The organism is Streptomyces sp. Je 1-332 (assembly GCF_040730185.1).
Lineage (GTDB): Bacteria > Actinomycetota > Actinomycetes > Streptomycetales > Streptomycetaceae > Streptomyces.
Map to the genome: position 1 here is coordinate 2,140,230 of NZ_CP160402.1, position 227,027 is coordinate 2,367,256.

Below are 227,027 nucleotides of genomic sequence, written 5' to 3' on the forward strand. Positions count from 1 at the left end.
CCAGGACCTCCCGCAGCGCGTCCTCCACGGCGCCCGGCTTCTTCTTGTGCGTGCCGACCTCTTCGTAGAAGCGCGTCAGCGGTTCCTCGCCCCACTGGTCCGCGATCATCCGGCAGGCCAGCCACGACCCCTCGTAAGCCTGCGCCAGCTTGCCCGCGTCCCCGCTGAAGCCGAAGGCGTCGTCATCGGGGAGCGCGGCGGGCAGTTCATCGCGCTGGACGGCGCGGCGCAGTTCGGGGGCCGCCTGCGCGGCGCTACGGCCCGTCCCGCGGTAGCCCACCCAGTCGGCGAAGCCTTCGGAGAGCCACAGGGGGGTCGCGGGTGAGGTGTGCGCGCGGGTGGCCACGTGGGTCGTCTCGTGGGTCAGCACGACCTGCTTGCCGAAGTCGCCGAGCACGCCGTACGCCTCGGGGTTGACGATGATCCGGTCCGCGGGCGCCGCCCCCGAGCCGCCCGTCTCGCCCGTGGTCACCGCCGCGATCCCCTGGTACCCGGAAGCGGGCGACCCGAGCAGCCCCGCCATGCCCTCCAGGGACTCGGGCACCATGACGACGACCCGCAGTGGCCACTTCTCCCGCCAGGCGTCCCGCACCAGGGGAACCGCCCGGTCGGCGAGGTCCGCGTACTCGTGCAGCGTCGTCTCGTCCTCCTCGCCGCGCCCGACACCGAGGACGAGGCTGTGAGCGCCCCGTACGGACGTCACGGGCCCCTGGTCCCAGAGTTGCTGCGTGGCCTTCTTCGCGGGCCCCTCAGCGGTGACGTACCACCGTCCGTCGCGCTCCTGGAGCGTGAGCGCGCGCGAGGTGGTGAGCGGTTCGCTGTCGTAGCCCTTGATCCGGTACCGCAGGTCGGCGGTCGCCGTGGCCCGCGCGCCGCTGCGCCGGAAGTCGGTCAGGCGGTACTGCCAGGACTGGAGCGGAACCTCGCGGAGGTTGTCGAAGTCCTCGGTGGCCTCGGTTTCCCGGCCCGTGGCGCGGTACGCCCGCGCGTCCCGGTCGAGCAGCGCATCGGCACGCCGGTCGAGCAGCCTGCGCACGTCGCCGGGCGCGGCATCGGGCGCCGCGGGACCGCCGCACCCGACGAGCAGGGCGACACACATCCCGATGACCCACGACCCACGCCCGCGACCAGCCACGTTTCAGATCGTACGGGCAGCGGGCCGCGGGCGGCCGGTCAGATCCGCGTCACCGATGACACCGGCATCATGCCGACCGGGTCGTAGCGCACGGGGGCGCCGGGGTAGGGGGCGTGCACGACCTGGCCGTTGCCCATGTACATCCCGATATGGCTCGCGTCGTCGCGGTAGGCGACGAGGTCACCGGGCTGCGCCTGCGCCAGCGGCACCTGGCGCCCCGCGTACCGCTGGGCCTGCGACGTGCGCGGCAGGCCAACGCCCGCCTGGGCGTACGACCACTGCGTGAGGCCCGAGCAGTCGAATCCGGAGGGACCGTTGGCGCCCCACACGTAGGGCTTGCCGATGGCCGACCTGGCCGCCGCGATCGCCGCCGCGGCCCGCGACGAGGACGGCCCCGCGCTTCCGAGGTCCGGCATCTCGTCGCGGCCGGAGCGCGACGCCCGGTCGTACTTCTCCCGGTCCTGCGAGGACAGCGAGTTGAGCAGCTGACGCGCCTTGGCGAGCTTGTGCTCGACGCTGCGCTTGTGGCGGGCCACGGCGGTGCGGCTCTTCTCCAGCTCGGAGAGCTTGTGCCCCGCCTCCGTGCGCTCCTGGGCGAGGCTGCGCTGGGCCTTCTGCAGATCGGTCAGTTCACCGGCCTGCCGGGCGTTGATGCGGTCGAGCGCCGCCGCCTTGTCCAGATAGCCGTCCGGGTCGGAGGAGAGCAACAGGGCGAGGGAGGGGTCGATGCCGCCCGAGCGGTACTGCGCCCCGGCGAGCGAACCGAGCGCGCCGCGCATGGTGTTGATGCGCTCCTGGCCGCGGGCGACGCTGTCCTTGGCCTGCTCGACCTGCTCGCGCAGTGTGTCCGCGCGCTCGTCGGCCTTGTTGTACGCCTCGGTGGCCTTCTCGGCCTGCTCGAAGAGGCGGTCCACCTTGGCCTTGGTGGTGGCCGGCGTGTCCTGCGGCGCGGCGCCCGCCGGTGCGGCGAAGGCGGCCGCGGCGGTTGCCGCGGCGGCTGACAGGACGGTGACGCGCGTGCTCCGGTCCAGGCCGGACAGCGCGAGACGACGATGGGACCCCACGGGAAGCCGCTCTCCCTCCGCTGACGGACCCCCGGACGAAGGACGAACCGGGGGAAAGTCCCCCCGATCCGTCGGGGGATGCGCGCGACAGTAGCCGTGGGATCACGTCACGGCCAAAGACCCTGCCGGGCACACAACGTGACGCCCCGCCGGAGACGCAGGTCACCGACGGGGCGCGGGGTCAGCGTGAGTTGCCGGAATTCGCCCGTTCGGACGGCATGCCGGTCGTTTCAGATGCGGACGCCGAACTGGAAGGAGCCGATCGTGGACATCGACTCGTAGCGCACGACGGCGCCCGGCTTCGGGGCGTGCAGGACCTGCCCGTTGCCCGCGTAGAAGCCGACGTGCGCCAGGCTGTTGAAGAACACCAGGTCGCCCGGCTTGAGCTCACCGCGGCCGATCTTCGTACCGTCGTTCTGCTGGGTGTACGTGGTCCGGGTGATCTGCACCCCGGCCTGGTTGTACGCCCACTGCGTGAGGCCGGAGCAGTCGTAGGAGTTGGGGCCACTGCCACCGGAGACGTAGGGCTTGCCGATCTGCGTCGCGGCGGCGCTCAGGGCGGCCTGGCCGCGCTGCGAGGCCGGGACCTCCTTGCCGAGGTCCACGCGGTCGCCGGCGTCGCGGCTGGCGCGCGTCTCCTTGGCGGCGAGCTCCTGCTTCTCCTTGGCGGTGAGGGTGTTGAGCAGCTTCTGGGCCTCGCCGAGCTTGCCCTGGACTTCCTTCTTCTTCTTGCCCAGTTCCTTGCGCGTGTCGGCGAGGTCCTTGAGCTTGTCGGAAGCCTCCTTGCGCTCCTGCGCGAGGGTCCGCTGCTTCTCCTGGACCTTCTTGAGCGCCTCGACCTGCTGACCGCTCAACTGGTCCATGGTGGACGCCTTGTCGAGGTAGTCGTCCGGGTCGGCGGAGAGGAAGAGCTGGACGGAGGGGTCGATGCCGCCGGAGCGGTACTGCGCGCTGGCCATCGAACCGAGGCCGTCGCGCAGGTCGTTGAGGTCCTCCTGGCCGCGGGCGACCTTGTCCTGAAGCTCGCCGATCTCCTTCTCGAGCTTCTCCTGCTTCTCCTTGGCGCCGTTGTAACGGTCGGTGGCCCGGCCCGCGTCCTCGTAGAGCTTGTCGACCTTGGACTTGACCTCGTCCTTGCTCGGCTTCTCGTTCGGCGTCGCGTTGGCCGCCTGGGAGGTGAGTGCGACGGCAGCGGCGGCGGTCGCGGTGAGCACGGTCACGCGCGCGCGGCTCGGCTGCTTGGGTCGACGGTGGGACGCCACGAAGGCGGCTCCTTCTTCCTCCAGCCGCCTACCGAGACCCGGTCGGCGGGTACCACCGCTGTCACCCCGGATGGGTGATCAACCGAGCGGAGGTTCGAGGCGAGACCTTAGTGACCTTCTTGTGATCAGTTCAAATCCTGACGGGCAAAAAGTGGACCGCGGGACGCATATTTTACCGATAACGCACAGGCGGTAATGATCAATTGACACTACGTCGCGCAGTCGGCGCCCCAATTCGGGCATAGGGAACAGGAGTTACTTGCGCACCCTTAGCCCCGCGAAAGCCGCTTCAGGAGGACGGCCGAAGCGACGGGCCGCGCCCCCGCCTTGGCGATCCCGTCGGCCACTTCGCGGTCGGTCGACACGACGACCACGGGGCGCCCGGGAGGCTCGGCGCGCACCAGCTGGCGGATCAGTTCGTCCGCGGTGACGCCCGGCTTGGAGAACAGCACCCGCACGCCGCGCGGCGGCGCGAGCAGCACGGGCGCGGCGAGTTCGGCGCCGTCGAAGACGCAGGTCATCTCGGCGCCGGTCTGCGCGGCGAGCTGCGAGAGCGAGCCGAGAAGGCGCAGCCGCTGCTTCTCCAGGGGCATCGTCGGATAGCCGGTCTTGGTGACGTTGTAACCGTCCACGACCATGTGGGCCTGCGGCAGCGCGAGCAGCTGGTCGAGGATGGCCGGGTCGTTCTCGGAGAGCGCGCGGGCGGCGATGTCCTTGGGCGTCATCCGCCCCGGCTCGACGGCGTCCACGGTCTCGGCCGGCCGTACGGAGACGGGCGGCAGGGCCAGTTCGCGGCGCAGCCCCTGCGCCGACTCCAGGACCGTGTCGAGCAGCAGCCGTACCCGCATGTCCTCGACGCTGCGGCCCTCGCGCGCCGCCCTGCGGCTGGCCTCCAGGGCGGCCTCGCTCTCGCTGAGCCGGGCCTTGAGCCGCCGGGACTCGCTCTCGGCGGCGGACAACTGCGCCTGGCCCTCGGCGCGTGCGGCGTCGGACTCGGCGGCTGCCTTGCGCAGGGCGGCCTCCCCGCGCTTGACGTCACTGAGGGCGCCGCGCAGCTTGCGATGCATCGATTCGGCTTCCTTCTTCGCCGATTCGAGCTCCGCGCGCAGCCGTTCGGTCTCGGCCTTCGTGTGACCGCGGGCCGCCGAGAGTTCCTCGCGCAGCCGTTCGAGCTCGGCGCGGGTCTCGTCGTCCACGCGCTCGGCGTCCGCCCGCTGGGCCTCCTCGCCCGCGGCGGTCACCAGCTTCACCCAGCCGGCAGGACGCAGCACATAGGCCGCGGCCGCCACGTCGAGGAGGTCCGCGGCCGGAGGTGGTGAGCCCGCGTCCAGGGCGCCGGTCAGTTCCGGCTGCGCCTCTCTGAGACGTTCGCCGATGCGCTGCCTGAAGAGCGCGTCGCCCTCCAGGGCGGTCGCCATCGCGTTGCCCGCGAACTTCGTGCGCCGGTTCGGCGTGAAGCGTGCGTACTGCCGCAGCTGTGCGGGAAGTTCGCCGACCGTGAGACCGCCGAAGCCGTCCGAGACGATCTGGACGACCCGTCGGCGCACTCCGTCGGGCAGCGGGCGGTCGAGCACCTCAGCGGCGCCGTCGTCCGGCTCCCCGCTCGCGCTCTCCACCATCCGTCACCCCACTAGCTGTGCGGGGCCCGCTCCCTCAGGAGCCGGCGCCCGGCCTGTCCACGAGTTCCACCTGGTCCACCGCGTTGCACCAGCGGCAGCGCACCGACTCGATGGTCTCACTGACCACCTCGCGTTCCTCGATGTTCGACTCACCGGCCAGGTCGAGGTGCACATATTCGACGACCTTCGAACTGCGGGTCACGTCGAAGCGCGTGAGGTTGCCGCAGAGCTGGCAGCGCCACCTGGTGGTGTCGGTCGGCAGAGGAACCGTCATCGTGGCTGTTCGCTTTCCTTCGGGATTCCGTGGTGCGTGGTGCCCGTAACCCTAAGGCCTGTAAGGGTCTCCATGCGGCGGCCGTCCACGCGGCGGGGCGGCCTGTACCGTTTGCCGCCCTTACGTCATGCTCTGTCCATGATCAAGACATGGGGTACGACGGTGGGCCGGATGCTCAAGGAGGAGTCCGCCCCGGTGACGTACGGCCTGATCGCCGTCTGCTGTCTGGTCTTCGTGATCTCGCCGGTGTCCGGGCTCAATCCCGCCTACGGGCTCGGCGACAAGCTGCTCGCCGCCCAGCAGGCCTACTTCGAGCGCTGGGGCGTGATCCCCGCGGAGCTGTTCAGCGGGGCGATGCGGCCCCTGCTCGCCCCGGCCACCGCGCTGTTCGTGCACGGCAGCTGGCTGCATCTGATCGGCAACATGCTGTTCCTCTTCGTCTTCGGGGCGATGGCCGAGCAACGGATGGGGCACCTCCAGTTCGCGCTCTTCTATCTCGGCTGCGGCTATCTCGCCCTGTTCGCCTACGCGGTCGCGCACGCGGGCTCCCACCAGACCCTGGTGGGGGCGTCGGGAGCGATCTCCGCGGTGCTCGGCGCCTTTCTCCGACTCTTCCCCAAGGCGCGGGTCACCAGCCTCTTTCCGTTCCTCTTCTTCGTGCCGCTGCGGTTTCCGGCATGGGTGGTGCTGCCGTTCTGGGTGGTGCTGCAGTGGCTCGCGGCATGGCAGGGCGCGGCGGGGCCCGGGGTGGCGTATCTGGCGCACCTGGTCGGGTTCTCCCTGGGCTTCATCTACGCGTGGGGGCGCTGCAGGTGGACAGCTAGAGTGAAGAAGCCAGCACCGGCTACCGAGGGAGACAGTCAGCCGTGATCACCGCGATCGTGCTCATCAAGACCAGCGTGGACCGGATCCCGGAGATCGCCGAGTCGATCGCCGCCCTCGACTGCGTCAGCGAGGTCTTCTCCGTGACCGGTACGTACGACTTGATCGCCATGGTGCGCGTCGGGCGCCACGACGACCTGGCCGACGTCATCCCCGGCAAGATCAGCAAGATCCCGGGCGTGGAGGCGACGGACACACACGTCGCGTTCCGTACGTACTCCCAGCACGACCTCGAAGCGGCGTTCGCGATCGGCCTCGACTCCTGACTCGCCCTCCCCGGGCGCCGGATGAGGGTTTCTTCATCCGCCGCTCATGCTTCTGACCCGCCGCGTCCGGCACGCTCACCGTCATGGTCTTCACCCACCGCATGGCCGCGCTCGCCGCCGTCGTGGCGATCCCCCTCGGCATCGCCGCGACCAGCTACGCCCTGACCGACAACCCCGAGCGGCCCAAGGCCCCGCCCAAGGTGGAGCTGGAGAGCGGCTCGCCGTCCTCGTCGTCGGCGCCCTCGTCCCCCTCGCCCTCCGCCAAGCCCACCACTCCCCGGCCGACGCCGAGCGACGAGACGGTGTCCCCACCGCCGGTGAGCGAGAATTCCTCGGGCGATGACAACGACGACGACGGCAACGAAGGACGCGGCGGCCAGGGCGACAACGACGACGACGGCCCCGGTGACGACGGCTGAGCGCCCGCACCGCTGGATATCCGCCCGTGTCCGGATCCTGCTCTGGCTGCTCGTGGTGATGACCGTCGCGCTCACGGCCGTCGCGGCCACCACCCGCTCCGTCCTGCTGCGCGACGTCGACCACCGCATCGACCGGCTGCTCGCCCAGGAGACCGCGGAGTTCACCAACCTCGCCCGCGAAGGGGTCGACCCGCAGACGGGCGAGAAGTTCGCCGCCCCGGACCCCCTGCTGCGGCTCTTCCTGTCCCGGCAGTACGCCGACCCCGACGAGGAGCTCCTCGGTCTGGTCGGCCGTCCCGGCAAGGCGCCCGCGAAGAAGGAGCAGTCACGCGAGCCGCGGATCGGCCATCCGCTCGCCGAGGACAGCGCGGCGCTGCGAGCGGTCTTCGAGTCCCCCGACGCGACCGGCACGCTGCACCGCGACCACGGAGAGGTCCGCTGGGCGAAGGTGGAGATCGCGCCCAGCGCGGGCCACCCGGCGGCGGCGTTCGTCGTCGCCTTCCATCCGGCGGGCGAACAGGCCAAGGCGGGCGACGTGTTCACGATGCTGCTCGCCATCTCCGGGGTGGCGCTCCTGATGACGACCGGCATCGGCTGGGCCGTCGCGGGCCGCATCCTCAAGCCCGTACGCCTGGTGCGCACGACGGCCGCTCAGCTCACCGAGCAGGATCTGACCCAGCGCATCCCCGTGCAGGGCAGGGACGACATCGCGGCCCTCGCCGAGACGTTCAACGGCATGCTCGACCGCCTGGAGCGCGCCTTCGCCGCGCAGCGCGAGTTCGTGGACGACGCCGGCCACGAGCTGCGTACGCCCATCACCATCGTCCGCGGCCATCTGGAACTGATGGGCGACGACCCGGGCGAGCGCGAGGAGACCACGCGGATCGTCATGGAGGAGCTCGACCGGATGAGCCGCATCGTCGAGGACCTCCTCCTCCTCGCCAAGTCCGAACGTCCCGACTTCGTCACCCCCGAGCCGGTACAGCTCGCCGAGCTCACCGCCGACGTCTTCGTCAAGGCACGCGCGCTCGGCGACCGCGGGTGGCAGCTGGCCGAAGTGGCCGAGGGCGAAGCCGCCCTGGACCCCCAGCGCATCACCCAGGCGATGGTGCAACTGGCCCAGAACGCCGTCCAGCACACCGTCCCCGGCCAGCGCATCGGCATCGGCTCGCGCAGCGCGGCAGGCCGGATCGAGCTGTACGTCGCCGACAGCGGGCCCGGCGTCCAGGCCCAGGACGCCTCGGTGATCTTCGAGCGGTTCCGTCGCGGCACCGCGCGCCGCGGCTCACGCGCCACCGGCGCCGGGCTCGGCCTCGCCATCGTGCGGGCCATCGCCGAGGGGCACGGCGGCCGGGTCGACCTGCGGCCCACGGCGGGCGGCGGCGCCACCTTCGTACTCGACCTGCGAGAACAGGAACCTGGACAGCCATGAACAACCGCATTCTCATCGTCGAGGACGAGGACCGCATCGCCTCCTTCGTCGAGAAGGGCCTGCGCTCCAACGGCTTCACCACCAGCGTCGTCGGCGACGGAGAAGCGGCCTACGACTACGCCCTGACCGGCGGCTTCGACCTGGTCGTCCTGGACATCGGGCTGCCCGGCAAGGACGGCTTCACGGTCCTGCGGCAGCTGCGCGAGGCCCGCGTGACCACCCCGGTCATCGTGCTGACCGCGCGTGACTCGGTCCGGGACACCGTGGCGGGCCTGGAAGGCGGGGCCGACGACTGGATGACCAAACCGTTCCGCTTCGAGGAGCTGCTCGCGCGGGTGCGCCTGAGGCTGCGCACGGCGGCCGGGGCCCCGGAGGTGACGGTGCTGCGCGGCGGGGACCTGACGCTGGACCTGCGTACGCGCAGGGCGCGTTCGGGCGAGCGGACGGTGGATCTGACGGCACGTGAGTTCGTGCTGCTCGAACTGTTCCTGCGCCATCCGGGGCAGGTGCTCTCACGGGAGCAGATCCTCTCGCACGTGTGGGGGTACGACTTCGACCCCGGCTCCAACATCGTGGACGTGTACGTACGGGCGCTGCGCAAGAAGCTGGGTGCCCAGCGGGTGGAGACGGTGCGCGGGATGGGGTACCGCCTTCCGGGGTGACATCCGGGCCCGTGGGTGAAATTCCTTTCATCCGCGGCTCATTGAGGACTCACGGCCGGGCCCGAGGCTCGACGCGTGACCCTGAATCCCCGCCAAGCCATCACCCTGTGCGTCGCGCTGAGCCTGTGCGCGCTGCTGGTGGTGCCCGGCAACTTCCCCGGCCTGAGCGGCGACGCGCGGGTCACCCTCGCCGTGTTCGCCCTGGCGACCTGCGCGTGGATCGGTACGCCGATCGACGACACGTACATCGCACTCGGGGCCGGGCTCGCGCTCACCGCGACCGGGGTGATCAGCAGCGACACGCTCTTCGGCACCCTCGGTGACGAGACGGTCTGGCTGCTGATCTGCGCCTTCGTACTCGCGGCCGCCGTGGCCCGCAGCGGTCTCGCGGGCCGGGCGGCGGCCTTCCTCGTCAGCGGGGCGCGCAGCGTACGGCAGTTGACGCACCTGACGACCGCCGCCCTGGTCGTGACGGCCTTCGCGGTGCCCGCCACGTCGGGCCGCGCCGCGCTCGCGCTGCCGGTGTTCCTCGCGCTCGCCAAGGTCCTCGCCGACCGCAGACGTCTGGTGGTGATGCTCGCGCTGCTGTTCCCGACGGTGATCCTGCTCTCCGCGGTCGCGACCCTGATCGGCGCCGGCGCGCATCTGATCACGGTGTCCGTGCTGTGGGAGGCCACCGGGGAGCGGATCGGCTTCACACAGTGGATGCTGCTCGGTCTTCCGCTCGCCGTCGCCTCGTCCCATCTGGCGGCGGAGGCCGTCCTGTTGACGACGACGCGGCGGGCCGACCGCAAGGGCCCGGTGCACATCACCGTCGAGCAGCTCCAGGAGCACAGCGAGCAGCCGGTGGCCGGGCCCTGGGAGCCCGCCGAGACCCGCTGCGCACTCCTCCTCGCCACGGTCGTCGCCCTGTGGTGCAGCGAGCCGCTGCACCAAGTGCCGCCCGCTGTGGTCGCGTTGATCGGCGCGGTGGTCGCCTCGTCCCCCGCCCTGGGCACCGTACGGCTCAAGGACGCGCTGAAGACGGTGCCCTGGGCGCTGCTGCTCTTCATGGCGGCGACGATGGCGATGGGCGTCGCGCTCGCCGAGTCGGGGGCGGCGAAGTGGCTGGTCGGCGGTGTTCCCCTGGACGTGCCGCCCTGGCTGTTCCTGGCCCTCGTGGTGGCGGTCAGCACGGCCGCGCACCTGATCCTGCAGTCCCGCTCCGCCCGCTCGTCCGTCCTGGTCCCGCTGGTCGTCGCGGCGGCCGTCGGCGCGGGCGTCAACCCGGTCGCCGCCGCGCTCGCCTCCACGGCGGCCGCCGGTTTCTGCCACACCCTGCCCGCGTCCGCGAAGCCCGTCACGCTCTTCGCCGACATCCCCGGCACCCCCACCTACACCCCGCGCGACCTGCTGCGCCTCTCCGCGGTCCTGGCGCCGCTGACCGCCGCCCTCGTCCTGCTCTTCGCCGTCACGCTCTGGCCGCTGCTCGGCGTGCCCGTCCGCTGATCCCGCCCGTACTGGAGACCCCCATGCTGACCCGTTTCGCCATCGCCCCCAGCGGTTTCAAGGAGTCCCTGTCCGCGCAGTCGGCGGCCGAGGCCATCGCCGAAGGAGTACGCAGGGCCCTCCCGCACGCCGAGACCGACCTGATCCCCCTGGTGGACGGCGGTGAGGGCACCGCGCGCGCCCTGGCCACCTCGGGCGGCGGCCGCCTGGTCGCGCTGCCCGCCACCGGTCCCGTCGGCCAGCGGCTCGGCACGCACTTCGCGCTGCTCCCGGACGGCACGGCGGTCGTGGAGATGGCAGCCGTGGCCGGGCTCTCGCTCGTCCCCCGCGATCTGCGCGACCCGGGGGCCACGACGACGTACGGCGTCGGCGAACTGATCCGCGCCGCGCTCGACGCGGGGGCCCGCCGCATCCTGGTGGGCTGCGGCGACTCGGGCACGTCGGACGGTGGCGCGGGCGCCCTGCAGGCACTCGGCGCCCGGCTCCTGGACGCGGACGGCTGGGAACTGCCGCGCGGCGGACGGGAGTTGAGCCGCCTGAGCCGCATCGATCCCTCGGGCCTCGACCCCCGGCTGAAGGACACCGAGATCCGCGTCGCCTGCAACCCCTTCAACGTCCTGACCGGCGAGCGCGGCGTCGCCCGCGTCTTCGGCCCCCAGAAGGGCGCGACGCCCACGCAGGTCGAACAGCTCGCGGCGGCCCTCGAACACTGGGCGCACCTTCTCACCCGCGACCTGCACAGCACGGCGGACCTCTCCCTCGGCCCCGGAACGGGCGCCTCCGGCGGCCTGGGAGCCGGTCTCGCGGCCCTCGGCGCCCAGCTCCTGCCCCGCTTCGACGTCCTGCTCGACCATCTGGACCTGGACGCGCGCCTGGCCCGCGCCGACCTCGTCGTCACCGCCGAGGGCGCCCTGGACCACCAGACACCGCGCGGCAAGATCCCCGCCGAAGTGGCGCGGCGCGCCAAGCTGTTCGGCCGCCCGGTGCTTGTCCTGGCGGGCACGATCGGCCAGGGCGCACACCACGTGCGGGCGGTCGGCGTGGACGCCTACAGCGCGATCCTGCCGGCGCCGGTCTCGCTCACCGAGGCGCTCGGCCGTGGCGGCGAGTTCCTCACCGACGCGACCGAGCGTGCCCTGCGGATGATCGTTCTGGGGTCACGTCTGAAGGGACGTCCCCGGGCTCAGGCGGCGTTGGTGTCCGGCACGCAACGCCCGTCCTCCGTGCGGTAGTTCCAGCGTGCGCCGTCCGCCACGAGCTCCTTCACGGCGCGCACGAAACGCTCCACGTGCTCGTCCGGGGTGCCCGCGCCGAAGCTGACGCGGATCGCGTTCAGCGACTTCTCGCCGGGCGCGGCCTCGGGGGCGCCGCACTCGCCCTGCGTCTGCGGGTCGCTGCCGAGCAGGGTGCGCACCAGCGGGTGGGCGCAGAAGAGACCGTCGCGTACGCCGATTCCGTACTCGGCGGAGAGCGCGGCGGCGAAGTGCGAGCTGTTCCAGCCGTCGACGACGAAGGAGATGACGCCGACGCGCGGCGCGTCGTCACCGAAGAGCGAGAGCACCTTCACCGCGGGCACCTCGGCGAGGCCCTCGCGCACCTTTGCGATGAGCTGGCGCTCCCGGGCGACGAGCTCGTCGAAGCCCGCTTCGGTCAGGGCCTTGCAGGCCGAGGCGATGGAGTACACGCCGATGACGTTCGGCGACCCGGCCTCGTGCCGCGCCGCGGTGTCGTGCCACTCCACGTCGACGCCGCCGTCCGTACGCCGCGCGACCTTCCGCGACGCGCCGCCGCCCGCGAGGTACGGGTCAGCCTCCTGCAGCCAGTCGGAGCGGCCCGCGAGGACGCCCGAGCCGAAGGGCGCGTACAGCTTGTGGCCGGAGAAGGCGACCCAGTCGACGTCGAGCTCGCTGATGGAGACGGGGTGGTGGGGCGCGAGCTGCGCGGCGTCCAGGACGATGCGGGCGCCGTGCGCGTGGGCGGCGGCGGCGAGCTCCTTGACCGGCCACAGCTCACCGGTGACGTTCGAGGCACCGGTCACGCACACCAGGGCGGGCCCGTAGGGGTCACGGTCGGCGAGGGCGCGCTCCAGGGTGGCGACGGCCTGGTCGGCGGTGCGCGGGGCGTTCAGGTACGTCACGCGGGCGTCGCGCCAGGGCAGCAGCGAGGCGTGGTGCTCGGTCTCGAAGACGAAGACCTGGCAGTCGTTCGGAAGCGCGGCCGCCAGGAGGTTCAGCGAGTCGGTGGTCGAACGGGTGAAGACGACCTGGTCGCCTTCGCGGCAGCCGAGGAACTCGGCGACGGTGACGCGGCTGTTCTCGAAGAGGTCGGTGGAGAGCTGCGAGAGGTACCCGGCGCCGCGGTGCACGCTGCCGTAGTACGGCGCGTAGGCGGCCACGTCGTCCCACACCCGCTGCAGGGCCGGGGCGCTTGCCGCGTAGTCGAGCGCCGCGTAGGTCACCTCGCCGCCGGTGACCAGCGGCACGGTGACGTCGCGGCCGAGGACGGGCAGCGGGGCGGAACAGACGGTCTGGTCGGCGGCAGCGGTGGTGACAGACATGGCGAACTCCCGTGGGAAGGCAGGCGAGTTCACTGCGAGGGCGCTCGGACGGCGCTGCAGTGAAGGAAGAAAAGGGGGGGTGCGGAAAAGGGGCCGGAAAGCCCTATCGCATTCGCTTGCTCACGAGACTGCTCCCTTGAGGACCAGGACCCCAGGGGCGGACATTCACCGATGTCCAGGGGTCCGCGCTTGCCATGGACCTTGCTGTCCACGGCCTGGTCTTCACCCGGGGCACCCCGCCACGGACGGAGGGTTGCCGGACAGCGAGCCGGGGCCTAATCGCTGTCACTCATGACCTGCGCAGCATCTTGCCACACGATCTTCCCGGTGCCCACCGCAGTCCGGCATCCGGACCGCGGTGGGCACCCCACTCACCTGTTGCTGGCCGCCACCCACAGCTCCAGGGCCTTCTTCGCGGCTCCGGAGTCGATGGCCTGCGCCGCCTTCGCGATCCCGGCGCCGATCTGCTCCACGAGGGTCCCCTCGCCCGGCGACAGCGCCACCAGGGCGGCCGCCGTGTTCAGCAGCACGGCGTCCCGGACCGGCCCCTTCTCACCGTCGAGGAGGCGCAGCGCCACCTCGGCGTTGTACGAGGCGTCCGCGCCCCGCAGCGCCTCCACGGGGACGAGGTCGATGCCGACGTCCCGCGGGTCGAAGGCCTCCTCGCGCACGGAGCCGTCGCGCACGACCCAGACCCGGGAGGTCGAAGTGGTCGTCAGCTCGTCGAGGCCGTCGTCACCGCGGAAGACGAGGGAGGAGTTCCCGCGCTCGGCGAAGACCCCGGCCACGATCGGCGCCATCCGGGGGTCGGCGACCCCGACCGCCTGGGCCCGCACCTTGGCCGGGTTGGTGAGCGGCCCGAGGGCGTTGAAGACGGTACGGATGCCCAGCTGGCTGCGCGCTCCGCCGGCGTGCCGCAGCGCCGGGTGGAACTTCACGGCGAAGCAGAAGGTGATCCCGGCTTCCTCGGCCACCTCGACGACCCGCTTCAGCGGCAGCTCCAGGTTCACCCCGAGCTTCTCCAGGACGTCGGAGGCTCCCGAGGCGCTGGAGGCCGCGCGGTTGCCGTGCTTGACGACCTTCGCGCCCGCGCCGGCGGCCACGATCGCGGACATCGTGGAGATGTTGACGGTCTTGGCGCCGTCACCCCCGGTGCCGACGATGTCGACGGTCTGCCCCGGCACCTCGATCACGTTGGCGTGCTCGTACATCGTGCGGACGAGGCCGGAGATCTCCTCCACGGTCTCGCCCTTGGCCCGCAGCGCGACCACGAAGCCCGCGATCTGCGCGTCGGTCGCCTCGCCGCGCATGATGCGGTCCATGGCCCAGGCCGTGTCATCGGTGCTCTGGTCGCGTCCCTCGAGCAGTCCGTTCAGCACACCCGGCCAGGAACGGGCCGCCGCGGTGTTGCCTCCTGCGGGGGTCACAGCGCTCATCTGCCGCTCCTGGGTTCGTTCAGCCATGGGACAGGAACACCTTATCCAGCTCCGGGAACGGCAAAGAGCCCCGTCCATGCACTGGATGCATGGGACGGGGCTCTCGCCGTGGCGACCTTGGTCGGAGCGTCGGTCGATCAGTGGTGGCCGTGGCCGCTCGTGATCTCCTTGTACTCGTCGGTGGTGGGCTTGGGGATCTGGTTGTCCTCCCCGTAGTAGCCCTTGCTGAGCTTGGCCCGGAGCTTCTGCGAACCGGACACCTTGCGCTCGACGCCGTTCTCGTCGACCCCGGGGCCGATCTCGAGCGGCGCGTACTGCTCGTGCGCGGTGAGCGTGTGCAGCTGCTCCTGGTTGAGCGGCTCGTGGACCTCGATGAACTCACCGTGCGGCAGGCGCTTGATGATGCCCGACTCGCGGCCGTGCAGGACCTTCTCCTTGTCGCGCCGCTGCAGACCCAGGCAGATCCGCTTGGTGATGACGAAGGCGAGGACCGGTGCCACGAAGAAGGCGATGCGCACGAACCAGGTGATCGAGTTGATCGACAGATGGAAGTGCGTGGCCCAGAGGTCGTTTCCACCACCGATCAGCAGCACCATGTACCAGGTGATCCATGCGACGCCGAAGCCCGTACGGGTCGGGACGTTGCGCGGGCGGTCCAGGATGTGGTGCTCGCGCTTGTCCCCGGTGACCCAGGACTCGATGAACGGGTAGACCGCGATCGCGACCAGGACCAGCGGGAAGATGATCAGCGGGATGAACACACCCAGGACGAGCGTGTGACCCCAGAGGTTGATCTCCCAGCCCGGCATGACACGGATCAGACCCTCGGAGAAGCCCATGTACCAGTCGGGCTGGGCTCCGGTGGAGACCTGGTCGGGACGGTAGGGACCGAGCGCCCAGATCGGGTTGATCGTCGCGATCGCCGAGATGGCCGCGATCACACCGAAGACCAGGAAGAAGAAACCTCCGGCCTTCGCCATGTAGACGGGCAGCAGCGGCATGCCGACGACGTTCTTGTTGGTCTTGCCGGGACCCGCGAACTGCGTGTGCTTGTGGTAGAAGACCAGGATCAGGTGCGCCACCACGAGCCCGAGCATGATGCCCGGCAGCAGCAGGATGTGCACCGAGTAGAACCGGGCCACGAAGTCGCCGCCGGGGAACTCCCCGCCGAACAGGAACATCGACAGGTACGTGCCCACGATCGGCACGGACAGGATGGCGCCCTGCATGAAGCGCACACCGGTACCGGAGAGCAGGTCGTCAGGGAGCGAGTAACCGGTGAAGCCGGTGAACATGCCCAGGACGAACAGCAGGAAGCCGAAGACCCAGTTGACCTCGCGGGGCTTGCGGAAGGCACCCGTGAAGAAGACGCGCATCATGTGCACGAACATCGCCGCGAGGAAGATCAGCGCCGCCCAGTGGTGGATCTGCCGGATCAGCAGACCACCGCGCACATCGAAGCTGATGTGCATGGTCGAGTTGAACGCCTCGGACATCAGCTGGCCCTGCAGCGGGATGTAACTGCCGTGGTACTCCACCTCGTTCATCGACGGGTGGAAGAACAGGGTCAGGTACACACCCGTGAGGATGATGATGATGAAGCTGTAGAGGCAGATCTCACCGAGCATGAAGGACCAGTGGTCCGGGAAGATCTTGCGCATGTTGGCCTTGGCCAGGGAGTAGATCCCCAGACGTCCGTCGGCCCAGTCGGCGACCCGCTCACCTGCGGGCGCCTCCTTCTTACGCGTGTCCGTCGTCGTAGTACTCATCCGCGCTCCCAGAAAGCAGGACCGACGGGCTCAGCGAAGTCGCCGAGCGCCTCGAGGTAGCCCTCTTCGTTCACGCCGATGCGCAGCTGCGGCAGCGCGTGACCGGCCGGGCCGAAGATCACTCGGGCACCGTCGGAGAGGTCGAAGGTGGACTGGTGGCACGGGCAGAGGACGTGGTGCGTCTGCTGCTCGTACAGGGAGATCGGGCAGCCGACGTGGGTGCAGATCTTGGAGTACGCGACGACACCGTCGTGCGACCACTCGAGCTCCTGCTTGTCCTTGATGTTCTCCGGCTGGATCCGGACGATCATCAGGGCCGCCTTGGCGATCTCCTTCTGGAAGTCGTGGTCGTGCTCCTCCAGGCCCTCGGGCTTGGCGAAGGTCAGCGAACCGACCGCCACGTCCGACGGGCGCAGCGGCTCGTTCGTGTTCATGTTCACGAGCAGCTTGCCCTTGGCCCACAGCGTGTGCCGCAGCTTGTCCTCGGGCAGCGGACCGAGGTCACGCAGCAGGACGACGCCGGAGAGCGGAACCATGGCGAGCGCGCCGAACATCGTGTTGCGGATCAGCTTGCGCCGGCCGAACTGCGACTCCGTGGCACCGGCCTTGAAGTCGGCCATGACCTTGGCCTTGACCTCGGGCTCGGCCTCGATGGGGTGCCGCTCGTCGGCGACCTCCACGTCCGACATCAGGGTGCGGGCCCAGTGGACCGCGCCCGCGCCGATGCAGAAGAGCGCCAGGCCCAGGGTCATGCCCAGGGCGAAGTTCAGCGCGCTGATGTGACCGATCGGCCAGATGTAGACGCTCTTGTCGACGGGGAACGACACGAACGAGGCGATGAAGCCGATCGTGGCGAGCATCGACAGGGTGAACAGGAACGCGACCGCACGCTCGGACCGCTTGGCGGCCCGCTCGTCGATGTCCTGGACACGGTGCTCATGGGGCGGCAGCCCCGGGTCGGCGAACGGATTCTCGTCCTTCACCGCTACCGAGCCGTGCTCGGTCTCCTGCGTGCTGGGCAGGTTCTCTTCTGATTTCTCTTGGCTACTCATGACTTCTTGGCCTTTGCGGTCCGAGCGGCGACCCACACGGCGACCGCGATCAGCGAGCCGAGACCGAAGATCCAGCCGAACAGGCCTTCACTGACCGGACCCAGGCCACCCAGGTTGAGACCGCCAGGGCTCTCGGTCTCTTCGCCGTTGACCGCGTCGAGGTACGCGATGATGTCCTTCTTGTTCTTCTCCGGCATCACCGTGTCGGGGAAGGACGGCATGTTCTGCGGGCCGGTCTGCATGGCCTCGTAGATGTGCTTCGGGGAGACATCCTCCAACGTGGGGGCGAACTTGCCCTTCGTCAACGCGCCGCCCTCACCGGTGAAGTTGTGGCACTGCGCGCAGTTGGTGCGGAACAGCTCGCCACCCTTGGCGATGTCCGCGCCGTCCGGGCTGTACTGCTTCTCGGTGGGGACGGTCGGGCCCGCGCCCAGCGAGGCGATGTACGCCGCGAGCTGGTCGATCTCGGCCTGGTTGTAGATGGCCTTCTTCTTCGGCGCCTGGGCGCCCGGCTGCTGGAGCGGCATGCGGCCGGTGCTGACCTGGAAGTCGACGGCGGCTGCGCCGACGCCCACCAGGCTAGGACCGTCGGTGGACCCCTGACCGCCGGTTCCGTGGCAGCTTGAGCAGCCCACGGAGTACAACTTCTTGCCCTCGTCGATGGCGAGGGACTGGGCGGTGTCGTCGGCCTGCGCCTTGTCCGCGGGTGCGAACGCGGCGTACAGCCCCCCGGTGGCCGCCAGCGCGAGGAGTAGTACGACGACCGCCGCCAGCGGGTGGCGTCGTCGTGCGGAGAGCTTTTTCACGGATTACCCCGGTGTCAGGATCTTCTGCGTCGATGCTTCTGGAATGAGTCGGAACGTCGGGCCCGTCGGGGCCCGGCCCCGTTTACTTGATCATGTAGATCGTGGCAAAGAGACCGATCCAGACAACATCGACGAAGTGCCAGTAGTAGGACACGACGATGGCTGCGGTCGCCTGCTCATGGGTGAACCTCTTGGCCGCGTACGTCCTGCCGAGGACCAGCAGGAAGGCGATGAGACCGCCTGTCACGTGCATGCCATGGAAGCCGGTGGTCAGGTAGAAGGCCGAGCCGTACGGGTCGGACGAGAGCGAGAGGCCCTCGTGCTTGACCAGCTCGGTGTACTCGTACACCTGACCGCCGATAAAGACGGCACCCATGATGAAGGTGACGATGAACCACATCCGGAGCTTCTTCACGTCACCACGCTCGGCGGCGAAGACGCCGAGCTGACAGGTGAGGGAGGAGAGCACCAGGATCGTGGTGTTCGTCGCCGAGAACGGGAAGTTCAGCGCGGACGCCATTTCCTTCCAGTGCTCAGGACCTGTCACCGATCGCAGGGTGAAGTACATCGCGAAGAGGGCCGCGAAGAACATCAGCTCGGAACTCAACCAAATGATGGTTCCGACGCTGGTGAGGTTCGGCCGATTGACCGGCGGGTGCGCGTGCCCGGTATCTACTGTCGTTGCTGTCGCCACGACCGACATTATGTCGGTCGCTTATCCCGCCCTCACCCCGGGGGGTGCCGTTCGGAGTGTCTGCGGGGTGTGTCCTGCCCGTATGGCCCATCGAAGGGCTGTCCGAACCGCTGTTGACGGGGTGTCCGGAGGAGTAGCATCCGCGCATCGGCCCCTGGCCGAGAGCCCCTCAACGAAGCGGAGGAACAATGCAGCCGACCGCCACGGTGCTGGTCTACAGCGACAACGCGAGCACCCGCGAGCAGGTCCGGTTGGCCACCGGACGCAGGCCGGCGGCAGACGTCCCCGCGGTCGAGTTCATCGAGTGCGCGACGCTGCCCGCCGTGCTGAAGGAACTCGACCGGGGCGGCGTCGACGTCTGCGTCCTGGACGGCGAGGCCACGCCCATCGGCGGCATGGGAGTCTGCCGCCAGCTCAAGGACGAGATCTTCCGGTGCCCGCCCGTGCTCCTGCTCATGGGACGCCCGCAGGACGCCTGGCTGGCCACCTGGAGCCGCGCCGAGGCGGCCGTGACCCTTCCGGTCGATCCGGTCGAGTTCGCGGACTCCCTGGCCGCTCTGCTGCGCGAGAGGCTGGCCGTGCAGGCCTGACGCCACGACAGAAGGCCCCGCGTCCTCACGCGGGGCCTTCTGCGCTGTTCTGTGCTGTCCGCGGAGCTGTCGCGGGGCTGTCAGACCTGCGGCCGCAGCCGGGCCGCGTCGAGCACCGTGGGGCCCTTCTTGACCCCGCCCAACAGGGCGCTGCCGCCCCGCCAGTCCTTCCAGCCGACGTTCCAGTCACCGAAGCCGTTGCCGAACGGGTCCATGTCCGCGCCGGAGCTGTTGACGACCCGCACGATGTCACCCTGGCGGACGGTCTCGAAGAACCACGCGGCGTTGTCGGTGCTCATGCCGGTGCAGCCGTGGCTGGTGTTCGCGTTCCCGTGCGAGCCGGCCGACCAGGGGGCGGCGTGCACGTACTCACCGGAGTCGGTGACCCGGGTCGCGTAGTAGACCTGCTTGTCGTAGAAGTCCGATGCGCCGATGCTGGCACTGGTCATACGTACGGAGTACTCCTTGCCCAGCACGACCTTGACGCCGTTGCGGGTGGAGTAGCCGGGCTTGCCCGTCGTCACCGGCATGGAGTTGATCTCCTCGCCGTTGCGGTAGACCGTCATGTAGTGCGAACCGGCGTCCGTCACGGCCTCGATACGGTCGCCGATGGTCAGCTTCAGCGGCTTGGCGCTGCCGCCCCAGAGCCTGTCGCGGACCTTGATGCCCTCGAGGTTGCTCCGGACGTTGATGGTCGCGCCCGTGGGCCAGTACTCCTTGGGGCGGTAGTGCAGCGTCTCGCTGTCCACCCAGTGCCACACGCCTTCCGTGGCGGGCTGCGACTCGACCTTCAGCGAGCGCTCCACGATGGCCCTGGCCTTCTTGTCCTTCACCTTGGCGCTGAGCTTGGCCGTGACCGGCTGGCCCACGCCGTACTTCCCCGATTCGGGGCCGAAGGTGACGTCCAGGCGCTTCTTCTTCGCCGCCGTGTTCGTGTCGAACGTCATGACCTTGCGGCCCGGCGCGCCCTCGTCGTCCTCGGTGCTCACCCGCACCGTGTAGTGCGCGCCCGCCGCGAGCGGCGCCGTGCTCTGCCAACGCGCGCCGTCGGCGGCGAGTTCACCCGCCACGTACCGCCCCATCGCGTCGGTGGCCGTCACATCGGTGATGCGCCCGTCCTCACCCTGGGCGGTGACCTCAAGGGGCTTGTCGGGATCCGCCTTCTGACTGCCCACAGGGCCGTTGAAGGCGATCTGGCCCGCCGCGTCGTACGGCTTCGCCGAGAGCGGGTGGCCGTCGGAGCTGCCGCACGCCGTGGTTCCCACCCCGAGGGCGGCCACCAGCGTGGTGCAGCTCAGTACCGTGCGGATTCGCGGTGAGTGGCTCATGAACACACGGTATGAAGGTTCATCGGCTCCGGCGCGTCGGGTGACCCGTACGAGTGTCAAGCGCGACACGCCGAAGGGCCCGGACAGTCCTGACGGAGTGTCCGGGCCCTTCGGTGAGGCGGGGAGTCACAGACTCACTGGGTCTGGTTCTCGCCCCGGTAGTACTCGAAGACCCAGCCGAAGAGGCCGATCATCAGGATGGGGGCCGAGAAGTACAGCAGCCACCAGCCGAAGACGACACCCATGAAGGCGAGCGCGCCACCGATGCCCAGCGAGAGCGGCTGCCAGCTGTGCGGGCTGAAGAAGCCCACCTCGCCGGCCTCGTCCGCTACGTCGGCCTCCTTGTTGTCCTGTGCGGCCGCGTCGACACGCCGGGCCGTGAAGGCCAGGTAGTAGCCGATCATGATGCACAGGCCGAAGGCCAGGAACAGCGCGGTCGTGCCGGCCGGCTCCTTGGACCACCAGCCGTAGACGATCGCCATGACGAGCACGAAGACGCTCAGCCAGATGAACATCTTGCCCTGGATCTTCACTTCGCGGCCTCCTTGTCGCCGCCGAACAGTGCGGTGTCCTTCTGCCCGGCGTTCTCGAGCTGGTCGAGAGCCGCGATCTCAGGGTGATGCAGGTCGAACGCCGGGGATTCGGAACGGATCCGCGGCAGCGTGAGGAAGTTGTGCCGCGGCGGCGGGCAGGACGTCGCCCACTCGAGCGAACGGCCGTAGCCCCACGGGTCGTCGACCTCGATCTTCTTGCCGTACTTGGCGGTCTTCCAGATGTTGTAGAAGAACGGCAGGATCGACAGACCGAGCAGGAACGACGAGATCGTCGAGATCGTGTTCAGGGCGGTGAAACCGTCGGCAGCGAGGTAGTCCGCGTAACGACGCGGCATGCCCTCGGCGCCCAGCCAGTGCTGCACCAGGAACGTGCCGTGGAAGCCGATGAACAGCGTCCAGAACGTGATCTTGCCGAGCCGCTCGTCCAGCATCTTGCCGGTGAACTTCGGCCACCAGAAGTGGAAGCCGGAGAACATCGCGAAGACCACGGTGCCGAAGACGACGTAGTGGAAGTGCGCGACCACGAAGTACGAGTCGGACACGTGGAAGTCCATCGGCGGCGAGGCCAGGATGACGCCGGTCAGACCACCGAAGGTGAAGGTGATCAGGAAGCCGACGGCCCAGAGCATCGGTGTCTCGAAACTCAGTGAGCCCTTCCACATCGTTCCGATCCAGTTGAAGAACTTCACGCCTGTTGGCACGGCGATCAGGAACGTCATGAAGGAGAAGAACGGTAGGAGCACGCCACCTGTGACGTACATGTGGTGCGCCCACACGGTCACGGAGAGACCCGCGATGGCGATCGTCGCGCCGATCAGACCCATGTAGCCGAACATCGGCTTACGGGAGAAGACCGGGATGACCTCGGAAATGATTCCGAAGAACGGCAACGCGATGATGTACACCTCTGGATGGCCGAAGAACCAGAAGAGGTGTTGCCATAGCAGCGCGCCGCCGTTGGACGCGTCGAAGATATGGGCACCGAATTTACGGTCCGCCTCCAGGGCGAACAGCGCGGCGGCCAGAACCGGGAAGGCCAGCAGGACCAGGACCGCGGTCAGCAGGACGTTCCACACGAAGATCGGCATCCGGAACATCGTCATGCCAGGAGCACGCATGCAGATGATCGTGGTGATGAAGTTGACCGAGCCGAGGATCGTGCCGAAGCCGGAGAAGGCCAGACCCATGATCCACATGTCGGCGCCGATGCCCGGCGAACGGACGGCGTCCGACAGCGGGGAGTAGGCGAACCAGCCGAAGTCGGCCGCACCCTGCGGGGTGAGGAAGCCGCCGACCGCGATGAGCGAGCCGAAGAGGTACAGCCAGTACGCGAACATGTTCAGCCGCGGGAACGCCACGTCGGGCGCGCCGATCTGCAGCGGCATGATCCAGTTGGCGAATCCGGCGAACAGCGGCGTCGCGAACATCAGCAGCATGATCGTGCCGTGCATCGTGAACGCCTGGTTGAACTGCTCGTTCGACATGAGCTGCGAGCCGGGACGAGCGAGTTCGGCGCGCATGAAGAGCGCCATCACGCCGCCGATGCAGAAGAACGCGAACGACGTGACCAGGTAGAGCGTGCCGATCGTCTTGTGGTCGGTGGTCGTCAACCACTTGATCACCACGTTGCCCGGCTGCTTGCGCCGTACCGGCAGCTCGTTCTCGTACGAGTCTTCTGCTGCCGCGGCACCCTGAGGTTCGTTGAGGATGCTCACAGGTTGTTCGTCTCCCGGTTCTTCTCGTGCTTCGTCTGCTCGATGCCGGCCGGGATGTAACCGGTCTGGTTCTTCTTCGCCAGGTCCTCGAGGTGCTTCTGGTAGCGCTCGGGGGAAACGACCTTGACGTTGAAGAGCATCCGGGAGTGGTCGACACCGCAGAGCTCGGCGCACTTGCCCATGAAGGTGCCCTCCTTGTTCGGAGTCACCTCGAAGGCGTTCGTGTGGCCCGGGATGACGTCCTGCTTCATGAGGAACGGCACCACCCAGAAGGAGTGGATGACGTCACGCGAAGTCAGTACGAACCGGACCTTCTCGCCCTTGGGGAGCCAGAGGGTCGGACCGGGGTTGCCGTTCTGCGGGTTCCGCTGGCCGGGGGTACCGACGTCGTAGACGCCGCCGGCGTTGGACGGGAAGCCCTTCCGGAACTTGTCCGGGATGGCCTCCAGTTCCTTGGCCGTCTTCGCGTCACCCTTGTTGGAGCCCGGCACGTCCTCGATGTAGTTGAAGCCCCAGCTCCACTGGTAGCCGACCACGTTGACCGTGTGAGTCGGCTTCTTGTCCAGGTGGAGGAGCTTCGTCTCATCGCGTGCCGTGAAGTAGAAGAGCACGGAGACGATGATGAGAGGCACCACCGTGTAGAGCGCCTCGATGGGCATGTTGTAACGCGTCTGCGGAGGTACCTCCACCTTGGTGCGGCTGCGCCGGTGGAAGATCACACTCCACAGGATCAGACCCCAGACCAGCACGCCCGTGGCGAGCGCTGCCGCCCACGAGCCCTGCCAGAGGGAGAGGATCCGGGGAGCCTCTTCCGTTACGGGGGTGGGCATACCAAGGCGGGGAAAGTCCTTGTATGTGCAACCGGTAGCGGTTGCCAAGATCAGGCCCGCAGTCAGCACCTGCGGCAGCTTCCGCCGCATCGGGCGCCGCGACGAGCGGTCGGAGCCGTTGGGACTCACGTAGCGCCTTCCCGAGAGTCTCGGCCCGCGCGGTCGGGTGCGGCCTTCTCGGTCGTCGGTCGCCGCCCTGCGGCGGGCAGGGGTTTGGATGTTTATGCGGGCCAAACCTTACTGGACGCTATTTGGGGTCGCGCGGGGAGGGTGCCTAACGCGCCGCGGGTCACTCCGAAGGGGGGGACCCCCTGCCGTTCACCCCTTTCTGACGGTGGGTCGGGCGCCCACCGGGCCGCGGAACCGCCTCGTCCGCGACTGCGGGGCCTTCGTGGCTTGTCGCGCAGTTCCCCGCGCCCCCTTACGGGCGCTCCCCGCGGCGCACGCTTTAGCGTTGCCGTGTGTCCTACTTCGATGCCGCTTCCTCCGCTCCCCTGCACCCCGTGGCCCGGCAGGCTCTGCAGGCCTCGCTCGACGAGGGGTGGGCCGATCCCGGTCGGCTCTATCGCGAGGGGCGGCGGGCCAGGCTGCTGCTCGATGCCGCTCGGGAGGCCGCCGCCGACGCGGTGGGCTGCCGCCCGGACGAGCTGTTCTTCACCTCTTCGGGTACGCAGGCCGTGCATTCCGGAATTGCCGGGGCGCTCGCGGGGCGTCGGCGTGTCGGGCGGCATCTGGTGGTGTCGGCGGTCGAACACTCTTCGGTGCTCCATGCGGCGGCGTCCCTCGAAGCCGACGGGGGCGCGGTGACGGAGATCCCGGTGGAGCGGTCCGGCGCGGTGTCCACGGCCGCGTTCGCCGCGGCTCTGCGCTCCGACACCGCCCTCGCCTGCCTGCAGTCCGCCAACCACGAGGTGGGCACCGAGCAGCCGGTGGCCGATGTCGCCTCGGCGTGTCGCGCCGCCGGGGTGCCGCTCCTGGTGGACGCGGCCCAGTCCCTTCCGTGGGGCCGGGTGGGCGGGGACTGGTCGCTGCTCGCCGCGAGTGCCCACAAGTGGGGCGGGCCCCCGGGCGTGGGCCTGCTCGTCGTGCGCAAGGGGGTGCGGTTCGCCGCGCAAGGACCCGCCGACGAGCGGGAGTCGGGGCGTGCACCCGGCTTCGAGAACGTTCCGGCCGTGGTCGCCGCGGCGGCCTCACTCCGTGCCGTGCAGGCCGAGGCCGCCGATGAGGGCGCCCGGCTGCGGGAGTTGACGCAGCGGATCAGGGCGCGGGTGCCGGGTGTCGTGCCCGACGTGGAGGTGGTGGGCGATCCGGAGCTGCGCCTCCCCCACCTGGTGACCTTCTCGTGTCTCTATGTCGACGGAGAGACAGTGCTGCACGAGCTGGACCGGGCAGGCTTCTCGGTCTCCTCCGGCTCGTCCTGCACCAGCTCGACACTGACCCCGAGCCATGTCCTGAAGGCGATGGGCGTACTGAGCGAGGGCAACGTCCGGGTGTCACTCCCACGGGGGACCCAGGAGACGGACGTCGAGCGTTTCCTGGAGGTGCTGCCGGGGGTGGTGGCCGGCGTACGCGAGCATCTGGGCGCCCCGGTGGCTCCGGCTTCGCGCACGGAAGCGGCTTCCGTCGTCGTGGACGCGCTCGGCAAGCGCTGCCCGCTGCCGGTCATCGAACTCGCGAAGGTGATCGGGGACGTGCCGGTGGGCGGCACGGTGACGGTCCTCGCCGACGACGAGGCCGCGCGGCTCGACATCCCCGCGTGGTGCGAGATGCGGGGCCAGGAGTACGTGGGCGAGGAGCCGGCGGACCACGGCTCTGCCTATGTGGTCCGCCGGAGCTCCTGACTAGGCCAGGCGCACCTGGACCTCGGACGCCGCCTCATGGCCGTACGCCTTGGTGAAGCGGTCCATGAAGTCGCTGCGGTGCAGCTCGTACTCCTGGGTGCCGACGTTCTCGATGACCAGGGTGGCGAGCATGCAGCCGAGCTGCGCCGAGCGCTCCAGGGAGACGCCCCAGGACAGGCCCGAGAGGAAGCCCGCGCGGAAGGCGTCACCGACACCGGTCGGCTCGATCTTCGCCTTCTCCTCGGGGACGCCCACCTCGATCGGGTCCTGGCCCTGGGACTCGATGCGCACGCCGCGCGGGCCGAGGGTCGTCACGCGGTGGCCGACCTTCGAGAGGATCTCGGCGTCGGTCCAGCCGGTCTTGGACTCGATGAGCCCCTTCTCGTACTCGTTCGAGAAGAGGTACGTGGCGCCGGCGAGGAGGGTACGGATCTCCTCGCCGTCCATGCGCGCGATCTGCTGGGAGAAGTCGGCGGCGAAGGGGATCTCGCGCGAGCGGCACTCCTCGGTGTGGCGCATCATCGCCTCGGGGTCGTCCGCACCGATGAGGACCAGGTCGAGGCCGCCCACGCGGTCGGCCACGTTCTTCAGTTCGATGAGCCGGGCCTCGCTCATCGCGCCGGTGTAGAAGGAGCCGATCTGGTTGTGGTCGGCGTCCGTGGTGCACACGAAGCGGGCCGTGTGGAGCGTCTCGGAGATGCGGACCGATGCCGTGTCCACGCCGTGCCGGTCCAGCCAGGCGCGGTACTCGCCGAAGTCCGAGCCGGCCGCGCCGACCAGGATCGGCTTGGTGCCGAGCTGGCCCATGCCGTAGCTGATGTTGGCGGCGACGCCTCCCCTGCGTACGTCTAGGGCGTCGACCAGGAAAGACAGAGAAACCGTGTGCAGCTGATCCGCGACCAGTTGGTCGGCGAAGCGGCCGGGGAAGGTCATCAGGTGGTCGGTGGCGATGGAGCCGGTGACTGCGATACGCACGACGGCATGCTCCTGTGGAGGAGAGGCGGGGGTTGACACTTCACGCTACCGGGTCGGTGCACCCCCGCTGAAGAGGCCAAACTACCCGTTAGTAGGTCTTTTTTCGCGAGGTGTGCGATGCGTACGGTGCGGTTATGGCCGTTATCTCGAAGCATGTCGTCACCGCGCGTCCCGTCGAGCTGCCCTCCGAGACCCTGGAGACATTGCGCGGCGACTGCGCCCGCATGGCCCCGCACTGGGCGACCCCCGCGGCCGCCGCGACCGCCCCGGTGTCGCCCGCGCTGATCCATGGGATCGATGTCCCGCCCGCCTCCGCCCGCCTGATCGACGGCATGTCCGAGTACGGCGACTGAGGCGAGGGCCGGTCCACGACCGGCGCAGGGGCAACGGCGCGCGCCGAGGGAACCGCGCGCTCCCCCGCTGCGTCCCACCGCTGTCCCCCGTAAAGGGGAGACGGCGTACGAACGAGGCCCGCACACGGGTCTCCAGGGACAGCAGTGCAGTCGAAGGAGCGATGCGGTGAGCACCGAGCGATCCGTTCATGACGCGGCCGAGCAGCCCCGGCGGCGTTCTCGCCTTGCCGTCGCGTCGGTGGCGGCCACGGTGCTGCTCGTCGGTGGCGGCGGCGCCTACTTCGCCGCGACCGCGTCAGGCGGCAGCGACGGCAACGGCAGTTCCCCGGCCGGCGACGGCGGCACACCGCCGCCCCTCGCCCTGGACGGCCACACGGACGGCGACCGGCAGGAAGGCGGCACCGGCGACACCGGCGGCATCGCCCCGGGAGAGCCCGACCCGAACGGCGCCGCCTACCGCGCCGAGGGCAAGCTGCCCGGCGGCCCCGGCTCGGCGGCCGTGTACCACGCGCGCGGCACGGTCAGCCAGGACCAGGTCGCCGCGCTGGCCAAGGCCCTGGGCATCGAGGGCAAGCCCACCTCGAAGGACGGCGCCTGGAAGATCGGCCCCACCAAGGACGGTTCGGGGCCTTCGCTCCAGGTGGGCAAGGAGGCGCCGGGCACCTGGACGTTCACGCGGTATGCCTCTGGCGGCAGCGACAACTGCCAGAAGGGCAAGCCCTGTTCGGATGCGTCGGGTTCGTCCACCGCGCCGAACGGCGAGGGTGACGCGGTCGGCGAGAGCGCGGCGAAGAAGGCCGCGGCTCCCGTCCTGAAGGCCGTGGGCCAGGACGACGCGAAGCTGGACGCGGGTCAACTCCTGGGCGGCGTACGAGTGGTGAACGCCGACCCGAAGGTGGGCGGGCTCCCGACGTACGGCTGGTCGACCGGCATCCAGGTCGGCGCGGACGGCCAAGTGGTCGGCGGAAGCGGCCAGTTGAAGGCGCCGGAGAAGGGCGCAACGTACCCGGTGATCAGTGCGGGGAAGACCCTGGAGCAGCTCAACAAGTCGGGCGGCGGTGACGGCCGCGTCGGCATCGGCGGCTGCGCGTCGGCGGTGCCGCACGCGAAGGGTGACACGGCTGACGGCTCCGACGGCGGCGGCCCCGCGGTCGAGGAGGGGACGAAGGCGCCGTGCGAGGAGCCGTCATCCGCGCCTCCGAAGCCGCAGCCGATCACGGTGAAGGACGCGACGTTCGGGCTCGCGGTGCACTTCGTGGACGGTCGCCAGACACTCGTGCCCGCCTGGCTGTTCGATGTACGGCCGCAGGGCGCGAAGGACAGCTTCACGGTGACGCATCCGGCCGTGGCGCCGAAGTTCCTCACCTCGCCGAGCACGCCGTCGCCCACCGCGAAGCCCACCGAGAAGCCGGGCCCGGGCAAGCAGAAGTCGGCCACGCGCGTCGAGTCCTACCGCGCGGACGGCAAGTCCCTGACGGTGCACTTCTGGGGCGGCGTCTGCAGCGACTACTCGGCGTCGGCCGACGAGAGCAAGGACAGCGTGCGCGTGAAGGTGACCGAGACCCACAAGAAGGGCGAGGTCTGCGTGAGCATGGCCAAGGAGTTCACCAAGACCGTGACCCTCGACGAGCCGCTCGGCGACCGCAAGGTCGTGGACGCGAAGGGCGGCGGGACGGTGCCGCGGAATTAGCCCTCCCCCGGCTGACACGAAGGCGGCGGCCCCCGAAGTGCTTCGGGGGCCGCCGCCTTCGTACGTACAGCCTGAGCTGCGTGCAGGCTTAGCTGAACGAGTCGCCGCAGGCGCAGGAGCCCGTGGCGTTCGGGTTGTCGATCGTGAAGCCCTGCTTCTCGATGGTGTCGACGAAGTCGATGGAGGCGCCGCCCAGGTACGGAGCGCTCATCCGGTCGGTGACGACCTTCACGCCGTCGAAGTCCTTGACCACGTCGCCGTCAAGCGAGCGCTCGTCGAAGAACAGCTGGTAGCGAAGGCCCGAGCAGCCGCCGGGCTGAACGGCGACGCGCAGCGCCAGGTCATCCCGGCCCTCCTGCTCAAGAAGGCCCTTGACCTTGGCCGCGGCGGCGTCGGACAGGAGGATGCCGTCGCTCACGGTGGTGGTCTCGTCCGATACGGACATCTGCTTCTCTCCCGGGTTGTACGGAGACTGCTTGCCGACGGTTGCAACCGACGGGGCCGCTGATTCATTCCGGGCCGAGTGCTCTGTCTCTCGGCCTTCTTTCGGCTGTCTTGCGACTGTCTTCCCCTTCATGCTCGCACATGCCGTCGCCGGGGGCAGCGGCCCGTCGGAGGCGAACGCGTCACATCGACACTATGGCCATCGTCAAACTGACGTGAAGCGGTTATGATAGATAACGTCAATTAGACGAAAAGGCTCGTCTGCAGAACAGAAAGGGTGCGTGTCGTGACCACCGCCCAGTCCCCCGCGGACCTCGTGGACCTCGATGTACAGCCCACACCGCTCGCCCTTTTGCTGCTCGGCCGCGAGGCCGACCCCAAGAGCGAGCGCGGTGTGGAGTGCCCCGGCGATCTGCCGTCACCCTCCGACCCGGACCTGGTGGAGCGCGCACGCGCCGCCAAGGAGAAGCTCGGCGACAAGGTCTTCGTGCTCGGCCACCACTACCAGCGCGACGAGGTCATCCAGTTCGCGGATGTCACCGGCGACTCCTTCAAGCTGGCCAAGGACGCGGCCGCCAAGCCGGAGGCGGAGTACATCGTCTTCTGCGGCGTGCACTTCATGGCCGAGTCCGCCGACATCCTGACCACCGACGACCAGAAGGTCGTCCTGCCCGACCTGGCCGCCGGCTGTTCGATGGCCGACATGGCCACCGCCGAGCAGGTCGCGGAGTGCTGGGACGTGCTGGCCGAGGCCGGGATATCCGAGCAGGTCGTGCCCGTCTCGTACATGAACTCGTCGGCCGACATCAAGGCCTTCACCGGCAAGCACGGCGGGACGATCTGCACCTCGTCCAACGCCAAGCGGGCCCTGGAGTGGGCCTATGAGCAGGGCGAGAAGGTGCTGTTCCTGCCCGACCAGCACCTGGGGCGCAACACCGCGGTCCGCGACATGGGCCTCTCGCTCGACGACTGCGTCCTGTACAACCCGCACAAGCCGAACGGCGGCCTGACGCCTCAGCAGCTGCGGGACGCGAAGATGATCCTGTGGCGCGGGCACTGCTCGGTGCACGGGCGGTTCTCGCTGGAGTCCGTCGAGGACGTGCGTGCGCGGATTCCCGGCGTGAACGTCCTGGTGCACCCCGAGTGCAAGCACGAGGTCGTGGCCGCCGCGGACTACGTGGGCTCCACGGAGCACATCATCCAGACCCTGGAGGCGGCTCCCGCCGGTTCCAAGTGGGCGATCGGGACCGAGCTGAACCTCGTACGCCGCCTGGCGAACCGTTTCGCCGCCGAGGACAAGGAGATCGTCTTCCTCGACAAGACGGTCTGCTTCTGCTCGACCATGAACCGCATCGACCTGCCGCACCTGGTCTGGGCGCTCGAATCCCTGGCCGACGGCAAGCTGGTCAACCAGATCGAGGTCGACCGCGAGACCGAGCAGTTCGCGAAGCTGGCCCTTGAGCGGATGCTGGCGCTTCCGTAGGGCTTGCTTCCGTAGGACTGCTGCCCGTCAGTCGCGTAAGGGGTGCCCGCCATTGCGGGTGCCCCTTACCGCGTTCTACGCTCTTCCTGCCGCGTTCGACGCTCCTTGAGCGCGTCGGCGAACATCTCCGCCCAGGCGTTCTCGATCAGGGCCATGCCCTGCTCCGCCTTAAGGGTCGGCTTCAGGCGTACCACCCGGCCGTCGTCCGGGTCCTTCTCGCGCTCCAGGTGTCCCGCGTTGACCAGGCCGCGGACCGTGGCGCTCACATTGCTGGCGTGCAGGCCGAGTTCACGAGCCAGGACGCTCACCGTCACGCCCGGCTCCGCGTGGACGTAGCGCAGCAACTCCAGTTCCGAGGACGGCAGTCGCCACAGCCCTGCATTTCCACTTCACGAATCCGGGGGTCCCTCAGCCATGCCCTTGCTCACCGCCGCGCTCGCGCTGCTCTCGTTCATAGGCCCGCTCTCGACCGACATGTACCTCCCGGCCTTTCCGCGGATGGCCGACGAACTGCACACCGACGCCTCCGGCGTGCAGCTCACGCTGACCGCGTTCCTGGTCGGGATGACGCTCGGGCATCTCGTCTTCGGGCCGCTCTCCGACCGGTACGGCAGACGCGCGCCTCTGCTCGCGGGCGCGGCCGTGTGCACCGCGGGTACCGCTCTGTGTGCCGTGGCGCCGTCACTGGGGTGGCTGGTCGCGCTGCGGTTCGTGACCGGGTTCAGTGGGGCCGCGGGGGTCGTGATCAGCCGGGCCGTGGTCGCGGACCGGGTCCAGGGGGCCGCGGCGGCACGGCTGTTCGGGGTGCTCATGACGCTGGCCGGGATCGCGCCGATCATCGCCCCGCTGGCCGGCGGGGCGGTGATCGGGGCCGCGGGGTGGCGTGGCGTGTTCTGGGTGCTCGCCGGGGTTTCGCTGCTCGTGACCCTGGCGGTGGTGGTCGGCGTACCGGAGAGCCTGCCGAAGGAGCGGCGGCACGAGGGCGGGGTGCGGCAGGTGGTGGCGTCGGCCCGCGATGTCGTGGGCGACCGGGCGTACATGGGCTACACGCTCGCCTTCACCTTCGGGTTCGGCACGCTGTTCTGCTACATCGCCGGGTCGCCGTTCCTGCTGCAGAACGTGCTGGGCATGGGGGTGGGGGCGTCGTCCGTCGCGTTCTCGGGCGGGGCCGTGGTCGCGACGCTCTCCAGTGCGGCGGGGGCCCGCCTCGTGGCGCGGGTCTCTCCCGAAGCGCTGTTGCGGGGCGGGCTCCTCGCGATGCTCGCGGGTACGTCGCTGCTGCTTGCCCTCACTCTGGCGGGGCTGTTGGGGGTGGTGGTGTGCCTGGTGCTTTTGGCTCTGGTGTGCGGTGGGCTGGGGCTCGTCGTGGCCAACGCGGCGGCGCTGGCTCTTGCGCGGGTTCCTTACGCCTCCGGCGTGGGGTCCGCCTTGCTCGGAACCGCCCAGAGCGCGCTGGGCGCGGTGGTCGCTCCGCTGGCGGGGCTCGGCGGTGATTCCACCGCGGTGCCGCTGTTCTTGGGGATGACCCTGTGCAGCGGGGCTGCCGTGCTGGCACCTGCGGTGCTGGTACGCGGACGGGGTGCCCCTCTGGGTGAGGGGCACCCCGTCCTGGGTGAGGCTGGACGCCTCGGGTAACGCTTGCCCTGCGGCTTCGGTGTTGTGCCCACCCGTTCCGCCCTTGCGGAACGCCTGCCCACAACAAGGGCCGTCCTTAGACCTGAGCGGGCTCCGACTCGGCGGAGGGCTGTTCGGTCGTAATGCCCGCCTTCTTCGCCCTCTTCGTCTCGCGCTTCGTGCGGCGGCGCTCCTTACGGAGTTCCACCATCGCGTACAGCGTCGGGACTAGGAGGAGGGTCAGGAGCGTCGACGTGATCAGGCCGCCGATGACCACCACCGCGAGCGGCTGGGCGATGAACCCGCCCTCGCCCGTGATGCCGAGGGCCATCGGGAGCAAGGCGAAGATCGTCGCGAGGGCCGTCATCAGGATGGGGCGGAGGCGGTGGCGGCCGCCCTCGATGACTGCCTCGACCACACCGTGGCCCTGCCTGCGGTACTGGTTGATCAGGTCGATCAGGACGATCGCGTTCGTCACGACGATGCCGATCAGCATCAGCATGCCGATCATCGCCGGGACGCCCATCGGGGTGTCGGTGGCGATCAGGAGGCCGATCGCGCCCGTGGCCGCGAACGGGATCGAGACCAGCAGGATCAGCGGCTGGACGAGCGAGCGGAACGTCGCCACGAGCAGCATGAAGACGATCGCGATCGCCGCGAGCATCGCCAGGCCCAGCGAGGCGAACGCCTCGTCCTGGTCCTCGGAGACACCGCCGATGGACGCCGTGGCGCCGTCCGGCAGCTTCAGCGCGTCGAGCTTCTTGGTGAGGTCGGCGCTGACCGCGCCGGTGTTCTCACCGGTCGGCTTCGCGGTGATCGTCGCGGCGCGGGCGCCGTCGATGCGGGTCATGGAGACCGGGCCGTCGACCAGCTTGACCGCGGCGATCTCACCGAGCTTCACGGAGCCGAGGTTCAGCGCGCGCAGCTGGGCGAGGGTCTTCGCCGGCTTCGCGGACTTCACCACGACGTCGCGCTCGGTGTCGTCCAGGATCGCCTTGCCGCTCTGGGTGCCGCGGACCGCCTGGGCGACGGCCTGGCCGAGGGTGGTGTCGTCGAAACCGGCCGCCGCTGCCTTGGCGTTGGCCTTGACCGAGATCCGCGGGATGCTCTGCGACAGGTCGCTCTGGACGTCCGTGACGTCGTCGATCTTCGCGACCTCGTCGCGCACCTCGTCGGACGCCTCGCGCAGCACGTCGCCGTCGGCGGCCTTGACGACCACGCTCAGGTCCTGGCTGCCGAAGCCGTCACCGGCCGCGATGGACGTCTGGCCGATGCCCGACAGCTTGCCGAGCTCCTCCTCGACCTTGTCCTGCGTCTTGTCGTACGAGGACTTGTCCTTGAGCGTCAGGGTGTAGGAGGCCTGGTTGGTGTCCGTGGAGCCGCCGAAGGCCGCCATGAAACCGGAGGAACCGACGGTGACCTGGTAGTCCTTGATCTCGTCGAGGCCGTCCAGCATCTTCTCGACCTTCTTGGCCGATGCGTCGGACGCGGCCAGGCTGGTGCCCGGCTTCAACTCCTGCTTGATGGTCAGGACTTCCTGCTCGCCCTGGTCGAAGAAGTTGGTCTTCAACAGCGGTGCCATGCCGAACGTGCCCACGAGGACCACGATCGCGATGACGAGGCTGGTGAAGCGGCGCCGGGTCGCGAAGCGGAGCACGGGGACGTAGAAGCGCTGGAGCCTGCTCTTGGCCTCCTTCTCCTCGGCCTTGCGGCGGGCCTCCTCCGGGTCGGCGCCGCGGACGTCCTTGGGGGGACGCAGGAACCAGTACGAGAGGACCGGCACGACCGTCAGTGAGACGAGCAGGGAGGCCAGGAGCGCCGCCGTGACCGTCAGCGAGAAGGAGCCGAAGAGCTCGCCCACCATGCCGCCGACCAGGCCGATCGGCAGGAAGACGGCGACGGTCGTCAGGGTCGAGGACGTCACGGCGCCCGCGACCTCCTTGACGGCCGTGATGATCGCTGCCTCGCGCTCCTCGCCGTATCCGAGGTGGCGCTTGATGTTCTCCAGGACCACGATCGAGTCGTCGACGACTCGGCCGATGGCGATGGTCAGCGCGCCGAGCGTGAGCATGTTGAGGGAGAGGTCCCGCGTCCACAGCACGATCAGGGCGAGGACGACCGAGAGCGGGATGGAGACCGCGGTGACCAGCGTCGAGCGGATCGACGCGAGGAAGACCAGGATGACCAGGACCGCGAAGACCAGGCCGAGTGCGCCCTCGGTGGTGAGGCCGTCGATGGACTTGGAGACCGCGGGGCCCTGGTCGCTGGCGACCGTCAGGTCGGAACCCGCGCCGAGGTCCTTGCGGAGGTCGGGCAGCTTGTCCTTGACGGCGTCGGAGATGGCGACGGCGCTGCCGTCCTGGTCCATCGTGACCGCCACGGCGAGGCTGGGCTTGCCGTTGGTGCGGGTGATGGACGTGGCGTCCGACGGCTGCTGCTTCACCGTGGCGAGGTCGCCGAGGCGCACCGGCTTGGCCGCGCCCGCCGACGAGCCCGGCTTGGCCTCGGGGGTGACCATCAGGTCCTGGATCTGCTTCAGGGAGGTGAAGCCGCCGCCGACCTGGACGGTACGGTTCTTGCCGTCCTCGTCGAAGGAGCCCGCGGGGAGCGTGGCGCCGCCGGCCTGGAGCGCCTGGCCGAGCGCGGCCGGGGTCAGGCCCGCCTTCGCCAGCTTCCTGTCGTCGGGGGTGACGTCGACCTGGAGGTCGCGCACGCCGTCGACGGTGACCTGGGCGACGCCGTCGATGTCCTCCAGGGCCGGGACGACGGTGGTGTCGAGCCGGTCGGAGAGCGCCTGCTGGTCCTTGTCGGAGGTGACGGAGAGGACCACGGTCGGGATGTCGTCGGTGGAGCCCGCGATGACCTGCGGGTCGACGTCGTCGGGGAGCTCGGCCCCGGCGCGGTTCACGGCCTGCTGGACATCGGCGACGAGCTGCTTGGAGCCGCTGCCGTAGTCGAACTGGGCCATGATCACGGCGTTGCCCTCGCTCGCCGTGGAGGTGATGCCGGTGATGCCGTCGACCGCGTCGATGGAGGACTCGAGCGGTTCGACGACCTGCTTTTCGACCACATCGGGGGACGCGCCCTGATACGGGGCCAGGACGGACACCATCGGGAGTTCGATGGAGGGCAGCAGTTGCTGCTTGAGCTGAGGGATCGCGATCGCGCCGAAGACGAGCGCGATGATCGATATCAGCCCGACAAGGGCCCGTTGGGCGAGGCTGAACCGGGACAGCCAGGACATGGTGGTCTCTCTCTGTGGCGTACTGCGCAGGAACGGGCACCGGCAGGCCGGTGCCCCCTACACGATCTGCCATGTCCGGGGCAGGATTCGTCACTCCGAGGACCCGTTCTTATGCGGCGCATACTGCGGGTGCAGTACGTCGCTTCCGCAATCACTCCACCCTTGGACGTACCAGGCCCGATTCGTAGGCAGTGACGACGAGTTGTGCCCGGTCGCGGGCGCCCAGCTTCGCCATCGCACGGTTCACGTGGGTCTTCACGGTGAGCGGGCTGACTTCCAGGCGCTCGGCGATCTCGTCGTTCGAGTGCCCGCCCGCGACCTGGACCAGGACCTCCCGCTCGCGGCCGGTGAGCGCGTCAAGACGCTCGCCGCGCGCCCCGCCGTCACCGTCCGGACTTTCGCCCTGCGCGAGGAACTTGGCGATCAGGCCCTTCGTCGCCACCGGGGAGAGCAGGGCGTCGCCCGCGGCCGCGATCCGGATCGCGCCGAGCAGTTCGTCCGGCTCCGCGCCCTTGCCGAGGAAGCCGGAGGCACCGGCGCGCAGCGACTGCACCACGTACTCGTCGACCTCGAAGGTCGTCAGCATGACCACGCGTACGTGGGCCAGGGCTGGGTCGGAGCTGATCAGGCGGGTGGCGGCGAGACCGTCCGTGCCGGGCATGCGGATGTCCATCAGGACGACGTCGGCCGCCCGCGACCTGGCGAGCTCGACGGCCTCGGCGCCGTCCGACGCCTCGGCGACGACCTCCATGTCGGGCTCGGAGTCGACGAGCACCTTGAACGCGCTGCGCAGCAAGGCCTGATCGTCGGCGAGCAGCACCCGGATCGTCACGCGGTCCCTCCCTCTGCCGGGGTGACCGGCGTTGGTGTGACGGGCAGGATCGCATGGACGCGGAAGCCGCCGCCGTAGCGGGGTCCGGCGGTGCAGCGGCCGTTCAGGGCGCTGACGCGCTCGCGCATGCCGAGGAGGCCGTGCCCGCCCCCGTCGCTCCCGCCGGCCGGTTCCTTCTTCTCGCCCCCGCCGTCGTCCAGGATCGTGACCTCGGCGTTCGGCCCCACGCGGATGACGCTGACCTCGGCCTTGGCGCCCACGCCCGCGTGCTTCTGCACGTTCGTGAGGGCTTCCTGGATGATGCGGTACGCGGCCAGGTCGACCCCGGCGGGCAGGTCGGCCACGGTGTCGTCGCAGGTCACCTCCACGGGGAGGCCCGCGTGACGGAAGGTCTCGACGAGGTCGTCGAGGCGGGCCAGGCCCGGGGCCGGCTCGGTGGGTGCCTCGGGGTCGCCGGTCTGGCGCAACAGGCCGACGGTGGCGCGCAGTTCGCCCAGCGCGGAGCGGCTGGCGTCGCGTACGTGGGAGAGGGCTTCCTTGGCCTGGTCCGGCCGCTTGTCCATGACGTGGGCCGCGACTCCCGCCTGGACGTTGACGAGGGCGATGTGGTGGGCGACCACGTCGTGCAGGTCGCGTGCGATGCGCAGCCGCTCCTCGGCGACGCGGCGCCGGGCCTCTTCCTCACGGGTGCGCTCGGCTCGTTCGGCGCGCTCGCGTATGGCGTCCACGAAGGCGCGGCGGCTGCGGACGGCGTCACCGGCGGCCGCGGCCATGCCGGTCCAGGCGAAGATGCCGAGATTCTCCTGGGCGTACCAGGGCAGCGGTCCGGCCAGCATCGCGACGCCGGTGAGGCCGGTGATGGTGACGACGCCTACGCGCCAGGTGGTGGGGCGGTTGGTGGTGGCGGCGACGGTGTAGAGGGCGATGACCGCGCTCATCACGACGGCGCCGCGGAACTCTCCGGTGATGAGGTCGACGACGGAGACGGCGCAGGTCGCCGCGAGGACCACCCAGGGGGCTCGGCGGCGGAAGACCAGGGCGGTGGCGCCGAGCAGCATCAGGACGAGGCTGAGCGCGCCCGGCGAGCGCGTGCCCCACGTGGGGCCGCCGTCGTGGCCGTACGGCTCCACGAAGGAACCGATGACCATGCACACGAGGACGGCTGCCGCGAGGGCGGCGTCCACGGCCAGGGGATGTGCCTTGGCCCAGCAGCGGCCTCGCACGAGAGTGGTCACGCCTTGCCCCGCCCTTTGTCATGGCTGAGCTCCGACTACCTGGACGTCCCGGCCCGCCGCTTCGCGCCGGATCTTTCCCGCCCATCCACTCGATTGCCCCGCATCCAGTGTCTAACCAGGGATCAAGCCGTCGTCGCTCAGCATTTCCCGGACCTCGTCCAAGCTCGCGTCGGGCGCGGGGAGGATCAGCTCCGAGGGTTCGAGCGCGTCGTCCGGCAAGGCCTCGCCCAGTTCCCGGACCTTGTCCAGCAACGCGCCCAGCGTCCTGCGGAAGCCGGACTCGTCGCCGCTCTCCATCTCGGCGAGCAACTCGTCGTCCAGCTTGTTCAGTTCGGTGAAGTGGCTGTCGGCCAGCTTCACCTGCCCCTCCCCCATGATCCGTACGATCATGTCGCCCTCCTCGGACGTGAGCGGTGTGACTGCTGCGTAGACCTGCCGGACTACTGCTTGTCGAAGCGCGGGGTGTCCTGCGGCTGCTGGGTCTGGGGCTGGCCCTGACCCGGCTCGATGGCCTGCTTCGGCGACGCCGACGAGCCACCCGCCAGTTCCGCCTTCATCCGCTGCAGTTCCAGCTCTACATCAGTACCACCGGAGAGGCGATCCAGCTCGGACTGGATGTCGTCCTTGGCGAGCCCGGAGGAGTCGTCGAGAGCACCGGAGGCGAGCAGTTCGTCGATCGCGCCCGCCCGCGCCTGGAGCTGCGCGGTCTTGTCCTCGGCGCGCTGGATGGCCATGCCGACGTCGCCCATCTCCTCGGAGATGCCGGAGAAGGCCTCGCCGATCCGGGTCTGCGCCTGGGCGGCGGTGTACGTGGCCTTGATCGTCTCCTTCTTCGTACGGAAGGCGTCGACCTTGGCCTGGAGGCGCTGCGCCGCGAGGGTGAGCTTCTCCTCCTCGCCCTGGAGCGTCTGGTGCTGCGTCTCCAGGTCGGTCACCTGCTGCTGAAGCGCCGCACGGCGCGAGAGCGCCTCACGGGCGAGGTCCTCACGTCCGAGGGCGAGGGCCTTGCGGCCCTGGTCCTCGAGGGTGGAGGACTGCTTCTGGAGCTGGCTCAGCTGCAGCTCGAGGCGCTTGCGCGAGGTCGCCACATCGGCGACACCGCGGCGCACCTTCTGCAGCAGCTCGAGCTGCTTCTGGTACGAGTAATCGAGGGTTTCGCGCGGGTCCTCGGCCCGGTCAAGGGCCTTGTTCGCCTTCGCGCGGAAGATCATCCCCATACGCTTCATGACACCGCTCATGGGCTTCGCGCGCCCCCTTCTGACGGACTTCCAGCTCCAGGTACTGCTCAGAACCCACAGTACGGGCCCTGCATCCATTACCGCACTGTTCGCGTGCGGATGCGCTCATCCCCAAGGACGACTGTGTCCGGCCGGGCTCAGGCGTAGGGAGTAGGTGCACCCCTGGGAAGGGCCCGGAAACCGCTTGTAAACCACACGGAACGTCCCCCTAACCACACAATCAAGACGCCCGGTGTTGCCGGATCGTTCCCCATCGGGCGGGGGTCCACACGTCCGCACCCCGTACCCTTGGGTTTTGTGTTCCGTAGCCGATCCAAGGACGAGAAGGCCCCGGTAGCCAAGGCCCCGGTGACCGACTCCCAGCAGCCCCGTGACCCCGAGGCCCCGAAGGGCCGCCCCACGCCCAAGCGCAGTGAGGCCCAGACCCAGCGCCGCAGCGTGGCCAACACGCCTGTGACGCGCAAGGAGGCGGCGAAGCGGCAGCGCAACGAACGCCGCGTCCAGATGGACAAGCAGCGCCAGGCGCTCGCCAGCGGTGACGAGCGCTATCTGCCCGCCCGCGACAAGGGTCCCGTGCGCAAGTTCGCGCGTGACTTCGTCGACTCGCGGTTCTGCATCGCCGAGTTCTTCCTGCCGCTCGCGGTGATCATCCTCGTACTGAGCATGGTCCGCATTCCGCAGCTGCAGAACATCGCGCTGCTGCTCTGGCTCTTCGTGATCGTCCTGATCATCGTGGACTCGGTGACGACGGCGTTCCGCCTGAAGAAGCGTCTCGCCGAGCGCTTCCCGGACGTGAGCAGGAAGGGCGCCGTCGCTTACGCCCTCATGCGTACGCTCCAGATGCGCCGGCTGCGACTGCCGAAGCCGCAGGTCAAGCGCGGAGAGCGGCCCTGAGCGGATTCGCCGGCGGGGCCGCCGCGTGGCTTCAGAAGCTGGGCGGCCTTCGTAACGCCGTACGCCAGGAGCTGGTGACCCGGCAGCTCGACGAGCAGATAGCCGGGCGCTTCCCCGTGGGGCAGCGGCTGCGCGTGCTCGACGTGGGCATGGGCCAGGGCACGCAGGCGCTGCGGCTGGCCCGTGCCGGGCACAAGGTGACCGGCGTCGAGCAGGATCCGGCGATGGTGGCCGCGGCGCGTGCCGCGCTGGGCGCCGAGCCGGAGGGCATCCAGGGGCGGGTACGCATCGTCGAGGGCGACGGGCGCGAGACCGGGGTGCATTTCCTGCCGGGCAGCTTCGACGTCGTGCTGTGCCACGGCGTCCTGATGTACGTCGAGGAGCCGGACGCGCTGCTCGCGGGCCTCGCCCGGATGCTGGCCCCCGGCGGGCTGCTCTCCCTTCTCGTACGGAACGCCGACGCGCTGGCCATGCGGCCGGGTCTTGCCGGGGACTGGGCGGGGGCGATGGCCGCCTTCGACTCCACCGTGTACCGCAATCGGCTCGGCCTCGAAGCGCGGGCCGACCGGCTCGCCGCCGTTTCCGCCTCGCTCGCGGGGATCGCCGCGCCGCTGCACGCCTGGTACGGGGTGCGGGTCTTCACCGACCAGGCGTCGGACGAGGCCCGGCCGCCGGAGGAAGCGGAGTTGGCGGCGTTGCTCGCCGCCGAGGAGCGGGCCGGTCGGACTGACCCGTATCGCCGGGTCGCGGCTCTGTTGCACGTCTGCGGTGTGCGGGACTGACCCTGCGGGGCTGTGCGGGACTGACTGAACCGCCGCTTCGCGGCGAAGCCTTCCCGCCCACCCACCCGATTGCCCCGCATCCAGAGCGACAGAACGGCGTAAACGGGACACTCGGGGCATGAATGCCTTGCGCACCCGTCACTTCGCCGCAGCCGCCGCCGTCACCGCAGGCCTCCTTGTCGCCGGCTGCTCGAGCCCCGGGTCCGGAGACTCCGGTGAGTCCACCACTCAGGCCGCGCCCATGGCCGCGAGCGATCTGCAGGACGACTACCAGCAGGTGATCAAGGACGTCCTGCCGTCGGTCGTACAGATCGAAGCCTCCGAGAGCCTCGGCTCCGGTGTCGTCCACGACAACAAGGGCCACATCGTCACCAACGCCCATGTCGTGGGCAAGGAACGGACCTTCAAGGTCACGACGGCCACCGGGGAGCAGGCGCTCACCGCGAAGCTCGTCGCCTCCTACCCCGAGCAGGATCTCGCCGTCATCAAGCTCGACAACCCGCCGAACGGGCTCAAGGCGGCGAAGTTCGGGGACTCCACGAAGGCCGAGGTCGGGCAGATCGTGCTCGCCATGGGTTCGCCGCTCGGCCTGTCGTCGAGCGTCACGCAGGGCATCATCTCCGCCACCGGACGCACCGTCAGCGAGCCCCGCACGGAGGGCTCCTCCGGGGCCACCATCGCGAACATGGTGCAGACGTCGGCCGCGATCAACCCGGGCAACAGCGGCGGCGCCCTGGTCACCCTCGACAGCGAGGTCATCGGCATTCCGACGCTCGCCGCGAGCGATCCGCAGATGGGCGACAGCGCGGCGCCCGGCATCGGGTTCGCGATCCCGTCCACGATGGTGAAGACCATCGCCGACCAGATCATCGAGGACGGCAAGGTCACCGACTCGGGCCGGGCCGCGCTCGGCATCACGGGCCGCACCGTGCTCGGCGACGACTACAAGCCGGCGGGCGTCGCCGTCGTGAACGCGCAGAGGGACGGCGCGGCCGCCAAGGCGGGCATCGAGGCCGGCGACATCATCACCAAGATGGGCGGCGCGGACATCACCACGATCACCTCGCTCTCCGAGGCGCTCGCCGGGGAGAAGCCGGGCGACAAGGCGCAGGTGACGTACCTACGGGACGGCGCCGAGAAGAGCGCTGACGTCACGCTCGGCGAGATGTAGGGGCGGTACCGAGATGTAGGGGCGGTACGGCGCGAGGGGGTGGCCGCTGTCGCGGCCACCCCCTCGGCGTTCAGCCGTCGCTCACTCCTGCGCCGCGTCCTGCGCGTGCAGGCTCATCGGCCCGTAGATCTTGTTCGCGTCCTCGAAGAGCGACACCTGGTCGGCGCCTCCTTCGGCGAGCTCTTTCCAGTACTCGCCGATCCACGACTCCGCGTCCCCCTGAGTCGTGAACTCCTCGGGCGTCAGAGCCGGCTGGACCTCAGTCCCGTCCGCCTTCTCGAACCGCCACGTCCATGCCGCCATGCCAGCCTCCCGATGGTCCGACAGCTGTGTGAGCCGCTAGAAGCCTATCCGGGCGAGCGGCGCTCGCGACGACGCGGGAGGATCTTCCTGTGGAACTGACTCTGCTCGGCACCGGCGCCCCCGAAGGCCTCCCCCGCCCCGGCTGTCCCTGCGCGGCCTGTGCGACCGCGCTCGGCGGCGCGGCGCGCGGGGCCACCGCGCTTCTGGTGGACGGCGTCCTGCTGCTCGACCTCACCCCTGGCGCCGCCTTCGCGGCCGCCCGCTCCGGGCACTCGCTCGGAGGTGTACGCCAGGTCCTGCTCTCGCACCCGCACGACGGCCCCTCGGTGGAGGTGCCCGCGGGGCTGCCGCAGCCGGGCCGGGTGCCCGACGGGCGGGAGCTCGCGCTGCTCACCGGGCATCGGGTGCGCGCGGTGGCGATGGACCACCCGGGGACGGGGTACGAAGTCGTGGGTCCCGACGGGGAGCGGCTGCTGTATCTGCCGCCGGGCGGTGCGCCGGCCGGGCTGCCGGACGAGCAGCCCGCGTACGAGATGGTCCTCGCCGATGTGGTGGGGCGCCCCGACGGGCTCGCGCGGCTGCGGGCCACCGGGGCGATCGGGCCGACCACGGACGTCGTCGCCGTCCATCTGGGCCACGAGGTGCCGCCGGGCGCCGAGCTGACCCGCAGGCTGGCCGCCGCCGGCGCGCGGGCCGTGCCGGACGGGTCGACGCTGGTGGTCGGCGCCTACGAGGACGTACCGGACGTGCCGCGCCGCACCCTCGTACTCGGCGGCGCCCGGTCCGGGAAGTCGGTGGAGGCCGAGCGGCGCCTGGAGGCCTTCCCCGAGGTGCTGTACGTGGCCACCGGCGGGACCAGGAACGGCGACTCGGAGTGGGCGGACCGGGTGAGCGCCCACCGTGAACGGCGGCCCGGGTCGTGGAGCACCGCCGAGACCTGCGACCTCGTGCCGCTGCTCGCCGAGAACGGCCCTGCCCTGCTCATCGACTGCCTCTCGCTGTGGCTGACGTACGCCATGGACGAGGTGAACGCGTGGGACGACGACGAATGGGCGGGCGGTGGTGAGCGCGCGCTGCGCAAGCGGGTCTCGGAGCTCACGGACGCGGTGCGCTCGACCCGGCGCACGGTCGTCGCCGTGTCGAACGAGGTGGGCTCCGGCATCGTCCCCGCGACCGCTTCGGGCCGCCGTTACCGCGATGAACTGGGCCGTCTGAACGCCGCGTTCGCGTCCGAGTGCGAGCACGTGCTGCTGGTCGTGGCGGGCCAGGCGCTCACGCTGCGCGGCTGATCCGGCCGCTCAGGCGGTGGGGCCCCGGCGCGCGATGACCCGGTAGGCGTTGGCGAAGCGGGTGCGGCTGACCAGCGGGGCGAGCAGCCGGTCGGCCAGGGCCGCGGCGGCCAGGAGCGGGACCGCGAGGCGGGCCGCGGCGCGGATGCGGCCGAGGGTGATGGCCAGACGGGCTGTCAGGTCGAAGGGGATGTGCGGCTCGCGCCGGTCGGTGGCCACGACGGTGTAGCCGAGGCTTTCGAGCTCGTGTCGGAGGGTGTCGAGCGGAATGCGGTGGTAGGGCTCGGGCCTGAGCCATCCCTTGTCGAGCAGCCTGGCGTACCGGCTGCGCGGGACGGGGACCTCGATCATCAGATGGCCACCGGGGCGCAACACCGTGCGGGCGGCGATGAGTTCGATGCGCGGGTCGGCGCTGCGCTCCAGGTAGTGGAACATGCTCAGGGCGTCGTAGCGCCCCGCGAGTCTCGGCGCCAGGTCGGCGAGCAGCCCGCGGTGGGCCTCCTCCACGCGGCCGGCCCTGCGGCCCTCCTCCACACGTCCGGTGAGGTCGAGGCCGTCGAAGGAGGTGTACGGGTGCACCTGCTGTGCGACGGCGGGGAAGTGCCCGTCCCCGGTCTCGATGTCCAGCCAGCTCTCCGGCTCGATGAACCGGCCCATCGCGCGGGCCCGTGCCCGGTGGCGGCGGGTGGAGTACGGGACGGCGAAGATCTTCTCGGCCTGAGCTGCGGCGGCCTGGGCTGCGTCCATGGGCGTGGCAGGCTCCTTCGTCGGGCGGTGCGGATGCGAGTGGCTCGACAATTCGTACTTAACGGTACGTAAGGCATGATTCATGCCGATGCAACGACACCGGGGAGGGCCGGGCCGTCTGATGGGCCGCCAAGCCCTGCCGGTACTGTTCGGCGAATGAGCTCGCTGAATCTCGACGACTTCACCGACCTGATCGAGCGGCCCGACGGTGGGGTCCGCCGCGACGCCGAGGAGCGCAGGGAACGGCAGAGCGTGCCGCCCGGAGCGCTCGGCCGCCTGGACGATCTCGCCGAGTGGCTCGCCGCCGCCCAGTCCTCGGTGCCGGTCAAGCCGATCGAGCGACCGCGCGTGATCCTCTTCGCCGGTGACCACGGGGTCGCGGGCCTCGACGTTTCCGCGAGGCCCGCGGGCGGCGCGGCCGAGCTCGTGCGCGCCGTGCTCTCCGGCGCCAGCCCCGTTTCCGTTCTCGCACGCCGTCTCGATGTGCCCGTCAGGGTCGTCGACATGGCCCTGGACTGCGACCCGGCCGAGCTTCCCGCGGAGGTCGCGGGGCATCGGGTGCGGCGCGGCTCGGGCCGCGTCGACATCGAGGACGCGCTGACGACGGAGGAGGCCGAGGCCGCGGTGCGGGCCGGGATGGCCGTCGCCGACGAGGAGGCGGACTCCGGTACCGATCTGGTCGTGCTCGGCGATGTGAGCGTCGGCGGGACGACGCCCGCGGCGACGCTGGTCGCCGCCCTGTGCGGGACCGACGCGTCCGTGGTGACCGGGCGGGGCGGCGCGCCGATCGACGACCTCGCGTGGATGCGCAAGTGCGCGGCGGTACGGGATTCGCTGCGGCGGGCCCGGCCCGTACTCGGGGATCAGCTGGAGCTGCTCGCGACGGTGGGCGGTGCGGACATCGCCGCCATGACCGGGTTCCTGCTGCAGTGCGCGGTGCGCCGCACGCCGGTCGTCCTGGACGGCGTGGTGGCATCGGCCGCGGCCCTCGTGGCCCAGCGGGTCGCCTTCCGGGCGCCGGACTGGTGGCTGGCGGGGCACAACAGCGGGGAGCCCGCGCAGGCCAAGGCCCTTGACCGGATGGCGCTCGACCCGGTGCTCGAACAGGGCGTGCAGGTCGGCGAGGGCGTGGGGGCGCTGCTCGCCCTGCCGCTGGTGCGGGCCGCGGCGGCGCTCTCCGCGGAGCTGCCCGAGCGGGAGCCGGAGCCTGAGGTTGCTCCGGAGCCGGAGCCGGAGGTTGCGCCGGAACCGGAGGTTGCGCCGAAGCCGGAGGTTGCGCCGGAGGCCGTGGCCCCCCGGACCGCAGCGGAGTAGACCGCACCCGAAGGCGCGGCTGGTCACGGCCGAGGCGGCCCGGCATGCCCCATATGATCCCTTTTCATGGGAGATGAGCAATCTGCTGCCGGGCGCCGTCGGCGTCTCGCCGCGGCCTTCAGCGTCTGGTACCTCCGCGCCGTCACCTTCGTCAACTTCCTGAGCGCGGTCTGGGTCTCCCTCGGGCAGGATCTGCGGCGGCACAACACCGAGAACTACTTCACGCCGTATCTGCTCACCGCGGGCTTCGCCTCTGGTGCGTTCACGATGTTCCTGGCCATCACGATGCGCCGCCGCAAACGCGCCGCGTGGATTCTCAACCTCGTACTCAGCGGGCTCTTTCTGCTCCTCTTCGCGTTCGCGATGGTCTTCCCGGAGATCCGCCGGTACGCGCAGAACTGGATCTCCCTCGCCCTGACCGCCGCCTTCGTCGCCTCGCTGATCGTGGGGCGGCGGGAGTTCTACGCCAAGGGCGACCGCTCCAATCCGAAGCTCGCCGCGGCCGTCGCCGTCGGCGGGCTGCTCGCGGCATCGCTGATCGCCGCGCTCCTGGTCACGGTCACCAACCACGCGCACGACGAGAGCCGTTCGACGTTCCTCGACCGCTGGCGCTACGGCACGATGCGCCTGGTCTCGCTGGCAGCCGACGACCGGCGGTTCGAGGGCATCACCACGCCCGGCTGGGTCAACGTCGGCATCAACGTGCTCAGCACGCTTCTCCTCCTGGCCGTCCTGTACGCCGCGTTCCGCTCGCGCAAGGCGGTCGACCCGCTCACCGAGGACGACGAGCGCGGACTTCACGACCTGCTCGACAAGTACGGCGAGCGCGACTCGCTCGGCTACTTCGCGCTGCGCCGCGAGAAGAGCGTCGTGTGGTCGCCGAGCGCCAAGGCGGCGGTCGCCTACCGCGTCATCGGGGGTGTGTCGCTGGCCTCCGGTGACCCGATCGGGGACCCGGAGGCCTGGCCGGGCGCGATCGAGCCATGGCTCGCCGACGCCCGCGAGCACGGCTGGATCCCCGCCGTGATGGGCGCGAGCGAGGAGGCGGGCACGATCTACGCCCGGCACGGCCTGGACGCGCTCGAACTGGGCGACGAAGCCATCGTCGAGACCGCCGAGTTCACGTTGGAGGGGCGGGCGATGCGGACGGTCCGCCAGGCGTACAACCGGGTCAAGCGGGCCGGTTACGAGGTGCGGATCCGCCGTCACGAGGACATCCCGGCCGACGAGATGGCGTACCTCCTCAAGCGCGCCGACGACTGGCGGGACGGGGCCACCGAGCGCGGCTTCTCCATGGCGCTCGGCAGGCTCGGCGACCCGGCCGACGGGCGGTGCGTGATGCTCGAATGCACGGACGGTGAGGGCGAGTTGAGAGCGCTGCTCTCCTTCGTGCCGTGGGGGCCGCGCGGGCTCTCCCTCGACCTGATGCGGCGCGACCGCGACGCCGAGAACGGCCTGATGGAGTTCATGGTCATCGAGCTGCTCCAGCGCGCGGCAGAGATCAAGATCACTCAAGTGTCCCTCAACTTCGCGATGTTCAGGTCGGTCTTCGAACGTGGCTCGCGGCTCGGCGCGGGCCCGGTCCTGCGGCTGTGGCGCTCGCTGCTCACCTTCTTCTCGCGGTGGTGGCAGATCGAGTCGCTGTACCGCGCGAACGCGAAGTACCGCCCGATCTGGGAACCCCGCTTCCTTCTCTTCGAGAAGAGCGCGGACCTGCCGCGCATCGGCATCGCGTCGGCCCGCGCGGAGGGCTTCCTGGAAGCGCCGGGCCTGCCGAAGTCGCTGCACCGCAAGCACCTGGAGTCCCGACGATGAGCTCCCCGGCCACGGGCCGTCTCACCCGCCTGACCCGTCTGGCGCGTACCGAATGGGGGCCGCTGTACGCGGGAGTGCGCGACGGCGTCTCCGAGCGGAGATGGCGGGCGGCGCCCATGACGCTGGCCGCGGTCTGCCTCACCGCCCTGCTCCAGTTCACGCAGAACCAGTCCTGGGGCTATCAGTTCGTGCAGAACGTCGGCTCCGTACGGGCCGAGGACCCGCTCTGGCTGGCCCTCCTTCGCACCCCGCTCTCGCTCTTCGTGCCCGCACTCGACCTGCCCGTCTGGGGTGCGCTCGCGCAGATCCTGCTGGTGTTCGGCATCGCGGAGATCTGCGTCGGCTGGTGGCGCACGCTCGTCATCGGCTACGCGGCCACCCTCGCCGGCACGCTCTACGCGCGCGTGGGCATCGCGTGGGGGCCGGGCCACCCGCTGGGGCTCCCCGCGTCCGACGCGCGGGTCGTCGACACCGGGCCGTCCGCCGCCGTGGTGGGGCTCGCGGTCTACGTGTGCTGGCGTTACCGGGCGTGGTTCACGGCGGGGCTGGTGACCGCCGTGATGATCGCCGAGGTGTGCGTCAAGAACAACCTCGCGGGCAAGGAGCACTTGGCGGCCATCGCGGCGGTGCTGGTGGTGTGCGCCTGCTCGGAGGTGCTTCAGCGGCGTGGGCGTGGGCGCGCCAGTTCCGGATCGGGCTTGCCGCCGATCCAGTCCTGAACCTTGCGGCGCGGTCCCGCCCAGCGGCGGTCGTGGTGGTAGGCGCGCAGGCCCGCTCGGGCGCGGGCGCGGTGCCGTTTACGGTAGAAGCGTCTGGCCCATGCCGATCCCGGGCGGGCGAGGCGGACCGCGCCGACCAACGCGACCAGGGGGATCACCATGCCGATCACGGCCGTCCGCAGCTTTCCCTTGGCCAGGGCGACCAGGGCGAAGCAGCAGTTGACGGCGATGTTCAGGGCGAAGCCCGCGCGGTTGCCGCGTTCCTCGGGCGTCAGGTCGTTCACCCCGAAGGGCGTGAAACCGGTGAGCACGAGCACCACCAGGGCCGCGGTCAGCATGACGACCTCGACGCTCTTGCGGCCCTGTTCGCCCCAGTAGACGTCGTCGAGGTAGAGGATCAGCGCGAACTCGTCGAGTACGAGGCCTGCGCCGATGCCGAAGATGACGGCAGCGAACATCGAGGCGAGGCTGTGCCTGCCGGCGGCGACGGCCCAGAATCCCCCCACCAGCATGAGGAAGATGCCGGGCACGACGTGGTGGATGTGGACGTCGCCCGAGCTGATGTTCCGGAAGGGGCCTTTGCCGGCGCGGATGAGGCGGGTGATGGTTCTCGTGACGAGGAAGCAGCCGACGAAGGAGAGCAGGGCCAGGAGAAGCGGAAGCTTCCCCGGCTCCACAATGTTCCTCACCCACCATCCATCCATGGGCCCATCCTCAGCCGGGGGACTCCTTACCGCATTTCGCTGCGGGGGTTGGGGGGCTTCCCCAGCTCCGGCCGAGAAACCCGGCCGTTCCCCACAGGTAACCTTCCGCCGTGTCCCGAACCTCCCCCGTCGACGGTCTTCGTTTTGCCTTCGGCACTCTTACCGCGCTTCCGGTCAACGTCACCCGGTGGGATCGCGGAGCCGCCCGTTCCGGGATGCTCTGTGCGCCGCTCGCCGGGCTCGTGGTGGGGCTCTGTGCCGCCGCGCTCGGCGGCGCGCTCGTGGCTCTCGGGGCGGGCCCGCTGCTGGCAGCAGTAGCCACCGCCGCCGTACCGGCGGCCCTCACCCGCGGCCTCCACCTCGACGGCCTCGCCGACACCGCCGACGGGCTCGGCAGCGCCAAACCCGCCGACCAGGCGCTGCGCATCATGAAGCAGTCCGACATCGGCCCCTTCGGCGTCATCACGCTGCTCTTCACCCTGCTCGCCCAAGTGGCCGTACTCGCCCAGCTGTACGAGGCCTCCTGGACCCGGGGCGCACTCGCCGCGGTCGTCTCGGCGGCCGCGGCCCGCCTCGCCCTCACCCTGGCCGCCCGCACGGGCGTCCCGCCGGCCCGCCCCGAAGGGCTCGGCGCGGCGGTGGCAGGAACGGTTTCCCAGGGCGCGGCCCTGCTCGTGGCGGTGCTCGTCGTGGCGGTGGCAGCCATCGCCGCCGCGCCCTTCGGGACGTACGAGACCGTGCAGTACGCGGCCGCCGTCGTGCTCGCGACAGGCGCCGCCGAGCTCCTGCTGCGGCACTGCGTCCGCCGCTTCGGCGGCATCACCGGCGACGTCTTCGGCGCGCTCGCCGAGACCGCGGCCACGACGGCCCTGCTCGTCCTGGCCCTCGGCTGAACCACATCTGCGTACGCGGCCGTGAAACATAAATACGGCGACACGTACGGATGAATCTGCACCGACACGATCGAATGGGCGCGACGCGCGTAGGCTCATGTTCGGTGCCCTTCCGGCCCGTTCTAGGCTGGCGCCGGGCGGGTCGACCCACCCCATCGGCCAAGGAACTCAACGGAAGCGAGAATTCACCACCGTGACTGCTCTGACTCTCAGCACTGCCGCCGCGTCCGGCCTGCGTGCCGACGCGATCGTCGTCGGCGTCGCGAAGGGCGCCAAGGGTCCGGTCGTCGCGCCGGGCGCCGAGGCCGTGGACAAGGCGTACGACGGCAAGCTCGCGTCCGTCCTGGAGACCCTCGGTGCCTCGGGCGCCGAGGGCGAGGTGACCAAGCTGCCCGCGCCCTCCGGCTTCAAGGCCCCGGTCGTCCTCGCGGTCGGCCTCGGCCCGGTGCCGGAGAAGGACGAGACATACGGCACCGACGCCCTGCGCCGCGCCGCCGGTACCGCCGCGCGCGCCCTGTCCGGCTCGAAGAAGGCCGCGTTCGCGCTGCCCGCCGAAGACGCCGATGACACCGGCGCGATCGCCGAGGGCGCGCTGCTCGGCGCGTACTCCTTCGACGCGTACAAGGAAAATGGTTCCGCCACCAAGGGCAAGAACGGCAAGGACGCCAAGGACGCCAAGGGTCCGCTCGCCGAGATCGCCCTGCTGGGCGCCAAGCCCCGCGACAAGGCGTACAAGGCGGCCGTGGAGCGCGCCATCGCCCTGTCCGAGGAGCTCAACCGCGCCCGCGACCTCATCAACACCCCGCCGAACGACCTGAACCCCGAGGCCTTCGCCGCGGTCGCCTCCGCGGCCGCCAAGGAGCACGGCATCAAGGTCCAGGTCCTGGACGAGAAGGCCCTCACCAAGGGCGGCTTCGGCGGCATCCTAGGCGTCGGCGTGGGCTCGGACGCCCCGCCGCGCCTGGTGAAGCTCTCGTACACGTCGTCCAAGGCGAAGAAGCACCTGGCCTTCGTCGGCAAGGGCATCACGTACGACTCGGGCGGCATCTCGCTGAAGCCCGCCGGTCACAACGAGACCATGAAGTGCGACATGGCCGGCGCCGCCGCCGTCTTCGCCGCCGTGGTCTCCGCCGCGCGCCTGGGCCTGGAGGTGAACGTCACCGGCTGGCTGGCGCTCGCCGAGAACATGCCATCCGGCTCCGCGACCCGCCCCGGCGACGTCCTGCGGATGTACAGCGGCAAGACCGTCGAGGTGCTCAACACCGACGCCGAGGGCCGCCTGGTCCTGGCCGACGCGATCGCCAAGGCCTCCGAGGACGCCCCCGACGCCATCGTCGACGTGGCCACGCTGACCGGCGCGATGATGATGGCGCTCGGCAGCCGCACCTTCGGCATCATGGCCAACGACGACGCGTTCCGCGCCGCGATCCACGACGCCTCCGAGGAGGCGGGCGAGCCGTCCTGGCCGATGCCGCTGCCCGAGCACCTGAAGAAGGGCATGGACTCCCCCACCGCCGACATCGCCAACATGGGCGAGCGCACGGGCGGCGGTCTGGTGGCCGGTCTCTTCCTCCAGGAGTTCGTCGGCGAGGGCATCACCTGGGCGCACCTGGACATCGCGGGCCCGGCCTTCAACGAGGGCGGCCCGTTCGGCTACACGCCCAAGGGCGGCACCGGCACCGCGGTCCGCACCCTGGTCCGCCTCGCCGAGCGCACGGCGGCGGGCGACCTCGGCTGACCGGCTGATCTGTCGTACGCAGGCAGGGCCCGGACGTCCAGATGTCCGGGCCCTGCCTGATTTCGCCCTCGACGAAATCCGTACGTTCATACGCCTGAGTAACGCCCTCACGTGGCGAATCAGACATCTCACAGCCCGGCCCGCCGTCCCACCTCCCGCCGACAAGTGCGAAGATGGGTTCTCGGCAGGACAGGGCCCCCACCACAGGGCCGAAACAAGAGCGGCCGATACCAGCCGACCGACCGGTCGTCCCCCGAGTAAAAGGGGTCCGGCGTACGGCGCACATGCATGGAGGACGTGACGTGGCGAACGACGCCAGCACCGTTTTCGACCTAGTGATCCTCGGCGGCGGTAGCGGCGGTTACGCCGCGGCACTGCGCGCGTCGCAGCTGGGCCTGGACGTCGCCCTGATCGAGAAGGGCAAGGTCGGCGGTACCTGCCTGCACAACGGCTGCATCCCCACGAAGGCGCTGCTGCACGCCGGCGAGATCGCCGACCAGGCTCGCGAGGCCGGCCAGTTCGGCGTGAAGGCCACCTTCGAGGGCATCGACATGGCGGCCGTCCACAAGTACAAGGACGACGTGATCTCCGGCCTCTACAAGGGCCTGCAGGGACTCATCGCCTCGCGCAAGCTGACGTACATCGAGGGTGAGGGCAAGCTCTCGTCCCCGACCTCGGTGGACGTGAACGGCCAGCGCATCCAGGGCCGCCACGTGCTCCTCGCGACCGGCTCCGTGCCGAAGTCGCTGCCGGGCCTGGAGATCGACGGCGACCGCATCATCTCCTCGGACCACGCGCTCAAGCTGGACCGCGTGCCGAAGTCCGCGATCATCCTGGGCGGCGGCGTCATCGGCGTCGAGTTCGCCTCGGCGTGGAAGTCCTTCGGGGCCGAGGTCACCGTGGTCGAGGGCCTCAAGCACCTCGTGCCGGTCGAGGACGAGAACTCCTCGAAGCTTCTTGAGCGCGCGTTCCGCAAGCGCGGCATCAAGTTCAACCTCGGCACCTTCTTCGAGAAGGCCGAGTACACGCAGGACGGCGTCCGCGTGACCCTCGCCGACGGCAAGACCTTCGACGCCGAGGTGCTTCTGGTCGCCATCGGCCGTGGCCCCGTCTCCGCCGGTCTCGGCTACGAGGAGCAGGGCATCGCGATGGAGCGCGGCTTCGTCCTCGTCGACGAGTACATGCAGACCAACGTCCCGACCGTCTCGGCCGTGGGCGACCTGGCGCCGACGCTCCAGCTCGCGCACGTCGGCTTCGCCGAGGGCATCCTGGTGGCGGAGCGCCTGGCCGGTCTCAAGACCGTCCCGATCGACTACGACGGCGTGCCGAAGGTGACGTACTGCCACCCCGAGGTCGCCTCCGTGGGCATCACCGAGGCCAAGGCCAAGGAGATCTACGGCGCGGACAAGGTCGTCGCCCTCAAGTACAGCCTGGCGGGCAACGGCAAGAGCAAGATCCTCAAGACCGCGGGCGAGATCAAGCTCGTCCAGGTCAAGGACGGTGCCGTGGTCGGCGTCCACATGGTCGGCGACCGCATGGGCGAGCAGGTCGGCGAAGCCCAGCTGATCTACAACTGGGAAGCGCTGCCGGCCGAGGTCGCCCAGCTCATCCACGCCCACCCGACGCAGAACGAGGCGATGGGCGAGGCCCACCTGGCCCTCGCAGGCAAGCCTCTCCACTCCCACGACTGACCTTTCAGTTATCGGGCGCGACGACCAGACTTCCGCAATTTTCGTAAGGAGCAACTGAAACCATGGCGGTTTCCGTATCCCTTCCGGCGCTCGGCGAGAGCGTCACCGAGGGCACTGTCACCCGTTGGCTGAAGGCCGAGGGCGAGCGCGTCGAGGCCGACGAGCCGTTGCTCGAGGTCTCGACCGACAAGGTCGACACCGAGATCCCCTCCCCTGCCGCGGGCATCCTGGCCTCCATCAAGGTCGCCGAGGACGAGACCGTCGAGGTCGGCGCCGAGCTGGCCGTCATCGACGACGGCTCCGGCGACGCGGGCGGCTCCGCCGCTCCGGCGCAGGAGGAGGCCCCGGCCTCCCCCGCCCAGGAGGAGGCCCCGGCTCAGGAGGCCCCGCAGCAGGAGGCCCCGGCCCAGGCCGAGGCGCCCGCCGCCCCCGCCCCGTCCGGCGGCTCCGCCGAGGGCACCGACGTCACGCTGCCCGCACTGGGCGAGTCGGTCACCGAGGGCACCGTCACCCGTTGGCTGAAGGAGGTCGGCGAGGAGGTCTCGGAGGACGAGCCCCTGCTCGAGGTCTCCACGGACAAGGTCGACACCGAGATCCCCTCCCCGGCCGCGGGCGTGCTGCTCGAGATCGTCGTGGGCGAGGACGAGACCGCTGAGGTCGGCGCCAAGCTCGCCGTCATCGGCGCTCCCGGTGCCGCTCCGGCCCCGGCCAAGGAGGAGGCCCCGGCCGCCCCCGCGCAGCAGGAGGCCCCCAAGCAGGAGGCCCCCAAGCAGGAGGCCCCCAAGCAGGAGGCCGCCCCGGCTCCCGCGCAGCCTGCTGCCCCCGCTCAGCCTGCCGCCCCGCCGCAGCCCGCCGCCCCGGCCGCTCAGCCCGCGGCTCCGGCCCAGCCCGCCGCGGCTGCTCCGGCCGCGCCCGCCGCCCCGGCTTCCCCGTCGGACGACGGCGCGTACGTCACGCCGCTGGTCCGCAAGCTCGCGAACGAGCACGGCGTGAGCCTCGGGGACGTCAAGGGCACCGGCGTCGGTGGCCGCATCCGCAAGCAGGACGTCATCGCGGCCGCCGAGGCCAAGAAGTCGGCTCCGGCTCCGGCCGCCGCCCCGGCAGCCTCGAAGTCCCCGGCCCTGGAGGCCTCTCCCCTCCGCGGCCAGACGGTCAAGATGACCCGCATGCGCAAGGTCATCGGCGACAACATGATGAAGGCGCTGCACTCGCAGGCCCAGCTGACCTCGGTCGTCGAGGTCGACATCACGAAGCTGATGAAGCTGCGCGCCAAGGCGAAGGACTCGTTCGCGGCTCGTGAGGGCGTCAAGCTCTCCCCGATGCCGTTCTTCGTCAAGGCCGCCGCCCAGGCGCTGAAGGCCCACCCGGTCGTCAACGCCCGGATCAACGACGACGAGGGCACCATCACGTACTTCGACTCGGAGAACATCGGCATCGCCGTTGACGCCGAGAAGGGTCTGATGACGCCGGTCATCAAGGGTGCGGGCGATCTGAACATCGCCGGTATCTCCAAGAAGACCGCCGAGCTGGCCGGCAAGGCCCGTGGCGGTGGCCTCACCCCGGACGACATGTCCGGCGCCACCTTCACGGTCTCCAACACCGGTTCGCGCGGTGCCCTGTTCGACACGGTCATCGTGCCGCCGAACCAGGCCGCGATCCTCGGCATCGGTGCCACGGTGAAGCGTCCGGTCGTCATCAACCACCCGGACCTCGGCGAGACCATCGCCGTCCGTGACATGACGTACCTCTCGCTCTCCTACGACCACCGTCTGGTGGACGGCGCGGACGCCGCCCGTTACCTGACCACGGTCAAGGCGATCCTGGAGGCCGGCGAGTTCGAGGTCGAGCTCGGCCTGTAGTTCCGCCGCTGGTGTTGCGGCCCCCAGGGCTGTAAGACTCGTCTCATCAGCACGTACGCCCCCGTTCGGAGGTTTCCGAGCGGGGGCGTCGCCGTATTGTCTAGGGGTCACCACGCCCTGGGGCGCTGCCCCCGCCGGAGGAGCCCACATGACCGCGCCCGTCGTTCACTCGCTGCGCGAACAGATCCGCGAGCACATCGTGGAGGGGATCGTCAGCGGGCGCTGGCAGCCGGGCGAGCGGATCGTGGAGCGGCGGATCGCCGTCGAGCTGGAGGTCTCGCAGACTCCCGTACGGGAAGCCCTGCGCGAGCTTGAGACGCTGCGGCTCATCGAGTCGGCGCCCAACAAGGGCGTGCGCGTACGGAACTTGACCGCGGCGGACCTGGAGGAGAGCTACCCCGTCCGTGCGGGTCTTGAGGCCATCGCCGCCGAACTCGCGGCGCGGAGCCTGGCCGAGGACTGCTCGGCCCTCGAACCCCACGTCGCCGCCCTGTACGAGGCGGACCGGGCCGCCGACGGCACCGCACAGGTACGCCACACGGTCGGTTTCCACCGGGAGTTGGTGCGGGCCGCGAACAACTCCGTACTGCTGCACACCTGGGAGGGCCTCGGCATCGAGGTCTTCACCGCCCTTTCGATCCGATGGCTGGGGACGGTGCAGCAGTCGTACGCGGAGGAGCACGAGGCCCTCGTCACGGCCTTCCGGCAGCGGGATCCCGCGATCGCGGAGCTGGTGAAGGCCCATGTCCTGGGGTGCGCGCCGCGGCCCTGACGTAGGAGCACAGGGGTGCTCAAACGTGCTCCCACCTGCACGGATCCTTTGAATCAAAGGCACCGCGTGCCCGCGTTCATGGCACCGGATGCCTACTTTCTGAATATCGAGGAGTTTTCGCCTTCAACCCTTTGATCGATCATCGATCACGGAGTTAGAGTCTCCGACGGGGTTGTGGCGGAGCCGCACAAACGACTCCGTACCCGAGCCTCACGCCCTGTCCTGCCAAAGACCTAGGGCACCCCCACCCCTTACCGAACAGGGGACCCCCTCCGACTCAGGAAGGCGGCGACATGACCGACCCCTCCGCAATCCAGCCGAGCGAGCTCGACCAGCTCCCGGACCGCGACCCCGAGGAGACCGCCGAATGGCAGGCCTCCCTGGACGCCGTTACCCAGGCGGCCGGGCCGCACCGAGCCGCATACCTGATGCGGCGCACGCTGGAGCGTGCCGAGGGCGCGGGTCTGGCGCTGCCCAAGCTCCTTGAGACCGACTACGTCAACACCATCCCGACCTCCGCCGAGCCGGCGATCGAGGGCGACGAGGCGATGGAGCAGCGGATCGCCGCGTGGAACCGCTGGAACGCGGCCGCGATGGTGACCCGGGGCAGCAAATACGGCGTCGGCGGCCACATCGCCACCTTCGCCTCCGCGGCCTGGCTGTACGAGACGGGCTTCAACCACTTCTTCCACGGCAAGGAGGGGGACGGCTCCGGCGACCAGCTCTACATCCAGGGCCACGCCTCCCCCGGCATCTACGCCCGCGCCTTCCTCGACGGCCGTCTGAACGAGGCGCAGCTCGACAACTTCCGGCGCGAGTCCGGCGGCGACGGCCTGCCGTCCTACCCGCACCCGCGTCGTCTGCCCTGGCTGTGGGAGTTCCCGACCGTCTCCATGGGCCTCGGCCCCCTGTCGGCGATCTACCAGGCGCGCTTCAACCGCTACCTCACCAACCGCAACATCAAGGACGTCTCCGCCTCGCACGTGTGGGCGTTCCTCGGTGACGGCGAGATGGACGAGCCCGAGTCGACGGCAGCCCTCGCGCTCGCCGCGCGTGAGGGTCTGGACAACCTCACGTACGTCATCAACTGCAACCTGCAGCGTCTCGACGGCCCCGTCCGCGCCAACTTCCGCGTGGTGCAGGAGCTGGAGGCCCAGTTCCGCGGCGCAGGCTGGAACGTCATCAAGGTCCTGTGGGGCAACGCCTGGGACGAGCTGTTCAAGCTCGACACCAACGGCGCGCTCGTACGCCGCCTGCGTGAGGTACCGGACGCCCAGTTCCAGACGTACGCGACGCGCGACGCCGCCTACATCCGCGAGCACTTCTTCGGCTCCGAGCCCGCGCTCGTCGAGCTCGGCAAGCTGCTCAGCGACGACAAGATCAGCGAGTGCTTCCACCTCTCGCGCGGTGGCCACGAGGCCCGCAAGGTCTACGCGGCCTACCGTGCGGCGCTCACCCACAAGGGCGCGCCGACCGTGATCCTCGCGCAGACGGTCAAGGGCTTCACGCTGGGCAAGGGCTTCGAGTCCAAGAACGCCAACCACCAGATGAAGAAGCTCACGGTGGACGAGTTCAAGGACATGCGCGACCTCCTCGAGCTGCCGATCTCGGACAGCCAGTTCGTCGACGGCGTGGTGCCCTATGGCCACCCGGGCGCCGACTCCCCCGAGGTCCGCTACCTCCAGGAGCGCCGTGCCGCCCTCGGCGGCCCGGCCCCGGCCCGCCGCACGCAGCCCCTCTCCCCGCTGCCCGCCCCGGCCGACAAGGCGTTCGCCTCGTTCGACAAGGGCTCGGGCTCGCAGTCGATCGCGACGACCATGGCCTTCGTACGCCTGGTGAAGGACCTCGTACGCGACAAGGAAACCGGTAAGCGCTGGGTGCCGATCGTCCCCGACGAGGCGCGCACGTTCGGCATGGAGTCGCTCTTCCCGTCGCTCGGCATCTACTCGCCGAAGGGCCAGACGTACGAGCCGGTCGACCGCGACCAGCTGATGTACTACAAGGAGGCCAAGGACGGCCAGATCCTCAACGAGGGGATCACCGAGGCCGGCTCCATGGCGGACTTCATCGCCGCGTCGTCGTCGTACGCGACGCACGGCGAAGCCATGATCCCGTTCTACATCTTCTACTCGATGTTCGGCTGGCAGCGCACGGCCGACCAGATGTGGCAGCTCGGCGACCAGCTCGGCCGCGGCTTCCTCGTCGGCGCCACCGCGGGACGTACGACGCTGACGGGCGAGGGTCTGCAGCACGCGGACGGTCACTCGCCGGTGATCGCAGCGACGAACCCCGCCGCCCTGACGTACGACCCGGCGTTCGCCTACGAGGTCGCGGCGATCGTCAAGGACGGTCTGCGCCGGATGTACGGCGAGGCCGCCCCCGGTGAGGACCAGAACGTCTTCTACTACCTCACCGTCTACAACGAGCCGATGCCGCAGCCCGCGAAGCCCGCGGGTGTGGACGAGGGCATCGTGAAGGGCCTGTACCGCTTCAACACCGCCGAGACGGCGGGGCACTCCCCCGCGGCCAACGCCTCGCGCATCCAGCTGATCGGTTCGGGTACGGCCATCCACTGGACCCTCGCGGCCCAGAAGATGCTCGCCGAGGAGTGGGGCGTGGCCGCCGACGTGTGGTCCGCGACCTCCTGGACCGAGCTGCGCCGCGACGCCCTGGAGGCGGACGAGGCGATCCTGCGCGGCGAGGAGCGGATTCCCTACGTGCGTACGGCACTTGACGGTGCGCAGGGTCCCGTGCTCGCGGTCTCCGACTACATGCGGCAGGTTCCCGACCAGATCGCGCAGTGGGTCGAGCAGGACTACTCGTCCCTGGGTGCGGACGGCTTCGGCCTCTCCGACACGCGTGACGCGGCCCGTCGCCACTTCGGCATCGACGCCGAGTCGATCGTCGTGGCCTCGCTGGCGCAGCTTGCCCGTCGTGGTGAGGTTCCCGCTTCCGCGGTGAAGGAAGCTCGGGCGAAGTACGGTCTGTAGCGGTTTGGCCTTCGGCTTGGTGCGGGTACGGGTCTCTGTCTCTGTGGCAGGGGCCCGTTCCCGTGTGCGGGTGTGGTTCTGAGCCGCCGCTTCGCGGCGGATTCTTTCCCGCCCGCCCACCCGATTACCGGTAGCGGTCAGCCATTTTGTGGGCCGCATGGGCGAATCGGTCTCTGAGCGTCGTCGGCTCCAGGATCTCCGCCTCCGGGCCCAGCGCCATGAGCTGGGTGTACGCGACGTCCTCGTTCTCGACCCGGAGGGTCAGCGTCACCCAGCCCTCCTCGTCCGGGGGGCCCGCGGCCTCCAGTGCCTCGCGCGTGGACGCGGAGTCGGTGGCGTACGGGAGTTGGCGTACGCCTGCCTCGGAGAGCCGGAGCACGACCTCGGAGTGCAGGATCGCCCGCGCGAACTGCGCGGCCCGTTCCTCCCAGAAGCCCGGCAGATCGAACTCCTCGTCGCGTACGAAGCGGTCGTCGCCCGCGGCGATCGCGGTGAACCGGTCGATGCGGTACACCCGGAGCGAGCCCGTGTCGGGCACCCGCGCGCACAAGTACCAGACCCCGGCCTTGAGCACGAGGCCGTAGGGCTCCAACTCCCTTTCCACCTCGGTGTCCTGGCGCCGGTAGCGGGCCGTGACGCGCCGGTCGTCCCACACCGCGTCCGCCAGCGGGGGCAGCAGCTCGGGCGCCGACGTCTCCCGGAACCAGCCCGGAGCGTCCAGGTGGAACCGCTGCGAGGCGTTCTGCGAGGCGTCCCGGAGAGAAGGCATCAGCGCCGCCGACACCTTCAGGCGGGCCGCCGATGCCGCGTCCTCCAGGCCCATCTCCCGCAGCGCGCCCGGCACTCCGGACAGGAACAGGGCCTCCGCCTCGCTGCGTCCGAGCCCGGTGAGCCGGGTGCGGTAGCCGCCGATGAGGCGGTAGCCGCCGGCCCGCCCCCGGTCCGCGTACACCGGGACGCCCGCCTCCGAAAGGGCCTGGGCGTCCCGCGTGATGGTCCGCTCGGACACTTCGAGCTCACCGGCGAGCTCGGCGGCGGTCATGGAGGGGCGGGCCTGGAGCAGAAGCACCATCTTGATGAGGCGTGCAGCGCGCATGCCCCCATGATGCCGTCAGCCGGTGGGCGGGTGGTGGCTAGCGGTAGCCCGTGACGTCCGCGGTACTGCTCTCCTGGTCGACCTCCGTGATGTACCGCCAGGCGTCCGGCGCCGAACCGTCGACGTCCGTGAAGCCGTACTCCTTGGCGAGGCCGCCGCTGGAGAGCGATGCGCCGTTCCAGCGGGCCACCTCGGGGTCGGCGGCGAGCGCGACCAGGGCCCGGCCCACGAAGGTCGGGGTCTCGGAGATGGCGAAGTGGGGGTTCTGCTCGCGGCCGTCGAGCCAGTTCTCCTCGGTCACCTTGAAGTACGTGTCGAGCATCGCCTCGGAGCGCAGCCAGCCGGGGGTCAGACAGAGCGCCGTGCAGCCGTACTCCTCCACCTCCTCGGCCAGGCCCTTCGTCATCCGCAGCGGGGCCGCCTTGGCCAGGTCGTAGTAGAAGGGCTTGCGGTAGTTGGGGCCGTTGTACTCCGCGGTGCCGTCGGTGACCTCGACGACCAGGCCGCCGGGGTTCTTGACGAGCAGCGGCAGCGCGTACCGGCTGGTGACGATGTGGGTCTCGATGCCGAGGCGCATCAGGCGCAGCCCCTTGTCGAGGTCGTGCTCCCACATCTTCTTGTCCCACTCGACGTGGACGTCACCGCCCCAGATGTCGTTGACCAGGATGTCGAGGCGGCCCTGCTCACGGTCGATCCGGTCGACGAGTGCCTCGACCTGCTCGGGCTCCAGGTGGTCGGTGGGTACGGCGATGCCGGTGCCGGGTCCGCCCGCCTCCCGGCCCGCCGCGGTGATCAGCTCCGCGGTCTGCTCGATGGTCTCCGCGGTGCGGCCGACCTCGCTGGTGTGCTCGCGGGTCGTACGCCCCGTCGCGTACACGGTGGCCCCCGCGCGGCCGAGCTCCACGGCCATGGCCCGGCCGGCGCCGCGGGTGGCGCCCGCGACGAGGGCGATCTTTCCGGTCAGTGGGTGCGCGGGCGCGTGTGTGCTGTCCATCTCTTCGCTCTCCATGGCTTCGAGGCTGCCACCCAATACCGACACCTGCTGTCGGGTTTTCCACGGGCATGTGCACACATAACGACACAGTCGCATCCGCCGCACTCCGCGTGCGTACGCACCCCCCAGGACCGATGCTTGTCCCGTGATGGACGAGACGGAGTTCTGGGAGATCGTGGACCGCACCCGCGTGGCCGCCGAGGGCGACCCCGAGGACCACGCGGACCTGCTCACCGAGAAGCTGCTGGAGCTCGAGCCGGATATGGTGCTCGACTTCGCCCGTCACTTCGAGGCGCGTTACAACCGTGCGTACCGCTGGGATCTGTGGGGAGCTTCCTGGGTCCTCCTCGGCGGGGCCAGCGACGACGCCTTCGACTACTTCCGTTGCTGGCTGATCGGCCAGGGGCGCGAGGTGTTCGAGGGGGCGCTGCACGACCCGGACTCGCTCGCGGATCTCCTCGACGACTTCGACGAGGACATCGACGGTGACGGCGAGGAGCTCGGCTACGCCGCCGACGAGGCCTACGAGACGCTCACCGGCGTCGTCACCCCCGACCTCGGAATCGCTCCCGCCCCCACGGAGCCGCTGGGGACACCGCTCGACTTCGAGAACGAGGCGGCGATGGCCCAGCGCTACCCGAAACTGTGGGAACGCTTCGGCGAGGTCGACTGAGCCCTGGCTCCCCGGCTTCCCGGCTTCCCGGCAGACCAGCAGACCGGCTCACCCACTCACCGGCTCTGCAGCCGTGCGGCCCTCTCCCGTATCGCGGGGAGCGCGGCCATCAGTGCCGCTCCGGGGCAGGACGTGGAGTAGCCGTCCTTGTGCCCGGACACCGCGCTGAACCGCTCGACCGCCCCCGCCGGGTACCTGCTGAGGCTGTTCGAGGACACCAGCCGCACCGAGGAGCGCGGATCCACGTCCGAGAGCCCGAGCTTCCACGCGATCAGCGCCGCCAGCGCATCCTTCATCGCCCGGGGGACAGGACTCCCCGCCGTGAACGTCCCGATCGCCGCTATCCCCACCGACCCCTTGTTGAAGCCCTGCGTGTGCGCCCCGACGACGGCCCTCTCGATGCCGCCCGCACGCCCTTCGTAGACGGTCCCGCACCGGTCGACAAGGAAGTTGTAGCCGATGTCGTCCCACCGCCTCCCGTCGGTCTGTCCGGTGTACAGATAGCGGATGGTGCGCGGGGCATCGGCGCAGTCGTAGCCGTTCGGCGTGTCCGTGTGGTGCACGAACACCGCCTCGACCCGGCCCGCGTAACGGGCCGGCGGCGACTCGTCCGCCGCACCGGCCAGCCACTCGGCGCGCGGCACCACGTGAGGCTGCGCCGCCGCGTGCCCCATCGCCCTGCGCACCGGCGCCGCGGCCGCCGGCATCCGGGAGTCTGAACCAGTGCCCCCTGCCCGCTCCCCGGGCCCGGCGAACGCCACCGGACCGTCACTCGCCCGCCCCGGCTCCCCCGGTATCCCGGGCCCCACGAACCACGCGCACAACAGCAGAAGCCCCACGGCGGCGGCCCCGGGCACACAGCCCAGCACCGCACGCACCGCCCCCGGCACACGCACCGCAGGCACACGGACCACGGACCCACGTGCCGCGGACAACCCACGGAAGACACGCATGGTCCGACTCTCCGGCCCACCCGGTCCACCCGCGATCCGCACTCCGCCACTCGGGTGAATCTCCGGAGCCTGAACCTGGAGCGTCGGCGCGTCAGAAGTGGGTGCCGCCGTCGACCCGGACCTGCGGATCCTGGCCGCCCCCACGAAATGACGGCTGCCGCTACGACTCCGGAGCCCCCCGCGGTCCCGGCCGCGCGTCCGGCTCCGGGTCCAGTGAGAGCGCCAGCAGGGCCACGTCGTCCCCGACCCCGCCGGAGAACCGCATGAGGTCTCTCCAGACCGCCGACGTCAGCGCCGCCGGGTCGTCCCGCATGTCGGCGCAGAGCACCGAAAGCCGCTCGGCCAGCGGATAGAAGGCGCCGGAGCCGTCCCGCGCCTCGGTCACCCCGTCGGTCACCACGAGCAGCCAGTCGCCGGGCTTCACGCCCACGGTCACCTCTTCGGGCGGGGCGATACCCGCGATGCCCAGGCCGAGCGGAGCCCCCGGCGCCACGGCGAGCTCCTCGACGACCCCACCGCGGACCAGCAGCGGCGGCGGATGGCCGCAGGAGACGATCCGCAGCTCAGGGGCGTCGGCCCGGAATTCCAGGAGCACGGCGGTGGCGAAGAGTTCGGCGTGCTCGGCCTCCTCGGAGTCGACCACCAGACGCCGGTCGAGCCGGGCGGCGACCCCCTCCAGGTCGGGCTGGTCGAGCACCGCCTCCCGGAAGGCGCCGAGCAGCGCGGCGACCGTGCCGACGGCGGTGAGGCCGTGCCCCTGCACGTCACCGACCAGCGCCAGTACGCCGCTGGGGCCCTTGCGCACGTCGAAGAGATCACCGCCGACCAGCGTCCCGCCCTGGGCCGCGCGGTAGAGGCCCGCGCAGCGCACCGGGCCCACGCGTTCGGGCAGGGGCGGCAGGACGGCGAACTGGGCGGCCTCCGCGACGGTGCGGACGGTGACGAGCTGGGTGTCGCGCCGGCTGCGTACCCAGGCGAAGAGGATGCTCAGCAGCGCCACGAAGGCGACCGTCAGCACATCGCTGTCCCCGGGGCGGCCGAGACCGAAGCCGGGCAGGTAGAGCAGCAGCACCACGGTGCCGCCGAGGAGGGCCGTGGCGGAGGCGCCGTACGACAGCGCGGCGAGCGGCGGCACGGCGGCGAGCAGGAAGCTGAGGTCGACCGTCTTCGGAGTGGCCAGCTGGATGGCGCAGATCACGGCGAGGAGCACGGGCGGGGGCCAGCGCACCCAGGGGGGCGGCGGCGCGCCGCGCAGCCAGCCGGGCTCGTCCCTGTCCCGCCGGCTGGCAGCAGCGACCCTGAACATCGGTTCGCTCCTTCCGGTCGGCCTCCCCACGCTCCTACGCGCGCGTGCCCGCCGCACGCCGGGCCGGTCCGTCGGGTGGCGGACCCGGGAGTGGGTCCTGGCGGGCCCGGGGTGTCAGAGCACGCGTCCCATCAGCACATCGTCCACGTACGAGCCGTCGAGGAAAAATTCGCCCGGCAGCACTCCTTCGACCACGAAGCCCTCGGAGGCGTAGAGCGTCCGGGCCGGAGTGTTGTGGCCGAGCACCCGCAGCGTGACGCGCCGCGCGCCCTGGCGGCGGGCCTCCTCCACCGCGGCCCTGACGAGACCGCGGCCCACTCCCCTGCCACGCGCCTCGTCCGTGACCGCGAAGCCGAGGATCTGGCGCACGTGGGCGTTGGCGAGGAGGGAGGTGGGATAACCGAGCCGTATGTAGCCGACGACCATGCCGTGCAGCTCGGCCACCAAATGATCGTGGGGCCCGAAGCGTTCGCTGAAGAACGGCGGGTACGGAGGCTGCGGAGCCGGTTGTACCGCGTGCAGGGTGGACCAGGTGACGCGGTCGATGCGGGCGAGGACTTCTTCGTCGTCCGGCAGGGCGGTACGTATGTGCGTGTCCGGCATGGGCGTCACTGTACGACGAACGCCTGAAGCCTCTTGCCGGGTTTCCGGGGCAGGATGGCTTCATGGAGCCCACCGAGTCCGAGCAGTCAGCCCCGTCGTCGCGGCGGTCCCGTATCGCCGTGGCCGGCGCGTCCGGCCTCATCGGAACGGCGCTGACGCGCGCCCTCGCCGACGACGGCCACGAGGTGGTGCGGCTGGTGCGCCGAGCACCTCGTACTAAGTACGAGGTGCGGTGGGATCCCAAGGAGGGTTACGTCGACACGGCGGGGCTCGCGGGCTGTGACGCCCTGGTCAACCTGGCGGGGGCCGGCATCGGCGATCACCGCTGGACGGCCGCCTACAAGCGGGAGATCCGCGACAGCAGGGTGCTCGGCACCGCGACGCTCGCCGAGGCGGCGGCCTCCCTCGACGAGCCGCCCCGGGTGTTCCTGTGCGCGAGCGCGATCGGCTACTACGGAGACACCGGTCAGCGCGCGGTGGACGAAAGCGCCCCCTCCGGAGAGGGCTTCCTGCCGTCCCTGTGCGTGGAGTGGGAGGGCGCGGCCGCCGCGGCGCACGCGGCGGGCATCCGTACGGTCTTCTCGCGCAACGGTCTGGTGGTGGCGCGAGAGGGCGGGGCGTGGCAGCGGATGTTCCCGCTCTTCAAGGCGGGGCTCGGCGGGCGCCTCGGCGACGGCCGGCAGTACTGGAGCTACATCTCGCTGCACGACGCGGTGGCCGCGCTGCGGCACCTGCTCGACACGGAGTCGCTGGCGGGTCCCGTCAATCTGACGGCGCCCGATCCGCTGACCAACCGCGAGGTGACGGCCGCGATGGGGCGTGTGCTGCACCGGCCCACGCTCTTCCCGGCGCCGAAGCCCGCGCTGCGCGTCGTGCTCGGCGAGATGGCGGGTGACGTGCTCGGCAGCCAGCGGGTCCTGCCCACCCGGCTCCTGGAGTCGGGGTTCTCGTTCGCTTTCCCGGGCATCGAGGAGACGATCCGCGCGGCGTTGCGGTAACGAGCCGACAGTGCGACCGGCGTGCGACCGTGCTCGGTCGATGCGCGACTGCCGCTGACCGCCCGCGCTCCTACCCTCGTGCGGAACTCGGTGATTCCGAGGCCCTGTTGAGGGCATGACGTCCCCAGCAGCCGCGCAACCTCCGGGAGGGGCACGTGCTAGAGCCTGCGCACCATGCGGATGTCGTCATCGTGGGAGCGGGGGTCGCGGGACTGTCGGCCGCCCATCAGCTGACCAGGGCAGGTGTAACGACCGTCGTCCTGGAAGCCGCCCCTTACGTCGGCGGGCGCATGTCCACGGAGAAGGTCGACGGCTTCCGGCTCGACAGGGTTGGGCAGTTACTCACCACGTCGTACCCCGAGTTACGCCACACGCCGGGGCTCGACGCCCTCGTACTGCGGCCCTTCGTACCCGGCGTCCTGGTGCACAGCGACGGCCGGCACCACCGCGCCGTCGAGCCGTCGAGCCCCCGGCGCGCACGGGGCGCACTCACCGCCGCGCGCGCCCTCGCGAGCGCCCCCCGGGCCACCCCACTCGGTGGCCCGCTCGACCAGGCCCGCCTCGGCGCGGCGCTCGCCAGGCTCGCGGCGACGGATCCGGAGCGCCTCATCGCCCGCCCCGAACTCCCCGCGTCGCAGGCCCTCTTCGCCCGGGGCCTGCCCGCGCGCACCGTCACCGGCTTCCTGCGCCCGCTGCTCTCGGCGCTTCTCTGCGACCCGGACCTGACGACGTCGAGCCGGTGCGCCGACCTCGCCCTGCACTCCTTCGCGCGCGGCCGCCTGTGTCTGCCCGAGGGGGGCGCCGAGGTGCTGCCGGAGCTCCTGTCGGCCGCGCTGCCGCCCGGTACGGTCCAGACCGGTGTACGCGTCACCGCCGTCTCCACGACCTCCGTCACGACCGCGGAACACGGGGAAGTCAGCTGTCGCGCCGTCCTGTTGGCCACCGACGCCCGCGCCGCCGCCGAACTGCTGCCCGGCCTGCGCGTGCCGTCCTTCCATCAAGTGACGGTGCTGCACCACGCGGCGCCCGACGCGCCGCTCGCCGAGCCCGCGCTGCTGCTCGACGCCGACCGTTCGGGCCCGGTCGCGCACACCGCCGTGATCAGCCGCGTCGACCCTTCGCGCGCCCCCGCGGGCCGGGCGCTCATCTCGTCGACGGTCCTCGGGCCGCCGCCCGACGAGCGGGCCGTCCTCGCTCATCTCGCCGATCTGTACGGCACGTCGACCGCCCGCTGGGAGTCCCTCGCCGTCCACCACACCCGCGAGGCGGTGCCCGCGATGCCACCGCCGCACGATCTGCGCCGCCCGGTGCGGCTGCTCGCGGGGCTCTACGTGTGCGGGGACCACCGGGACACCAGCACGGTGCAGGGCGCCCTGCACTCGGGCCGTCGCGCGGCGCGGGCGGCACTGGCGGACTTCGGCGTGGACCCCGCGTACGGAGCGGGCCAGCTCCCGATGGCGGCCTGACAGCCATCCGACCTCTGCTGTCACCCCTGGAAGCCCCCGCACTCCCACGCGGGGGCTTCCCCCTTTTCCCTGACCCCTGCAACTCCCCTTGCCACACAGGTACCCCACGGCTACGGTCCCACCGGATCGCCAAGCCGCGGGAGGACTCACGTGCGTCGCACCATCCCGGTGATATCACTCATCCTCGGCCTATTCATGGGAGGTCTGTCTTTGCCCACCGCCACAGCCGCCGGTACTGCCGCCGCCACAGCCACCGACACTGCCGACGAAGTGCCGTCCGTCATCCCGCGCCCCACCGACTGGACCGCGCTCGACGGCGTCACACGACTCACCGAGCGCACCCGCATCCTGATCGACCCGCGCGCCGGATCCACCACCGCGCTCCCCTCGGGCCGCCGTGAACTCCCCGGCCCCGCACACCAGTCCGTACGCGAACTCGCCACCCAACTGCGTACGGAGATCAAGCAGGTCACCGGCATCACACCCCGGATCGCCCACACGGGCCGCCCGGCCGCCGGCGACATCACGCTCGGCCTCACCGCCAAGGGGGACCTCGGCCCCGAGGGCTACGGCTTCGACAGCGCGGGCCCCATCCGCATCGAGGCCGCCTCCACCCACGGCCTCTACTACGGCACCCGCACGCTCCTCCAGCTCCTGCGCTCCACGGCCGACGACCACCGCGCCGTCCCCCGAGCCCGCTCCACCGACCGCCCCGCGCAGGCCGTCCGCATGGTCCACCTCGACGCGGGACGCAAGTACTGGAAGATCCCCTACCTGGAGAACCTGATCCGCAGGATGGGCGACCAGAAGCTCAACACCCTCTTCCTGCACCTCTCCGAGTCCGAGGGCTTCCGCCTGGACAGCCCGAAGTTCCCGGGCCTCGCGGACCCCGACCACAGCTACAGCCGCGCCGACATCGAGCATCTGAAGGCCTTCGCGGCCCGCCATCACGTCCAGTTGATGCCCGGCCTCGAACTCCCCGGTCACGCCACCGTGATCAGCGAGGCCTTCGGCATCGGCTTCGGGTCCGGCGCGGACGCCTGCACGGGCGCCCACACGCACTCGCACCTGACGCCCGACTGGATCATCGACATGACCAGCGACAAGGCGATCGCGAAGTCGAAGGAGATCGTGGACGAGTTCGCGGGCTGGTTCGACGCGCCGCTGTTCTCCATCGGCGCGGAGGAGGTCCCGGGACAGCTCGCGGAATGCCCGCGCGTGCAGAACCACCTGGCGAGCGCGCCCGACGTGTCCACTCTCGGCGATCTCCTCAACCGCTACATCAACACCCTCGACGACGTGGTCACTTCGCACGGCAAGCGCACGGCCGTCTACAACGGCTCCGAGCACCTCGCGGCGCCCCAGCAGAAGGTCCACGCCCCCGTCGTCTTCCTCACCTGGGAGGGCACGGGCGCCGAGCCCGAGATCCCCGGCCACGACGAGATCGCCATCGGCCCGTTCTACGACACCCCGAACAACTACCACCACCTGTATCCGGACGAGCCCTGGATGTACGACGACTGGGCGCCGAACACCGATCCCGACATGCTCGGCTCCGGCGTCACCAACTGGGCCGACTACAACTTCTGGGCCGACGACGGCTACTTCGAGCAGCACATGGCGGGCCCCCGCGCGATCCTCGCCGACCGCGCCTGGAACAAGTCCGCGACCCCGGACACGCTCACCGACTTCCGGGCCCGCGCCACCCGCATCGGCGACCCACCGGGCACGACTCCGGCGCCCGTACCCCCGAGGGTGGAGGGGCGGCCGAGCCACCACTGGACGTTCGACGACGCCTCGTACCCCAGCGGCTGGACGTACGCGGGCAGTCCCGGCAACACGCTCTTCGCCGAGGACGTGGCGGGCGGTCTGCCCGGTACCTCCTACATCATCAACAACCCGACCCCGGTCAAGGGCGTGCACGGCCAGGCATGGCGCTTCGACTCCGACCGGGACGGCGTGGGCTTCGGCGGTCTCGACGTCGCCGAGCCGTGGACGGTTTCGGTACGGGTCCGCCCGACGGCGAGGACCGGGGACCAGGTGCTGCTCAGTTCCAAGGCGGGCGCGCTGAAGCTGATGCAGCACGGCACCGGGAGGGTCGGCTTCACGCGGTACGGCGAGGCCGACCACAGTTTCGACTTCACGCTGCCGCTGGACCGCTGGACGCGGCTGACCTGGGTGACGACTCCGGGGCACACCACCTTGTACGCCGACGGGAAGCGGGTCGGGTCCCTCGCGGCGTCGATCCCGCTGCCGCTGCGGTCCATCGGGACGGAGAAGGCGAGCCTGCGGGGCGATCTCGACGACCTCATGACGTGGGACGAGGCGTTGTCTCCCGAGAAGGCCGCACGACTGCGCTGAGCCCAGCCAAGCCCAGCCCCGGTCGGGCGCGTGCGTAAGGGGCGGGGCTGCGCAGCCCCGCCCCTTACAGGCCCATCCCTTATAGGCCCCGCCCCTTACATGCCACCTCCGGGGTCACCCCAGAGCGGCCACCCGGTCGCGATAGCCCCGCACCGCCGCCGCGTCGCGGTACGGCTCAAGCCGCCGCTCGAATTCGCGTACGTACTCGATGGCTCGCACCGACCGCATCTCGCCCGCCGCCTGCGCCGCCTCCGCGCCCAGCTGGCAGGCCTGCTCCAGCTCGCCGAGGCCAAGGCGCGACGAGGCGAGCACGATCCGGCAGAACAGGCGACTGCGGGCGTACCCGGGGGCGCGCAGCTGGAGCGAGCGCTCCGCGTGCTGGGCGGCCACGCGGTACTGCTGGAGGTCCCGGTGGCAGTGCCCGAACTCGTCCGCGAGCTGCGCCTCGTCGAAGAACCGCGCCCAGTAGGGGACTTCGTCGCCCGGCCGTGCCGTCTCCAGGGCCCGCTCGGCCCGGACCATCGACGCCGTGCACGCCCGCACCTCGCCGAGCACGCCGTGCCCGCGCGCCTCGACCGAGTGCAGCAGGGCCTGCACGACGGGCGGCGCCGATGACCCGACCCCCTGCTGGGCCACCCGCGCCAGCTGTACGGCCTCTCTGCCGTGCCCGAGGTAGACGGCCTGGCGGCTCATGGTCACCAGGACGTACGAGCCGTACGCGCGGTCGCCCGCCGCCTGCGAGAGCCGCAGCGCCTGCACGTAGTACCGCTGGGCGAGGCCGTGCGCCGCGATGTCGTACGACGTCCAGCCCGCGAGCCGGGTGAGGTCGGCGGCGGCCGCGAAGAGCCGCCGCCCGGCCTGCTCGCCGTACGTGCCCCGGAGCATCGGCTCGGCCTCGTGTTCCAGGTAGCGCACGAGGGCCTGCCGGGCGTGCCCGCCGCCGTACGCGTGGTCGAGGGCGCGGAAGAGTTCGCCGACGGAGCGCAGGGCCGAGATGTCGCCGCTGGTCACCTTGGCCCCGAGGCCGCGCTCGGGCTCCTTGCGCTGACGCGGTATGGCCGGCCGGCCCTGCGCGGGCACCCGGGCGCCGCTCGGCGGGTGGTCGCCGCGGCTCACCCGGTCGTCGGCGCGGCCGATCAGCCAGTCTCTGCTGGGCACGACGAGGCCCGCCGGGGTGAACGCAATTTTCCGGAGCTCGGCGTGGCTCCCGGAGTCCTTGCGCCAGAGCCCGCCGACGATGTCGATCGCCTCTTCGGGGCTCGCCGCGAACTCCAGACCGGCGTACACCGGCGCGCACGCGTCGAGCCCGAGATCCTGCGCCGTCAGGCGCCTGCCTAACCGCCGGGTGAAGACCTCGGCGATCAGGGCGGGGGTGGTGCCGCGCGGCTGTTGCCCGCGCAGCCAGCGGGTCACCGATGTCTTGTCGTACCGCAGATCGAGACCGTGCTCGAGGCCCAGCTGATCGACGCGGCGTGCGAGCCCCGCATTGGAGAACCCGGCTTCTGAGATGAGCGCGGCTAGCTGGCGGTTGGGCGTGCGCTGCGGAGGTCGTTCCGTCATCGGCTGTGCGGTCTCCTGCCTTTCGGGCGTTGCCTTGAGCAGCCCTTATGGCTCTGTGAACGGCGTGAATGTAACGGCCCTCGCCGCCCGCATCGCGACCTTCGACCCGCATTCATCCGATCGTGTGAGGATTGGCCGGACGACTGACGAGAATCCGCTGCCCGTACAGTGGCTGGGGGCGCGATATGTGCAAGGTGCAGGTTCTGCGGTGCAGGTACCGGTGCAGGTTCTAGGGAGGCACGTGCCGTGAGTGAGTTTCGGTTCGTCCGGCTGGGCTTCGGCCCGGATTCGGTCGAGTATCAAGACGCCTGGGACGAGCAGCGCCGCGTGCACGCCGCCCGCTTCGCCGACGAACTCCCGGACACATGTCTGCTGCTGGAGCACCCGCCGGTCTACACCGCGGGCCGCCGCACCGAGGACAGCGAGCGCCCGCTGGACGGCACCCCCGTCGTCGACGTGGACCGCGGCGGCAAGATCACCTGGCACGGTCCGGGACAGCTCGTGGGCTACCCGATCCAGAAGCTGCCGCGCCCGGTGGACGTCGTAGCACATGTGCGCCGTCTGGAAGAGGCGCTTATCCGTACGTGTGCGGAATTCGGCCTGGAGACGTCCCGCGTGGAGGGTCGCAGCGGCGTATGGGTCCTCGGTGACCCCGCGCACGAGCGTCCGGCACTTGGCGGCCTGACCCTGGACTTCGATCCGCGCACCCAGGACGACGAGTTCGACGCCCGTTTCAACGGCCCGGAGTACGCCCCGTCCAACGCGGGCCAGCGCCGCGAGGACCGCAAGATCGCGGCGATCGGCATCCGGGTCGCCAAGGGCGTGACGATGCACGGCTTCGCGCTGAACGTGAACCCGGACAACACCGGGTTCGACAAGATCATCCCGTGTGGCATCCGCGACGCGGGCGTGACGTCCCTCTCGTACGAGCTGGGCCGCGAGGTCACGATCGCCGATGTCCTGCCCGTCGCCGAGAGGCACCTGCGGGAGATCCTGGAGAACGCCGAGCTCAAGCCGCGGGTGGTGGAAAAGGCCGCCGAGCAGACGGTTGAGCGGCCTCAGGACGAGAAGGCGACGGCCTAGAGAGCCGGTACGTCCGGGCCTGCCACGGCTTCGGGGAATGCACCCCGGTGGCCAGAGGTTGCCCGAACGTAAGCCCAACGACATCACGGGCGTACCCTGGTGTGCGCCGAAGAATCGAAGCTACAGGGAGCCGATGTGTCCGCAGTCGCACCCGACGGACGCAAGATGCTGCGCCTTGAGGTCCGGAACGCCCAGACCCCGATCGAGCGCAAGCCCGAGTGGATCAAGACCCGGGCGAAAATGGGCCCCGAGTACACGAAGATGCAGAACCTCGTGAAGAGCGAGGGCCTGCACACGGTCTGCCAGGAGGCGGGCTGTCCCAACATCTACGAGTGCTGGGAAGACCGCGAGGCCACCTTCCTCATCGGCGGCGACCAGTGCACCCGGCGCTGCGACTTCTGCCAGATCGACACGGGCAAGCCGCAGGCGCTCGACCGCGACGAGCCGCGCCGTGTCGGTGAGTCCGTCGTGACGATGGACCTGAACTACGCCACGATCACCGGCGTCGCTCGCGACGACCTGGACGACGGCGGCGCCTGGCTGTACGCGGAGACCGTGCGCCAGATCCACGCGATGACGGCGGAGCGCGCGGAGGGCAGGACCAAGGTCGAGCTGCTCATCCCCGACTTCAACGCCGACCCCGACCAGCTGGCCGAGGTCTTCTCCTCGCGCCCCGAGGTCCTCGGGCACAACGTGGAGACGGTGCCGCGCATCTTCAAGCGCATCCGCCCCGGCTTCCGTTTCGAGCGCTCGCTCGAGGTCATCACCCGCGCCCGCGAGGCCGGTCTGGTCACCAAGTCGAACCTCATCCTCGGCATGGGCGAGGAGCGCGAGGAGATCAGCGAGGCGCTGCACGCGCTGCACGACGCGGGCTGCGAGCTCATCACGATCACGCAGTACCTTCGCCCGACCCCGCGCCACCACCCCGTGGAGCGCTGGGCCAAGCCGCAGGAGTTCGTGGAGCTGAAGGAGGAGGCCGAGGAGATCGGCTTCTCCGGCGTCATGTCCGGGCCGCTGGTCCGCTCCTCGTACCGCGCGGGACGCCTCTACCAGATGGCGATCGAGAAGCGCGGCGCGTACGTCGCTTCGCAGGCGGTGTGATCTCTCCCGGAGAGTTCGACTGTGTGAATCGGCGCACAAGTGTCTACTGACAAGTAGTGGCGAGATGACGCGGCCTCCACGGTCCCCGCAGGTGAGGGGGACTGTAGGGGCCGCGTCAACGTTTTGCGGGCCGGCGTCAAGGCTTCATCCGTGTTTGACCGGTCGGTCACGCCCTGGTAACACCAATCAGTGACCCTGGAACTACCCCACGTACTGCCCTACGCACCGACGTACTGCCCTACGTACTCGCCCTACCCATAGCCGCCCAGGAGGGCTCCACCATGCAGGCCGCGCCCGTACGCGCCACCGCCATCCCGTCCGTCACCGACGCGCTGCGCGCCGTCGAGTCGATTCTCATGAGCAGCGGACAGCGCACCGCGCGCCGCAACGCGTGGACGTCCGTGCTCGACGACCGGCGTCGCGCCAAGGACCGGGCCGAGGCGCTGCGCGTGCTCGAAGAGGCGATGACAACCCGCACGTCGTAGTCACCTCCAGGGACACGTAGACTTCACGGCATGGCGAGGAAGGAAACCGCGGCGGACGCCGCGAACCCCGGGCGGCTCAAGCAGATCGCTCAGACCTACAAGATGACCCGCAGGGCCGATCCGCGGATCGGTCTCATCATCGCGGCTGTGGGAATCGTCACCTTTGGTGTCTTCCTCGCGATCGGCTTCTTGATCGGTCACCCGATCTATCTCGGCATTCTCGGCTTTGTGCTCGCCTTCCTCGCGATGGCGATCGTCTTCGGGCGCAGGGCGGAGCGTGCGGCCTTCGGGCAGATGGAGGGCCAGCCCGGTGCGGCGGCCGCGGTGCTCGACAAGATCGGCCGCGGCTGGACGACGACTCCGGCGGTGGCGATGAACCGCAGCCAGGACGTCGTGCACCGCACGGTCGGCAAGGCGGGCATCGTGCTCGTCGCCGAGGGCAACCCGAACCGGGTGAAGAGCCTGCTGGCCGCCGAGAAGAGGCGGATGGCGCGGGTCGTCTCGGACGTCCCGGTCCACGACGTGATCGTCGGCACCGGCGAGGGCCAGGTCCCGCTGAAGAAGCTGCGTACGACGCTTCTGAAGCTGCCCCGCGTCCTCCAGGGCCCGCAGGTCACGGCGACGAACGACCGGCTGCGCGCGATGGGCGACCTGATGAGCAACATGCCGCTGCCGAAGGGTCCGATGCCGAAGGGCATGCGCACGCCTCGCGGTGGCCCGAAGATGCGGTAACTTTCCGCCTCTTTCCTACGTATGGCGAAGGCCCCGGAACCGATTGGTTCCGGGGCCTTCGCCGTACGTAGAGCGGGGATCTCAGATCCGCACCTGGACCGCGCGGCCGAGGCGGTCGTGGAGGCCGCGGCCGTCGCGGTCCCAGATCAGGGCCGGGACGGCGACGCAGAGCAGCACGCTGCGGACGAGGACGCGGACGAAGCCGAGCCGGCCGCCGCCCTCGGCGATGACGCGCAGCCGGAAGAGGGCCTTGCCGGGGGTGCAGCCGACCGTGCCGACCGTCAGGACGGTCATGACGAAGAAGATGCCGAGGGCCCAGTTGCCCATCGCCTGCTGGTCACCGCGAGCGAACAGGCCGTATGCGATGAGCATGCTCACCCCCCAGTCGACGGCGATGGCGCCCATCCGCCGTCCGGGCCGCGCGATCGATCCCGGCCCCTCCTCCGGCAGGCCGAGCTGCTCGCCCCGATACCCGAAGTCGACACCCGCGTCCTCTGCCGCCGCACGAGGGCCGGAGAGCCACGATCCGATTGCTTGCCTGTTGTCCACCCGTCCACGGTACTGCGCCCGATTTCGTCCGAGGACGTGCGGGGTAGGGCGAATGACACCTGACTCGAACCCGCCTCGGTTAACTTCGGCGAAACAAATGGGTCATGCTTGAGAAATCCCCCGTCCCTATGGTCGGGTCCCAGCGTGTGCCACCGCACTGGCCGCACAACGAGCTGCAACCCCGTCCCCGCCTGGGGGTCGGGAGTAGGAGGAGTTGGATGTTCCAGAACGCCGACGACGCAAAGAAGTTCATCGCGGACGAGGACGTGAAGTTCGTAGATGTCCGGTTCTGCGACCTGCCCGGAGTGATGCAGCACTTCACGATCCCGGCAGCGGCGTTCGACCCGAACGAGGAGCTCGCCTTCGACGGTTCGTCGATCCGCGGCTTCCAGGCCATCCACGAGTCCGACATGGCGCTGCGCGCGGACCTGTCGACCGCCCGGGTCGACCCCTTCCGCCGCGACAAGACCATCAACATCAACTTCTTCATCCACGACCCGATCACGGGCGAGCAGTACAGCCGTGACCCGCGCAACATCGCCAAGAAGGCCGAGGCCTACCTCGCGTCGACCGGCATCGCGGACACCGCGTACTTCGGTCCCGAGGCCGAGTTCTACGTCTTCGACAACGTCCGCTTCCAGACGTCGGCGAACGAGAGCTTCTACCACATCGACTCCGAGGCAGGCGCCTGGAACACCGGTGCGGTCGAGAACAACCGTGGCTACAAGGTCCGCTACAAGGGCGGCTACTTCCCGGCCCCGCCGGTCGACCACTTCGCGGACCTCCGCGCGGAGATCTCCCTGGAGCTGGACAAGAACGGCCTCCAGGTCGAGCGCCAGCACCACGAGGTCGGCACGGCCGGCCAGGCGGAGATCAACTACAAGTTCAACACGCTGCTGGCCGCTGCCGACGACCTGATGCTCTTCAAGTACATCGTGAAGAACGTCGCCTGGCGCAACCAGAAGACCGCGACCTTCATGCCGAAGCCGATCTTCGGTGACAACGGCTCGGGCATGCACGTGCACCAGTCGCTGTGGGCCAACGGCGACCCGCTCTTCTACGACGAGCAGGGCTACGCGGGCCTCTCCGACACCGCCCGCTACTACATCGGCGGCATCCTCAAGCACGCCCCGTCGCTGCTCGCCTTCACCAACCCGACGGTGAACTCGTACCACCGCCTGGTCCCGGGCTTCGAGGCGCCGGTCAACATGGTGTACTCGCAGCGCAACCGCTCGGCGGCCATGCGTATCCCGATCACGGGCTCGAACCCGAAGGCCAAGCGCGTCGAGTTCCGCGCGCCGGACCCGTCCTCGAACCCGTACCTCGCGTTCTCGGCGCTCCTGATGGCCGGCCTGGACGGCGTCAAGAACAAGATCGAGCCGCCGGAGCCGATCGACAAGGACCTCTACGAGCTCGCCCCCGAGGAGCACGCGGGCGTCGCCCAGGTCCCGACCTCCCTCCCGGCCGTCCTCGACGCCCTCGAGGCGGACCACGAGTACCTCCTGGCCGGCGGCGTCTTCACCGCCGACCTGATCGAGACGTGGATCGACTACAAGCGCACGAACGAAATCGCCCCGATCCAGCTGCGCCCGCACCCGCACGAGTTCGAGCTGTACTTCGACATCTAAATCGCGGAATCCGCACGAAGGCCGCCGCCCCGCTCCAGGGTGGCGGCCTTCGGCGTGACCGGGCTACGCCTCGAGCGGTTCGGGAATCCGCCAGACGATCTTGAACCGGTCCGAGCCCGGCGGGCCGACGGGGCGCACAGGGCTGATCTGTTGGACCAGGTAGCCGAAAATCATGTTCTGAGCCTCTTCTGAGACCTCGTCCCAGGTGGCGGGGGTCACGATCATCACCTCGCGCATCAGGCTCGGATCGGACTCGTTTTCCAACATCTCGGCCCTGTCGTCCCGGTCCATCGTGGTGTCGGCGCGCATCGCGCGGATCGACTCCGCGAGGAGGTTCGGCTCACGGTTCAGGCGCCGGAGGATCGCCTGGCAGCCGTACTGGAAGGCCGCTTGCGCCTCCAATGCCTCCCTGTCAGGGTTGCGATAGCCATACGGTGAGCCCTCGTCCGCCCCGACGTAGTCGCCCTTCAGCAGGTGCAGCAGAACCCGTAGTGCGTGTTCGGCCCCCTGCTCCTCGATGAGCCGCAGCATCCCGTGGACCCAGTCATCCTCCGAGACCAGCGGTTCGTGCGGTGCGGCCAGCGAGGGGTGGATCTCGATGGCGCTGAAGGGGTTGATCAGCATTCCCATGACCAGTTCCGGAGTCCACTGGCCGTCCTCGCCTCCCCAGCCTCCGTTGAGCAGTTCCTGGAACGACTTCAGAGCTCCGGACTCCCCTTCGCCGATCGCCCGCCACAGCGGCAGGAACCTGGCTGTCTCCGACTGCTCATCGCGAGCAGGACTGCACTGGCCCGCCAGCACCAGGACGATGTCGTGAACGGTCTCCCAGCGCGGCACGCGTAACCCGTTGACCGCGGAGCGAACGGTCTCATGACTCGCGGCCGACAACCGGTCCTCCCTGCGACCGATCAGTTCGCTCACTTTCCGGAAGCTCAACCGGCCGGAGGCCCGGTGCAGTTCCTGCAGGGCTTCGGTCAGTTCCTTCTGAAGGCCGGAAGGTTGAGGAGTGGTGGCGGAAGCGGGCAACGGAATTCCTCCGGCTCGAGTGTCAAGTTCCGCCCATACGGTAGAAGTTGCAGGCCAGGGCTGAGACAGGATTCGTCAAGTTGCCCGTCCCGCCCGCCAAACCGTGACTCGCGGCCGGCCTGTGGCGTGAGCATGGAGATGGCGCCGACAGAGCGCCTTCGCCCAAGGAGCCGCCGAACATGCACATCCCTTCCTATGCCCATGACACGATCCGTGCCGCCGTGCTACCAGGCATGCCCACATCCCGGCAGGCGGGCGGCCTGGAGTGCCGCCTGTGCGGGAGGTCCTTCGGAGAGGACCTTGCCGCCATACCCCTCGGGCCGACGCCGACATCCGGCCTGTTCGGATGCCGCCCGTGCCTGGCCCGGTTGGTCACCCGGGCACGAAGAACTCGGGACGCCGCGTTGGCGCAGGACGCCGAGCGGGCCCGCGCGGAGTCCGCGGCCTGGTTGCCGATGCGTGAGGGCCATCTTGCCCGGCTGAACCGTGTACGCGCAGCCGCTGAGGCCGTGGCGGGGGTGGCCGGAGAAGAGGACACCGAGGCTCTCCGCGTCGCCTGGCTGCTCATCTCGCTGGAGTCGGCGTACGCCTGGATCCCGGAAGCGCCGGAGCCACCCGCTTCCGCGGACCCTGCTGATATGGAGCTGAAGGACGAGGCATTCCGGGTCGACCTGGCCATGATTACCGCGCGGGAGACGGTGGCGGAACGGCTGGCCTACCACCTGATCAATGAGGCGCAGCCCGAGGACCCGGAGATGTGCGGGGAGTTGGAATGTGCCGACGACTGTTCAGGGCGCCATGATTCCACGCACATCGACTGCGGTCCTGACGCCGTCTTCGACGATCTGGCGGAGCACGGAGTCACCGTGGACCCACCGGAACCCGAACCTCTGTCACCACGTCTTGCCGCCCTCTTGGGGAAGGAGGCGGCCGAGGAGAAGACCCCACCGCTCCCGGGCATCGAGGAGCACGCGCCGGCGGTCCTTGCGCACTTCGGTATCACCGTGGACGACACAGATGCCTTGGTAAGCGCGGCGGCTGTCGGCCTGGTCGCCGACGCCTGGCGTGAGGGGCCGCTGGCCGAGATCCGCGAGGCGACCGACGAACCCGGCGACGGGGAGATTTTCGCGCAGAGCGTCGATCTGTATCGCAGGGCCCATGCCGCTCTTACAGCCGCGCGGGACGAGGGGCCCGAATCGCTGCTCGCGTTTGTGGGGGTCGCCTCGGACCTGGACCTCCCCTGGGCCGGAGGTTCGCGCTTCATACTGCGGATGGCTCCGTCGGAGTTCGTGGAGGAGTTGGTCCGGCAGGTCGACGACCGGACATGGTTCACCGCGGAGGTGATGCGCGAGCAAGGCTGGCACGCCGCGCTGCTGCACAGGGCGGCTTCGGCCACCTTCAAGGCGCTCCATCACTTCGGTATGCCAGGCTGGCCCGGTGCCGTCGCCACGGCGATGGAGCGAATCGCCGTGCGGGACCGCTCGGGGGCGCCTGAGTCGCTCGCGGACCTCGCGGTGGTGGAGGCCGCTTTACTCGAGGCACCTGACCGGCTCGGGGTGGACGCCCTCGACTGGATCTCTCGCCAGGCTCTGTTCGGGTAGCGGGCCCATGAGTTGGGACAACCTCAGCCTGATCATCCTTGCCGCTTTCGGTTGCCTCACACTCGTACTGGCACAAGTAGGCGAGGTGCTGTCAAAGCTTCCTGAGATCATTCGCGCTTGGCGGCAAGTCCGCGACGAGCTGCACCATCCGACTGATCACGACTACCGGGAGACCTCGCAGGAGCTCGATCGAGGTGGCGGAGACGGTCCCGCAGCAGCACCTTCCATTGATGCGCCCTGCGGGTGTGAAACTCACGGAGAGCCGTCTACGCGGAGTATCAATGAGTGACACCCAATACCCTTCGCACGTTCTCCGGTACAGGTCAGACGTTGACAGCGGCTAGTGTCTCTTTCGTCTTTCTGCCCCCCCCTCACGATCAGCCCCTGCCTAGGTGAGCACCCCACATGAGCGAAAAAGTGACATTCCCGAGCGTCGTCGGGCCCGCGCTGGCCGGAGCCATTGACCTGCCGGAGGGCGAGGTCCGAGGGTGGGGGCTTTTCGCGCATGGGTTCACTCTGGGCAAGGGGTCGCCTGCCGCCTCGCGGGTCAGCAAGCAGCTGGCGCGTGAGGGGATCGGTATGTTGCGCTTCGACAATCTTGGGATCGGGGACTCCGAGGGCGACTGGGGGGACGGTTCCTTCACCGTCAAGGTGCAGGACACCGTCCGTGCCGCGGCCTTCATGGCGGAGCGAGGGACTCCGGTGGACTTGCTGGTGGGGCACTCGTGGGGAGGCGCCGCCGCCATCGCGGCCGCGAGCGAGATCGACGGCCTGCGCGCGCTGGCCACGATCGCGGCGCCGGTCGACCCCAGTCATGTCGAGCGGCAGTACGACTCGGTCCTGGATCGCGTCCTCAGTGACGGGGCGCACGAGTGGTTCGTCGGCGGCAGGACCCTGGTTCTCAAGCGCGCCTTCGTCGAGGACGTGCGCCGGGCTCATCTGCGCGACCGGATCGGCGAGGTGGACCTCCCGCTCCTCGTGGCGCACTCGCCCACCGACTCCACCGTCGACATCTCCAACGCCGCGGAGATCTTCCAGGAGGCACGGCACCCGCGCAGCTTCATCTCGCTCGAAGGCGCGGACCACCTGCTGACCGCACGAGGGCAGGCGCAACGGGCCGCTCACATCATCAGCGCGTGGGCCGACCAGTACCTTGACGAGCCGCGGCCCTGAGAAGCGGCATCCGGGGTGGAGGCGTGGCTCAGTCGTCGATCGCGTACTCGGTGAACTGGCCGCAGGTGCGGAAGCCGAGGCGGTGGTAGACCGGCTCGCCCTCAGGCGATGCCTGTAGGGCCGCTGTCCCGTAGCCCTCCGCTTGTGCGGTGTGGAGCGTGGCGCGTGTCATGGCGGCCCCGTAACCCCTCCGTCGGTGCGTCGCGCGGGTGGAGATGTTGAAGATGCCTGCCACGCCCGCGTGGAAGAAGACCTCCGCCGTGCAGACCGGCAGGCCGTCCTCGTAGCCGACCAGGTAGTGGGCCGGGCAGTCGACGGCGAGGGCCGGTTCCGCTGCCAGGTCGAAGAAGCGGTGGACCGTGGGGGCCGGCGGGTCCCAGTTCGCGGCCAGTACGGTGGCGTAGTCGGCGAGTTGCTCCCGACCGGTCACCCGGCGGATGTCCAGACCGTCGGTCCGTGGTGGCCGCGGCAGCGTGCCGCTCAGGTCCTTCCACATCCCCGTCTCGGTCTCCGAAGCCTTGGCCCCGGCCGCCTCCAGGAGAGCGCCCAGATTCGTCGGTACCGAAGCCGGCCCCACCCACCAGGAGAAGGGGCGGCCGGTAGCGGTCAGTTTCCGGACGGTCTCGCACACGCGCCCCGCAGCGGTGTCCTCCGTGAAGCGCGCCGCCGCGACGATGTTGAACGTATCGTCGTCCAGCCCGCTGTCGGCCACCAGGAGATCGTCGGCCTCGCTGACCACCGCGTCCGCCAGATGCCGGTGGAGGTGGCAGGCGTGCTCCGCCAGGTTCTGCTCGATCCTGACCGTCAGGTCGGCCTCGTCGGTGATCGGCGGGTGCGGTGGCTTCATAGGGATTCATTTCAGCATTCCGGGTGCAGAGCGTCAGCCGGACTAGGGGGTGGGCGCCTTGGATCGCCCAGGGAAATATCGGGCGACCGCGACGGGTGCCGCAGCCTACGATCGCCGTCTCGGGGGCGGGGCGAGTGGAGGCAGGTGACGATGAGCTGGTTCGACGGGGCTAGGCAGGCCGAGCTTCGACGGGTTGTCCGTGGAGCCCCCTTGCGGGATGTGTTTGATGTCTTGGAGCCATCCGCCTGGATCGCGTTTGATGTCGACGTCCGCGACATGTACGCGCGGTGGGACGAGTTGGAGCCCGGCGAGAGCCGGACCGCCCTCGATCTGTGCGCCTGCGACGGCCGGGTGCGCGAGGCCGCGCTGCTACGGGTCGCGGCATATCCGGTGCTCCTGCCGCTGGTCGTCCTCCGCTGTGCCGACTGGGCCGCGCCCGTGCGGGAGAGGGCGCGGGGCGTCATGCGTGAGGAGCTGCCCCGGCTCGGTGCCGCGGAGCTGGCCGCACTCGCGCCCATGGTGCTGCGGGTGGGGCGCCGGGACCGTGGGGTCTTCGGTGTCGGGCTGTTGCGGGAGGCCCTGAGCGGGGCGCCGGGCCGCGCACGGCTCGTACCGCTGCTCGGCCACGGAGATCTCACGGTACGCCGCTTCGCTCATCGCATCGCCGTCGACGAGCACGTCCTGCCGGCCGCGGAGTTGGCCCGTACCGCCGCCCTCGACAGCGATGTCGTCGTCCAGAACCTCTGCGCCGACGCCGCGCTCGCGGGCATGAGCGTGAGCGTGGACGAGCGGCTGGATGAGCGTGCGTACGACGATGTCGTCTCGCCCTTGCTCGCGGCGCGCAGCCCCCGTGTCCGGTCCGCCGGGGTCACCGCTCTGCGGCGTGTCGGACGGGCGCGGGAGGCCCGGTCGTATCTCGTCGATCGTTCGGCGCTCGTGCGGGCCTGCGCCCGTTACGTGCTGAAGCAGGCCGGGGTCGATCCGTTGCCGCTCTACCGGGAGTGGTGTGCCGAGCCCGGTGACCCGGCTCTGCCACCCGGTGCGGCCGTCGGCCTCGGCGAGTGTGGTGATCGTGCGGACGGCGCGTTGCTGCTGCCGCTCCTGGGGCATCCGGTGGCTGCGGTCCGTGCGCGTGCGGTGGCCGGGTTGCGGGTGCTCGACGTCGCGGCCACCGAGCGATTGCGGTCGCTCCTGGACGATCCCGCTTCCGGCGTCGTCCGCGAGGCCTGCTCGGCGCTTCTGCCCTCCGCTCGGCAGCTGCCCACCGAGTGGTTGATGGCGCGTGTCGGGCCCGAGCTGCCCCGACCCACCCGCGTCGCCGCCTTCCGTATGCTCTGCGCACAAGGTGGTTCCGGTCAACTCCGCGCGGCGCGCGCCCTGTTGGAGGATGTCGACACCAAGCTCCGGTTCCGGGCCGAGCAGGTCGTCCGGGGCCGCTGACACGGGGCGACGGAGACCGCGGCGGACGGCTCAAGCGCGCAGGAAGCGGATCGACGGGTGGGGTTCCGTGGTGTGTTGGGTTACCTCCGCTCGTACCCCGTACACCTTCGCGATCAGTTCCTCCGTGATCACCTCTGATGGTGTGCCTGACGCGTGGGCCACTCCCTCTCGTAGGACCAGGATCTGGTCGCAGAACATGGCCGCCAGGTTCAGGTCGTGCAGGGCTATCACGCTGGTCAGGGGGAGGTTCGCCACCAGGGTCAGGAGGTCGAGTTGGTGGTGGATGTCCAGGTGGTTGGTCGGTTCGTCCAGGAGGAGTTCCTGGGGGGTCTGGGCCAACGCCCTTGCTATCTGGGCCCGTTGGCGTTCCCCGCCGGAAAGCGTGTGCCAGGACTGGGTGGCTCGGTCCGTCAGGCCCGTGCGCGTCAGGGCCTGACGTACCGCCTCCTCGTCCTCGGGGGTCGGCAGCGACCACGCCCTGCGGTGCGGGATGCGGCCCAGGCGTACGACCTCCTCCACCGACAGCTCGACCTGCGTGGTGGCGTCCTGGTCCACCACCGCCACCCTGCGTGCCACCGTGCGGCGGCCCGCGTCCCGCAGAGGCATGCCGTCCAGGGTGACCACCCCTGACGTCGGGGCCAGGACGCCCGCCAGGACGCGCAGGAGCGTTGACTTGCCCGAGCCGTTCGGGCCCAGCAGGCCGACCGTGGCTCCGGGCGGCGGGGCCAGGGTCACTCCGTCGATGATGAGCCGGCCGCCCGCCTCCCGGGTCACTCGGTCGGCTCGTAGGCCGGGTCCGGTGTGCGGGGTCCGGTCGTCCTCGGGGTACGGGCTCATGTCGCCCTTGGGGTGCCGGCTCATGTCGTCCTCGGTGTGCCGGCTCATGTCGTCTTCCTCGTGCGGTAGAGGACCAGGACGAACGCCGGGACTCCGATCAGGGACGTCACCACCCCGACGGGGACCTCCTGAGGGTCCAGGACCGTGCGGGCCAGCGTGTCCACCCACACCAGGAACACCGCGCCCGCGAGCGCCGTGACCGGGACCAGGCGTGCGTGCCCGGCGCCGACGAGGGCGCGGGCCGCGTGCGGCAGGACCAGGCCCACGAAGCCGATGGCTCCCGCGCTGCTGACCAGGACCGCCGTCAGCAGGGCCGTGGTGGACAGGAGGAGCAGCCGGACCCGCGCCACGTGGACGCCCAGCGTTGCCGCCGCGTCCTGGCCGAAGGCGAACGCGTCCAGGGTGCGGGCCTGCGTCAGGCAGACGGCGAGGGCCACGAAGAGCACCGCCGCGCACAGCGAGACGTCCGTCCAGCCCACTCCGCTCAGCGAACCGAGCAGCCAGAACAGGACACTTCGCGTCGTCTCCGCGTCGCCCGACGTCAGGATCACGAAGGAGGTGAGGGCGGAGAAGAGCTGCATCGCCGCCACGCCCGAGAGCACCACTCTGTCCGCGCTTGCGCCCAGGCTGTGGCTCAGCAGCAGGACCAGCGCGAACGAGACGACGGCCCCGGCGAAGGCGCCCGCCGATACCGACACCACTCCCCCGCCGACCCCCAGGACGACGATCGCGACCGCGCCCGTGGACGCCCCCGAGGAGACGCCCAGCACGAAGGGGTCGGCGAGCGGGTTGCGCAGGAGGGACTGAAGGACCGTTCCGCAGACCGCGAGGCCCGCGCCGCAGACCGCGGCGAGGAGCGTGCGCGGCATGCGCAGGTTCCACACGATGCCGTCCCTGATGGGCGTGAGCCGCGCCTCTCCCCAGCCGAGGTGAGCCGCGACCGCCGACCACACGTCCGGTACGGAGATGTCGGCGGGGCCGATGGTGACGGCCACCGCGACGGAGAGGGCGAGGGCGGCGAGGCCCGCCGTCCAGAGCAGGGCGCAACGTATGCCGCCCGGGGCGGCTTTCCTCACTTGGCGAGCCCGAACTCACGCAAGGCGTCCGCGACTTGCTCCACTCCGTCCACCGTGCGGATCGTCGGGTTCATGGCCTGGCCGCTCAGCAGCACGTACCGCTTCTTCTTCACGGCGGTCAGGTTCTTGGTGACCGGGTTGGACTCCAGGAACTCGATCTTCTTCTTCGCGCTCTCGGCCGTCTGCGACTTGCGGGTGAGGTCGCCGATGACCAGGACGTCCGGGTCGCGGTCCGCCACCGTCTCCCAGTTGATCTGAGGCCACTCCTCGTGGGTGTCGTCGAAGACGTTCCGCACGCCGAGTTCCCGGGTGATGACGCCTGGTGCGCCGCAACAGCCCGCGATATAGGGCGAGTCGGAGTTGGCGAACCAGTAGAGGAGCGTCGTGTCGGACGCCTCGGCCTTCTTGATCGCCCCACTCGCCTTCGCCACCCGGCCCTTGAGGTCCGCGACCAGCCGTTCCCCTCGCTTCTCGACCCCGAACGCCCTTGCCAGGTCCCGGACTTCGCCGTACACCGTGTCCATGGTCAGCGTCTTGACGCGGCGGCCGTCGCCGTCGCCGCTGTTGTCCTTGCCTGCGCAGTCCGAGGGCGAGACGTAGGCGGGTACGCCGAGTTCGGCGAACTTGGCGCGGTCGGCGACGCCGCCCTTGCTGACCGTCGCCTGGAAGGAGGCGGTGACGAAGTCCGGTTCCTGGGCGAGGACCTTCTCGAAGGAGGGGTAGCTGTCGGCGAGCCGCTCGACCTTCGCGTTGTCCTGCTCCAGGCCCTTCAGAACCGGGTCGGTCCAGGTGCCGGTGCCCACCATGCGGTCCGCGAGGCCGAGCGAGAGCAGGATCTCCGTGGACCCCTGGTCGAGGGAGACCGCCCGCCGCGGCGGCGCCTTGATCTCCGCCTTCTTGCCGCAGGAGGTGAGAGTCAACGGATAGCCGGCGGCCTTGTCGTCCGTGGTGGAGGTGGCCGTGGAGCCGCCTCCGCAGGAGGTCAGGGTGACGGCCAGGGCCGCGGCGAGGAGAACAGACGTACGTACACGACGGGCTGTTGAGGACACGAGATCCCTTGAGTCTCACGGCTCATACGCGGAGCCTGGCCTGCTTCGTCACCTCCGCCGCCCGGTGTGCGGGCGAAGGTGCCAGCAGGTCTTCGGACTCGGGGATCGGCCGGACGGGGCGCCTTCCCAGGCGTCCGTGGACGCCCAGTGGCCGTGGCCCCGCCCGTTCCCCCTCACCGCTGCGCGTCAGTTCCGGATTCGCACCGGATTCCCTGGCCCTGGTGTGGGTTGACTGGCGCTCGCAAGCTATCACGCGAGGTCAGGACGGCTGCCGTCCCGCCAGGTCAGGCCGCCGTCCCGGGCCTCGGCGAGCCGCGGTAGGTGCCGAAGGACCACTTGTTGCCCTCGGGGTCGGCGATCGCGAACTCCCTGCTGCCGTACGGCTGGTCCTCGATCTCACGGATGATCTCGACCCCCGCCGCGGTGAGCCGCTGGTAGAGGTCGTCGACGTGGTCGGTGACGACGTACGCGCCGAAGGTGCCGGGCTTCAGGCACCACTCCTGGGACTTCTCGTCGTACGAGCCGAGCATGATCGCGCCGCCCTCGGGCCAGTCGAGCTCGGCGTGGGCCACGCGGTCGCCGTCCTCGTATACGGCGGTGCGCAGGAAGCCGACCGTGCCGACCAGGAAGTCGATCAGCGCGGGAGCGTCGTGCGCCTGGAGGGTCGGCCAGACGCTGGGAGCGCGCCCGGCGGACGCGGGAGCAGTTGCGGGAGCAGTTGCGGGAGTTGCGGGAGCAGTTGCGGACTGTGGCTGCTGGTTCTGCTTCTCTGTGGTGTCCATGGGTCCTACTCTTCGCCTCCACCATGGCTCCCGGCTTGGATATTCCGGCACTCCTCGGCCAGCCAGCCGCTGGGGCTCACCCCGGTGTACTGCTGGAAGTCCCGTACCAGGTGGGAGTGGTCGTAGTAACCGCAGTCCGCTGCGACACGGGCCAGGTCGGGGGCGCCGCCCGTCGCGACCGGGCGTACGACGGCGTCGCGTGCGCGCTGGAAGCGCATCAGGCGGCCCGCCTGCTTGGGGCTCAGGCCCGTCTCGGCGCGGAAGAGCGTGGTGAGGCGGCGTTCGCTGAGCGCGACATGCCGGGAGAGGCCGCGCAGGGTGCCGACGCCGCGATGCCGGGCGAGACAGGCCCACGCCTCCGCGACCTCGGGGCGTACGGAGCCGCCGGACGCGTCGGTGGCCGCGCGCTGCCTCAAGTAGCCGGACAGGGAGGCGAACCGCTCGTCCCAGCTGCCCTGCTCGCACAGCAGCTCCCGTACGTCGGTGGCGCGGCGCCCCATCACCTCCGCGCCCGGCGTCACCAGCTCGCCGGCCAGTTCCGCGGCAGGTACGCCGAGCAGGGCGCGGGCGGCGAGCGGGTGCACGGCGAGCTGGATGCCCGCCTCGTGCTCGGGACGTACGACGTACGCCGGGGACTGGTGCAGGCCGCCGACGACGATGTCCGTTCGGAGGGCGTCGCGGGTGCCGGCCTGCTCGGGGGTGGCGCCGGTGACGACGGGGCCGTCCAGCGAGAAGATCAGCGTCAGGTACGGGGACGGCAGGCCGCGGTGCAGGCCGGGCAGCTCGCCCCGCGTGCGGTAGCCGACGGCGGACACCACCATGCCGTCGAGGTGCGGGGCGGCCCGGACGAACTCCCGGGAGACGCTCTCCATGCCTCCCAGTATGCGATGGGCCTCGCTCCGAGGCAGGCCCGAGAGCCTGCCGGGCATCCGACTCGGCTACCCGCGCACGGGCATCCCATGCCCGTTGCCCCCAGTGATGCCGATCATGGGAATCCGCCGCCTGACCTCATACGATGACCCGCCGCTCCGGACGGGGCGCAGACCGCTCTCAGGGGGCACGGAACCATGGCAGTAAAGGCAAAGGGCAAGCTGGCCGTCATCGGCACGGCGGGCGCGCTCACCGCGGCCGTACTCGCGGGTACGGCGCTGTGGCCGAGCGCGGACGCGACGGCGGCGGACTCCTCCGCGACGTCGGCCAAGACCGCGGCCAAGGCATCGGCCGAGCTGAAGCACTGGCCGAAGCCGGTCGCGAAGAAGCTGGGCAAGGTCATCGCGAAGAACGAGGACAAGGGCGCGTACGCCGTCTTCGACGCGGACAACACGACGTACCGCAACGACCTGGAGGAGTCCCTCCTGCCCTTCCTGGAGATGAAGGGGGTGCTGACCCGCAAGTCGATGGACCCGTCGCTGAAGATCATCCCCTTCAAGGACACGGCGAAGCACAAGGAGAGCCTCTACAGCTACTACAACCGGCTGTGCGAGGTCGACGACCAGGTCTGCTACCCGTGGGCCGCGCAGATCTTCTCCGGCTTCACGCTGAAGGAGCTCAAGGGGTACGTCGACGAACTCCTCGCCCACGACAAGCCGATCCCCGCCGAGTACTACGAGGACGGGAAGCTGACGAAGACCGAGGTCAAGACGCCCGAGTTCTTCACCGGCATGCAGGAGCTCCACAAGTCGCTGCGGAAGCACGGCATCGAGGTCTACGTCGTCAGCGCGGCCAGCGAGGACCTCGTCCGCATGGTTCTCTCCGACCCCAAGTACGGCTATGACGTGAAGCCCGAGAACGTCATCGGCGTCGGCCTGCAGCTCAAGGACCGCAAGACCGGCGAGGTCACCAGCTCCCGCAAGGAGATCGCGGAGGGCCGCTTCGACGAGAAGAAGCTTGCCGGGCGTGAGCTGACACCAAAGCTGTGGGCGCCGATGACCTGGTACCAGGGCAAGCCCGCGGCCATCAGCACGTACATCGACGCGTGGAAGAAGCCCGTTCTGGTGGCGGGCGACACCCCGAAGAGCGACGGTCCGATGCTGTTCCACTCGGCGGACGTGAAGCACGGCGGGGCGCGGGTGTGGGTCAACCGCAAGGACGACTACATGAAGGAACTCGACGGGATGAAGCGCGAGAACGCCGACCGGCAGCGGGAGCTCGGCCAGAAGGTCACCGCGGACAAGCGGTGGCTGACGGTGGTCCCGGACGAGATCCGCTAGCCGGTCCCAGTGGCCGCGTCGACCAGGCCCGAGGAGATCGCCTCGGTCAGTGCCGCGTGGTCCCGGGCGTTCCGCGCGGCGTAGCGCAGCGCGAAGTCCGCGATCGCCCGGTCGAACGTGTCGGAGCCGCCCAGGTAGGCGGCTATGGCCACGCGGTCGCCGGAGCGGGCGTACGGTCCTGGCGGGAGGTACTCCTCCAGGACCGAGCGGCCCGCCTGGGGCCTCAGCTTCCGCCCGCGACCGCCCACGCCGCCACCCTCTTGGCCAGCGCACCGCCCGCCCGCGTCCACACGAAGTGGTCGAGGCGGGCGCCCGCTTCCCGCACGGAGTACCGCAGGCGGGTGACACGGGCCGCGGGCACCTTGCCGACGAGGTGGTCGAGGGCGGCCGCCGGGGCCCAGGTGTCGCCCTCTACGGAGACCGCGAGGACGGGCAGGGCGAGGGTGCGCAGGGCCGCCTCGTAGTCGTGCGGGGAGCCGGGGGACGAGTAGCGGCCCGTACGGCCCTGGCGCGCCCAGTCCCGCATGACTCCCTTGGGCTGGTTGCCGCCGAAGCCGAGCCGGGTGCCGGGCCAGCGGCCGAGCAGCGTCGACGTGGCCGCGGCGAAGAGCTCGCCGATGAGCAACAGGGGCCCGCGCAGGGGGCCGTACGCTCGGTACCAGACGGAGCCGGAGGCGACGAGGACGACGCCGTCGACGCCGGGCCCGATCGGCAACGAGGCGTGTACGAGCCCGAGTTGACCGCCCATGCTGTGGCCGAGGAGGTACAGCGGGGAGTTCGGGCCCAGTTCGGCGCGTATCGCCTCGACGACGGCGACGAGGTCCTCCTCCACGATCGTGCGGTAGCCGTGGTCGACGGCGTCCGCGTCCCGCACCCGGGGAGTGCTCTCCCCTTGCCCCCGCATGTCCACGGTCAGGGCGGTGAGGCCCTCGGCGTGCAACTGGCGTGCGAACGCGCGGTAGTAGCGGGCGGGGGTGCCCATGGCGGGAAGGATCAGGACGGCCGGCGCGGGCCGGGGCGAGGCCTCGCTCCCCCTCATACCGCGGACGGGAAACCGTGCCCCGTCCGGGAGTTGGGCGGTGACGAGCAGCGGCAGCTCGTCCGCGGGCTCCTGCTGGGCGGGGGTGGATTCCGGCTGGGTCATGCGCCCAGCATGAAGGACACGTACGGGCAGAGGCCGCTGGGCCCCCACCCGTACGCGTGCGCGTTCGCGCGACGGCTCAGCGGCTGTACCGCATCAGGGCGCGCACCATGTGGCAGGTGATGTCGGTCGGCGGGTGGATTCCCACGTCCTCCGCCATGCTCCGGATCCTGGTGTTGTTGGCTTGGTTCGGCAGATAGACGCCCGAGTCGAGCAGGGCTATCGCCAGGCGCATGGCCTTCAGGCGCCGGTTGTGCGTGATGTACCACTCCCGCGGCCGGCCGGCCGGGAGCGGTCGCTTCTCCAGTGGTGCGTACGTCAGGTCGATCAACACGGGCCGGGAAGCCTTGCTCTTCGACGTAGATGTGAGTGCGGCAGCGGGCACAGGCATCCTCCTGTCGCGATCAGGAACCCCCGTCGGGAACCCTCGAACATTGCTTCAATTCTACCGCCGGGCACTGACAATCGCCGCTGGCCAGAGGGCCTTTGGCGGGGTGTGGTGGGTGGGGCGCGGGTAGCGTGTGGGGTATGGAGATCTGGATCAACCCCGCCTGTTCCAAGTGTCGTGGCGCGCTCACGTTGCTCGATGCGGAGGGCGCCGACTACACCGTTCGGCGTTACCTCGACGACGTTCCCACCGAGGACGAGATCCGGGCCGTCCTGGAGCGGCTCGGGCTTGAGCCGTGGGACGTCACCCGCACCCAGGAGGACGCCGCCAAGGAGCTGGGGCTCAAGGACCGCGAGGCCTGGCCGCGGGACGCCTCCGGTCGTGACCGCTGGATCGCCGCGCTCGCCCAGCACCCCAAGCTCATCCAGCGGCCCATCATCACCGCCGACGACGGCACCGCCGTGGTGGGGCGCACCGAGGAGGCCGTGCGGGACGCGATGGCTCGGGAGGCGCCGGGTGCGGCGCAGTAGGTGCGTGGTGCGGTAGGCGCAGTAGGTGCGGTAGCCGCAGTAGATGACTGGCGAACGATGGGCTGTCTCCGGCAAAACGTTACATATGCCTCCATAGCGTTGGGCACTCCACATTGCTGCCGGCCGTAATGGAGTGCCCCCGTGCGGAACCTGATGTCCGGAGGCGTGTACGGCACCATCCTCGCCAGTGCGCTCGTCGCGGCGCTGCACTCGGAGCAGCAGGCCTACACGCCCTACTACGACGCCGCCTGGATCATGGTGACCGCGGGCACGGCCGCTCTCGCGCACGGATACGCGCACCACATGTCCACCTACCGGCCGGGTTCCGGCCTGCACCGGTGGCGGCAGCTGGCCTGGGAGCTCATGGACGAGTGGCCGGTGATCGTCGCCTGCTGGCCCACCGTGGGGCTGCTCGTCCTCGCCGGGGTCCTCGGCTGGCCCGAAGCGCCCGTCACCTACTCCGCGCTCCTGCTGAACGCTGCGCTCCTCCTCGGCTGGGGCACCTTCGCCGCACTCCGGGCGGGCTACCGGCGGCGCTCGGCCCTGCTGCTCGGCATGGCGGACGCGGCGATCGGGCTGCTCATCGCGGCCGCCAACGCCGTCATCAAGTGAGGCGGGACGGCGAGCGGATCGTGAAGTGGGCCACATGCACCGCTGGTAACACGGGGTTCACATTCGAGCAATGGACGGGAAATCGCGCGTTGGCAAGCTTCGCGACATCACCACGGCACCGCAGCACCCGCACGTTCTGCGCCGTACCGAGCGTTTTAAGGATGGGCCCCCGTGACCTTCAAGGCTGAGTACATCTGGATCGACGGCACCGAGCCGACCGCCAAGCTCCGTTCGAAGACGAAGATCATGACGGACGGCGCCGAGCTCCCGAACTGGGGCTTCGACGGATCCAGCACCAACCAGGCCAAGGGTCACGCATCCGACCGCGTCCTCAAGCCGGTCTTCACCTGCCCGGACCCGATCCGCGGCGGCGACGACGTCCTCGTACTGTGCGAGGTCCTCAACACGGACATGACGCCGCACGAGTCCAACACGCGTGCCGCGCTCGCCGAGATCGAGGAGCGCTTCGGCTCGCAGGAGCCCATCTTCGGCATCGAGCAGGAGTACACCTTCTTCGAGGGCGACCGCCCGCTCGGCTTCCCCGTCGGCGGTTTCCCCGCGGCGCAGGGCGGCTACTACTGCGGCGTCGGCGCGGACGAGATCTTCGGCCGTGACATCGTCGAGGCGCACCTGGAGAACTGCCTCAAGGCGGGCCTCGGCATCTCCGGCATCAACGCCGAGGTCATGCCGGGCCAGTGGGAGTTCCAGGTCGGCCCGCTCGCGCCGCTCGAGGTCTCCGACCAGCTGTGGATCGCCCGTTGGCTGCTCTACCGCACCGCCGAGGACTTCAACGTCTCCGCGACCCTCGACCCGAAGCCGGTCAAGGGCGACTGGAACGGCGCCGGTGCGCACACGAACTTCTCGACGAAGGCGATGCGCGAGGGTTACGCACCCATCCTCACCGCCTGTGAGTCCCTCGGCGAGGGCTCGAAGCCGATGGACCACGTCAAGAACTACGGCGCGGGCATCGACGACCGCCTCACCGGTCTGCACGAGACCGCCCCGTGGAACGAGTACAGCTACGGCGTCTCCGACCGCGGCGCGTCGGTCCGCATCCCGTGGCAGGTCGAGGTGGAGCAGAAGGGCTACATCGAGGACCGCCGCCCGAACGCGAACGTCGACCCGTACGTCGTGACGCGGCTGATCGTCGACACCTGCTGCGCCGCCCTGGAGAAGGCCGGTCAGGTCTGATCCCGCGCATCAGCACGTCCCTGAAGGGGGCGCCCGCCGAACCGGTGGGCGCCCCCTTCGGCTTGCCTGCCCGGATGTCACCTCCATCTGCTTCAATGGGGACATGGTCATGGGCAGCAACGGGAACACAGCGCCGGGTCGTCACCACGACCTCGAGCCGTTCTGGCCTTCCCGCCAGCACCACGACTTCGACCGGGTGTGTTGCCGCGCGATGAACGCGCAGGCCCTCTAAAGCCGTTCACCCGGCCTTCGCCTGACGCGCACGACGTACGTACGTCCTCGACGACCGAGACGACTGACGACTCCTCCGCGCGAAAGAGCTGACTTCCATGGCGAACTCCCGTTCCTTCTCGGCATCCACCGCATCCTCCGCATCCACCGCCACCGTGGCGCCGCCTGCCATGCCCGGCCGTGGGCGGCTGCGAGCCGTCGCCCCCGACGAGGTGGCGCAGCTCACCGACTTCCTGCCGCCCGGCGCGACCTGGCTTCCCGCGCCCCCGCACACGCTGCCCACGCTGCCGGGCCAGCCGCCGATGATCGGCTACCTGGTCCTCGTACCGGCCGGGCAGGAGCCGGTGACCGCCGCCACCGCCTCCCCCGAGCCCGATCCTCAGCGGGCCTCCGGCGGGCCCGTGCGGATCGACGCCGTGCAGCGTGCGGCGCAGGTCGACGGCCGCCCGCTCGACCTCACGTATCTGGAGTTCGAGCTGCTCGCGCATCTCGTCGCGCACCCCCACCGGGTGCACACGCGCGACCAGTTGGTGACCACGGTGTGGGGGTACGGGCACGTGGGCGACGGGCGCACCGTGGACGTCCACATCGCACGGCTCAGGCGGAAGCTGGGGGCCGAGCACCGCCGCACGATCCAGACGGTGCGGCGGGTGGGCTACAAGTACGCGCCTCCGTCGTCCCGCTGACCTCCGGCGCCCCGCTGACCTCCGGGTTCCCGGGCGGGGCCGGGCTCTGCCGCTAGCAGAACCCGGTTCCCCCGGCGGGGCGCGGCGTGCAGAGTCATGGCCATGAGACTTCTGATGCTGGGTGGTACGGAGTTCGTGGGGCGGGCCGTCGTCGAGGCGGCGCTGGCGCGTGGCTGGGAGGTGACCGTCTTCCATCGCGGGACCCGTGAGGCACCCGCCGGTGCGGTGTCGCTGCTCGGTGACCGTACGGCGCGGGGCGGCCTGGACGCGCTCGCCGAAGGCGAATGGGACGTCGTCGTCGACACCTGGTCGGGGGCGCCGCGTGTCGTCCGGGAGTCCGCGAAGCTGCTCGCGGGGCGGGCGGGGCGGTACGTGTACGTGTCGAGCGTCTCCGTGTACCAGTGGCCGATCGCGGCGGGCTCCGACGAGAGCCATCCCCTCGTCGGCGGGGAGCCCGACGCGGACGCGGTGGACTACGCCGAGGACAAGCGCGGCGGGGAGCTCGCGGCCGTCGCGGAGTTCGGTGCCGAGCGCACGGTGCTCGCCCGCGCGGGGCTGATCCTCGGCCCGTACGAGAACATCGGGCGGCTGCCGTGGTGGCTGAACCGGGTCGCGCGCGGCGGACCCGTACTCGCCCCGGGGCCAAGGGAGTTGGATCTCCAGTACGTCGACGCGCGAGACCTCGCGGAGTGGGTCGTCGACGCGGCTCTCGCGGGTCTCCACGGCCCGTACAACATCGTCTCCCCCATCGCGCACACCACGATGGAGGAGTTCCTGGACGCGTGCGTGACGGTGGCGGGCGCGGCCGACGTCGAACTGCGCTGGACCGACCCCTCGGTGATCGCCGAGCACGGGATCGAACCGTGGTCGGAACTGCCGGTGTGGACGCCGCCGGGTGAGTTGCAGGACTCCATGCACCGCACGTCGACGGAGAAGGCGGCGGCCACGGGGCTCCGGGCGCGGCCGGTGGCGGAGACGGTCGCCGACACGTGGGCCTGGCTGAGGTCGATCGGCGGAGTGGCCCCGCAGCGCCCCGACCGCCCAACGGTGGGCCTGGCCCCGGAGAAGGAAGCGAAGGCGCTGGGCCTGTAACGGGTAAACGGGGCGGTGGCCAAGCTGCAGTATCCAGCTCGGCCACCGCCCCGTCAGGGGCGCGGGGAACGGCGCGACAAACCCCCACCGGCCCGCAGCCACAACACCGCACCACCCAACAAAGCACCTACACCGTGGCCGACGGAACCGGCCGGGGATCGGGGCGATGGCCCGACCAAAAGATCCAGCCAGACCACCACCCCACCAGGGGCGCGAGGAACTGCGCGACAAACCCCCACCAGCCCGCAGCCACAACACCGCACCTACACCGAGGCCGACGGAACCGGCCGGGGAGAGGGCTGCTCAGGTGTCACAGACGCCCCGTGCGAGATCGTCGGCAGCCAGGAGAGATACCGCGGCGTACGCCAGTTCCGCTCGCCCAGGAGCGTCATCAGGGACGGCAGCAGCACCATCCGTACGACCGTCGCGTCCAGCAGGACCGCCACGCCGAGGCCGACGCCCATCTGCTGCATGTCCTGCATGGACAGCGTGCCGAAGACCGCGAAGACCGCCACCATGATCACGGCCGCGCCGGTCACCGCGCCCGCGGTCCGCGTGATGCCCTCGTGGATCGCCGCGCGGTTGTCCAGGCCACGGTCCCGCGCCTCACGGATCCGCGAGACCACGAACACGTGGTAGTCCATCGACAGGCCGAACAGGACCACGAGGACGAACAGCGGCATCCAGTTCTCGATCGCTCCCACCTGCTCGGATCCGATCAGTTCCGCGCCCCAGCCGTGCTGGAAGACCGCGGTCATCACTCCGTAGGCGGCGCCCACCGAAAGGAGGTTGAGGCCGATGGACGTCACCGCGATGACCACCGAGCGGAAGCTGAAGAGCATCAGCAGGAACGTCACCGCCGCGATGAAGGCGAACACCGGCACGATGCCCTTGCTGAGCTGGTCGCTGAAGTCCTCGGAGTCGGCGAGGTCGCCGCCGACGTACGCCTCCGTGTCCGCGTCCAGGCCGTCGAAGGCCGCGGGCACCACGTCGTCCCTGAGCTCGCCGAGCGCCTTCTTCGACTCGGCGTCACTGCCGTCACCGGGCAGTGGTACGTCGATCTCGGCCACGCCCGCGCCCTTGTGCACGGTGAGTTCGGCGCCCTTGCCCGCATCCCGGACCACCGCGGCCAGCGCGTCCCGCAGCTGCTTCGACCCGATGTCGTCCGCGTCGGCCGTCTTGACGACCACTTGGGCGGGCGCCGGACCGCCGGGGAACTCCTGGGTGATCTCCCGGAAGGAGACCGACAGCGGGGCGTCGGAGCCGAACTGCTTCTCCAGGCCCAGCTGTTCGGTCTTCATGCCGAGCGCCGGCGCCGCGAGCGCGAGGAGCAGGACCGCGGAGCCGATGGCGAAGAACTTCGGCTTGACGAGCACGGGGTGCAGGAGCTTGCCCGCGATGCCTCCGCTCGCGTGCGCGCCCTTCTTGCTCTTGCGGTTCAGGAACGGGATGCGCCCCGCGTTGATCCGGTCCCCGAGCGCGGAGAGCAGCGCCGGAAGTACCGTCACCGAGCCCAGCATCGCCACGCACACCACCAGGATCGTGGCGACCGCGAAGCCCTTGAAGAGCAGAAGCCCGGACAGGAACATGCCCGCCATCGCGACCATCACCGTAAGGCCCGAGACAAGGACGGCCCGCCCGCTGGTGGCCGCCGCGATCCGCAGCGCGGTCTCCGCGTCGCGTCCCGCGGCCCGCTCGTCCCGTTCGCGCCGCAGGTAGAACAGGCAGTAGTCGACGCCGACCGCGAGCCCCATCAGGAACATCACCGAGTACGTCGTTTCGAAGAGGTGCAGCTGGTGGCTGGCGAGGGAGAGCAGGCCGAAGGCCGCCACGCACGCGGTCAGCGCGAGCCCGACCGGAAGGAGCGCCGCGACCACGGCGCCGAAGGCGACCAGGAGAATGCCGAGGGCCAGCGGCACCGCGGTGAACTCGGCCCTGGTGAGGTCGTCGGCGAGCAGGTCGCTGAGGTGCCTCTCGGAGCTCGCGTCACCGAACTGGTAGACGGAGATGCCCTTCCCCGCGCCCTCGTCCTTCGCCTTCTGCACCGCGTCGAGCACCGGCTGAACGCGGTCGGCCGCGTCGTCCGACGCGCCCTTCATCTCGAAGCGGAGCAGCGCGTCCTTGCCGTCCTCTGAGGGCAGCGGCGCCTGCATCTCGCGCGTCTCGCCGGTCGCGGTCAGCGCCTTGGAGAGGTCGCTCGCCGCGTCCCGCCAGCCGTCCGCGGACCTGGAGCTGACCATGACCAGCTCGCCGGCGGGCTCTTCGACGCCCGCTTCGTCGAGGATCGCGGCGGCCCGGCCCGAGTCGCCGACCCCCATCTCGTCGTCGGACGCGGTGACCATGCCAGAGGCCCCGCCGATGGTCGTGGCGAGCACGACGAACAGCAGCCAGCCGAGGATGGCCGTCTTGCGATGGTGTGCGCTCCACACCCCGAGTCGAGCCGCGAGGTTTGGCCTCATGGCGCTTCGCCCCCATAAGTAAGCGTTGGATAAGCGGTTGATGACGTGGTCAACGCTAGAAATCCGGGGCCCGCCCACCCAGCCGCCGAAGCCCCCACTGTCCGAAGCACAGGGCGAGGCGCGGGGGTGTCGTCAGGTACACCCCCGGATCGGGTGCCGGACCCAATGACCGGCGCGGACCCCAGCGGCGAGAATGTGGTCATGCCACTGGGAGAGATGGGGAACAGAAAATGACGAGGGTCCGTGAATCCGTGATCGCGGGAGCCCGTGGGTTCTTCCTGTCGGTCATCATGCTCGCCGGTTCGATCACCCTCTTCGTGCTGTCGGTCCTGTCCATTTCCTTCATCACGCTGGGGATCGGCGTCTTCACGACTCCGCTGGTACTGACCGGCGTACGCAAGTGGGCCGACCTGCGCCGCGCCCAGGCCGGCGCGTGGTCGGACGTACACATCCCGCGTCCCTACCGCCCCCTCCCCACCAACCTGCGCGGTGGCGTCACCGGGCAGGTGGAGCGCACCTCGCTGATGCTGAAGGACCCGGCGACCTGGCGGGATCTGCAGTGGCTCCTCGTCGACATGACGGCCGGGTACGTGACGGTGATCTTCGCGCCGGCGCTGCTGCTCTACCCGCTGTACGGCTACGTCCTCGCGCTCGGCGTCTGGAAGCCGATCTACGACGCGGGCGGCGGCGAGTGGTACGGCTTCATCCACGTCACCTCGCAGGGCTCCGCCAACATGGCGGCCCTGCTCGGCACCGCGCTCGGCGTCGTCGGCATCCTCACCAGTCCGGGCATCCTCCGCGCCCACTTCCTCCTGAGCCGCACGCTGCTCGCGCCCACCTCCTCCATGCGGGAGCGTGAACTGGCCCGGCGCGTCGACCGGTTGACCGAGACCCGGCACGACGCCGTGGACTCCTCCGCCGCCGAGCTGCGCCGCATCGAGCGCGACCTGCACGACGGGGCGCAGGCCCGCCTGGTCGCGATGGGCATGGACCTCGGCACCATCGAGGCGATGATCGAGAAGGACCCGGCGAAGGCCAAGGAAATGATCGCCAAGGCCCGGCAGAACTCCGGCGAGGCACTGACCGAACTGCGCGACCTGGTCCGCGGCATCCACCCGCCGGTGCTCGCCGAGCGCGGACTCGGCGACGCGGTGAAGGCCCTGGCGCTGCGGCTTCCGGTACGGACCGATGTGGACGTGGAGCTGTTCGGCCGGGCCGACGAGCCGGTGGAGTCGGCGGCGTACTTCGCGGTGAGCGAGGCACTGACCAACACCATCAAGCACGCGGGCGCGGACCGCGTCTGGGTGGACATCCACCACGCGGAGGGCATGCTGCGCATCGCGGTCACCGACGACGGCAAGGGCGGCGCGACCATCGGGGCGGGGTCCGGGCTGAGCGGGATCGAACGCCGACTCGGTACATTCGACGGCGTACTGGCCGTCAGCAGTCCCGCGGGCGGCCCGACCATGGTGACCATGGAGATCCCTTGCGAGTTGTCCTAGCCGAAGATCTCTTCCTGCTGCGTGACGGCCTGGTCCGGATGCTGGAGGCATTCGACTTCGAGATCGCCGCAGCGGTCGAGACCGGGCCCGAACTCACCAAGGCCCTGGCCGAGTTGGAGCCGGACGTCGCCGTCGTGGACGTCCGGCTTCCGCCGTCCCACACGGACGAGGGACTGCAGTGCGCGCTCGCCGCGCGGCGGGCACGGCCGGGACTGCCCGTGCTCGTGCTCTCGCAGCACGTGGAGCAGCTGTACGCGCGCGAGCTGCTCGCAGACGGGAACGGCGGGGTCGGCTATCTCCTCAAGGACCGGGTCTTCGACGCCGACCAGTTCATCGACGCCGTACGCCGGGTCGCGGCGGGCGGCACCGCGATGGACCCGCAGGTGATCCAGCAGCTGCTGTCGCGCCGTTCGGCGGACCAGCCGATGGGCAAGCTGACGCCGCGCGAGCGCGAGGTGCTCGAACTCATGGCGCAGGGACGGTCGAACGCGGCGATCGCCGCGGAACTCGTCGTGACGGAGCGGGCGATCGCCAAGCACACGTCCAACATCTTCGGGAAACTGGACCTTTCGGTCTCGGACGACGACAACCGGCGCGTTCTCGCCGTACTCGCCTATCTGGACCAAGGGCGCTGAAATCTTGATCAAGGGCGCCGAGCGGAACTCCGAAGATCGCCCAAGAGATTGCGGGGCAATTCCGCGCGTGATTGAACGGGGCCGCCTGCTGTTGCGTACGTAGTCTCATGGGACGCACACCACGACGCACATCACGAAAACGATCAAAACTCGCCGGGCGCGCGATCGCCGCCTCGGCGGCGCTAATCCTGGGCGGCGGCGGAATGGTCGCGGTGAATGTCTACGCGAACGCCGGCGAAAGCTCCGGTTCACCGTCCGCCAGAACCCAGGCCGGCGAGCAGGGCGGCGGTCCGGGGGTGGGAATGGCCACCATCAGCTGCCCGGACGTCGGCACCCAGCTCTCGGACGTGCCGGACGGCGCCCGCGAGGACGTGGACCGGCGGCTCGCGGAGCTGGACAGCCAGATCACCGCCGCGTACGAGAAGTTCGCCGACGCGCGGAACACCGAGCAGGCCGAGGCCGTGCTCGACCCCCTGGAGGAGCAGCGGCGGCCGACCATCGAGGGCATCGGCTCGTCGATCGACCAGGCGGGCGGACAGCCGCCCCAGGGGATCGACGGCATGGCCCCGTGCACCATGCGGGCCGACGACTCGGCCGGGCAGCAGCAGCCTCCGCAGGAGGAGGGCGACGGGGGCGACGGGCAGCAGCCTCCACAGGACGGCGGCGGCCAGGAGCAGCCCCCGGGTGACGGCGGCGAACAGGAGCAGCCGCCGGGCCAGCAGAACGGCAACGGGCCCGAGGCCGCCGACTTCGTCGACATCAACTCCGTCCAGCCCAACGTCAACCGCCCCGACCAGCAGCGCGGCGCCTCGCGCGGCAGCTTCACCACGAAATGCGGGACCAACGAGAACGGCAAGTTCAATCCGGACAATGTCATCGCGGCGCCCGGCGTGAGCAATGGCGCACACCATATGCACGATTACGTCGGAAATCAGGCCACGGACGCTTTCTCCGGTGACGACGATCTCGCGAACGGCGACACCACGTGCCGGAACCAAGGGGACAAGTCCACCTACTACTGGCCGGTCCTGAGGCTGCAGAACGGGCAGGACGAGAACGACGCCGACGCGGACGGCGGCGGAAAGGACCAGAACGTCGGCCAGATCCAGACACCGACCTCGGTCACGCTGAAATTCGCCGGGAATCCGACGGGCAAGGTCGTCGCGATGCCGCGCTTCCTGCGCATCATCACCGGCGACGCCAAGTCGCTGACCAACGGTGACGCGAACGCCAACGCGTCCTGGAGCTGCACCGGCTTCGAGGACCGCCAGCTGAAGGACAAGTACCCGATCTGCCCCGAGGGCAGCCAGGTCGTCCGGACGTTCAACTTCCAGAGCTGCTGGGACGGCCAGAACACCGACAGCGCCAACCACCGTACGCACGTGGCCTTCGCCGACGAGGAGAGCGGCGCCTGCCCGCAGGGGTTCAAGGCCATCCCGCAGCTGGTCCAGCGCATCGTGTACGACGTCCCGCCGGGCCCGGGGTTCGCCGTCGACTCGTTCCCCGAGCAGCTGCACAAGCCCGTCACCGACCACGGTGACTTCATCAACGTCTTCGACGAAGGGCTGATGAACCGCATGGCCAAGTGCATCAACAGCGGCCAGCGCTGCAACTGAGCCGAGCTGCCCCCCGTACCGCTGCGCGGTCAGCTCGTGTGGTGACCGGAGTGGCCCGAGTGCCCCGGGCCTCCGTCCTCGTGATCCCCACCACCGCTACTCCCCGAGTGGTGCGAGGACTTCTCCACCGTCCCGCCGAGCCGGCCGCGCAGCCGCATGACCACTTTCTCGTCGCCGACCGCGATCCACTTCTCGCCGACGAGGTACGTGCCGCCGTAATCGGTCGCCTCGTCGAACCATTCGGCCTGGCCACGGGCGTTCGTGAAGGTCACCAGGACGTAGCGGCGGGCACCTTCGTCACAGGTGGCCTGCCGCAGTTCCGCCGCGTCCGTCTGGATGTCCGGCTCGCATCGCGCCTTGGCCGCCAGCTGCTCCAGGCTGCCGCTCGCCGTGTCCGGCACCGCGTCGTCGCCGTCCGAGCCGCACGCCACGAGCATCAGCAGCAGTCCTGCGCCGACGCCCGCACCCATGCCCGACCGCACGCGCCCACGCATGCCCCTGCTCGCGCCCGCAAGCGACTTTCGCGCTGCCTTCATCGTCCCACCAGTCCCTTCGGGCGAGGTGAACTCGCCATCTCCGTAAGCACCGTTGAGCCCAGGACGCCGCGCGGATACCGTGCGCCGCACCATTCGACCCAGGGGGTACACATGACCGATCCGTCCCGACGTTCCCTGCTCGGCACCGCCGGGGCCGTCGGCCTCGGTGCCGCCGTCAGCGGGGTGGCGGTTCCGTCCCACGCCGCCGAGAGGCCCGTCCAGGGCCCCGCCCTCGCCCTCGATACGGATTCCGCGCGCTCAGCACTCAACAGACTCCTGCCGCATCACGCGGAACAGTTCCGTCTCAGACTCGTCCCCGCGAAGGGCGGCGCGGACCGTTTCCGGGTTTCGGGCACGACGGGGCGCGTCGATGTGTCCGGTACGACGCCCGCGGTGCTGCTCACCGGGGTCCACTGGTATCTGAAGTACGTCTGCGGGGCCCATATCGCCTGGAACGGCAGCCAGTTGGATCTGCCGCGCAGGCTGCCCGCGCCCTCGCGCCCGCTGGAGCGGTCCACATCGCTTCCGCACCGGTTCGCCCTGAACGACACGAACGACGGGTACACCGCGCCGTACGCCGACTGGGCGTACTGGGAGCGGATGATCGACGTACTCGCCCTGCACGGCTGCAACGAGGTCCTGGTGATCGCGGGGGCGGAGGCCGTCTACCACCGGGTACTCCAGGACTTCGGCTACAGCGACGCCGAGGCGCGCGCGTGGCTGCCGGCCCCCTCGCACCAGGCGTGGTGGCTGCTGCAGAACCTGTCCGGTTACGGGGGCCCACTGTCCCCCGAAGTCATCGCGGACCGGGCGGACTTGGGTCGCAAAATCGTGGGACAACTGCGTTCGCTGGGGATGGCGCCGGTGCTGCCCGGCTACTACGGGCACGTGCCCGACGGGTTCGTGGCACGCAACGGCGGGGACGCGCGGGTGGTGCCGCAGGGCACCTGGCACGGGTTCAAGCGGCCCGACTGGCTCGACCCGAGGACCGCGTCCTTCGCGAAGGTCGCCGCTTCCTTCTACCGGCACCAGGAGCAGCTCTTCGGGGCGGCCGACCACTTCAAGATGGACCTGCTGCACGAGGGCGGTACCGCGGGGGACGTCCCGGTGCCGGACGCGGCGCGCGGTGTCGAGACGGCCCTGCGCACGGCGCGGCCGGGCGCGACCTGGGTGATCCTCGGCTGGCAGGAGAATCCGCTGCCCGAGCTGCTCGACGCGATCGACCGGCGGCGGATGCTGATCGTGGACGGGGTCTCCGACCGGTACGCGAGCGTCACCGACCGCGAGAAGGACTGGGGCGGCACGCCCTACGCGTTCGGGACCATCCCGAACTTCGGGGGCCGCACGACGATCGGCGCCCGCGCGCACATCTGGAACGAGAAGTTCTTCGCGTGGCGGGACAAGGGCGGCAGCGCGCTTTCGGGCACGGCCTTCATGCCGGAGGCGACGGACCGGGACCCGGCCGCGTTCGAGCTCTTCTCCGAACTCGCCTGGTCCAGCTCGAAGTTGGACCTGAAGTCGTGGTTCGACGGGTACGCGGGCTTCCGCTACGGCGGCCGCGACTCCGACGCGCGCGGGGCGTGGCGGGCGTTGCACGACACCGCATATCGGCACACCGCCATCGAGCGCAGTGACCCGCACGACTCACTCTTCGCGGCCCGCCCCGACCTGGCTGCGAACCGCGCCGCCGAGTACGCGCCGAGCGCCCTGACGTACGACCCGGGCCGCTTCGACGCGGCGTTCGCTGGGCTGCTCGGGGTGCGGGGGGCGCTGCGGGGCAGCGCCGCGTACCGGTACGACCTGGTGGACGTGGCCCGGCAGGCGCTCGCGCACCGGAGCCGGCAGTTGCTGCCGCAGCTTCGGGCGGCGTACGGGCGCCGGGACGCGGACACGTTCCGCGCGCTGTCGACGCTGTGGCTGCGGCTGATGCGGCTCTCGGACGAGGTGACCGGCACCAACTCCGCGTTCCTGCTGGGCCCTTGGGTGGCGTCGGCGCGGCGGATGGGCACGAGTGAGGCCGAACGGGCGGAGTTCGAGCGGACCGCGAAGGTGCTGATCACGGTATGGGGCGACCGGGCGACGTCCGACGCCGGGAAGCTGCACGAGTACGGGAACCGCGAATGGGCGGGCCTGATGGCCGACTTCTACGTCCCCCGCTGGCAGAAGTGGCTCGACGAGCTGGCCGACGCGTTGGCCGCGGGGCGTGAGCCGCGGGCGGTGGACTGGTTCGCGGTGGAGGAGCCGTGGACCCGGGAGCGCAAGGACTACCCCCTGCGGGGAACCGGCGACCCGTACCGCACGGCTGCACGGGTACGTGACGTGCTGGCCCGAGCTCCCTACCAGGGGTCCCTGGAGGTCGTCGCCGACCCGCAGTCGCTGCCGCCCGGCGGTCACGCACGTCTGGAGGCGGCCTTCCGCAACGTCAACGGCCTGCGGGCCACGGGCCGCGTCGACTTCCGGCTGACGGGGCTCGACGCGGAGCCTTCCGGCCCTGTGTCACTGCCCCGCGTCGCCCCCGCGGGCACGGGAAAGGTGGCGTGGCGCGTGAACGCACCGGGAACGCCGCTGGACCGTCCGTTGCGGCCGCTTCCGTACGAGATCACTGTGCGGTACGGCCCTGCGGGCGAGCGGAGGATCGAGGCCGTGCACGAGGGGGAGCTGTTCGAGGCGGGCCCGGTGGGGCCGGGCTGGCACCGCTACACCAACAACGCGGCGGTCTTCGGTGAGTTGGACGACCGCTACGCGATCAACGGAGCGGGCGCGGACCTGTGGAAGGGCACGACGGAGTTCGGCACGCTGTACCGGCAGGGCGCGCTGCGGGACGGGGTCACGGTGACGGTCAGGGTGGATTCCCAGGCGGTGACGGGCCCTTGGGCGAGGGCGGGCCTCATCGCACGCAACGCGCTGGGGGCCCCCGGCTCCCCCGGCTTCGCCAACTTGGCGATCACGCCCTCGAACGGGGTGGTCCTCTCCTACGACACGAACGGCGACGGAACCCTGGACACGTACAAGCGCGTCACGGCGATCAAGGCACCGGTGCTGCTGCGCCTGACACGGCAGGACGAAACGCTCACGGGTTCCTTCTCGACGGACGCCGGGGCCAGTTGGCAGGTGGTGGCGAGTGTGCCGGTGGCGGGGGTCGCGGCGGCGCAGGACGTGGGGATGTTCATGAGCGCGACCAATGGGGGGGACGGGGAGCGGGGGACGGTGGAGTTCAGTGGGTGGGGGGTGTCTTGAGGGGGCTCTGCGGGGCTGGGGCGGGTTCCCTGCAGGGCTGAGGGTTTCCCTGCAGGGATGGGGCAGGTTGGCACGTGGACCTGGACGCGGAGACTTGACCTCATCACACGGTCGACTTCCGCACTGGTGGCTTCCTCGTGCTGAACGAGGTTTTCCTACGCCAGGGTGTTGCTGCGATCGCCGTCACCCCAACCGCCAGAGCAATGGCGGCAACAGCCCAACTGAAAAGATCTGTTGCTGGGCTGGCCGTCCAGTCCCACCAGTTGCCGGGGTACCACACAAGAAAGAGGACCGAAGTCAGGGGGATGGCCCAACTGAGTTGCTGCCCCAACAGCCTGACGGACAACAGAGCGAGGCCCAGCCAGATCAAGACGGAACGAACGAACACGGCCCCGGACTCCGGCCCGTCGGCAAGAGCCTCAGTCCCGAAGGAGAAAGCGCAAACCGTCAATGTCAGAGCAGTGCAGTACACGATGCGAAACCGGTGCATCGTGGACGCACCCATGGCGTCGTGTGCCGCCATGGCTCCGTCGAGAGCGGCGGAGAGGAAGACAGCTGTCAGCAGCGGAAGCTCCTGCCGGTAAGGCACGCCGGTGGAGACTCCTCCGCTACCGATGGAGGGGAGCGCGATGTTGGTGCCACCGAAGAGGGCCGACAGAAGGGCGACAACTGCCGTTCCGACAAGGACTGTTCCGCCCCGGTGGACCTTGGCGTAGCGGAGCAGGTCAGGGCCAGTCATCAGGCTTGCACCAAGAGCTTTCACGAAGAAGGTGGCTATGCTCCTGAGTGACCCAGGCCTGCTGCTCAGCCGAGGGCAACCGTGAAGCCTTGGTTGCTTCGCGCTGGGCGTTGCCAACCCCTTCTACGTGCAGGCCCTCGTCGGCGACAGCGGGGTCTTGGCCCACGGCCCGGTATTCGAGCCATAGGTGGATGTTGTCCATAGCCTGCCACGCCCGGCGCTCCCTTGGAGGGGGGCTGCAACTGCCGAACGATTCAGTGAACACCTGGTCGGCCATGGCAATCGCGGCCGTACGTACGTGCCCTTCAGCGATGTCGAACCCTCGGTCTCCCAGATCGGTTCGCTGCAGTCCGAACTCGTGGAACTCCTTGGGCGCCTTGATCCGGGTGTCAGTGGTCCGAGTGAGCTGATCAAGGCGCTGGGCCATGCGCGTCAGTTCCGGCAGGTACTTTCTGTGCTCGGGCCAGACGCACACTCGAGGAGCGTTCTCGTCGGACCGGTCACACAGCGGAGTAATCGCCGAAGCCGGCCGCTCCACTTTCAGTTCACCGGCGGCAGGAGCTGCAGCCAACGCGGTGAGGGAAAGGACTACCGACCCGACGGCGACTGCACGTACGTGTCGTGGCATTTCCCGACGCGGCATCTGGCGCTCGGCTCTTTTTCGGCTCAGTGGCGGTGCTGTCACCGCCAGCGTTGCAAGGGCGAGTGCGCACAGCAGGCGAACAGCGACCGGCAGCGGGCGCAGATAGGTGTCCGGGGGGCCTGCGAGGACATTGAACTTGAAAGGCAGGGACAGCATGCTGATGAAACAGCCCAGTGCGCACACGATGGGTGTGAATGCGGGCGAAGGCCACCAGCGGCCGGCCAGATGTCCCACGGACGCGAAGATGATCAGCGTCGAGGCGCCGAGCACCAGGTAGGACGGCCACAAGAAGCCTGGTCCGGCGTCGCCCAGCGAGACGGCTGCGGCAGTGAGGCACCCGGTCGCGTACGCGAGGAATCCGAGCGTGAGGGTGGCGGAGAGCCTGGCGGCCTCGATCCGCCAGCCCGGCCGGGCGGCCCCGAGAAGGAACTCGGGCATCCCCGCTCGGGAGGACCGTCCGGCCTGCCAGGCGGAGACACCGGCGAGAACAGGCCCCAGGAAGAGTGTGACGATCTGTGCCGCCACGCTGGCCTCGGGCCACACGCCGATCCAGTACCGGGACCGCCCGAAGAGCACCAGCAGGTCCACGGCGATCAGCACGGGCACGGCGATGAGCAGGGGGGAGCGTCGCAATTCGATGCGGTAGGCGTTCAGCATGCGGCCCCCTCGGCCGACCCGCGGGTTCCTAGAACAGTCATGTAGCCGCGCTCCAGAGGGCTGTCACCTGGAACTGTCGGTGTGGCGCGGTCTGCCAGTTGCTGGGGTGTTCCGCTGTGTACCACCTGGCCCTCGCTCAGCACGAGCACGGTGTCACAGGCAGCGCCCACGTCCTCGACGAGGTGCGTGCTGAGCACAATGGCAGCCCCCGCATGGGCGAGGGAGCGAATGAGCTGACGAAAGTCGAGGCGCTGCGCGGGGTCGAGTCCGACGGTGGGCTCGTCGAGGAGGAGCAGGGAAGGGGAACCGACGATGGCTGCGGCGATCCCGGCACGACGAAGCATGCCGCCGGAAAGTGTCTTCATGCGGTCGCGGGCCCGGTCGGTCAGATCGACGGCAGCCAGCGCCTCCCTGGTTGCCGACTCGGCTTTCCTGGAGGGGACTTCACGCAGCCACGCAGAGTAGCGGACGAAATCGGTGATGGAGAAGGCCGGGTAGAAGCCGAAGTCCTGCGGGAGGTAACCGATGCGACGACGCACTTGCCGGGCTGTTCGTTCGGTGGTGATGGGCTCGCCGAACAGCTCCAGTTCCCCGCTCTGCGGCGGCGCGATGGTCGCGAGAGTACGGAACAGCGTCGTTTTTCCTGCTCCGTTGGGGCCCAGCAATCCGGTGACACCTGGCTGGATGGACAGGTCGAGATCCTCGATGATGCGTCGGCCGCGGTAGCCCTGCGTGAGGGCCGTCAATCGGGCGACGGGACAAGTCGTCATTGATGGGATTCCCAAAATGCGGGGTGGGCCCGCCATAGCGGCGGGCCCACCGTAGCGCTGGTGAACTACTTGTGTACGTCCGTGTTGTTGAGCTTGATCGTGCACTCGTGGTGTCGTACGTGCAAGAGCCCCCACTACCGCGCCCTTCGCCGCCTTTCTGCCCATTATTCTGGATACGAAAGAATTCATGTCATTCCCTTCTGAGGACAGTTGTTGAAGGGAGGCGTCGCGCCAGGCCACCGTCATGTACGCAGTGCCGGTGGAGTCCAGCGGGCGACGACTTCGCACACGGGCTGGATGATCGGACCGTAGAAGGTGACGACGGGCCACATGGGCTCGCGCTGGTGCCAGGTGCCCTCGCGTCCCACCTTCCGCGCTACCAGCGGTCGATGGGCAACTATGCTCGACAGCTCACAGAGAGGTGACCATCCGACGATTCGCTCGTTTTGCTGAACGTGTCGTCGAATGTGAAGTCCCCCTCCTCGCCCCGTGAACTCTCCGGCGTCGTCGATGTCGAGCAGGCCGAAGCCGCCCTCGTCGAGCACTACCCGCGCCTGGTACGACTCGCCTACCTGGTCCTTCCGCCCAGCCTCGGGCGCAACCGGCGGGTCCTGACCGCTCACGCCCTGACCCAGCGCGCGCTGCCCCGCAGCCGCAGGTCGGGCGACGCGGAGGTCATCCCGGAGCAGCGTTCGGGCGACGGGCGGGGCGGCGACCCCGGGTACGCGTACGTACGGCTGCGTGTCGTCGGTACCGCCCTCGACGCGGGGCTTCCGCTCAAGCGCAAGGCCTGGCCCAAGCGCGCCCAGCTGCCGCCGCTGCTGCCGCAGGTCTGGGGGCTGAGGCTCTTCCCGCGGTCGGGCGGTGCCGACGAACTCGCCCTGGACCAGCGGCTGTCGGCGCTCTCGGGCGCCGCCCGCGCCGCGTACGTGCTGCGCGGTCTTGAGCGCCTCACGGACGGTGACGTCACCAAGGTGCTCGCCGCCGCCGGTGTCGGGGAGCCGGCGGACGCGCTCGCCGAGGCCGACGGCGTCGACGCGGCGTACGAACTGCTCAGGTCGCCGGAGTTCGACCCCTGTTCGCTCCAGGCTCGGCCCACCGATCTCATGCGCCGCAGGCAGCACATGAAGGCCGCCGGCGTCGCGCTCGCCGCCGCCCTGGTGTGCGGGGCGCTGCTCGGCCTGCCGGGCGACGGGTGGGGGCCCGACGGTGCCGCCGCGCCCTCCTATGCGCAGAACCCCGCGGGGCAGGCCGCCCTCGATCCCGGGCAGGTGACGAAGGTCGCGGGCGGTGCGTGGAAGAAGTCCGCCCGCGCGGACTTCTCCGTGTGGCCCGCCAGGGGCGCGCTCGTCGACGACGACGCCCTGCTGCGGCGCGCCCTGGCCGTCTGGGCGCGGCCCGGCGAGTCGGTGCAGGTCTCCGCCACCCCGGGCACGGCGGCAGGGGCGCCTCCCGGCCCCGCGCAGTTGCTCTTCGCGGGCAAGGTCGACGCGGCCCGCGTCGTGCTGCTGTACGACGGACTGCGCATCGTGCGGTACGCCGAGCCCAAGGAGGGCACCAGCGCCGCCGCGCTCGACTTCGCCCGCGTGGACGGCGCCACCAGCGCCGAGGCCGGAGCCCTGGTGGTGAACCGCGTCGACGGCAACGTCCGTTATCTGACCGCGCCTTGGGTGGGCGGTGTCGCCGTACGCGATCTGCTGAAGCCCGAAGCGAACGCCGACACCCTGAAGCGGGACGGCGACGGTGTCACCGAGCCGCTGGCGAGCCCGGCGCAGGCCCGCGCGTGCACCTCGTGGAACGTCCTCCAGCTGCGGGACGACAGCGGGGTGAACCGTCTCTCCACCGACCTCGGCGAACTCGTCCCCGCCCACCTCACCGCGGGCCGCCCGCAGGCCCCGCGCGAGGCCACGGCCGCGAACTGGTCGTCGGCAGCCTGCTCGCTCGCGGCGGCGCGCTCGAACGGCGTGCGGTCGGTGAACTCCTGGCAGTACGCGCGCCAGGCGCTGCCCGAGGCGAACGGCCCGGCCGCCTGGCTCTGCACCCGGGCCGACACATGGCGGGGCGACGGCGGCCTGGCCCTCGCACAGTTCCAGGCCGCGGGTTCGGCGGCCGTGGCGGCGAAGGCACAGGACTCCGCGGCGTGCGGGCCGCGCGAGCCCTCGGTGCTCGCGGGGGTGCGGTGGAAGTCCCGGGGTGGGAACTGGTACCTGCTGGGAGGCGCCAGCAAGGACGTCGTCTCGCTCCGGGCCTCCGGCGGGTCCCAGACCCCCGGCAACACCGTGGCCGCACCCGTGCAGCGGGGCGCTCGCGCCGGGCTCACCGGGCGGCTCGCGGACGGCTCGAAGGTGTCGACCCTGCGTTGACCCTCAGGCGGCGATGCGGTGAGCCTGAGGCCACCCCACGCTGAACCCCTCAGGCGTCGGACGGGCGCAGCTCCCGCAGATCCTTCTCCAGGAGCGTCACGCCGTACGTGCTCCCGTCCGCCGCCACCTTCCCCGGCAACTCCCCCACGACCGTGTAACCCGCCGCCTCGTAGTACTCCCGCAGGCGCGGGTTGGTCGACACGCAGTCGAGACGGCAGCGTCCACGGCCCGCCTCCGCGATGCGCCGCTCCGCGCGGGCCAGCATCGCGCGGCCCGTTCCGGCGGGGGCGCCGCGCCGCGTCATCAGGCGGTGCACATAGCCCGCGACGGGCGGCTGTTCGCCCCAGGCGGGCTCGTCCGCCCACCACACCTCGTACGCCCCGGCGACCGTCTCGCCGTCGTACGCGAGCCAGACCTCGTCCGACGCGATCCGCCCGCGGAAGTGCTCCGTGCCCTTCTCGCCCGGCTTCCACTGGTCGATCCCCCGGCCCTGCATCCAGTGCGCGGCAGCGTCGTAGAGCGCGACGAGGGTGGGGATGTCCTCTTCGCCGGCGAGGCGGTGGGTCAACTGCTCTGTTCCTGGGGTGCGAGGCCAATGAGGCGGGTGACGAGTTCGGCGAAGGGCCCGTCCGGCGGCTCCTCGGCGACGATGCGGCGCAGGATCGCGGCCATCTCGTCGTCGTACGCGGCGCTCACGGCCGCGAGCGCCGCGAAGTCGTGCACCAGTTGCCGTTCGAGCTCCGCGCGCGGGATGCGGCGGCCGTCGAGCCAGATGAGCGCGGTGGACTCGGCGAGCGAGATCCAGGAGCGCACCACCAGCTCCAGCCTGGCGGGTGGGTCCGTGATGTCCAGGTGCGTGAGGATCTGGACGTACGCCGCCTGCCGCACGGAGTCGATCAGCGCGTTGGTGGTGGAGGAGCCGACGGCGGGGCCGCCGCGCATCAGCGCCGAGAATCCGGGGCCGTGGCCGTCCACGAAGTCCAGGAAGCGGCCCATCACCCGCAGCAGCCGGGCGCCCAGCGGGCCTTCCCTCGGTTCCACGAAGCGTTCGGCGAGGTCGTCCGCCGCCCGCTGCAACGCCGCCTCGTACAGGCTGAGTTTGCCCGGGAAGTAGTGGTAGACCAGCGGACGCGAGATGCCCGCGGCCGCCGCTATCTCGTCGATGGACACATCGTCGGGCGAGCGGTGGCTGAACAGGTCGAGCGCGACCCCGATCAACTGCTGCCGCCGCTCCTCGACACCCATTCTGCGGCGCACCCCGGTAGTCATGCGAACACCTTACCGAGCAGATCCGGCCGTCCAAGGGGCCGGTCGACCCGAACCGTTCACATCTCCCGCTCCGGCCTCACATGTCGAGGACGATTCGGTCACCGCCCGCCCTCGACACACAGATCAGCATGGAGTCGGCCCGCTCGGCGTCGTCGAGCAGTTCGTCCCGGTGGTCGATCTCCCCTTCCAGGACCCGCTGTTGGCACGTTCCGCAGAATCCCTGCTCGCAGGAGTACGCGGTGTTGGGCAGCTCGGCGCGTACCGCGGTCAGGACGGTGCTGTCCGCGGCCACGGTGACGGTGCGCCCGCTGCGGCGCAGCTCCACCTCGAAGGCGCCGTTGCCCTGCGTGGACGTGTGCGGCGTGAAGCGTTCCAGGTGCAGTGCGGCCCCTTCCGGGAGCGTCGCCGCCACCGCCTCCATCAGCCCCTCGGGGCCACAGACGTGGACCGCGGTGGAGGGCGCCAGGTCCGTGAGGAATGCGGCGAGGTCGGGGCGGCCACCCTCGTCCTCGGCGACGACGGTGAGCCTGCCCGCCGTCGTGCCCGCCGTCGTGCCCGCCAGCTTCTCCACGTCCCCCAGGAACGGCATCGAGGCCCGGGAGCGACCCCCGTACAGCAGCCGCCATGTGCGGCCGGCGGCCTCAACTGCCCGCAGCATGGGGAGGATCGGGGTGATGCCGATGCCGCCCGCCACGAAGACGTACGCGTCGGCGTCGGCCAGCGGGAAGCGGTTGCGCGGGCCGCGCACCTCGACCTCCATGCCCTCCTGGAGCTGCTCGTGCACCTCGCGCGAGCCGCCACGGCCGCCCTGTTCCCCACCGATGAGGCGGGTCGCGACGGTGTACGAGGAGGCGTCCTCCGGATCCCCGCACAGCGAGTACTGGCGCACGAGGCCGGAGGGGAGGACCAGGTCCAGGTGGGCGCCCGGCTCCCAGGAGGGCAAGTGGGCACCTTCGAGGCGCAGTTGTACGACCCCTTCGGCGACCGTCTCGCGCCGGGTGACGAGGAGGCGCAGCGCCCGGGAGCGCGGGCGGCCCGAGACCGGCTCCTCCAGGGCGGGCAGCGGCCACAGCGGTGAGGCGTCGATGCGGCGCCGCATGGCCCGCTTGGCGAGCAGGGCGGCGCCGGTGACGAGCAGGACGGTGCGCATGCGGGCCATGTCAGCGCGCCCCCTTCGGCGCGGGCAGCGATTCCGTCGCGGCCTCGGCGGCGGTGGCCGCCGGGGACGAGGCGAGGTAGGCGACGGCCTGTGCGGTGCTGCCCTCGCGGGAGGGGTGGTAGGCGCGGCTCAGATAGCGGGGGATGGAGCGGATCATGTCCTGCGTCGTGGGCAGCGTGCCCTGCTTGCCGCCTTGGTAAAAGTCCTTGAACGACGCCTTGCCGCCGATGAGGGTCGGGTCGTTCTCCATGAAGAAGCGCGCGCCGCGCTGCCAGAGGAAGACCAGGGCGGTGAAGGCGGTGGCCCAGGTGCGGGCGCGGCGGCGGTAGCTGCCGTCGACGTGCATGAAGAGCTCGAAGGCGACGGAGCGGTGCTCGACCTCTTCGGCGCCGTGCCAGCGCAGCAGGTCCAGCATCGTGGGGTCGGCGCCCCTGCGGTCCAACTCGTCGGCGTTCAGGACCCAGTTGCCGAGGAAGGCGGTGTAGTGCTCGATGGCCGCGATCATCGCGACGCGTTCCATCAGCCACCACTTGCGGGCCTTGCCGGGCGGCAGCGTCCTGTCGCCGAGCATCTTCTCGAAGAGCCAGTCGACCTGCGCGGTGTAGGGAGTGGGGTCGAGTCCCTGCTCCTTGAGGTGCGGCAGGACCTCGTCGTGGGCCTGCGCGTGCATCGCCTCCTGGCCGATGAAACCGATCACGTCCTCGCGGAGCCGGTCGTCACGGATGTACGGCAGGACCTGCTTGTACACGTGGACGAACCAGCGTTCGCCGGCCGGGAGAAGCAGATGCAGCACGTTGATCGTGTGCGTGGCGAAGGGATCGCCCGGCACCCAGTGCAGCGGGGTGTCCTCCCAGGAGAAGGAGACTTTGCGCGCCTTGAGCGGTATGTGCTCGGACACGACGGGCTTCGGCTCCCGGCTCTGCGTATTAGACATGGCGTCAATGTACTGACGGGTAGGCGTGTGGGTACAGGCCCGTGCGTCGGTTGATTCGGCAGTGATTTCGAGCTGTACGCGTGTGCGGGTCAGATCGTCCTGCGCAGTGCGAGGAGCGCGATGTCGTCGTCACGTTCGTGCCCGAAGCACGCGAGGAGCGTGTCGCACAGGTCCGCGACGCCGCGTGGCGCGCCGGCCGCCGCGATCCGCAGCTGCTCCATCGACACCGCGAGGTCCATGCCCCGCGTCTCGATGAGCCCGTCCGTGACCATCAGCAGACGCTCGTTGCGCTCCAGGGTCACCACGCTCGGCTGCGGCCGGTCGAGGCCGAGACCGAGGAGCGGCCCTCGCACGTCGACGTACGTGGCCGTGCCCTCGTCCCGCACCACGAGCGGCGGGATGTGACCCGCGTTGGCGATCCGGGTGTGCCCGGTCGCCGGATCGACCAGGCTCAGGCACATCGTGGCCGTCACGCCCGGGTGGTAGTGCTGCAGCATCCGGTCCAGGCGCCCCGCGAGCGCGCCGGGGTCGGGGTCCTCGACGCAGTACGCCCGCAGCGCGTGCCGGATCTCGACCATCACCGTGGCCGCCTCCAGCGAGTGCCCGACGACGTCACCGATGCCGGTCAGGACGCCACCGGGCACCGGGAGCGCCGCGTAGAAGTCCCCGCCGATCTCCGTCTGGCGCGACGCGGGTTCGTAACGGACGACGACGTCCGCGCCGGGCAGCTCCGGCAGCTTCGACGGCAGGAAGCTGCGTTGCAGGGTCAGCGCGACATGGCGCTCCTCCTCGTACATCAGGAGCGGTTCGGCGGCCAGCGCGGTGGCGTGGGCGAGCCGCTCGACGAGGTGCCCCGTCTCGTCGGACAGACCCTCGCGGTACGCGGGCGTCGCGAGGCACACCAGTGTGCGCCCCTCGGTCAGGCGTGCCAGGACGAGGTCGGCCTCCTCCGGTGTCCCGTCGCACCACTGTCCGGAGCCCCCCACCGAGCGGAAGAACCCCGCGGGCCACAGCGGGGCGGGCACGACCGTGTGCCGCACGCCCGTACGCCCCGACATGACGCGCCGCATCAGGCGGGCCACCGCCTCGTGCGCCCCGGGGTCCGGCAGCGGAGCGGCGGCCCTGCGCCGGGAGAGCCCCCGGTGGATCTCCCCGTCCCCGCCGAGCACGAACACCGTCGCGGGGGTCTCGGTCAGCCGCTCCGTGCCCGTGGCCGCCGCGTCCGCGAGCTCACCGAGGCAGCGCGCGGACTGCACGGACAGGATCGTCCCCGCGAGCAACGCGAGGCGTCCCGCCCGGAGTTGGGCGTCACTGCGGGAGCGTGCCCCGCGCGCGGCGGCCCGTACGACCGCCTGGATCTCCTCCGGTTCGGCGGGCACCGTCAGATAGGACTCGCCACCCGCGTCGAGCCCCCTGCACCGGTCGGCGGGCGGGCGGGCCGCCGCCGAGAAGTGGATGACGGGCAGGCTGGCGATGGGCGGCAACTGTTTGATGCGGCGGCAGAGTTCGTAACCGCTCATGTCGGGCAGGCCGACGTCGACCAGCGCCACGTCCGGCAGGTCACCGGCCCGCATCCGCACGTCGAGCTCGATCAGCGCCTCGCTGGCGCTCGCGGCGAGCAGGACCCGATGGCCGTCCCTGCGCAGCACGGCGCTCAGCGCGTACCTGCTCGCAGGCACGTCGTCGACGACCAGGACCGTGCTGACTGTGTTCACTGCCTTGCCCTTGACGCTCACGCGGGACAGCCCCTCAGCGCAAAACGGGGGCAGGCCGACTCGTGCCTGCCCCATCAAGTTAGCGCGCCGGGACACCCCCCGGGGCAAGTCGGCGGCAGTATGACCCGGAACGGTGGCGGTCGTCGAACTCACCTCACGTGCGACATGCCCGACAGTAGGGTTTTCGACTTCGGCCTGTTCGGGGAACGGGCGAGGAGGACAGCCTCGTGACCTTCGCCTTCCGCGAGACGTTCAACGGGGTGCCGCCCACCCCCGTACTCCCGAGGACTTCATGACCCAGCACGTCACCGCCGCCCTTCCCGCAGACGCACCGGCCGACGGCTCCGCTCCCCGTGAGTGGTGGCGCGACGCCGTCATCTACCAGGTGTATCCGCGCAGCTTCGCCGACGGCAACGGCGACGGCATGGGCGATCTGCCCGGCGTCACGGCCCGCCTGACCCACCTGAAGCGGCTCGGCGTCGACGCCGTCTGGCTCTCGCCCTTCTACGCGTCCCCGCAGGCCGACGCCGGGTACGACGTGGCCGACTACCGCGCGGTCGACCCCATGTTCGGCACCCTGCCGGACGCCGACGCACTCGTACGGGAAGCGCACGCGCTCGGACTGCGGGTGATCGTCGACCTGGTGCCCAACCACTGCTCTGACCAGCACGAGTGGTTCAAGCAGGCGGTGCGCGAGGGCGCGGGGTCCCCGGCGCGCGAACGCTTCCACTTCCGGCCCGGCAAGGGCGAGGACGGTCAACTGCCGCCCAACGACTGGGAGTCCGTCTTCGGCGGGCCCGCCTGGACGCGCGTCGCGGACGGCGAGTGGTACCTCCATCTCTTCGCGCCCGAGCAGCCCGACTTCAACTGGGACCACCCGGCGGTGCACGAGGAGTTCCGCTCCATCCTGCGCTACTGGCTCGACCTCGGCATCGACGGTTTCCGCATCGACGTGGCCCACGGCCTGGTGAAGGCGGCGGGCCTGCCCGACATCGGCCACGAGGAGCAGGTGAAGCTGCTGGGCAAGCAGTCCGTCCCCTACTTCGACCAGGACGGCGTGCACGAGATCTACCGCAGCTGGCGGCGGATCCTCCAGGAGTACCCCGGCGAGCGCATCGCCGTCGCCGAGGCGTGGACGCCGACGGTGGAACGCAGCGCGCGCTACCTGCGCCCCGGCGAGCTGCACCAGGCCTTCAACTTCGAGTATCTGACGACCGCTTGGGACGCGCCCGCGCTGCGCGCCGTCATCGACCGCTCCCTCGCCGCGATGAACGCCGTGGGGGCGCCCGCCACCTGGGTGCTCTCCAACCACGACGTCGTACGCCACTCCACCCGCCTCGCCGAAGGCGACGCGGCGCGCGGCCTGCGCCGGGCGAAGGCCGCCACGCTCCTGATGCTGGCGCTGCCCGGCTCGGCGTACATCTACCAGGGCGAGGAGCTCGGCCTGCCCGAGGTGACGGAGCTGCCGGACGAGGTGCGCCAGGACCCGGCGTTCTTCCGCAGCACGGGGCAGGACGGGACGCGGGACGGCTGCCGGGTTCCGCTGCCGTGGTCCGGGGACCGGGCGCCGTTCGGCTTCGGGCCCGTCGATGGCGGCCCGAGCTGGCTGCCGCAGCCCGCCGCCTGGAAGGATTTCACGGTCGAGGCCCAGGACGGCGACCCCGCGTCGACCCTGGAGTTCTACCGCAAGGCGCTCGCTGTGCGCCGCGAACACCCGGCGCTCGGCGCGGGCCGCGACGTGGAGTGGCTCGACGCGCCCGAGGGTGTCCTGTCCTTCCGCCGTACGAGTCCCGGGGGTTCGATGGTCTGCACGGTGAACCTCACCGCCGCCCCCGTCACGGTCCCCACCCCCGGCAGCGTGCTCCTGTCGAGCGCCGCCACGACGCCCGGCGCGGACGGGACGGCCCTGCCCGCGGATTCAACGGTCTGGTGGGCAGCCTGAGATGTGACCGGTACAGTCCAATCCTGTGACCGCGCGACTGGCCGACATCGCAGCGCAGGCGGGGGTCAGCGAGGCGACGGTCAGCCGGGTGCTCAACGGCAAGCCCGGAGTCGCCGGGGCCACCCGCCAGTCAGTGCTTGCCGCACTCGACGTGCTCGGCTACGAACGCCCGGTGCGGCTGCGCCGACGCAGCGCCGGCCTCATCGGGCTGATCACGCCGGAGCTCGAGAACCCGATATTCCCCGCGCTCGCCCAGGTCATCGGCCAGGCCCTGACCCGGCAGGGTTACACGCCCGTCCTCGCCACCCAGACGCCGGGCGGCTCCACGGAGGACGAGCTGACGGAGATGCTCGTGGACCGCGGTGTCAGCGGCATCATCTTCGTCTCCGGCCTGCACGCGGACACTTCCGCCGACATGCAGCGCTACGAACAGCTGCGGGCACAGGGCGTGCCGTTCGTGCTCGTCGACGGCTTCTCCCCCAAGGTGCAGGCGCCCTTCATCTCGCCGGACGACCGGGCCGCGATGCGCCTCGCGGTGACCCACCTCGTCTCCCTGGGTCATACACGGATCGGACTCGCCCTGGGTCCCAAGCGGTTCGTGCCCGTACAGCGGAAGATCGAGGGCTTCGTGCGCGCGGTGCAGGACCAGCTGGCACTGACCCCCGAGGAGATCGAGTCGGAGCTTGTCCAGCATTCGCTGTACACGCTGGAGGGTGGGCAGGCCGCGGCGTCCGCGCTTCTGGACCGCGACTGCACGGCCGTGGTGTGCGCCAGCGACATGATGGCCCTGGGGGCGATACGGACGGCGCGGCAGCGCGGATTCGAGGTCCCGGACGACATCTCCGTGGTGGGATTCGACGATTCCCCGCTGATCGCGTTCACCGATCCGCCCCTGACCACGGTGCGTAAACCCGTGCCCTCGATGGGGCAGGCGGCGGTGCGTACACTCCTGGAGGAGATCGGCGGCACGCCCGCCCCGCACAGCGAATTCGTCTTCATGCCGGAGCTGGTCGTTCGGGGTTCAACGGCTTCTGCCCCTCGGGGGCGCACTCGTCCATAGGGCGTAGAGAATGCGACCTGAACCAGACCTTGGGATGATCGGTCGGAGGGTCGGTATCTGGCAGACTCTGTGCCTATGGGTGAGATGACTGTGACGACACTGGAAGGCCAGCAGCGGCCCACCACATCACCCATCGCGGGCGAGCAGGAGGACCGCCATGGGCGGACTTTCCTGCGCCGTCTTCGCACCCCCAGGCGCCCTCGGCTCTGGTTCGAGATCCTGCTGATCGCGGTGAGTTACTGGACGTACTCCCTGATCCGCAACGCCGTTCCGGAACAGAAGTCGCAGGCCCTGCGCAACGCCGACTGGATCTGGCGGGCGGAGCAGCATCTCGGAATCGCCGTGGAAGAGAGCGTCAACCACGCGGTGAACTCGGTGACATGGCTCATCGTCGGCATGAACTACTACTACGCGACGCTGCACTTCGTGGTGACGCTCGGCGTCCTGGTCTGGCTGTTCCGATGGCATCCGGGGCGTTACGCCGCCACGCGCATGGTGCTCTTCGCGACGACGGGGGTGGCCCTGCTCGGCTACTACCTGTATCCGCTCGCACCCCCGCGCCTGATGAACGGCCACGATTTCATCGACACGGTCCTGGTCCACCAGACCTGGGGCTCGATGGCATCCGGCGACCTCAAGCACATGTCGAACCAGTACGCGGCGATGCCGTCCATGCACATCGGCTGGTCCCTGTGGTGCGGTCTGACGATCTTCGCCCTGGCCTCGGTGCCGTGGGTGAAGGTGCTCGGCCTGCTCTACCCCACGGCGACCCTGATCGTCATCGTGGCCACCGCCAACCACTTCTGGCTGGACGCGGTGGGCGGCATGATCTGCCTGGCGTTCGGCTTCGCGGTGGCCTGGGCCTGGTACGGGACGATGCCGCACAGGCTGCCGCGTGAGGTGGCGTCGCGCGAGGACCGGGCTCCGCTCCTGCCGGCCAAGGTCAGGGCGAGGTTCAGGGCCTGAGGCGAGCCCGGTCGTCGGCTGTCACTGGTGACGGTGGGTGATGTGCCCTCCGGACACGGTGAGCGGGATCGGCGCCTGCGCCACCTCGTCGGCGGGCGCCGCCACGGGGTCGAGCCCGAAGGCGGTGAGGTCGGCCCGGAACCCGGGCGCGATGCGTCCCGCGACGTCGGAGTCTCCGGCGGCGATCGCCGCGTGCGAGGTGCAGCCCTCCAGGGCCTGGAGTCCGGTCAGCCCCTGTGCCTGCCCCGCCGCTCCACGGGGCGCCCGCGCGGTGGCCAGGACCTCACGGGCGTCGTAGTGCGCGATGGGCCAGTCGGAGCCGAGGGCCACGACGGCGCCCGCGTCCCGCAGGTCCCGGGTCCGCCAGGCGCGGGCGGCCCGCTCGTCCCCCAGCCGCCTGGACCACTCGTCGCTGTGGTCGGCGCGTGTGTACGCGGTGTGCGGCGGCTGCATCGAGGCGATCACCCCCAGCTCCGCGAAGCGCGGGACCGTGTCGTCCGGGACGGTCTCGATGTGCTCGATCCGGTGCGCGAGGCGGGCTCCGGGGCCCAGTGAGGCCACGGTGTCGAGCACGTGCCGTACGGCGGCGTCCCCGATCGCGTGGGTCGCCGTGCGCACGCCGGCCGCGTGCAGGTGCCGTACGGCGTCGGCGTAGGCCTCCGGGTCCGGCCAGAAGGCGTCGGTGCCCTGCCCGTGGCAGTCCGCGTGCTCCAGCCAGGCGGTGCCGCCCTCGACGGTGCCGTCCATGAAGAACTTGACCCCGCCGATCCGCCAGTGCCGGCCCGCGCGCGACTGCAGGGCGATCAGCTCGGCAAGGCCTTCCGCTTCGACGCCGGGCATGCACCAGGGGGCGAGCCGCAGGCGGAGGGGCAGGTGCGTCTCGCTCTCGACCCCGGCGAGCAGTCCGGGTACGTCGTCGCCGCCGAGGTCCATGACATGGGCGCCGGTGAGGCCGGTGGCGGCCATCGCGGAGAGCAGCTCGACGAGGCGGGTGCGGCGCTGGGCGCGGGAGGGCCGGGGCAGGACGGGGGTGAGGAGGTCCATGGCGGCGTGCTCGACGAGGTGGCCGGTGGGGCGCCCTTCGTCGTCACAGACGACGGTGGCGCGCTGGGCGAAGGTACGGGGCCCTTCGACACCCGCCGCGCGGAGGGCGGCGGCGCTGGCCAGGGCGGAGTGCCCGTCGTAGAGGCGGATGAAGGCGGGCGCGCCGTCGAGGGCGTCCTCGACGAGCGCACGGTGGACGGGCCGCCCGCCGAAGACGTTGTGGTCGAGCCCCCAGGCGATGACCCACCCGTCGACGCGGTCTGCTGTACGCAGGGCGGCGCGGAGCTGGTCGAGGTCGGCTACGGCGGAGAGGTCGAGCCCGGTTGCCATCTCCAGGCCCCAGACGGGGTGACTGTGGGAGTCGACGAGGCCCGGGGTGAGGGTGGCTCCGTCCAGGTGGACGGTTTCGGTGCGGGGGTCGCGCCAGTCGCGTATGTCTGCGTCGGTGCCCACTGCCGCGATGTGTCCTTCGTGGACTGCGAGGGCGGTGGCGTGGGGGTTCGTGGGGTCGAGGGTGCGGATGTGGGCGCCGGTGAGGATGAGGTCGGCGGGGGGCACGGGGAACTCCGTTCGGGGGGGGTGAGTTGTTCGTTGGTTGGTTGTTTGGTTGCGGTTAGTGCGGCCCTGCGGGGCTTTCCCCAATCCCGCCCCTTCCCGAAACCATGGGGCTCCGCCCCCTGGACCCCCGAAAAGATGGCCCCAAACGCCGGCCGGGCTGGACTTCCAGCCCGTCCGGCGTTTGAGGACGAACTCGGCGAAACCGGTGATGAGGTCCACCAAGGCCCCCGCGCCAGAGCGGGTTTTCGGGAAGGGGCGGGGTTGGGGATGGATCAGTTCGGTTCCGCCGCGAAGCCCTCGTACACCTCCGGTCTCCGGCGGCGCAGCCACAGCGCCAGGGCCAGCCCGAGGACGAACACACCAGGAGCAACCCCCACCAGGATGGCGTTGACGAAGGGGCTCGCCCCGGTGAAGACGTCGATGTGCGTGGCGACCAGGACCAGCGCCACGCTCAGCAGCACCGTCGCCACCCCCGGCGCGACCACCGTCCGCAGCACACCCTCCTGGTGGCTGACGCGCCGGAAGTAGAAAGGAACCGCCACCGCAGCGATCAGCTGAAGCGCCAACAGACCGATCATCCCAGGGGTGTTGACCCACAGCAGCAGCTGATCATAAGGATCCGCGCCCGCCGCCGCGAAGGCGATGACCACCACGGCCCCGAGGGCCGTCTGCGCAGCCCCCGCCACATACGGCGACCGGTGCCGCCCGTGCACACGCCCGAGCGCCTTCGGCAACACCCCCTCCTCCGCGAGCGCGAGCCCGTACCGGTTGATCGCGTTGTGGAAGGCGAGGAGCGAGGCCAGCACGCTCGTCACGATCAGCACGTGCATCAAGTCGGCTGCCCAGCCGCCCACATACGTCGTGATGGCGGAGAAGAAGAGGCCCGCCGGGTCCGAGCCGGCCGCCTCCACCACCGCTTCGTCGCCGAAGGCCTGGATCACCGTCCAGACGACGAAGGCGTAGAAGAGCCCGAGGAACGCCACCGCGATGTACGTCGCGCGCGGGACCGTACGGTCGGGATCGCGTGCCTCACGCCGGTAGATGACGGTCGACTCGAAGCCGGTGAACGCGGCGAAGGCGAAGGCGAGTACGGCGGCCGTGCCGGGGACGAAGACGTTGCCGGGGGCGAAGCCGTCCAGGCTCAGCCCTTCCGGGCCGCCTCCCTTGATGAGGACGCCGCCCGCGAGCAGCACCAGGATGCCCGTCTCGGCGACGAGGAGCACGCCGAGCAGTTTCGCGCCGAAGTCGATGGAGCGGTATCCGGCGTACCAGATCAGGAGCAGCCCGGCGAGGGACACCGGTAGCCAGGGAATGTCCGCGCCGGACAGGGCGAGGGCGGTGTCCTGCGTGGCGGTGCCGAGGAGACCGTAGACGCCTATCTCCATGCCGTTGTAGCCCAGCATGGCGAGCAGCGCCGCGGCGATCCCGGCGGGGCGGCCGAGACCGCGCGTGATGTACGCGTAGAAGGCGCCGCCGCTGCGGACGTGGCGGCTCATCGCGGTGAACCCGACGGCGAACACGGCGAGCGTGATCCCGGCGAGCAGATAGCCGACGGGCGCGCCGATGCCGCCCAGGGAGATGGCGATGGGGGCGACGCCCGCCATCACGGTGAGCGGGGCGGCTGCGGAGACGACGAAGAAGGCGATGTCGGCGGTGCCGAGGGAGCCGCCGCGGAGCGTGGGGCCGGTTTCGGCGGGTGGGGTCGGGGTGGTCACGGACATGCGGAGGAGAAGCCCTTCTGCGGCAGGCGGGCAGGCGGGGGCAGGGACCACGGCGGTGGGGAGTAGTAGCCGCCGGACCCGAAACCTAAAGGCTTTCGGTTTCCGCAATGTAGCCTCCGGCATGGGCACACGGGAAGACCCTGGTGCCAGGGAGACCGGGCCCTTGGAGGACTTGGTGAGGAGATCGGAATCATGGGACGGCCGCGCACACCCCTGCTCGACCGGGAGCGCATCACCACCACCGCGCTCGCCCTCGTCGACGAGAAGGGCGACTTCAGCGTCCCGCAGGTCGCCAAGCGCCTGGGCGCGCAGACCGGTTCCGTCTATCACCACGTGGACGGCCGGGACGGCATCGTGGAACTGCTGCGCGAGCGCGTGTGCGAGGCGATCGATCCCGGCACCCTCGACCCGCGTCGCCCCTGGGACGCGTCGATGTCCGCCTGGGCCCGCTCCTACCGCGCCGCCTTCGCGGCCCACCCCAGGGTCATCCCGCTCCTGATGACCTCACCGGTGCGCGCGCCCCGCGTGCTCGAACAGTACGAGTGCGCGGTGACGCTCTTGCTCGACGCGGGGTTCGGGCTCGCCGACGTCATGCCGGTGATCATCTCCCTGGAGAACCTGGTGCTCGGCTCGGCCCTTGACCTGGCGGCGCCCGAGGCCATGTGGGAGCTGCCGGACGAGGCGTCGACGCCCGCCCTCGCGCGGGCCCTTGACGCGACGCCCCCGGGCCGGGCCGACCGCGCCTTCGAGCTGGCGCTCACGGGGTTCCTCGCCCATGCGCGGACCCTGCTCGGGCACCGGGGGCCCTACGCCCCGTAGAACCGCTCCTCCATCACGGCCCGCGCCCTGCGCGTGGTCCGCCGGTAGTCGTCCAGCATGTCCCCCACGTGACCGGGGTCGTATCCCAAGTAGCGTCCCACCGCGGCGAGTTCACGGCCGTCCGAGGGGAACGTGTCACCGGCCCTGCCGCGCACCAGCATCACCGCGTTGCGCACACGCGCGGCAAGGACCCACGCCTCGTCCAGGATCGCCGCGTCCTCGGTCGGGATCAGCTCGGCCGCGCAGGCCGCGGCGAGCGCCTCGCGGGTGCGGGTCGTGCGCAGGCCCGGTTCGACCCACCCGTGGGTCAACTGCATGAGCTGGACGGTCCATTCGACGTCCGAGAGACCGCCGCGGCCCAGCTTGGTGTGCAGGGTGGGATCGGCGCCGCGCGGCATCCGCTCCGCCTCCATGCGTGCCTTCAGGCGGCGGATCTCGCGGACGGCGTCGTCGCCGAGGCCCTCCGCCGGGTAACGCAGCGGGTCCACGAGGTCGATGAAGGCGCGGCCCAACTCCGCGTCACCGGCGACCGGTTCGGCACGGAGCAGCGCCTGGGACTCCCAGACCAGTGACCAGCGGCGGTAGTAGGCCTCGTACGAGGCGAGGGTCCGCACCAGCGGGCCGCTCTTGCCCTCCGGGCGCAGATCCGCGTCGATCAGCAACGGCGGGTCGGAGCTGGGCAGTTGGAGGAGCCTTCGCATCTCGGAGACCACCTGCGAGGCCGCCTTCGCCGCCTCGTGCTCGCCGACGCCCTCGCGCGGCTCGTGGACGAAGAGGACGTCCGCGTCCGAGCCGTAGCCCAGTTCGTGGCCGCCGAAGCGGCCCATGCCGATCACCGCGAACCGCACCGGCAGCGTGTCGCCCCAGCCTTCGCGGACCACCGCGCGCAGCGTCCCGGCGATCGTGACCGCCGTGAGGTCGGAGACCGCGTCGCCCACGCGGTCGAGCAGCGCGCCGGGATCGGCCGCCACGGGGCTCTCCTCGGTGCCGTACGAGCCGATGATGTCGGCCGCCGTCGTGCGGAACAGCTCGCGGCGGCGGACGCCTCGCGCCGCCGTCACGGCCTGTTCGGCGCCGTCCGCGCGGCCCACCGCGGCCAGGGCCTCCTGCTCCAGATGGGCGTGGTCGCGCGGTTCGAGGCCGCGCTGGTCGCCGAGCAGGGCCACCGCTTCGGGGGCGCGCATGAGGAGGTCGGGGGCCAGGCGTCCCGCGGACAGGACGCGGGCGAGGTTCTCGGCCGCCGCGCCCTCGTCGCGCAGGAGCCTGAGATACCAAGGAGTCTTGCCCAGGGCGTCCGACACCTTGCGGAAGTTCAGGAGGCCCGCGTCGGGGTCCGCCGAGTCCGCGAACCAGCCGAGGAGTACGGGGAGCAGGGTGCGCTGGATCGCCGCCTTGCGGGTGACGCCGGACGCGAGGGCCTCCAGGTGGCGCAGGGCTGCGGCGGGGTCGTGGTAGCCGAGGGCCACCAGGCGTTCGCGCGCCGCTTCGGTGCTCAACCGGGTCTCTACGGGGGCAAGTTGAGCCACGGCATCGAGGAGCGGGCGGTAGAACAGCTTCTCGTGCAGGCGGCGCACGACCGAGGTGTGCCGCTTCAGCGCGCGGTTCAGCTCGGTGATCGGCTCCGTGCGCATGCCCAGGGAGCGGCCGATGCGCCGCAGGTCGGCGTCGTCCTCGGGGATCAGGTGGGTACGCCGCATCTTGAACAGCTGGATGCGGTGCTCCAGGGAGCGCAGGAAGCGGTAGGCGTCGTCGAGCTGTACCGCGTCCACGCGCCCCACATAGCCGCCGGCCGCGAGCGCCTCCAGGGCCGCGAGGGTCGAGCCGCTGCGGATCGAGGTGTCGTCGCGCCCGTGCACCAACTGCAGGAGCTGTACGGCGAATTCGACGTCCCGCAGCCCGCCGGGACCCAGTTTCAGCTCGCGGTCGACCTCGCCCGCAGGGATGTTCTCCACGACGCGGCGGCGCATCTTCTGCACGTCGGGCACGAAGTTCTCGCGCTCGGCCGCCTGCCAGACGAGGGGCGCGAGAGTGTCCACGTACTCCTGGCCGAGGTCCAGGTCCCCGGCCACCGGGCGGGCCTTGAGCAGCGCCTGGAACTCCCAGGTCTTGGCCCAGCGTTGGTAGTAGACGAGGTGGCTGCTGAGGGTGCGCACGAGGGGGCCGTTGCGGCCCTCCGGGCGGAGGTTGGCGTCGACCGGCCAGATCGTGCCCTCGACCGTCGTCTCCGAGCAGATCCGCATCATGTGCGAGGCGAGCCGGGTGGCGGCCTGGATCGCCTTGCCCTCGTCGGCGGCGTCCGTGCCGCCCGGACCCTCCGCGGGCTCGCCGACGAAGATGACGTCGACGTCCGACACGTAATTCAGCTCGTGGCCACCGCACTTGCCCATCGCGATGACGGCGAGCCTGCACTGCGCGGCGTCCTCGGGCGCCGCCTGCTCGGCCATGGTGAGCGCGGCACGCAGGGTCGCCGTCGCCAGGTCCGCGAGCTCGGCGGCGGCCTCGGCCAGGTCCGTCGTGCCGCAGACGTCCCGGGCCGCTATGGCGAGCAGGCAGCGGCGGTAGGAGACGCGCAGCGAGACCGGGTCGGTGGCGTCGGCGAGGCCGCGCTCGAACTCCTCGACGCCGGGGTGCAGGTCGGCCAGCTCGTAGGTGACCAGGGCCCGCCAGTCGCGGGGGTGCCTGGCCAGGTGGTCGGCGAGGGCCTCGGAGGCGCCGAGCACGCCGAGCAGCCGGTCGCGCAGCGGCTTGGCGCTGACCAGGGTGTCGAGCAGCTCCCGGCGGCCGTTCTCATCGGGCTGCCCCTCGACCAGGCGTACGAGGCCGAGGAGCGCCAGGTCCGGGTCGGCGGCGGCGCCGAGGGCGTCCAGAAGCACCGGGTCGGTCCGCACCGCGGACAGCTCGGGGGCGCCCAGGAGCCGCTCGGCGGCGGACGGATCCGTGAAGCCATGCCGCAGCAGCCGCGTGAACGTACTGCTTCTGCGCCCTTGCGGCACCGTCATCCTCGCGCCTCCGTTCGATCACTCCTGGCCCGAGCCTACGGCCTGACCGATGAGTTCTGCCCGCGCGCGGAGTCCATCCTTGGACGGGAGCATTGGTGTCGGCGTCAGGAGGCGGACCATGCCGAGCAAGGAACCGCGTACGGAACTGGATTCCCGGTACAGCAGTGCCGGGGCGACCGCGACCCCGTGGGCGGACGCCGTGCGGCAGCTCAAGTCGGCCGAGCTCTTCTGGATCTCGTCCGTACGCCCCGACGGACGCCCGCACGTCACGCCGCTGCCCGCGGTCTGGCTGGACGGCGCCCTGCACTTCTGCACGGGCCCCGAGGAGCGCAAGGCACGGAACGTGGCGGACAACCCCGAGGTCGTGCTGACCACCGGCGTCAACCGCTGGGACAAGGGGCACGACATGGTCGTCGAGGGCACCGCGGTCCGGATCACCGACGAGGACAGGCTGCGGCGCCTCGCGGCGGCGTGGGAGGAGAAGTACGGCAGGTTCTGGCACTACGAGGTGCGGGACGGCTGCTTCCACCACGGGGCGGGCCACGCGTACGTCTTCGAGGTGGCGCCCCGCACCGCCTTCGGCTTCGGCAAGGGCGAGCCGTTCAGCCAGACGCGCTGGCGCTTCACGTGAGACCCGGAGACGGACACGGACACGGACACCCGAGGAGACCACCTGATGGACTGGACACTGGAAGTGGTGACGATCCCTGTCGCCGACATGGACCGCGCCAAGGACTTCTACGAGCACAAGTGCGGCTTCAAGGCGGACCTGGACAGCACGGTCGCCCCCGGCGTGCGCATCATCCAGTTCACCCCGCCCGGCTCACGCTGCTCGTTCGCCATGATGACCGGCATGCCGCCCGCTCCCGGCACCTCGGAGATGACGCCGGGCTCGCAGCACGGCCTGCAGCTGTGCGTCACGGACATCGTGGCCGCGCGGGCCGAGCTGGCGGAGCGCGGCGTGGACGTGACACCCGTACTGCACGTGGGCCCCGACGGCTGGGCCGAGGGAACGGGTGAAACCTGGAACGGCTTCTGCTTCTTCAAGGATCCGGACGGCAACGGCTGGGCGGTGCAGGAGGCCCCGAGTCCGCTTTCGGAGCGGTGACACGGGGTGCGGCGTCGCGCTGACAGGGCCATCGCGCCCTGATGTACTCGGCCCATGGAATACACACTCGAGGTGATCCCGCTCCCCGTCAGTGACGTCGACCGGGCCATGGAGTTCTACCGCGACAAGCTGGGCTTCCACGTGGACATCGACCAGGAGGTCATGCCGGGCATGCGCATCGTCCAGCTGACCCCGCCGGGGTCCGGCTGTTCCATCGCCCTCGCCGACACCCTCTGGGACACGATGGACGGCCCGACCCCGGCCCCCGGTTCCTACCAGGGCCTGCAACTGTGCGTCGCCGACGCGAAGACCGCCCACGCCGAGCTGACCGCACGCGGCCTGGACGTCTCGGAGCCGGTGGCACACGCGCCGCAGGACGGCGGCACGTTCATGTACTTCAAGGACCCGGATGGCAATGGCTGGGCCATCCAGGAGTATCGCGTCCGGGCGACGACATCACTGCGGGACGCGATCGTCAGCGCCCTGTAGGGGCGCGGGGCTGCATCGATTTGCGGCTCCACCGCGGGGCGCGCTCAGCGCGCGAAGGGCCGCGGTCGCGTCTGCCGGGTTGCTCGGTAGACGCGACTGCGGCTCTTTTGTGGTTGCTCGCGCAGTTCCCCGCGCCCCTTACGGGGCGCTTTACAACACCGGCAGGTTCTTCCTCAGCTCGAAGGCCGTGACCTCACTCCGGTACTCCTCCCACTCCTGCTTCTTGTTCCGCAGGAAGAAGTCGTACACATGCTCGCCGAGCGTCTCGGCGACCAGTTCCGACCGCTCCATCAGAGCAATCGCCTCGCCCAGGTTCTGCGGCAGCGGCTCGATGCCCATCGCGCGGCGTTCCGCGTCCGAGAGGGCCCAGACGTCGTCGTCGGCGCCCGGCGGGAGTTCGTAGCCCTCCTCGATGCCCTTCAGGCCCGCGGCGAGCAGTACCGCGTACGTCAGGTACGGGTTCGCGCCCGAGTCGATCGAGCGGACCTCCACCCTCGCCGAGCCGGTCTTGCCGGGCTTGTACATCGGGACGCGGATCAGCGCCGAGCGGTTGTTGTGGCCCCAGCAGATGTACGAGGGTGCCTCGCCCCCCGCGCCCGCCGTGCGCTCCGAGCCGCCCCAGATGCGCTTGTAGGAGTTCACCCACTGGTTGGTGACCGCGGAGATCTCGGCGGCGTGCTTGAGGAGGCCGGCGATGAAGGAGCGGCCCACCTTGGAGAGCTGGTACTCGGAGCCGGACTCGTAGAAGGCGTTGCGGTCGCCCTCGAAGAGGGAGAGGTGCGTGTGCATGCCCGAGCCCGGGTGTTCGGAGAACGGTTTCGGCATGAAGGTCGCCTGGACGCCCTGTTCGAGAGCCACCTGCTTCATGACCAGACGGAACGTCATGATGTTGTCGGCCGTGGACAGCGCGTCCGCGTACCGCAGGTCGATCTCCTGTTGGCCCGGCGCGCCCTCGTGATGGCTGAACTCGACCGAGATGCCCATGGATTCGAGCATCGTGATGGCCTGGCGGCGGAAGTCCATCCCGACGTTCTGCGGGGTGTGGTCGAAGTAGCCGGAGTTGTCGGCGGGGGTGGGCCGCGAGCCGTCCAGCGGCTTGTCCTTCAGGAGGAAGAACTCGATCTCGGGGTGGGTGTAGAAGGTGAACCCGAGGTCGGAGGTCTTCGCCAGGGCGCGCTTGAGGACGAAACGGGGGTCCGCGAAGGACGGGGAGCCGTCCGGCATGAGGATGTCGCAGAACATGCGGGCGGTGCCGGGGGCCTCCGCGCGCCAGGGCAGGACCTGGAACGTCGACGGGTCAGGCTTGGCGATCATGTCCGACTCGTACACCCGGGCGAATCCCTCGATCGCCGAGCCGTCGAAGCCGATGCCCTCGTCGAAGGCCTGCTCCAGCTCGGCCGGAGCCACCGCGACCGATTTCAGGAAGCCGAGGACATCCGTGAACCACAGGCGTACGAACCGGATGTCGCGCTCCTCCAGTGTCCGGAGCACGAATTCCTGCTGCTTGTCCATCTTCCGCTTCCACCCATCCTTGCTGGTCAGGCCGTCTGCGTCCGCGCTGTTCCCAGACCTGGGGACGCATCGGGGCACATGAGCATCCCACCACACCGTTTCGAGCACGTTGCGGGCCATGCGCCGCCCTGTGCCCATAGTGCCTGCTGTTCGGCGCGCCCGTAACAGCGGGCGGCTCGGTCTGCCCCTACAGCCCGCCGCGCTCGCCCATTACGATCAGCGAACCGTTACATCATGTTCCGCCCCGCGCGTCCCGCCCTTTCCGTCGTATCTCCGCATCGCCGAAGGACACAACATGGGTTCCGCCAAGAACACGAGTAGCTCCTCCCGCAAGGCCCGGATAGATGAGATGCGCCGGGCGGAGCGCGCACGCGACCGCCGTGGCCGCGTCATCACGATCACGCTGAGCGCGGTGGTGGTCGCCGCCCTCGTCGTGGGCGGTGTCGTCCTCTTCCAGCAGGCCGACGACGACTCCGGCACGGCCGCCGACGGGAACGCCGCGTCGAAGTTCGAGACGACCGCGGACGGCGAGAAGGTCTGGGACGCCAAGAAGCTGGGCCGTACGCACGTCACCAAGGACGTCAGTTACGCGATGACCCCGCCGGTGGGCGGCGACCACGACCAGGCGTGGATGAACTGCAACGGCGACGTCTACCAGGACGAGATCCCGGAACGCCATGCCGTGCACTCCCTGGAGCACGGCGCTGTCTGGGTGACGTACAACGAGAAGGCGAAGGCCGCTGACCTGAAGAAGCTGGAACAGAAGGTCAAGCAGACGCCGTACTCGCTGATGAGTCCGGTCAAGGACCAGAAGGATCCGGTCATGCTGACGGCCTGGGGCCACCAGCGCACGGTGACGGGCGCGTCCGACCCGAAGGTCGCCTCCTTCTTCTCCACGTACGTACAGGGCAAGCAGACCCCTGAGCCGGGGGCCGCCTGCACGGGTGGCAAGGCCCAGTGAGGCGGCGTACCTGCTGGGTGGTCGGGGCCGTCGCGACGGCTGTCGTGGCCGGCGGCGGCATCACCGTCGCGGTCGCCTCGTCGGACGGCTCGTCCTCCGCGTCCGTCCCCTCCACGGAGTCGGCCGACGCGGGCTTCGCCCGTGACATGGCGACACATCACCAGCAGGCCGTGGAGATGTCGTACATCGTGCGCGACCGCACGAAGGACGAGGAGATCCGCCGCCTCGCGTACGACATCGCCCAGACCCAGGCGAACCAGCGGGGCATGCTGCTCGGCTGGCTCGACCTGTGGGAGCTGCCGAAGGTGCCCGAGAGCGCTCCGATGGAGTGGATGGGCATGGGCGACATGCCGCCGGGCGAGGACGGCGCCCTGATGCCGGGGATGGCGACGAACACCGAGCTCAAGCAGCTCGGAAAGCTGCCGGGGCGGGCTGCTGAGGTGCGCTATCTGCAGCTGATGATCAAACACCACAAGGGCGGGGTCCATATGGCCGAGGGGTGCGTCGACCGATGCGAGGTGGGGGCTGAGGTGCGGCTCGCGCGGGGGATGGTGGCGTCGCAGGAGTCGGAGATCGAGCTGATGACGGGCTTGCTGAAGGCGCGGGGCGCCAAGCCGTAGTTTTCCCCAGCCCCGCCCCGTCCCGTCCCGTCCCGAAAGTCCTCTCCGGCGCGGGGGCCTCTCCGGCGCGGCGGGCCTCTCCGCCCCGGGCCCCGCTCCTCAACCGCCGCAGGGGCTGGAAATCCAGCCCCTCGACCACCCCTACGCCACCCGCAGCAACTCCTCCCGCAGCAACCGCCCCCGCAGCTCCTCCCCCCGCACGAACCTCTCCACCTCCCCCACCGCGAACTCCCCGAGCCTGCGCACCTCGCTGCCCTGCGCCCCCGCGACATGCGGGGTGACGAGGACGTTCGGGAGCGTGAGCAGGGGGTGGCCGGGCGGCAGCGGCTCCGGGTCCGTGACGTCCAGGAAGGCGTCGAGGCGGCCCGCCCCGCACTCCCGGGCCAGCGCCTCCGTGTCGACCAGTGAGCCGCGCGCGGTGTTGATGACGGTGCCCCCGTCGGGGATCAGTTTCAGCATCTCCTCGCTCACCATGCCCCGCGTCTCGGTGAGTTGGGGCGCGTGGACGCTGACGATCGAACTGCTCCGGCACAGTTCCGAGAGGTCGACGAGCTCCACGCCGAGCCCCGCAGCCTCCTCCCTCGTGACGTACGGATCGGTGAGCAGCACGCGCAGCCTGGCGTCGGACGCGCGCAGCCCGGCGATGACCCCGCGGCCGATGCGGGACGCGCCGATGATGCCGACGGTGCGGGCGTCGGCGCCCGTCCGTTCGGTGAAGGGCGGCCACCCGGCGGCGTAGCCCGCCGCGGTCGACAGCGCGCCCTTCGCCGCGAAGGTGATCGCGGCGAGCGTGTAGGCCACGACGGGCCCGGCGTTGGCGTCGGCCGCCGACGAGACCACCACGCCCCGCTCCCACAGGGCGTCCGTGACCACGGGTTTCACCGATCCGGCCGCATGCACGAGGGCCCGGAGCCGAGGGGCGTGAGCGAGGATCTCCGCCGAGATGGGCGGGCAGTTCCAGCCGGTGACCAGGATCTGCGTGTCGGCGAGCACCGCGCGCGCGTCCGCCCCGGAGAGCGAGCCGGTGAGCAGGTCGGGCGCCAACTCCACGCTCCGGGCGAGCCGTTCCCTGAGGTCGGGGGCGAACACCCGGTCCGCCACGTCGGCGCTCATGGCGAGCACCGCGTTCGGCCGGCCTGTCAACTCTGCCTGGTCTGCCACGCGTGACCATCCCTCGTAGTAACCGGTTACCCAACAGCGCCTGGAGGCTAGGCCGAAGTCGGGACGGCGGTCAAGAGATCGCGGGCTCAAGGGGGTTGACCGGGGTTAGTAACCGCTTTAGATTCCGGTCACCTTGTTTCACCTTGTTCCGACAACGGAGGGGCTGCCGTGTCAGCGGTGACGAAGGAACGGACGGAAACCGAGGCGGTGAAGCCGCCCGGCGAGCGCAGTAACCGGCCAAATGGCAACAAAATCGAGCGAGATGAGCGATGGAAACGGTTTCGCTCCTCGCGGGTCCTGCTGCTGCTCATGGCTCCGGGAGTCGCGTACTTCCTGGTGTTCCACTACGGCGCGTTCATCGGGAACGCCGTCGCCTTCAAGGAGTACGTCCCCTTCGACGGCCTCTGGGCCAGCCCCTGGGTCGGCCTCGAGAACTTCGACCGGATGTTCAGCGATCCGGACTTCTGGCACGCGACCTGGAACACGCTCTTCCTCGCGGTGCTCCAGCTGGTCTTCTTCTTCCCGGTCCCGCTCGGTCTGGCCCTGCTCCTGCACAGCCTGACCTCGGACCTGACGCGGCGCTTCGTGCAGTCGGTGGTCTATCTGCCGCACTTCCTGTCGTGGGTCATCGTCGTCGCCCTGTTCCAGCAGGTGCTCGCCGACACCGGGCTTCTCAACTCCGTGCTCGGGCAGGCGGGTCTGCACTCCGTCGACATCATCGGCAACCCGGACGCCTACCCTGCGCTCGTCGTCGCACAGGTCGTCTGGAAGGACGCCGGCTGGGGCACGATCATCTTCCTCGCCGCTCTGATGCAGGTGGATGAGCAGCAGTACGAGGCCGCCGCCATCGACGGGGCGGGGCCCTGGCGCCGCTTCTGGCACGTGACGCTGCCGTCGATCCGTCCTGTCGTCATCCTGCTGCTGATCATGCGGCTCGGCGACATCCTCTCCGTCGGCTTCGAACAGATGCTGCTGCAACGGCAGTCGGTGGGGCCCGAGGCCGGTGAGGTGCTCGACACCTTCGTCTTCTGGCAGGGCATCGTCGGCGGCGACACCGGATATGCCGCGGCGGCGGGCCTGTTCAAGGGCGTGGTCGGCGCGATTCTCGTCTTCGCGGCCAACAAGGTCGCCCATCGCCTCGGCGAGCAGGGGGTCTACAAGTGAGCACGAGCACGAAAACCGCCGCCGCCGCGATACGCTCCGGGCGGCCTGCGCGTCGCGCCCGCCCCGCACGCCCCCCGCGCCCCCCGCGCCCCTCCTGGATGGAGAAGCCGAAGCCGGTCACCCAGGTGGCCAAGGCCCTGGCGATCGTCACCATCCTGGTCATGGTCTTCGTACCGTTCCTGGTGATCATCTCGACGTCGTTCGCCTCCAACCGCGAGGTCATCGCCAACGGCGGCTGGGTCCTGTGGCCCACGCACCCGACCCTGCGCGCCTACGAACAGGTCTTCGCGGGCGGCATCGTCACCAAGGCGCTCGGCGTCAGCGCCGGCGTCACCGTCATCGGCACCCTCGCCTCGCTCGCGTGCACGACGTTCCTCGCGTACGCGCTGAGCCGCCCGAAGGTCTACGGCGGCAAGCCGATCCTGCTGATCGTCCTGTTCACGTTCCTCTTCCCGCCCGGCATGATCCCCGCGTTCCTGCTCGTCAAGGGCATGGGGATGCTGGAGAGTTACAGCGCGCTGATCGTGCCCGTCCTCATCAACGTCTTCAATCTGGTCGTCCTGCGCGGCTTCTTCCAGGGCGTTCCCGAGGAGCTGTACGAGGCGGCGCGGCTCGACGGCGCCAACGACTGGCAGATCCTGTGGCGGGTCGTGCTGCCGCTCTCCAAGGCGGCCCTCGCGGTGGTCGGCCTCTTCTACGCGGTGAGCTACTGGAACGCCTGGTTCCACGCCTCGATCTATCTGAACTCCGACCACTGGCCGCTCCAGCAGGTCCTGCGTACGTACGTCATGGGCGGATCGCAGATCGCGGACACCGGCCTGAGCGACGCCGCGAACGTCTCGGCACCGCAGACGATGCAGATGGCCGTCCTGGTGATCGCCACCGTGCCGATCCTGATCGTCTACCCCTTCCTGCAGAAGTACTTCACCAAGGGCGTGCTCACGGGCGCCATCAAGAGCTGAGCCAACTTCCCCGCACTCCCGAAAGGTCGACACTGTGTCCGGTTCCTCGATGTCGCGTCGTACGCTGCTGCGCTCCATAGCCGTCGGCGGGGCCGCGGTCGCCGCCCCGTCCCTGCTCACCGCCTGCTCCACCGGTTCGAGCGGCGGCGGTTCGGTCAGCAACGCCAACAAGAAGGCGACGCCCTGGCCCACGTACACCCCCGCCAAGGGCCCCACCCCCGACCTCGCGCCCAGCACCGAGGGCGTACAGCCCGGGTTCACCAAGTACCCGCAGAAGCTGGTCGCCGCGACGGCCGAGAAGCCGGGCACCGGCAAGCAGAAGATCAAGGTCATGACCATCACCTACGGCACCCCGCCGAAGCCGGTCGGATCGAACAAGTACTGGCAGGCGATGAACGAGGCCCTCGGTGTCGAGGTCGAGTTCTCCGTCGTGCCCGACGCGGACTTCCGCTCCAAGATGTCCACCCTGATGTCCGGCGACGACCTGCCCGACATGATCAACTTCGGTGGTGGCTACGTGCTGCCGCGCGAGTCGCAGTTCGTGAAGTCGCGGTGCGCGGACCTCTCGGAGCACCTGTCCAGGGACGCGGTCAAGGACTACCCGAACCTCGCCAACATCCCCACGTACGCGTGGGAGGGCATGGGCCGCGTCTCCGGCGGCATCTACGGCCTGCCGGTGGAGCGCGCCAAGGTGCAGGGCGCGATGTTCATCAACAAGGAGGCCTTCGCCGACGCGGGCTACAAGCCGGGCATGGCGGCGGCCGACTTCCAGGCGATGGCGCGTGAGGCCTCGCGGAACAAGAAGTCGGCGCTCGGCGCCTCATCGGTCAGCTTCTTCGGCTACCAGTACCACGCGATGTGGCACGGTGCGCCGAACCAGTGGCAGATCAAGAACGGCAAGGTCACCGACATGTTCGGGACGGACGAGTTCCGGGCCGCCCTGGAGTACATGTCCAAGATGCGCAAGGCGGGCTCGTACAACTCCGATGCCACCTCGATCTCCCAGGTCGACCTCAAGACGCAGTTCTACAACGGCACGGTCCGCTCGATGACGGACGGCTGGGGCGCGGTCATCTCCAACGCGCAGGGCATCAAGAACGAGTTCACGCTCGACGCCGCCGTGCCGTACGTGGTCGAGGGCGCGACGCCCGTCTACCAGCAGAACCGCGGCTGCTTCGGCTACACCGTCATCAAGAAGGCCTCCAAGGACCGCGTCAAGCTGATGCTGCGGGTCCTGGACTGGCTGGCGTCGCCGTTCGGCTCCAAGGAGTACGAGCTGATGCACTCGGGCGTGGAGGGCACTCACTTCACGTACGACAAGAGCGGTGACCCGATCCCCACCTCGCTCGGCCTGGTGGAGAACAGGACGAACCTCCCCTTCGCCTACCTCATGGACGCGCCGCAGCCGCTGTACTTCCCGGGCTACCCCGACCTCACCAAGCGGCTGCACACGTGGGAGAAGGCGGTCGTGCCCAACCTCGTCCGTGACGATCACTGGGGCCTGATGTCGGACACGTACAACCGGCAGGGTGCGTCCATGCAGCAGGTGATCGAGGACGGTGTCACCGCGATCGTCTCCGGCCGCAAGAAGCTGTCCGACTGGGACGCCGTCTACAAGAAGTGGCAGACACAGGGCGGCGAGAAGGCACGCGAGGAGTTCGCGAAGGAGTACGAGGCCGCGCACTGATCCGGTGGCGGACGCGGGATGATGGGACCGGGGCGGGGCTGCCGTGGGGGCAACGCCGCCTTGGACGCCGCCACTTGAGGCGGGCAGCGCTGCGGGACGGGTGCGGTGCTTACCCGAGGCGGGCTTACCCGACGCGGATACTGCTAGGTGCGGTTACTGCTGGATGCGGATACTGCTTGATGAGGAGACACAGTGGGCGAACGGGTCACCATCCGCGATGTGGCGGCGCGGGCGGGCGTCTCGGTCGCGACCGTCTCACGGGTCCTGGCGGGCAATTACCCGACGTCGACGGCGTCGCGGGCGAAGGTGCTGCGGGCCGTCAAGGACCTCGACTACGTCGCCAACGCGCACGCGCGCGCGTTGGCGGGCGCGGGCCGCAAAACGATCGCGGTGCTCATGTTCGACGTGGTGAGTTCCTTCTACGCGAACGTCGCACAGGGCGTGGAGCTGGAGGCGGCCCAGCGGGGCCGGCTCACGCTGGTCGCGTCGACGAACAGTGACCCGGCGCGGGAGCTGGCCCTGGTGCAGATGATGCGCGAACAGGCCGCCGAGGCAGTGGTGTTGGTGGGCGGGGTCATCGAGGACGACGAGTACCGCGAGCGGATGGCGCGGTACGCGCAGGCGCTCGCGGCGGCGGGCTCTCGGCTCGTCCTGTGCGGGCGTCCGGCGCCGGCGCCGGACGTGCCCGCGCTGGTCGTCGAGTACGACAACGAGGCGGGTGCGTACGCGATCACGAGCCACCTGCTGGGCGCGGGCCACCGCAAGATAGCCCTGATCGGCTACCAGCCGGGCCACACCACGGGCGAGGACCGTGTCGCCGGCTACCTGCGGGCGCTCGCCGATCACGGGGTGCCGCGCGAGGAGGCGATCCTGCACGGCATCGGCTTCGGACAGAACCACGGTTACGAGGCGATCATGGACCTTCTTAAGAAGGCTGACGGTAAGCCGGACTTCACGGCGGTGTTCGCCGGCGACGACAGGGTGGCGGCGGCCACGGTGATCGCGCTGCGGGAGTACGGGCTGCGGGTGCCGGAGGACATCTCGGTGGTCGGCTACAACGACGACCCCGTGGCGGCGGACATCACTCCCGGCCTGACGACCGTGCACATCCCCGCGGAGGAGATGGGCCGGACGGCGGTCCGCCTCGCTCTGGCGGGGGCGGCTCGGGCGGGCCAGGAGAGGCATCTGCTGGGGACGCACATCGTGATCCGGGAGAGCGTGCGGGGGCTCCGCCAGGGTCGGGGCGCCACTTCGCAGTGACCTTGCGGTATCCCTTGCCGCACCGCTCCGCGGCGGACGCCTCCCACCCGACCACCCGGTTACCCCGCGGCACCCCCGCAGAGCAGAACCGCCGACCTCCAGGACCCGGCGGCATCCCCTGAACCGCCGCTCCGCGGCGGGCACCTGGGTGGGAGTCACCCCCGATTGCCCCGGCAGTCCATGGGCCATCCCTCCGGGCGGCCCGGCGGTATCCCCTGAACCGCCGCTCCGCGGCGGATGTCTCCCTCCCACCCACCCGATCACCCCGCAGCATCCCCGCAGAACAGAACCGCCCACCTCCAAGCCACCCGGCGGCATCCCCCCGAACCGCCGCTCCGCGGCGGGTGTCTCCCGCCCACCCACCCGATTACCCCGCGTCGAGGCCCGGGCGGGGAGCGCATCGCAGTGCGCGGAGGAGCGACCCCGCCTGTCCGCTGCCGGGTAATCGGGCGGGTGGGCGGGAAAATCGCCGCGCAGCGGCGGCCGGACCCACGGAGCGAAACGCCGCTGCCGGGTAATCGGGTGGGTGGGCGGGGAAGAATCGCCGCGCAGCGGCGGCCGGACCCACGGAGCGAAACGCCACTGCCGGGTAATCGGGCCGGTGGGCGGGAAAGATCGCCGCGCAGCGGCGGCCAGGCGTACGGAACTTGCGCCGGGCAACCCGGGAGGCCGCACCCCACGTCACGTGGCCAGTACCGCCTCCACCACGCCCCCCGGGGCGTCCCGCATCACCAAGTGACCCGAGGGCTCCGCCACGCGGAAGGTCGCGTTCAGGGCGGCGGCGAGAGTTCGCTGCCGAGTGAGCCAACCCGCCCGGCCCCCGGCGTACGCGGCGAGGACCGTCGCCGGGAGCTCCTCCGGCAGGGGGAACTCCGCCCGGAGCACGGCCAGTTCCGTCGCGGCGTCGGTGTACGTCGCGTACTCCAGTAGTGCCCCCTGCCAGACACGGCTCGCCCCGTACACCTGCCTCACCGCCCCCGCATCGCCACCCCGCACCGCCACCCTCCGCACCGCAGGCCCCAGCGCCCGTGGCAGCCCCACACCGCCCAGTACCGCGCCGCTCGCCCTGGCCGTCGCCACCCGCACCTCGCGCGGGATCCTCGCCCTCGGTCGTTCCTCGACGCTTGAGTCGATCAGGACCAGGCCCGCCGTCCGCTCCGGGTAGAGGCGGGCGAACGCCTCGCAGTGGAAGCCCGCCAGGGAGTGGCCGGCGACGGTGGCCCGGCCGGGGAGGCGGAGTGCGTCCAGGAGTTGTGCGATCCGCTCGGCCTCGGCCGCAAGCGTGGGCGCCACGCGCGCGTGCCCGCTCAGGCCCGACCCGGGCCGGTCGAAGCAGACCACCGTGCGCCACGGGGCGAGGCGCTCCACCACCGCGTCCCAGTCGAACCACGCGAGCCCAAGACCCGCGCTCAGCACGCACGCCGGCCCGCTCCCGGACACACGCACGTGGTGCGGCACTCCCCCGATCCGTACGAAACTCATCCGCGCCGCACCACCGCGCGCGCGAGCAGCCCGAGCCACACCGCGATCAGCAGCACCTGCAGCCGCTGTCCGACCCCGAGACCCCACGTGCCGAGACCCGCGTCGAAGGCCGCTACGGCAGTCAAGGTCCAGGCGGTCGCGGACAGTTCGAGGAGGGTGAGGAGGAGGGCGGAGGAGTACGCGCGGGAGAGCAGAGAGCCGTGCCTGCGCGCCGCCAGCGTCAGCGCCACCATCCCCACCAGCGCCCCCGCCACCGCGACACTGCTGCTCACCGCATGCGCCGCGTGCGCCGCGGGCACCAGCCCCGCACGCTCCCTGGCCACGCACGCCGCGTCGGCGGTCGGCGCGCAGCTCAGCGGCAACCGGGAGTCGACCGCGGTGGCCGCCCCGAACAGGGCGAGCCCCGCCCACCCCACAGCCGTGCCCCACCGGCGCGGCAGCCACCGCAGCGCACCCACCGCGCCCGCGAGGACCAGCAGCCCGGCGGTCAGGTCGGTCGTGCGGAACAGCGTGCCGTACGGCTGGTCCCGGGCCGCGAGTTCGCTGACGTACGAACTCAGCGGCGAGAGCCCCGTACTGAGGAAGGGTTCGATGAGCCACGTGCTGTAGGCGAGCGCGCCGAGTGCCAGGAGGGCCGAGACGGCGCCGGTACGAGCGCGGCCGGGGCGGGGCACCGCCGGTGGTGCGGTCGGCACGGCGGGGCGGACGGCGCTAGTCGGCGGCGGCACGCGTGTCCCCCGGTGAGGGCCGCGCACGCCCTGCACGTGAAGCGGTTCGCGCCGTTTCGTACGTATTCGTCATGGGCTCATGATCAGTGCAGCGTCGGGGGCCCGCATGTCGCGCGATACCCGCCGGGGGTAAGGTTTCGCCCGTGGCGGCCATGAAGAGATCAGCGATCGGCGGCAGGCAGCTCCTGCTGCTCGCCGCGCTGCTCTTCGGCATCGTGACGATGCATACGCTGGGCCACCCGACCGGACACCCGACCGGGAACTCCCCCGGCCCCGCGACGGGCCACCACTCGTCGAGCCCTGCGAGGGATAACTCGGCAACGGATCGCCCGACAACGAACCACTCGGCGACGGATCGCCCGACGACGAACCACCCGACGAACCACTCGGCGACGGTTCGCTCGACGACAGATCACTCGGCAAGCCAGTCGTCCGGCATCGGCATGGGCGGCATGGACCCGCTCTCCGTCTGCCTGGCCGTCCTCGCCGCGTTCACCCTCGTACTGCTGCTCAAGGCGGGCCTGCTGCGGCCCGGCGGCTTCGGCGTCCCCGCCCGTGTGCCCGCCCGGTTGCTCGACGGGCTGCGGCCCAATCCGCCGCCGCCCCGCATACTCCTGTCCCACCTCTCGGTGCTGCGCATCTAGGCCGACGCACCGGCTGCTTCACGCTGCCCGCGCACGGGCGGGTCCTCGATGGGAACCTCCGGGCGTCGAGCGGTGTATCAAAAGCAGCAGATGCGCCCATCTGCACGCACCACTACGACGAGGTGTACTCAGCCATGCGCACTCAACCCCTGCGCACCCCTTCGCGCCGCGCGCTGCTCGGCGCCGCGACCGCCGTCGCCGGTTCGGGAATCCTGACGGCCTGTGCCGGCTCCGACTCCGACTCCAGCTCCTCCGGCCACGGCAGCGGCCACGGCAGCGGCTCAGAACCCAAGGCCGGCCCCGAGGGCTATATCGACCCCGCCGGCGAGGAAGTCGCCGCCGCGGAGAAGAAGCGAGCCGGCGGCGGCTCGCTCCGCGCGGTGAAGCTCATGGCCATGACGGCCACGCTCGACCTCGGCGGCCGCACGGTCAAGACCTGGGCGTACGGCGATCGGCTCCCCGGAAAGGAAGTCCGCGTCACCGCGGGCGACACCCTCGCCCTCACGCTCGCCAACCACCTCCCCCAGGCCACGTCCCTGCACTGGCACGGCCTCGCCCTGCGCAACGACATGGACGGCGTCCCCGGCCTCACCCAGAAGGGCATCAAGCCGGGCGCCGACTTCACCTACCGCTTCGCGGTGCCGCACCCGGGGACGTACTGGTTCCATCCCCACTCGGGCACCCAGCAGGACCGCGGTCTGTACGCCCCACTGATCGTCGACGACCCCAAGGAGCCCTTGAAGTACGACAAGGAGTGGGTTGTCGTCCTGGACGACTGGGTCGACGGGGTGGACGGCTCCACGCCGGACTCCGTGCTCGCCGAGCTCAGCAAGGGCATGGGCGGCCACGACATGAGCGGCGACGAGGGAGAGACCTCGGGCGAGGGAAAGGACTCGGGCGAGGGCGGCATGGATCACGGCGGCCACGACATGTCGAACATGTCGCTGCGGACAGCCGTGTCCCCGAAGCCCTCCCCGGCCTCCCCGGGCTCCCCGGGCTCCCCGGCCTCCCCGGGCTCCCCGGGCCCCTCCCGCATGATGATGGGCGCCAAGAGCGACCTGCTGGGCGGCGACGCGGGCGACGTGGCCTACCCGCACTATCTGATCAACGGCCGCACCGCGGACGCCCCTTCCTCCTTCAAGGCCCGCCCCGGTGACCGCATCCGCCTGCGCATCATCAACGCCGGCGGCGACACGGCCTTCCGGGTGGCGCTCGGCGGCCACGAGATGACGGTGACGCACACGGACGGCTTCCCGGTGGAGCACGCGAAGACGGACGCGCTGCTGCTCGGCATGGGCGAGCGCTATGACGTCCTGGTCACCGCCAAGGACGGCGCGTTCCCGCTGACCGCGGCGGCCGAGGGAAAGAAGGCGACAGCCCTGGCCGCCCTGCGCACGGGGGGCGGCGCAGCCCCCTCCCCCTCGACCCGCCCCCGGGAGCTGAAGGGCCGCCTCCTGACGGCGGACAAGCTGCGGGCGGCCCGCTCGGTGGCCCTCCCCTCCCGCAAGCCGGACCGCACGATCAGGATCCAACTGACCGGCGGCATGGCGAAGTACGACTGGGCCTTCGACAAGAAGCCCTATTCCCCGGACCGCCGCCACCCGGTCCGCGCGGGCGAGCGCGTCCGTCTGGTCTTCGCCAACTCGACGACGATGTGGCACCCGATCCATCTGCACGGCCACACGTTCACCCTGGCGAACACGCCGGACGGCCCCCGCAAGGACACCGCGATCCTGTTGCCGAACGGCACGCTGGCGGTGGACTTCGACGCCGACAACCCGGGCCTGTGGATGATCCACTGCCACAACGTCTATCACTCGGAGGCAGGAATGATGACGGTCCTGGGCTACCGCAACTGACCGCCCTCGGCTACGGCGGCTGACCGCCCCTCGGCCACCACGGCTGATCGCCCTCGGCTACCGCAACTGACCGCCCTGGGCTACGGCCACGGCTTACCGCCCCCGGCCACCGCAGCTGACCGCCCTCGCCCACCGCAGCTGACCGGCGGTCACCCCGTGGGGCGCCCCAAGTGGGGCGCCCCACCCCCGCCCCGCAAGGCATCGCGTCGCTCTGACGATTACACTGAGCCTCGTGCCTCAACTACGCCTCGCCCTGAATCAGATCGACTCGACCGTCGGCGATCTCGCCGGGAACGTCGAGGCGATCGTCCATTGGACCCGGCACTCCGCCGAGCAGGGAGCGCATCTCGTCGCGTTCCCCGAGATGGCGCTGACCGGCTATCCCGTCGAGGACCTCGCCCTGCGGTCGTCCTTCGTCGACGCCTCCCGGGAGGCGCTGCGCGCGCTCGCCGCGCGGCTGAACGACGAGGGGTACGGCGAGCTGCCGGTGGTCGTCGGCTATCTCGACCGCTCCGAGGAGGCCAAGCCGATCTTCGGCCAGCCCCCGGGGGCGCCGCGCAACGCGGGTGCGGTGCTGCATCGGGGCGAGGTCGTGCTCAAGTACTCCAAGCACCACCTCCCGAACTACGGGGTCTTCGACGAGTTCCGTTACTTCGTGCCGGGCGAGACGCTGCCGGTCGTGCGCGTGCACGGCGTCGACGTCGCGCTCGCCATCTGCGAGGACCTCTGGCAGGACGGCGGCCGCGTTCCCGCGACACGCACCGCGGGCGCGGGTCTGCTGCTCTCCATCAACGCGTCGCCGTACGAGCGGAACAAGGACGACCAGCGGCTCGAGCTCGTGCGCAAGCGCGCGCAGGAAGCCGGCTGCACCACCGCCTACCTCGCCATGATCGGCGGCCAGGACGAGCTCGTCTTCGACGGCGACTCGATCGTCGTCGACCAGGGCGGCGAAGTCATCGCGCGGGCGCCGCAGTTCGCCGAGGGGTGCATCGTCCTCGATCTCGATCTCCCGGCCGCCGCTCCCGAGCCGCCGTCGGGCGTCGTGGACGACGGGCTGCGCGTCGAGCACGTCACCGTCTCGCAGGAGCCCCTCGCCGCGTACGAGCCGGAACTCACCGGTGGGTACGCCGAGCGGCTCGACGACGAGGAAGAGGTGTACTCGGCGCTGGTCGTCGGGCTGCGTGCGTACACCGCGAAGAACGGTTTCAGCAGCGTCCTGATCGGCCTCTCCGGAGGCATCGACTCCGCCCTCACCGCCGCCATCGCCTGTGACGCGCTCGGCGCGCAGAACGTGTACGGCGTCGCTATGCCGTCGCGTTACTCCTCGGAGCACTCCATCAGTGACGCGGAGGACCTGGCCCAACGTACGGGGCTGAACTTCCGTACCGTGCCGATCGCCCCGATGTTCGACGCCTACATGGGGTCCCTGGGTCTCACCGGGCTCGCCGAGGAGAACCTCCAGTCGCGGCTGCGCGGCACGATGCTGATGGCCCTCTCCAACCAGGAGGGGCACATCGTCCTCGCCCCTGGCAACAAGTCCGAGCTCGCGGTGGGGTATTCGACGCTCTACGGCGACTCGGTGGGGGCGTACGGCCCGATCAAGGACGTGTACAAGTCCCTGATCTTCCGGCTCGCCGAGTGGCGCAACCGCGCTGCCGTCGACCGCGGCCAGACGCCGCCGATCCCCGAGAACTCCATCACCAAGCCGCCGAGCGCGGAGCTGCGGCCCGATCAGGTGGACACGGATTCGCTGCCGGACTATCCGGTCCTCGACGCGATCCTGGAGATGTACGTCGACCGCGACCAGGGCGCGGACACGATCGTCGCCGCCGGTTATGACCGGGAGCTGGTGGTGAAGACCCTGCGGATGGTGGACACCGCCGAGTACAAGCGGCGGCAGTACCCGCCGGGTACGAAGATCTCCGCGAAGGGGTTCGGCAAGGACCGCCGCCTTCCGATCACCAATCGGTGGCGGGAGAAGTCCGTCTGACGGTGCCGGCCAGGGCGGGGGCGAGCAGCCCCCGCCCTGGTCACCGGTCACCTCCGGCCCCCGCCCCCGTCACCTCCGGCCGCCGTTCTCGTCACCTGCGGCCCCCGCCCCCCGTCACCTCCGGGAGGCCTCCCGCACCGGCTCCCCCGAAGCCACGAGCCGCTCGTTGCCCGCCGCGGGCACGGGCGCGGGCGACCGCAGGTCCACCAGATACGCCACGCCCGCCACTCCGAGGCCCAGCACGGCGAGGGCCGCGCCGGTGACCGCCGGTGAGGTGACCCCGAAGCCCGCGGCCAGCGCGAGGCCGCCGACCCACGCGCCTCCCGCGTTGGCGAGGTTGAACGCGGCCTGGTTCGCGGAGGAGGCGAGGGACGGGGCCGCCGATGCCTTCTCCATGACCATCAGCTGCAGGGGCGAGCCCGTGGTGAACGCCGCCATGCCGAGCAGCGTCACCGCGAGCGCCGCGCTCCACGCCGTTCCCATGAGGACCGGGAACAGGGCGAGGACCACGACCAGTGCGGTTAGGCCGCCAAAAAGCGTGCCCCGCAGGGAGTGGTCGGCGAGCCGGCCGCCGAGGAGGTTGCCCGCCGTGGCGCCGACACCGAACAGCGCCAGAAGCAACGTAACGCTGGATTCGGCGTAGCCCGCGGCGTCGGTCAGCATCGGGGTCACATAGCTGTACGCGGAGAACAGCGCGCCGAAGCCCGCCACGGTCGTGCCGAGGGCGAGCCACACCGGGACGCTGCGCAGGGCGCGGAGCTCCCCGCGCAGGCCGCCGCTCTCGCCGTGGCCGTGGTCGGCGGGGACGAGGAGGGCGAGCGCGGCGATGGCGGCGATGCCGATCGCGCTGACCGCGAGGAACGTCGCGCGCCAGCCGAGCTGCTGTCCCATCGCGGTGGCGACGGGCACGCCCACGATGTTGGCGACGGTCAGGCCGAGGAACATGAGCGAGACCGAGCGGGCCTTGCGCTCGGGGGCCACCAGACCGGTGGCGACCACCGCGCCGACGCCGAAGAACGCACCGTGCGGCAGGCCGCTGAGGAAGCGGGCGGCCATCAGCCAGTGGTAGTCGGGGGCAGCGGCCGACAGCGCGTTGCCCGCGACGAAGAGCACCATCAGGCCGATGAGGACGCGGCGGCGCGGCATGCGCGCGGTGACCGCGGCGAGCAGCGGTGCGCCGATGACGACACCGAGGGCGTACGCCGAGACCAGGTGTCCCGCGGTGGGGATGGATATGTGCAGGTCGTCCGCGACGTTGGGCAGCAGGCCCATCATCACGAACTCGGTCGTGCCGATGCCGAAGGCGCCCACGGCGAGGGCGAGCAGGGCCAGGGGCATGAAGAACCTTCCGGGGGGGGAGCGCATGAGGGAGTGGTGTTCCGTAAGTTTACGTACGGAACAAAGTCTCTCGGGCTCAGTATTCCGTGAGGTTACGAACGGATGTGCGGCGCGTGGCGCCCGAGGCTACAGCTCCACGCGCGCCGCGATCGGCAGGTGGTCGCTGCCCGTCTCCGGCAGCGTCCACGACGACAGCGGCTCGACGCCCTTCACCATGATCTGGTCGATCCGCGCCATCGGGAACGACGCGGGCCAGCTGAAGCCGAAGCCGTCGCCCGCCGCGCCCTGCGTGGAGCGCATCTGCGAGGTGACGGCGTTCAGGGCGCGGTCGTTCATCGTGCCGTTCAGGTCGCCGAGCAGCACGACCTTGGAGACCTGCTCGTCGGCGATGGCCTCGCCGAGCGCGTCGGCGCTGTCGTCCCGCTGGTTGGCGGTGAAGCCCGCGTCCATCTTGACCCGGACCGACGGCAGGTGGGCGACGTAGACGGCGACCTCACCCTTGGGGCTGTTGACGGTCGTGCGCATCGCGCGCGTCCAGCCCAGCTTGATGTCGACGGGCCCCGTACCGGTGAGGGGGTACTTGCTCCACAGGCCGACCGTGCCCTGCACCGAGTGGTACTTGTACGTGCCGGCCAGGGCCTTCTCGTACGTCGGGACGGCGTCCGCCGTGAGTTCCTCCAGGGCCACGACGTCGGCGCCGGAGGCGGCGACGTCACGGGCGGTGCCCGAGGGGTCGGCGTTCTCCGCGTTCACGTTGTGGGTGGCCACCGTCAGGTCGCCGCCGGCGCCGGACTTGTCGCTGATGAGACCGCCGAAGGAGCTGACCCAGATGACCGCGGGCAGCAGCACGGCGATCAGCGCGGTGGCTGACCTGCGGACGAAGCCGACGACGAGCAGGACCGGGATCAGGACGCCGAGCCAGGGCAGGAACGTCTCGATGAGGCTGCCGAGGTTGCCGACGCCGTTCGGGATCTGGGCGTGGAAGAGCATCACCAGGGTGAGCAGCACGGCGACCGCGGCCGTGACGAGTCCGCGCCGCCAGATGCCGCGGTCCCCGCGCCAGCCGTCGGCCAGGCGCCGGAACCGAGACCCCTGGCGGTCAGGTTCCGAGCCGCCGTTGCCCGTCTCCGTCACATACGCCTGCGCCATACGCTCGTCGCCTCACTGGTGCCGTGCAACCGTCCTCGCCCCTGAAACCCTAGGCGATGATCGGGTGTCCTCCCCGCCGTCCGTGACGGCCGTACGGGACGAGGACGAGCGGAGCGGCGGGGCGGGTTCCGCATCTCCCCGCACAACGGGCCGCTGTGACGAAACGCGCACATTCACCCCGTGGGCCGCAGTCCGGCGAGCACGCTGTCCACGATCCGCTCGGCGAGACCCTCGTCGAGCGGCGCGTCGGAGCGCAGGACGGTGCGGACGAGCATGGGGCCGACGAAGAGGTCGTTGGCGAGGACGATGTCGACGTCGTCGCGCAGTTCGCCGTTCTCCACGCCCCGGCGCAGCACCTCGCGCAGGACGCGACGCTGGGGTTCGATGACGGTCGCGTGATACGCCTGCCACAGCTTCGGCAGGCTCTTCATCTGCGCGAACACGTTGTGCAGCAGCGCGGAGGAGCGCAGGTTCACGCCGCGCCTGCGCAGATGTTCCAGGCAGACGATGAGGTCGCCGCGCATGGACTCCCCGGGCAACTCGGGAGGGGGGTCGTCGATGCCGCGCAGGATCTCGACGAAGAGCTCCTCCTTGCCGCTCCAGCGGCGGTAGATGGTGGCCTTGCCGACACCCGCCGTGCGGGCGATCCGTTCGATGGAGAGGTCGGCGAGCGGCACGCCGTCCTCGATCAGCTTCAGGACGCCCTCGACGATCGACCGCTCCACGGCCTCGCTGCGGGGGCGTCCCCGGACGCCTTTGGCGCTGTGGCCCACGTCAACTGCCTCTCTCGTCGTCCGGCACTCCGCCGCGCCGATTCTCCCTGCCCCGGTCAGCGCCCCGCGCCCACGGGGTCGGCCTTCGGCTGCTCGGCCTCCGGCTCCTGGGGTGGGCGGCCCGGCAGGAACAGGGCGACGACCACGAAGCCGATCAGGGCGACGCCCGCGCCGCAGAGCGCCGTGATGTGCATGGCGTGCAGGAAGGAGTCGTGGGCCGCGGTGACCAGGGGCTCGCCGCGCGGGCCGAGCTTGGCGGCGACGCCGAGGGTGGCCTCGATGGACTCGCCCGCGGTGTGCCGTACGTCGGCGGGCAGCAGGGTGAGCTTGTCCTCGACGCCGCTGCGGTAGGCCGCGGAGAGGACGGAGCCGAGCACCGCGATGCCGAGGGCGCCGCCGACCTGCCGGAAGGTGTTGCTCAGGGCGGAGGCGGAGCCCGCCTTCTCGCGGGGCAGCGCCTGCATGATGACGACGCTCGCGGGAGTCATGATGTGCGCCATGCCGGTGCCCATCAGGAAGAACATGACCTCCAGGATCCAGATCGGCGTATCGGCCTCCAGGGTCGTGAAGGCGGCGAGCATCGCGGCCAGGAGCAGCAGTCCGCCCCCGCACACGGCGCGGACGCCGAAGCGGTCGACGACGAGGCGGGCGCGCGGCGCGAAGATGAGCTGGGCGGCGGCGAGCGGCAGCATCAGCAGGCCGGTCTCCAGCGGCGAGTAGCCGCGCACGCTCTGGGTGTAGAAGACGGCGAAGAACGTCACGCCCATCAGCGCGAAGAAGACGAGCGCGAGGGAGCTGATCGCCGCCGAGAAGACCCGGTTCCTGAAGTACGAGATGTCGATGGACGGGTGGTCGCTGCGCTTCTCGTACAGCACGAAGCCGACGAGTACGGCGAGGCCCGCGAGGACGGTCCCGAGGACGGCCGGGTCGGTGAAGTCGGCGAGCTGGCCGCCCTTGATGATGCCGTAGACGAGCAGGACGAGACCGACGATGGACAGGCCCACGCCCACCAGGTCGATGCGGCCGGGCTTCGGGTCGCGCGACTCGGGCACGAGCCAGATCATCAGGCCGATCGCGACGATCACGATCGGCACGTTCACCAGGAAGACCGAGCCCCACCAGAAGTGGTCGAGGAGCACGCCGCCGGTGATGGGTCCGATCGCGATGGCGAGGCCGACACCGCCCGCCCAGATGCCGATGGCCTTGGGCTGTTCCTCGCGCTCGAAGACGTTCATCAGGATGGCGAGGGTGGCGGGCATCACGAAGGCGGCGCCGAGGCCCATCACCGCGCGGAACATGATGAGTTGGACGGGTGAGCCGGACTCCGCGGCGAGCGCGGAGCCGATGCCGAAGACGGCGAGGCCCGCGATCAGCATCTTCTTGCGGCCGAGCCGGTCGCCGAGCAGGCCCGCCGTGAAGAGGAGCCCCGCGAAGACCAGGGTGTAGGAGTTGATGGCCCACTCCAGGTCGCCCTGGGTGGCGCCGAGGCCCGTGGGCTCCGGGGTCGAGATCGTCTTGATGGCGACGTTCAGGATCGAGTTGTCGAGCACCACGATGAGCAGGCTCAGCATCAGGGCGCCGAGGATCGCCCACCGGCGCCGGTGGACGGCTTCCGGTATGCGTGGGGTGGAGACGGCGGGAGTAGTCATGGCATCCAGCCTAGGCCCATTCCGATACGAGACCGTCTCGTATTGTAAAGACTTTACCGAAGGGTCCACTAGCCGACGGGCGGCACGCGATGCCACCATGGAGGGGATCCGGGGACGCCGTCAGGGCGCCTCGAGATAACAGAAGGAGCCGTTGCGATGACGCAACTTTCGGCTGCCCAGAACCAGCCCGCGGGCCCCGCCGGTCAGTCCACCGACAGCAGCAAGGCGCTGTACGGAGGCAAGAGCACCCGCCGCATCACCGCGCGGGACATCGCCGCCGCCAAGGAGCGGGGCGAGAAGTGGCCCATGCTCACCGCGTACGACGCGATGACCGCGTCCGTCTTCGACGAGGCCGGCATCCCCGTGATGCTGGTCGGCGACTCGGCGGGCAACTGCCACCTCGGGTACGAGACGACCGTGCCCGTCACCCTCGACGAGATGACGATGCTGTCCGCCGCCGTCGTACGGGGCACGTCGCGTGCCCTGGTCGTCGGCGACCTGCCGTTCGGTTCGTACCAGGAGGGCCCGGTGCAGGCCCTGCGCTCGGCCACCCGCCTGGTCAAGGAGGCCGGGGTCGGCGCGGTGAAGCTGGAGGGCGGCGAGCGCTCGCTCCCCCAGACCGAGCTGCTCGTCTCCTCCGGCATCCCCGTCATGTCCCACCTCGGCCTCACGCCGCAGTCCGTGAACACCATGGGCTACCGCGTCCAGGGCCGCGGCGACGAGGCGGCGCACCGGCTGCTGCGCGACGCCAAGGCCGCGCAGGACGCGGGCGCGTTCGCCGTCGTCCTCGAACTGGTCCCGGAGGAGCTGGCGGCCGAGGTCACCCGCTCCCTGCACATTCCGACGGTCGGGATCGGTGCCGGCGCCGCGTGCGACGCGCAGGTCCTCGTCTGGACGGACATGCTGGGCCTGACCGGCGGCAAGATGCCGCGGTTCGTGAAGCAGTACGCGGATCTGCGGGGCGTGATGAGTGGCGCGGCCAAGGCGTTCGCGGAGGACGTGGTGGGCGGCGCGTTCCCCGCCCCCGAACACGCGGTCCACTAACCCCTCCCGGGCCCCGCGCCCACCCCCCCCTGAGCCATAGCGGCACCACCGGCAGCCCGTCGAACTTCCCCCGTCGACGGGCTGCCCCCTTTTCGCTCGCCGGAGGGCTTGCCCCCACCCGCAGCGGCCCCGCCCCCGGGCAACCGATGGTCCGCCCAAGGCCCCCGGGCCAGGTGTAGGTGGGATGTCGGTGGTTTGTCGGTGGGGGGTGACATTCTTCCGGCATGACGCGAATCAACAACACCCCCGGCGGCGCCGGAAGTGCCGTCACCGTGAGGGGACTGGTCAAGCACTACGGCGAGACCAAAGCACTGGACGGCGTGGACCTCGACGTACGCGAAGGCACCGTCCTCGGCGTGCTCGGCCCGAACGGCGCCGGCAAGACCACCCTCGTCCGCTGCCTCTCCACCCTCGTCGTCCCGGACTCGGGCTCGGCCTTCGTGGCCGGGTACGACGTCGTGAAGCAGCCCCGCCAGCTCCGCAGGGTCATAGGCCTCACCGGCCAGTACGCATCCGTGGACGAGAAGCTCTCCGGACGCGAGAACCTGTACATGATCGGGCGGCTCCTCGACCTCTCCCGCAAGGAGGCCAGGTCCAGGGCCGACGGCCTGCTGGAGCGGTTCTCGCTCACCGAAGCGGCCAACCGCCCCGCCAAGACGTACTCCGGCGGCATGCGCCGCCGCCTCGACCTCGCGGCGTCGATGATCGGCAGCCCCTCGGTCCTGTATCTGGACGAGCCGACCACCGGCCTCGACCCCCGCACCCGTAACGAGGTGTGGGCCGAGGTCAAGCGCATGGTCGGTGACGGCGTCACCGTGCTGCTCACCACCCAGTACATGGAGGAGGCCGAGCAGCTCGCCTCCGAGCTGACGGTCATCGACCGCGGCAAGGTCATCGCCAACGGCGGCATCGACGAGCTGAAGGCGAAGGTCGGCGGCCGCACCCTGCGCATCCGCCCGGCCGACCCGCTGGAACTGCGCCCGCTGGCCGGCGCGCTCGACGACATGGGCCTGACCGGCCTCGCCACCTCGACCGTGGACGCCGAGTCCGGCACGGTCCTGGTGCCGATCCTCAGCGACGAGCAGCTCACCGCCGTGGTCGGCGCGATCACCGCGCGCGGCATCACGATCGGCTCGATCGCCACCGAACTGCCCAGCCTGGACGAGGTGTTCCTCTCCATCACCGGCCACAAGGCCAGCGCCCCGCAGGACGCCCGCCCCGAACTCGAGGAGGTTGCCGTATGAGCACCACCACTCTCGCGCCGCCCCTCCACCAGGGAGAGGCCGACGCCCGTATCGGACTGCGCGACCACGTGCGCCACACCAGCGCCCTGGTCCGCCGCAATCTGCTGTGGATCCGCCAGGACCCGGAGTCGATGTTCGACGCGGTCCTGATGCCGATCGTCTTCACGCTCCTCTTCGTGTACGTCTTCGGCGGCTCCATCGGGCAGGCGCTCGGCGGCGGCCAGGACGCCTACGTGCAGTACGTGGTGCCGGGCATGATGGCGATGATGAGCATGAACATCGCCATGGCCGTCGGCACCGGCTTCAACCAGGACTTCCAGAACGGCATCATGGACCGCTTCCGCACCCTGCCGATCGGCCAGGGTTCGGTGCTCTTCGCCAAGATCGTGGTGGAGGTGATGCGCCTGCTCATCGCGACGACGATCATGATGATCGTCGGTGTCCTCGTGGGCTTCGACATCACCAACTGGGGCGGTCTGCTGGCCGCCGTGGGCCTCTCCGCGCTCTTCGGCACGTCCATCATGTGGATCTTCCTGGTGCTCGGCGTCTCGATGAAGAGCGCCCAGTCCGTGCAGGCGATGGGCTTCCTGGTCCTGATGCCGCTGCAGTTCGGCTCGTCGATCTTCGCCCCCACCCAGTCCATGCCGGGCTGGCTCCAGGGCTTCACCGACTACAACCCGCTGTCCTCGCTCGCGGACTCCGCGCGCGGTCTGATGGTCGGCGGCCCGGTCGCCCACGACGTCTGGGTGACGGTCGGCTGGTCGGTGGTGCTCACGCTGGTGATGGCGCCGATCGCGATCCACAAGTTCCGCACGAAGAGCTGACCGCGGGTCCGACGGACAGCGGCCTAGCCGATGTACCTGTCGCAGAGGGCGGCGGCCTCCTCCATGGAGAGGCCGCCGCCTTCCGCGTACGCGGCCTCGTACGCGGTGTCACCCAGTGCCCCGCGCGCCGACTCCACGGCGGCCGTGCGGATCTCGCGCTCGGCGGCGGGCGCGAAGTGGCCCGGCGGCAGCTCACGGTCGGCCACCGCGATCAGCCGCGCCGCGTCGTGGGCGTACCGGCCGCCGTCGAGGGCGGCCAGGGCGCGGGCCGCGGTGGTGAGGTGCACGGAGGTCATCTGCGGGGCCATCATCTTGCTCAGCGGGTCGAGGGACTTGGCGAGCGCGGCGCGCGACGTGGCGAGGGACTCGGCATGACGGCCCTCCACCGTGTCGATCCAAGCCTCCGCGCCCAGCATGAACCCCTCGAAGATGACGAAGTCGACGGCCTTGAACTCCTCCTGGAGCAACCGCAGTTGTTCGCGCGCCTCGCCGGTGCGGCCGGTGCGGGCGAGCAGGTCGACGAGGAAGAAGCGGGCGGCGGGCAGGGACTCGCCGGAGTTCGCCGCCGCCGTGCCGGCGCGCTCCGTGACCGACCACAGCAGCTCCTCGCCCCGGGCCATGTCACCCGCCTCGGCGAGCACCGCGCCGAGCCGCGCCGTGAGCACGCTCACCTGCGCGGGGGCGCCGACCCGCTCCGCGTGCTCGATGGCGGCGCCGAAGTCCTCGGCGGCCAGGGCGAACCGGCCCCGCCGCTCATGGGCCTCGCCGCGCGAGGAGAGCGCCTCGGCCATGCCCCACACGTCGCCGAGCCGGGTGAAGATCTCCAGGGACTCGTCGGCGTCACGGCGGGCGTCGCCCGCCGAGTCGGCGCGGTTGGCGAGGATGTTGGCGCGCTGCTGCAAGGACGCGGCGAGTTCCCAGTCGTACCCCCGCTCGCGGCAGGTGGCGATGGTCGCGTCGATGATGTCGTGCAGATGGTCGATGTCGCCGTTGAGCAGGACCGCGAAGAACCACAGGCTCCCGGGCGACCAGCAGGTCTGCGGAAGGCCCGGCCGGTAGGCCTCCCTGATGCCTTCGAGTTTCTCGGCGGCCTCGGGTGTCTGCCAGGCCTCCAGGTTCATGTCCATGCAGGAGAGCTGGATGAGGTGGACACCGCGGCGCGCCTCCGCGAGCACTTCGGGGCGCATGGGCGGCGGGTTGTCCGTGCAGCGTTCGTAGAGCGGTGCCACCGGGGTGACGGGGCGCACGAAGGGGTCGGGGCCGAGGGCGACGACGTCGCGGGACCAGTTGCGGATCTCGATGCGCAGATCGCGGATCGTCCAGAACCAGGAGAGCGAGAGGACCAGGCAGAGCGCTTCCTGCTCCTGCTCGGCGGCGACGGCGTGCCGCAGGGCGGTGCGCAGATTCTCGTACTCGACCTCGAGCCGTTCGACGGCCTCGCGTTGTCCGGCGCCCCGCAGCCGCGGCTCGGTCAGCCGGGCCAGCTCCCGGAAGTACACCAGGTGGGCCCGTTCGGCGGCGGCGCGGTCGCCGGCTTCGTCGAGCCGCTCCCCCGCGTACTCGCCGACGGTTTCGAGCAGCCGGTAGCGCATCACGCCTTGCGGCGAAGGGGCGGCGACGACCAGGGACTTGTCGACGAGCGAGCCGAGCACGTCGGCGACGTCGGGCGACTCGGTGGGCGACTCGTCGGGCGCCCCGCACACCGCTTCGGCGGCGGCCAGGTCGCAGCCGCCCGCGAAGACGGCCAGGCGGCGCAGGACGGTGCGTTCGGCGGTGTCCAGGAGGTCCCAGGACCAGTCGACGACCGCGCGCAGGGTCTGCTGGCGGGGCAGGACCGTACGGGCGCCGTTCGTCAGGAGGCGGAAGCGGTCGTCCAGGCGGTCGGCGATCTGCCGGGGCGTGAGCATGCGCAGGCGGGCCGCGGCCAGTTCGATGGCCAGGGGCAGGCCGTCCAGGCGCCGGCAGATCTCCGCCGACGCCGGCCGGTCGTCCTCGACGCGGAAGCCGGGCCGTGCCGCGGCGCCGCGGTCCGCGAGCAGGCGCAGCGCGGTCGGCTCCGGCAGCGGCTCCACGGGGTGCAGCAACTCCCCCGGTACGCCCAGGGGTTCACGGCTCGTGGCGAGGATCGTGAGGCCGGGGCAGTGCGCGAGCAGCCGGTCGGCGAGGCGGGCCGCGGCGTCGATGACGTGCTCGCAGTTGTCGAGGATCAGGAGCATGCTGCGGGGGGCGCAGTGCTCGGTGAGGCGGACGACGGGGTCGTCGCCGTGCCACTCGGACACCGCCCGCAGTTCTTCGGCGCCCGCGCCGCGCAGCACCGTCTCGCGCGCGCCGAGCGCGGTGAGGACCGCCTCGGGCACCGCGTCCGGGTCCTCGACGGGCGCGAGCTCGGCCAGCCATACGCCGTCGGGGACGCCACCGGCGTGGGCCTCTGCGGCCTCCTGCGAGAGCCGCGTCTTCCCGGCGCCGCCGGGTCCGAGGAGCGTGACGAGGCGGGCCCGCGCCAGGTCGCCCCGGATGGCCTCGATGTCGCCCTCGCGGCCGACGAAGGAGGTGAGCCTGGCCCGCAGGTTGCCCTGCGGTCTCTGTGGCGGGCGGGGCCCGGCGGGCTTCGAGTTTCCGGAGCTGTTGGTCGAGCTGTCGGCGTGCAGCAACTCCTCGTGCAGGGCGCGGAGTTCGGGCCCGGGGTGGGCTCCGATGCGGTCCGCGATGAGGCGGCGTACCCCCTCGTACTCGTCGAGGGCCTGCGCGGGGCGGCCCGCGTCGCGCAGCGCCCGCAGCCGCAGGGCCTGGAGCGGCTCGTCGAGGGGGTGCCCCTCGCACAGGGCGGCGAGCTCGGGCAGCACCTGCTCGGCACGGCCGAGGGCGAGCGCCGCGGCGAGAGCGGCGCGGCGGGCTTCGAGGCGGCGGGACTCCCACCGGGCCGCCTCCGACGTGCGGTCCGGCAGGTCGGCGAGCGCGGGGCCCTGCCAGAGGGCCAGCGCGTCGTCCAGGATCACCGCGGCCTTGGCGGCGTCGCCGTCGGCGAGGGCGTTCGCCCCCTCAGTGGCGAGGCGGTCGAAGCGGTACAGGTCGATGTCGTCCGGCGCGGCGCACAGCTGGTAGCCGCCGTCGGTGGAGGTGATCGCCCCGGCGCCGACGGCCCGGCGCAGGCGGCCCACCAGGGCCTGCAACGCGCCGGTCGCGTCGGCGGGCGGATCGCCGTGCCACACCTCGTCGACGAGCACGGGCGCCGGCACGGGCCGGGGTGCGCGCAGGGCGAGGATCGTCAGGAGAGCGCGCAGCCGTGCGCCGCCGACGGCGATGGGGGTGCCGTCGGCGCGAAATGCCTGGGTGGTGCCGAGAATGCGGTAGCGCACGGGGTCCATTGTCTCCGGTCGAGGTGTGGGGTGGCGCGGGACGCTGCGCCGGGCTGTACGCACCGCTTGGCACCTGTTTCGCCGAGTCTGCCCTCATATGCGGGACGGTCCGGATGTACTCGGTCCCACCCTCCCTGGAACTCCCCGCCCAGTGCGAGACGTTTTCGCGGTGGGCCGGGGTACGGTCCCGTACGACAACAGGCCGCCACCTCCAGGAGCCCCGCCCCATGACCACCGCTCCCACCCGACGCAGCGACCGGCGGATCAGCCCCGTCTTCCTCGGGATCGCCGCCGTCACCGCGGTCTCCGGCTGGGCCGCGTGGACGGGCTTCGCGGACAACACCGGGCTCGCGGTCTTCCTCTTCGTCACGGCGGCCTGGATCGTCTCGCTCTGCCTGCACGAGTACGCGCACGCCCGCACCGCCCTGCACAGCGGCGACATCTCCATCGGCGCGAAGGGTTATCTGACCCTCAACCCGCTGAAGTACACGCACGCGCTCCTGAGCATCGTCCTTCCGGTGCTCTTCGTGATCATGGGCGGCATCGGCCTGCCCGGCGGCGCCGTCTTCATCGAGCGCGGCCGCATCAAGGGCAAGTGGAAGCACTCTCTGATCTCGGCCGCGGGGCCGCTCACGAACGTGGCCTTCGCGGTCGTCTGCACCGCGCCCTTCTGGCTCGACGCGCTCTCCGGCGTCCCGGACACCTTCCGCTTCGCGCTCGCCTTCCTCGCCCTGCTCCAGGTGACGGCCGCGATCCTGAACTCGCTGCCCATCCCGGGCCTGGACGGGTACGGCGTCATCGAGCCCTGGCTCTCGCACAAGATCCGCCGCCAGGTGGAGCCCTTCGCGCCGTTCGGCCTGCTCGCCGTCTTCGGCATCCTGTGGATTCCCGAGGTCAACGGCGCCTTCTTCGACGCGATCGACGCGATCTTGCGCGGACTCGGGGTCACTGATCTGGAGACGTACTGCGGGCAGGACTTCTACCGCTTCTGGGACGGCGACCCGAGCCAGTACTGCACGCTCAGCCCGTAGCGGCGGTGCGCGCGGCGTCCCGCTCGGCCCTCGCGCGGCGCAGGTAGTACCACGCCATGTTCGAGGAGAGTCCGGCGAGCAGCACCCAGATGACGCCGATCCAGTAGCCCTGGACGAAGGAGACCACGGCCGCCACGACGGCGAGGACGCAGACCGCGAGGGCGTAGAGAGCGAGGCGGGGCATGGGGGTCGGCTCCTGTCGGGGTTCGGTCCGTGGGGTGCGGGACGGCGCGGCGAAACGGCGTCCCGAACCAGTGTCCCCCATGCCCGCCACGTCCTAGACGTCGGTCACGCGCAGCCCCGCGTGCGCCTTGTAGCGCCGGTTCACGGAGATCAGGTTGGCCACGAGCGACTCGACCTGGTGGGCGTTGCGAAGACGGCCCGCGAAGACGCCCCGCATGCCGGGGATCCGCGCGGCGAGCGCTTGGACGAGGTCCGTGTCGGCGCGGACCTCGCCGAGGACCATCACGTCGGTGTCGATCTCCTCGACGGCCGCGTCCTGGAGCAGGACCGCCGACAGGTGGTGGAAGGCGGCCGTGACGCGGGAGTCCGGAAGGAGGGCGGCGGCCTGCTCGGCGGCGCTGCCCTCCTCGGGCTTCAGGGCGTACGCGCCCTTCTTGTCGAAGCCGAGCGGGTTCACGCAGTCGACGACGAGCTTGCCCCTCAGCTCCTCGCGCAGCGCCTCGAGCGTCTTGCCGTGCCCGTCCCACGGCACGGCGACGATCACGATGTCGCTGCGCCGCGCGCACTCCGCGTTCTCGGCGCCCTCGACGCCGTGGCCGAGCTCGTCGGCGGCGGCCTGCGCACGCTCGGCCGCACGGGAGCCGATGATCACCTTCTGGCCCGCGCGGGCAAGGCGGTAGGCGAGGCCGCGGCCCTGGTCACCGGTGCCGCCGAGCACGCCGACGACGAGCCCGGAGACGTCGGGCAGCTCCCAGGGGTCCTTGGCCGGGGGCTTCTGCGCATTGTCGTTAGAGGTCATGCCGCCGACCTTACTCACCGGTTCACCGCCGCCACCGTCAGACCAGCGCGGCCACCGGAATCCGCCGGAAGGTGATGGTCTCGTACGCGCTGAAGTCTCCCGTCTCGTAGAGGAGTCCGACGGTCTCGTCGTCGACGCGCACGAGGTCGGAGTAGGCGGCGGGCAGTCCGTCCACGGTGTACGCGTCCTGCCACGTGGTGCCCGCGTCGCGGCTGCGGCGCACCGTCATCAGGGCCCGGAAGCCGGGGTCGGCGGGCCCGGAGAACAGCAGCACGTCGGGCGTACGCAGATGCAGCACGCTGCATTCGACGACCGGGCCGACGAGCCCCGCCTGCGGCCGGAAGGGCTTGACCAGGCTCTGGCCGCCGTCGAGAGAGTGGGCGTCGGCGCGGGTGCCGGGGGACGGGGAGTCGTTGCGGGTGTTGAAGTAGAGCCGCCCGTCGGGGAGTTCGGCGGCGGTGGTCTCGTTCACGTTCACGTAGCCGTCGGTGTTGTCGTCGACGTAACCGATGCGCCAGGTCTGGCCGAGGTCGTCGCTGAGCAGGCTGTGGCCGCCGTTGTACTTGCCCTCGGTGCCGTTGTCGGTGCCGGTGGGCGGCAGGGAGTGGTTGGCGGGCACGACGATCCGGCCGTCGCCTGTCTGCAGGGCGTGCCCGGGGGTGGTGGCGTACCACCGCCAACTCGCCTTCTTCACCTGCCCGGTGATCTCGCTCCCGGCGGACCAGGTCAGCCCGTCGTCGTCGCTGTGCCGCACCCAGATCCGCCGCCCGTTCGCGGCGGACACCTTGCCGCGGCGGATGGCGTCCTCGGTCGCGGCGGCGGCGTTGCGGACATGGACGAGGAGGATCCGGCCGGTGGTGAGGACGACGGGGGCGGGGTTGCCCGCGAGGTCGGCGCCGTTCTGGACGACGACCTGGAGCGGCCCCCAGGTGCGGCCGCCGTCACTGGAACGCTTCAGCACCACGTCGATGTTGCCGAAGTCCTCCTGCGAGCCGACCCTCCCCTCACAGAAGGCGAGCAGCGAGCCGGAGTTGGTACGCACGACGGCGGGGATACGGAAGCTCGCGTAGCCCTCACGACCGGCGCGGAAGGGAACAGACGTCTCATCAGTCATCCCCGGTCAGTCCCCACCCCGGACGAATTCCCGGTGAACTCCGCCTGACGAGTCGTTCGTTGAGGCAGGATGCGACCCCATGGACGCCGTACGGGTAGCGCTGCTGCGCGAGGTACTCGCGGGAACCGAGTGGGTGGGCGCGACGCGCCGCTTCGCGGGAACGCTGCGTTCCTCCGTCGTGCCGCACGGCGGGGGCCTCCTCCTGGTGGGCACACGGGAGTACGAGCCGTGGCATCTGGCGGCGCATCTCGTGGACGAGGCGGCATGGTCCGGGACGCCGGAACTGACGCCGACACTCGTACGCCACCGGGTGCGGGAGGGTGATCCCGCGCACCTGTCGACCGGGCTCGGCCGGATCGAGGCGGCGCGGCGCGGTGAGACGCTGCTCGTGGTGGCGCCGGACACGCCGGCGGCCCCGCCGGGCGCGGACCTCCTCGAGCGGGTGCACGACGCGCGGGCCGCGGGTGCGACGGTGCTGTCCCTGGGTTCGGGGCACGGCGACCTGCGGTCCATGGCGCACGAGGCCCTGCCCGTGCCGGAGTCACCCGACCTCGACCTGGACATGGTCCAGCACCTGGTGAGCGCGGCGGCCGGCGAGAACTCGCTCCCCGCGGCGCGGGGCCGGCGCCGCCTGCGCGACCGCCTCTCCCGCCTGGCCGACCAGCTGACGTCGCCGCCACCGGCGCGGTGGTAGGGAACGCGGCCGCTCACGGCGGCGGATAATTCGGTTGCCGCGGTTCATGAACAGCACTGACCATGGCTTTTCGTGTCCATCTCCTCGATATTGCCCGACCTCTCCCCCTGGCGCTCCACGCGTGACTTCCGGCTGCTCTGGGTCCAGGGGCTCGTCACGACCTTCGGCAGCTTCATGGCCCTGGTCGCGCTGCCGTTGCAGATCAAGGACCTGACCGACTCCCCGCTCGCTGTCGGTGCGATGGGCGCGGTCGAGCTGGTGCCGCTGATCGTCTTCGGGCTGTACGGAGGTGCGCTGGCCGACGCGGTCGACCGGCGCCGGGTGATTCTCCTGACGGAGGCCGGGCTCGGCCTGCTGGCGGCGGTGCTCCTGGTGAACGCGCTGCTTCCGGAGCCGCTGCTGTGGCCGCTGTACGTGGTGGCGGCGGGCGTCTCGGCGCTCGCGGGGCTGCAACGTCCGGCGCTGGACTCCCTGATGGCCCGCATCGTGCCGCACGACCAGCTCACCGCGGCCGCCGCGCTCAACTCGCTGCGCTGGAACGTCGGCGCGATCGCGGCCCCCGCCCTCGCGGGCCTGGTCGTCGCCTACGCCGGGCACGCACCCGCGTACGCGGTGACGGTGGTCTCGTTCGCCGCCTCCGTGGCCCTGTGCGTCCGCCTCGCGCCCGCGCCTCCCGCACACGACGCGCAGAAGCCGTCCCTGCGGGGCCTCGCGGAGGGCGCGCGGTACGCGTGGTCGCGGCCGGTGCTGCTCGGCACGTACGCGATCGACATGGCGGCGATGTTCTTCGCCTTCCCGAACACGATCTTCCCGTTCCTCGCGGAGGATCTCGACGCGGAGTGGTCGCTGGGCCTGATGTACGCGGCCGGGGCGGTCGGCTCGCTGCTGCTCAGCCTGACCAGCGGGTGGACGTCACGGGTGCGGCGGCACGGGCTGCTCGTCGTGTGCGGGGCGGCGGGATGGGGGCTCGCGATCACGGCGGCCGGGTGGTTCGGCAACGTCTGGCTGGTCCTCGTGTGCCTGGCCCTGGCCGGTGCGGGCGACATGCTCAGCGGCCTCGGCCGCTCCACCATCTGGAACCAGACGATCCCGGACGAGCTGCGGGGCAGGCTCGCCGGCATCGAAGTGCTCTCCTACAGCGTCGGCCCGCAGCTGGGCCAGGTCCGCGCGGGGGCGGCCGCAGGCTGGACGGGCACCCGCAGCGCCATCTGGTCGGGCGGGCTCGCCTGCGTGGCCTCGGTCGCGGCCCTGACGGCGGTGCTGCCGAAGCTGCTCACCTACGACGCGAGCACGGACGAGGACGCGGTCCGGCGCCGGGAGGTGTCCGCCACCCGGTAGCCGGCTGCGCCCCGGCGGCGGATCAGGCGCTGCCGGGGTCCTTGTCGTGCCACTTCGGGTCGGTCTCCCACTCCAGGTTCCGGTCGGCGGCGGTCTGCATCGCCCGCTGGGCCTCCTCGCGGGAGGCGTACGGCCCGAAGCGGTCCTTGCCCGGACAGTCGGGACCCTCCTCGACCTTCTTGTGCTCCAGGCAGTAGAACCACTCGCCCGGTTTACCGACGGTCCGCTTCTTGAACAGTGCCATGTGATCTGCTCCTCTCTCTCCAGCCATGCTGCCCCGAGACCGCTGGTTAGACTCGCTTGCATGTCTGGCCAGTCACTGCTCGTACCAGGGGAGCTCTCTCCCATCCGCCCCGTTCCGGGAAACATCAGGCGCCCGGAGTACGTGGGGAAACCCGCGCCCACTCCGTACACGGGGCCCGAGGTGCAGACCCCCGAGACCATCGAGCTGATGCGCACCGCCGGCCGCATCGCCGCCCGCGCGATGGCCGAGGCGGCCAAGCACATCGCGCCCGGGGTGACCACCGATGAGCTGGACCGCGTCGCGCACGCGTACATGTGCGACCACGGCGCCTACCCCTCCACGCTCGGCTACCGCGGCTTCAAGAAGTCGCTGTGCACCTCCGTCAACGAGGTCATCTGCCACGGCATCCCGGACTCCACCGTCCTGAACGACGGCGACATCATCAACCTCGACGTGACCGCGTACATCGGCGGGGTGCACGGCGACAACAACGCCACGTACCTGGTCGGGGACGTCGACGAGGAGTCGACGCTCCTCGTGGAGCGGACCCGCGAGTCACTCGCGCGGGCCATCAAGGCGGTCAAGCCCGGCCGCCAGATCAACATCATCGGCCGCGTCATCGAGTCGTACGCCAAGCGCTTCGGCTACGGCGTCGTCCGCGACTTCACCGGCCACGGCATCAACACGTCCTTCCACTCCGGCCTGATCGTCCCGCACTACGACAGCCCGCACGCCACGACGGTGATCCAGCCCGGCATGACGTTCACCATCGAGCCGATGCTGACGCTCGGCACGCATGAGTACGACATGTGGGAGGACGGCTGGACCGTGGTGACGAAGGACCGCAAGCGGACCGCGCAGTTCGAGCACACGCTCGTGGTGACGGACAGCGGGGCGGAGATCCTTACGCTTCCCTGAGCTCCGAGCGGGTAGCTTTTTTACCGACAGGACGTCGGGAACCAGTTGACTTAGGTAAGCCTAACTTGGATGATCGGTAGCGGTCGACTGGTTCCCGCCTTTCTTCGGCTTCGGCTCTCTCCCGCTTCGGAGGTCCCTCATGGATCCGTTCTCCACGGTCATCCGCACCGCGTCGCACGAGCAGCACACGGAGGCGGAGACCTCGACGTTCATGAGCGACCTGCTCGGCGGCAGGCTCGGCGTGGACGCGTACGCGCGCTACACGGAACAGCTGTGGTTCGTGTACCGCGCCCTGGAGGACGGCGCCGGGGCGCTGGCGAACGACCCGGTCGCGGGGCCGTTCATACAGCCCGAGCTGCTGCGCGTCGCGGAACTGGAGCGGGACCTCGCGCACCTGCGGGGCGCGGGCTGGAAGACGTCCGCCACTCCCCTGCCCGCCACGGCGGCGTACGCGGCGCGGGTCGCGGAGTGCGCCCAGGAGTGGCCCGGCGGTTACGTCGCCCACCACTACACCCGCTACCTCGGCGATCTCTCCGGCGGCCAGATCATCCGCGGCAAGGCGGAACAGACGTGGGGCTTCGCCCGGAAGGGCGACGGCGTCCGCTTCTACGTCTTCGAGAACATCGCCAACCCTGCTGCGTTCAAGCGGGGGTATCGGGAGCTGCTTGACGGATTGGGGGAAGTGGTCCCCGACGAGCTTGAGCGGCAGCGGATCGTGGACGAGTGCAAGCGCGCTTTCGCTTTGAATACGGGGGTGTTCCGCGAGCTGGGGGATGAGTTCCCGCTGTCTGCGTGAGGGCAGAAGATTCAGCCCCTCCGGCGTTTGAGGAGCGGGGTCTGGGGCGGAGCCCCAGTTTCGGGAAGGGGCGGGATTGGGGAAGGCCCCGCAGGGACAGACCTCAGCCCCCACCCAACCGCACCCGACCCCCCACCTCGATCAACCCGCCCGGCGCCGGCGCCGTAAGGATCTGCGAGCCACGCCCCTGCGTGATGTTGAGCGCCCGGCCAAGACGCCCCGTCAGGAGAAGGGCCGCCGCCCCCGTGGCCTCGTCCTCCCGGATGCCGTCGTCCCGCCCGGGGAAGGCCCGCGCCCGCACCCTCCCCGCCGCCTCGTCCTCCCACGCCCAGGCGTAGATCCACTCCCCCGACGGGGGCACCTCTAGGGCGTCCACCTCGGCCGGGGTTCCGTACGAGCGAAGGACGCGCCCCGGCGCCCACTCGGCCCGCGCCGCGATCCAGCTGAACTCCCCGTCCTGGCGGGCCCCCACGACCCCGGCGGGGGTGACCAGCTCAGGGACGTCCAGGAGCCAGGACGCCCCCACGCAGGGGTGCCCGGCGAAGGGCAGCCGCAGGGTGGGGGTGTAGATGTCGATGAACCCGCGCTCGGGGTCATCGACGAACACCGTCTCGCTGAAGCCGAGCTTCGCCGCGACCTCCTGCCGCTCACCGCGCCCGGGAACGCGGGCCCCGTCACGCACGACACCCAGCTCATTGCCGTGCCGACCGTCGGGCCCGCAGAACACCCGGAGTACATCGAGACCGTCAGGCAGTTGCGTCATCCCGGCATTCAAGCATCCCGGGCTCCGCGCCTCCCAGATATTTCAGGACGCCCGGCGGCGAGCCACGTAGACCGCCCCGGCGCCCGCGACGGCAATCGCCCCCGCCGCCCCGAGCAGCGCACCCGTCGGCACCGACGCACCGGTGGACGCCAGCGAACCCCCCGTACCGCCGCCGACCGTGCCGCCACCCCCGAGGTCCGACGAACCCCCGCCGGTGGAGCCGGAGTCCGCGGAACCGCCCGTCGAGCCGCCGCTGCCGCCCGGCAGTTCCGCGCCGTCGGCGACCGTGAGCGCCACCGTCACGGGGTCGATCGCGTCGCCCTCCTTGTAACTGGACGGCGCGTCCTCGCTCTCGAACTGCTTCGCGCCGGCCGCGGTGAACGCAGCGGGCACCTTGTCGAGCACGACGACATCGTCCTTCGCCGCGTACGACGCCTTGGAGAGGTCGAGCGTCGCGAACTTCACGTCGTTGTTGGTGCCCTTGGGCGTGGTGACGTCCACCGTCAGCGAGCCCTTGGTGCCGTCCGCCGCCACCTTGATGTCGCTGAACTTCATGTCGATGCCGTGCGCCTTGTACTGGAAGCGGACGGCGCCGCCGAAGGACGCGTTCAGCTTCTTGGCGTCGCTGTCGACGTCACCCTTGGCGTACGGGAAGTCGTAGCCGTTGTCGTTCTTCTCGGCGCCGCCGGAGGGCGTGGCGTCACCGCCGGACTCGATGTAGCGGCGGAAGCTCTCCTTCACTCCCCAGGCGAGCGACCCGTCGTGGACTTTCCCCGCCTCCTCCGAGGGGGCGGGCTTCGAAGTGGACGACGTGGGAGCGGGGGTGGGCGAGGCCGTCGTCGAGCCGGACGGCGTGGGGGTGGCCGTCGGCTTCGGCGTCGAGGTCGGCTTGTCCGTGGGCGTCGGCGTGGGCGTCGGGGTCGGGGTGCCCGTCGGAGGCGTCTTCTGCGCGACGGTCAGCGGGTCGCCGTCCGCGCCCGTGTACCGGCCGCCGCCGCCGAGCGCCTCGTCCGCCTCCTTCGTCAGCTTGGTCTTCATGTCGGCCATGGTGCGCGTGACGGTGACGTCGGCGAGGGGCACGTCCTCCTTGGGCGTACCGCCTTCTCTGGTGACGTCGGCCGTGATCTTCGCCTTGGCACTGTCGAAGCGGACGTCCGTGAGCTTGACGTCGAAGCGGTGCAGCTCGGAGGTGAAGTTCACGCTGCCCTTGAAGGCCAGGTCGACGGTGTGCTTCTCGGAGTCGTAGGTGCCCGCCCCGTCGACGAAGCTCAACGGCCCGTTCCCGGCGGCCTGTTCGGCGCCCCCGGCAACAGTGATCTTGCCGGCCGCCATGCCGGTCACGTAGCTGCGGTAGCTCTCCTTGACGCCCCACGTCAGCCGGTAGTCCTTCAGCGGCACTTCGGCCGCGGACACGGGGGCGGCCGCCAGGACGGTGGCGCCGAGCGCCACGGCGGTGGCGGCGGCCGAGGCGAGAGCTATGGGGCGGCGAATGGCTGCCATGGTCAGTGGTCTCCTTGGAGTGAGGCGAGGTGAAGTGAAGTGGGGTGCGGAGCAAGGCGGGGCAGGACGGCGGTGCGGCTGCGTCAGGCCTGGTCGGCGCCGCGCCGTTTGCGTACGACTCCGAAGGTGACCGCCGCGGCGAGCAGCACCGCCACGCCCGCGCCGATGCCGATCGGCAGGGCGGGTGACGAGGAGTCGGAGGAGTCGGCGGCGTTCTCGGTCTTCGGCTCGGCGGCCTTCTTCGCCTGCGGCGTCGGGCTCGCGGAGGAGCCGAGGTCCGGCAGCGCGGGCAGCTTCGCGTCGGCATCGAGGGCGACGGCGAGCGAGAGCGGGTCCATCGCGGAGCCCGCCTTGTACATGCCGCCGAACGCCTTGGCGCCGTCGGCGGTGAGCTTCGATGGCACTTCGGTGAGGGAGACGAGCCCGTCCTTCGGCTTCAACTCCCCTGCGGCGAAGGTGATCAGGGGCACCTTCCTCAACGTCACGCCCTTGTCGCCCTTGCTCCGGACGGAGGCGAAGAGCGTGCCCTTGCCGTCCTCGGCCTCGACGGCGACCTTGCTCAGCGTGAGGTCGAGGCCGTGTTCGCCGGTGAAGCGCACCGCGCCCGCGAAGTCCGCGTCGAGCGTCTGCTTCTTCTTGTCGTACGTCCCCTCGCCCTGGGGGAAGCGGAAGAGCGCGCCGCCGTCCTGGGCCCCGGCGGACAGTTTCCACTCGCCCTGGGCGATGGACCCGGTGACGTACTCGCGGAAGGTGCGGCGCACACCCCAGTCGACGGCGGCGTCCTCGATCCGCCCCGCCTTCGCCTTCTCACCGGAGGACTTCGAGGGCTTCGGTGCGGGCTTCTTCGACTGCTTGCCGGGGGCGGACTTCGCCGCGAGGTCCGTGGACAGGCTCACCCGGTCGAGCTCGGTGCCCGCCGTGTAGTACCCGGCGAAGGCCTTCGCCCCCTGCGAAGTGAGTGTCGCGGGGAGGTTGTTGAGGGCGATCGGTCCCGAGCCGCCCTTCATGTCGACGCCGGACATACCGAGGCTCGCGAGCGGCACCTGGGCGTTGGTCGTGACCTTGCCCGTGCCCTTCTCCTTGCTCACCATGTCGGCGTAGAGCGTGCCGGAGCCGCCGGAGATCTTGACGGTGGGGCGGCTGATGGTGAGGTCCAGCTCGTACGAGCCGCCCTTCTTGTGCCCGAGGAAGTGCACCCCGCCGGAGAACCCGGCGCTGAAGGCCCCGCTGTCCGGGTCGTACGAGCCCTTCGCCGAGTGGAAGCGGAACTGGCTGCCGCCGACCGTGGCGGCGCCGCCCTGGAGGGTCGAACTTCCTTGGGCGACGGGCCCGGTGACGTAGCTCTGGAAGGAGGATTTGATGCCCCAGTCGAGCCGTCCGCCCTGGACCGTGCGGTCCTCCGCGTGCGCGCCGGCCGCGGGGAGCAGTGCTCCGACGAGTGCGGTGAGCACGGCCACGGCTCCGGCGCGGGCGATGGCTCGCGCCTGTCTTGACGACGACATGGGACCCCTCCAGGTGTGGCTAATGAGGTAAGGCTAACCTAAACTACGATCACTCCGGCTGGAACCCCCATCCCGGGCCACCCGGACCCGGGCACCGCACGGCGGAGCCTCGGCGGGCCCTCAACAGCACGACAGGACGGTGGACTTCGGTGCGTAGGCCACGCTCACTCCGTATCGCCGGCGCGTGGACCGCCGTTCTCGCCCTGGCCCTCACGGGCTGTGGATCGTCGACGGACGACGGCGGCGGGGCGTCCCCCAAGGTGAAGGCGGCGGCCTCGGCGCCCGACCGGGTCGAACCCCTGGCGTCACGCCCCGACCCCGCGCTCCCGGCCACCGTCACCTCGGCCGACGGCAAGAAGGTCACTGTCGAGGATACGAGCCGGATCGTGCCGCTCACCGGCAGCCTGAGCGAGATCGTCTTCACGCTCGGCCTCGGCGAGAACGTCGTGGCCCGCGACATCACCGCCACCTTCGAGCAGGCGAAGAAGCTGCCGGTGGTGACACGTGCGCACGACGTCTCGGCGGAGAGCGTCCTCTCCCTGAAGCCGACGGTCGTCCTCGCGGACACCACGACGGGGCCGGCGGAGGCGATCGGCCAGATACGTGACGCGGGCATCCCGCTGGTCGTGTTCGACCCGGCGAAGGGCCTCGACGACGTGGGCCCCCGGATCGACGCGGTGGCCAAGGCGCTAGGCGTCGAGAAGTCGGGCGACGAGCTCAAGTCCCGTACACAGGAACGCATCGCGAAGGCACGCAAGGCCATCCCCGCGTCCGCCCGCACCGAGAAGCCCCGCGTCGCCTTCCTCTACCTGCGCGGCTCCGCCTCCGTCTATCTGCTCGGCGGTCGCGAGTCCGGAGCGAGTTCACTCCTGGAGGCGGCGGGCGCGGTCGACGCGGGCAAGGCCTCGGGGCTCCCGAAGGACTTCACCGCGATCACCAGCGAGGCACTGGCCAAGGCGGCGCCGGACGCGATCCTGGTCATGTCCAAGGGGCTCGAATCGGTCGACGGCGTGGAGGGTCTGCTCAAGGTCCCGGGGGTCGCCGAGACCCCGGCCGGCCTCGACCGCCGCATCGTCTCGGTCGACGACGGGGTGCTCCTCAACTACGGGCCGCGCACGGACCAGGTCCTGAAGTCCCTGGTGGAGCAGTTGTACGGGGGCGGTCAGAAGTGACCGTCCTGACCAAGGCGGCGGACACCGGTCCCGGCACGCGGGAGCCCGCGGCCCGCCGAAGCCGGCGCGGCGCGGCCACCTCCCTGACCGCCGGGCTCACGGCCGCCCTCGTCCTCCTCTGCTTCCTCTCCGCGGGCATCGGCGCGTACGACATCCCCCTCGGGGACGTCCTCGGTTCCGTACAGCACCGGATCGGGCTCGGCGGAAGCGCGCTCGACCGGGTCGGCGAGAGCGTCCTGTGGAACGTGCGGCTGCCGCGCGTGACGCTCGCGCTGCTCGTCGGCGGGTCGCTCGGCTGCGCGGGGGCGCTCATGCAGGGCGTGTTCGGCAATCCGCTCGCCGAGCCCGGCGTCATCGGGATCTCCGCGGGCGCGGCCGTCGGTGCGGTGGCGTCGATCGCGCTCGGCCTCAGCTTCTTCGGCAACTGGACCGTGACGGTCTGTGCGTTCGTCGCCGGTCTCGCCACCGTCCTTCTCGTGTACGTCCTTTCGCGCGACGGCGGGCGTACGGAGGTCGTCACGCTCATCCTCACCGGGATCGCCGTGAACGCGTTCGCGGGGGCACTGATCGGGCTCTGCATCTTCTTCGCGGACAACGCGCAGATCACCCAGATCACGTTCTGGCAGCTCGGCTCGCTCGCGGGGGCGACATGGCCGAAGGTGCTCGCCGTGCTGCCGTGCGCGGTGGCCGGTCTCGCCGTGGCGCCGCTGTACGCACGGAAGTTGGACCTGCTCGCGCTCGGCGAGCGGCCCGCGCGGCATCTGGGGGTGGACGTCGAGCGGCTGCGGCTCGTGCTCGTCCTGGTGGTGGCGCTGCTGACCGCCGCCGCCGTGGCCGTCGCCGGGATCATCACGTTCGTCGGCCTGCTCGTCCCGCATCTGCTGCGGATGGCGGCGGGTCCCGGTCACCGCTTCCTCGTGCCGGGCAGTGCGCTGGGCGGGGCGGTCGTCCTGGTCGGCGCGGATCTCGCGGCGCGGACGGTGGCGGCTCCCGCGGAGCTGCCGCTGGGGGTGCTCACCGCGCTCTTCGGCAGCCCGTTCTTCTTCTGGCTGCTGCGCAGGACCCGTCGTAGGCAAGGGGGTTGGGCATGATCGGGCGGATCGCACGTCGGCTGTTCGCACCCGGCGGCGGGCGGAATGCGCTGCCGGGGGGTTTCGCACCCGGCGACGTACTCGCCGACGCGTCGGAGCTGGTGGTGCGGCTCGGCGGGCGCGAGGTCCTGTCCGGGGTGTCCCTCACCGCGCGGGCGGGCGAGGTCCTGGCCCTGGTCGGGCCCAACGGAGCAGGCAAATCGACCCTGTTGGCCGCGCTGGCCGCGGATGTGCCGGTGGAGGCGGGGGTGGTGCGGGTCTGCGGGCGCCCTGTCACGGCGTGGCCCGCGCGTGAACTCGCCCTGCGGCGCGCGGTGTTGCCGCAGGCGGCCGCACTCTCCTTCCCTTTCGCGGTCGAGGATGTCGTACGGATGGGGCGTGCGCCCTGGGCGGGGACGGTGCGGGAGGAGGACGACGACCGTGTCGTGCGGGAGTCGATGGCCGCGACGGAGGTGGGTGCTTTCGCCGCCCGTTCCTTCTCCGCGCTGAGCGGGGGTGAGCGGGCGCGGGTCGCGCTGGCGCGGGTCCTTGCCCAGCGGGCCCCCTTGCTCCTCCTGGATGAGCCGACCGCGGCGCTCGACCTCCGCCACCAGGAGCTGGTCCTGCGGATCTGCCGGGAGCGGGCCGCTGCGGGGGATGCGGTGGTGGTGGTTCTGCATGACCTGGGTCTTGCCGCTGCGTACGCGGATCGGGTGGCGGTGTTGTGTGACGGGGGCGTCGCCGCGGAGGGGCCTCCGGCCGGGGTCTTCACCGACGGTCTTCTCACCGAGGTCTACCGCCAGCCGGTCGAGGTGTTCCCGCACCCGCGGACGGGGGCGCCACTGGTGGCTCCGGTGCGGGGCTGAAGGCGAACCCGGCGGGGCCCGAAACGATGGGCTCCGCCCCCTCCGCCCCCTCCACCCCGAATAGATTGCCTCAGGCGCCGGACGGGCTGAAACCCATCAGCCCGTCCGGCGCTTGAGGACGAACTCGGCGAAGCCGGTGACTTCGATCTCCAGGAGCTCTGACCCGCCGCTGACGCCCTTTCCGGCCCCGGTAGGGTTCGTGCCCGGGAAGGGCGTAGGTGAGGGGACCCATGAGTAAGGTGCGCAGACTTCGCAGTCTCAGCCGACCGGCCACGGCGGCGGCAGCGGTGACCGTTCTGACGGTGACGGCGAGCGGGTGCGTGACGGTGCACGGGGAGCGGGAAGTCGTCCCGTCGGCGACGAAGGCCGAGGCAGAACGTGCGCTGAAGGACTTCCTCACCGCGTACAACAAGGCCGAGAAGGCCTACGACCCGGCCCTGGACGCCGCCCGGGTCACCGGACCGCTGAGCGCCATCAATCAGGCGGGGCTGAAGTCGAACCGCGCCCGGCACCCGGACGGCAATCCCGGTCAGGTGCCGCTGAAGCTGACGGACGCGAAGTTCACGATCCCCAAGAAGGCCGGCTGGCCGCGGTGGTTCGTCGCCGATACGCAGGCCAATCGCCGGGAGGACATGCGCTGGCTGTTCGTCTTCACGAAGGGCAGCGCCGACCAGTTGTGGGAGGCCTCCTACCTGAACCTGGTGTCGCCCGAGAAGCTGCCCGAGCTGAAGAAGGACAAGGACGGCTTCGCGGAGCCGGTCGCGGTGAACTCCAAGGCCCTCGCGGTGGCGCCGAAGAACCTCGGCAGGGAGTACACGTCGTATCTGAAGTCGGGCGGCGACGTGTTCGCGCCGGGCGACCACACGTCGACGTGGAAGGCGTTCCGCGACAAGAACACCAAGCGCCGCGGCATCGCCGTGCAGTACATCGACGAGCCCAAGAACGACGGGACGTTCGCGCCGGTGGGCCTGCGTACCCAGGACGGCGGGGCGATGGTCTTCTTCTCGACGCACCACTACGAGAAGCAGACCGCGGCGAAGGGCGTGAACCTCACCGTCGAGCCCGAGGTGAAGCCTCTCCTCACGGGCGAGGTCAGGCAGTCGGTGACGCTGGAGCGCGTCTCCAACCAGGTCGTCGTCGACCCGGCGGGCTCGGGCAAGGTGGCGTTCCTGAGCCGCATCCAGGGCCTGACGGGCGCGAAGGGCGAGTAACCGCGCGTCGCGTCAGCCTCTCAACGGCCAGGCCGCGACGTCGTGCTGGGGCTCGCCGGCGACGCGGGCGCACTCGTCGGTGAGCGTCTCCAGGAGCGTCAGCGGGTCCGGCAGCGCGTGTTCGGGGCCGCGGATCCAGTGGACCGCCAGGTCACCGGGGAGCCGCGCGGGTGGCACGAGGACGTACGAACCGCGGCAGTGCCAGCGCAGGCCGGGGTGTTCGTTCGTGGTCTCGGGGTGGCAGTCCAGCTCGCAGGGCCACCACTCGTCCTCGTCCTCGGGGGTGCCGCGGGTGAGCGTGAAGAAGAGCATCCGCCCCTCGTCCATGGTGCCCTCGGACTCGGCGACGGGGCCGACCTCGATGCCGTCGGCGAGCAGCCTTCCGAGGGCCTCGCGGCCCGCGGCGAGCGGTACGTCGAGGACGTCGTGGACCATGCCGGTCGCGGTGATGAAGTTGGCCTGCGGCTGGTGCCTGGCCCAGCGCTCGATCTGCCCGCGGTCGGTGGTGGCCTGCGTCTGCCAGGCGAAGGAGATGGGGTGCCTGGCGGGGGTCGGACAGCCGATGCGGTCACAGGAACATCTGTACGCGGAGGGGTGCGCGGCCGGTGAGAGCGGCAGACCCGCCGCCGCCGCGGCGACGAGCAGGGCCTCGCGGCCCGCCTCCTCACCTGCCGTGTCCTCCGGTCGGGGACGTCGGCGAAGCCACTGGGAAATCCTGCTCTGCCCGCCGGACCGGCGGCCGAACTCCGCGCCCATCTATCCCCTCACCTCGCATGTGTGCCGAGAAGCATCTCCCATGGTCGCACCATCCTGCTCCTCGGGGGGCCAGAGCCCACATCCGGGGTAGCAGGGGTGATGCAAGGCGCAGGGTGACATCGCGCGTCATTGCGTACTAACCGGTGATTTGCCCCCCTACCGTGTTCGCCATGGTCACCAGGACTGTGCTCACGGGACTCTCGGGGCTCATGAGCCTCACCACACTGGCTCTCGCGGCGCCCACGGGACCGCTCACCCCGCTCGAATGGGTACGCGGCGGCCCCCTCACGGTCGAGGCCCTCCCCGGCATCACGTACACCGCGCACCGCGGGGGCGCCCTGGAGGTGCCGGAGAACAGCATGTCGGGCCTGGTGGCGGCGTACAAGCGCGGCACGTCGCAGGTCATCGACGTCGATACGCGGATACTGCGGGACGGCACCCTCGTGGCCATGCACGACGCGACCCTGGACCGTACGACGACGTCGAAGGGCCCGGTGCGCTCGCTGACCCTGCGCGAATGGCGCAAGGTGCGGCTGCGGCCGGGTCCCGGTCTGCCCGGAACCTGGCGCTCCGAGCGGCCGCCCACGGTCGCCGAGGTCCTGGACCGTTTCGGCGGGCGGATCGTGCTGATGCTGGAGGCGAAGGATCCGAGCAGCCTGCGCAAGCTCGGCTCGCTGATCCGCGCCCGCGGCCTGACGCGCTCGGTGTTCGTGAACTCCAATGAGCCGGGTGTCGCCGCGCGCGCCCACGGCATGGGCCTGCTCGCGCAGCTGTGGCGTTCCAAGGCGCAGATGCGCACGGACCGGCCCGAGCGGTGGGCCGGGTTCGTGGACGTCCTGGACGTGGATCACAAGGCGCGGGACGTGGATCTCCTGCGCGCCGTCCACTCCGGGGTCCCCCGGGTGTGGGCGCACACCGTGACCACGCCGCGTCAGCGTGACCGCGCGCTGCGGCTCGGCTGCAACGGCGTGATCACGGATACCCCGGGGCTCCTCGCGCGGACGCCGGCGAAGGGGGCGAAGGCCTTCGGGCTCGATCAGCGCGGCGCGATGCCGTAAAGGGCGTACTCGACGAGCTTGTCGGCGTACTCGTGCGTGAGCGGGCCCGTGCGCTGCATCCAGCGCTGGGCGAGCGGGCCCGTCCACAGCTCCAGGGCGATGCGGGGGTCCACGTCGGCCGCGACCTGGCCGGCTTCCTGGGCGATCTCGATGCGCCGCACGTACATCTGGAGGCCGGGCTCCAGGAGCTTTTCCACGTACTCGGCGCCGAGCTCGGAGTTGAGCATGCCCTCGGCGGCGAGCGCCCGCCAAGGGGCGTCGTACTTGGGATTCCTGAACTCGTCGATGGTGGCCCGCATGACGAGCTTGAGGTCCGCCTCCAGATCCCCGGAGTCCGGGATCTCGGTCGGGGCCAGGTCGCGGCCCGCGTTGTCGCTCGCCTCCTGGTGCGCCTGCTCGCCGAGGTCCAGGAAGGCGTCGAGCAGGACGGCGCCCTTGGACGGCCACCAGCGGTAGATCGTCTGCTTGCCCACGCCCGCACGGGAAGCGATCGCCTCGATCGTGAGCTTGCCGTACCCGACCTCCGAGACCAGGTCGAGGGCGGCGTCGTAGATCGCGCGGCGCGAGCGTTCGCTGCGGCGCTTGGAGTCAGGGGCGGATTTCGTGGCCATGCCCTCGAATGTAGCAGCGGACGAGCCGAGACGTACCGTCTCGTAAATGCTTGACAAGACGGAGCGTCTCGTTCAAAGTACTCGAATAGACGAGACGCGGCGTCTCGTCGGTTACATGCTCAATCAGGAGGTACGCACATGTCGCGAGGTGGAGCAGGAAACATGCTGGGCGTGGGCGGTACGCGCACCAACCTCTCCCGCAAGGTGCTGCGCGGCGGGGGCCGCGGCGGTCAGATCGGCGGCGGGCTCAGTCCGCAGGCGCAGAAGCGTGAGCTGCTGCGCAGGCTCCAGGAAGGCCGATCGGCGCGCGGTCAGTCGTGAGAACGGGACGTGGACGGGGCCTTGACCGTCCACCGCCCCGGGTGGACCACTCGCTGAACCACCCGTTCAGATCACAGCGCGAGGGCTCCTCAGACCGCACCATGGGCAGCAACTGCCCCGCTGTGGGCAGTAACTGACCATCGCGGTACGTGAGGAGCCCTCGTTGAGTCGTTTTCCTCGTCGCGCCACACCCCGGCGCTATCTGATGTGCTCACCCGCACACTTCAAGGTCACGTACTCCATCAACCCCTGGATGGATCCCTCGAAACCGGTCGACGTCCCGCTGGCCATCGCCCAGTGGGAGGACCTGCGCGACCGCTACCGCTCGCTCGGCCACACCGTCGAGGAGCTCGTCCCGCGTCCCGGCCTGCCGGACATGGTCTTCGCCGCGAACGGCGCGACCGTCGTCGACGGCCGTGTGCTCGGCGCGCGGTTCGCCCACCCCGAGCGCGGTGACGAAGCGGCCGCCCACCTGGAGTGGTTCCGGGAGCACGGCTTCACCGACCTCCACGAACCCACGCACATCAACGAGGGCGAGGGCGACTTCGCCGTCACCTCCTCCTACGTCCTTGCCGGGCGCGGCTTCCGGGCCAGCCCGCTGTCGCACGGGGAGGCGCAGGAGTTCTTCGGCCGCCCGGTCATCGGGCTCGACCTCGTCGATCCCCGCTACTACCACCTGGACACGGCGCTCGCGGTGCTCGACGACGCGGCGGACGAGGTCATGTACTACCCGCCCGCGTTCTCACCGGGCAGCCAGGCCGCCTTGCGGCGCCTGTTCCCCGGGGCGCTGATCGCCGAGGAGCCGGACGCGGTGGCCCTCGGGCTCAACGCGGTCTCGGACGGCCTGCACGTGCTGCTCCCGCAGGCCGCGGTCGGCCTCTTCGCACCGCTGCGTGAGCGTGGCTACGAACCGGTCGCGATGGATCTGAGCGAGCTGCTCAAGGGCGGCGGCAGCGTGAAGTGCTGCACCCAGGAGCTACGCGTCTAGCCCGTCGCCGTCGTGGGGCGGCCAGGTGTCGCCCCACTCCGCGTCGCGGGCCGCGCGGTACAGCGGGCCGTGGCGTTTGGTCACCGTCTCGCGGTGCAGCGTCTCGTCCGCCGCGCACAGGTCGAGCAGGACCTGCCCCTTGCGGATCTGCGGCTTGCGCACGACGCGCTCGCGCGCCGGTTCGGCGTCGAAGCGGACGGCCGCCACATAGCTGAACTTCTCGTCCTCGTACGCCAGCGAACCGCCCTTGACCTGCCGGTGCAGGGAGGAGCGGCTGACGCGGGCGGAGAAGTGGCACCAGTCGTCGCCGGGCACGATCGGGCAGGCGGCGCTGTGCGGGCAGGGCGCGGCGACGCGGAAGCCGGCGGCGATCAGGCGGTCGCGGGCCTCGATGACGCGGGCGTAGCCGTCGGGGGTGCCGGGCTCGACGATGACGACGGCCTGCTGTGCGGCTGCCGCGGCCGCGTCGACGAGGGACCGCCGGTCGTTCTCCGTCAGCTCCTTGAGGACATAGGACACGGTGACGAGATCAGTGCTCTCGATGCTGAGCGCCGATCCGATACGAGAGCGCTGCCACCGCACCCCCTTCAACCACGGGTTGGCTGCGGCCAGTTCACGCCCCAGGGCGAGGGCGGGCTCGGCCCAGTCGAGAACCGTGACGGGCCGCTCACCCTCCCAGGTGGCGCTCACCGCCCAGGTCGCGGCCCCGGTCCCGCCGCCGACGTCCACATGGCTGCCGGGCGCCCACCCCACGGGCGCCGCGTCCGCCAGCGCCCCGAGAGCGGAACACACCGCCTCGAAGGTCGCGGGCATGCGGTACGCGGCGTACGCGGCGACATCGGCACGGTCCCGCAGAATCGGGGCGTCGGTAGGAGTACGCCCCCGGTAGCTGGCAATCAGCCGCTCGACAGCTGTAGCGGCCTGCTTGGCCGGAAGCCCACCAAGCAGCCCCGCAAGGGCGGCACGCAGGGCCTCGGCAGGAGAGGCGGGGGAGGTCGGGACGTTCACCCGCCAATTCTAGGCGGCGCTGAGAAGCACCCCGTAAGCGACCGGGCCCCGTAAGGGGCGCGGGGAACTGCGCGACAAGCCCCCACCGGGCCCGCAGGTGACAGCGCCGCCCAGCCCCGCCCTAGCGAGCCCAGCCGGGCCCCGCTAGCGAGCCGCGCGGGCCAGCCGGGTGGCGGCCCGTGCCCGGGGGCCGCTGTCGGCGCGCCCCCGCCGGGGGTGGACCGTGTTGGCCAGGAGGATCAGATACGTATCCGTGGCCGGGTCGATGACCAGGGACGTCCCCGTGAACCCCGTGTGCCCCGCAGCCCCGCGCCCCGCGAGCTCCCCCATGAACCACGCCTGGTCGAGCCCGAAGCCGAGCCCCGGCGGCGTCAGCATCAGCTCGACGAAGTCGGGGCCGAGGATCCGCGCCGTACCGTACGAGCCCCCGCACAGCAGCGCCCGGCAGAACACCGCGAGGTCACGTGCGGTGGAGAAGAGCCCGGCGTGGCCCGCGACGCCGCCGAGCGCCCAGGCGTTCTCGTCGTGCACCTCACCCCGCAGCATCCCCCGGGACACCTTCGCCCAGGGCCTGCGCTGATCCTCGGTGGCCGCCGCGTCGGGGCGCGGCCCGAAGCCGGTGGCCGCCATGCCCAGCGGCCGGGTGATGCCCTCACGGATGAGGACGTCCAGCGGGCGGCGCGTGAGGCGCTCCAGGACGTGCTGGAGGAGCAGCATGTTCAGGTCGGAGTAGAGGTGGTCCCCCGGCGGGCCCGACGGCGCCTCCGCACGCAGGGCGGCCAGCCGCGCCACGTCGTCCGGGCAGTCGTACAGCGGGAGTTCGGGACGGAGCCCGGAGGTGTGCGTGAGCAGCTGCCGCACCGTGACACCGTGCTCCGCGGCCGCGGTGAACTCGGGGACGTACGCCGAGACCAGCGCGTCGATGCCGAGCGTGCCCCGCTCCAGCTGCTGCATCGCGGCGACCGTCGTGAACAGCTTGGTCAGCGACGCCAGGTCGAAGGGGGTCCCTTTGCGGGTCAACACCTGCTCCGCGGGCGGCAGTTCGACGCCCGCGTCCTTCTCGGGGTCGTACGCGGCATACCGCACCGCCCGCCCCACCGCCTCCTCGACGGCGATCACCGGGCCGCGCCCGGCGAGCACGACGGCACCGGAGCACCAGGGCCGCTCACCGCGCGTCAGCGCACGCACCTCGCGTACGAGGTGGGCCATCTCATCCGTGTCGAGCCCCGCACGGTCCGGCGTACCGGCGCGCAGCAGGCGTGGCGCGGTCAGTGGTCGTTCCCCTCCCGAGTCGGTCTCGCCGAGAACGCGTGCGAGTGCGAGTGCTGCCAGGGGCGGCACAGTCCCAAGAAGCAGCCGATGGCCGCAAGTCCGCAGACGAGCTGCACGACGGCCATCGGAACGGCCGTGGCCTCGCCCGCGATACCCACCAGCGGGGACGCGATCGCGCCGACGAGGAACGAGGACGTGCCGAGCAGCGCCGACGCGGAGCCCGCGGCGTGCGGGGTGCGCATCAGGGCGAGGGCGTTCGTGTTGGGCATCGCGAGGCCCATGGCGGACATCAGGACGAAGAGCCCGGCCGCGACGGGGAACAGGCCGACGTCCCCGAAGACGCCCGATGTCATGAGGAGCAGCGCGGTGGCGGCGAGGACGATGACGCTCAGGCCGAAGGTGAGCACCTTGTCGAGGCTGACCCGGCCGACGAGGATCTTGCCGTTGATCTGGCCGACGGCGATCAGGCCGACGGAGTTCACACCGAAGAGCAGGCTGAAGGTCTGCGGCGACGCGCCGTAGATCTCCTGGATGACGAACGGCGACGCGGAGACATACGCGAACAGCGCGGCGAACGCGAAGCCGCCCGCGATCATGTACCCGGTGAAGACGCGGTCGGCGATGAGCGACTTCATGGTGCGCAGCGCCTCGACGGTGCCGCCGACATGCCGGTTCTCGGGGGCGAGCGTCTCGGGCAGGCGCCGCCAGACCACCGCGGTCAGCGCGATGCCGACCACCGTGAGCACGGCGAAGATGCCGCGCCAGTCGGTGAAGCGCAGGACCTGCCCGCCGATGACGGGGGCGACGACCGGGGCGACCCCGGAGATCAGCATGAGGGTGGAGAAGAAGCGGGCCATCTCCACGCCGTCGTAGAGATCACGGACGACGGCGCGGGCGATGACGATGCCCGCGGCGCCCGCGAGGCCCTGCACCAGGCGGAAGCCGATGAGGAGTTCGGCGGTGGGCGCGAACGCGCAGATCGCGGTGGCGAGGATATAGACGAAGAGCCCGATGAGCAGCGGCCTGCGCCGCCCCCACTTGTCGCTCATCGGCCCGACGACGAGCTGCCCGAGCGCCATGCCGGTGAGGCAGGCGGTGAGGGTGAGCTGGGCGGTCGCGGCGGAGGTGTGCAGTGAGCGGGTGACCTCCGGGAGCGCGGGGAGGTACATGTCCATGGAGAGCGGCGGCACCGCGGTGAGGCCGCCGAGCACGAGGGTGACGAGGAGGCCGGTGCGCCGCCGGGCGGTGAGGGAGGGGCCCGCCGGGCTCGCGGGGGCCGTGCCCTTCTCCACAGTCGCGGACTGCCGTATGAGGGGGCCTTCGGACCCACTCGTGGTGCGGCTGCCGTGCTCCGGCATGCGGATTCCCTCCCGACTAGGCGTGCGATTACCTATGCTCTCAGCTCAGCTGTGCTGGTTGAGACCATTTCCGCGGGACTCCGCGGTTCTCCGGCCGTACGAACAGGGGCCCCAGTGGTGGAAGACAACCGTGAACCCGTGCGCTGGGGCATCCTCGCGACGGGCGGGATCGCCGCGTCGTTCACGGCGAACCTCCTCGACATGCCGGACGCGGAGGTGGTCGCGGTGGCCTCGCGGACCGACGCGTCGGCGAAGGCGTTCGCCGAACGGTTCGCGATACCCCGCGCGTACGGGGAGTGGGGCGCGCTCGCCGAGGACAAGGACGTCGACGTCGTGTACGTGGCGACGCCGCACGCCTCGCACCGGGTGGCGGCGGGGCTCTGCCTGGAGTCGGGCCGCGCGGTGCTGTGCGAGAAGGCGTTCACGCTGAACGCGCGCGAGGCCCTGGAGCTGGTGACGCTCGCCCGGCGGCGCGGTCTCTTCCTGATGGAGGCCATGTGGATGTACTGCCATCCGCTGATCCGGCGGATGAAGGCGCTGGTCGACGACGGGGCGATAGGTGAGGTGCGGACCGTGCAGGCCGACTTCGGTCTCGCCGGGCCCTTCCCTCCGGCGCACCGCCTGCGTGATCCGGCGCAGGGCGGCGGCTCGCTGCTCGATCTCGGGGTGTACCCGGTGTCGTTCGCGCAGCTGCTGCTCGGGGAGCCTTCGGGGGTGAGTGCGAGAGCGACGCTCTCGGATGAGGGCGTTGATCTCCAGACGGGAATGCTGCTCTCGTGGGAGAGCGGCGCTCACGCTTTGTTGCACTGCTCCATCAAAGCGGGCACTCCCGTCACCGCCTCCGTCACCGGTGCGCGAGGCCGCATCGACATCCCGAACGGCTTCTTCTTCCCGGACCGCTTCGTGCTGCACCGCGACGGCCGCGATCCCGAGGAGTTCGCCGCCTCCCCCGAGTACGGCCCCCGCGACAGCCTCAAGCACGAGGCGGCCGAGGTCATGCACCGCCTGCGCGCCGGCGACACCGAGTCCCCCCTCGTCCCGCTGGACGGCACCCTCGCCGTGATGCGGACCCTGGACACGGTCCGCGAGCGGATCGGGGTGCGCTACCCGGGCGAGTGAGCGCACCCCTGGTGGGGGTTATGCGGGCTTCAGGCCCGGGTTCCCCGCCTCCGTCACGAACGACGCCGCCGTCGTGATCGGCGCTCCCGGCGTGGTCACCGCCGACACCGTCTTGAAGTCGGCGCGTGCGGACTTCAGGCCGAGGTCCACGGTGACGTAGCCGCGCCGCCCGTTGTAGAACTTCATGTGCGGGTTGGCCTTGGTGTACGTCTCCCAGGTCGCGGGCTTGTCGGTGCCGTCCTTGCCACTGGCGATCGACGTGGCGACGATCTCGGTGCCGACCGTCTTGGACGCCTGGTCGTCGAAGTCGGCCTTGATGTCGTAGGCGTACCCGACGTGCACGTCGCCCGTGAGCACCATCAGGTTCTCGATGCCGGCCGACGCAGCGCCCGCGAGGACCCGGTCGCGGGAGGCCGAGTAGCCGTCCCAGGCGTCCATGCTGAGCTTCGCCGCCGCGTTGAGGTCCAGCTTGCGCTGCGAGAAGTTGACCTGCTGCGGCACGACGTTCCACACGGCCTTCGAGCTGTTCCAGCCGTCGATCAGCCAGCGCTCCTGGGTGGCTCCGGTGATGCTGCGCTTGGGGTCCCTGGACTCCGGCCCCGGGATGTCGGCGCCGTCACCGTAGGCCTGGTCGGAGCGGTACTGCCGCGTGTCCAGGATGTCGAACTGCGCGAGCAGTCCCCACTGGACGCGGCGGTAGAGCTGCAGGTCGGGGCCGATCGGCTGCTGGGGGCTGCGCAGCGGCTGGTTCTCCCAGTACGCGCGGTAGGCGGCGGCGCGGCGCACCAGGAAGTCGGCGGGCGCGCTGCCGTTCTCGTCGCGGTCGTCGGCGTAGTTGTTCTCGGTCTCGTGGTCGTCCCAGGTGACGACGAAGGGGTGCGCCGCGTGCGAGGCCCGCAGGTCGGGGTCGGACTTGTAGAGGGCGTACCGCAGGCGGTAGTCCTCCAGGGTCTTCGTCTCGCGGTTGAAGATCGCGGGCAGCGTGCGGTCGGTGTACTTGCGGGCGCCGCCGGCCGAGTTGACCGCGTACTCGTAGAGGTAGTCGCCGAGGTGGAAGACGACGTCGACGTCGTCCTGCGCCAGGTGCTTGTGCGCGGTGAAGTAGCCGTCGTGGTACGCCTGGCAGGACACCGCGGCGAGCTTCAGGGAGCTCACGCTGCTGCCTGCCGCGGGCGCGGTGCGGGTCCGGCCCGTCTCACTGATCCACTTCCCCGTCTTGAACCGGAAGTAGTAGGTCCGCCCCGGCTCGAGGAAGTTCACCTCGACGTGCAGCGTGTGGTTGAACTCAGGATGGGTGATCTCGAAGCCGCTCCTCGCGACACGCTGGAAACGCGCGTCGTGGGCCAGCTCCCATTCGACGACGACGCGCTGGTTCGGCAGCCCGTTGCCCGGCTCGTACGGGGCCGGGGCAAGGCGGGTCCAGAGCAGGACCGACTCGGGCTGCGGGTCGCCGGACGCGACGCCGAGCGTGAACGGGTCGTCGGCGATCTTGCGCGCGTCCATCTCGGCGGCGCCGGCCGCGCCCGCGGTCGGCAGATTGGTGGCGAACGCGAGCGCTGCCGCGGCGCCTGTGACGGTCAGGAAGCGCCGGCGGCCCAGGTGGCGCGCGGCGGCTCGTAGTTCGGCTGTGTCCTGCTGGCCTTTGGGTGTCATGTGGCCCTCCCCTGACGATTGGTGTCCTGGGCATGCAAGTGGCGGGGGACGACGCGCGACTGTCGCGTACACAACACCCAAATGGCGGGCGGATGATGACCCTATAGACACACCTCACGTACGCTGCGGGGCCATGAACGCTGAGCCAACTGGGCATCCGACCGGGCACTCGACAGGGCATTCGACCGGGCAGCCACTCGGACATCCGCTCGGGCAACCGCTCGGGCAGAGAAGGAGCGCCGTGGTGACCGGCGCCGGCTCCGGGATCGGCAGGGCCGTGGCGGTGGAACTGCTGCGGGCCGGATGGTCCGTGGCGCTCGCCGGGCGCCGTAAGGAGACGCTGGAGGAGACGGCGGCGATCGCCGCCGGGGTGTCGGAGGGCGCCGCGGTGCGGCCCGTGCCGCACGCCGAGGGAGACAGCGAGGCCAACGCCCCGGCCGCGACCGACGCGCTGTGCGTGCGCACCGACGTCTCGCGGCCCGATGACGTGGCCGCCCTCTTCTCGGCCGTGCGCGACCGCTTCGGCCGTCTCGACCTCCTCTTCAACAACGCCGGTACGTTCGGCCCCGGCGGAGTGACCGTCGACGAACTGGAGTACGAGGCGTGGCGGCACGTCGTCGACACGAACCTCAACGGCGCGTTCCTGTGCGCGCAGGCCGCCTTCCGGCAGATGAAGGAGCAGGACCCACAGGGCGGCCGGATCATCAACAACGGCTCCATCTCCGCGCACGTCCCGCGCCCGCGCTCCATCGCGTACACGGCGACGAAGCACGCGCTGACCGGCCTGACGAAGTCCCTCTCGCTGGACGGGCGCCCCTACCGGATCGCCTGCGGTCAGATCGACATCGGCAACGCGGCCACCGACATGACCGAGCGGATGCAGGCCGGAATCCTCCAGGCCAACGGCGAGTTGGCGCCCGAGCCGGTGATGGACGTGTCGGACGTGGCACGGACCGTACGCCATATGGCGGAGCTGCCCCTGGAGGCGAACGTGCAGTTCGCGACGGTGCTCGCGACGAACATGCCCTTCATCGGGCGGGGTTAGCCGACCGGCCCGGCAGGGCAGCCGCTCCGTGGTGGCCGGCGGGGACCCGCGCCGGGGGCCGCGGGAATGGCCGGGGCCGCGGAACGGTTGCCCTGCGACATGACGACGAACTCAGCCGACACCCCCTCTTCCGCCGTACTGCGCTACACCGCGTTCGCGACCGACCCGGCGGGCGGCAACCCCGCCGGGATCGTGCTGGACGCCGCCGGTCTCGACGACGCGGCGATGCTGGGGATCGCGGCGGAGGTGGGGTACAGCGAATCGGCGTTCCTGACCCCGGCGAATCCGGCGAGTCCGGCGCCCGGCTCCGACGACGCGGGCCGCTCGGGCGAAACGGGCCGCTCCGGCGAAACGGGCCGCTCCGGCGAAACGGGCCGCTCAGGTGGCACGAGCCGCTCCTTCGACGTGCGCTACTTCAGCCCTCGCGCCGAGGTCTCCTTCTGCGGGCACGCGACGGTGGCGGCGGCGGTCGCACTGGCCGAACGGGTCCATGGCGCGGGCGACTTCGTCTTCTTCACACAGGCGGGCACGGTGCCGGTGACCGTGACCGACGTGGACGGCACCCTGCGGGCCACGCTCACCAGCGTCGAGCCGCACACCGAGGACGTCACGACAGCCGATCTGACCGAAGCCCTGGCCGCGCTCGACTGGCCCGCGGACGACCTCGACCCGGCCCTGCCGCCCCGCATCGCCTACGCGGGCGCCCGCCATCTGATCCTGGCCGCCGCGACCCGCGAACGCCTCGCCGACCTGTCGTACGACTTCGAACGCCTCGCGGCCCTGATGCGCCGCCTGGATCTGACCACGGTGCAACTGGTGTGGCGGGAGGGGGACTTGACGTTCCACGCGCGCGATCCGTTCCCGGTGGGCGGCGTCGTGGAGGACCCCGCGACGGGCGCGGCGGCTGCCGCGTTCGGCGCCTACGCGCGCGAACTGGCCCTGGTCCCGGCGGAGTCGGAGCTCACCCTTCACCAGGGTGCGGACATGGGACGCCCCGGGGTGCTCACGGTCAGCCTGCGCGAGGGGGACGCGAGGGTACGGGTGAGCGGGGCGGCGGTGCGGATCGGCGGGTAGGCCCCGTTCAGCCCTGACCCGTAGCGGAGTTCAGGCCTGGCCCGTCACTCGCCCCGAAGCTCACGCCTGGCCCGTCTCGAACCGGGAGACCTTCCCGTCGTCGACGGTGAACCGCCACTTCGTCCGCATCTCCCCCCACGTGTCGTTGCGGTAGGTGACGACAAGGACGCGCCCCCCGTCCGACTCGCTCTCCACGTCCATGTGACCGTGCGACGAGAAGATCTCCCGGTCCGTCCACTCGGTGACGTCCCGGTCGGAACCGTCGTCGGACATGGTCACATCGGGCGTGACTGCGGCCCGGAAAGCGGCCTGGTCGTGGGAGTTCACGGCGGTGACGAAGGCCCGGACCGTCGGGTCGGTGAGCCGGTTTACCTGGATGCTCATGCGCCCACGGTCACACCGGCCGCCCCGCCCCGCCACCGGACACCGTCACTCGTACGGCCGACTGAGCGGGGTACGGGGTGCGGCTCTGACGGACGGTGGGACTGACACCCACCGGCCCCCACCGGTCCCCACCGGCTCCGGCCGGCCCCCACCGGCCCCCACCCCGGGAGACAGCGCCATGACCCGTTCCTGCTTCGACCGACGCGACCTGGGCCTTCTGCTGCTCCGTGTCACCACCGGCGGCGTCCTCGTCGCCCACGGCACCCAGAAGCTCTTCGGCTGGTTCGGCGGCCACGGCATCGAGGGCACCGGCGCCTTCATGGAGTCCATCGGCTTCGCGCCGGGCAAGGCGAACGCGGTCGTCGCCGGGCTCGCCGAAGCGGGCGGCGGAACGCTGCTCGCGCTCGGCCTCGCGACCCCCGCGGCCGGTTCCGCGGCGGCGGGCGCGATGGCCGGGGCGACCGCGGTACACGCCCCGAACGGCTTCTTCAGCCAGGGTGGCGGCTACGAGTACCCGGCGTTCCTCGGCATGGTCGCCGCCACCCTCGCCGTCGCGGGCCCCGGCGCCTACTCCGTCGACGACGCGCTCGGCCACTCCTTCAACCGCAACTGGATGGTCCCGGCGGCGCTGGCGGGCACGGCACTCGGCGTACTCGTCTCGGTGGGCTCACGGGCGAAGAACGTACGGGAGCAGGAGAGCGGGCCGGGGACGGACGAGGAGTGACGGCTCCAGCTCATCGCGGCGAAAGCCGCTGGTGGAGAGGGGAGTTGACCGGATAGCGTCCCCGCCCATGACCGACACCACCCCGCAGAACCTGCCGCCCCGCCTCACGCGCCTCACCTTCCACGGCCCGCTCTCCGAGACGCGGGCCGGCCGCCTCGTCGAGCGCGTCGCCCCCGGCACCGGCTCCGTGCTCGATCTCGGCTGCGGCTGGGGCGAGTTGCTGCTCCGCGTGCTCGAAGCCGCCCCGGACGCCACCGGTGTGGGCGTTGATCTGTCCGCCGAGGATCTGGCGAGGGGCCGCGCCGCCGCCAAGGAGCGTGGCCTGGCCGAACGCGTCTCCTTCGTCGAGGAGTCGGCTACGGACACCACCCGCGGCCCGGCGGACCTCGTGCTCTGCCTGGGCGCGAGCCACGCGCTCAGCTCCGCCGGACCGCCCGGCCACACCGAAGCCGCCCTGCGCGCACTGCGCCGCCTCGTCACCCCCGGCGGCCGCGTCGTGCTCGGCGAGGGATTCTGGCAGCGCACGCCCACCTCCGACGAGCTCGCCGGGATGTGGCCGGGCGCCCACACCGGTGAACACCTCTACTTGGGCGACCTCGTGGACGCGGCGATCGCCGCGGGCTTCCGCCCCTTGTGGGTGGAGACGGCGAGCGTGGAGGAGTGGGAGGAGTTCGAGTCCGGCTACCGCACGGACGTGGAGGAGTGGCTGGCCGCGCACCCCGGTCACCCGCTGGCCGCCGAGACCCGCGACAAGGCGGACCGCCAGCGCGACACCTGGCTGCGGGGCTACCGCCAGGCGCTCGGTCTGGCCTATCTGACGTTGATGCCGGTGGGCTGACCGCTCCCGGTGCCGAACCACGCCTGAGCCAGCGCGTCCAGCGTCGGCTCCGGCGGGGCGGGCAGTTCCCGCAGGTACCAGGGCAGGTTGCTGTAGACGTGCAGCAGGGTGTGGGCGAGGAGTTCACGCGGCTCGAAGGTGTGGCCGTAGGCGCGCATGAAGCGGCCGAGTAGGCCCGGCTCCGCGCGCGTGACGAAGAGGCCGACGCCCACGAAGTCGTACGCCCTGTCCCCGATCATGGCGGGCTCGAAGTCGAAGAGCCCGGTGAGGCGGGGCCGCACCGCCCCATCGAGGGTGCCGTCGGAACCGTCGGTGCCGTCGATGTCGACCAGCAGATGCTGGCGCATGAACTCGGTGTGCAGGAGGACGCGCGGCGCGTCGGCACGCAGCGGCACCGCGTCCAGGAAGTCCGGGATCTGCTCCGCCCAGCTCTCCGGCAGCCCGCATCCGCGCTGCCGTGCGGCGGCTCCGGCGCGCTGTGTGTCGATGAAGGCTCCCCAGTCGCCGGGCCCGAGCACGTCGGTGAGCGGCCCTGGGTCCAGGGCGTGCAGCGCGGCGAGCGCCTCACCTGCCTCGGTGATCAGGCGCTCCCGGTCGGCGCGCGACAGACGCGGCCAGGCCACGGCGAGGTCTTCGCCGGGCAGCCGGGACATCAGCACGTACCGCCAGCCGTTCTCGTACGCCCCGGACGCGTGCACCCGCGGTGTGGGGACGGGCAGCCGTCCCTGAAGATGGCTCAACACCCGCGCCTCGGCCTCGGCGTCGTCGGCCGCGGCGCCGGGGAAGAGCTTGAGCACGAGGTCGTCCCCGACGGCGTAGACGGGCTGCGAGCCCTCCGTGAAGCGGTGGAGCGGCGCCCCGGCGAGGCCGAGCCTGCCGCAGAGATCCTCGACTCCGGGTCGTATGACGGCTTCGTCGGGGACGACAAGATCCCATTGCTCGTCGGTGTCCACAGGGGGCAGCATGATCGGCACGGTAGGAGGTCGCGAGGGCGACGGCAATGCATTTAAACGGGCCCGGCGGCCGGCCCGTGCACCCGCGACACCGCACCCGCGCACCCGCGCATCCGCGAACCCGAACCCGAACCCGCACCCGCACCCGCACCCGCACCCGCACCCGCACCCGCGATACCGACCGAAGTCTGCCGCCCATCGACTTTCGGCCGCTCCCCCGCGGCCACCCGCTCGTCTAGCGTCGGGGACATGACCAGCGAAGAGAGCCTCGGCCGCCCCGTCCCGCTGCGCAAGGGCAGGACGACGGTCCTCGGTTACCCGCGCGGTGACCTGCTGACCGTACTCATCGGCATGCCGGTCCTCGGCCTCCTGCTCGGCATCGCCCTGCCGCCCCTGGCCCGATGGCTGAGTGACCTGCCGGTGCTGCCCTGGCGGGACGGCATCACGTTCGTCGGTTCGCTGGACAGGCCGTGGCAGACGGCGATCGCGGCGGGCCTCGGCCTGGTCGCCGGGTTGCTCATCGCCGGCACGGACTACGACGAAACCCTCAAACTGACGTTGACCGACCAGGAGTTGGTGGCCGACCTGCACGAGACGAAGCGGAGCATCGAACGCGCCCGCGTTTCGGCGGTGTTCCTCGACGGCAAGGAACTGGTGGTACTGGACGAGTCGTCGTGCGAGTTCACGCGCGGCGTCCACAAGACGAAGGCTCCGGCCCTGGCCGAGGCGTTTCGCTCGCACGGCTACCCGTGGCGGGACGCCGATCCGCACGCGGCCCTGTTCCACCGCTGGATTCCCGGCGCTCCGGGTCTGCCCGCCGAAGCGCACGCGGTCCTCACCGCGCGGAAGGTCGCGCTGAAGAGCAAGGCAGCACAGGACGCCGGGGACCTCGCCGAGACGATGCGGGGTCTGGGGTACGTAGTACGGGACGAGGGCAAGGACCAGTACTGGCGCCCGCTGGCGGCGGAGGCCGACGGGCGCCAGTAGCCGACGAGCGTCAGAAGACGAACGGGCCGGGTGCCTGCGCCGATGTGGCGTTGCAGGTCACGCTGATCCCGAGGACCACGACCTGCAGTGACGTGCCCTCCAGGCTGTCACCGGTGGCGACGGTCCCGTCCAGCGGTCCGGTCGACACCTCGCCACCGGCGGGGATGGCCGGGTTGGAGCTGCCGGTGAAGGTGGTGGTGCCCGATCCGTTCTTGGTGAGCGTTAGTGTCGAGTCGACGGAGTCCGCGGCGATGTCGATGGGTGCGGTGATCGCCGACGTGGAGACGCTGATCGTCGCGGCGGTGCCGTCCTGGGTGGCCTTGAGCGTCGCCGAACCCGAGCCCCAGGTCCCGCAGTCGAACGAGATGGTCGCGGTCTCCGGGGTGACCGCGGTGGCGGCGGGCGCCATCACCATGGCGCCCACGGCGACCAGTCCGACGCCCAGCGCCGTCCCGGCACCGAATCTGCGCTGCCGCCTGCTTATTGCACGCATGCCATGCCTCATGGGGAATCCTGCCTTCAAGTGGGGGGATTTGCGGGGGGATTGGAGACAACTGATGCTCTGTCAGCTCTCACTGACGACCAGTCAGCATCTCGTACCGCATTGAGGCACGGACCCCTGGAGACGACAAGGGCCACTCCCACACTTGTTGACATGCTACGGCCAATTCCGGCCGCGGGCCGCGACCCCGGACAGCCGCGGGCAGCGGCCCCGGACAACCGCAGGCCGCGGCGACCCCGGACAGCCGGGTGCAAAATGGCGATCATGACTCCGCCGACCTCCCCCCAGACCTTCCAGCCGGTCCTGGACCGCATCGCGGCCGAGATCCAGAAGACGCCGGGGCGCGGCAGCCCAGCCGACTACATTCCGGCGCTCGCCGCGTGCGACCCACGCCGGTTCGGGATGGCCGTCGCGGAGCCGGACGGCACGGTGTACGGGGTGGGCGACTGGCGGCAGCCGTTCTCCGCGCAGTCCATCACCAAGGTGTTCACCCTCGCGCTCGACCTGGCGCGCGAGGGCGACGCCCTGTGGGAGCACGTGGGCCGCGAGCCTTCCGGCAACCCCTTCAACTCCCTCGTGCAGCTGGAGTACGAGAACGGCATCCCGCGCAATCCCTTCATCAACGCGGGCGCCCTCGTCGTCACCGACCGGCTCCAGACGCAGACCGGAGACGCGGCGGGCGCTCTCCTGGACCTGCTGCGCGCGGAGAGCGGGAACGACCGGCTCGCGATCAACGAGGCCGTCGCCGCCTCCGAGTCGGCCCACGGGGACCGCAACGCCGCACTCGGCCACTTCATGGCGGCGTACGGCAACATCGACAACCCGGTCCCTGTCCTCCTGAACCAGTACTTCCGCCAGTGCTCCGTGGAAGCGTCCTGCGCCGACCTCGCCCTGGCGACCGGTTTCCTCGCCCGGCACGGCATCCGCGCCGACGGCACCCGCCTGCTCAGCCGCAGCCAGGCCAAGCAGATCAACGCGATCATGCTCACCTGTGGGACGTACGACGCGGCGGGCGACTTCGCCTACCGCGTGGGCCTGCCCGGCAAGAGCGGCGTGGGCGGCGGCATCATCGCCGTCGTCCCCGGCCACTGCACGCTCTGCGTCTGGAGTCCGGGTCTCGACGAGCGGGGCAACTCGGTCTCGGGGGTGGCGGCGCTGGACCGCTTCACGACGCTGACGGGCCTCTCGGTGTTCTGAGAGCCGGGCGCGGGCGCGGGCTGCTCGGGCAGCATGCCGAGCGGCCGGCCCGATGAGCGCTCGGCGCCCTTCACCGCGATCTCGGCGACGATGTGCGCTGCCGGCTGGATCGACTCGCGCGGCGTGAGGTGCGGGGCGTCGGGGGGACGCTGCGGGAGTTCGGCCGTGTCGGCGAACGCCGCCGCCGTCGGCAGAGCGACGGCGGCGAGCGCTGCGACCACGATCACGACGGCTCGCGGGCGGACGCGGGTGAACATGATCTTTCCCTGGGAGAGCCGGGCCGCGGGTCAGGCAGCGGGGAGGGGCGCCGGGACGGGCGCCGGGGCGGGCGCCGGTGCGGTGTCGCCGCCGGGCTTGACCTGGTCGGTGCCGGCGCCCGCGTCCGCCTTCGGCTTCTGCTCGTCCTTCGGCTTCTGCTCGTCGGGCTGCACGGTGTCGGCCGAGGTGTCCGTGTCGGGCTGGGGCTGGGGCTGCGGGGCCGGACGCGCGTCATCGGGGTCCGGGGTGGGCTGCAGGTCGGGCTGCACGTCGTCGTCCGGGGCGGGCTGCGGGTCCGGGGTGTCCTGTCCGGCCTCGTCGAGCCAGGACTTGAGCTGGCCGTCGGGCTGGAGCGCGACATGCAGGCCGTTGTTCTGGCCGTAGGCGGCGCGCCCGTTCGCGTCGAGGGAGCCGAGCTTGGCACCGGCGCCGAAGAAGTCGGCCTGGTAGTGGTTGGTGGACAGCTTGTAGACCTTCGCGGTGGAGCCGTCGGCGAGCTTGGGCGAGGCGACGAGAACGCGCTTGTTCGGGTTCGGCTTCGGCTTGGCCTTGTCCATCCAGGAGGTGAGCGAGCCGCCCGGGGTGAGCTTGATGTGCAGGCCGTTGTGGTTGGCGTAGGCGTTCTTGCCGTTGGCGATGAGGGTGCCGCCCTTGGGGCCGAGGACGACGGCCTTGGCCTTGTTCTTGCCGAGCTTGTAGACCTTGGCGGTGGAGCCGTCGCGCAGCTTGACCGTCTTGGCCCTCTTCGGCTTCTTGGCCTTGGAGAGCGCCACGGACTCGGCACTGACGCTCACGCCGGCCGAGGCCTGCGGACCGGCGGCGGCCATCGCCCCGGACGCGGCTCCAAGGCTGATGCCCGCCGTGGCGACGACGGCGATGGCGGCGGTGCGCAGGGTGCGGGCGGTACGCATGAAGGGGCCCCTCTCGGGTCGGTTCCGGGATGTGTGTCGTCCGCTCGGTCACGGTGACGTCTACGAAGTTACGGATCTCACATCAAAGAGCCACATAGGGGATGTAACGGGCACCGCGCACATGAGCTGCAAATTACGCACTTCTGGCGATGCGAGAAGGGGAGGTCGTGGCTGGCGATCACGGCACGGCGGCCGGGGGGGGCCGGCCAGCCGGACGGCCGGGCGGCCGGGCGGCCGGGCGGCCGGGCGAGAGTCAGCGACGTCCGTCCGCCCGCGGCAGTTTCAGCTTCAGCGGGCCGCAGCCGAGGCGGGCGGCCTCGGCCTCGACGTAGCGGGGGAACAGGGTACGCACGGCCGCGCCGGCCCCGCCCTCGTTGGCCTGTACGAGAAACACGGTCTCGCCCGTCTGACAACGGGTCCGGAGGACGCCGAGGTTGGGGCCCAGGCTGCCGTAGCCGGCAGCGGAGTGCACCCGGTCGCCCTCGTCCAGCGCCATCCTCGTGAAGATCCCGGCCAGCCGCGAGTCCTCGACGGTCATCATCCGCTGTTTCGGCTGCGAGCCGGTGATGTGCCGGTCGCAGGTGCGCACCGGACCGCGCCCGTTGGTGATCACGGGGTACTTGGTCGGCTTCTGCTCCCCGCCCACGGTCAGGCCCTTGATGCCGCACAAGGCGTCCGGCTTCTCGGTGCGTGTGTAGCGGGCGGGCTTCGGCAGACGGTCGACCGGATCGGCGATCGTGCCGGTGCAGCCCAAATCCGCGCTGACCTTGTTGACGAGCTTCACGACCATGCGGGCCATCGCGTCCCGCTCCTTGGTACGCGGCTCCATGTCGCTGATCCAGCTGCCCTGGGCGATGTCCACGACGGTCGGCCCGTCGAGGTGGCCGGGCCGGCCTATACAGCCGTCCGGGATGGCGAGCCAGGCGCGGCTGTCCGAAGCCATGCCGAGGAGGCCGCCGCCGAGCGGTGTGAGGCGGGCGGAGAGGAACTCATCCGCCCACTTGCCGTCGTCGCCCGCCCGGTCGTCCAGCCGATGCACCCGCGCGGTGAGCGCCCACGCGTCGCCGTCGCTGTTCGCCAACTGGCAGTTGCCGGTGGGGCCGTCCAGGGAGCGCACACCGTACAACACGGGCGCTTCGACCGCTTCGACGTCCTGCGGCTCGCGAAAGAGCGGGGCAAGGTCGTCGCGGGACAGCGCTCCCCAGCACACCTCGTCCGGCGCGAAGGGCCCGGCCTGCGCCTGCCAGGCCATGCCGCCGACGCCGAGCAGCACCCCGGCGAGACCCGCGGCCAACAGCGGCCGGACCCGGCCGCGCAGCAACCGGCGCCAGTGCCATGAGCGCCGACGCCGACGCCGCTCGCTGAGCAGCTCCCGATCGGCGGGCAGGGGCTGGTCGTAGCGGTTCGGCTCGTCCTCTGCGCTGCTCACCGGGCGGCTCCCTTCGGTGCGATGGGGGCGCAGCCCAGGCGGGCCGCGACCGCGTTGGCGAAGGCGGCGAGATGGCCGCGGTCGCTGGAGGCGCCCATCAGGAGGGTGAGGGGCCGGTTGGCACAGTCGGCCCGTACGATCACGCGCTCCTTACTTGTGGTGCCTGTGCCGCGCCAGCCGCGGGCCGCAGGACGCTCGCCCACGATGCCGTCGAACACCGCGGCCAGCCGTGGCTGCGCGACCATCGCCAGGTCCAGGTGCGGCACGTCGTCGCGATCGCCGCGGACGCTGCACGTCTGCAAGTCGCGGGTGACCGCGCCGATCTGATCCTTGACGTCCTCCGTGCCCGGACGCAGGCCGCGGATGCCGCAGACGTCGTCAGAGGCGCTGAAGACGCTCTCCGTCCTGCCCGGCAGGTCATAGACCGGCGAGCTGACCCTCAGCGGCTCGTCCGGCGCACAACCGGCCGCCGCCATCCCCGAGTTGGCCGCCGCGACCAGCAGCACGGCCGCCTCCCGGGCGCCGCCCAGGTCGGGCGGATCGTTCTGGGTGTACGAGGGGCCGCTGGAGTACCTGCCGGAGGCCTCCAGGGTGACGATGGTCGGCCGGCCGTCGTCCGTATCGCAGGACTTCGGCAGCACCAGCAGGCCACCACTTCCGTTCACCGTGCCCGGCAGGCCGTCCGGGAGCGGAACCGCGTCACCGCCCAGGAAACGGTCGTGGACCATCGAGAGCCGGGCCTCCGCGGCCTTGGGGGCCGGGCCGTACTCGACCGACACCCGCTGGTCGACGGAGACCTCGTCGCCGTCGTAACTGCTCTTGTAGTCGCTGTCGATGGCGACCTCACAACTGCCGGTCGGGCGCTCGCGGTTGGGCGCCGTCTCCTCGGCGGTGCGTGACCCGTCGTCATCGTCACCGAAGGCGTCTACCAGAGCCACGGCCACCGGAACCCGTGTATCAGCATCAATGTCAGTGCCGGGTGCGACGATCGCGCACATGACTGAGACGGCTGGCGGGAGTTACGACTGGCGGGGTTTCCTCACGCGGTGGAGCGAGGAGTGGGCGGACGCATGTGATCCCGATGAAGTGCGGGACTCGGGCGATGAGGAGGCCCGTCGCGCCCGCTGGCTCGGCTTCGAACCCGCGACTTTCGCGCGGGCCGCGGCCCTCGAAGAGCGCCTTGGGCACCGGCTGCCGCCGTCGTACCGGACGTTTCTGGAGGTCACCGACGGCTGGCGGCATGCGGGCGGGTTCGTGTGGCTGCTCGCGGGCACGGACGCGTCTCGCTGGCATGAGGACGACGCGGGACTCGCCGAGATCTTCCAGGAGGACCTGGACGAGGATGCGACGCGGGAGGAGGTCCTGGGGGCCACGATCTGGACGCGAGGGCTCGATCTGGCCGTGGAATCCGACGCCATGACCGTCATGCTGGACCCGGAAGACGTGGAAGCGCACGGTGAATGGGCGGTGTACACGTGGGCGCCATGGCGGGCCAGCCCTCCGGAACGGCACGTGTCCTTCTGGGAGTTCATGCAGGATGCCTACCGGGAGTTCCACAGCCTGCGGGCTCGGGCCGACGGCGCATCGGAGTTCGTGAACGCCACGACAGAGTCGCTGGACGCCATGGTGGAGGAGGCACGGCGTGACGCACTGCGCGGCGACTACGAGCGGGCCGAAGCGGTCTTCGCGCAGGCGCAGAAGTATGGCAGGCCCCGCGCCGGGGCGATGCGGGACCAGATCGTGTGGCTGCTCGGCGACCGCCACGCCAAGCACTTCGACGGGCTCGCTGCCGATCCGGTGTACGCGCCGGAGCTGCTGCCCGCCCTGGTCGCCAGCCGCGGGGAGCGGTCATGGCGTGGCGAAGGGGCATATGAGGGCCACGTGCGTGGCAGCTCCGACGAGGTGCGCGCGCTGGAGCTGGTGCTGCGGCAACTGCGGGAGGGCACCTACGCGTACACCGCGCCAGGACCGTTTGGCGACGCCGTGGAAACAGCCCGGGAACAGGCGCGGTGGGGCGAGGCGGACGCGGCCTGGCAGACTCTGCCGACCGCGCTGCCCCAGTGGCAGCCGCTGGGTGTTGACCACCTCGCGCCCGTGGGCCTCGTCGCCGACCCGCTGCTCACGCAGGAGCGGGGTCGGGCGCTGCTGGCCACCCCCAGAGGCGAGGAAGCCACTGGCAGTTGGGGCGTGGCAGTCGACGAGGACCCCCAGGGCATGGCGTGGCTCGCGGAACGGCCTTCGAACGGCCAGCGCCAAGGGTACCGATTCCTCCTCGTCGAAGGCGTAGAGCCCGACGCGCTCCCCGCTCTCATCGGCGCCGCGGACGACGCAGAGCTGCACGAGCCGATGACCCTGTGGGATGCGCGCTCGGAACTGCGGTCGAGTGGGACATCCTCCTCGTACGACGACAAGGCGCTGGTCGCCGTCGGTCGTGCCCGGCACGGTTGGAGCTTCGCATTCGACGGCGAGCCGCAGCCGTTCAACGAGGCGCGGTTCACCTCCCCGGCCGTCGCCGCCTCACGGCACGGCCGTGCCGTGGTCGTCTGGGCCTCGTCCGACGAGTTCGGCAGGGGAGCCCTCGGCCACCGGACGAGCACCAGCTCCTACAGTGGAGCCCGAACGACGCTCGGGGACAGCCGAATTGGGCATCGTATGAGTGCCCGGACCGCGAAGAGCGGGACCGCGACCGCCCCTGTCCAACGAGTCGCAGCCCGCCGTCGGGCCCGCAATCAGGGAGATGTGACATGAGCGCAGAAATGGTCGCAGCATTAGGAGCACTCGCAGTGGCGGCGGTTGGTGCCGTGACGGGCATCTATAGCACCAGGGTGACGCTGCGCGAACAGAACAGGCTGAGCGCATCGGAGGCAACGCTGCAGCGAGAACTGCAGATGGCGCACCACGCCGCTGATCTCGAGCGGGAATGGAGCCAGGCCACTGCTGATGCGCTGGTTGCGTCCCATGTCTATATGGGGAGTTGCTGGGAGCTGGCACAAGAACTCGGCTCATCCGGGCGCACTCCGTCGAAGTGCGAGGAGCGCTACGTCGACTTCTCGCTGCGATGGGAGGAGACGAAGAGGGCCTTCGTTGCCGTGGGGCTGAAGGCGCCCACCTCCGATGTACGAGAGAAGACCGACCAACTGAATAGCGCACTCATCACCCTTGGCGACCTCATGGCTACGTGGTTTCACGAGCTTAAGGAGCAGGACTGGCAGAGAGTGCGGACGAAGTGGAGCCGGTTCGAGGGACTGAAGAATGCCGCCCACCAGGCGACCAGCGACTTCGACCGAGCCCTCCGCGGACTGCGTGCTGGCGCATAACTGGCTGCCCGTTCCTCGCTGACCACCCCGGCCGGACCCCACCTCCCGTCACACTCAGGTAGCGACATCTGGCCTTGGGCCTCCTTGACCGGCCGACGGGTGGCTGATGCGCTTGGAACGTCGCGGTGTCGATCTCGGGGGTCCTTCTTGTCCAGATTGCTTTCACTCGTGCCCCTGCCGTCCAGCGGCAGCCATTCGGTGAGCTCATGAGAATGAGACGCGGCATGGCAATCGCTGTCGTTGCCGGCGGCGGCGCGGCGACAACCATTCTGGTCGGGCTTGTCACGAACGCGGTGTCCGAGACGTCGAACTGGCCCTCGTGGCTCGGCTGGATGCAGCGGCACGCCTGGTTGTCGTTCGCCCTGCTGGGCCTGGCGTTAGTCGGCTTAACTGCCATGCTTGCCGCCCTCTCCGACATTGGGACGGCCAGCAGAAGCCCGGAGCCGGTTATCCGGCCGGACGATGGTGTGGGTACGCCGGGCGCAGCCCTGGTTCTTCGCTCGCTGCCTCGGGATACCACCGCGTTCACCAACCGGTCCGTGGAACTTGAGCGGTTGCAGCAGTCCGTGGATGCCTCTCAGGCGCGCGGGGAGTCGCTTCCCGTTCACGTGATCGATGGGATGCCCGGCGTCGGCAAGACGACCTTCGCCGTGCACGCCGGACATTCGCTGGCGTCACGGTTCCCGGATGGCCAGCTCTTCGTGAACTTGAACGGGCATACGCCAGGGCGGAATCCGGTGCAGGCGACCGAGGCGCTGGCCTCGCTCTTGGCGGCTACCGGGGTGCCCACGCAGCAGATACCAGTTGGGGACGACATCGGGGCCGTCACCGAGGCGCGAGCCGCCCTGTGGCGGAGTCAGCTGGCGGGGCGGAAGGCGTTGCTCATCCTCGACAACGCTGCCAGCTACCGGCAGTTGGAGCCATTGCTGCCCGGCGGGAGTGAGTGTCTGGTGCTTGTCACCAGTCGGCGGCGACTGGCGGCACACGAGGAAGTTGCGATGGCCGTCGCGGCTCTGCCACCGGATCATGCGATCGGCTTGTTCACGCAGCTCAGTGGGCGGTCACCGGAGAGCCTCGAACCAGCGGTGCTGGATGAGCTGGTTCAGCTGTGCGGGTATCTGCCACTGGGGGTGTCGCTGCTTGCCGCGCGCTTACGGCACCGACCTGCCTGGAGTGTCGAAGATCTGCTGGCAAGGCTGCTGGCAACACGGGACCGGCTTGGTGAGATGCGGGCCGGTGAACGGGCAATGGGTGCGACCTTCGACCTCTCCTATCAGGATCTGCCAGAAGCGCGACAGCGGTTCTTCCGGCGACTCAGCCTTCACCCAGGGGCGGATATTGACGCTTATGTCAGTGCCGCGCTTGACTCGATAGCGGTCACAGATGCCCGACGGCACCTCGACGCGCTCTACGACGACCACTTGATCGACGAGAACCCGGAGAGCCGCTACCGGCTGCACGACCTCTTACGCGACTACGCCCGCGGCCTCGCTGACGAGGAGGACAGCATGACCCAGGCACAGGCAGTCGAGCGCGTGGGCACCTACTACCTGGCTGCTCTCAGCGATGCGAACATGCACATCATCCGGAGTGGTTCGGATGCGGGAGCCCCTCCCCTGCCCGGCCCGTCGGGTGGCGGGGCGCCAGCCGTCGAGCTTCCCGTCATGGGGACGCGGAACGACGCGCTTGGATGGCTGGAGCGTGAGCGCGCCAACATGCTGGCCTGCATCGAACAGGCGAACTCTCTGACGCTGCACTCCCTGGTCGTGCGGCTCGCCGCGGCCCTGGCACCCTTCCTGCGGCATGCGGGACCCTGGGACCAAGCCGCCGGCCTCCACCGCGTCGCCGCGGAGGCCGCCCGGCGGACTGGAGATCGGCAAGGGCTCGCCGACGCGCTGGCCGAACTCGGAGTCGTACGCCGATTCATGGCCAGCTACGCAGAGGCGGCTCGGGCCCTGAACGAGGCGGTTGCGGAGTACGAGGCCATCGACGATCTGCGCGGCAAGGCGAAGGCGCTGAACCAGGTCGGCATCGTCGGGTACATGACGGCCGACAACGAGGCCGCTGCGCGGTCCCAGACGGAGGCCCTGGCGATCTTCCGTGAGCTGAGCGACCGGCTCGGGCAGGCCAACGCGCTCGCAGACCTGGGGATGGTGCAACGGCAGGCCAGCCACTTCGCAGAGGGGCTCGAAACGCAGACCGAGGCGCTACGCCTCTATCGCGAGATCAACGACCGCTACGGAGAAGCTAATTCGTTACGCGATCTCGGCGTGGTGCACTGCCTCATGGGGGACTACGCACTGGCCGGGCAGCGGCACCGCGAGGCGTACGACATCTACTGCGCGCTCGACGATCGCAATCACCAAGCCTATGCGCTGAATGAACTGGGCGTAGTGCGGCGGCTGACCGGTGATCCTGACGGAGCGCGGGAGGCTCACCACCGGGCGCTTGAGTACTTCACCGAGCTGGGCGACCGGTTCGGACGGGCCAACAGCATCCGGCACCTGGCTGTACTGGAGCGCCATACAGGGCGCGCGGCGGAGGCCGTCAGCGCGCAGGAGGAAGCGCTGGCTATCTACCGCGAACTCGGCAGCCGCGGCGGAGAAGCCGCCTCACTGAGCGAGTTGGGTGCTGCCCGGGCATCTGCCGGCGACGTGAGGGGCGCTGCGGCCGCCTTCGAGCAGAGTTTAGGGATTCTGCGTGAACTGGGCGATCGGTGCGGTGAGGCGGAGGTGCTGAACCACTGGGGCGTGCTGCAGAGCAACTCCGGGGAGCCGAACTCCGGACGCACGCGCTTCCGTGAGGCACTGCGTCTCGCGCGAGAGGTCCGGTGTCCATTGGAGGAGGCTCGCGCCCTGGAGGGAATCGGCCGCTGCGCGTCGGCAGCGGGAGATCGTGAAGGGTGGGACACGGAGCTACGTGAAGCCCTCGCCATCTACCGGCAGTTGGGGGCAGGCCGCGCGGTCGCTGAGGTCGAGCGGCTGCTGGCGGCACAGGCGGGGTGAGCGTGGCCTCGCGGACGCCCCGCAAGGTGGGCGTAAGAAGGTGGGCATAAGGGAGAGGGGCTCGGGCTCCAGGCCTGATCGCGTGGCCAGTTTCCGTATCCCGCTGCCTACTTCAGTGGTGCTACGTTGCCAGCTGATCTGTAGCAGTAACGACCATTGCTTCGCGCCGCGTTAGGGCCCGCCCCGACACTCGGCGCGCTTGTCTTGAGGAGTGATGTATGCCGCCGAGCAGCACTGTTCCCTCCCCTTCGGCCTCCAACCTGGATGCCCCAGAGGTCGCGCCGCTGCCTGAGGTCCTGAACCGTGTCGCCACCCGCGTGCAGCACCGGCTGACAGCCGAGCAGTCGGCGTCGAACCGCACTGGGGACGGCGCGCATGCCGCTTCAGTCTCCTGGCCGTGGCCGCTGTAATAGCTCCTCCTTGATGACCTCGAAGTACTCTCACACGCCGTTCCACACCTTCATCCTCAAGGTCGCGAACCGCTGCAACATCGACTGCGACTACTGCTACGTCTTCAACTCGAAGGACCAGGCGTGGCGGAGTCTGCCGGCGCGTATGAGTGTGGAGGTGGCGCAGGCTGCGGCTCAGCGCATCGCAGAGCATGTGGTCATGTATGAGCTGCGAGCCGTCCATGTCGTGCTGCACGGCGGAGAGCCTCTGCTCGCCGGGCCGCGGCATCTGGGGGATCTCCTCCGCGTCCTGAGGGACGGCATTACCTCGGACGTCGAGGTCCACTTCGAGCTACAGACCAACGGGACGCTCGTGTCGGAGGCGTGGCTCGATCTATTCGAGCAGTACGCGGTGACGGTGGGTGTCAGTCTCGACGGTCCTCCCGCCGCCAACGACCGGCACCGTCTGACTCACGCCTCGCGGTCGAGCGCGGCTTCGGCTGTGCGGGGCATTGAGCTGCTGCGGTCCCGGCCGCAGCTCTTCGCCGGGCTACTCGCGGTCGTGGATCTCGCGAACGATCCCGTGGAGGTGCATGACTACCTCGCGTCGTTCGAGCCACCGGTGATCGACTTCGGGCTGCCGCACGGGACGCATGACGCGCCGCCGGAGCGGAATGATCCGACCGTTCCGGAGTACGGGGTGTGGATGAGCCGCGTCTACGATGCTTGGCTCGCCCAGCCCCAGTACGAGCACAGCGTCCGGATGCTCGAAGACATCGTGGCGCTCAGCTCCGGTGCTTACGGCGCGGTCGAGACCCTTGGGCTCGCCCCGCCTGCCAGCGTCGTCATCGAGTCCGACGGCTCCATCGAAGGCGTGGACACCTTGCGCTCGGTCGAGGTGGGTGCCTCCTGGCTCGGGCTCGATGTCTTCCATGAATCGTTCGACGCGGCCATCCATCACCCCAAGCTCCTGCACCGACAGCAGGGCGGCGGGACGGCCGCGCTCGCGGAAGAGTGCCAGCGCTGTCCGTTGGTCGCGGTGTGCGGCGGGGGCTACCTTCCACATCGCTTCAGTTCCGAGCGTGGATATCAGAACCCCTCCGTCTACTGCGAGGACCTGGCGTATCTCATCCGACACGTTCAGGGTTCTCTACAGCGGCATGGCTGGGCGCTGGGAAGCCCCGGCTCGCGAGTCCCGTAGTCCAGGCGCCGGGAGCCCGGCTGCCCGCCCCCAGCACTCACCACGAACCACAGGAGTTGCACGCCGATGACCGTGACAATCCGGCCCGCTGAGAAGAGCGACGTACGGGCCGTGGCAGAACTGATCGAGGAGATCGAGCGCTTCTACGGCACAGCGGATGCGGACATCCAGCCCTTCGAAGAGCGCCAGACGCAGGTCGAGGAGGCGCTGTTCGGTTCACCGCCGCTAGCCTCCGCCCTTCTCGTCGAAGATGAGGACGACGGAGTCGTGGGGCTCGCCGCGTACTCGTTCCTGTGGCCGTCTGCGGGGTCGACCCACTCCCTGTTCCTCAAGGAGTTGTACGTCCGCGACACGCTTCGCCGGCAAGGCATCGGCGTGCGCCTCATGGATGAACTGCGGGCCGTCGCCTCCGCGCGCCCGGGGTGCAGCCGGGTCGAGTGGATGACGGACCGGGATAACCCGGATGCACGCGCCTTCTATGGCGCACTCGGGTTCGCCGAGTTCGACGGGAAGGTCGTGTATCGCATGAAGACCGGCGCCGAGTGAGCGGCACGGCTCACAGTGAGCGATCACGCGACGACCGAGCCGGAGTAGCCGGTCTCAACGTGGCGTCGCGCTTCGTCGGAGTGCTGGCCGATGGGACGGCCTGCAGCCGCGGCCCTAACGGATCTGTTCGGCCAGCTTCCTGCGCGTGAACGGAGACATCGAACTCGGCCCAGACCTTCTTGCCTCGCTCGGTGAGCTCCCAGCCATTCCGAGAAGCGAAAGAATCCACCAGGGCCAGGCCACGCCCGCTCTCGTCGTCGGCTGTCGCATGCTGGCGGCGGGGCGGTTCGGACTTCCCGTCGTGGACGACGAGAAGCAGTCGCCCCTCCTCCGGGTGGTAGTAGAGGCCGACCATGACCATGCCTTCACTGTGCACGACCGCGTTGGTGACCAGCTCCGAGGCGACCAGCTCGACCGCGTCCCGCATATCTCCCTCTATCGGCACGTCCCACTCGATGGCCTGCATCAGGATGCGGTCACGGGCGTAGGCCACAGCGGAAGGGTCTCCAGCTACAGCGACGCGGGTTCGTCGGGTGGTCATGAGGACTGCTCCTCGGACAGGGGGTGGAGTGGGTCGTCTCCACTCCGTAGTGCGGAGAGGAGAACGGCCCTGTTCGCGCCGTGCAGGGTGAATACGCGCGGATTACGCGGATCCGAACGGCGGAACTCAGTAAATTCCCTTACCCACGGCCTGTGTGACTCCGCCAGGTGACCCCAAGTCGAAGTCACCTTTGGCTCGTTGGCCATAGTCTCGAACCACGCCGTACGGGGAGATGTGCATGGACCGTACACAGCGAGATCCGCGCGAGGTCGTCGCCGGACTTCTCAGCGATGAGCGACTCCTCGCTGCGTGCACACAGCGCGACATGGGAGCGCTGTTCCGGTTGCTCAACCACCGTGGAATCAGTACTCGGCGCATTGCGTCCGCTGTCGACATCACCCAGGGCCGACTCTACGACTACATGAACGGCAAGAGCCGCGTGGAGAAGCTCGCCATCTTCGAGCAGATCGCGGACGCCCTCCACATTCCCGGCCAGCTCCTCGGGCTCGCCACGCGGCGCTGGGAGACCGTCCCAGCCCGGCCCATGCTGAACAGTCTGGAATTGCCGCCGGAAGGTGATGACTTGACGGCGGTGGATGCGTTCCGGGGCGCTGACCGGCAGGCCGGAGGTGGGCGTCTGTACGGTGCGGTCATTCGCCACCTCAGCCACAACGTCGCCCAGCGCCTCGTCGACGTCGACAGCAATCCCCAGGTCTTCGCCGCGGCAGCCGCCCTGACCGAGATGGCCGGCTGGATGGCCCACGACTCAGGTCGCGACGGCCTCGCTGCCCGCCACTTCTCCCGCGCCCTCCCCCTCGCCCACACCTCTGGCAACATTCCCCTGACCGCCAACATCGCCGCCAGCAACAGCCACCTCGCCCTCCAAACCGGCGACACCGCAGCGGCAACCCACTGGGCCCGCACCGGCCTCGACCTAACCGGACAACACCCAGGCATCCCCGCGCTCACTGCCCGGCTGCACACCATGTCGGCCAGGGCACTGGCCGCCGCATCGGAGCCGGCCCGCGCAGCCCACGCCCTCGATCAAGCACATCAGGCTCTCGAAGCCACCGCCGAGGCCAAACACCCTTGGCTCAGCCCGTTCGACTCCGCGGCCCTGGCCAGCGAATCAGCACTCACCTTGCGTGACATGGAGCAGTACGAGCAGGCACTGGTTCATGCCGAGCGCGCCATCGCCCTGCGGCAGTCTGGTCGGGCCCGTTCCCTGGCCCTGAGTCGCATCACGTTGGTACGCATCCACCTCCACCGCGACGAGCTGGACGCTGCCGTCGACACCGGCCTCAGACTTCTTACCGCGGATCCCACCCTCGGATCGGTTCGCCTCATCCACCAACTCGAGGACCTGCGCAAACCACTGGTCCCGCACCGTCGCTATCCCCCAGTACGAGACCTCCTGGAGCGATTCGACGATGCGAAACGGGCCAGAATGCTGTTGCTCGCCGACATCATCACGCCGCCCGGGAAAGGTACTGCTTCATGAGGCCCACCCCAGCAGACCCCGTCGCCTGGAACGCCTACCTCGCCGAAGGAAACGCCACCCAGGCCCGCAAGCGAGTCGCGGCCGACATCGTGCTGCGGGACAAGGACGGTCGGATTCTCCTGGTCAATCCGACCTACAAGCCAGGATGGGACCTGCCCGGAGGCATGGTCGAAGCCAACGAATCCCCCGACGACGCAGCACGTCGGGAGCTCAAGGAAGAACTGGGCCTCGACATCCGGACGTTGCGGTTGCTCGTCATCGACTGGGTGGCTCCGCATGGGCCATGGGACGACCAGCTCGCCCTCATCTTCGATGGTGGAACCCTCGACGAGGACCAGGTCACCGGTCTGCGGCCACACGATCAAGAGTTGTCCGAGCTGAGATTCGCCCCGGCTACAGAGGCTGTGGCGGCGCTGCGAGAGCGGTTGCAGCACCGGCTCGACGCCGCGTTGGCAGCCCTTTCTGACGGCGTCCCCCGGTACCTGCATGATGGTGCCGCCATCGCGTAACGCCCGCCCCGGAATACAGCTCCGCATGCGGTTTCAGCCATGGCAACCGTACTCGGCGCCCTTCATGCCCACGACCCTCTGATTGCACCTTCCAGGACAGCGGCCCATCTGCCCGCTACATGTGCGGCGGCACAGCACTCCTACCAGCGCAACTGCAGCCGTCGAGCTCTGCTCTGGCCATAACAGCAGGCCCCCTGCATGGCGCACGCCATGGCACAGATCACGCCATCTCACCCCCAACTACGTTGCGGATGCAACGCCTTATGGGACAGGATGTTCGATACACTACGGGGTGTGAGTGACGTATGTGGATGCCGTGACGGCAGGGCCGCCCACAGCGCACCACACAATTGGGGATATACGGGGGTGGGTTCGTGAAGTTCGACATGGGAGACACGACTCTCGCGGTGCTGGGGAAGAACACCGTGGGGTCCAGTGACGATCTCGGGACGCTGATCGGACTACTGATCCAGGCGGCCGAGCCGTTGGAGGGCAAGTTCAACGGGGCGGGCAAGGCGACCTTCGACTCGTTCAAACTGCGGGCCGATGAGATCACTTCGGATCTGAACGGGGCGCTGTCCTCGATCCTGGGCGGTCAGGCGGGCATGGACACCGCGTTCGGCTCCGGTGACCAGGAGCAGTCCGACAACGCCCACCAGAACATGGGCGCGGCCAACTTCGACAGTGCCCGCTTCTCCGGCTGAACTGAGACGGCCGACTCGCACACCACGACAATTCACCACGCAGGGGGAACTTCGCCATGGCTGGAAACCAGGACCGTCGCTCCTACGACACCGGCGCCTCGGCCGACGTGCAGGGCGGCCTGCAGATCATCATCGGTCAGCTGGAGCGGGTGCTCGGTGACCGTGACCGCGCCGTGAAGGCCGCGATGGCCGACTACCAGGCCGACGGCGTGTCAGATGACTACCACGGCAAGGAAGTCCGCTGGAACAAGGCGGCCAACGAGGTACGGGAAATCATCCGCCTCGTACGCACCACGCTGGAACAGAACGACGGCACCGCACAGTCGACGCTCGCACGGGCGCGCGCCGCCGTCGACAACATCGGCTGAACAACGGCAGCGAGCGGCCAGGGTCGACAGGACGAGGGACTTACCAGTCAGTTGAGTTACGGGGGTTGGTGTGACGGGGTGGGACATCGCGCCTGCTGGAGTTCAGTCGGTTATCTCCAGGGTGCGTGAGGCCGAGAACGGGCTCAATGCGGGCATCAGGCTGTACGGGAACAGCGTGCAGGGCGCGATGACGTCGGCCGGCACGCTGTCATTCGACGGTGAAAGCGCGGGCGGCGGCGACAAGGTCGCGGGATTGGTGGCCGTGGCGCTAGGTGAGTTCGTCCAAGGCACCGAGCGGGATGTGGTGTCTCTGACACTGCGCGCCAGCAACTCGGCCAACGGCGCCATCGAGGCCACCAACCATTACCTGGCGGGTGAGCTGGAGCAGGCGTGGAACGCTCAGCGCCAGGCCACATTGGCCCCTGACGTGACCGCGGTACTCGAAGCCGCCCGCAAGAAGGGCGCCGAGAAGTGATCAGCCCGAACGACGTACCGACCTATACCGGCGACCTGGTCGAGCTGGAGCGCGAGATCATCCTCGCACGCCGAGCCGCAAAGGCCATCCGGGACCGCGGCGACGACGTGCACAACCGCTTCCAGCACCTGGACGCTTCCTACAAAGCCCCCGAGGCGGGGCAATTGTTCGGTACCACCCAGGCGGTACAGGAAGGCTCGGACTCCTTCGCAGAAAAGCTGGAGACGGTGGCAGAGGCCCTGACCAGCTATGTAGCCTCGGTCGGTCCGATCATCAAACAGCTTGACGTGCTGCGCCACCAAGCGGCCATATTCTGCGAGTCCGTCAAGGGCGACGACGGCGCCTTCTCCTCCTGGCAGAAAGACCAGGACAAGGTCGACGAACACCAGGGTCTGTGGAACAGCGTGAACGCGGCGGTTGCGGCATTTCAGCGGGCCGAGGTGGCAGCCGCCGACAAGATCACGGGCACGGTCGGTGGTACTCAGTGGCATATCAACGACGGCAGCCCCAAGCAGAAGAACCCTTACGGCTTCAGTGCCGACCAACTCAACGAGGCCACGTCCCTGCCTTGGGGCACGCCGGAGCACCACACCGCGCTTCCCTTTGGGATCGACTACCACCTCGGACAGTTCGGGGTCAGTCTCGTCCAAGACAACATGATTGGCTCCGTCGAAGGCCTGGTCACCCTCTTCAGCCCCGGCGAGGAGGGCGGGGCCGCCCGCGAGGGCCTGGCCAAGGTGTTCATGGGCCTGGGCTCCTTCGCAACCGACCCCACGGGCAACCGGGAGGACAGCCCCTTCAGCCCGCGGTGGCAGGAACTCACCGATGAGGGGCGCGGGTACGCGAAAGAGTTCGGCAAGTCATTCGTCGCCTGGGACGACTGGCAGGTGAACCCGGCCAAGGCCACGGCCACCGTGCTCTTCAACTTCGCCACCCTTGGCGCTGGCCCTCTGGGCGCGGCATCCAAGGCAGGTGCGGCCGGCAAGGCCGGAGCCGGCGCCCGCGCGGCCGGAACTGCCGCCAAGGTCGGCGAGATCATCGACCCCATCGGCGCAGCCGCCAAAACGGTCGGGGCAGCGGCCCGCGTCCTCCCGAAGGTCTCCGAGATCAGTGCTGGCTTTCGCGCCGCCAATGCCACCGCCGACGCATCAAGGGCCACACAGAGCGTCATCGAGTACCCCAACGGGGACAAACTCGTGGTCGCATCCGGCGAGTTCATCGACAGCAAGAACGGCGTACGAAACACGAACCCGGTCCGGCGTGAGCCGTCGGCAAACCAGCTGGCAGAGCCCGAAGCGGCACCTCCCCGGCGCGAGCCCGCCCTCGTCGGCGCAGGCGCGCGAACGCCGGAAGCCAGTGCCCAAGCGGGCGAGAACCTTCCGCCCCACGCCAGCCACGGGGCTGCAGCCAACAACAGCTCACGCAATCAGCCATCGACAGCCTCCAGCCATCATGCTGATGCACGCGGCTCGGGGGGGCAGGGCTCTTCCGGGGGAGACACATCTATCTCCACCCCCACCACAGATGGTTCTGGTAACGCTGGTACCCACGCTGCCGGACATACACAGGGCCCGGGGAGCGCCGCACCAGAAGCTCTCGGAGGCGACGGCTCCCTGCCCTCTTGGTCGTCCGCGACCAATGGCGAATCACAACTGGATCCCCAAGCCGTCGACGACCGCATCAAGGAGCTCGATGACCAGCAGGGCGGGGAGGGACACGCTCCCGGGCGGCATCTCTATCCAGATGAGGCCGCTCTTCAGAACCGCCTGGGCACGCCCAAGCTCGACCCCAATGGAGACCCGAAATTTTTCGGGCCTAACTCCAATAAGGCTGGGCATGTCAAGTCAGAGAACAATATCGACCCCATCACCGGAACTACTGTCGATGGTGTGCACGGCGGCGTGCACAATGTTGGCCCATACGCTACACGGTTCGACAGCGCAGAGGACATGGTAAGAGCCGATGCATATTTTCGAGAGGAAATATCGCGTACGGGCGAGCCTCCGGACGCAGGCGTGCCGATAGATGCAATTCTAGGCCCCGACGGGTACAAGCGGTTCAGTGGCTTCTATCGGAACCCGGCTGACCTGAACGAGTTCCTGCCGGTAAACTTCGAGAACGGAACTATTTTCCCGGTTTACCGTTTTCGCGATGGAAGTTGGAAGCTCATAACTATGTACGCAGACCCTGCACCGGGCCGTCACCCATAACCCCACCGAAGGTTGCTCATGAACAGGGAACTCGAGAAGTTTATCAAGGTGTATCTCAACATGGAGCAAGCTCCTGACGTAAGTGGAGACCTGCGCCCAACGCTGCACGCATTCAGAAAAGAATATGTCGATGCCGTAAACACCGGGCTCGCAACAGTACTTCGCACGCGAGAACTTTCCGTTGGCGACTACGAACGACTCACAGATGTCGAGTTCGACAACGAAGAGTCCCTGTACACCTACCTCCAGAAAATGTATGAGTATCTGTTCGGAGACGGAGAGCAGCAGCCTGCCCCGCCGATGTAACAGGGTGATACCAACGTCTAATGCGGCACCTATGACGTAGCTGCGCTACATCGTTGCAGAAGCTGTAGGAGGTTCTTCCGGCTCTGCGCCTGCCGACAACGTCATCCATCCAGTTCAGGCGCCTGTGGGTGCCCGAAACTCGGCTCCCGCTGCTGACCTCGGACTTGCGATCGAGACCGGGCAGGGCGAGATCCTGTGACATGGCTCTGCAACTGCTGTAATTGACCTTCCTGCAGCTCGTGTGATGGATGACGTTACTTGCCGATCGAAGGCGTCCAAGAAGCGGAGATACTTGTCCTCCGCCGCCAGGTTGGCCGCCCACAATCCTCATGGGCGGACCGGGCGGTGATTGCGGCACTGGCCCGGCTGCTGCCCAAGCCTCTGCGAGGGCACCTGTTCGTCACTCCGGGCACACTGCTGCGCTGGCTACTCCGACCTGGTCAACAAACGCCGAGGCCCAGGCCGTCCGCCGACTCGGCCCCCGTTCGGGAGTTGGTACTGCGGATAGCCTCTTCGAAACACTGGAGGATGGGAAGCTGAAATACGTCCTCGTGCAGGCAAACGAGAACGCGGGCACCTACGCTGGTGCAGTGATTTAGGAGGAGTGAATCGGTGGTCACGAGCGTATCCCGCCACGGCTTTCCCGCCGGGAAGGTCGCGGAAGACTTGCCGGGGCTCCTGTACAGCACCAACCGGGTGCTCGATCGACTTGAAGAGTCGCGAATGTCACGGTCCCGGGCCCTGGGCAGCACATTGACGGTAGCCAAGTCGTACTGTGCGAGCGACTCGGGAGGGGCGAAGTTCGAGACGTGGGAGGCCTGGGTCACGGCCATGCAGGTCGGCTCCGCCATCTTCGACTCCGCTGCGGCCGCCGAGGAGCCCGTGCCGTGCCGCATCGGGAGCGCCGGACAGGTGAAGAACCTCCCCGCGACCGGCCCGACGCCCTATACACATGCAGGAGCCTGGGTCACCTCGGTGTATCTGGCGACGATCTGTCGTGAGAATAAGCGCCTGGAACGGCTGATGCAGGTGCCGGTGTCGTTCCTTCGCGAGTCCGACGCAGTGTTCGACGAGTACATCTACGACTGGGTGGAAGCTCTGCAGAGCTTCTGGTTCGGCAGAGCTACGGAGATGTGGGACAGCCTGGTCTCCGCGGTCAACGGAACCGATCCCGGGGTCACCCAGACACCTAACCGCGAGTTGATGCTCCAGATCCTCTATCCTCCGCTTGAGCTCTTCCAGTTGTACCAACGTCAGGACATCGAACGCTTCAATGCATCACTGGCCCAGGCTCTCACTTGGCACAAGCAGTACTGGACCAGTGACGAAGCACGTTCACTCAGCAGCGACGGTCTGGTGGCCCTCGGCCCACTGGCAGTTTCCTGCATGGCCTACGATGCCGACTTTCCGATCGAGATCGAGTCCGAGTACCTGCCCAAGGCCCTCTTGCATCGCAACTGGGTTGGCGAATTCGACACATAGGGCTCGCCCCACCGGCCATGCCCAACCCTTGGCCGACCAGCGAAACGGAAACGGGAAATCGTGGCAGCTCAGGACTACGACAGTCAGTTGCTGGAGTCGGTATCGGTTCGGCGTCGGCGGCTGCGGGATGCCCTGTTGTTCGGGGCGCAGCGGCAGCGGCGCACAGTCGATGAGCGGTTGGGAAAGGTGTTCGCCGGGGTCGTGATCGCGGCCGTCTTGTGTGCCGGGTGTGTGGGGTGGTCGTTCATTTCGCATCGGCTGATCGGGAAGAGCCCTTACAGCTCCTCCGTGCCTTCTTCCTCACCTTCCGCCCCGGCTTCGTCGCCGGCCCCTTCTCCCTCTGCAACCCCTTCTTCTCGATGATTGGTTCGAACGCGTGATATCTGCCGAGCCGTTGAGCCGCACGAGCAGTACGAGCCGTACGGCCTTGAGCCGGGTCACTCTGGTGGGAGAGCAGCGGCGGGTGGACCTCGTGCTCCCTTCCCAGGAGCCCATCGGCCTGCTGATTCCCGAAGTTATGCGGCTGCTCGGCGATCAGGCCGGGCCCCGGCCCATGCTGCGGCACCTCGTTACGGCGGATGGTTCGGCACTGGCGCACGACGGGACCCTGGAGTCGGCCGGTGTGCCGGACGGTGCCGTGTTGCGGCTGGTGCGTGTCGAGGATGCGCCGTCCGCGCCCGTGGTGCATGACGTCACCGATGAAGCTGCTGATGATCTGGATGTGCGGGCCTGGCGGTGGCGGCCCTCTGCTCGGCGGGTTGTGGCCGGGCTGGCGACTGTGTTCTGGGTGGTGGTGGCCGGGGTGTTGGCCGCCCGCGAGTTCGAGTTGGCGGCGGCGGGCCAGGCGTTGGCAGCTGTCGCCGTTGTGCTGGGTGTTGCCGGGGCTCTGTTGGGGTGGCGGAAGCAGGCCGGACTTGCCACCACCTTGATCGTGTCCGCCGGTGCCTCGGGGGCGCTCTGCATGTGGGCGTTGGGTGATGCGAATGCCTGGGGGAACCCGGTGCTCGTGGCGGGCTTCGCTCTCGACGCCGTACTTGTGCTGTTGCTTCTGGGGTGGTTTTCGCCGCTGGGGCGGGGGGCGTTGATCGGCGCTGTGGCCGCTCTGGGGTGTCTGGTCCTGTGGGAAGCGGCCTTCGCGCTGCAGGACGGTGCTCGGACCGGGGTCGAGCAGGCCCGGATGGGGGCGTTGCTCGCTGTCGTGTCGGTGGTGGTACTTGGGGTGTTGCCACGGGTTGCCTTGATGGCGTCGGGGTTGTCGGGGCTTGATGACCGGCGTACCGGTGGGGCTTCGGTGAGCCGTTATCAGGTGGGTACCGCGTTGAGTGCCACGCATCGCGGACTGGCTCTGGCCGCCGTCGTGTTGGCCGTCTCTGCCGCGGCGGCCGGAGTGTTGGTGTTGCGTGCCCCCTCGGTGTGGACCGTCCTGGTGGCTGCGGTCACCGCTGTGGTCCTTGCGCTGCGGGCGCGGGCCTATCCGCTCGTCGCCGAAGTCGTGGGGTTGTTCGCCGCCTCGGCCGTCGTCGTGGTGGGCTTGGTCGGGGTGTGGACGGAGCGGTCGGGTGCCGAGGGGCCGATGGCTCTGCTGGTCGTGTTGGCCCTGATTCCTCTGGTGGTGCTTGCGGTGCAGCCCGCCGAGCATGTGCGGGTGCGGCTTCGCCGTGTCGGTGACGTGCTGGAGTCGGTGGGGGTGATTTCCCTGTTGCCTCTGGTCATCGGGGTGTTCGGTGTGTACGGGCGACTGCTCGACACCTTCGCGTAGGGGTGCGGCATGGCTCAGGAAAACGACTGGCAGCGGAACGTATTGAGGGATCTGGGCGCGAGCACCAGCCCGGCGGTCGAGCCGACTGTCGCTCTCCGCAGAGCGGCCAGTGCAGCACCCGCGGACCCAGGGCCGGCTCCTCAGCCGACTGCCCCGACCCGTCCCGTACGCAGCGCGGCCCGTGATCCTCGTCTCCCGATGCCCACCCCCGAGTCCATACCCACCGTCGATCCGCGCCTGGCCCGCGCCCTGGGCAGCCCCCAGCACGGAGACTCCGCGGCACGCCGCACCGGTCGTACGCTGCGCAAGCTGACCGCATCGGCCGGTCAGGAGGTCGCCGAGCAGACACGCCTTGCCCGAGAGGTGCAGCAGCCGGTCACCACCGGGCGGGTCATCGCCGTGACCTCCATCCGCGGCGGCGTCGGCAAGTCCACCGTCTCCGCGCTCCTTGCCCGGACGTTCAATCACTACCGGCACGATCCCGTCCTCGCCCTGGAGGCCGATGCCGCGCTCGGTACCCTGCCGGTCCGCCTGGGCGCGGAGTCCGTGCGCTGGGCCTGCGCGGATCTGGCCCAGATCCTCAGCCCGGCCATGCAACTCACCGATGTCACCGGCTACTTGGTGCCGGTCACCGACGGCGGATGGATGCTGCCCGCCAGCCAAGGGCGGGTCGGCGCCCCGCTCGACGTACCCACCTACCGCACCGTCACCCTCGCCCTGCGCCGCTACTTCGCGGTATCGGTGGTTGACTGCGAGACGCTGCCCGGCGAAGTGGCACGCACCGCGATGGACACCGCCCACGCCCGCGTCGTCGTCGCCCCGATGACCGCCGAGGGCGTCAACGGCACCCGCCTGGTCCTTGACTGGCTGGCTCAGCTGCCGCACTCGGCGCTTGCCACCACCGTGGTCGCGTTGTCCGCCAACTCCCCCGATACGACGCTCGACTTGAAGACGGCCGCCGCACACCTGCGCGAGACGGGAGCTGCCGTAGTGCCGCTCCCCTACGACCGTCATCTGGCCCAAGGAGGCCCCATCCACACCGGCATGCTCAGCCAGAGCTCCCGCGACGCCGCCGTCCACCTGGCCGCCGAAGCGATGCAGCGGGCGGTGCGGGTGCGATGACCCGACACCTCATACACCGCCCGGCCCGTTCGACCCGCCCACCGGCCGCTGCCCCGGAACGCACCATCGAGCCACCCCCGAACCTGCCCGAGGGCAAGATGGGCAACGCGGCCACCGCGCTGCTTCCGATGGCCGGCGTCATGGGCTCGGTCGTGATGATGACCGTCATCCGCAACAGCCAGTTCGCCGCCATCGGCGCCATCGTCCTCGTCTTCGCCCTGCTGGGCGCGGTGGCACTGTTCCTGTCCCAGCGGGGCAAGGCCCAGCGCACCCGGCGTACCCAGCGCGAGCGTTATCTGGAGTACGTCGAGGAGCAGCGCGATGAACTCGGCGCCGCCGAGCGGGAGTTGCGGCGACAGGCGCGCGTCCTCAACCCGCCGCCGGCGGCGTTGTACGACCTCGTACGTGACCCGGCCCGGCTGTGGGAGCGGCGCCGTCTTGACGCGGATTTCCTGCGGGTGCGGCTGGGCACCGGCGACGTACCCGTACAGGCCCTGGCGATCGGCCAGAACCAGGGCAGCGGCGTGCTCACCCCGCCCGACCCGTTCATGCTGAACGAAGCGCGTGCGCTGCAGCACCGGTTCACCACCGCGACCGATTTCCCGCTGGTGGCGCCACTGGACCGGGCGGGCAATGTCAGCATCATCGGCGACCGGGACGGCGTACTGCGCGTCGCCCGTGCCCTGTTGATCCAGACCGCGGTGACACACGCCCCCGACGATGTCGCCATCGCGCTCGGCGTGCCCGGTGAGCGCCTGGAGGAGTGGGAGTGGGCGAAGTGGCTGCCCCACGTCCTGGACGCCCAGCAGGACGACGGGCCGGTCGCCGCCCGGCGCATCGCGCCGAGCGTGGCGCAGCTGGCCCGGGAGTGCGCCCCGGATCTGCGGCGCCGCTCCTCCTACGCCGCGGAAGTACGCCGCGGCCTGTCCGACCGCAACGCGCTTCGGATGAACGACCGGCTCCTGGTCGTCAGCGACTGCCACGGAGACACAGCCACCGAACTCCCGCGCCCCGACACGGCCGTCGACCTCGCAGGCATGGGCGTGACCGTGCTGCATCTGCTTGAGCAGCAGGTGCACGAACCGGATCAGGTGAGCGTGCGGATCACCGTCGACGGTGACCAGGTGAGCGTCGAAGACCTGCGTGCCCCCGACGCATTGGCCGGGCACGGCACCGCGGACGCGATGAGCATCGCGGGCGCCGAAGGCCTGGCCCGCATGCTCGCCCCCCTTAGCCTGTCGGCCGAGTCCGCCGCCGAAGGCACCCCCATCTCCGGCCCCGTCGACTTCCCCACCCTCCTCGGCATCGACGACCCGGCCGCCCTCGACCTCGACCAGCTGTGGGCACCACGCAGCGAGCGCGACTTCCTGCGTGTTCCCATCGGCCTCAACGACCGCCACGAACCAGTCCTGTTGGACCTCAAAGAGTCCTCCGAACTGGGCATGGGCCCGCACGGGTTGTGCGTCGGCGCGACCGGCTCCGGCAAGAGCGAACTCCTGCGGACCCTGGTCCTCGCGTTGGCCGCCACCCACTCCCCCGAAGACCTCGCGCTCGTGCTGGTCGACTACAAGGGCGGCGCCACCTTCGCCCCCTTCACCGGACTCCCGCACGTCGCAGGTGTCATCACCAACCTGGAGAACCAGGCCGGTCTCGTCGAACGCGTCCACACCAGCCTCGCCGGTGAGGTCAAGCGCCGCCAGCAGGTCCTCAAGGACGCCGGCAACGTCGCCGACATCGGCCACTACGCCGCTTTGCGCGCTCAGCAGCCCGAGCTGGAGGCACTGCCCCACCTGTTCGTTGTCATCGACGAGTTCGGCGAACTGCTTACCGCCAAGCCGGACTTCATCGACTTGTTCCTCTCGATTGGCCGTATCGGCCGCTCGATCGGCGTGCACCTCCTGCTCTCCAGCCAGCGCATCGAATCCGGCAAGCTCAAGGGCCTGGAAACCTACCTCTCCTACCGCCTTGGCCTGCGCACCTTCTCCGCCGACGAGTCACGCACCGTCCTGGACACCGTGGACGCCTTCCAGCTGCCGCCGCTACCGGGCTTCGGCTACCTCAAGGTCGACACATCGACGTACGAACGCTTCAAGGCGGGCTACGTCTCCGGCGCCCACCGCGGCCCCACCCACCACGACCCGGCTGCTGAAGAGCCCCTCGCCTGGGCCTATCCCACCTTCAACACCGGCCAGGACCCCACCACCGGTGCGCCGGAAGAACCCTCTATGCGGGAGCGCGAGACCGGCCCGACCGTCCTGACCGCCATGGTCGACCAACTGTGCACCGCCGCCCCACCCGTACGCCGCATCTGGCTGCCGCCGCTGCCCGCCGCGACCTCGCTCGACGCCGCCGCCGGCCCCGTACAGGCCTCCGAGCGAGGCCTGCACCTGGCCGCCGGCGCAGGACCCATGCAGCTGCCTCTGGGCGTCCTTGACGACCCGGCCCGGCAGTGGCAAAAGCCCTGGGTCCTGGACCTGACCGTCGCCGGCGGGCACACGGCCGTCATCGGCGGCCCGCAGTCCGGCAAGACCACCCTGCTGCGCACCCTCGCCCTCTCGCTTGCCCTGACCCACACCCCCCATCAGGCCGCCCTCTACGGCCTGGACCTGGTCGGCGGCGGACTCTCCGCACTCTCCGGTCTGCCCCACGTGGGCGGCATCGCGGGCCGCGCCGATCACGAGCGTGCCGCCCGCACCGTCGCCGAGGTCCGCGCCCAACTCGCCCTGCGCGAAGAACTCTTCCGCGAGCACGGCATCGACTCGGTCGACCAACTGCGCCACCTGCGCGCACGCGGCGAACTGAGCGAACTCGGCTCCACCGACATCGTGCTCCTGATCGACGGATTCGGCGCACTGCGCGACGAGTTCGCCGACCTGGACGACACCGTCGCCGACCTCCTCAAGCGCGGCAGCGGCTACGGCATCCACATCGTCGCGGGCATGCTGCGCTGGAACGACGTACGCATCGCCACCCAGTCCATGTTCGGCACCCGCGTCGAACTGCGCCTGAATGACCCCTCCGACTCCAGCGTCGACCGCAAGCTGTCCGAGACACTGACCGCCGACACTCCGGGCCGGATCCTGACCGACGCCAAGCTCTTCGCCCACACCGCCCTGCCCCGCATCGACGGCCAACCCACCGCCGACGACCTGGGCCCCGCCCTGGAACGTGCCGCCCGCACCCTGCGCGCCAGCTGGCACGGCGAACTCGCTGCCCCCGTGCGGGTGTTGCCCACCGCCCTGCCCGCCACCAAGCTGCCCTCACTCACCGCCGAGCCCTCCCGCATCCCCCTCGGCGTCGACCAGGACGCGCTCGCCCCCGCCCTCCTGGACCTGACCGGGCAGGACCAGCATCTCCTGATCCTCGGCGACAACGAATGCGGTAAGACCAACCTGCTCAAGCTCATCACCGGCCAGCTCATCGACCGCCACAGCGACGACGACCTGGTCTTCGGCGTCTTCGACCCCCGCCGCGGCCTGCGCGGCGTCATCCCCGAGCCCTACCGCGGCGGCTACGCCCACAACGCCAAACTCGCCACCGCCCTCGCCAACGGCATCGCGGGCGAACTGGACAAGCGCCTGCCCGAGACCGCCGACCCGGACGCGATCACCGACACCCCGGCCTTCACCGGCCCGCGCATCGTCATCCTCGTAGACGACTACGACATCCTCACCACCGCAGGCCAACAACCCCTGGCCCCCTTCCTGCCCTACATCTCATCCGCCCAGGACATCGGCCTGCATTTCATCGTCACCCGCCGCGTCGCCGGAGCCTCCCGCGCCCTGTACGACCCCTTCCTCACCACCCTTCGCGAAACAGGCACCACCGCCCTCCTCATGACCGGCGACCGCACCGAAGGCCAACTCTTCCCCGGCCTCTACGCCTCCACCCAACCCCCCGGCCGCGGCACCCTCATCCGCCGAGGCCGCCGCCACCAACTCATCCAAACCGCCCTCGCCCAACCCCGTGAGGCCGACGACACCGCGGAGAACAAACGCCCGTGACCAAGGACGTCATCGCTCTCACCGCCAAAATGCCCGACATCAACACCCTGCTCGCCGGACTCTTCGCAGGCGGCCCCGACCTGGGCGTCAACTCCCTGGCCGAGGGGGCAGTCGTCCAGCTCTGCGCCCCGAACGGCCGCCCTCTGGTCTCCGTCGAAGCACCGCTGCTCATCCAGGTCCCCGGCGAGGCACAACGCCTGCTCGGAGCCGACGCCGGCGCCCCCGGCGTGCCCTACTGGTGGACCGAAGCACGCGCCTCCACCGCCGTCGAAGAGGGCGGACGACTCGCCGGTTCCTTCGCCGGACGCCTTGCGGCCGTCCTGGGCGGCACGGTCTGGCCGCCGGACGCGGCCCACACCGACGTCGTCCCGCTCACCCCCGAGACCGCCACCGCCACACCGGCACCCGAAGCGATACCACCGGCCGTCGACGTCCTCACGGACAAAGCCGCGGTCGTCATCCAGGACCGCCCCGTCGTCGCGATGACCAGCTGGCTCGCCGACGCCCTGCGCACCGCGTCCGCATCCGACCGCGCCCTGCAGATCGTCACCCCACCCCCCACCAGCCTCACCCTCCCCACCCGCAACGCACTACGCGGCCACCCCAACCGCTGGGTCGTCCAGGACCCCGACTGCGGCTACTACGACGGCCTGTCCGGGGTCCAACTCCACTGGCAGGAGGGCCACTTCACGCCGGTGGAGTCCGCGGAGGGAGCCGCTCGGATCGCGAAGGCATTCACACCCGAGCCGCCACCGTCCCCGCTGGGCGAACGCCAACTACTCCTCTCCCTCCACACCACCCACCCCGCCGACGAACACCTCCTGCTCGGCGGCGCCCTGGAAGCGGCGTGGCAGGCCCTCACCGGCACCCCACCGGCCGGCTGGTCCACAGCCGAACCCATCGCCCTGCCCTGGTCCCGACGTCAGCTGACCGAATTGGCCCGCACCCGCGCCCAGAAGAACATCCCCACCTGGCTGACCACCATCGGCACCCCGGACCGCCCGGCCATCGCCACCACCCGCATCACCCACACCTCGGCAGGCATCGAGGAACACATCACCCTCACCCTCGGCTACGCCCCCGACGAAGCCCCACCCCTGGACGCCATCACCCCGCTGGCCGAGACCCTGGCCACGGACCACGGCCTGGCCTCCATGCTCACATCGCTCCGTACCGCCCGCCGAGACCTCACCATCCCACCCCAGTTCCAGGCCCCACCCATACCCCTCTCCTTCACCCTGGGCTCAGACGCCGTGAACGCCATCGGCCTGACGCACGCCCAGCACCCACAGGGCGGCCTGCGCCCCGCCCAGCTCGGCCCCACAGCCCGGCCCGCACTCCACTACAGCCTGGGCGGCGGCACCGACCCGAACTCCTTTGCCACCTTCCAGCAGCTCGCCGGGCACCTCAAAGCCGCCTCGGGGCCGGACGGTTCACCTCGGTGAACGCAGGACGAACCAAGAAGGCCAGCCCACCTCCGTCATCAGGCTGCCGCGCCCCGCCACACACCCACCATCACCATCAGCTGGAACCACGCAGACGGGTGATCTGCTTGTCGAGGTTGCGGGCTTGCGCTGATCGGGCCCCGAAAGCGTCGGCCAGGAGGGGCGGATCGCTTCGAGTTCGACGAGGGCTTCGTCGGCGTAGCCGGACGCCACCGCCCCGCCCCGCCCCGCCCCGGGAATAACCCCAGGTCAGGGCCGTAGCGGCAGACGAGTCGGACTGTACGCCGGGGAGAATCACCGCAACGCTATGACCTGCATGAACGCCCCAGGAAGCCGCTCCCGTGGCTACCTTCGTGGCTACGTACGCCTCTCGGTTCTCAAGGGGCGCGCCTCTACCTATGCGATCGGCCGCCCTGCCCCTTCATTGTCAGTGCCTACCGGCGCCCCGTTCCGCGTTTCACGCTCCCTCTCTTCGATACAGCTCACACCACTCATCTCTCCTTGAACTGCATCAATGGGTCACGTGTGACGTCTGCTGCACTATTCCGAGTGTTGGTGGAGAGCAACCGCCACAGACCCGAAGCGAAAGAGACCGCACTCGTGTCCGAGCTGACCGCAGCCCAAGAGAGCGTCGTCGTCACCGCACTCTCCTACAAGCACACCGGCGCCCCGATACCCGCCCACGTCGTGGCCGAACTCGACGAGATCGCCGCACCATGGCCCGGCCGCTGGCTGCTCCCCTGGGAGGACGACGAGCCGGAACGCGTCATCGAGCTGTGCGCCGGCCCCGGCGGCTGGGGCGAGGGACTGAGGACGGTCCTCGGTCTGACCCGCTTCGACGTCGTCGGCGTCGACATCAACGAGGACGCGTGCGCGACCGCGGCCAAGGATTTGGCCTACTCCTGTGGCGTTGCCCGGTGTTCCGGGGCGGCGACCAACCGTTCCAATGAGAGGGCGTGATCGTCCACGAGGTCCATGAGCGCCTGCAGTGCTGAGCTCGGCCGGCGGTTCGAGGCAGTGCCCAGATATGTGGTCCAGCGCAGGTCGCACTCATGGACTTCGAGCACGCGTAGTTCGGGCATACGGGGGACTGCGAAGGCAGGCAGGAAGGTCAGGCCTAGTCCATTGCGGACCAGGGCTGCGGCCATCGCGAAGTCGGGGATCTCGAAGGCTACTTTGCGTTCGACCCCGGCTGTGACGAAGGCGCGGTCGACCACTTCACGGTTGCCGTGTCCCGGCGGGGAGTCGACAAACGGTTCATCCTGCAGGTCGGCGAGTGTCACATGTTGCTGCTCTGCCAGTCGATGGGTGGCGGGGACCACGAGGGCCAAGGGCACGGTGCTCAGTGCGCGGGCGTCGATCCCGGCCGGCTTCTTTCCCGGGAGCGCAAGGAAAGCGACGTCGAGATCCCCTCTGATCAGTGCCTGGGAGAAGCCTGACGAGCCGGTGGTGGACAGTCGCAGCCTGACTTCCACAGCTGGGTGGACGGCGTGGAGCCGCCCGAGCAGGGCGGGGAGGTCGACCACCTGTACCGATGCCATGGCGCCCACGCTCACACTGCCGCGGAGCGTGTGCTGCGCATCCCGTACTGCGTCCTGAGCCGCCTGCGCGGCGCGCAAAGTTGCACGCGCCTCGGGCAGGAGGGCCGCCCCGGCTCCGGTGAGCCGTACCCCCTGCGCTGAGCGCTCGAACAGGCGGCAGCTCAGTTCACGTTCCAGGGCGCGGATGGCGGCGGAGACCCCGGACTGCACGACATGCAGTCGCTGGGCAGCGTGCGTAAAGCTCAATTCTTCCGCGACCGCGAGGAAGTGCTCCAGCTGTCGTAGCTCCATTTCAGCAGTATCACTCACATTGCTCATGGGTAGCAAAATGATTCATTTGCAGTCATTAATGCTGATGGCGACTATGGAATGGAAGTCGGAATCAGGCCAGCTGTCGTGACTTCATCTGTATAGGCCGCCACCACCACAGGAGTGCTTCGTGTCTGGTATGGGGTTTCTGCTCGGCCGCCGCCTGCTGCAGCTGTACGCGGGGCTGGCGCTGTACGGAGCGAGTTCCGCGCTGCTCGTGGAATCCGGCCTGGGTCTCGAACCGTGGAATGTGCTGCATCAGGGCCTGGCGGAGCTCACCGGATACTCCATCGGCGTGGTGTCGATCATCGCGGGCGCCTTGGTGCTCCTGCTGTGGATACCTCTACGTCAGCGCCCCGGGCTCGGCACCGTGTCCAACGTCATCGTTGTCGGCGTGGCGATGGACGGCGCCCTCGCCCTGCTGCCGGACATCCACGGACTTGTGGCCCGTGGCGCCGTGCTCGTCGGCGGGATCGTGCTCAATGGTGCGGCGACCGGCCTTTACATCGCGGCGCGGTTCGGCCCTGGCCCGCGGGACGGTCTGATGACGGGTCTGCACCAGCTCACTGGACGGTCGATCCGTCTGATGCGGACTTCGGTCGAGGTGGTGGTCGTGGTCACGGGTCTGGCCCTGGGCGGCACGGTGGGTTTCGGCACGCTGCTGTACGCCCTGTCGATCGGGCCACTCGCTCAGTTCTTCCTGCGCGTCTTCGCCCTTCCCGCCCGGCCGGCCCGCGATACAGCCGCGCAGCCACCCCTACCGCCGCACGAGGTCCCTGGCCCGGATACGTGTCCACGAGCCCACCCCACTCCGCCGCCCGCTGACCCCACCTGTTGAACCTCCAATCACCGGAAGGGAGCCCTCATGCTCACCACCCAAGAAGCCCGCCGACAGCCAAGCCTCCAGACAGCTCCCTCCACCGCGACCCGCCCCTCGTCGGCTGAGGAAGGCCGGAGCCGCCGCGCCTCGCACACGGCCGGGTTCTGGTTCGTGACCGCAGGCTTTGCCGTGCTGATGGCTTTCGGCACCGTGCCGACCCCGCTGTGGCAGCTGTACGCGGCACGGGACAACTTCGGGGCGACCACGGTGACCGTCGCCTACTCCTCGATGGTCGTGGGCGCCGTGGCGGCCTTTGTCGGTTTGGGGCATCTGTCGGACCGGATGGGGCGGCGACGCCTCGTCATACCGGGCCTGGTGGTGGGCATCGTCGCGTCGGTCACTCTGATCCTCTGGCAGTCACTGCCGGGGCTGATCGTCGGCCGGGTTCTCACCGGCCTCGCCATGGGGCTGATGGCCTCCACCGCGACCGCGTACCTGCACGATCTGTACCGTCGGGGACAGCCGGGGAAGGCGACCTCGCCATTGCCGGGCATCGTGGCGACCGCTGCCAACATCGGTGGGCTGGCCGTCGGCCCGCTACTCGCCGGGATGGTCGCCGCATGGCTTCCCGCGCCGCTGACCTGGGCCCCGGCGATCTGCACCCTTGCGCTCACCGTGTGTCTGGTGCTGGCACTCGTCACGCCCGAGACCGTGGACCGCGATCCGGGCGCTTCCCGCCCAGCCGCCCGGTTCGCGCTGCGTCCGGGGAGCAAGACGACGTTCGTTGCTGCCGGGCTGCTGGGCGCCATCGCATTCGCGAACTTCGGACTGACTTCGGCGCTTGGCGGCGAGGTGCTGCACGACGCGCTGCACGTCGACTCCATCCTGGTCGCGGGAGTGGCGGTCTCCCTCATGTTCGCCTGCGCGGCGGTGGCCCAGATCGTGTGGGGGCGGCTGCCCGCATCGCGGATTCTTCGCATGGGCTGCCTCTCCTTCCCGATGGGCCTAGCGCTGTGCGCGCTGAGCATCTATCACCCGGCCCTCTGGCTTTACCTGTGCGCGGTGTCCGTGTCCGGGGCGGGCTCCGGCCTGCTGTTCAAGGGTGCCATCGACCGCGCCATCTCGGCGGCCGACCCCACCTCCCGCGCCGGCGTACTCGCCATGTACTTCGTCATCGCATACATCGGGATAGGCCTGCCGGCCGTCCTCTTCGGCATCGTCATCAGCTACGTCGGTCTCGGAACCGGGATGATCGGATTCGCGGCCATCCTGTCCCTGGGTGCCGTCGCCTCGACCATCGCCGTCTCGCGCGGCCGCACTGGAAGGGTCTGACCTCATGCGCTACATCATCATCGGAGCAGGAGCGATCGGCGGCACGGTGGCCGGGCGACTCACCGAGGCAGGACACGACGTCGTACTCGTTGCACGTGGCGCCCACTACGAAGCGCTGCGCGATCACGGCCTGCGTGTGTCGACACCCGACGGCGCCCGCACCCACCCGCTCCCCACCGTCCAACACCCTCATGAACTCGGCGAGCTACACCCGGACGATGTCCTCTTCCTCGCGGTCAAGACACAGGACAGCCAGGCGGCGCTCGACGACTGGAGCCTACGCCCGGTCGCGGGCGGCGGCACTGCGGCTCAGCGGCTGCCCTTGATCTGCGCCCAGAATGGCGTCGAGAGCGAACGCATGGCGCTGCGCCGCTTCCGCCATGTCTACGGAATGTGTGTCTGGCTGCCTTCTACCTATGTCGAGCCGGGCGCCGTCTCCGCCGCTGGTGCCCCTTACACCGGCATCCTCCACCTGGGCCGCTATCCGTCGGGCGTCGATGAGACGGCGCGCGCCATCGCGGCCGACCTGGAGATGACCAAGCTGCTCGCGCCGGTCGTGCCGGACGTCATGCGCTGGAAGTACGGCAAACTCCTCGCCAACCTGATCAACGCCATCGAGGCCGTCAGCGGGCCGGTCACCAGCAGTGCGGCCATCGAACTCCTCACGCGGGCCCAGGCCGAGGGCCGTACTGTGCTTAAGGCGGCTGGCATCGAGGCAGCGAGCGAGCAGGAACAAGCAGAAGCCCGCGGCGACCGCATTCGCTTTGAGGCTGTCGAGGGCGCCCCTCGGAGCGGCAGTTCCTCCTGGCAGAGTCTCGCCCGCGGCACCGGCACCATCGAGGCGGATTATCTGAACGGTGAGATCGCGCTCCTGGGCCGCCTACACGGCGTTCCGACTCCGGTGAACGAGGGGCTGCGGCAGGTCGCGAACGCGTTCGCGCGAGAACAGAGGCAACCTGGGTCGATGCCAGTGGACGAAATGACGGCGCTGCTGGACGCCCTCGGGCGCGGCTAGGTCGTCGTCTCCTTCGCTCCCATACCGGACGCTGCCGCGGTCCTCGACGCCTTGGAGCGCGCCTCCAACGAGAACGAGACGTAAGACGCGCCTGCCGTCCACTCTCCCGTCGCTCGCCCCGTCGCATTCCCGTGGCCGCTTCCAGCCGCCTGCGGTTGCCCGGGAACCGCCTCCACTCCTGGCGGACTCGGCGCTCCTCCGGGCAACAGCTCGGACAACAACTCCACGTCACCGGGATGGGTCCGGGGCGGGGACTCCTCGTACGAGTACAACGGCTCCACGGACAACATGGCCTTTGTGAACATCTGCCTCCTCGATTCAAAGGGACACCCTCGCCGCCACACAGGGCAAGAAGCGGCACGACCGCGACGGACTCAAGGACTGAGAACCGCTCCTTCTGGGCCTCGTACCTCCAGGATGGCTTCGCCTCGAACGAGGATGAGCGCACCGCCCCCGACGTGGAGGCCGACGAGCCGGACGGAGCACCCCAGGCTGCACCCGACGCGGAGACCACCCCGGACACGGCGGTCGTCAACGACGCGCCCCAGCCCGCTCGGAGCGACGTAGCTACCCCGCAGACAGATGCGGTGGACGAGCCAGGCCCAGCAGACGCCGCCGCACCGCGCTCCCCGGAAACGAGCAGCACCAACACCCCGCACGCCGACACCGCGCCCGAGCAGAGCCGCGACGCCGAGTCCGCTGCTGCACACCCAGCACCGCCGGCACCGCCGCCCCGGCTGCCGGCCCGGCCGGCGAGCCAAGCCCCAAGCCGCAGCCGAAGCAGCCCGATGGGCGCGCCGATGAGGAGGTAGCCCAGCCTGCTCCCCGTCCGGAGCCCGGACCCCTGCTGGCACGTATGGGGCGTCGCCTGATCGAATTGGTGCAGGCCGCCGCTCGGAAGATTGCCGAACTGTGGCGCAGCAGCCGGGATCGGCTGCCCCGGCTCATGACGTTCCTGCGTCGTCTGGTGCGACGGGTGCGCGACTGGCCTGAGTCCCGCCGCCTGACAGGCCTGCAGGCGCTCGAGTTCCCGAACGTCGAAGGCGACTCGCTGGCCGCCCGCGTGTCCAGTGGGCAGGCTTGCTTCCCGAGCCTGGCCGTTTCGGGCAGGCGTCCCGTCGCGTCTCCTGGTGGAGGCCGACAACGTGGGCGCAGCTCGCGGCGGGTAGGCTCCCCGGCCGCTCCAGCGACACACGGTGGGTGCCGGACCGCGCCTCCGATGGCGGGCCGGGCATCACGCGCTGCGGCACATGGCCGCCCTGCGGGCCGCCGGCATCGACGTCGACCAGGACGTGACCCGTCGTCTGGCTTTGGCACTCGGCGACGACTTCGACGGCGCCCCCCCACTGCCCCCCCCGTTATGTTTTCCGCGGTCCTGCAAGAGGGCCGCTGGCCTCCGGGCCCGGCATGGCTGGTCCCCCCTGTCGAAGCGATGACCTGGGGGGTGGTGCCACCGGGCCCGAGAGGCGCCGTTGGAGACGCTGATGAGAGGTCCGACTACCGCCCGGCCGAGCGCAATGCCCGGTCCTTCGCAGGCGGCAGGTCTGCATAACGTGGATGCGCGCACGACGCCAACGCCCAGGCCAGCACGCACAACGTCCGTTCGGGAGGACGGTTTGAACGAGTACGACGAGATAGGTGTCTTCCTGGGCCTGGACGTGGGGAAGAGCGCTCACCACGGACACGGACTCACCCCGGCCGGCAAGAAAGTCTTCGACAAGCAACTGCCCAACACCGAACCGAAGCTGCGGCAGGTCTTCGACAAGCTCCGCGAGAAGTTCGGCACCGTCCTGGTCGTCGTGGACCAGCCGGCCTCGATCGGCGCTCTGCCGCTGACAGTGGCCCGCGACACGGGCTGCCAGGTCGCCTACCTGCCGGGCCTTTCGATGCGACGGATCGCTGACCTCTACCCGGGCGAGGCAAAGACCGATGCCCGCGACGCGGCCGTCATCGCGGACGCCGCCCGCACCATGCCGCACACCCTTCGCTCGCTTCAGCTGACCGACGAGATCACCGCCGAGCTCACCGTCCTCGTCGGCTTCGACCAGGACCTGGCGGCCGAGGCCACCCGCACATCCAACCGGATCCGGGGCCTGCTCACCCAGTTCCACCCGTCCCTGGAACGGGTCCTGGGCCCGCGTCTGGATCACCCGGCGGTCACCTGGCTGCTGGAACGCTACGGATCCCCAGCCGCGCTGCGAAGAGCCGGACGCCGCAGGCTGGTTGAGGTGGTCCGGCCCAAAGCCCCGCGCATGGCAAAACGGCTGACCGACGACGTCTTCGATGCACTCGACGAGCAGACCGTCGTGGTCCCGGGCACCGGCACCCTGGACATCGTGATCCCCTCGCTGGCCCGCTCGCTCGGCGCCGTTCACGAGCAACGACGGGCGGCAGAATCCCAGATCGCAGCCCTGCTGGAGGACCACCCTCTTTCCAAGGTCCTGACGTCGCTGCCCGGCGTCGGCGTCAGGACCGCCGCCGCACTGCTGGTCACCGTCGGCGACGGCACCAGCTTCCCCACCGCCGCCCACCTCGCCTCCTACGCCGGCCTCGCCCCCACCACCAAGTCCTCCGGGACCTCGATCCACGGCGAACACGCCCCACGGGGCGGCAACCGGCAGCTCAAACGCGCGATGTTCCTGTCCGCGTTCGCTGCCCTGCACGATCCTGCCTCCCGCACCTATTACGACAAATGCCGGGCCAGAGGAAAAACCCACACCCAAGCGCTCCTCCGCCTCGCCCGACAACGGATCAACGTGCTGTTTGCAATGCTCCGCGACGGCACCTTCTACGAACCCAGAACCCCACGCCTCGCTTGACGAAAGACATAGAGGCACCCCCCCGCCGAGCCCGTACGTCACTCCGACCGAGGTCATTCCGGATGAGGAGAACCTGTCCGACGTCATCCTCGACGACTCCACCGGCCAGCCACCCACCGATGTTGAGGGCGTATTCGTGCCTCTCACCCCCTTCGGTTCGACCCTTCAGTGCACCGTCCGTCTCGTCGAGCGCACGTTTCTCGGGCCCCGCCGCAACCCCTTCACACGCCTCCTCCAGCCCGCGGGCGCGGTGGTCTCCGAGGGGATCGCCGCCCGTATCCGCGAACGCCTCGACGCGCAGGCCGCGCGCACCGACAAGCAGTAAGGGGAGACCACGGGTGTCGGCCTACGACCACAAGCCCTTGTGGGCCGGGGCCCACTACGACCCGGCCCCCGCCGGCGGCGAGGTGACGCGCCTCGACCTTTACGGCACGCCCGAGCGTGACGGCCCAATGGTCGCCTCGGCCGCACCCGCCGTCCGTCTCCGAGCCGGGGTGTACCGGTTCGCCTTGCCCAACGTCGCCCCGGGCCGCTACTGGGGCACGGTCTCCTTCACCCCGAACTCTGCTTCGCAGCCGGTGACTGACACGGCAGGCGCCTCGACCTCCCCCTGGGGCAAGGTCTGGTCGGCTCGCCCGAAGCCGTGGCCGACGCCCTCGGCGTCCCGTTGCCCCTCACCTCCGCCCAGCGCAGCTCCTACGAGGAAGAGATCCGCAACGCGCAGGCCGACGTCGTCGCATACCTCAACCGGCCTCTGGCCCCAACCGCGACCACCTTGCGTGGCGTCGCCCCCCGCTGGACAGACGCACTCGATGACATCGACGCCTGGCTGGTCCACCTCGATGACATCGCCGAAGTGATCACCTACCGGGCCAATGCGGATGGCACGTACGACGTGGACCTACTCGTCGGCCTGAACGGCGCCCAAGAGGAGACGGTCGTGCGGTACGTCGTCGCGCACGCCGCCGAGTCCGCCCGGGCAACGCCCCGACCAGAGCGCGGGATCGGGGCGTCGTGTGTCCTCGGTGAGCGCGGAAGGGCAGTCGATCTCGTACGACTCGGCCCCCGCCACTGGCCAGGCGGGCGCGCCACCCACGATCAACAGCCTCAACCGGCTGCGCCGACTCGTGTTCCAACCGCTGACTCGGCCGCCGAGCGCCCCGTGGCCGTACTCGTCCAGCCACATGCGGCGCCGGCGCTGAGCGGAAAGACTGAACTCGATGGCGGTCGTCCTTCCGAACCGGCTGCTGACGCTCTACGCGCTCACGCACCCGTGGGCCCGAGACGCGAACGGTGTCCCGGTGCCTCCGGACCCGAATAGGCGTCCCGAACCGCGCGGTGCCTGGCCGGGCTCCGCACTGGAGCTGCCCGATGACACGTGGTCCCTGCGGCTGGACCCCGCTGCATGGCCCGTTGAGCCCGGCGATGTCGTCGGTGTCGAGACCGGCATGACGTGGACCGTCACCGCCGCCCGTCACCACCAGGTGCCCGGTTGCCCAGCCGTCGACCACGTACAGGTGGCCGCTACCCGTAACCCGCCGGAGGTGCCCTGAGTTGGCGAAGTTCACCCCGAACCCTGCACTGGAGGCGTTGCTCGCGCGGATGATCGCTCCGAACGTCCAACGCATCGCCCACCAGGTCGAGGTCGAGGCCAAGCGCCTGGCTCCACCGACGAAGCGATGGGTCACCATGGCAGATGACAAGGTCCGCCACACCCACATCCAAGCGCAGGGCCAGGTAGTGCCCGGCAACCTGCGATTCAGGATCAACTCCATGGACTGGCACCGCAAGCACCGCGGCGTCGGACCGAACACGTACATGCTCAAGCCCCGCGACCAGCCGTCCCGCGCCGTCGCGAACCTAAAGAACTGCTTTCCGGGGGACACACTCGTTTCAGCGCGGGGGGTACGACACGTTTCCGGCGTTGGTATGACGGTCCGCTGGTCAGGATCAAGACTGCCGAAGGGCGCGTCCTCTCCGGAACCCCTAATCACCAACGAGTGCAAGCGCGGCACAGCGCGCGCCTTGTTCTGGAGCGCGCGCAACAACCTCGTCTGCCGGAACCATTTCAACGATGACGCGTGGAAACCCACGCTACGGAAGCTGGGGATCAAGGACGAGAAGGGGAACCTCCCCACCTTCCATGACCTGCGGCACACCTTCATCTCCACGTGCCTCCAGAACGGAATCCCCGAGCACACCGTGGCCGCATGGGTTGGCGACTCCGTCGAGGAGCTGCGCCGGACGTACAGCCACCTCCTGCGAGATCATGCGGACACGCACGGCGCCATCGCCGCGGGCCTCACAGCGCGACCGTCGCGGTCCGCCGAGCCTGTCGCAGCGTGACCACAGCGCCTCTCTGGGCGCCGCGTGAAGAACCTCAGCGGGGCTGAGGCGGACACAGGCCTCAGCCCCGTTGGCGCGTTTACGGCCCGCAGAACCACGGATCTATCCGGGGCAGTCAGAGGGGTACAACCTGATCACGAGCCGCGAGGTGTCCCGGCGGCAAACCCTGGCTCATCAAAGCGCCAGGCCAGACGCGCCCTGTCGCAGGTCAGGGCTCGTATCCAGCAGCCTCGTACACCGCCGGGCCATGGCTACTTTCATGGCTACGTACGTAGCCATGAACCCCGGTTTGGACCCGTACGGAAGGGGTTCTAGCCGAGAGCCTGAATGCACGAAAAAGGGCATCTGACCAGCGAAAACGCTGATCAGAGGCCCTTAATGGCAGACGAGTCGGGCTGTACGCCGGGTTCTGTCGCCCGGGCGCCTCGCGGCGGCCGGGGAGACGGCCATCCATCTAGGGCCCGCATTGCTGCGGGCCTCGTGCGGTCTACCCGCGGACTCGGGCGGGCAGCCCTCGATCATCCGCGCAGGGCCCTGTCTCCAGGGCCCCTCTTGACCTTGCTCCAGGTGGGGTTTACCTAGCCGCCTGAGTCACCTCAGGCGCTGGTGGTCTCTTACACCACCGTTTCACCCTTACCGGGGGCCGAAGCCTCCGGCGGTCTGTTTTCTGTGGCACTGTCCCGCGGGTCACCCCGGGTGGCCGTTAGCCACCACCTTGCCCTGTGGAGCCCGGACGTTCCTCGGGAAGAGCCCCTGGTGAGGGGAGCTTCACGCGGCCGTCCGCCCGGCTCGTCTGCCGTAGCGACCATGCTACCCGGCGCGTGCCCCCGTTCCGCCCCGCGGCCCCTGCCGACCCCGTCGCCCCCGTCGCCCCCGTCGCCCCCGTCGCCAGGAACGAGCCCGCGAGGATGAGCGTGAAGGCCGCCGCGATGCCCGCCGTGAGGGGTTCGGAGAGGAAGGCGACGCCTGCCGCCACCGCCACCGCCGGGTTGACGTAGGTGAAGACCACCGCTCGCGTCGGGCCCGCCTCGCGGATGAGTTCCAGGAAGACGACGAAGGCCAGCGCCGTGCAGATGACGCCGAGGCCCGCCAGGGAGGCCAGCGTCGGGGCGTCCGGGATGGCCGAGGGCCAGGTCATCGCTGCCGGTACGGCGTACACCGCGGCCGCGAGGGCCAGGCAGGGGGCGATCAGCTGGAACGTGGGGACGTCCCTCAGGTGCCGGGCCGCGATCAACGGGGCGATCGCGTAGCCGAGCGCCGTCAGCAGGACCTCCGTGAGGGACCAGGCGTCACCGCCTGTGAGATGCGGGACGGTCAGGACGGCCACTCCCCCGAGACCGAGGCCGAGGCCCGTGAGGCGGCGCGCGCCCAGGCGTTCCGTGTCGCCGAAGAAGCGGGCGAGGACGGCGCCGATGATCGGTACGGCGGCGATCAGGAGGCCTGCCGTGGAGCTGGAGAGGCGGCGCTCGGCGTCCGTCAGGGTCCACCAGGGGCCGATGATCTCGATGCAGGCGAAGGCCAGCATCGGCTTCCAGTGGGTGCGCAGGACGCGGGTGAGGCCCCCCTGCCGCAGGGCGAACGGCAGCAGCAGCGCGGCGCCGAGCGCGCAGCGGGTGAAGACCACCATCGAGGGTGAGAGGTCTTCGACCGCCACCTTGATCATCAGGTACGGGATGCCCCAGAGGACGCCCATCATGGAGAAGAGGAACCAGCCGCGTGCAGTCATGCGGGCAGTTTCCGGCCGCTCAGCGCCCGCTGTCTTGAACGCTGTTGCGGTACGCCGCCGGGGTCACCCCGAGGACCCGGCGGAACCACCGGGTCAGGTGCGCCTGGTCGGCGAAGCCCACCAGGGAGGCCGCCTGCGCGGGCCGCAGCCCCGCGTCGAGGAGCGCGCGGGCCCGGGTCACGCGGTGCTGGGCGAGCCAGGCGTAGGGCGGCATCCCCGTCGACGTACGGAAGGCGCGCAGGAGTTGGTAGCGGGAGAGGCCGAGGGGCGCCGCGAG

Annotated in this window: 201 protein-coding genes, 1 other RNA gene, 3 pseudogenes and 2 riboswitches (2 of these 207 cut by a window edge); of the genes and pseudogenes, 115 read left to right on the plus strand and 90 right to left on the minus strand. The window is 70.2% G+C overall.

Annotated features, from left to right (window positions below; all coding sequences use genetic code 11):
- The 5 genes from ABXJ52_RS09975 to ABXJ52_RS09995 form a co-directional block, all read right to left on the minus strand.
- Window positions 1-1,099, minus strand: the 5' portion of a protein-coding gene (locus ABXJ52_RS09975; protein WP_367048936.1) for a hypothetical protein. Its footprint begins 62 nt before the window's first position; 1,099 of the gene's 1,161 nt are visible here — the first part of the coding sequence; the start codon lies at window positions 1,097-1,099; its stop codon lies beyond the left edge, outside the window.
- Between the two features lie 74 nt (window positions 1,100-1,173).
- A complete protein-coding gene (locus tag ABXJ52_RS09980) occupies window positions 1,174-2,199 on the minus strand; it encodes an NlpC/P60 family protein (protein WP_367041070.1) in 1,026 nt (341 codons plus the stop codon).
- 230 nt (window positions 2,200-2,429) lie between these two features.
- A complete protein-coding gene (locus ABXJ52_RS09985; RefSeq protein WP_367041072.1) occupies window positions 2,430-3,461 on the minus strand; it encodes an NlpC/P60 family protein in 1,032 nt (343 codons plus the stop codon).
- A 269-nt stretch (window positions 3,462-3,730) separates the two neighbouring features.
- Entirely contained in the window at window positions 3,731-5,080 is a 1,350-nt protein-coding gene (locus ABXJ52_RS09990; protein ID WP_367041074.1) for an NYN domain-containing protein, read from the minus strand.
- A gap of 34 nt (window positions 5,081-5,114) precedes the next feature.
- Window positions 5,115-5,354 (minus strand): hypothetical protein, encoded by a 240-nt coding sequence (locus tag ABXJ52_RS09995; RefSeq protein ID WP_363208279.1) that lies wholly within the window; start codon window positions 5,352-5,354, stop codon window positions 5,115-5,117.
- Window positions 5,355-5,492: 138 nt separating this feature from the next.
- Here ABXJ52_RS09995 and ABXJ52_RS10000 point away from each other — a divergent pair, with 138 nt between their 5' ends.
- From ABXJ52_RS10000 to ABXJ52_RS10030, 7 genes are all read left to right on the plus strand, one after another.
- Window positions 5,493-6,224, plus strand: coding sequence for a rhomboid family intramembrane serine protease (locus tag ABXJ52_RS10000; protein ID WP_367041077.1), 732 nt, complete (start codon window positions 5,493-5,495; stop codon window positions 6,222-6,224).
- The gene (locus ABXJ52_RS10005) at window positions 6,221-6,502 is read left to right on the plus strand and encodes an Lrp/AsnC ligand binding domain-containing protein (protein WP_249590376.1); all 282 of its coding nucleotides are present in this window, start codon (window positions 6,221-6,223) and stop codon (window positions 6,500-6,502) included. Before ABXJ52_RS10000 ends, ABXJ52_RS10005 begins: the two co-directional genes overlap by 4 nt.
- 83 nt (window positions 6,503-6,585) lie before the next feature.
- The gene (locus ABXJ52_RS10010) at window positions 6,586-6,921 is read left to right on the plus strand and encodes a small secreted hydrophilic protein (RefSeq protein WP_367041079.1); all 336 of its coding nucleotides are present in this window, start codon (window positions 6,586-6,588) and stop codon (window positions 6,919-6,921) included.
- A 58-nt stretch (window positions 6,922-6,979) separates the two neighbouring features.
- Window positions 6,980-8,353, plus strand: a complete 1,374-nt coding sequence (locus ABXJ52_RS10015; protein WP_367048938.1) for an ATP-binding protein — start codon at window positions 6,980-6,982, stop codon at window positions 8,351-8,353.
- Window positions 8,350-9,015: a response regulator transcription factor gene (locus ABXJ52_RS10020; protein ID WP_367041081.1), complete on the plus strand. Its 666-nt coding sequence runs from the start codon at window positions 8,350-8,352 to the stop codon at window positions 9,013-9,015. Before ABXJ52_RS10015 ends, ABXJ52_RS10020 begins: the two co-directional genes overlap by 4 nt.
- Window positions 9,016-9,090: 75 nt before the next feature.
- Entirely contained in the window at window positions 9,091-10,503 is a 1,413-nt protein-coding gene (locus ABXJ52_RS10025) for an SLC13 family permease (RefSeq protein ID WP_367041083.1), read from the plus strand.
- A gap of 23 nt (window positions 10,504-10,526) precedes the next feature.
- On the plus strand, window positions 10,527-11,735 hold the full coding sequence (locus tag ABXJ52_RS10030) for a glycerate kinase (protein ID WP_367041085.1): 1,209 nt from the start codon (window positions 10,527-10,529) through the stop codon (window positions 11,733-11,735).
- Here the strand turns inward: ABXJ52_RS10030 and ABXJ52_RS10035 are convergent.
- The 6 genes from ABXJ52_RS10035 to ABXJ52_RS10060 form a co-directional block, all read right to left on the minus strand.
- Entirely contained in the window at window positions 11,687-13,060 is a 1,374-nt protein-coding gene (locus ABXJ52_RS10035; RefSeq protein ID WP_367041087.1) for an aminotransferase class V-fold PLP-dependent enzyme, read from the minus strand. The two genes, ABXJ52_RS10030 and ABXJ52_RS10035, sit on opposite strands and share 49 nt — an antisense overlap.
- A 180-nt stretch (window positions 13,061-13,240) precedes the next feature.
- Window positions 13,241-13,357: riboswitch (SAM riboswitch) on the minus strand.
- A 74-nt stretch (window positions 13,358-13,431) separates the two neighbouring features.
- Window positions 13,432-14,496: an anthranilate phosphoribosyltransferase gene (gene trpD, locus ABXJ52_RS10040; RefSeq protein ID WP_367048940.1), complete on the minus strand. Its 1,065-nt coding sequence runs from the start codon at window positions 14,494-14,496 to the stop codon at window positions 13,432-13,434.
- Window positions 14,497-14,633: 137 nt separating this feature from the next.
- Entirely contained in the window at window positions 14,634-16,265 is a 1,632-nt protein-coding gene (locus ABXJ52_RS10045) for a cytochrome bc complex cytochrome b subunit (protein ID WP_367041088.1), read from the minus strand.
- Entirely contained in the window at window positions 16,262-17,317 is a 1,056-nt protein-coding gene (locus tag ABXJ52_RS10050) for a Rieske 2Fe-2S domain-containing protein (RefSeq protein WP_367041090.1), read from the minus strand. Before ABXJ52_RS10050 ends, ABXJ52_RS10045 begins: the two co-directional genes overlap by 4 nt.
- Window positions 17,314-18,123: a c-type cytochrome gene (locus tag ABXJ52_RS10055; RefSeq protein ID WP_367041092.1), complete on the minus strand. Its 810-nt coding sequence runs from the start codon at window positions 18,121-18,123 to the stop codon at window positions 17,314-17,316. Before ABXJ52_RS10055 ends, ABXJ52_RS10050 begins: the two co-directional genes overlap by 4 nt.
- Before the next feature lie 82 nt (window positions 18,124-18,205).
- A complete protein-coding gene (locus ABXJ52_RS10060) occupies window positions 18,206-18,826 on the minus strand; it encodes a heme-copper oxidase subunit III (protein WP_367041094.1) in 621 nt (206 codons plus the stop codon).
- A gap of 179 nt (window positions 18,827-19,005) precedes the next feature.
- Here ABXJ52_RS10060 and ABXJ52_RS10065 point away from each other — a divergent pair, with 179 nt between their 5' ends.
- Window positions 19,006-19,407, plus strand: coding sequence for a hypothetical protein (locus ABXJ52_RS10065; RefSeq protein ID WP_367041096.1), 402 nt, complete (start codon window positions 19,006-19,008; stop codon window positions 19,405-19,407).
- 80 nt (window positions 19,408-19,487) lie between these two features.
- Here ABXJ52_RS10065 and ABXJ52_RS10070 read toward each other — a convergent pair whose 3' ends face one another.
- The 4 genes from ABXJ52_RS10070 to coxB all read right to left on the minus strand — a co-directional run bounded on the left by ABXJ52_RS10070 (window position 19,488) and on the right by coxB (window position 23,963).
- On the minus strand, window positions 19,488-20,735 hold the full coding sequence (locus tag ABXJ52_RS10070; protein ID WP_367041098.1) for an Ig-like domain-containing protein: 1,248 nt from the start codon (window positions 20,733-20,735) through the stop codon (window positions 19,488-19,490).
- A 134-nt stretch (window positions 20,736-20,869) separates the two neighbouring features.
- Complete coding sequence (locus ABXJ52_RS10075; RefSeq protein ID WP_367041100.1) at window positions 20,870-21,268, minus strand: cytochrome c oxidase subunit 4; 399 nt, start codon at window positions 21,266-21,268, stop codon at window positions 20,870-20,872.
- Window positions 21,265-23,004, minus strand: coding sequence for a cytochrome c oxidase subunit I (gene ctaD / locus ABXJ52_RS10080; protein ID WP_367041102.1), 1,740 nt, complete (start codon window positions 23,002-23,004; stop codon window positions 21,265-21,267). Before ctaD ends, ABXJ52_RS10075 begins: the two co-directional genes overlap by 4 nt.
- A complete protein-coding gene (coxB, locus tag ABXJ52_RS10085; RefSeq protein WP_367041104.1) occupies window positions 23,001-23,963 on the minus strand; it encodes a cytochrome c oxidase subunit II in 963 nt (320 codons plus the stop codon). Before coxB ends, ctaD begins: the two co-directional genes overlap by 4 nt.
- Window positions 23,964-24,295: 332 nt before the next feature.
- On the opposite strand from coxB, the gene ABXJ52_RS10090 reads away from it, so the two are divergent.
- Window positions 24,296-25,675 (plus strand): aminotransferase class V-fold PLP-dependent enzyme, encoded by a 1,380-nt coding sequence (locus tag ABXJ52_RS10090; RefSeq protein ID WP_367041105.1) that lies wholly within the window; start codon window positions 24,296-24,298, stop codon window positions 25,673-25,675.
- Here the strand turns inward: ABXJ52_RS10090 and ABXJ52_RS10095 are convergent, their stop codons facing one another.
- Entirely contained in the window at window positions 25,676-26,650 is a 975-nt protein-coding gene (locus ABXJ52_RS10095; protein WP_367041107.1) for a carbohydrate kinase family protein, read from the minus strand.
- 134 nt (window positions 26,651-26,784) lie between these two features.
- Here ABXJ52_RS10095 and ABXJ52_RS10100 point away from each other — a divergent pair, with 134 nt between their 5' ends.
- The gene (locus tag ABXJ52_RS10100) at window positions 26,785-27,003 is read left to right on the plus strand and encodes a hypothetical protein (RefSeq protein WP_367041109.1); all 219 of its coding nucleotides are present in this window, start codon (window positions 26,785-26,787) and stop codon (window positions 27,001-27,003) included.
- A 166-nt stretch (window positions 27,004-27,169) separates the two neighbouring features.
- Window positions 27,170-28,693: a hypothetical protein gene (locus tag ABXJ52_RS10105; protein WP_367041111.1), complete on the plus strand. Its 1,524-nt coding sequence runs from the start codon at window positions 27,170-27,172 to the stop codon at window positions 28,691-28,693.
- Between the two features lie 88 nt (window positions 28,694-28,781).
- Here ABXJ52_RS10105 and ABXJ52_RS10110 read toward each other — a convergent pair whose 3' ends face one another.
- The gene (locus ABXJ52_RS10110) at window positions 28,782-29,138 is read right to left on the minus strand and encodes an iron-sulfur cluster assembly accessory protein (protein ID WP_030933606.1); all 357 of its coding nucleotides are present in this window, start codon (window positions 29,136-29,138) and stop codon (window positions 28,782-28,784) included.
- A gap of 285 nt (window positions 29,139-29,423) precedes the next feature.
- Here ABXJ52_RS10110 and nadA point away from each other — a divergent pair, with 285 nt between their 5' ends.
- A complete protein-coding gene (gene nadA / locus ABXJ52_RS10115; RefSeq protein ID WP_367041115.1) occupies window positions 29,424-30,620 on the plus strand; it encodes a quinolinate synthase NadA in 1,197 nt (398 codons plus the stop codon).
- 65 nt (window positions 30,621-30,685) lie between these two features.
- Here nadA and ABXJ52_RS10120 read toward each other — a convergent pair whose 3' ends face one another.
- Window positions 30,686-30,994, minus strand: a complete 309-nt coding sequence (locus ABXJ52_RS10120; RefSeq protein ID WP_367048943.1) for a MarR family transcriptional regulator — start codon at window positions 30,992-30,994, stop codon at window positions 30,686-30,688.
- A 40-nt stretch (window positions 30,995-31,034) separates the two neighbouring features.
- Here ABXJ52_RS10120 and ABXJ52_RS10125 point away from each other — a divergent pair, with 40 nt between their 5' ends.
- Window positions 31,035-32,255, plus strand: coding sequence for a multidrug effflux MFS transporter (locus ABXJ52_RS10125; protein ID WP_367041116.1), 1,221 nt, complete (start codon window positions 31,035-31,037; stop codon window positions 32,253-32,255).
- Between the two features lie 76 nt (window positions 32,256-32,331).
- On the opposite strand, the gene ABXJ52_RS10130 is transcribed toward ABXJ52_RS10125, so the two are convergent.
- The 5 genes from ABXJ52_RS10130 to ABXJ52_RS10150 form a co-directional block, all read right to left on the minus strand.
- Window positions 32,332-35,478 (minus strand): efflux RND transporter permease subunit, encoded by a 3,147-nt coding sequence (locus ABXJ52_RS10130; RefSeq protein ID WP_367041118.1) that lies wholly within the window; start codon window positions 35,476-35,478, stop codon window positions 32,332-32,334.
- 151 nt (window positions 35,479-35,629) lie between these two features.
- A complete protein-coding gene (locus tag ABXJ52_RS10135; protein WP_367041119.1) occupies window positions 35,630-36,310 on the minus strand; it encodes a response regulator transcription factor in 681 nt (226 codons plus the stop codon).
- The gene (locus ABXJ52_RS10140; RefSeq protein ID WP_367041121.1) at window positions 36,307-37,545 is read right to left on the minus strand and encodes a histidine kinase; all 1,239 of its coding nucleotides are present in this window, start codon (window positions 37,543-37,545) and stop codon (window positions 36,307-36,309) included. The genes ABXJ52_RS10135 and ABXJ52_RS10140 overlap by 4 nt, the downstream gene beginning before the upstream one ends.
- Window positions 37,546-37,656: 111 nt before the next feature.
- Entirely contained in the window at window positions 37,657-37,935 is a 279-nt protein-coding gene (locus ABXJ52_RS10145; RefSeq protein ID WP_367041123.1) for a hypothetical protein, read from the minus strand.
- Between the two features lie 50 nt (window positions 37,936-37,985).
- Window positions 37,986-38,783 (minus strand): PspA/IM30 family protein, encoded by a 798-nt coding sequence (locus tag ABXJ52_RS10150; protein WP_367041124.1) that lies wholly within the window; start codon window positions 38,781-38,783, stop codon window positions 37,986-37,988.
- Window positions 38,784-39,002: 219 nt separating this feature from the next.
- Here ABXJ52_RS10150 and ABXJ52_RS10155 point away from each other — a divergent pair, with 219 nt between their 5' ends.
- The 3 genes from ABXJ52_RS10155 to ABXJ52_RS10165 all read left to right on the plus strand — a co-directional run bounded on the left by ABXJ52_RS10155 (window position 39,003) and on the right by ABXJ52_RS10165 (window position 41,630).
- Window positions 39,003-39,677, plus strand: a complete 675-nt coding sequence (locus tag ABXJ52_RS10155; RefSeq protein WP_367048945.1) for a DUF3043 domain-containing protein — start codon at window positions 39,003-39,005, stop codon at window positions 39,675-39,677.
- 74 nt (window positions 39,678-39,751) lie between these two features.
- Window positions 39,752-40,459: a class I SAM-dependent methyltransferase gene (locus tag ABXJ52_RS10160; RefSeq protein WP_367041126.1), complete on the plus strand. Its 708-nt coding sequence runs from the start codon at window positions 39,752-39,754 to the stop codon at window positions 40,457-40,459.
- 118 nt (window positions 40,460-40,577) lie between these two features.
- Window positions 40,578-41,630, plus strand: a complete 1,053-nt coding sequence (locus ABXJ52_RS10165) for a trypsin-like peptidase domain-containing protein (RefSeq protein ID WP_367041129.1) — start codon at window positions 40,578-40,580, stop codon at window positions 41,628-41,630.
- An 81-nt stretch (window positions 41,631-41,711) separates the two neighbouring features.
- Here the strand turns inward: ABXJ52_RS10165 and ABXJ52_RS10170 are convergent, their stop codons facing one another.
- On the minus strand, window positions 41,712-41,933 hold the full coding sequence (locus tag ABXJ52_RS10170; RefSeq protein ID WP_367041130.1) for a hypothetical protein: 222 nt from the start codon (window positions 41,931-41,933) through the stop codon (window positions 41,712-41,714).
- Window positions 41,934-42,022: 89 nt separating this feature from the next.
- Here ABXJ52_RS10170 and ABXJ52_RS10175 point away from each other — a divergent pair, with 89 nt between their 5' ends.
- Window positions 42,023-43,222 carry a bifunctional adenosylcobinamide kinase/adenosylcobinamide-phosphate guanylyltransferase gene (locus tag ABXJ52_RS10175; protein ID WP_367041132.1) on the plus strand — a complete coding sequence of 400 codons (1,200 nt, stop codon included), beginning with the start codon at window positions 42,023-42,025 and terminating at the stop codon, window positions 43,220-43,222.
- 9 nt (window positions 43,223-43,231) lie between these two features.
- On the opposite strand, the gene ABXJ52_RS10180 is transcribed toward ABXJ52_RS10175, so the two are convergent.
- Window positions 43,232-43,969, minus strand: coding sequence for a class I SAM-dependent methyltransferase (locus tag ABXJ52_RS10180; RefSeq protein WP_367041133.1), 738 nt, complete (start codon window positions 43,967-43,969; stop codon window positions 43,232-43,234).
- A 156-nt stretch (window positions 43,970-44,125) separates the two neighbouring features.
- On the opposite strand from ABXJ52_RS10180, the gene cobT reads away from it, so the two are divergent.
- The 3 genes from cobT to ABXJ52_RS10195 all read left to right on the plus strand — a co-directional run bounded on the left by cobT (window position 44,126) and on the right by ABXJ52_RS10195 (window position 47,817).
- Window positions 44,126-45,283: a nicotinate-nucleotide--dimethylbenzimidazole phosphoribosyltransferase gene (gene cobT / locus ABXJ52_RS10185; RefSeq protein WP_367041135.1), complete on the plus strand. Its 1,158-nt coding sequence runs from the start codon at window positions 44,126-44,128 to the stop codon at window positions 45,281-45,283.
- Between the two features lie 66 nt (window positions 45,284-45,349).
- The gene (locus ABXJ52_RS10190) at window positions 45,350-47,098 is read left to right on the plus strand and encodes a phosphatidylglycerol lysyltransferase domain-containing protein (protein WP_367041137.1); all 1,749 of its coding nucleotides are present in this window, start codon (window positions 45,350-45,352) and stop codon (window positions 47,096-47,098) included.
- Window positions 47,095-47,817, plus strand: a complete 723-nt coding sequence (locus ABXJ52_RS10195) for a hypothetical protein (protein ID WP_367041140.1) — start codon at window positions 47,095-47,097, stop codon at window positions 47,815-47,817. The genes ABXJ52_RS10190 and ABXJ52_RS10195 overlap by 4 nt, the downstream gene beginning before the upstream one ends.
- Here ABXJ52_RS10195 and ABXJ52_RS10200 read toward each other — a convergent pair.
- On the minus strand, window positions 47,757-48,521 hold the full coding sequence (locus ABXJ52_RS10200; protein WP_367041142.1) for a hypothetical protein: 765 nt from the start codon (window positions 48,519-48,521) through the stop codon (window positions 47,757-47,759). The two genes, ABXJ52_RS10195 and ABXJ52_RS10200, sit on opposite strands and share 61 nt — an antisense overlap.
- A gap of 110 nt (window positions 48,522-48,631) precedes the next feature.
- On the opposite strand from ABXJ52_RS10200, the gene ABXJ52_RS10205 reads away from it, so the two are divergent.
- The 6 genes from ABXJ52_RS10205 to aceE all read left to right on the plus strand — a co-directional run bounded on the left by ABXJ52_RS10205 (window position 48,632) and on the right by aceE (window position 58,464).
- A complete protein-coding gene (locus tag ABXJ52_RS10205; protein WP_367041144.1) occupies window positions 48,632-49,414 on the plus strand; it encodes an adenosylcobinamide-GDP ribazoletransferase in 783 nt (260 codons plus the stop codon).
- Between the two features lie 193 nt (window positions 49,415-49,607).
- Complete coding sequence (locus tag ABXJ52_RS10210) at window positions 49,608-51,152, plus strand: leucyl aminopeptidase (protein WP_367041146.1); 1,545 nt, start codon at window positions 49,608-49,610, stop codon at window positions 51,150-51,152.
- A 302-nt stretch (window positions 51,153-51,454) separates the two neighbouring features.
- Window positions 51,455-52,843, plus strand: a complete 1,389-nt coding sequence (lpdA, locus tag ABXJ52_RS10215) for a dihydrolipoyl dehydrogenase (RefSeq protein WP_367041148.1) — start codon at window positions 51,455-51,457, stop codon at window positions 52,841-52,843.
- A gap of 62 nt (window positions 52,844-52,905) precedes the next feature.
- Window positions 52,906-54,702 (plus strand): 2-oxoglutarate dehydrogenase, E2 component, dihydrolipoamide succinyltransferase, encoded by a 1,797-nt coding sequence (gene sucB / locus ABXJ52_RS10220; RefSeq protein ID WP_367041149.1) that lies wholly within the window; start codon window positions 52,906-52,908, stop codon window positions 54,700-54,702.
- A gap of 148 nt (window positions 54,703-54,850) precedes the next feature.
- Window positions 54,851-55,474: a GntR family transcriptional regulator gene (locus ABXJ52_RS10225; RefSeq protein ID WP_367041151.1), complete on the plus strand. Its 624-nt coding sequence runs from the start codon at window positions 54,851-54,853 to the stop codon at window positions 55,472-55,474.
- 293 nt (window positions 55,475-55,767) lie between these two features.
- The gene (gene aceE / locus ABXJ52_RS10230; RefSeq protein WP_367041152.1) at window positions 55,768-58,464 is read left to right on the plus strand and encodes a pyruvate dehydrogenase (acetyl-transferring), homodimeric type; all 2,697 of its coding nucleotides are present in this window, start codon (window positions 55,768-55,770) and stop codon (window positions 58,462-58,464) included.
- Between the two features lie 124 nt (window positions 58,465-58,588).
- On the opposite strand, the gene ABXJ52_RS10235 is transcribed toward aceE, so the two are convergent.
- Together ABXJ52_RS10235 and ABXJ52_RS10240 are read right to left on the minus strand one after the other, a co-directional pair.
- Window positions 58,589-59,560 (minus strand): WYL domain-containing protein, encoded by a 972-nt coding sequence (locus tag ABXJ52_RS10235; RefSeq protein ID WP_367041154.1) that lies wholly within the window; start codon window positions 59,558-59,560, stop codon window positions 58,589-58,591.
- A gap of 37 nt (window positions 59,561-59,597) precedes the next feature.
- Entirely contained in the window at window positions 59,598-60,569 is a 972-nt protein-coding gene (locus tag ABXJ52_RS10240; RefSeq protein WP_367041156.1) for an SDR family oxidoreductase, read from the minus strand.
- 133 nt (window positions 60,570-60,702) lie between these two features.
- On the opposite strand from ABXJ52_RS10240, the gene ABXJ52_RS10245 reads away from it, so the two are divergent.
- The gene (locus ABXJ52_RS10245) at window positions 60,703-61,227 is read left to right on the plus strand and encodes a DUF4240 domain-containing protein (RefSeq protein ID WP_367048947.1); all 525 of its coding nucleotides are present in this window, start codon (window positions 60,703-60,705) and stop codon (window positions 61,225-61,227) included.
- Between the two features lie 56 nt (window positions 61,228-61,283).
- On the opposite strand, the gene ABXJ52_RS10250 is transcribed toward ABXJ52_RS10245, so the two are convergent.
- The 3 genes from ABXJ52_RS10250 to ABXJ52_RS10260 form a co-directional block, all read right to left on the minus strand.
- The gene (locus ABXJ52_RS10250; RefSeq protein WP_367041158.1) at window positions 61,284-62,180 is read right to left on the minus strand and encodes a peptidoglycan recognition protein; all 897 of its coding nucleotides are present in this window, start codon (window positions 62,178-62,180) and stop codon (window positions 61,284-61,286) included.
- 160 nt (window positions 62,181-62,340) lie between these two features.
- Window positions 62,341-63,486, minus strand: coding sequence for a PP2C family protein-serine/threonine phosphatase (locus ABXJ52_RS10255; protein ID WP_367041159.1), 1,146 nt, complete (start codon window positions 63,484-63,486; stop codon window positions 62,341-62,343).
- 114 nt (window positions 63,487-63,600) lie between these two features.
- Window positions 63,601-64,089, minus strand: coding sequence for a GNAT family N-acetyltransferase (locus ABXJ52_RS10260; protein WP_367041161.1), 489 nt, complete (start codon window positions 64,087-64,089; stop codon window positions 63,601-63,603).
- A gap of 62 nt (window positions 64,090-64,151) precedes the next feature.
- Between ABXJ52_RS10260 and ABXJ52_RS10265 the strand changes: the two genes are divergently transcribed.
- The 3 genes from ABXJ52_RS10265 to ABXJ52_RS10275 all read left to right on the plus strand — a co-directional run bounded on the left by ABXJ52_RS10265 (window position 64,152) and on the right by ABXJ52_RS10275 (window position 68,914).
- The gene (locus ABXJ52_RS10265) at window positions 64,152-65,087 is read left to right on the plus strand and encodes a TIGR01777 family oxidoreductase (protein WP_367041163.1); all 936 of its coding nucleotides are present in this window, start codon (window positions 64,152-64,154) and stop codon (window positions 65,085-65,087) included.
- 155 nt (window positions 65,088-65,242) lie between these two features.
- The gene (locus ABXJ52_RS10270; protein WP_367041165.1) at window positions 65,243-66,553 is read left to right on the plus strand and encodes an NAD(P)/FAD-dependent oxidoreductase; all 1,311 of its coding nucleotides are present in this window, start codon (window positions 65,243-65,245) and stop codon (window positions 66,551-66,553) included.
- 210 nt (window positions 66,554-66,763) lie between these two features.
- Window positions 66,764-68,914, plus strand: a complete 2,151-nt coding sequence (locus ABXJ52_RS10275; protein WP_367041167.1) for a family 20 glycosylhydrolase — start codon at window positions 66,764-66,766, stop codon at window positions 68,912-68,914.
- Window positions 68,915-69,028: 114 nt separating this feature from the next.
- On the opposite strand, the gene ABXJ52_RS10280 is transcribed toward ABXJ52_RS10275, so the two are convergent.
- Window positions 69,029-70,474 (minus strand): regulator, encoded by a 1,446-nt coding sequence (locus tag ABXJ52_RS10280; protein WP_367041168.1) that lies wholly within the window; start codon window positions 70,472-70,474, stop codon window positions 69,029-69,031.
- A 246-nt stretch (window positions 70,475-70,720) separates the two neighbouring features.
- On the opposite strand from ABXJ52_RS10280, the gene lipB reads away from it, so the two are divergent.
- The 4 genes from lipB to ABXJ52_RS10300 all read left to right on the plus strand — a co-directional run bounded on the left by lipB (window position 70,721) and on the right by ABXJ52_RS10300 (window position 73,875).
- Window positions 70,721-71,557 (plus strand): lipoyl(octanoyl) transferase LipB, encoded by an 837-nt coding sequence (gene lipB / locus ABXJ52_RS10285; protein WP_367041170.1) that lies wholly within the window; start codon window positions 70,721-70,723, stop codon window positions 71,555-71,557.
- Between the two features lie 135 nt (window positions 71,558-71,692).
- A complete protein-coding gene (locus ABXJ52_RS10290; RefSeq protein ID WP_367041172.1) occupies window positions 71,693-72,658 on the plus strand; it encodes a lipoyl synthase in 966 nt (321 codons plus the stop codon).
- 281 nt (window positions 72,659-72,939) lie between these two features.
- Window positions 72,940-73,143 (plus strand): hypothetical protein, encoded by a 204-nt coding sequence (locus ABXJ52_RS10295; protein ID WP_363208335.1) that lies wholly within the window; start codon window positions 72,940-72,942, stop codon window positions 73,141-73,143.
- 30 nt (window positions 73,144-73,173) lie between these two features.
- Window positions 73,174-73,875, plus strand: coding sequence for a DUF4191 domain-containing protein (locus ABXJ52_RS10300; protein ID WP_367041174.1), 702 nt, complete (start codon window positions 73,174-73,176; stop codon window positions 73,873-73,875).
- Between the two features lie 81 nt (window positions 73,876-73,956).
- Here ABXJ52_RS10300 and ABXJ52_RS10305 read toward each other — a convergent pair whose 3' ends face one another.
- Window positions 73,957-74,424: an RDD family protein gene (locus ABXJ52_RS10305; protein WP_367041176.1), complete on the minus strand. Its 468-nt coding sequence runs from the start codon at window positions 74,422-74,424 to the stop codon at window positions 73,957-73,959.
- 218 nt (window positions 74,425-74,642) lie between these two features.
- On the opposite strand from ABXJ52_RS10305, the gene glnA reads away from it, so the two are divergent.
- Window positions 74,643-76,052 carry a type I glutamate--ammonia ligase gene (gene glnA / locus ABXJ52_RS10310; RefSeq protein WP_367041177.1) on the plus strand — a complete coding sequence of 470 codons (1,410 nt, stop codon included), beginning with the start codon at window positions 74,643-74,645 and terminating at the stop codon, window positions 76,050-76,052.
- Window positions 76,053-76,115: 63 nt separating this feature from the next.
- On the opposite strand, the gene ABXJ52_RS10315 is transcribed toward glnA, so the two are convergent.
- Complete coding sequence (locus ABXJ52_RS10315; RefSeq protein ID WP_367041179.1) at window positions 76,116-77,078, minus strand: hypothetical protein; 963 nt, start codon at window positions 77,076-77,078, stop codon at window positions 76,116-76,118.
- Between the two features lie 179 nt (window positions 77,079-77,257).
- Here ABXJ52_RS10315 and ABXJ52_RS10320 point away from each other — a divergent pair, with 179 nt between their 5' ends.
- Both ABXJ52_RS10320 and ABXJ52_RS10325 read left to right on the plus strand, forming a co-directional pair.
- A complete protein-coding gene (locus tag ABXJ52_RS10320) occupies window positions 77,258-78,679 on the plus strand; it encodes a hypothetical protein (protein WP_367041180.1) in 1,422 nt (473 codons plus the stop codon).
- A 405-nt stretch (window positions 78,680-79,084) separates the two neighbouring features.
- Window positions 79,085-79,852, plus strand: coding sequence for an alpha/beta fold hydrolase (locus ABXJ52_RS10325; RefSeq protein WP_367041182.1), 768 nt, complete (start codon window positions 79,085-79,087; stop codon window positions 79,850-79,852).
- A 28-nt stretch (window positions 79,853-79,880) separates the two neighbouring features.
- Here the strand turns inward: ABXJ52_RS10325 and ABXJ52_RS10330 are convergent, their stop codons facing one another.
- Window positions 79,881-80,648 (minus strand): GNAT family N-acetyltransferase, encoded by a 768-nt coding sequence (locus tag ABXJ52_RS10330; RefSeq protein WP_367048949.1) that lies wholly within the window; start codon window positions 80,646-80,648, stop codon window positions 79,881-79,883.
- 282 nt (window positions 80,649-80,930) lie between these two features.
- Here ABXJ52_RS10330 and ABXJ52_RS10335 point away from each other — a divergent pair, with 282 nt between their 5' ends.
- Complete coding sequence (locus ABXJ52_RS10335) at window positions 80,931-82,139, plus strand: hypothetical protein (RefSeq protein ID WP_367041184.1); 1,209 nt, start codon at window positions 80,931-80,933, stop codon at window positions 82,137-82,139.
- Between the two features lie 30 nt (window positions 82,140-82,169).
- Here ABXJ52_RS10335 and ABXJ52_RS10340 read toward each other — a convergent pair whose 3' ends face one another.
- From ABXJ52_RS10340 to ABXJ52_RS10360, 5 genes are all read right to left on the minus strand, one after another.
- Entirely contained in the window at window positions 82,170-82,976 is an 807-nt protein-coding gene (locus ABXJ52_RS10340; protein WP_367048950.1) for an ABC transporter ATP-binding protein, read from the minus strand.
- Window positions 82,977-83,020: 44 nt separating this feature from the next.
- The gene (locus ABXJ52_RS10345; RefSeq protein ID WP_367041186.1) at window positions 83,021-84,052 is read right to left on the minus strand and encodes an iron chelate uptake ABC transporter family permease subunit; all 1,032 of its coding nucleotides are present in this window, start codon (window positions 84,050-84,052) and stop codon (window positions 83,021-83,023) included.
- Window positions 84,049-85,101 (minus strand): ABC transporter substrate-binding protein, encoded by a 1,053-nt coding sequence (locus tag ABXJ52_RS10350; protein WP_367041188.1) that lies wholly within the window; start codon window positions 85,099-85,101, stop codon window positions 84,049-84,051. Before ABXJ52_RS10350 ends, ABXJ52_RS10345 begins: the two co-directional genes overlap by 4 nt.
- 65 nt (window positions 85,102-85,166) lie before the next feature.
- Window positions 85,167-85,353: riboswitch (cobalamin riboswitch) on the minus strand.
- A 32-nt stretch (window positions 85,354-85,385) separates the two neighbouring features.
- Entirely contained in the window at window positions 85,386-85,883 is a 498-nt protein-coding gene (locus tag ABXJ52_RS10355; RefSeq protein WP_367041190.1) for a VOC family protein, read from the minus strand.
- Between the two features lie 5 nt (window positions 85,884-85,888).
- A complete protein-coding gene (locus tag ABXJ52_RS10360; RefSeq protein ID WP_367041191.1) occupies window positions 85,889-86,755 on the minus strand; it encodes a helix-turn-helix transcriptional regulator in 867 nt (288 codons plus the stop codon).
- Between the two features lie 195 nt (window positions 86,756-86,950).
- Here ABXJ52_RS10360 and ABXJ52_RS10365 point away from each other — a divergent pair, with 195 nt between their 5' ends.
- Window positions 86,951-88,093, plus strand: a complete 1,143-nt coding sequence (locus tag ABXJ52_RS10365) for a haloacid dehalogenase-like hydrolase (RefSeq protein WP_367041193.1) — start codon at window positions 86,951-86,953, stop codon at window positions 88,091-88,093.
- Here the strand turns inward: ABXJ52_RS10365 and ABXJ52_RS10370 are convergent.
- The 3 genes and pseudogenes from ABXJ52_RS10370 to ABXJ52_RS10380 form a co-directional block, all read right to left on the minus strand.
- Window positions 88,090-88,266, minus strand: a pseudogene (locus tag ABXJ52_RS10370) (DUF2252 family protein); the annotation flags it as partial. The gene ABXJ52_RS10365 and the pseudogene ABXJ52_RS10370 overlap by 4 nt on opposite strands.
- Before the next feature lie 50 nt (window positions 88,267-88,316).
- Window positions 88,317-89,237 carry an alpha/beta fold hydrolase gene (locus ABXJ52_RS10375; RefSeq protein WP_367041194.1) on the minus strand — a complete coding sequence of 307 codons (921 nt, stop codon included), beginning with the start codon at window positions 89,235-89,237 and terminating at the stop codon, window positions 88,317-88,319.
- Window positions 89,238-89,313: 76 nt separating this feature from the next.
- The gene (locus tag ABXJ52_RS10380; protein ID WP_367041196.1) at window positions 89,314-89,619 is read right to left on the minus strand and encodes a hypothetical protein; all 306 of its coding nucleotides are present in this window, start codon (window positions 89,617-89,619) and stop codon (window positions 89,314-89,316) included.
- Window positions 89,620-89,762: 143 nt separating this feature from the next.
- Between ABXJ52_RS10380 and ABXJ52_RS10385 the strand changes: the two genes are divergently transcribed.
- From ABXJ52_RS10385 to ABXJ52_RS10405, 5 genes are all read left to right on the plus strand, one after another.
- Entirely contained in the window at window positions 89,763-90,152 is a 390-nt protein-coding gene (locus tag ABXJ52_RS10385; protein ID WP_367041198.1) for an arsenate reductase family protein, read from the plus strand.
- 141 nt (window positions 90,153-90,293) lie between these two features.
- Complete coding sequence (locus tag ABXJ52_RS10390; protein ID WP_367041200.1) at window positions 90,294-90,764, plus strand: hypothetical protein; 471 nt, start codon at window positions 90,294-90,296, stop codon at window positions 90,762-90,764.
- Window positions 90,765-90,935: 171 nt separating this feature from the next.
- Window positions 90,936-91,955, plus strand: a complete 1,020-nt coding sequence (gene glnII / locus ABXJ52_RS10395) for a glutamine synthetase (RefSeq protein WP_367041202.1) — start codon at window positions 90,936-90,938, stop codon at window positions 91,953-91,955.
- A 329-nt stretch (window positions 91,956-92,284) separates the two neighbouring features.
- On the plus strand, window positions 92,285-92,872 hold the full coding sequence (locus ABXJ52_RS10400; protein WP_367041204.1) for a winged helix-turn-helix domain-containing protein: 588 nt from the start codon (window positions 92,285-92,287) through the stop codon (window positions 92,870-92,872).
- Between the two features lie 102 nt (window positions 92,873-92,974).
- Entirely contained in the window at window positions 92,975-93,964 is a 990-nt protein-coding gene (locus ABXJ52_RS10405; RefSeq protein ID WP_367041205.1) for an NAD-dependent epimerase/dehydratase family protein, read from the plus strand.
- A gap of 263 nt (window positions 93,965-94,227) precedes the next feature.
- Here ABXJ52_RS10405 and ABXJ52_RS10410 read toward each other — a convergent pair whose 3' ends face one another.
- A complete protein-coding gene (locus ABXJ52_RS10410; protein WP_367041207.1) occupies window positions 94,228-96,423 on the minus strand; it encodes an MMPL family transporter in 2,196 nt (731 codons plus the stop codon).
- 230 nt (window positions 96,424-96,653) lie between these two features.
- Between ABXJ52_RS10410 and ABXJ52_RS10415 the strand changes: the two genes are divergently transcribed.
- From ABXJ52_RS10415 to ABXJ52_RS10425, 3 genes are all read left to right on the plus strand, one after another.
- Window positions 96,654-97,925, plus strand: coding sequence for a sensor histidine kinase (locus tag ABXJ52_RS10415; protein WP_367041209.1), 1,272 nt, complete (start codon window positions 96,654-96,656; stop codon window positions 97,923-97,925).
- Window positions 97,910-98,560: a response regulator transcription factor gene (locus tag ABXJ52_RS10420; protein WP_367041210.1), complete on the plus strand. Its 651-nt coding sequence runs from the start codon at window positions 97,910-97,912 to the stop codon at window positions 98,558-98,560. The genes ABXJ52_RS10415 and ABXJ52_RS10420 overlap by 16 nt, the downstream gene beginning before the upstream one ends.
- A gap of 107 nt (window positions 98,561-98,667) precedes the next feature.
- A complete protein-coding gene (locus ABXJ52_RS10425; protein WP_367041212.1) occupies window positions 98,668-100,176 on the plus strand; it encodes a DUF1996 domain-containing protein in 1,509 nt (502 codons plus the stop codon).
- A gap of 29 nt (window positions 100,177-100,205) precedes the next feature.
- Here the strand turns inward: ABXJ52_RS10425 and ABXJ52_RS10430 are convergent, their stop codons facing one another.
- Window positions 100,206-100,613 (minus strand): hypothetical protein, encoded by a 408-nt coding sequence (locus ABXJ52_RS10430; protein WP_367048951.1) that lies wholly within the window; start codon window positions 100,611-100,613, stop codon window positions 100,206-100,208.
- 210 nt (window positions 100,614-100,823) lie between these two features.
- Here ABXJ52_RS10430 and ABXJ52_RS10435 point away from each other — a divergent pair, with 210 nt between their 5' ends.
- Window positions 100,824-103,949 carry an alpha-N-acetylglucosaminidase gene (locus ABXJ52_RS10435; protein WP_367041214.1) on the plus strand — a complete coding sequence of 1,042 codons (3,126 nt, stop codon included), beginning with the start codon at window positions 100,824-100,826 and terminating at the stop codon, window positions 103,947-103,949.
- 103 nt (window positions 103,950-104,052) lie between these two features.
- Here ABXJ52_RS10435 and ABXJ52_RS10440 read toward each other — a convergent pair whose 3' ends face one another.
- The 3 genes from ABXJ52_RS10440 to ABXJ52_RS10450 are packed head-to-tail and all read right to left on the minus strand — an operon-like array spanning window position 104,053 to window position 106,734.
- Window positions 104,053-104,688 (minus strand): hypothetical protein, encoded by a 636-nt coding sequence (locus tag ABXJ52_RS10440; protein WP_367041216.1) that lies wholly within the window; start codon window positions 104,686-104,688, stop codon window positions 104,053-104,055.
- Window positions 104,675-105,988 (minus strand): ABC transporter permease, encoded by a 1,314-nt coding sequence (locus tag ABXJ52_RS10445; RefSeq protein WP_367041217.1) that lies wholly within the window; start codon window positions 105,986-105,988, stop codon window positions 104,675-104,677. Before ABXJ52_RS10445 ends, ABXJ52_RS10440 begins: the two co-directional genes overlap by 14 nt.
- On the minus strand, window positions 105,982-106,734 hold the full coding sequence (locus tag ABXJ52_RS10450; RefSeq protein ID WP_367041218.1) for an ATP-binding cassette domain-containing protein: 753 nt from the start codon (window positions 106,732-106,734) through the stop codon (window positions 105,982-105,984). The genes ABXJ52_RS10445 and ABXJ52_RS10450 overlap by 7 nt, the downstream gene beginning before the upstream one ends.
- A 356-nt stretch (window positions 106,735-107,090) precedes the next feature.
- Between ABXJ52_RS10450 and ABXJ52_RS10455 the strand changes: the two are divergent.
- Window positions 107,091-107,183, plus strand: a pseudogene (locus ABXJ52_RS10455) (tetratricopeptide repeat protein); the annotation flags it as partial.
- Window positions 107,184-107,204: 21 nt separating this feature from the next.
- Window positions 107,205-109,121, plus strand: a complete 1,917-nt coding sequence (locus ABXJ52_RS10460; protein WP_367041220.1) for a hypothetical protein — start codon at window positions 107,205-107,207, stop codon at window positions 109,119-109,121.
- Between the two features lie 49 nt (window positions 109,122-109,170).
- On the opposite strand, the gene ABXJ52_RS10465 is transcribed toward ABXJ52_RS10460, so the two are convergent.
- The 5 genes from ABXJ52_RS10465 to ABXJ52_RS10485 form a co-directional block, all read right to left on the minus strand.
- The gene (locus ABXJ52_RS10465) at window positions 109,171-109,689 is read right to left on the minus strand and encodes an N-acetyltransferase (RefSeq protein WP_367041221.1); all 519 of its coding nucleotides are present in this window, start codon (window positions 109,687-109,689) and stop codon (window positions 109,171-109,173) included.
- Window positions 109,686-110,390 (minus strand): TetR/AcrR family transcriptional regulator, encoded by a 705-nt coding sequence (locus ABXJ52_RS10470; RefSeq protein WP_367041222.1) that lies wholly within the window; start codon window positions 110,388-110,390, stop codon window positions 109,686-109,688. The genes ABXJ52_RS10465 and ABXJ52_RS10470 overlap by 4 nt, the downstream gene beginning before the upstream one ends.
- 76 nt (window positions 110,391-110,466) lie before the next feature.
- Window positions 110,467-111,549, minus strand: a complete 1,083-nt coding sequence (locus ABXJ52_RS10475) for a PDR/VanB family oxidoreductase (protein WP_367041223.1) — start codon at window positions 111,547-111,549, stop codon at window positions 110,467-110,469.
- Between the two features lies 1 nt (window position 111,550).
- On the minus strand, window positions 111,551-112,483 hold the full coding sequence (locus ABXJ52_RS10480; RefSeq protein ID WP_367041225.1) for a metal-dependent hydrolase: 933 nt from the start codon (window positions 112,481-112,483) through the stop codon (window positions 111,551-111,553).
- A gap of 89 nt (window positions 112,484-112,572) precedes the next feature.
- Window positions 112,573-114,198: a fused response regulator/phosphatase gene (locus ABXJ52_RS10485; protein ID WP_367041227.1), complete on the minus strand. Its 1,626-nt coding sequence runs from the start codon at window positions 114,196-114,198 to the stop codon at window positions 112,573-112,575.
- A 292-nt stretch (window positions 114,199-114,490) separates the two neighbouring features.
- Here ABXJ52_RS10485 and ABXJ52_RS10490 point away from each other — a divergent pair, with 292 nt between their 5' ends.
- The 3 genes from ABXJ52_RS10490 to ABXJ52_RS10500 all read left to right on the plus strand — a co-directional run bounded on the left by ABXJ52_RS10490 (window position 114,491) and on the right by ABXJ52_RS10500 (window position 118,166).
- The gene (locus tag ABXJ52_RS10490; RefSeq protein ID WP_367041228.1) at window positions 114,491-116,140 is read left to right on the plus strand and encodes a glycoside hydrolase family 13 protein; all 1,650 of its coding nucleotides are present in this window, start codon (window positions 114,491-114,493) and stop codon (window positions 116,138-116,140) included.
- Between the two features lie 25 nt (window positions 116,141-116,165).
- On the plus strand, window positions 116,166-117,200 hold the full coding sequence (locus ABXJ52_RS10495; RefSeq protein WP_367041230.1) for a LacI family DNA-binding transcriptional regulator: 1,035 nt from the start codon (window positions 116,166-116,168) through the stop codon (window positions 117,198-117,200).
- A gap of 75 nt (window positions 117,201-117,275) precedes the next feature.
- On the plus strand, window positions 117,276-118,166 hold the full coding sequence (locus ABXJ52_RS10500) for a phosphatase PAP2 family protein (RefSeq protein ID WP_367041231.1): 891 nt from the start codon (window positions 117,276-117,278) through the stop codon (window positions 118,164-118,166).
- 21 nt (window positions 118,167-118,187) lie between these two features.
- Here the strand turns inward: ABXJ52_RS10500 and ABXJ52_RS10505 are convergent, their stop codons facing one another.
- A complete protein-coding gene (locus ABXJ52_RS10505; protein ID WP_367041233.1) occupies window positions 118,188-119,768 on the minus strand; it encodes an amidohydrolase in 1,581 nt (526 codons plus the stop codon).
- Between the two features lie 272 nt (window positions 119,769-120,040).
- On the minus strand, window positions 120,041-121,489 hold the full coding sequence (locus tag ABXJ52_RS10510; protein WP_367041234.1) for an APC family permease: 1,449 nt from the start codon (window positions 121,487-121,489) through the stop codon (window positions 120,041-120,043).
- Window positions 121,490-121,681: 192 nt separating this feature from the next.
- Between ABXJ52_RS10510 and ABXJ52_RS10515 the strand changes: the two genes are divergently transcribed.
- Window positions 121,682-122,308, plus strand: coding sequence for a TetR/AcrR family transcriptional regulator C-terminal domain-containing protein (locus tag ABXJ52_RS10515; RefSeq protein ID WP_367041235.1), 627 nt, complete (start codon window positions 121,682-121,684; stop codon window positions 122,306-122,308).
- Here ABXJ52_RS10515 and ABXJ52_RS10520 read toward each other — a convergent pair.
- A complete protein-coding gene (locus ABXJ52_RS10520) occupies window positions 122,296-125,307 on the minus strand; it encodes a bifunctional [glutamine synthetase] adenylyltransferase/[glutamine synthetase]-adenylyl-L-tyrosine phosphorylase (RefSeq protein WP_367041237.1) in 3,012 nt (1,003 codons plus the stop codon). The genes ABXJ52_RS10515 and ABXJ52_RS10520 overlap by 13 nt on opposite strands.
- Window positions 125,308-125,425: 118 nt before the next feature.
- On the opposite strand from ABXJ52_RS10520, the gene ABXJ52_RS10525 reads away from it, so the two are divergent.
- The 3 genes from ABXJ52_RS10525 to ABXJ52_RS10535 are packed head-to-tail and all read left to right on the plus strand — an operon-like array spanning window position 125,426 to window position 126,904.
- Window positions 125,426-125,938, plus strand: coding sequence for a pyridoxamine 5'-phosphate oxidase family protein (locus ABXJ52_RS10525; RefSeq protein ID WP_367041238.1), 513 nt, complete (start codon window positions 125,426-125,428; stop codon window positions 125,936-125,938).
- A 45-nt stretch (window positions 125,939-125,983) separates the two neighbouring features.
- Window positions 125,984-126,415, plus strand: a complete 432-nt coding sequence (locus ABXJ52_RS10530; protein ID WP_367041240.1) for a VOC family protein — start codon at window positions 125,984-125,986, stop codon at window positions 126,413-126,415.
- Window positions 126,416-126,469: 54 nt separating this feature from the next.
- A complete protein-coding gene (locus tag ABXJ52_RS10535; protein ID WP_367041241.1) occupies window positions 126,470-126,904 on the plus strand; it encodes a VOC family protein in 435 nt (144 codons plus the stop codon).
- Window positions 126,905-127,054: 150 nt separating this feature from the next.
- On the opposite strand, the gene ABXJ52_RS10540 is transcribed toward ABXJ52_RS10535, so the two are convergent.
- Complete coding sequence (locus ABXJ52_RS10540) at window positions 127,055-128,416, minus strand: glutamine synthetase family protein (RefSeq protein WP_367041242.1); 1,362 nt, start codon at window positions 128,414-128,416, stop codon at window positions 127,055-127,057.
- A 295-nt stretch (window positions 128,417-128,711) separates the two neighbouring features.
- Between ABXJ52_RS10540 and ABXJ52_RS10545 the strand changes: the two genes are divergently transcribed.
- Entirely contained in the window at window positions 128,712-129,377 is a 666-nt protein-coding gene (locus ABXJ52_RS10545; RefSeq protein ID WP_367041244.1) for a DUF3105 domain-containing protein, read from the plus strand.
- Complete coding sequence (locus ABXJ52_RS10550) at window positions 129,374-129,997, plus strand: DUF305 domain-containing protein (protein ID WP_367041245.1); 624 nt, start codon at window positions 129,374-129,376, stop codon at window positions 129,995-129,997. The genes ABXJ52_RS10545 and ABXJ52_RS10550 overlap by 4 nt, the downstream gene beginning before the upstream one ends.
- Window positions 129,998-130,138: 141 nt before the next feature.
- Here the strand turns inward: ABXJ52_RS10550 and ABXJ52_RS10555 are convergent, their stop codons facing one another.
- The gene (locus ABXJ52_RS10555) at window positions 130,139-131,110 is read right to left on the minus strand and encodes a hydroxyacid dehydrogenase (RefSeq protein ID WP_367048953.1); all 972 of its coding nucleotides are present in this window, start codon (window positions 131,108-131,110) and stop codon (window positions 130,139-130,141) included.
- Window positions 131,111-131,467: 357 nt separating this feature from the next.
- On the opposite strand from ABXJ52_RS10555, the gene ABXJ52_RS10560 reads away from it, so the two are divergent.
- The 4 genes from ABXJ52_RS10560 (at window position 131,468) to ABXJ52_RS10575 (ending at window position 136,231) form a co-directional block, all read left to right on the plus strand.
- Window positions 131,468-132,322 (plus strand): ABC transporter permease subunit, encoded by an 855-nt coding sequence (locus tag ABXJ52_RS10560; RefSeq protein ID WP_367041246.1) that lies wholly within the window; start codon window positions 131,468-131,470, stop codon window positions 132,320-132,322.
- 98 nt (window positions 132,323-132,420) lie between these two features.
- Window positions 132,421-133,284, plus strand: coding sequence for a carbohydrate ABC transporter permease (locus ABXJ52_RS10565; protein ID WP_367041248.1), 864 nt, complete (start codon window positions 132,421-132,423; stop codon window positions 133,282-133,284).
- Window positions 133,285-133,333: 49 nt separating this feature from the next.
- Complete coding sequence (locus tag ABXJ52_RS10570; protein WP_367041250.1) at window positions 133,334-134,971, plus strand: extracellular solute-binding protein; 1,638 nt, start codon at window positions 133,334-133,336, stop codon at window positions 134,969-134,971.
- A gap of 192 nt (window positions 134,972-135,163) precedes the next feature.
- A complete protein-coding gene (locus tag ABXJ52_RS10575) occupies window positions 135,164-136,231 on the plus strand; it encodes a LacI family DNA-binding transcriptional regulator (protein ID WP_367041252.1) in 1,068 nt (355 codons plus the stop codon).
- 681 nt (window positions 136,232-136,912) lie between these two features.
- On the opposite strand, the gene ABXJ52_RS10580 is transcribed toward ABXJ52_RS10575, so the two are convergent.
- Window positions 136,913-137,713 (minus strand): alpha/beta hydrolase, encoded by an 801-nt coding sequence (locus ABXJ52_RS10580; RefSeq protein ID WP_367041254.1) that lies wholly within the window; start codon window positions 137,711-137,713, stop codon window positions 136,913-136,915.
- The gene (locus tag ABXJ52_RS10585) at window positions 137,710-138,387 is read right to left on the minus strand and encodes a DUF998 domain-containing protein (RefSeq protein WP_367048955.1); all 678 of its coding nucleotides are present in this window, start codon (window positions 138,385-138,387) and stop codon (window positions 137,710-137,712) included. The genes ABXJ52_RS10580 and ABXJ52_RS10585 overlap by 4 nt, the downstream gene beginning before the upstream one ends.
- 206 nt (window positions 138,388-138,593) lie before the next feature.
- On the opposite strand from ABXJ52_RS10585, the gene ABXJ52_RS10590 reads away from it, so the two are divergent.
- The 3 genes from ABXJ52_RS10590 (at window position 138,594) to ABXJ52_RS10600 (ending at window position 142,934) form a co-directional block, all read left to right on the plus strand.
- On the plus strand, window positions 138,594-139,085 hold the full coding sequence (locus ABXJ52_RS10590) for a DUF6153 family protein (protein ID WP_367048957.1): 492 nt from the start codon (window positions 138,594-138,596) through the stop codon (window positions 139,083-139,085).
- Window positions 139,086-139,219: 134 nt separating this feature from the next.
- Entirely contained in the window at window positions 139,220-140,944 is a 1,725-nt protein-coding gene (locus ABXJ52_RS10595; protein ID WP_367041256.1) for a multicopper oxidase family protein, read from the plus strand.
- A gap of 232 nt (window positions 140,945-141,176) precedes the next feature.
- Window positions 141,177-142,934: an NAD+ synthase gene (locus tag ABXJ52_RS10600; RefSeq protein ID WP_367041257.1), complete on the plus strand. Its 1,758-nt coding sequence runs from the start codon at window positions 141,177-141,179 to the stop codon at window positions 142,932-142,934.
- Window positions 142,935-143,048: 114 nt separating this feature from the next.
- Here ABXJ52_RS10600 and ABXJ52_RS10605 read toward each other — a convergent pair whose 3' ends face one another.
- From ABXJ52_RS10605 to ABXJ52_RS10620, 4 genes are all read right to left on the minus strand, one after another.
- Window positions 143,049-144,272: an MFS transporter gene (locus ABXJ52_RS10605; RefSeq protein ID WP_367041259.1), complete on the minus strand. Its 1,224-nt coding sequence runs from the start codon at window positions 144,270-144,272 to the stop codon at window positions 143,049-143,051.
- A 126-nt stretch (window positions 144,273-144,398) separates the two neighbouring features.
- A complete protein-coding gene (locus ABXJ52_RS10610) occupies window positions 144,399-145,421 on the minus strand; it encodes an endonuclease/exonuclease/phosphatase family protein (protein WP_367041260.1) in 1,023 nt (340 codons plus the stop codon).
- A gap of 173 nt (window positions 145,422-145,594) precedes the next feature.
- A complete protein-coding gene (locus ABXJ52_RS10615; RefSeq protein ID WP_367041262.1) occupies window positions 145,595-146,194 on the minus strand; it encodes a TetR/AcrR family transcriptional regulator in 600 nt (199 codons plus the stop codon).
- 56 nt (window positions 146,195-146,250) lie between these two features.
- Entirely contained in the window at window positions 146,251-147,843 is a 1,593-nt protein-coding gene (locus ABXJ52_RS10620; RefSeq protein WP_367041263.1) for an MFS transporter, read from the minus strand.
- Between the two features lie 156 nt (window positions 147,844-147,999).
- On the opposite strand from ABXJ52_RS10620, the gene panB reads away from it, so the two are divergent.
- From panB to ABXJ52_RS10635, 3 genes are all read left to right on the plus strand, one after another.
- Complete coding sequence (gene panB, locus ABXJ52_RS10625; RefSeq protein WP_367041264.1) at window positions 148,000-148,887, plus strand: 3-methyl-2-oxobutanoate hydroxymethyltransferase; 888 nt, start codon at window positions 148,000-148,002, stop codon at window positions 148,885-148,887.
- 224 nt (window positions 148,888-149,111) lie between these two features.
- Window positions 149,112-150,131 (plus strand): ATP-binding cassette domain-containing protein, encoded by a 1,020-nt coding sequence (locus ABXJ52_RS10630; protein WP_367041265.1) that lies wholly within the window; start codon window positions 149,112-149,114, stop codon window positions 150,129-150,131.
- The gene (locus ABXJ52_RS10635; protein WP_367041268.1) at window positions 150,128-150,955 is read left to right on the plus strand and encodes an ABC transporter permease; all 828 of its coding nucleotides are present in this window, start codon (window positions 150,128-150,130) and stop codon (window positions 150,953-150,955) included. Before ABXJ52_RS10630 ends, ABXJ52_RS10635 begins: the two co-directional genes overlap by 4 nt.
- A 23-nt stretch (window positions 150,956-150,978) precedes the next feature.
- On the opposite strand, the gene ABXJ52_RS10640 is transcribed toward ABXJ52_RS10635, so the two are convergent.
- Entirely contained in the window at window positions 150,979-154,320 is a 3,342-nt protein-coding gene (locus ABXJ52_RS10640; protein ID WP_367041270.1) for a BTAD domain-containing putative transcriptional regulator, read from the minus strand.
- Window positions 154,321-154,538: 218 nt separating this feature from the next.
- Here ABXJ52_RS10640 and ABXJ52_RS10645 point away from each other — a divergent pair, with 218 nt between their 5' ends.
- Window positions 154,539-155,342 (plus strand): site-2 protease family protein, encoded by an 804-nt coding sequence (locus tag ABXJ52_RS10645; protein WP_367041272.1) that lies wholly within the window; start codon window positions 154,539-154,541, stop codon window positions 155,340-155,342.
- On the opposite strand, the gene ABXJ52_RS10650 is transcribed toward ABXJ52_RS10645, so the two are convergent.
- Genes ABXJ52_RS10650 through ABXJ52_RS10660 form a run of 3 tightly spaced genes read right to left on the minus strand, consistent with a single transcriptional unit; the run spans window position 155,332 to window position 157,438 of the window.
- The gene (locus ABXJ52_RS10650) at window positions 155,332-155,607 is read right to left on the minus strand and encodes a hypothetical protein (RefSeq protein ID WP_367041275.1); all 276 of its coding nucleotides are present in this window, start codon (window positions 155,605-155,607) and stop codon (window positions 155,332-155,334) included. The genes ABXJ52_RS10645 and ABXJ52_RS10650 overlap by 11 nt on opposite strands.
- Window positions 155,608-155,619: 12 nt before the next feature.
- On the minus strand, window positions 155,620-156,324 hold the full coding sequence (gene npdG / locus ABXJ52_RS10655; protein ID WP_367041277.1) for an NADPH-dependent F420 reductase: 705 nt from the start codon (window positions 156,322-156,324) through the stop codon (window positions 155,620-155,622).
- Between the two features lie 37 nt (window positions 156,325-156,361).
- Entirely contained in the window at window positions 156,362-157,438 is a 1,077-nt protein-coding gene (locus tag ABXJ52_RS10660; RefSeq protein ID WP_367041278.1) for a sialidase family protein, read from the minus strand.
- A 79-nt stretch (window positions 157,439-157,517) separates the two neighbouring features.
- On the opposite strand from ABXJ52_RS10660, the gene ABXJ52_RS10665 reads away from it, so the two are divergent.
- A complete protein-coding gene (locus ABXJ52_RS10665; RefSeq protein ID WP_367041280.1) occupies window positions 157,518-158,132 on the plus strand; it encodes a hypothetical protein in 615 nt (204 codons plus the stop codon).
- A 72-nt stretch (window positions 158,133-158,204) separates the two neighbouring features.
- A complete protein-coding gene (locus ABXJ52_RS10670) occupies window positions 158,205-159,470 on the plus strand; it encodes an MFS transporter (protein ID WP_367041282.1) in 1,266 nt (421 codons plus the stop codon).
- Between the two features lie 22 nt (window positions 159,471-159,492).
- On the opposite strand, the gene ABXJ52_RS10675 is transcribed toward ABXJ52_RS10670, so the two are convergent.
- On the minus strand, window positions 159,493-159,714 hold the full coding sequence (locus ABXJ52_RS10675) for a hypothetical protein (RefSeq protein WP_367041284.1): 222 nt from the start codon (window positions 159,712-159,714) through the stop codon (window positions 159,493-159,495).
- 60 nt (window positions 159,715-159,774) lie between these two features.
- Between ABXJ52_RS10675 and map the strand changes: the two genes are divergently transcribed.
- Both map and ABXJ52_RS10685 read left to right on the plus strand, forming a co-directional pair.
- Window positions 159,775-160,632, plus strand: coding sequence for a type I methionyl aminopeptidase (gene map, locus ABXJ52_RS10680; RefSeq protein WP_367041288.1), 858 nt, complete (start codon window positions 159,775-159,777; stop codon window positions 160,630-160,632).
- Between the two features lie 139 nt (window positions 160,633-160,771).
- A complete protein-coding gene (locus ABXJ52_RS10685; protein WP_367041291.1) occupies window positions 160,772-161,428 on the plus strand; it encodes a biliverdin-producing heme oxygenase in 657 nt (218 codons plus the stop codon).
- A gap of 103 nt (window positions 161,429-161,531) precedes the next feature.
- Here ABXJ52_RS10685 and ABXJ52_RS10690 read toward each other — a convergent pair whose 3' ends face one another.
- From ABXJ52_RS10690 to ABXJ52_RS10700, 3 genes are all read right to left on the minus strand, one after another.
- Window positions 161,532-162,191: a PhzF family phenazine biosynthesis protein gene (locus ABXJ52_RS10690; RefSeq protein ID WP_367041293.1), complete on the minus strand. Its 660-nt coding sequence runs from the start codon at window positions 162,189-162,191 to the stop codon at window positions 161,532-161,534.
- A gap of 42 nt (window positions 162,192-162,233) precedes the next feature.
- Window positions 162,234-163,691 (minus strand): HtaA domain-containing protein, encoded by a 1,458-nt coding sequence (locus tag ABXJ52_RS10695; protein WP_367041296.1) that lies wholly within the window; start codon window positions 163,689-163,691, stop codon window positions 162,234-162,236.
- Between the two features lie 83 nt (window positions 163,692-163,774).
- The gene (locus ABXJ52_RS10700; RefSeq protein ID WP_367041297.1) at window positions 163,775-165,193 is read right to left on the minus strand and encodes an HtaA domain-containing protein; all 1,419 of its coding nucleotides are present in this window, start codon (window positions 165,191-165,193) and stop codon (window positions 163,775-163,777) included.
- 149 nt (window positions 165,194-165,342) lie between these two features.
- On the opposite strand from ABXJ52_RS10700, the gene ABXJ52_RS10705 reads away from it, so the two are divergent.
- The 4 genes from ABXJ52_RS10705 (at window position 165,343) to ABXJ52_RS10720 (ending at window position 169,512) form a co-directional block, all read left to right on the plus strand.
- Window positions 165,343-166,365 (plus strand): ABC transporter substrate-binding protein, encoded by a 1,023-nt coding sequence (locus tag ABXJ52_RS10705; protein ID WP_367041300.1) that lies wholly within the window; start codon window positions 165,343-165,345, stop codon window positions 166,363-166,365.
- Window positions 166,366-166,370: 5 nt separating this feature from the next.
- On the plus strand, window positions 166,371-167,456 hold the full coding sequence (locus ABXJ52_RS10710; RefSeq protein ID WP_367048959.1) for an iron ABC transporter permease: 1,086 nt from the start codon (window positions 166,371-166,373) through the stop codon (window positions 167,454-167,456).
- Window positions 167,453-168,301, plus strand: coding sequence for a heme ABC transporter ATP-binding protein (locus ABXJ52_RS10715; protein ID WP_367041301.1), 849 nt, complete (start codon window positions 167,453-167,455; stop codon window positions 168,299-168,301). Before ABXJ52_RS10710 ends, ABXJ52_RS10715 begins: the two co-directional genes overlap by 4 nt.
- A 230-nt stretch (window positions 168,302-168,531) precedes the next feature.
- Window positions 168,532-169,512 (plus strand): hypothetical protein, encoded by a 981-nt coding sequence (locus ABXJ52_RS10720; protein ID WP_367041302.1) that lies wholly within the window; start codon window positions 168,532-168,534, stop codon window positions 169,510-169,512.
- Window positions 169,513-169,524: 12 nt separating this feature from the next.
- Here ABXJ52_RS10720 and ABXJ52_RS10725 read toward each other — a convergent pair whose 3' ends face one another.
- Window positions 169,525-170,268: a bifunctional DNA primase/polymerase gene (locus ABXJ52_RS10725; protein ID WP_367041305.1), complete on the minus strand. Its 744-nt coding sequence runs from the start codon at window positions 170,266-170,268 to the stop codon at window positions 169,525-169,527.
- 170 nt (window positions 170,269-170,438) lie between these two features.
- Here ABXJ52_RS10725 and ABXJ52_RS10730 point away from each other — a divergent pair, with 170 nt between their 5' ends.
- On the plus strand, window positions 170,439-171,326 hold the full coding sequence (locus ABXJ52_RS10730; protein ID WP_367041306.1) for a glycerophosphodiester phosphodiesterase: 888 nt from the start codon (window positions 170,439-170,441) through the stop codon (window positions 171,324-171,326).
- On the opposite strand, the gene ABXJ52_RS10735 is transcribed toward ABXJ52_RS10730, so the two are convergent.
- Entirely contained in the window at window positions 171,305-171,937 is a 633-nt protein-coding gene (locus ABXJ52_RS10735) for a TetR/AcrR family transcriptional regulator (RefSeq protein ID WP_367041308.1), read from the minus strand. The two genes, ABXJ52_RS10730 and ABXJ52_RS10735, sit on opposite strands and share 22 nt — an antisense overlap.
- A 138-nt stretch (window positions 171,938-172,075) precedes the next feature.
- Here ABXJ52_RS10735 and ABXJ52_RS10740 point away from each other — a divergent pair, with 138 nt between their 5' ends.
- Both ABXJ52_RS10740 and ddaH read left to right on the plus strand, forming a co-directional pair.
- The gene (locus ABXJ52_RS10740) at window positions 172,076-172,258 is read left to right on the plus strand and encodes a DUF6243 family protein (protein WP_367041311.1); all 183 of its coding nucleotides are present in this window, start codon (window positions 172,076-172,078) and stop codon (window positions 172,256-172,258) included.
- Window positions 172,259-172,421: 163 nt separating this feature from the next.
- On the plus strand, window positions 172,422-173,246 hold the full coding sequence (ddaH, locus tag ABXJ52_RS10745; RefSeq protein WP_367041313.1) for a dimethylargininase: 825 nt from the start codon (window positions 172,422-172,424) through the stop codon (window positions 173,244-173,246).
- Here ddaH and ABXJ52_RS10750 read toward each other — a convergent pair.
- The 3 genes from ABXJ52_RS10750 to ABXJ52_RS10760 form a co-directional block, all read right to left on the minus strand.
- Complete coding sequence (locus tag ABXJ52_RS10750) at window positions 173,235-174,254, minus strand: small ribosomal subunit Rsm22 family protein (protein ID WP_367041315.1); 1,020 nt, start codon at window positions 174,252-174,254, stop codon at window positions 173,235-173,237. The two genes, ddaH and ABXJ52_RS10750, sit on opposite strands and share 12 nt — an antisense overlap.
- Window positions 174,255-174,398: 144 nt before the next feature.
- Window positions 174,399-175,463, minus strand: coding sequence for a serine hydrolase domain-containing protein (locus ABXJ52_RS10755; RefSeq protein ID WP_367048962.1), 1,065 nt, complete (start codon window positions 175,461-175,463; stop codon window positions 174,399-174,401).
- A gap of 59 nt (window positions 175,464-175,522) precedes the next feature.
- A complete protein-coding gene (locus ABXJ52_RS10760) occupies window positions 175,523-176,884 on the minus strand; it encodes a Bcr/CflA family multidrug efflux MFS transporter (RefSeq protein WP_367041317.1) in 1,362 nt (453 codons plus the stop codon).
- Between the two features lie 138 nt (window positions 176,885-177,022).
- Between ABXJ52_RS10760 and ABXJ52_RS10765 the strand changes: the two genes are divergently transcribed.
- Window positions 177,023-178,003 carry a Gfo/Idh/MocA family oxidoreductase gene (locus ABXJ52_RS10765; RefSeq protein ID WP_367041318.1) on the plus strand — a complete coding sequence of 327 codons (981 nt, stop codon included), beginning with the start codon at window positions 177,023-177,025 and terminating at the stop codon, window positions 178,001-178,003.
- An 18-nt stretch (window positions 178,004-178,021) separates the two neighbouring features.
- Here ABXJ52_RS10765 and ABXJ52_RS10770 read toward each other — a convergent pair whose 3' ends face one another.
- Window positions 178,022-179,656 (minus strand): alkaline phosphatase D family protein, encoded by a 1,635-nt coding sequence (locus ABXJ52_RS10770; RefSeq protein WP_367041320.1) that lies wholly within the window; start codon window positions 179,654-179,656, stop codon window positions 178,022-178,024.
- A 241-nt stretch (window positions 179,657-179,897) separates the two neighbouring features.
- Between ABXJ52_RS10770 and ABXJ52_RS10775 the strand changes: the two genes are divergently transcribed.
- Both ABXJ52_RS10775 and ABXJ52_RS10780 read left to right on the plus strand, forming a co-directional pair.
- Window positions 179,898-180,701 (plus strand): SDR family oxidoreductase, encoded by an 804-nt coding sequence (locus tag ABXJ52_RS10775; RefSeq protein WP_367041323.1) that lies wholly within the window; start codon window positions 179,898-179,900, stop codon window positions 180,699-180,701.
- 99 nt (window positions 180,702-180,800) lie between these two features.
- Window positions 180,801-181,775, plus strand: coding sequence for a PhzF family phenazine biosynthesis isomerase (locus ABXJ52_RS10780; protein ID WP_367041325.1), 975 nt, complete (start codon window positions 180,801-180,803; stop codon window positions 181,773-181,775).
- A gap of 60 nt (window positions 181,776-181,835) precedes the next feature.
- Here ABXJ52_RS10780 and ABXJ52_RS10785 read toward each other — a convergent pair whose 3' ends face one another.
- Window positions 181,836-182,159 carry a nuclear transport factor 2 family protein gene (locus tag ABXJ52_RS10785; RefSeq protein ID WP_367041328.1) on the minus strand — a complete coding sequence of 108 codons (324 nt, stop codon included), beginning with the start codon at window positions 182,157-182,159 and terminating at the stop codon, window positions 181,836-181,838.
- Window positions 182,160-182,337: 178 nt separating this feature from the next.
- Here ABXJ52_RS10785 and ABXJ52_RS10790 point away from each other — a divergent pair, with 178 nt between their 5' ends.
- Together ABXJ52_RS10790 and ABXJ52_RS10795 are read left to right on the plus strand one after the other, a co-directional pair.
- Window positions 182,338-182,883, plus strand: coding sequence for a DoxX family protein (locus ABXJ52_RS10790; RefSeq protein ID WP_367041331.1), 546 nt, complete (start codon window positions 182,338-182,340; stop codon window positions 182,881-182,883).
- A gap of 67 nt (window positions 182,884-182,950) precedes the next feature.
- Window positions 182,951-183,721, plus strand: a complete 771-nt coding sequence (locus tag ABXJ52_RS10795; protein ID WP_367041333.1) for a class I SAM-dependent methyltransferase — start codon at window positions 182,951-182,953, stop codon at window positions 183,719-183,721.
- On the opposite strand, the gene ABXJ52_RS10800 is transcribed toward ABXJ52_RS10795, so the two are convergent.
- On the minus strand, window positions 183,694-184,686 hold the full coding sequence (locus ABXJ52_RS10800; RefSeq protein ID WP_367041335.1) for an aminoglycoside phosphotransferase family protein: 993 nt from the start codon (window positions 184,684-184,686) through the stop codon (window positions 183,694-183,696). The two genes, ABXJ52_RS10795 and ABXJ52_RS10800, sit on opposite strands and share 28 nt — an antisense overlap.
- A gap of 237 nt (window positions 184,687-184,923) precedes the next feature.
- Here ABXJ52_RS10800 and ABXJ52_RS10805 point away from each other — a divergent pair, with 237 nt between their 5' ends.
- Window positions 184,924-185,661: a DUF883 C-terminal domain-containing protein gene (locus ABXJ52_RS10805; protein ID WP_367041337.1), complete on the plus strand. Its 738-nt coding sequence runs from the start codon at window positions 184,924-184,926 to the stop codon at window positions 185,659-185,661.
- 10 nt (window positions 185,662-185,671) lie between these two features.
- Here ABXJ52_RS10805 and ABXJ52_RS10810 read toward each other — a convergent pair whose 3' ends face one another.
- Window positions 185,672-186,154 (minus strand): hypothetical protein, encoded by a 483-nt coding sequence (locus ABXJ52_RS10810; protein WP_367041339.1) that lies wholly within the window; start codon window positions 186,152-186,154, stop codon window positions 185,672-185,674.
- Window positions 186,155-186,418: 264 nt separating this feature from the next.
- Between ABXJ52_RS10810 and ABXJ52_RS10815 the strand changes: the two genes are divergently transcribed.
- The gene (locus tag ABXJ52_RS10815) at window positions 186,419-187,360 is read left to right on the plus strand and encodes a glutaminase (RefSeq protein WP_367041341.1); all 942 of its coding nucleotides are present in this window, start codon (window positions 186,419-186,421) and stop codon (window positions 187,358-187,360) included.
- 287 nt (window positions 187,361-187,647) lie between these two features.
- Here ABXJ52_RS10815 and ABXJ52_RS10820 read toward each other — a convergent pair whose 3' ends face one another.
- From ABXJ52_RS10820 to ABXJ52_RS10830, 3 genes are all read right to left on the minus strand, one after another.
- The gene (locus ABXJ52_RS10820) at window positions 187,648-188,529 is read right to left on the minus strand and encodes a hypothetical protein (protein WP_367041344.1); all 882 of its coding nucleotides are present in this window, start codon (window positions 188,527-188,529) and stop codon (window positions 187,648-187,650) included.
- Window positions 188,530-188,782: 253 nt separating this feature from the next.
- A complete protein-coding gene (locus ABXJ52_RS10825) occupies window positions 188,783-189,958 on the minus strand; it encodes a hypothetical protein (protein ID WP_367041346.1) in 1,176 nt (391 codons plus the stop codon).
- The gene (locus ABXJ52_RS10830) at window positions 189,955-190,902 is read right to left on the minus strand and encodes a hypothetical protein (protein ID WP_367041348.1); all 948 of its coding nucleotides are present in this window, start codon (window positions 190,900-190,902) and stop codon (window positions 189,955-189,957) included. Before ABXJ52_RS10830 ends, ABXJ52_RS10825 begins: the two co-directional genes overlap by 4 nt.
- A gap of 52 nt (window positions 190,903-190,954) precedes the next feature.
- Here ABXJ52_RS10830 and ABXJ52_RS10835 point away from each other — a divergent pair, with 52 nt between their 5' ends.
- The 6 genes from ABXJ52_RS10835 to haaN all read left to right on the plus strand — a co-directional run bounded on the left by ABXJ52_RS10835 (window position 190,955) and on the right by haaN (window position 198,416).
- Window positions 190,955-192,706: an SMI1/KNR4 family protein gene (locus ABXJ52_RS10835; protein WP_367041350.1), complete on the plus strand. Its 1,752-nt coding sequence runs from the start codon at window positions 190,955-190,957 to the stop codon at window positions 192,704-192,706.
- Window positions 192,703-193,275: a hypothetical protein gene (locus ABXJ52_RS10840; protein WP_367041352.1), complete on the plus strand. Its 573-nt coding sequence runs from the start codon at window positions 192,703-192,705 to the stop codon at window positions 193,273-193,275. The genes ABXJ52_RS10835 and ABXJ52_RS10840 overlap by 4 nt, the downstream gene beginning before the upstream one ends.
- Window positions 193,276-193,499: 224 nt before the next feature.
- Window positions 193,500-196,280 (plus strand): cyclophane-containing RiPP biosynthesis TPR protein HaaT, encoded by a 2,781-nt coding sequence (haaT, locus tag ABXJ52_RS10845; RefSeq protein ID WP_367041354.1) that lies wholly within the window; start codon window positions 193,500-193,502, stop codon window positions 196,278-196,280.
- A gap of 218 nt (window positions 196,281-196,498) precedes the next feature.
- Complete coding sequence (gene haaA / locus ABXJ52_RS10850; RefSeq protein WP_367041356.1) at window positions 196,499-196,690, plus strand: HaaA family cyclophane-containing RiPP peptide; 192 nt, start codon at window positions 196,499-196,501, stop codon at window positions 196,688-196,690.
- Between the two features lie 13 nt (window positions 196,691-196,703).
- Window positions 196,704-197,870: an FxsB family cyclophane-forming radical SAM/SPASM peptide maturase gene (locus tag ABXJ52_RS10855; RefSeq protein WP_367048964.1), complete on the plus strand. Its 1,167-nt coding sequence runs from the start codon at window positions 196,704-196,706 to the stop codon at window positions 197,868-197,870.
- A 66-nt stretch (window positions 197,871-197,936) separates the two neighbouring features.
- Window positions 197,937-198,416, plus strand: coding sequence for a cyclophane-containing RiPP N-acetyltransferase HaaN (gene haaN / locus ABXJ52_RS10860; RefSeq protein WP_367041358.1), 480 nt, complete (start codon window positions 197,937-197,939; stop codon window positions 198,414-198,416).
- Between the two features lie 10 nt (window positions 198,417-198,426).
- On the opposite strand, the gene ABXJ52_RS10865 is transcribed toward haaN, so the two are convergent.
- Window positions 198,427-198,957, minus strand: a complete 531-nt coding sequence (locus ABXJ52_RS10865) for an ATP-binding protein (protein ID WP_367041359.1) — start codon at window positions 198,955-198,957, stop codon at window positions 198,427-198,429.
- Between the two features lie 238 nt (window positions 198,958-199,195).
- Between ABXJ52_RS10865 and ABXJ52_RS10870 the strand changes: the two genes are divergently transcribed.
- From ABXJ52_RS10870 to ABXJ52_RS10935, 14 genes are all read left to right on the plus strand, one after another.
- Window positions 199,196-200,458 (plus strand): XRE family transcriptional regulator, encoded by a 1,263-nt coding sequence (locus ABXJ52_RS10870; RefSeq protein ID WP_367041361.1) that lies wholly within the window; start codon window positions 199,196-199,198, stop codon window positions 200,456-200,458.
- Window positions 200,455-200,967, plus strand: coding sequence for an NUDIX hydrolase (locus tag ABXJ52_RS10875; protein WP_367041363.1), 513 nt, complete (start codon window positions 200,455-200,457; stop codon window positions 200,965-200,967). Before ABXJ52_RS10870 ends, ABXJ52_RS10875 begins: the two co-directional genes overlap by 4 nt.
- Before the next feature lie 374 nt (window positions 200,968-201,341).
- A complete protein-coding gene (locus tag ABXJ52_RS10880; RefSeq protein WP_367041364.1) occupies window positions 201,342-201,671 on the plus strand; it encodes a hypothetical protein in 330 nt (109 codons plus the stop codon).
- Between the two features lie 56 nt (window positions 201,672-201,727).
- Window positions 201,728-202,039, plus strand: coding sequence for a pore-forming ESAT-6 family protein (locus ABXJ52_RS10885; protein WP_361461276.1), 312 nt, complete (start codon window positions 201,728-201,730; stop codon window positions 202,037-202,039).
- Between the two features lie 70 nt (window positions 202,040-202,109).
- A complete protein-coding gene (locus ABXJ52_RS10890) occupies window positions 202,110-202,514 on the plus strand; it encodes a DUF6507 family protein (protein ID WP_367041367.1) in 405 nt (134 codons plus the stop codon).
- Window positions 202,511-204,724 (plus strand): hypothetical protein, encoded by a 2,214-nt coding sequence (locus ABXJ52_RS10895; protein ID WP_367041369.1) that lies wholly within the window; start codon window positions 202,511-202,513, stop codon window positions 204,722-204,724. The genes ABXJ52_RS10890 and ABXJ52_RS10895 overlap by 4 nt, the downstream gene beginning before the upstream one ends.
- An 18-nt stretch (window positions 204,725-204,742) precedes the next feature.
- Window positions 204,743-205,030, plus strand: coding sequence for a hypothetical protein (locus tag ABXJ52_RS10900; RefSeq protein WP_367041371.1), 288 nt, complete (start codon window positions 204,743-204,745; stop codon window positions 205,028-205,030).
- A 612-nt stretch (window positions 205,031-205,642) separates the two neighbouring features.
- A complete protein-coding gene (locus ABXJ52_RS10905) occupies window positions 205,643-206,512 on the plus strand; it encodes an immunity 49 family protein (RefSeq protein WP_367041372.1) in 870 nt (289 codons plus the stop codon).
- A 60-nt stretch (window positions 206,513-206,572) separates the two neighbouring features.
- Window positions 206,573-206,875 (plus strand): hypothetical protein, encoded by a 303-nt coding sequence (locus ABXJ52_RS10910; RefSeq protein ID WP_367041374.1) that lies wholly within the window; start codon window positions 206,573-206,575, stop codon window positions 206,873-206,875.
- 31 nt (window positions 206,876-206,906) lie between these two features.
- Complete coding sequence (eccD, locus tag ABXJ52_RS10915) at window positions 206,907-208,271, plus strand: type VII secretion integral membrane protein EccD (protein WP_367048966.1); 1,365 nt, start codon at window positions 206,907-206,909, stop codon at window positions 208,269-208,271.
- A gap of 198 nt (window positions 208,272-208,469) precedes the next feature.
- Window positions 208,470-209,393 carry a type VII secretion protein gene (locus ABXJ52_RS10920; protein ID WP_367041376.1) on the plus strand — a complete coding sequence of 308 codons (924 nt, stop codon included), beginning with the start codon at window positions 208,470-208,472 and terminating at the stop codon, window positions 209,391-209,393.
- Window positions 209,390-213,397, plus strand: a complete 4,008-nt coding sequence (eccCa, locus tag ABXJ52_RS10925) for a type VII secretion protein EccCa (RefSeq protein WP_367041378.1) — start codon at window positions 209,390-209,392, stop codon at window positions 213,395-213,397. Before ABXJ52_RS10920 ends, eccCa begins: the two co-directional genes overlap by 4 nt.
- A complete protein-coding gene (locus ABXJ52_RS10930) occupies window positions 213,394-214,842 on the plus strand; it encodes a DUF6177 family protein (protein WP_367041379.1) in 1,449 nt (482 codons plus the stop codon). The genes eccCa and ABXJ52_RS10930 overlap by 4 nt, the downstream gene beginning before the upstream one ends.
- A 600-nt stretch (window positions 214,843-215,442) precedes the next feature.
- Window positions 215,443-215,802, plus strand: a complete 360-nt coding sequence (locus ABXJ52_RS10935; RefSeq protein WP_367041381.1) for a hypothetical protein — start codon at window positions 215,443-215,445, stop codon at window positions 215,800-215,802.
- Here ABXJ52_RS10935 and ABXJ52_RS10940 read toward each other — a convergent pair.
- Entirely contained in the window at window positions 215,739-216,701 is a 963-nt protein-coding gene (locus tag ABXJ52_RS10940) for a LysR family transcriptional regulator (RefSeq protein ID WP_367041382.1), read from the minus strand. The genes ABXJ52_RS10935 and ABXJ52_RS10940 overlap by 64 nt on opposite strands.
- Window positions 216,702-216,831: 130 nt before the next feature.
- Here ABXJ52_RS10940 and ABXJ52_RS10945 point away from each other — a divergent pair, with 130 nt between their 5' ends.
- From ABXJ52_RS10945 to ABXJ52_RS10965, 5 genes are all read left to right on the plus strand, one after another.
- Complete coding sequence (locus ABXJ52_RS10945; RefSeq protein ID WP_367048968.1) at window positions 216,832-217,530, plus strand: hypothetical protein; 699 nt, start codon at window positions 216,832-216,834, stop codon at window positions 217,528-217,530.
- A 27-nt stretch (window positions 217,531-217,557) separates the two neighbouring features.
- Entirely contained in the window at window positions 217,558-218,844 is a 1,287-nt protein-coding gene (locus tag ABXJ52_RS10950; RefSeq protein ID WP_367041384.1) for an MFS transporter, read from the plus strand.
- Between the two features lie 4 nt (window positions 218,845-218,848).
- On the plus strand, window positions 218,849-219,859 hold the full coding sequence (locus ABXJ52_RS10955) for a 2-dehydropantoate 2-reductase (protein ID WP_367041386.1): 1,011 nt from the start codon (window positions 218,849-218,851) through the stop codon (window positions 219,857-219,859).
- Between the two features lie 1,616 nt (window positions 219,860-221,475).
- Window positions 221,476-222,678, plus strand: a complete 1,203-nt coding sequence (locus ABXJ52_RS10960; RefSeq protein ID WP_367040134.1) for an IS110 family transposase — start codon at window positions 221,476-221,478, stop codon at window positions 222,676-222,678.
- Window positions 222,679-222,814: 136 nt separating this feature from the next.
- A complete protein-coding gene (locus ABXJ52_RS10965; RefSeq protein ID WP_367041388.1) occupies window positions 222,815-223,003 on the plus strand; it encodes a hypothetical protein in 189 nt (62 codons plus the stop codon).
- Window positions 223,004-223,579: 576 nt separating this feature from the next.
- Here the strand turns inward: ABXJ52_RS10965 and ABXJ52_RS10970 are convergent.
- Complete coding sequence (locus ABXJ52_RS10970; RefSeq protein WP_367041390.1) at window positions 223,580-223,774, minus strand: hypothetical protein; 195 nt, start codon at window positions 223,772-223,774, stop codon at window positions 223,580-223,582.
- A gap of 124 nt (window positions 223,775-223,898) precedes the next feature.
- On the opposite strand from ABXJ52_RS10970, the gene ABXJ52_RS10975 reads away from it, so the two are divergent.
- On the plus strand, window positions 223,899-224,231 hold the full coding sequence (locus ABXJ52_RS10975; protein WP_367041392.1) for a hypothetical protein: 333 nt from the start codon (window positions 223,899-223,901) through the stop codon (window positions 224,229-224,231).
- A 1-nt stretch (window position 224,232) separates the two neighbouring features.
- Entirely contained in the window at window positions 224,233-225,024 is a 792-nt protein-coding gene (locus ABXJ52_RS10980) for a tyrosine-type recombinase/integrase (protein WP_367041393.1), read from the plus strand.
- A 382-nt stretch (window positions 225,025-225,406) separates the two neighbouring features.
- On the opposite strand, the gene rnpB is transcribed toward ABXJ52_RS10980, so the two are convergent.
- The 3 genes and pseudogenes from rnpB to ABXJ52_RS10995 form a co-directional block, all read right to left on the minus strand.
- Window positions 225,407-225,816, minus strand: an RNA gene (gene rnpB, locus ABXJ52_RS10985) — RNase P RNA component class A.
- A gap of 154 nt (window positions 225,817-225,970) precedes the next feature.
- Window positions 225,971-226,750 (minus strand): annotated as a pseudogene (locus ABXJ52_RS10990) (DMT family transporter); the annotation flags it as partial.
- A 19-nt stretch (window positions 226,751-226,769) separates the two neighbouring features.
- A protein-coding gene (locus tag ABXJ52_RS10995) for an AraC family transcriptional regulator (protein WP_367048971.1) crosses the window boundary here: on the minus strand, window positions 226,770-227,027 show its end. 579 nt of this gene lie beyond the right edge of the window; 258 of the gene's 837 nt are visible here — the last part of the coding sequence; the start codon falls outside the window, past its right edge; it ends in the stop codon at window positions 226,770-226,772.

Coding starts and splice junctions, on each gene's coding strand:
- ABXJ52_RS10070 (WP_367041098.1), bottom strand. CDS start 20,735: ATGAGCCACTCACCGCGAATCCGCACGGTACTGAGCTGCACCACGCTG.
- ABXJ52_RS10835 (WP_367041350.1), top strand. CDS start 190,955: ATGACTGAGACGGCTGGCGGGAGTTACGACTGGCGGGGTTTCCTCACG.
- ABXJ52_RS10590 (WP_367048957.1), top strand. CDS start 138,594: ATGAAGAGATCAGCGATCGGCGGCAGGCAGCTCCTGCTGCTCGCCGCG.
- ABXJ52_RS10565 (WP_367041248.1), top strand. CDS start 132,421: ATGGAGAAGCCGAAGCCGGTCACCCAGGTGGCCAAGGCCCTGGCGATC.
- ABXJ52_RS10245 (WP_367048947.1), top strand. CDS start 60,703: ATGGACGAGACGGAGTTCTGGGAGATCGTGGACCGCACCCGCGTGGCC.
- ABXJ52_RS10030 (WP_367041085.1), top strand. CDS start 10,527: ATGCTGACCCGTTTCGCCATCGCCCCCAGCGGTTTCAAGGAGTCCCTG.
- ABXJ52_RS10280 (WP_367041168.1), bottom strand. CDS start 70,474: ATGACGGAACGACCTCCGCAGCGCACGCCCAACCGCCAGCTAGCCGCG.
- ABXJ52_RS10945 (WP_367048968.1), top strand. CDS start 216,832: ATGGGGTTTCTGCTCGGCCGCCGCCTGCTGCAGCTGTACGCGGGGCTG.
- ABXJ52_RS10535 (WP_367041241.1), top strand. CDS start 126,470: ATGGAATACACACTCGAGGTGATCCCGCTCCCCGTCAGTGACGTCGAC.
- ABXJ52_RS10725 (WP_367041305.1), bottom strand. CDS start 170,268: ATGGGCGCGGAGTTCGGCCGCCGGTCCGGCGGGCAGAGCAGGATTTCC.
- ABXJ52_RS10700 (WP_367041297.1), bottom strand. CDS start 165,193: ATGTCGTCGTCAAGACAGGCGCGAGCCATCGCCCGCGCCGGAGCCGTG.
- ABXJ52_RS10415 (WP_367041209.1), top strand. CDS start 96,654: ATGACGAGGGTCCGTGAATCCGTGATCGCGGGAGCCCGTGGGTTCTTC.
- ABXJ52_RS10885 (WP_361461276.1), top strand. CDS start 201,728: ATGGCTGGAAACCAGGACCGTCGCTCCTACGACACCGGCGCCTCGGCC.
- ABXJ52_RS10225 (WP_367041151.1), top strand. CDS start 54,851: ATGACCGCGCCCGTCGTTCACTCGCTGCGCGAACAGATCCGCGAGCAC.
- ABXJ52_RS10635 (WP_367041268.1), top strand. CDS start 150,128: ATGAGCACCACCACTCTCGCGCCGCCCCTCCACCAGGGAGAGGCCGAC.
- ABXJ52_RS10240 (WP_367041156.1), bottom strand. CDS start 60,569: ATGGAGAGCGAAGAGATGGACAGCACACACGCGCCCGCGCACCCACTG.
- ABXJ52_RS10150 (WP_367041124.1), bottom strand. CDS start 38,783: ATGAGCGGTGTCATGAAGCGTATGGGGATGATCTTCCGCGCGAAGGCG.
- ABXJ52_RS10875 (WP_367041363.1), top strand. CDS start 200,455: ATGAGGCCCACCCCAGCAGACCCCGTCGCCTGGAACGCCTACCTCGCC.
- ABXJ52_RS10340 (WP_367048950.1), bottom strand. CDS start 82,976: ATGAGCCCGTACCCCGAGGACGACCGGACCCCGCACACCGGACCCGGC.
- ABXJ52_RS10735 (WP_367041308.1), bottom strand. CDS start 171,937: ATGGCCACGAAATCCGCCCCTGACTCCAAGCGCCGCAGCGAACGCTCG.
- ABXJ52_RS10920 (WP_367041376.1), top strand. CDS start 208,470: ATGCCCACCCCCGAGTCCATACCCACCGTCGATCCGCGCCTGGCCCGC.
- ABXJ52_RS10800 (WP_367041335.1), bottom strand. CDS start 184,686: ATGCTGCCCCCTGTGGACACCGACGAGCAATGGGATCTTGTCGTCCCC.
- ABXJ52_RS10490 (WP_367041228.1), top strand. CDS start 114,491: ATGACCCAGCACGTCACCGCCGCCCTTCCCGCAGACGCACCGGCCGAC.
- ABXJ52_RS10165 (WP_367041129.1), top strand. CDS start 40,578: ATGAATGCCTTGCGCACCCGTCACTTCGCCGCAGCCGCCGCCGTCACC.
- ABXJ52_RS10810 (WP_367041339.1), bottom strand. CDS start 186,154: ATGCGTGCAATAAGCAGGCGGCAGCGCAGATTCGGTGCCGGGACGGCG.
- ABXJ52_RS10400 (WP_367041204.1), top strand. CDS start 92,285: ATGGCGAACTCCCGTTCCTTCTCGGCATCCACCGCATCCTCCGCATCC.
- ABXJ52_RS10050 (WP_367041090.1), bottom strand. CDS start 17,317: ATGAGTAGCCAAGAGAAATCAGAAGAGAACCTGCCCAGCACGCAGGAG.
- ABXJ52_RS10065 (WP_367041096.1), top strand. CDS start 19,006: ATGCAGCCGACCGCCACGGTGCTGGTCTACAGCGACAACGCGAGCACC.
- ABXJ52_RS10410 (WP_367041207.1), bottom strand. CDS start 96,423: ATGAGGCCAAACCTCGCGGCTCGACTCGGGGTGTGGAGCGCACACCAT.
- ABXJ52_RS10720 (WP_367041302.1), top strand. CDS start 168,532: ATGAGTAAGGTGCGCAGACTTCGCAGTCTCAGCCGACCGGCCACGGCG.
- ABXJ52_RS10045 (WP_367041088.1), bottom strand. CDS start 16,265: ATGAGTACTACGACGACGGACACGCGTAAGAAGGAGGCGCCCGCAGGT.
- ABXJ52_RS10695 (WP_367041296.1), bottom strand. CDS start 163,691: ATGGCAGCCATTCGCCGCCCCATAGCTCTCGCCTCGGCCGCCGCCACC.
- ABXJ52_RS10660 (WP_367041278.1), bottom strand. CDS start 157,438: ATGACTGATGAGACGTCTGTTCCCTTCCGCGCCGGTCGTGAGGGCTAC.
- ABXJ52_RS09990 (WP_367041074.1), bottom strand. CDS start 5,080: ATGGTGGAGAGCGCGAGCGGGGAGCCGGACGACGGCGCCGCTGAGGTG.
- ABXJ52_RS10035 (WP_367041087.1), bottom strand. CDS start 13,060: ATGTCTGTCACCACCGCTGCCGCCGACCAGACCGTCTGTTCCGCCCCG.
- ABXJ52_RS10435 (WP_367041214.1), top strand. CDS start 100,824: ATGACCGATCCGTCCCGACGTTCCCTGCTCGGCACCGCCGGGGCCGTC.
- ABXJ52_RS10545 (WP_367041244.1), top strand. CDS start 128,712: ATGGGTTCCGCCAAGAACACGAGTAGCTCCTCCCGCAAGGCCCGGATA.
- ABXJ52_RS10355 (WP_367041190.1), bottom strand. CDS start 85,883: ATGGACACCACAGAGAAGCAGAACCAGCAGCCACAGTCCGCAACTGCT.
- ABXJ52_RS10790 (WP_367041331.1), top strand. CDS start 182,338: ATGACCCGTTCCTGCTTCGACCGACGCGACCTGGGCCTTCTGCTGCTC.
- ABXJ52_RS10955 (WP_367041386.1), top strand. CDS start 218,849: ATGCGCTACATCATCATCGGAGCAGGAGCGATCGGCGGCACGGTGGCC.
- ABXJ52_RS10755 (WP_367048962.1), bottom strand. CDS start 175,463: ATGGCCCACCTCGTACGCGAGGTGCGTGCGCTGACGCGCGGTGAGCGG.
- ABXJ52_RS10580 (WP_367041254.1), bottom strand. CDS start 137,713: ATGAGTTTCGTACGGATCGGGGGAGTGCCGCACCACGTGCGTGTGTCC.
- eccCa (WP_367041378.1), top strand. CDS start 209,390: ATGACCCGACACCTCATACACCGCCCGGCCCGTTCGACCCGCCCACCG.
- ABXJ52_RS10015 (WP_367048938.1), top strand. CDS start 6,980: ATGACCGTCGCGCTCACGGCCGTCGCGGCCACCACCCGCTCCGTCCTG.
- ABXJ52_RS10190 (WP_367041137.1), top strand. CDS start 45,350: ATGGGAGATGAGCAATCTGCTGCCGGGCGCCGTCGGCGTCTCGCCGCG.
- ABXJ52_RS10640 (WP_367041270.1), bottom strand. CDS start 154,320: ATGGACCCCGTGCGCTACCGCATTCTCGGCACCACCCAGGCATTTCGC.
- ABXJ52_RS10520 (WP_367041237.1), bottom strand. CDS start 125,307: ATGACGGTGCCGCAAGGGCGCAGAAGCAGTACGTTCACGCGGCTGCTG.
- ABXJ52_RS10795 (WP_367041333.1), top strand. CDS start 182,951: ATGACCGACACCACCCCGCAGAACCTGCCGCCCCGCCTCACGCGCCTC.
- ABXJ52_RS10870 (WP_367041361.1), top strand. CDS start 199,196: ATGGACCGTACACAGCGAGATCCGCGCGAGGTCGTCGCCGGACTTCTC.
- ABXJ52_RS10605 (WP_367041259.1), bottom strand. CDS start 144,272: ATGCCCCTGGCCCTGCTCGCCCTCGCCGTGGGCGCCTTCGGCATCGGC.
- haaA (WP_367041356.1), top strand. CDS start 196,499: ATGCCGCCGAGCAGCACTGTTCCCTCCCCTTCGGCCTCCAACCTGGAT.
- ABXJ52_RS10100 (WP_367041109.1), top strand. CDS start 26,785: ATGGCCGTTATCTCGAAGCATGTCGTCACCGCGCGTCCCGTCGAGCTG.
- ABXJ52_RS10620 (WP_367041263.1), bottom strand. CDS start 147,843: ATGACTACTCCCGCCGTCTCCACCCCACGCATACCGGAAGCCGTCCAC.
- ABXJ52_RS10540 (WP_367041242.1), bottom strand. CDS start 128,416: ATGGACAAGCAGCAGGAATTCGTGCTCCGGACACTGGAGGAGCGCGAC.
- npdG (WP_367041277.1), bottom strand. CDS start 156,324: ATGACCTCTAACGACAATGCGCAGAAGCCCCCGGCCAAGGACCCCTGG.
- ABXJ52_RS10200 (WP_367041142.1), bottom strand. CDS start 48,521: ATGGATGGATGGTGGGTGAGGAACATTGTGGAGCCGGGGAAGCTTCCG.
- ABXJ52_RS10560 (WP_367041246.1), top strand. CDS start 131,468: ATGGCTCCGGGAGTCGCGTACTTCCTGGTGTTCCACTACGGCGCGTTC.
- ABXJ52_RS10300 (WP_367041174.1), top strand. CDS start 73,174: ATGGCGAGGAAGGAAACCGCGGCGGACGCCGCGAACCCCGGGCGGCTC.
- ABXJ52_RS10595 (WP_367041256.1), top strand. CDS start 139,220: ATGCGCACTCAACCCCTGCGCACCCCTTCGCGCCGCGCGCTGCTCGGC.
- ABXJ52_RS10010 (WP_367041079.1), top strand. CDS start 6,586: ATGGTCTTCACCCACCGCATGGCCGCGCTCGCCGCCGTCGTGGCGATC.
- ABXJ52_RS10730 (WP_367041306.1), top strand. CDS start 170,439: ATGGTCACCAGGACTGTGCTCACGGGACTCTCGGGGCTCATGAGCCTC.
- ABXJ52_RS10975 (WP_367041392.1), top strand. CDS start 223,899: ATGGCGGTCGTCCTTCCGAACCGGCTGCTGACGCTCTACGCGCTCACG.
- ABXJ52_RS10510 (WP_367041234.1), bottom strand. CDS start 121,489: ATGTCCGTGACCACCCCGACCCCACCCGCCGAAACCGGCCCCACGCTC.
- ABXJ52_RS10475 (WP_367041223.1), bottom strand. CDS start 111,549: ATGGCCCGCATGCGCACCGTCCTGCTCGTCACCGGCGCCGCCCTGCTC.
- sucB (WP_367041149.1), top strand. CDS start 52,906: ATGGCGGTTTCCGTATCCCTTCCGGCGCTCGGCGAGAGCGTCACCGAG.
- ABXJ52_RS10320 (WP_367041180.1), top strand. CDS start 77,258: ATGCACATCCCTTCCTATGCCCATGACACGATCCGTGCCGCCGTGCTA.
- ABXJ52_RS10480 (WP_367041225.1), bottom strand. CDS start 112,483: ATGTCTAATACGCAGAGCCGGGAGCCGAAGCCCGTCGTGTCCGAGCAC.
- ABXJ52_RS10375 (WP_367041194.1), bottom strand. CDS start 89,237: ATGACCCAGCCGGAATCCACCCCCGCCCAGCAGGAGCCCGCGGACGAG.
- ABXJ52_RS10715 (WP_367041301.1), top strand. CDS start 167,453: ATGATCGGGCGGATCGCACGTCGGCTGTTCGCACCCGGCGGCGGGCGG.
- ABXJ52_RS10060 (WP_367041094.1), bottom strand. CDS start 18,826: ATGTCGGTCGTGGCGACAGCAACGACAGTAGATACCGGGCACGCGCAC.
- ABXJ52_RS10180 (WP_367041133.1), bottom strand. CDS start 43,969: ATGGACGCAGCCCAGGCCGCCGCAGCTCAGGCCGAGAAGATCTTCGCC.
- ABXJ52_RS10265 (WP_367041163.1), top strand. CDS start 64,152: ATGGAGCCCACCGAGTCCGAGCAGTCAGCCCCGTCGTCGCGGCGGTCC.
- ABXJ52_RS10530 (WP_367041240.1), top strand. CDS start 125,984: ATGGACTGGACACTGGAAGTGGTGACGATCCCTGTCGCCGACATGGAC.
- ABXJ52_RS10295 (WP_363208335.1), top strand. CDS start 72,940: ATGCAGGCCGCGCCCGTACGCGCCACCGCCATCCCGTCCGTCACCGAC.
- ABXJ52_RS10650 (WP_367041275.1), bottom strand. CDS start 155,607: ATGGGGGACACTGGTTCGGGACGCCGTTTCGCCGCGCCGTCCCGCACC.
- ABXJ52_RS10360 (WP_367041191.1), bottom strand. CDS start 86,755: ATGGAGAGCGTCTCCCGGGAGTTCGTCCGGGCCGCCCCGCACCTCGAC.
- ABXJ52_RS10900 (WP_367041371.1), top strand. CDS start 204,743: ATGAACAGGGAACTCGAGAAGTTTATCAAGGTGTATCTCAACATGGAG.
- haaN (WP_367041358.1), top strand. CDS start 197,937: ATGACCGTGACAATCCGGCCCGCTGAGAAGAGCGACGTACGGGCCGTG.
- ABXJ52_RS10665 (WP_367041280.1), top strand. CDS start 157,518: ATGGACGCCGTACGGGTAGCGCTGCTGCGCGAGGTACTCGCGGGAACC.
- ABXJ52_RS10570 (WP_367041250.1), top strand. CDS start 133,334: ATGTCGCGTCGTACGCTGCTGCGCTCCATAGCCGTCGGCGGGGCCGCG.
- ABXJ52_RS10385 (WP_367041198.1), top strand. CDS start 89,763: ATGGAGATCTGGATCAACCCCGCCTGTTCCAAGTGTCGTGGCGCGCTC.
- ABXJ52_RS10445 (WP_367041217.1), bottom strand. CDS start 105,988: ATGCTGAACGCCTACCGCATCGAATTGCGACGCTCCCCCCTGCTCATC.
- ABXJ52_RS10255 (WP_367041159.1), bottom strand. CDS start 63,486: ATGTTCAGGGTCGCTGCTGCCAGCCGGCGGGACAGGGACGAGCCCGGC.
- ABXJ52_RS10125 (WP_367041116.1), top strand. CDS start 31,035: ATGCCCTTGCTCACCGCCGCGCTCGCGCTGCTCTCGTTCATAGGCCCG.
- ABXJ52_RS10235 (WP_367041154.1), bottom strand. CDS start 59,560: ATGCGCGCTGCACGCCTCATCAAGATGGTGCTTCTGCTCCAGGCCCGC.
- ABXJ52_RS10260 (WP_367041161.1), bottom strand. CDS start 64,089: ATGCCGGACACGCACATACGTACCGCCCTGCCGGACGACGAAGAAGTC.
- ABXJ52_RS10110 (WP_030933606.1), bottom strand. CDS start 29,138: ATGTCCGTATCGGACGAGACCACCACCGTGAGCGACGGCATCCTCCTG.
- ABXJ52_RS10020 (WP_367041081.1), top strand. CDS start 8,350: ATGAACAACCGCATTCTCATCGTCGAGGACGAGGACCGCATCGCCTCC.
- ABXJ52_RS10785 (WP_367041328.1), bottom strand. CDS start 182,159: ATGAGCATCCAGGTAAACCGGCTCACCGACCCGACGGTCCGGGCCTTC.
- ABXJ52_RS10865 (WP_367041359.1), bottom strand. CDS start 198,957: ATGACCACCCGACGAACCCGCGTCGCTGTAGCTGGAGACCCTTCCGCT.
- ABXJ52_RS10555 (WP_367048953.1), bottom strand. CDS start 131,110: ATGAGCGCCGACGTGGCGGACCGGGTGTTCGCCCCCGACCTCAGGGAA.
- ABXJ52_RS10645 (WP_367041272.1), top strand. CDS start 154,539: ATGACCACCGCTCCCACCCGACGCAGCGACCGGCGGATCAGCCCCGTC.
- ABXJ52_RS10940 (WP_367041382.1), bottom strand. CDS start 216,701: ATGAGCAATGTGAGTGATACTGCTGAAATGGAGCTACGACAGCTGGAG.
- ABXJ52_RS10815 (WP_367041341.1), top strand. CDS start 186,419: ATGGCGATCATGACTCCGCCGACCTCCCCCCAGACCTTCCAGCCGGTC.
- ABXJ52_RS09995 (WP_363208279.1), bottom strand. CDS start 5,354: ATGACGGTTCCTCTGCCGACCGACACCACCAGGTGGCGCTGCCAGCTC.
- ABXJ52_RS10805 (WP_367041337.1), top strand. CDS start 184,924: ATGACCAGCGAAGAGAGCCTCGGCCGCCCCGTCCCGCTGCGCAAGGGC.
- ABXJ52_RS10440 (WP_367041216.1), bottom strand. CDS start 104,688: ATGACTGGCCCTGACCTGCTCCGCTACGCCAAGGTCCACCGGGGCGGA.
- ABXJ52_RS10525 (WP_367041238.1), top strand. CDS start 125,426: ATGCCGAGCAAGGAACCGCGTACGGAACTGGATTCCCGGTACAGCAGT.
- ABXJ52_RS10500 (WP_367041231.1), top strand. CDS start 117,276: ATGGGTGAGATGACTGTGACGACACTGGAAGGCCAGCAGCGGCCCACC.
- ABXJ52_RS10405 (WP_367041205.1), top strand. CDS start 92,975: ATGAGACTTCTGATGCTGGGTGGTACGGAGTTCGTGGGGCGGGCCGTC.
- ABXJ52_RS10675 (WP_367041284.1), bottom strand. CDS start 159,714: ATGGCACTGTTCAAGAAGCGGACCGTCGGTAAACCGGGCGAGTGGTTC.
- trpD (WP_367048940.1), bottom strand. CDS start 14,496: ATGAGCGCTGTGACCCCCGCAGGAGGCAACACCGCGGCGGCCCGTTCC.
- ABXJ52_RS10325 (WP_367041182.1), top strand. CDS start 79,085: ATGAGCGAAAAAGTGACATTCCCGAGCGTCGTCGGGCCCGCGCTGGCC.
- ABXJ52_RS10630 (WP_367041265.1), top strand. CDS start 149,112: ATGACGCGAATCAACAACACCCCCGGCGGCGCCGGAAGTGCCGTCACC.
- ABXJ52_RS10470 (WP_367041222.1), bottom strand. CDS start 110,390: ATGACTACCGGGGTGCGCCGCAGAATGGGTGTCGAGGAGCGGCGGCAG.
- glnA (WP_367041177.1), top strand. CDS start 74,643: ATGTTCCAGAACGCCGACGACGCAAAGAAGTTCATCGCGGACGAGGAC.
- ABXJ52_RS10195 (WP_367041140.1), top strand. CDS start 47,095: ATGAGCTCCCCGGCCACGGGCCGTCTCACCCGCCTGACCCGTCTGGCG.
- ABXJ52_RS10000 (WP_367041077.1), top strand. CDS start 5,493: ATGATCAAGACATGGGGTACGACGGTGGGCCGGATGCTCAAGGAGGAG.
- aceE (WP_367041152.1), top strand. CDS start 55,768: ATGACCGACCCCTCCGCAATCCAGCCGAGCGAGCTCGACCAGCTCCCG.
- ABXJ52_RS10430 (WP_367048951.1), bottom strand. CDS start 100,613: ATGCTCGTGGCGTGCGGCTCGGACGGCGACGACGCGGTGCCGGACACG.
- ABXJ52_RS10685 (WP_367041291.1), top strand. CDS start 160,772: ATGGATCCGTTCTCCACGGTCATCCGCACCGCGTCGCACGAGCAGCAC.
- ABXJ52_RS10610 (WP_367041260.1), bottom strand. CDS start 145,421: ATGGCGCAGGCGTATGTGACGGAGACGGGCAACGGCGGCTCGGAACCT.
- cobT (WP_367041135.1), top strand. CDS start 44,126: ATGAGCTCGCTGAATCTCGACGACTTCACCGACCTGATCGAGCGGCCC.
- ABXJ52_RS10365 (WP_367041193.1), top strand. CDS start 86,951: ATGGCAGTAAAGGCAAAGGGCAAGCTGGCCGTCATCGGCACGGCGGGC.
- ABXJ52_RS10760 (WP_367041317.1), bottom strand. CDS start 176,884: ATGCCGGAGCACGGCAGCCGCACCACGAGTGGGTCCGAAGGCCCCCTC.
- haaT (WP_367041354.1), top strand. CDS start 193,500: ATGGCAATCGCTGTCGTTGCCGGCGGCGGCGCGGCGACAACCATTCTG.
- map (WP_367041288.1), top strand. CDS start 159,775: ATGTCTGGCCAGTCACTGCTCGTACCAGGGGAGCTCTCTCCCATCCGC.
- ABXJ52_RS10740 (WP_367041311.1), top strand. CDS start 172,076: ATGTCGCGAGGTGGAGCAGGAAACATGCTGGGCGTGGGCGGTACGCGC.
- ABXJ52_RS10820 (WP_367041344.1), bottom strand. CDS start 188,529: ATGCGTACCGCCCGCACCCTGCGCACCGCCGCCATCGCCGTCGTCGCC.
- ABXJ52_RS10770 (WP_367041320.1), bottom strand. CDS start 179,656: ATGACACCCAAAGGCCAGCAGGACACAGCCGAACTACGAGCCGCCGCG.
- ABXJ52_RS10855 (WP_367048964.1), top strand. CDS start 196,704: ATGACCTCGAAGTACTCTCACACGCCGTTCCACACCTTCATCCTCAAG.
- ABXJ52_RS10840 (WP_367041352.1), top strand. CDS start 192,703: ATGAGCGCAGAAATGGTCGCAGCATTAGGAGCACTCGCAGTGGCGGCG.
- ABXJ52_RS10130 (WP_367041118.1), bottom strand. CDS start 35,478: ATGTCCTGGCTGTCCCGGTTCAGCCTCGCCCAACGGGCCCTTGTCGGG.
- ABXJ52_RS10690 (WP_367041293.1), bottom strand. CDS start 162,191: ATGACGCAACTGCCTGACGGTCTCGATGTACTCCGGGTGTTCTGCGGG.
- ABXJ52_RS10425 (WP_367041212.1), top strand. CDS start 98,668: ATGGGACGCACACCACGACGCACATCACGAAAACGATCAAAACTCGCC.
- ABXJ52_RS10515 (WP_367041235.1), top strand. CDS start 121,682: ATGGGACGGCCGCGCACACCCCTGCTCGACCGGGAGCGCATCACCACC.
- ABXJ52_RS10780 (WP_367041325.1), top strand. CDS start 180,801: ATGACGACGAACTCAGCCGACACCCCCTCTTCCGCCGTACTGCGCTAC.
- ABXJ52_RS10950 (WP_367041384.1), top strand. CDS start 217,558: ATGCTCACCACCCAAGAAGCCCGCCGACAGCCAAGCCTCCAGACAGCT.
- ABXJ52_RS10170 (WP_367041130.1), bottom strand. CDS start 41,933: ATGGCGGCATGGACGTGGCGGTTCGAGAAGGCGGACGGGACTGAGGTC.
- ABXJ52_RS10145 (WP_367041123.1), bottom strand. CDS start 37,935: ATGATCGTACGGATCATGGGGGAGGGGCAGGTGAAGCTGGCCGACAGC.
- ABXJ52_RS10250 (WP_367041158.1), bottom strand. CDS start 62,180: ATGCGTGTCTTCCGTGGGTTGTCCGCGGCACGTGGGTCCGTGGTCCGT.
- panB (WP_367041264.1), top strand. CDS start 148,000: ATGACGCAACTTTCGGCTGCCCAGAACCAGCCCGCGGGCCCCGCCGGT.